This window comes from Dietzia sp. oral taxon 368, from assembly GCF_002999155.1.
Lineage (GTDB): Bacteria > Actinomycetota > Actinomycetes > Mycobacteriales > Mycobacteriaceae > Dietzia > Dietzia cinnamea.
On record NZ_CP027238.1, the window covers coordinates 452,719 to 679,325 of the forward strand.

Annotated in this window: 224 protein-coding genes, 1 tRNA gene, 8 pseudogenes and 1 riboswitch (1 of these 234 running past the window's edge); of the genes and pseudogenes, 85 read left to right on the forward strand and 148 right to left on the reverse strand. The window is 71.3% G+C overall.

The window, feature by feature from the left end; all coding sequences use genetic code 11:
* Positions 1-85 precede the first annotated feature (85 nt).
* The 5 genes from C3V38_RS02200 to C3V38_RS02220 all read right to left on the reverse strand — a co-directional run bounded on the left by C3V38_RS02200 (position 86) and on the right by C3V38_RS02220 (position 3,412).
* Complete coding sequence (locus C3V38_RS02200; RefSeq protein WP_061229360.1) at positions 86-862, reverse strand: enoyl-CoA hydratase; 777 nt, start codon at positions 860-862, stop codon at positions 86-88.
* A 154-nt stretch (positions 863-1,016) separates the two neighbouring features.
* Positions 1,017-1,151: a hypothetical protein gene (locus C3V38_RS18165; RefSeq protein ID WP_256386798.1), complete on the reverse strand. Its 135-nt coding sequence runs from the start codon at positions 1,149-1,151 to the stop codon at positions 1,017-1,019.
* A gap of 128 nt (positions 1,152-1,279) precedes the next feature.
* Positions 1,280-1,939 carry a dTDP-4-dehydrorhamnose 3,5-epimerase gene (gene rfbC, locus C3V38_RS02210; RefSeq protein ID WP_061229358.1) on the reverse strand — a complete coding sequence of 220 codons (660 nt, stop codon included), beginning with the start codon at positions 1,937-1,939 and terminating at the stop codon, positions 1,280-1,282.
* A gap of 102 nt (positions 1,940-2,041) precedes the next feature.
* Positions 2,042-2,593, reverse strand: coding sequence for an LpqN/LpqT family lipoprotein (locus tag C3V38_RS02215; RefSeq protein ID WP_061229357.1), 552 nt, complete (start codon positions 2,591-2,593; stop codon positions 2,042-2,044).
* 12 nt (positions 2,594-2,605) lie between these two features.
* A complete protein-coding gene (locus C3V38_RS02220; protein ID WP_198150812.1) occupies positions 2,606-3,412 on the reverse strand; it encodes an SDR family oxidoreductase in 807 nt (268 codons plus the stop codon).
* A gap of 194 nt (positions 3,413-3,606) precedes the next feature.
* On the opposite strand from C3V38_RS02220, the gene C3V38_RS02225 reads away from it, so the two are divergent.
* Positions 3,607-4,473 (forward strand): oxygenase MpaB family protein, encoded by an 867-nt coding sequence (locus C3V38_RS02225; protein WP_232303081.1) that lies wholly within the window; start codon positions 3,607-3,609, stop codon positions 4,471-4,473.
* Positions 4,474-4,480: 7 nt separating this feature from the next.
* On the opposite strand, the gene C3V38_RS02230 is transcribed toward C3V38_RS02225, so the two are convergent.
* The 7 genes from C3V38_RS02230 to C3V38_RS02260 form a co-directional block, all read right to left on the reverse strand.
* Positions 4,481-5,062, reverse strand: a complete 582-nt coding sequence (locus C3V38_RS02230) for a YdcF family protein (protein WP_061229355.1) — start codon at positions 5,060-5,062, stop codon at positions 4,481-4,483.
* Entirely contained in the window at positions 5,059-6,147 is a 1,089-nt protein-coding gene (locus C3V38_RS02235; protein ID WP_061229354.1) for an NAD(P)-dependent oxidoreductase, read from the reverse strand. The genes C3V38_RS02230 and C3V38_RS02235 overlap by 4 nt, the downstream gene beginning before the upstream one ends.
* Positions 6,144-7,025 (reverse strand): glucose-1-phosphate thymidylyltransferase RfbA, encoded by an 882-nt coding sequence (gene rfbA / locus C3V38_RS02240; RefSeq protein WP_061229353.1) that lies wholly within the window; start codon positions 7,023-7,025, stop codon positions 6,144-6,146. Before rfbA ends, C3V38_RS02235 begins: the two co-directional genes overlap by 4 nt.
* A 16-nt stretch (positions 7,026-7,041) precedes the next feature.
* A complete protein-coding gene (rfbB, locus tag C3V38_RS02245; protein ID WP_061229352.1) occupies positions 7,042-8,070 on the reverse strand; it encodes a dTDP-glucose 4,6-dehydratase in 1,029 nt (342 codons plus the stop codon).
* A gap of 10 nt (positions 8,071-8,080) precedes the next feature.
* Entirely contained in the window at positions 8,081-9,022 is a 942-nt protein-coding gene (locus C3V38_RS02250; protein WP_061915511.1) for a hypothetical protein, read from the reverse strand.
* A gap of 34 nt (positions 9,023-9,056) precedes the next feature.
* Complete coding sequence (locus C3V38_RS02255) at positions 9,057-10,196, reverse strand: YihY/virulence factor BrkB family protein (RefSeq protein ID WP_084374729.1); 1,140 nt, start codon at positions 10,194-10,196, stop codon at positions 9,057-9,059.
* A gap of 395 nt (positions 10,197-10,591) precedes the next feature.
* On the reverse strand, positions 10,592-11,665 hold the full coding sequence (locus tag C3V38_RS02260) for a YihY/virulence factor BrkB family protein (protein ID WP_061229350.1): 1,074 nt from the start codon (positions 11,663-11,665) through the stop codon (positions 10,592-10,594).
* Positions 11,666-11,914: 249 nt separating this feature from the next.
* On the opposite strand from C3V38_RS02260, the gene C3V38_RS02265 reads away from it, so the two are divergent.
* Both C3V38_RS02265 and C3V38_RS02270 read left to right on the forward strand, forming a co-directional pair.
* Positions 11,915-12,313 (forward strand): hypothetical protein, encoded by a 399-nt coding sequence (locus C3V38_RS02265; RefSeq protein ID WP_007627121.1) that lies wholly within the window; start codon positions 11,915-11,917, stop codon positions 12,311-12,313.
* A gap of 177 nt (positions 12,314-12,490) precedes the next feature.
* Positions 12,491-13,615 (forward strand): NAD-dependent epimerase/dehydratase family protein, encoded by a 1,125-nt coding sequence (locus C3V38_RS02270; RefSeq protein ID WP_232303080.1) that lies wholly within the window; start codon positions 12,491-12,493, stop codon positions 13,613-13,615.
* A gap of 82 nt (positions 13,616-13,697) precedes the next feature.
* Here the strand turns inward: C3V38_RS02270 and C3V38_RS02275 are convergent, their stop codons facing one another.
* Positions 13,698-14,519 (reverse strand): 3'(2'),5'-bisphosphate nucleotidase CysQ, encoded by an 822-nt coding sequence (locus tag C3V38_RS02275; RefSeq protein WP_061915504.1) that lies wholly within the window; start codon positions 14,517-14,519, stop codon positions 13,698-13,700.
* Between the two features lie 447 nt (positions 14,520-14,966).
* On the opposite strand from C3V38_RS02275, the gene C3V38_RS02280 reads away from it, so the two are divergent.
* Together C3V38_RS02280 and C3V38_RS02285 are read left to right on the forward strand one after the other, a co-directional pair.
* The gene (locus C3V38_RS02280; protein WP_061915501.1) at positions 14,967-15,902 is read left to right on the forward strand and encodes a sulfite exporter TauE/SafE family protein; all 936 of its coding nucleotides are present in this window, start codon (positions 14,967-14,969) and stop codon (positions 15,900-15,902) included.
* A 138-nt stretch (positions 15,903-16,040) separates the two neighbouring features.
* A complete protein-coding gene (locus tag C3V38_RS02285; RefSeq protein ID WP_061229346.1) occupies positions 16,041-16,523 on the forward strand; it encodes an Rrf2 family transcriptional regulator in 483 nt (160 codons plus the stop codon).
* 113 nt (positions 16,524-16,636) lie between these two features.
* Here the strand turns inward: C3V38_RS02285 and C3V38_RS02290 are convergent, their stop codons facing one another.
* The 3 genes from C3V38_RS02290 to cysD are packed head-to-tail and all read right to left on the reverse strand — an operon-like array spanning position 16,637 to position 20,315.
* Entirely contained in the window at positions 16,637-17,440 is an 804-nt protein-coding gene (locus C3V38_RS02290) for a sulfite exporter TauE/SafE family protein (RefSeq protein ID WP_254426053.1), read from the reverse strand.
* Positions 17,441-17,475: 35 nt separating this feature from the next.
* Complete coding sequence (gene cysC, locus C3V38_RS02295) at positions 17,476-19,398, reverse strand: adenylyl-sulfate kinase (RefSeq protein ID WP_106384982.1); 1,923 nt, start codon at positions 19,396-19,398, stop codon at positions 17,476-17,478.
* Complete coding sequence (gene cysD, locus C3V38_RS02300) at positions 19,398-20,315, reverse strand: sulfate adenylyltransferase subunit CysD (RefSeq protein ID WP_061229344.1); 918 nt, start codon at positions 20,313-20,315, stop codon at positions 19,398-19,400. The genes cysC and cysD overlap by 1 nt, the downstream gene beginning before the upstream one ends.
* 164 nt (positions 20,316-20,479) lie before the next feature.
* Between cysD and C3V38_RS02305 the strand changes: the two genes are divergently transcribed.
* The 4 genes from C3V38_RS02305 (at position 20,480) to C3V38_RS02320 (ending at position 26,027) form a co-directional block, all read left to right on the forward strand.
* Positions 20,480-21,418 (forward strand): helix-turn-helix domain-containing protein, encoded by a 939-nt coding sequence (locus C3V38_RS02305; RefSeq protein ID WP_061915498.1) that lies wholly within the window; start codon positions 20,480-20,482, stop codon positions 21,416-21,418.
* A gap of 102 nt (positions 21,419-21,520) precedes the next feature.
* The gene (locus tag C3V38_RS02310) at positions 21,521-23,161 is read left to right on the forward strand and encodes a helix-turn-helix domain-containing protein (protein WP_061915495.1); all 1,641 of its coding nucleotides are present in this window, start codon (positions 21,521-21,523) and stop codon (positions 23,159-23,161) included.
* Positions 23,162-23,292: 131 nt separating this feature from the next.
* The gene (locus C3V38_RS02315; RefSeq protein ID WP_232303078.1) at positions 23,293-24,834 is read left to right on the forward strand and encodes an aldehyde dehydrogenase family protein; all 1,542 of its coding nucleotides are present in this window, start codon (positions 23,293-23,295) and stop codon (positions 24,832-24,834) included.
* Positions 24,835-24,914: 80 nt separating this feature from the next.
* Positions 24,915-26,027 (forward strand): NDMA-dependent alcohol dehydrogenase, encoded by a 1,113-nt coding sequence (locus tag C3V38_RS02320; RefSeq protein WP_061915492.1) that lies wholly within the window; start codon positions 24,915-24,917, stop codon positions 26,025-26,027.
* 382 nt (positions 26,028-26,409) lie between these two features.
* Here C3V38_RS02320 and C3V38_RS02325 read toward each other — a convergent pair whose 3' ends face one another.
* The gene (locus C3V38_RS02325; protein ID WP_061915489.1) at positions 26,410-27,333 is read right to left on the reverse strand and encodes an SDR family oxidoreductase; all 924 of its coding nucleotides are present in this window, start codon (positions 27,331-27,333) and stop codon (positions 26,410-26,412) included.
* 133 nt (positions 27,334-27,466) lie between these two features.
* On the opposite strand from C3V38_RS02325, the gene C3V38_RS02330 reads away from it, so the two are divergent.
* The gene (locus C3V38_RS02330) at positions 27,467-27,670 is read left to right on the forward strand and encodes a hypothetical protein (RefSeq protein ID WP_061915486.1); all 204 of its coding nucleotides are present in this window, start codon (positions 27,467-27,469) and stop codon (positions 27,668-27,670) included.
* 70 nt (positions 27,671-27,740) lie between these two features.
* On the opposite strand, the pseudogene C3V38_RS02335 reads toward C3V38_RS02330, so the two are convergent.
* Both C3V38_RS02335 and C3V38_RS02340 read right to left on the reverse strand, forming a co-directional pair.
* A pseudogene (locus tag C3V38_RS02335) lies at positions 27,741-28,165 on the reverse strand (response regulator transcription factor).
* An 11-nt stretch (positions 28,166-28,176) separates the two neighbouring features.
* Positions 28,177-28,821: a sensor histidine kinase gene (locus C3V38_RS02340; RefSeq protein WP_232303083.1), complete on the reverse strand. Its 645-nt coding sequence runs from the start codon at positions 28,819-28,821 to the stop codon at positions 28,177-28,179.
* 92 nt (positions 28,822-28,913) lie between these two features.
* On the opposite strand from C3V38_RS02340, the gene C3V38_RS02345 reads away from it, so the two are divergent.
* Entirely contained in the window at positions 28,914-30,503 is a 1,590-nt protein-coding gene (locus C3V38_RS02345; RefSeq protein ID WP_063935607.1) for an alpha/beta hydrolase, read from the forward strand.
* A gap of 29 nt (positions 30,504-30,532) precedes the next feature.
* Here C3V38_RS02345 and C3V38_RS02350 read toward each other — a convergent pair whose 3' ends face one another.
* A complete protein-coding gene (locus tag C3V38_RS02350) occupies positions 30,533-31,309 on the reverse strand; it encodes a 3-oxoacyl-ACP reductase (protein WP_371412133.1) in 777 nt (258 codons plus the stop codon).
* A gap of 76 nt (positions 31,310-31,385) precedes the next feature.
* A riboswitch (TPP riboswitch) is annotated at positions 31,386-31,482 on the reverse strand.
* A gap of 56 nt (positions 31,483-31,538) precedes the next feature.
* Positions 31,539-31,871 carry a WXG100 family type VII secretion target gene (locus C3V38_RS02355; protein ID WP_106384984.1) on the reverse strand — a complete coding sequence of 111 codons (333 nt, stop codon included), beginning with the start codon at positions 31,869-31,871 and terminating at the stop codon, positions 31,539-31,541.
* A gap of 94 nt (positions 31,872-31,965) precedes the next feature.
* Between C3V38_RS02355 and C3V38_RS02360 the strand changes: the two genes are divergently transcribed.
* Together C3V38_RS02360 and C3V38_RS02365 are read left to right on the forward strand one after the other, a co-directional pair.
* Entirely contained in the window at positions 31,966-33,768 is a 1,803-nt protein-coding gene (locus C3V38_RS02360; protein ID WP_106384985.1) for an alpha/beta hydrolase, read from the forward strand.
* A gap of 5 nt (positions 33,769-33,773) precedes the next feature.
* A complete protein-coding gene (locus C3V38_RS02365) occupies positions 33,774-34,382 on the forward strand; it encodes a hypothetical protein (protein WP_129591152.1) in 609 nt (202 codons plus the stop codon).
* Here the strand turns inward: C3V38_RS02365 and C3V38_RS02370 are convergent.
* Positions 34,370-34,594 carry a hypothetical protein gene (locus C3V38_RS02370; RefSeq protein WP_106384987.1) on the reverse strand — a complete coding sequence of 75 codons (225 nt, stop codon included), beginning with the start codon at positions 34,592-34,594 and terminating at the stop codon, positions 34,370-34,372. The genes C3V38_RS02365 and C3V38_RS02370 overlap by 13 nt on opposite strands.
* A gap of 168 nt (positions 34,595-34,762) precedes the next feature.
* On the opposite strand from C3V38_RS02370, the gene C3V38_RS02375 reads away from it, so the two are divergent.
* The 4 genes and pseudogenes from C3V38_RS02375 to C3V38_RS17855 all read left to right on the forward strand — a co-directional run.
* The gene (locus C3V38_RS02375; RefSeq protein WP_254426054.1) at positions 34,763-35,656 is read left to right on the forward strand and encodes an aspartate dehydrogenase domain-containing protein; all 894 of its coding nucleotides are present in this window, start codon (positions 34,763-34,765) and stop codon (positions 35,654-35,656) included.
* A 32-nt stretch (positions 35,657-35,688) separates the two neighbouring features.
* Entirely contained in the window at positions 35,689-35,955 is a 267-nt protein-coding gene (locus C3V38_RS02380) for a DUF6480 family protein (protein ID WP_106384988.1), read from the forward strand.
* A 4-nt stretch (positions 35,956-35,959) separates the two neighbouring features.
* Entirely contained in the window at positions 35,960-37,144 is a 1,185-nt protein-coding gene (locus tag C3V38_RS02385) for an NAD(P)/FAD-dependent oxidoreductase (protein ID WP_106384989.1), read from the forward strand.
* A gap of 128 nt (positions 37,145-37,272) precedes the next feature.
* Positions 37,273-37,371 (forward strand): annotated as a pseudogene (locus tag C3V38_RS17855) (formylglycine-generating enzyme family protein); the annotation flags it as partial.
* A 98-nt stretch (positions 37,372-37,469) separates the two neighbouring features.
* Here the strand turns inward: C3V38_RS17855 and C3V38_RS02395 are convergent.
* The 7 genes from C3V38_RS02395 to C3V38_RS02420 form a co-directional block, all read right to left on the reverse strand.
* Positions 37,470-38,267 (reverse strand): TetR/AcrR family transcriptional regulator, encoded by a 798-nt coding sequence (locus tag C3V38_RS02395; protein ID WP_106384990.1) that lies wholly within the window; start codon positions 38,265-38,267, stop codon positions 37,470-37,472.
* Positions 38,268-38,349: 82 nt separating this feature from the next.
* Positions 38,350-38,718 carry an ABC transporter permease gene (locus C3V38_RS17860; protein ID WP_254426055.1) on the reverse strand — a complete coding sequence of 123 codons (369 nt, stop codon included), beginning with the start codon at positions 38,716-38,718 and terminating at the stop codon, positions 38,350-38,352.
* A complete protein-coding gene (locus C3V38_RS17865) occupies positions 38,700-38,945 on the reverse strand; it encodes an ABC transporter permease subunit (protein WP_254426056.1) in 246 nt (81 codons plus the stop codon). The genes C3V38_RS17860 and C3V38_RS17865 overlap by 19 nt, the downstream gene beginning before the upstream one ends.
* Positions 38,912-39,208: a hypothetical protein gene (locus C3V38_RS02405; protein WP_061915457.1), complete on the reverse strand. Its 297-nt coding sequence runs from the start codon at positions 39,206-39,208 to the stop codon at positions 38,912-38,914. The genes C3V38_RS17865 and C3V38_RS02405 overlap by 34 nt, the downstream gene beginning before the upstream one ends.
* Positions 39,209-39,280: 72 nt before the next feature.
* On the reverse strand, positions 39,281-40,111 hold the full coding sequence (locus C3V38_RS02410; protein ID WP_083961787.1) for an SDR family NAD(P)-dependent oxidoreductase: 831 nt from the start codon (positions 40,109-40,111) through the stop codon (positions 39,281-39,283).
* Between the two features lie 59 nt (positions 40,112-40,170).
* Positions 40,171-40,809, reverse strand: coding sequence for a sulfite exporter TauE/SafE family protein (locus C3V38_RS02415; RefSeq protein WP_061915454.1), 639 nt, complete (start codon positions 40,807-40,809; stop codon positions 40,171-40,173).
* A 55-nt stretch (positions 40,810-40,864) separates the two neighbouring features.
* Complete coding sequence (locus C3V38_RS02420; protein WP_106384991.1) at positions 40,865-41,341, reverse strand: nuclear transport factor 2 family protein; 477 nt, start codon at positions 41,339-41,341, stop codon at positions 40,865-40,867.
* A 77-nt stretch (positions 41,342-41,418) separates the two neighbouring features.
* Between C3V38_RS02420 and C3V38_RS02425 the strand changes: the two genes are divergently transcribed.
* The 4 genes from C3V38_RS02425 (at position 41,419) to C3V38_RS02440 (ending at position 43,762) form a co-directional block, all read left to right on the forward strand.
* Positions 41,419-41,997, forward strand: coding sequence for a TetR/AcrR family transcriptional regulator (locus tag C3V38_RS02425; RefSeq protein ID WP_106384992.1), 579 nt, complete (start codon positions 41,419-41,421; stop codon positions 41,995-41,997).
* A 74-nt stretch (positions 41,998-42,071) separates the two neighbouring features.
* Positions 42,072-42,668: a 1-acyl-sn-glycerol-3-phosphate acyltransferase gene (locus C3V38_RS02430; protein WP_061229148.1), complete on the forward strand. Its 597-nt coding sequence runs from the start codon at positions 42,072-42,074 to the stop codon at positions 42,666-42,668.
* Between the two features lie 87 nt (positions 42,669-42,755).
* On the forward strand, positions 42,756-43,196 hold the full coding sequence (gene arfB / locus C3V38_RS02435) for an alternative ribosome rescue aminoacyl-tRNA hydrolase ArfB (protein WP_106386331.1): 441 nt from the start codon (positions 42,756-42,758) through the stop codon (positions 43,194-43,196).
* Between the two features lie 161 nt (positions 43,197-43,357).
* Complete coding sequence (locus C3V38_RS02440; protein WP_106384993.1) at positions 43,358-43,762, forward strand: four-helix bundle copper-binding protein; 405 nt, start codon at positions 43,358-43,360, stop codon at positions 43,760-43,762.
* Positions 43,763-43,817: 55 nt separating this feature from the next.
* On the opposite strand, the gene C3V38_RS02445 is transcribed toward C3V38_RS02440, so the two are convergent.
* Entirely contained in the window at positions 43,818-44,294 is a 477-nt protein-coding gene (locus C3V38_RS02445; protein ID WP_129591153.1) for a hypothetical protein, read from the reverse strand.
* A 208-nt stretch (positions 44,295-44,502) separates the two neighbouring features.
* On the opposite strand from C3V38_RS02445, the gene C3V38_RS02450 reads away from it, so the two are divergent.
* Complete coding sequence (locus tag C3V38_RS02450; RefSeq protein WP_106384994.1) at positions 44,503-45,258, forward strand: hypothetical protein; 756 nt, start codon at positions 44,503-44,505, stop codon at positions 45,256-45,258.
* Positions 45,259-45,360: 102 nt separating this feature from the next.
* Here the strand turns inward: C3V38_RS02450 and C3V38_RS02455 are convergent, their stop codons facing one another.
* Together C3V38_RS02455 and C3V38_RS02460 are read right to left on the reverse strand one after the other, a co-directional pair.
* A complete protein-coding gene (locus C3V38_RS02455) occupies positions 45,361-45,495 on the reverse strand; it encodes a DUF6440 family protein (protein ID WP_246830860.1) in 135 nt (44 codons plus the stop codon).
* Between the two features lie 133 nt (positions 45,496-45,628).
* The gene (locus C3V38_RS02460) at positions 45,629-45,934 is read right to left on the reverse strand and encodes a hypothetical protein (RefSeq protein WP_070719956.1); all 306 of its coding nucleotides are present in this window, start codon (positions 45,932-45,934) and stop codon (positions 45,629-45,631) included.
* Between the two features lie 216 nt (positions 45,935-46,150).
* On the opposite strand from C3V38_RS02460, the gene C3V38_RS02465 reads away from it, so the two are divergent.
* Positions 46,151-46,822: a hypothetical protein gene (locus C3V38_RS02465; protein ID WP_106384995.1), complete on the forward strand. Its 672-nt coding sequence runs from the start codon at positions 46,151-46,153 to the stop codon at positions 46,820-46,822.
* Here the strand turns inward: C3V38_RS02465 and C3V38_RS18265 are convergent.
* A complete protein-coding gene (locus C3V38_RS18265) occupies positions 46,797-47,216 on the reverse strand; it encodes a hypothetical protein (protein ID WP_311200568.1) in 420 nt (139 codons plus the stop codon). The two genes, C3V38_RS02465 and C3V38_RS18265, sit on opposite strands and share 26 nt — an antisense overlap.
* A 68-nt stretch (positions 47,217-47,284) precedes the next feature.
* Here C3V38_RS18265 and C3V38_RS02475 point away from each other — a divergent pair, with 68 nt between their 5' ends.
* Entirely contained in the window at positions 47,285-47,599 is a 315-nt protein-coding gene (locus C3V38_RS02475) for a PEP-utilizing enzyme (RefSeq protein ID WP_231888906.1), read from the forward strand.
* Between the two features lie 367 nt (positions 47,600-47,966).
* Positions 47,967-48,164, forward strand: a complete 198-nt coding sequence (locus C3V38_RS02480; RefSeq protein ID WP_070722222.1) for a hypothetical protein — start codon at positions 47,967-47,969, stop codon at positions 48,162-48,164.
* 67 nt (positions 48,165-48,231) lie between these two features.
* Here C3V38_RS02480 and C3V38_RS02485 read toward each other — a convergent pair.
* A pseudogene (locus tag C3V38_RS02485) lies at positions 48,232-48,336 on the reverse strand (excalibur calcium-binding domain-containing protein); the annotation flags it as partial.
* A 219-nt stretch (positions 48,337-48,555) separates the two neighbouring features.
* On the opposite strand from C3V38_RS02485, the gene C3V38_RS02490 reads away from it, so the two are divergent.
* The gene (locus C3V38_RS02490; protein WP_106384996.1) at positions 48,556-49,608 is read left to right on the forward strand and encodes a TerC family protein; all 1,053 of its coding nucleotides are present in this window, start codon (positions 48,556-48,558) and stop codon (positions 49,606-49,608) included.
* 179 nt (positions 49,609-49,787) lie between these two features.
* On the forward strand, positions 49,788-52,595 hold the full coding sequence (locus C3V38_RS02495; RefSeq protein ID WP_106384997.1) for an aconitate hydratase: 2,808 nt from the start codon (positions 49,788-49,790) through the stop codon (positions 52,593-52,595).
* Between the two features lie 14 nt (positions 52,596-52,609).
* On the opposite strand, the gene C3V38_RS02500 is transcribed toward C3V38_RS02495, so the two are convergent.
* The 7 genes and pseudogenes from C3V38_RS02500 to C3V38_RS02530 all read right to left on the reverse strand — a co-directional run bounded on the left by C3V38_RS02500 (position 52,610) and on the right by C3V38_RS02530 (position 57,146).
* Entirely contained in the window at positions 52,610-53,125 is a 516-nt protein-coding gene (locus C3V38_RS02500) for a cupin domain-containing protein (protein ID WP_061229152.1), read from the reverse strand.
* A 118-nt stretch (positions 53,126-53,243) separates the two neighbouring features.
* A complete protein-coding gene (locus C3V38_RS02505) occupies positions 53,244-53,669 on the reverse strand; it encodes an organic hydroperoxide resistance protein (RefSeq protein ID WP_061229153.1) in 426 nt (141 codons plus the stop codon).
* Between the two features lie 162 nt (positions 53,670-53,831).
* On the reverse strand, positions 53,832-54,524 hold the full coding sequence (locus C3V38_RS02510) for a DedA family protein (protein ID WP_061229154.1): 693 nt from the start codon (positions 54,522-54,524) through the stop codon (positions 53,832-53,834).
* Positions 54,525-54,649: 125 nt separating this feature from the next.
* Positions 54,650-55,042: a hypothetical protein gene (locus tag C3V38_RS02515; RefSeq protein WP_129591154.1), complete on the reverse strand. Its 393-nt coding sequence runs from the start codon at positions 55,040-55,042 to the stop codon at positions 54,650-54,652.
* Between the two features lie 243 nt (positions 55,043-55,285).
* Positions 55,286-55,582 (reverse strand): DUF3072 domain-containing protein, encoded by a 297-nt coding sequence (locus C3V38_RS02520; RefSeq protein WP_061229156.1) that lies wholly within the window; start codon positions 55,580-55,582, stop codon positions 55,286-55,288.
* Between the two features lie 241 nt (positions 55,583-55,823).
* Positions 55,824-56,666: pseudogene (locus tag C3V38_RS02525) on the reverse strand (RNA polymerase sigma factor); the annotation flags it as partial.
* Positions 56,667-56,735: 69 nt separating this feature from the next.
* Positions 56,736-57,146, reverse strand: a complete 411-nt coding sequence (locus tag C3V38_RS02530) for a YciI family protein (RefSeq protein ID WP_061229157.1) — start codon at positions 57,144-57,146, stop codon at positions 56,736-56,738.
* 259 nt (positions 57,147-57,405) lie between these two features.
* On the opposite strand from C3V38_RS02530, the gene C3V38_RS02535 reads away from it, so the two are divergent.
* Positions 57,406-57,478, forward strand: a tRNA-Gly gene (locus C3V38_RS02535).
* Between the two features lie 387 nt (positions 57,479-57,865).
* Here the strand turns inward: C3V38_RS02535 and C3V38_RS02540 are convergent.
* The gene (locus C3V38_RS02540; RefSeq protein WP_007634069.1) at positions 57,866-58,144 is read right to left on the reverse strand and encodes a WhiB family transcriptional regulator; all 279 of its coding nucleotides are present in this window, start codon (positions 58,142-58,144) and stop codon (positions 57,866-57,868) included.
* A gap of 128 nt (positions 58,145-58,272) precedes the next feature.
* Here C3V38_RS02540 and C3V38_RS02545 point away from each other — a divergent pair, with 128 nt between their 5' ends.
* Positions 58,273-58,890, forward strand: a complete 618-nt coding sequence (locus C3V38_RS02545; RefSeq protein ID WP_061229158.1) for a response regulator transcription factor — start codon at positions 58,273-58,275, stop codon at positions 58,888-58,890.
* Positions 58,891-58,935: 45 nt separating this feature from the next.
* Here C3V38_RS02545 and C3V38_RS02550 read toward each other — a convergent pair whose 3' ends face one another.
* The 3 genes from C3V38_RS02550 to C3V38_RS02560 are packed head-to-tail and all read right to left on the reverse strand — an operon-like array spanning position 58,936 to position 61,199.
* On the reverse strand, positions 58,936-59,373 hold the full coding sequence (locus C3V38_RS02550; RefSeq protein ID WP_061229159.1) for a hypothetical protein: 438 nt from the start codon (positions 59,371-59,373) through the stop codon (positions 58,936-58,938).
* A 48-nt stretch (positions 59,374-59,421) separates the two neighbouring features.
* Positions 59,422-60,264 carry an ABC transporter ATP-binding protein gene (locus tag C3V38_RS02555; RefSeq protein WP_061229160.1) on the reverse strand — a complete coding sequence of 281 codons (843 nt, stop codon included), beginning with the start codon at positions 60,262-60,264 and terminating at the stop codon, positions 59,422-59,424.
* Complete coding sequence (locus C3V38_RS02560; protein WP_061229161.1) at positions 60,264-61,199, reverse strand: ABC transporter substrate-binding protein; 936 nt, start codon at positions 61,197-61,199, stop codon at positions 60,264-60,266. The genes C3V38_RS02555 and C3V38_RS02560 overlap by 1 nt, the downstream gene beginning before the upstream one ends.
* A 63-nt stretch (positions 61,200-61,262) precedes the next feature.
* Between C3V38_RS02560 and C3V38_RS02565 the strand changes: the two genes are divergently transcribed.
* Genes C3V38_RS02565 through C3V38_RS02575 form a run of 3 tightly spaced genes read left to right on the forward strand, consistent with a single transcriptional unit; the run spans position 61,263 to position 64,331 of the window.
* The gene (locus C3V38_RS02565; protein ID WP_232303073.1) at positions 61,263-62,366 is read left to right on the forward strand and encodes an iron ABC transporter permease; all 1,104 of its coding nucleotides are present in this window, start codon (positions 61,263-61,265) and stop codon (positions 62,364-62,366) included.
* A complete protein-coding gene (locus C3V38_RS02570; protein ID WP_061229162.1) occupies positions 62,363-63,421 on the forward strand; it encodes an iron chelate uptake ABC transporter family permease subunit in 1,059 nt (352 codons plus the stop codon). The genes C3V38_RS02565 and C3V38_RS02570 overlap by 4 nt, the downstream gene beginning before the upstream one ends.
* On the forward strand, positions 63,414-64,331 hold the full coding sequence (locus C3V38_RS02575; protein ID WP_061229163.1) for a siderophore-interacting protein: 918 nt from the start codon (positions 63,414-63,416) through the stop codon (positions 64,329-64,331). Before C3V38_RS02570 ends, C3V38_RS02575 begins: the two co-directional genes overlap by 8 nt.
* A gap of 48 nt (positions 64,332-64,379) precedes the next feature.
* Here C3V38_RS02575 and C3V38_RS02580 read toward each other — a convergent pair whose 3' ends face one another.
* The 3 genes from C3V38_RS02580 to C3V38_RS02590 all read right to left on the reverse strand — a co-directional run bounded on the left by C3V38_RS02580 (position 64,380) and on the right by C3V38_RS02590 (position 68,624).
* Positions 64,380-66,536 (reverse strand): YhgE/Pip domain-containing protein, encoded by a 2,157-nt coding sequence (locus C3V38_RS02580; RefSeq protein ID WP_061229164.1) that lies wholly within the window; start codon positions 66,534-66,536, stop codon positions 64,380-64,382.
* Positions 66,533-67,192, reverse strand: a complete 660-nt coding sequence (locus tag C3V38_RS02585; protein ID WP_061229165.1) for an ABC transporter ATP-binding protein — start codon at positions 67,190-67,192, stop codon at positions 66,533-66,535. Before C3V38_RS02585 ends, C3V38_RS02580 begins: the two co-directional genes overlap by 4 nt.
* A gap of 298 nt (positions 67,193-67,490) precedes the next feature.
* The gene (locus tag C3V38_RS02590) at positions 67,491-68,624 is read right to left on the reverse strand and encodes a plasmid pRiA4b ORF-3 family protein (protein ID WP_244881700.1); all 1,134 of its coding nucleotides are present in this window, start codon (positions 68,622-68,624) and stop codon (positions 67,491-67,493) included.
* Between the two features lie 69 nt (positions 68,625-68,693).
* Here C3V38_RS02590 and C3V38_RS02595 point away from each other — a divergent pair, with 69 nt between their 5' ends.
* Positions 68,694-69,302 carry a hypothetical protein gene (locus C3V38_RS02595; RefSeq protein ID WP_061229166.1) on the forward strand — a complete coding sequence of 203 codons (609 nt, stop codon included), beginning with the start codon at positions 68,694-68,696 and terminating at the stop codon, positions 69,300-69,302.
* Positions 69,303-69,426: 124 nt separating this feature from the next.
* Here C3V38_RS02595 and C3V38_RS02600 read toward each other — a convergent pair whose 3' ends face one another.
* Both C3V38_RS02600 and C3V38_RS02605 read right to left on the reverse strand, forming a co-directional pair.
* On the reverse strand, positions 69,427-70,038 hold the full coding sequence (locus C3V38_RS02600; RefSeq protein ID WP_061915426.1) for an RES family NAD+ phosphorylase: 612 nt from the start codon (positions 70,036-70,038) through the stop codon (positions 69,427-69,429).
* 22 nt (positions 70,039-70,060) lie between these two features.
* Positions 70,061-70,711 carry an antitoxin Xre/MbcA/ParS toxin-binding domain-containing protein gene (locus C3V38_RS02605; protein WP_061229168.1) on the reverse strand — a complete coding sequence of 217 codons (651 nt, stop codon included), beginning with the start codon at positions 70,709-70,711 and terminating at the stop codon, positions 70,061-70,063.
* Positions 70,712-70,932: 221 nt separating this feature from the next.
* On the opposite strand from C3V38_RS02605, the gene C3V38_RS02610 reads away from it, so the two are divergent.
* Positions 70,933-71,802, forward strand: a complete 870-nt coding sequence (locus tag C3V38_RS02610) for an NAD(P)H-binding protein (RefSeq protein ID WP_106384999.1) — start codon at positions 70,933-70,935, stop codon at positions 71,800-71,802.
* On the opposite strand, the gene C3V38_RS02615 is transcribed toward C3V38_RS02610, so the two are convergent.
* The 6 genes from C3V38_RS02615 to C3V38_RS02635 all read right to left on the reverse strand — a co-directional run bounded on the left by C3V38_RS02615 (position 71,803) and on the right by C3V38_RS02635 (position 80,414).
* Positions 71,803-73,083, reverse strand: coding sequence for an AAA family ATPase (locus C3V38_RS02615; protein WP_061229170.1), 1,281 nt, complete (start codon positions 73,081-73,083; stop codon positions 71,803-71,805). It lies immediately after the preceding gene.
* A 217-nt stretch (positions 73,084-73,300) separates the two neighbouring features.
* The gene (locus C3V38_RS17510; protein WP_156482577.1) at positions 73,301-73,444 is read right to left on the reverse strand and encodes a hypothetical protein; all 144 of its coding nucleotides are present in this window, start codon (positions 73,442-73,444) and stop codon (positions 73,301-73,303) included.
* 307 nt (positions 73,445-73,751) lie between these two features.
* Positions 73,752-74,138: a VOC family protein gene (locus tag C3V38_RS02620; protein WP_061229171.1), complete on the reverse strand. Its 387-nt coding sequence runs from the start codon at positions 74,136-74,138 to the stop codon at positions 73,752-73,754.
* A 119-nt stretch (positions 74,139-74,257) separates the two neighbouring features.
* Complete coding sequence (locus C3V38_RS02625) at positions 74,258-77,056, reverse strand: helicase-related protein (RefSeq protein ID WP_061229172.1); 2,799 nt, start codon at positions 77,054-77,056, stop codon at positions 74,258-74,260.
* Positions 77,044-79,131 (reverse strand): hypothetical protein, encoded by a 2,088-nt coding sequence (locus tag C3V38_RS02630; protein ID WP_061229173.1) that lies wholly within the window; start codon positions 79,129-79,131, stop codon positions 77,044-77,046. Before C3V38_RS02630 ends, C3V38_RS02625 begins: the two co-directional genes overlap by 13 nt.
* Positions 79,128-80,414, reverse strand: a complete 1,287-nt coding sequence (locus tag C3V38_RS02635) for a hypothetical protein (RefSeq protein ID WP_106385000.1) — start codon at positions 80,412-80,414, stop codon at positions 79,128-79,130. The genes C3V38_RS02630 and C3V38_RS02635 overlap by 4 nt, the downstream gene beginning before the upstream one ends.
* A 302-nt stretch (positions 80,415-80,716) precedes the next feature.
* On the opposite strand from C3V38_RS02635, the gene C3V38_RS02640 reads away from it, so the two are divergent.
* The 4 genes from C3V38_RS02640 to C3V38_RS17515 all read left to right on the forward strand — a co-directional run bounded on the left by C3V38_RS02640 (position 80,717) and on the right by C3V38_RS17515 (position 82,516).
* Positions 80,717-81,493: a hypothetical protein gene (locus C3V38_RS02640; protein ID WP_061229175.1), complete on the forward strand. Its 777-nt coding sequence runs from the start codon at positions 80,717-80,719 to the stop codon at positions 81,491-81,493.
* A 123-nt stretch (positions 81,494-81,616) separates the two neighbouring features.
* Positions 81,617-81,799, forward strand: coding sequence for a hypothetical protein (locus tag C3V38_RS02645; protein WP_061229176.1), 183 nt, complete (start codon positions 81,617-81,619; stop codon positions 81,797-81,799).
* On the forward strand, positions 81,796-82,077 hold the full coding sequence (locus C3V38_RS02650; RefSeq protein ID WP_243699735.1) for a hypothetical protein: 282 nt from the start codon (positions 81,796-81,798) through the stop codon (positions 82,075-82,077). Before C3V38_RS02645 ends, C3V38_RS02650 begins: the two co-directional genes overlap by 4 nt.
* 7 nt (positions 82,078-82,084) lie before the next feature.
* Entirely contained in the window at positions 82,085-82,516 is a 432-nt protein-coding gene (locus tag C3V38_RS17515) for a hypothetical protein (RefSeq protein WP_061229177.1), read from the forward strand.
* 164 nt (positions 82,517-82,680) lie between these two features.
* Here the strand turns inward: C3V38_RS17515 and C3V38_RS02660 are convergent, their stop codons facing one another.
* The 3 genes from C3V38_RS02660 to C3V38_RS17325 all read right to left on the reverse strand — a co-directional run bounded on the left by C3V38_RS02660 (position 82,681) and on the right by C3V38_RS17325 (position 85,401).
* Entirely contained in the window at positions 82,681-83,772 is a 1,092-nt protein-coding gene (locus C3V38_RS02660; protein WP_198150851.1) for an IS110 family transposase, read from the reverse strand.
* Between the two features lie 236 nt (positions 83,773-84,008).
* A complete protein-coding gene (locus C3V38_RS02665; protein WP_061229178.1) occupies positions 84,009-84,716 on the reverse strand; it encodes an alpha/beta fold hydrolase in 708 nt (235 codons plus the stop codon).
* A gap of 472 nt (positions 84,717-85,188) precedes the next feature.
* On the reverse strand, positions 85,189-85,401 hold the full coding sequence (locus C3V38_RS17325; protein WP_129591157.1) for a hypothetical protein: 213 nt from the start codon (positions 85,399-85,401) through the stop codon (positions 85,189-85,191).
* Between the two features lie 186 nt (positions 85,402-85,587).
* Between C3V38_RS17325 and C3V38_RS02675 the strand changes: the two genes are divergently transcribed.
* From C3V38_RS02675 to C3V38_RS02685, 3 genes are all read left to right on the forward strand, one after another.
* The gene (locus C3V38_RS02675) at positions 85,588-86,097 is read left to right on the forward strand and encodes a GNAT family N-acetyltransferase (protein WP_061229179.1); all 510 of its coding nucleotides are present in this window, start codon (positions 85,588-85,590) and stop codon (positions 86,095-86,097) included.
* Between the two features lie 74 nt (positions 86,098-86,171).
* Positions 86,172-86,507, forward strand: a complete 336-nt coding sequence (locus C3V38_RS02680) for a hypothetical protein (RefSeq protein ID WP_106385003.1) — start codon at positions 86,172-86,174, stop codon at positions 86,505-86,507.
* 86 nt (positions 86,508-86,593) lie between these two features.
* Positions 86,594-87,151 (forward strand): hypothetical protein, encoded by a 558-nt coding sequence (locus tag C3V38_RS02685; RefSeq protein ID WP_106385004.1) that lies wholly within the window; start codon positions 86,594-86,596, stop codon positions 87,149-87,151.
* A gap of 17 nt (positions 87,152-87,168) precedes the next feature.
* Here C3V38_RS02685 and C3V38_RS02690 read toward each other — a convergent pair whose 3' ends face one another.
* The 3 genes from C3V38_RS02690 to C3V38_RS02700 all read right to left on the reverse strand — a co-directional run bounded on the left by C3V38_RS02690 (position 87,169) and on the right by C3V38_RS02700 (position 88,556).
* On the reverse strand, positions 87,169-87,477 hold the full coding sequence (locus C3V38_RS02690; RefSeq protein ID WP_106385005.1) for a hypothetical protein: 309 nt from the start codon (positions 87,475-87,477) through the stop codon (positions 87,169-87,171).
* A 411-nt stretch (positions 87,478-87,888) separates the two neighbouring features.
* Positions 87,889-88,020, reverse strand: coding sequence for a hypothetical protein (locus C3V38_RS18170; protein WP_256386847.1), 132 nt, complete (start codon positions 88,018-88,020; stop codon positions 87,889-87,891).
* Between the two features lie 89 nt (positions 88,021-88,109).
* A complete protein-coding gene (locus C3V38_RS02700; RefSeq protein WP_217354174.1) occupies positions 88,110-88,556 on the reverse strand; it encodes a M20/M25/M40 family metallo-hydrolase in 447 nt (148 codons plus the stop codon).
* A 166-nt stretch (positions 88,557-88,722) separates the two neighbouring features.
* Between C3V38_RS02700 and C3V38_RS02705 the strand changes: the two genes are divergently transcribed.
* Positions 88,723-89,100 (forward strand): PH domain-containing protein, encoded by a 378-nt coding sequence (locus C3V38_RS02705; RefSeq protein ID WP_043565875.1) that lies wholly within the window; start codon positions 88,723-88,725, stop codon positions 89,098-89,100.
* On the opposite strand, the gene C3V38_RS02710 is transcribed toward C3V38_RS02705, so the two are convergent.
* Positions 89,097-90,027 (reverse strand): IS5 family transposase gene (locus tag C3V38_RS02710; RefSeq protein ID WP_371412134.1). Its coding sequence is split into 2 segments (ribosomal slippage): positions 89,097-89,633 and positions 89,635-90,027, totalling 930 coding nucleotides; the frame shifts between segments, so codons are not numbered across the junction. The genes C3V38_RS02705 and C3V38_RS02710 overlap by 4 nt on opposite strands.
* Before the next feature lie 113 nt (positions 90,028-90,140).
* Here C3V38_RS02710 and C3V38_RS02715 point away from each other — a divergent pair.
* The 4 genes and pseudogenes from C3V38_RS02715 to C3V38_RS17330 form a co-directional block, all read left to right on the forward strand.
* A pseudogene (locus tag C3V38_RS02715) lies at positions 90,141-91,146 on the forward strand (transposase); the annotation flags it as partial.
* A gap of 177 nt (positions 91,147-91,323) precedes the next feature.
* A complete protein-coding gene (locus tag C3V38_RS02720) occupies positions 91,324-92,415 on the forward strand; it encodes an IS110 family transposase (RefSeq protein WP_217354164.1) in 1,092 nt (363 codons plus the stop codon).
* Complete coding sequence (locus C3V38_RS02725) at positions 92,412-93,074, forward strand: transposase (RefSeq protein WP_371412135.1); 663 nt, start codon at positions 92,412-92,414, stop codon at positions 93,072-93,074. Before C3V38_RS02720 ends, C3V38_RS02725 begins: the two co-directional genes overlap by 4 nt.
* Before the next feature lie 229 nt (positions 93,075-93,303).
* Positions 93,304-93,672, forward strand: coding sequence for a hypothetical protein (locus C3V38_RS17330; RefSeq protein ID WP_129591158.1), 369 nt, complete (start codon positions 93,304-93,306; stop codon positions 93,670-93,672).
* A gap of 45 nt (positions 93,673-93,717) precedes the next feature.
* Here the strand turns inward: C3V38_RS17330 and C3V38_RS02730 are convergent, their stop codons facing one another.
* Entirely contained in the window at positions 93,718-94,824 is a 1,107-nt protein-coding gene (locus C3V38_RS02730; protein WP_106385008.1) for a Ku protein, read from the reverse strand.
* Between the two features lie 553 nt (positions 94,825-95,377).
* Here C3V38_RS02730 and C3V38_RS02735 point away from each other — a divergent pair.
* The 5 genes from C3V38_RS02735 (at position 95,378) to C3V38_RS02755 (ending at position 99,990) form a co-directional block, all read left to right on the forward strand.
* Positions 95,378-96,691: an ISL3 family transposase gene (locus C3V38_RS02735; protein WP_106385009.1), complete on the forward strand. Its 1,314-nt coding sequence runs from the start codon at positions 95,378-95,380 to the stop codon at positions 96,689-96,691.
* A gap of 285 nt (positions 96,692-96,976) precedes the next feature.
* The gene (locus C3V38_RS02740) at positions 96,977-97,525 is read left to right on the forward strand and encodes a toll/interleukin-1 receptor domain-containing protein (RefSeq protein ID WP_165001059.1); all 549 of its coding nucleotides are present in this window, start codon (positions 96,977-96,979) and stop codon (positions 97,523-97,525) included.
* Between the two features lie 682 nt (positions 97,526-98,207).
* Positions 98,208-98,966 carry a sulfite exporter TauE/SafE family protein gene (locus tag C3V38_RS02750; protein ID WP_106385012.1) on the forward strand — a complete coding sequence of 253 codons (759 nt, stop codon included), beginning with the start codon at positions 98,208-98,210 and terminating at the stop codon, positions 98,964-98,966.
* Between the two features lie 139 nt (positions 98,967-99,105).
* On the forward strand, positions 99,106-99,345 hold the full coding sequence (locus tag C3V38_RS17870; protein WP_254426058.1) for a hypothetical protein: 240 nt from the start codon (positions 99,106-99,108) through the stop codon (positions 99,343-99,345).
* Positions 99,346-99,372: 27 nt separating this feature from the next.
* Positions 99,373-99,990 (forward strand): alpha/beta fold hydrolase, encoded by a 618-nt coding sequence (locus C3V38_RS02755; protein WP_254426059.1) that lies wholly within the window; start codon positions 99,373-99,375, stop codon positions 99,988-99,990.
* A gap of 82 nt (positions 99,991-100,072) precedes the next feature.
* Here the strand turns inward: C3V38_RS02755 and cynS are convergent, their stop codons facing one another.
* Entirely contained in the window at positions 100,073-100,522 is a 450-nt protein-coding gene (gene cynS, locus C3V38_RS02760; protein ID WP_106385013.1) for a cyanase, read from the reverse strand.
* Positions 100,523-100,650: 128 nt separating this feature from the next.
* Positions 100,651-101,508 (reverse strand): formate/nitrite transporter family protein, encoded by an 858-nt coding sequence (locus C3V38_RS02765; RefSeq protein WP_106385014.1) that lies wholly within the window; start codon positions 101,506-101,508, stop codon positions 100,651-100,653.
* 329 nt (positions 101,509-101,837) lie between these two features.
* Here C3V38_RS02765 and C3V38_RS02770 point away from each other — a divergent pair, with 329 nt between their 5' ends.
* The 3 genes from C3V38_RS02770 (at position 101,838) to C3V38_RS17335 (ending at position 104,199) form a co-directional block, all read left to right on the forward strand.
* Positions 101,838-102,803, forward strand: a complete 966-nt coding sequence (locus tag C3V38_RS02770; RefSeq protein ID WP_106385015.1) for an NADP-dependent oxidoreductase — start codon at positions 101,838-101,840, stop codon at positions 102,801-102,803.
* Positions 102,804-102,897: 94 nt separating this feature from the next.
* Positions 102,898-103,842: a DUF4268 domain-containing protein gene (locus C3V38_RS02775; protein WP_106385016.1), complete on the forward strand. Its 945-nt coding sequence runs from the start codon at positions 102,898-102,900 to the stop codon at positions 103,840-103,842.
* Between the two features lie 108 nt (positions 103,843-103,950).
* Positions 103,951-104,199 (forward strand): hypothetical protein, encoded by a 249-nt coding sequence (locus tag C3V38_RS17335; protein ID WP_129591159.1) that lies wholly within the window; start codon positions 103,951-103,953, stop codon positions 104,197-104,199.
* Here C3V38_RS17335 and C3V38_RS02780 read toward each other — a convergent pair.
* Positions 104,175-105,488 carry an ISL3 family transposase gene (locus C3V38_RS02780; protein ID WP_106385017.1) on the reverse strand — a complete coding sequence of 438 codons (1,314 nt, stop codon included), beginning with the start codon at positions 105,486-105,488 and terminating at the stop codon, positions 104,175-104,177. The genes C3V38_RS17335 and C3V38_RS02780 overlap by 25 nt on opposite strands.
* A gap of 72 nt (positions 105,489-105,560) precedes the next feature.
* Here C3V38_RS02780 and C3V38_RS02785 point away from each other — a divergent pair, with 72 nt between their 5' ends.
* The 3 genes from C3V38_RS02785 to C3V38_RS02795 all read left to right on the forward strand — a co-directional run bounded on the left by C3V38_RS02785 (position 105,561) and on the right by C3V38_RS02795 (position 109,471).
* Entirely contained in the window at positions 105,561-106,127 is a 567-nt protein-coding gene (locus C3V38_RS02785; protein WP_106385018.1) for a RelA/SpoT domain-containing protein, read from the forward strand.
* A gap of 9 nt (positions 106,128-106,136) precedes the next feature.
* Positions 106,137-106,400: a hypothetical protein gene (locus C3V38_RS02790; RefSeq protein ID WP_106385019.1), complete on the forward strand. Its 264-nt coding sequence runs from the start codon at positions 106,137-106,139 to the stop codon at positions 106,398-106,400.
* A 458-nt stretch (positions 106,401-106,858) separates the two neighbouring features.
* Positions 106,859-109,471 carry an ATP-dependent DNA ligase gene (locus C3V38_RS02795; RefSeq protein WP_106385020.1) on the forward strand — a complete coding sequence of 871 codons (2,613 nt, stop codon included), beginning with the start codon at positions 106,859-106,861 and terminating at the stop codon, positions 109,469-109,471.
* Between the two features lie 281 nt (positions 109,472-109,752).
* Here C3V38_RS02795 and C3V38_RS02800 read toward each other — a convergent pair whose 3' ends face one another.
* Positions 109,753-110,262 (reverse strand): DUF6328 family protein, encoded by a 510-nt coding sequence (locus tag C3V38_RS02800; RefSeq protein ID WP_244881721.1) that lies wholly within the window; start codon positions 110,260-110,262, stop codon positions 109,753-109,755.
* Between the two features lie 206 nt (positions 110,263-110,468).
* Between C3V38_RS02800 and C3V38_RS02805 the strand changes: the two genes are divergently transcribed.
* The 3 genes and pseudogenes from C3V38_RS02805 to C3V38_RS18275 all read left to right on the forward strand — a co-directional run bounded on the left by C3V38_RS02805 (position 110,469) and on the right by C3V38_RS18275 (position 112,707).
* Positions 110,469-111,014 (forward strand): hypothetical protein, encoded by a 546-nt coding sequence (locus tag C3V38_RS02805; protein WP_106385021.1) that lies wholly within the window; start codon positions 110,469-110,471, stop codon positions 111,012-111,014.
* A gap of 77 nt (positions 111,015-111,091) precedes the next feature.
* Positions 111,092-112,300: pseudogene (locus C3V38_RS18270) on the forward strand (GAF domain-containing protein); the annotation flags it as partial.
* A gap of 176 nt (positions 112,301-112,476) precedes the next feature.
* On the forward strand, positions 112,477-112,707 hold the full coding sequence (locus tag C3V38_RS18275) for a PucR family transcriptional regulator (RefSeq protein WP_371412143.1): 231 nt from the start codon (positions 112,477-112,479) through the stop codon (positions 112,705-112,707).
* Positions 112,708-112,901: 194 nt separating this feature from the next.
* Here the strand turns inward: C3V38_RS18275 and C3V38_RS02815 are convergent, their stop codons facing one another.
* From C3V38_RS02815 to C3V38_RS02875, 13 genes are all read right to left on the reverse strand, one after another.
* A complete protein-coding gene (locus tag C3V38_RS02815; protein WP_106385023.1) occupies positions 112,902-113,606 on the reverse strand; it encodes an EcsC family protein in 705 nt (234 codons plus the stop codon).
* Between the two features lie 533 nt (positions 113,607-114,139).
* The gene (urtE, locus tag C3V38_RS02820; RefSeq protein WP_106385024.1) at positions 114,140-114,841 is read right to left on the reverse strand and encodes an urea ABC transporter ATP-binding subunit UrtE; all 702 of its coding nucleotides are present in this window, start codon (positions 114,839-114,841) and stop codon (positions 114,140-114,142) included.
* Positions 114,838-115,779, reverse strand: a complete 942-nt coding sequence (gene urtD, locus C3V38_RS02825) for an urea ABC transporter ATP-binding protein UrtD (protein ID WP_106385025.1) — start codon at positions 115,777-115,779, stop codon at positions 114,838-114,840. The genes urtE and urtD overlap by 4 nt, the downstream gene beginning before the upstream one ends.
* Positions 115,776-116,951, reverse strand: a complete 1,176-nt coding sequence (gene urtC / locus C3V38_RS02830; protein ID WP_254426130.1) for an urea ABC transporter permease subunit UrtC — start codon at positions 116,949-116,951, stop codon at positions 115,776-115,778. The genes urtD and urtC overlap by 4 nt, the downstream gene beginning before the upstream one ends.
* Before the next feature lie 122 nt (positions 116,952-117,073).
* Positions 117,074-117,958 (reverse strand): urea ABC transporter permease subunit UrtB, encoded by an 885-nt coding sequence (gene urtB / locus C3V38_RS02835; RefSeq protein WP_007633467.1) that lies wholly within the window; start codon positions 117,956-117,958, stop codon positions 117,074-117,076.
* Between the two features lie 109 nt (positions 117,959-118,067).
* Positions 118,068-119,300 (reverse strand): urea ABC transporter substrate-binding protein, encoded by a 1,233-nt coding sequence (urtA, locus tag C3V38_RS02840; protein ID WP_106386334.1) that lies wholly within the window; start codon positions 119,298-119,300, stop codon positions 118,068-118,070.
* Between the two features lie 308 nt (positions 119,301-119,608).
* The gene (locus C3V38_RS02845) at positions 119,609-120,622 is read right to left on the reverse strand and encodes an urease accessory protein UreD (protein ID WP_082904602.1); all 1,014 of its coding nucleotides are present in this window, start codon (positions 120,620-120,622) and stop codon (positions 119,609-119,611) included.
* A complete protein-coding gene (ureG, locus tag C3V38_RS02850) occupies positions 120,619-121,254 on the reverse strand; it encodes an urease accessory protein UreG (RefSeq protein ID WP_106385027.1) in 636 nt (211 codons plus the stop codon). The genes C3V38_RS02845 and ureG overlap by 4 nt, the downstream gene beginning before the upstream one ends.
* 64 nt (positions 121,255-121,318) lie before the next feature.
* Positions 121,319-122,521, reverse strand: coding sequence for an MFS transporter (locus C3V38_RS02855; protein WP_082904603.1), 1,203 nt, complete (start codon positions 122,519-122,521; stop codon positions 121,319-121,321).
* A 201-nt stretch (positions 122,522-122,722) separates the two neighbouring features.
* The gene (locus tag C3V38_RS02860) at positions 122,723-123,529 is read right to left on the reverse strand and encodes an urease accessory protein UreF (RefSeq protein ID WP_106385028.1); all 807 of its coding nucleotides are present in this window, start codon (positions 123,527-123,529) and stop codon (positions 122,723-122,725) included.
* The gene (ureC, locus tag C3V38_RS02865; RefSeq protein ID WP_106385029.1) at positions 123,526-125,730 is read right to left on the reverse strand and encodes an urease subunit alpha; all 2,205 of its coding nucleotides are present in this window, start codon (positions 125,728-125,730) and stop codon (positions 123,526-123,528) included. Before ureC ends, C3V38_RS02860 begins: the two co-directional genes overlap by 4 nt.
* A 32-nt stretch (positions 125,731-125,762) precedes the next feature.
* Positions 125,763-126,557, reverse strand: a complete 795-nt coding sequence (locus C3V38_RS02870; RefSeq protein WP_106385030.1) for a cobalamin biosynthesis protein CbiX — start codon at positions 126,555-126,557, stop codon at positions 125,763-125,765.
* Entirely contained in the window at positions 126,554-126,874 is a 321-nt protein-coding gene (locus C3V38_RS02875; protein WP_106385031.1) for an urease subunit gamma, read from the reverse strand. The genes C3V38_RS02870 and C3V38_RS02875 overlap by 4 nt, the downstream gene beginning before the upstream one ends.
* Before the next feature lie 116 nt (positions 126,875-126,990).
* Here C3V38_RS02875 and C3V38_RS02880 point away from each other — a divergent pair, with 116 nt between their 5' ends.
* Both C3V38_RS02880 and uraH read left to right on the forward strand, forming a co-directional pair.
* Positions 126,991-127,524, forward strand: a complete 534-nt coding sequence (locus C3V38_RS02880) for a 2-oxo-4-hydroxy-4-carboxy-5-ureidoimidazoline decarboxylase (RefSeq protein ID WP_106385032.1) — start codon at positions 126,991-126,993, stop codon at positions 127,522-127,524.
* Positions 127,524-127,847, forward strand: a complete 324-nt coding sequence (gene uraH / locus C3V38_RS02885; protein WP_106385033.1) for a hydroxyisourate hydrolase — start codon at positions 127,524-127,526, stop codon at positions 127,845-127,847. Before C3V38_RS02880 ends, uraH begins: the two co-directional genes overlap by 1 nt.
* A gap of 39 nt (positions 127,848-127,886) precedes the next feature.
* Here the strand turns inward: uraH and C3V38_RS02890 are convergent, their stop codons facing one another.
* From C3V38_RS02890 to C3V38_RS02945, 12 genes are all read right to left on the reverse strand, one after another.
* On the reverse strand, positions 127,887-129,233 hold the full coding sequence (locus C3V38_RS02890) for an amidohydrolase family protein (RefSeq protein WP_106386335.1): 1,347 nt from the start codon (positions 129,231-129,233) through the stop codon (positions 127,887-127,889).
* Positions 129,230-131,869, reverse strand: coding sequence for a molybdopterin-dependent oxidoreductase (locus tag C3V38_RS02895; RefSeq protein ID WP_106385034.1), 2,640 nt, complete (start codon positions 131,867-131,869; stop codon positions 129,230-129,232). The genes C3V38_RS02890 and C3V38_RS02895 overlap by 4 nt, the downstream gene beginning before the upstream one ends.
* Positions 131,863-132,750 carry an FAD binding domain-containing protein gene (locus C3V38_RS02900; RefSeq protein ID WP_106385035.1) on the reverse strand — a complete coding sequence of 296 codons (888 nt, stop codon included), beginning with the start codon at positions 132,748-132,750 and terminating at the stop codon, positions 131,863-131,865. The genes C3V38_RS02895 and C3V38_RS02900 overlap by 7 nt, the downstream gene beginning before the upstream one ends.
* A 6-nt stretch (positions 132,751-132,756) precedes the next feature.
* Entirely contained in the window at positions 132,757-134,130 is a 1,374-nt protein-coding gene (locus C3V38_RS02905) for an 8-oxoguanine deaminase (protein ID WP_256386848.1), read from the reverse strand.
* Complete coding sequence (locus C3V38_RS02910) at positions 134,127-135,536, reverse strand: amidohydrolase family protein (RefSeq protein ID WP_106385036.1); 1,410 nt, start codon at positions 135,534-135,536, stop codon at positions 134,127-134,129. The genes C3V38_RS02905 and C3V38_RS02910 overlap by 4 nt, the downstream gene beginning before the upstream one ends.
* Before the next feature lie 65 nt (positions 135,537-135,601).
* A complete protein-coding gene (locus tag C3V38_RS02915; RefSeq protein ID WP_106385037.1) occupies positions 135,602-136,231 on the reverse strand; it encodes a pyridoxamine 5'-phosphate oxidase family protein in 630 nt (209 codons plus the stop codon).
* A complete protein-coding gene (locus C3V38_RS02920; RefSeq protein WP_061914912.1) occupies positions 136,228-137,058 on the reverse strand; it encodes a creatininase family protein in 831 nt (276 codons plus the stop codon). Before C3V38_RS02920 ends, C3V38_RS02915 begins: the two co-directional genes overlap by 4 nt.
* Positions 137,046-138,374 (reverse strand): FAD-binding oxidoreductase, encoded by a 1,329-nt coding sequence (locus C3V38_RS02925; RefSeq protein WP_106385038.1) that lies wholly within the window; start codon positions 138,372-138,374, stop codon positions 137,046-137,048. The genes C3V38_RS02920 and C3V38_RS02925 overlap by 13 nt, the downstream gene beginning before the upstream one ends.
* Before the next feature lie 46 nt (positions 138,375-138,420).
* On the reverse strand, positions 138,421-139,620 hold the full coding sequence (locus C3V38_RS02930) for an ABC transporter substrate-binding protein (RefSeq protein WP_254426060.1): 1,200 nt from the start codon (positions 139,618-139,620) through the stop codon (positions 138,421-138,423).
* A 143-nt stretch (positions 139,621-139,763) separates the two neighbouring features.
* Positions 139,764-140,717, reverse strand: a complete 954-nt coding sequence (locus C3V38_RS02935; RefSeq protein WP_371412136.1) for an ABC transporter permease — start codon at positions 140,715-140,717, stop codon at positions 139,764-139,766.
* Positions 140,717-141,514, reverse strand: a complete 798-nt coding sequence (locus tag C3V38_RS02940; protein ID WP_106385039.1) for an ABC transporter ATP-binding protein — start codon at positions 141,512-141,514, stop codon at positions 140,717-140,719. The genes C3V38_RS02935 and C3V38_RS02940 overlap by 1 nt, the downstream gene beginning before the upstream one ends.
* Complete coding sequence (locus C3V38_RS02945) at positions 141,511-142,917, reverse strand: amidohydrolase family protein (protein WP_106385040.1); 1,407 nt, start codon at positions 142,915-142,917, stop codon at positions 141,511-141,513. Before C3V38_RS02945 ends, C3V38_RS02940 begins: the two co-directional genes overlap by 4 nt.
* Positions 142,918-143,146: 229 nt before the next feature.
* Between C3V38_RS02945 and C3V38_RS02950 the strand changes: the two genes are divergently transcribed.
* Positions 143,147-143,740, forward strand: a complete 594-nt coding sequence (locus tag C3V38_RS02950) for a helix-turn-helix domain-containing protein (RefSeq protein WP_106385041.1) — start codon at positions 143,147-143,149, stop codon at positions 143,738-143,740.
* A 553-nt stretch (positions 143,741-144,293) separates the two neighbouring features.
* Complete coding sequence (locus C3V38_RS02955; protein ID WP_254426061.1) at positions 144,294-145,760, forward strand: HNH endonuclease signature motif containing protein; 1,467 nt, start codon at positions 144,294-144,296, stop codon at positions 145,758-145,760.
* A gap of 13 nt (positions 145,761-145,773) precedes the next feature.
* On the opposite strand, the gene C3V38_RS02960 is transcribed toward C3V38_RS02955, so the two are convergent.
* The 7 genes from C3V38_RS02960 to C3V38_RS02990 all read right to left on the reverse strand — a co-directional run bounded on the left by C3V38_RS02960 (position 145,774) and on the right by C3V38_RS02990 (position 154,025).
* Positions 145,774-147,309, reverse strand: a complete 1,536-nt coding sequence (locus C3V38_RS02960) for an NAD(P)-binding domain-containing protein (protein ID WP_239550510.1) — start codon at positions 147,307-147,309, stop codon at positions 145,774-145,776.
* Positions 147,310-147,600: 291 nt separating this feature from the next.
* Positions 147,601-148,677, reverse strand: coding sequence for an isopenicillin N synthase family oxygenase (locus C3V38_RS02965; protein ID WP_106385044.1), 1,077 nt, complete (start codon positions 148,675-148,677; stop codon positions 147,601-147,603).
* Positions 148,678-148,776: 99 nt separating this feature from the next.
* A complete protein-coding gene (locus C3V38_RS02970) occupies positions 148,777-149,901 on the reverse strand; it encodes an XdhC family protein (protein ID WP_106385045.1) in 1,125 nt (374 codons plus the stop codon).
* 4 nt (positions 149,902-149,905) lie between these two features.
* Positions 149,906-150,931 carry an allantoicase gene (alc, locus tag C3V38_RS02975; RefSeq protein ID WP_106385046.1) on the reverse strand — a complete coding sequence of 342 codons (1,026 nt, stop codon included), beginning with the start codon at positions 150,929-150,931 and terminating at the stop codon, positions 149,906-149,908.
* Positions 150,928-152,328, reverse strand: coding sequence for an allantoinase AllB (gene allB, locus C3V38_RS02980; RefSeq protein ID WP_106385047.1), 1,401 nt, complete (start codon positions 152,326-152,328; stop codon positions 150,928-150,930). The genes alc and allB overlap by 4 nt, the downstream gene beginning before the upstream one ends.
* Positions 152,325-153,644 (reverse strand): aldolase/citrate lyase family protein, encoded by a 1,320-nt coding sequence (locus tag C3V38_RS02985; protein ID WP_106385048.1) that lies wholly within the window; start codon positions 153,642-153,644, stop codon positions 152,325-152,327. Before C3V38_RS02985 ends, allB begins: the two co-directional genes overlap by 4 nt.
* A 93-nt stretch (positions 153,645-153,737) precedes the next feature.
* Positions 153,738-154,025, reverse strand: coding sequence for a helix-turn-helix transcriptional regulator (locus C3V38_RS02990; RefSeq protein ID WP_106385049.1), 288 nt, complete (start codon positions 154,023-154,025; stop codon positions 153,738-153,740).
* A gap of 95 nt (positions 154,026-154,120) precedes the next feature.
* Here C3V38_RS02990 and C3V38_RS02995 point away from each other — a divergent pair, with 95 nt between their 5' ends.
* From C3V38_RS02995 to C3V38_RS03010, 4 genes are read left to right on the forward strand one after another with little or no spacing between them, the layout of a single operon-like run.
* Complete coding sequence (locus tag C3V38_RS02995; protein ID WP_254426062.1) at positions 154,121-155,812, forward strand: ABC transporter substrate-binding protein; 1,692 nt, start codon at positions 154,121-154,123, stop codon at positions 155,810-155,812.
* On the forward strand, positions 155,809-156,804 hold the full coding sequence (locus C3V38_RS03000; protein WP_254426063.1) for an ABC transporter permease: 996 nt from the start codon (positions 155,809-155,811) through the stop codon (positions 156,802-156,804). The genes C3V38_RS02995 and C3V38_RS03000 overlap by 4 nt, the downstream gene beginning before the upstream one ends.
* Positions 156,797-158,443 carry an ATP-binding cassette domain-containing protein gene (locus tag C3V38_RS03005; protein WP_106385050.1) on the forward strand — a complete coding sequence of 549 codons (1,647 nt, stop codon included), beginning with the start codon at positions 156,797-156,799 and terminating at the stop codon, positions 158,441-158,443. Before C3V38_RS03000 ends, C3V38_RS03005 begins: the two co-directional genes overlap by 8 nt.
* Complete coding sequence (locus tag C3V38_RS03010; RefSeq protein ID WP_106385051.1) at positions 158,440-159,075, forward strand: ABC transporter ATP-binding protein; 636 nt, start codon at positions 158,440-158,442, stop codon at positions 159,073-159,075. Before C3V38_RS03005 ends, C3V38_RS03010 begins: the two co-directional genes overlap by 4 nt.
* An 11-nt stretch (positions 159,076-159,086) precedes the next feature.
* Here C3V38_RS03010 and ccsB read toward each other — a convergent pair whose 3' ends face one another.
* The 4 genes from ccsB to C3V38_RS03030 all read right to left on the reverse strand — a co-directional run bounded on the left by ccsB (position 159,087) and on the right by C3V38_RS03030 (position 164,685).
* A complete protein-coding gene (ccsB, locus tag C3V38_RS03015; RefSeq protein ID WP_106385052.1) occupies positions 159,087-160,127 on the reverse strand; it encodes a c-type cytochrome biogenesis protein CcsB in 1,041 nt (346 codons plus the stop codon).
* Positions 160,124-161,812, reverse strand: coding sequence for a cytochrome c biogenesis protein ResB (locus C3V38_RS03020; RefSeq protein WP_106386340.1), 1,689 nt, complete (start codon positions 161,810-161,812; stop codon positions 160,124-160,126). The genes ccsB and C3V38_RS03020 overlap by 4 nt, the downstream gene beginning before the upstream one ends.
* Positions 161,813-162,172: 360 nt before the next feature.
* Entirely contained in the window at positions 162,173-163,870 is a 1,698-nt protein-coding gene (locus C3V38_RS03025) for a WXG100 family type VII secretion target (RefSeq protein ID WP_129591160.1), read from the reverse strand.
* Between the two features lie 218 nt (positions 163,871-164,088).
* The gene (locus C3V38_RS03030; protein WP_217354159.1) at positions 164,089-164,685 is read right to left on the reverse strand and encodes a DUF3558 family protein; all 597 of its coding nucleotides are present in this window, start codon (positions 164,683-164,685) and stop codon (positions 164,089-164,091) included.
* Between the two features lie 254 nt (positions 164,686-164,939).
* Between C3V38_RS03030 and C3V38_RS03035 the strand changes: the two genes are divergently transcribed.
* On the forward strand, positions 164,940-166,316 hold the full coding sequence (locus C3V38_RS03035) for an HNH endonuclease signature motif containing protein (RefSeq protein ID WP_106386341.1): 1,377 nt from the start codon (positions 164,940-164,942) through the stop codon (positions 166,314-166,316).
* Positions 166,317-166,357: 41 nt separating this feature from the next.
* Here C3V38_RS03035 and C3V38_RS03040 read toward each other — a convergent pair whose 3' ends face one another.
* From C3V38_RS03040 to C3V38_RS03100, 13 genes are all read right to left on the reverse strand, one after another.
* On the reverse strand, positions 166,358-167,218 hold the full coding sequence (locus C3V38_RS03040) for a cytochrome c biogenesis CcdA family protein (protein ID WP_061227998.1): 861 nt from the start codon (positions 167,216-167,218) through the stop codon (positions 166,358-166,360).
* Positions 167,215-167,823 carry a TlpA disulfide reductase family protein gene (locus tag C3V38_RS03045; RefSeq protein ID WP_106385055.1) on the reverse strand — a complete coding sequence of 203 codons (609 nt, stop codon included), beginning with the start codon at positions 167,821-167,823 and terminating at the stop codon, positions 167,215-167,217. Before C3V38_RS03045 ends, C3V38_RS03040 begins: the two co-directional genes overlap by 4 nt.
* 3 nt (positions 167,824-167,826) lie before the next feature.
* A complete protein-coding gene (locus tag C3V38_RS03050; protein WP_061914987.1) occupies positions 167,827-168,447 on the reverse strand; it encodes a histidine phosphatase family protein in 621 nt (206 codons plus the stop codon).
* A gap of 284 nt (positions 168,448-168,731) precedes the next feature.
* Positions 168,732-170,042: a glutamate-1-semialdehyde 2,1-aminomutase gene (hemL, locus tag C3V38_RS03055; protein WP_070719710.1), complete on the reverse strand. Its 1,311-nt coding sequence runs from the start codon at positions 170,040-170,042 to the stop codon at positions 168,732-168,734.
* A gap of 84 nt (positions 170,043-170,126) precedes the next feature.
* Positions 170,127-172,028, reverse strand: a complete 1,902-nt coding sequence (locus C3V38_RS03060; RefSeq protein WP_254426064.1) for an alpha/beta fold hydrolase — start codon at positions 172,026-172,028, stop codon at positions 170,127-170,129.
* A gap of 282 nt (positions 172,029-172,310) precedes the next feature.
* Positions 172,311-172,553, reverse strand: a complete 243-nt coding sequence (locus C3V38_RS03065; protein ID WP_106385057.1) for a hypothetical protein — start codon at positions 172,551-172,553, stop codon at positions 172,311-172,313.
* Positions 172,550-173,086 carry a hypothetical protein gene (locus C3V38_RS03070; RefSeq protein ID WP_106385058.1) on the reverse strand — a complete coding sequence of 179 codons (537 nt, stop codon included), beginning with the start codon at positions 173,084-173,086 and terminating at the stop codon, positions 172,550-172,552. Before C3V38_RS03070 ends, C3V38_RS03065 begins: the two co-directional genes overlap by 4 nt.
* Positions 173,073-173,708, reverse strand: a complete 636-nt coding sequence (locus tag C3V38_RS03075; RefSeq protein ID WP_106385059.1) for a hypothetical protein — start codon at positions 173,706-173,708, stop codon at positions 173,073-173,075. The genes C3V38_RS03070 and C3V38_RS03075 overlap by 14 nt, the downstream gene beginning before the upstream one ends.
* Positions 173,705-174,745 (reverse strand): porphobilinogen synthase, encoded by a 1,041-nt coding sequence (gene hemB, locus C3V38_RS03080; protein WP_106386343.1) that lies wholly within the window; start codon positions 174,743-174,745, stop codon positions 173,705-173,707. Before hemB ends, C3V38_RS03075 begins: the two co-directional genes overlap by 4 nt.
* 51 nt (positions 174,746-174,796) lie before the next feature.
* A complete protein-coding gene (locus tag C3V38_RS03085; RefSeq protein ID WP_106385060.1) occupies positions 174,797-175,234 on the reverse strand; it encodes a hypothetical protein in 438 nt (145 codons plus the stop codon).
* Positions 175,235-175,302: 68 nt separating this feature from the next.
* A complete protein-coding gene (locus C3V38_RS03090; RefSeq protein ID WP_063935547.1) occupies positions 175,303-176,946 on the reverse strand; it encodes a uroporphyrinogen-III synthase in 1,644 nt (547 codons plus the stop codon).
* A gap of 62 nt (positions 176,947-177,008) precedes the next feature.
* On the reverse strand, positions 177,009-178,073 hold the full coding sequence (gene hemC, locus C3V38_RS03095; protein WP_061914856.1) for a hydroxymethylbilane synthase: 1,065 nt from the start codon (positions 178,071-178,073) through the stop codon (positions 177,009-177,011).
* On the reverse strand, positions 178,070-179,404 hold the full coding sequence (locus C3V38_RS03100) for a glutamyl-tRNA reductase (protein ID WP_174705752.1): 1,335 nt from the start codon (positions 179,402-179,404) through the stop codon (positions 178,070-178,072). The genes hemC and C3V38_RS03100 overlap by 4 nt, the downstream gene beginning before the upstream one ends.
* Before the next feature lie 396 nt (positions 179,405-179,800).
* Between C3V38_RS03100 and C3V38_RS03105 the strand changes: the two genes are divergently transcribed.
* On the forward strand, positions 179,801-180,142 hold the full coding sequence (locus C3V38_RS03105; RefSeq protein WP_106385062.1) for an HNH endonuclease: 342 nt from the start codon (positions 179,801-179,803) through the stop codon (positions 180,140-180,142).
* A gap of 46 nt (positions 180,143-180,188) precedes the next feature.
* On the opposite strand, the gene C3V38_RS03110 is transcribed toward C3V38_RS03105, so the two are convergent.
* Entirely contained in the window at positions 180,189-180,458 is a 270-nt protein-coding gene (locus C3V38_RS03110) for a glutaredoxin family protein (RefSeq protein WP_061227988.1), read from the reverse strand.
* Between the two features lie 71 nt (positions 180,459-180,529).
* Between C3V38_RS03110 and C3V38_RS03115 the strand changes: the two genes are divergently transcribed.
* Positions 180,530-181,768 (forward strand): HAD family hydrolase, encoded by a 1,239-nt coding sequence (locus tag C3V38_RS03115; RefSeq protein ID WP_371412137.1) that lies wholly within the window; start codon positions 180,530-180,532, stop codon positions 181,766-181,768.
* A gap of 13 nt (positions 181,769-181,781) precedes the next feature.
* Here C3V38_RS03115 and C3V38_RS03120 read toward each other — a convergent pair whose 3' ends face one another.
* The 7 genes from C3V38_RS03120 to C3V38_RS03150 form a co-directional block, all read right to left on the reverse strand.
* Positions 181,782-182,915, reverse strand: a complete 1,134-nt coding sequence (locus C3V38_RS03120; RefSeq protein ID WP_106385063.1) for a lysophospholipid acyltransferase family protein — start codon at positions 182,913-182,915, stop codon at positions 181,782-181,784.
* Entirely contained in the window at positions 182,912-184,078 is a 1,167-nt protein-coding gene (locus C3V38_RS03125) for an NAD-dependent epimerase/dehydratase family protein (protein WP_106385064.1), read from the reverse strand. The genes C3V38_RS03120 and C3V38_RS03125 overlap by 4 nt, the downstream gene beginning before the upstream one ends.
* Before the next feature lie 336 nt (positions 184,079-184,414).
* A complete protein-coding gene (locus tag C3V38_RS03130) occupies positions 184,415-184,516 on the reverse strand; it encodes a 30S ribosomal protein bS22 (protein ID WP_003855542.1) in 102 nt (33 codons plus the stop codon).
* Between the two features lie 179 nt (positions 184,517-184,695).
* On the reverse strand, positions 184,696-184,917 hold the full coding sequence (locus tag C3V38_RS03135; RefSeq protein ID WP_007630344.1) for a helix-turn-helix domain-containing protein: 222 nt from the start codon (positions 184,915-184,917) through the stop codon (positions 184,696-184,698).
* A gap of 287 nt (positions 184,918-185,204) precedes the next feature.
* Positions 185,205-186,047, reverse strand: a complete 843-nt coding sequence (proC, locus tag C3V38_RS03140) for a pyrroline-5-carboxylate reductase (RefSeq protein ID WP_106385065.1) — start codon at positions 186,045-186,047, stop codon at positions 185,205-185,207.
* Between the two features lie 594 nt (positions 186,048-186,641).
* Positions 186,642-188,534 carry a hypothetical protein gene (locus C3V38_RS03145; RefSeq protein ID WP_106385066.1) on the reverse strand — a complete coding sequence of 631 codons (1,893 nt, stop codon included), beginning with the start codon at positions 188,532-188,534 and terminating at the stop codon, positions 186,642-186,644.
* 2 nt (positions 188,535-188,536) lie between these two features.
* Positions 188,537-189,484 carry a Ppx/GppA phosphatase family protein gene (locus C3V38_RS03150; protein ID WP_174705753.1) on the reverse strand — a complete coding sequence of 316 codons (948 nt, stop codon included), beginning with the start codon at positions 189,482-189,484 and terminating at the stop codon, positions 188,537-188,539.
* A 33-nt stretch (positions 189,485-189,517) separates the two neighbouring features.
* Between C3V38_RS03150 and C3V38_RS03155 the strand changes: the two genes are divergently transcribed.
* Entirely contained in the window at positions 189,518-190,375 is an 858-nt protein-coding gene (locus C3V38_RS03155) for a hypothetical protein (protein ID WP_106385068.1), read from the forward strand.
* 43 nt (positions 190,376-190,418) lie between these two features.
* Here the strand turns inward: C3V38_RS03155 and C3V38_RS03160 are convergent, their stop codons facing one another.
* The 3 genes from C3V38_RS03160 to C3V38_RS03170 form a co-directional block, all read right to left on the reverse strand.
* Positions 190,419-191,108 carry a response regulator transcription factor gene (locus tag C3V38_RS03160; RefSeq protein WP_063973720.1) on the reverse strand — a complete coding sequence of 230 codons (690 nt, stop codon included), beginning with the start codon at positions 191,106-191,108 and terminating at the stop codon, positions 190,419-190,421.
* Positions 191,105-192,301 (reverse strand): cell wall metabolism sensor histidine kinase WalK, encoded by a 1,197-nt coding sequence (locus C3V38_RS03165; protein ID WP_106385069.1) that lies wholly within the window; start codon positions 192,299-192,301, stop codon positions 191,105-191,107. The genes C3V38_RS03160 and C3V38_RS03165 overlap by 4 nt, the downstream gene beginning before the upstream one ends.
* 160 nt (positions 192,302-192,461) lie before the next feature.
* Entirely contained in the window at positions 192,462-193,208 is a 747-nt protein-coding gene (locus tag C3V38_RS03170) for a phosphoglyceromutase (RefSeq protein WP_007629981.1), read from the reverse strand.
* Positions 193,209-193,249: 41 nt separating this feature from the next.
* Here C3V38_RS03170 and C3V38_RS03175 point away from each other — a divergent pair, with 41 nt between their 5' ends.
* On the forward strand, positions 193,250-194,962 hold the full coding sequence (locus tag C3V38_RS03175) for a long-chain-fatty-acid--CoA ligase (protein WP_106385070.1): 1,713 nt from the start codon (positions 193,250-193,252) through the stop codon (positions 194,960-194,962).
* Between the two features lie 99 nt (positions 194,963-195,061).
* On the opposite strand, the gene C3V38_RS03180 is transcribed toward C3V38_RS03175, so the two are convergent.
* Positions 195,062-195,589: a YbjN domain-containing protein gene (locus C3V38_RS03180; protein WP_254426065.1), complete on the reverse strand. Its 528-nt coding sequence runs from the start codon at positions 195,587-195,589 to the stop codon at positions 195,062-195,064.
* Between the two features lie 160 nt (positions 195,590-195,749).
* A complete protein-coding gene (gene mshA / locus C3V38_RS03185) occupies positions 195,750-197,060 on the reverse strand; it encodes a D-inositol-3-phosphate glycosyltransferase (protein ID WP_106386346.1) in 1,311 nt (436 codons plus the stop codon).
* Positions 197,061-197,336: 276 nt separating this feature from the next.
* On the opposite strand from mshA, the gene C3V38_RS03190 reads away from it, so the two are divergent.
* On the forward strand, positions 197,337-198,134 hold the full coding sequence (locus tag C3V38_RS03190; protein WP_106385071.1) for a DUF5642 family protein: 798 nt from the start codon (positions 197,337-197,339) through the stop codon (positions 198,132-198,134).
* A gap of 38 nt (positions 198,135-198,172) precedes the next feature.
* Here the strand turns inward: C3V38_RS03190 and C3V38_RS03195 are convergent, their stop codons facing one another.
* A complete protein-coding gene (locus tag C3V38_RS03195; RefSeq protein ID WP_106386347.1) occupies positions 198,173-199,027 on the reverse strand; it encodes an alpha/beta fold hydrolase in 855 nt (284 codons plus the stop codon).
* Between the two features lie 310 nt (positions 199,028-199,337).
* Here C3V38_RS03195 and C3V38_RS03200 point away from each other — a divergent pair, with 310 nt between their 5' ends.
* The 3 genes from C3V38_RS03200 (at position 199,338) to C3V38_RS03210 (ending at position 201,290) form a co-directional block, all read left to right on the forward strand.
* Positions 199,338-199,787, forward strand: a complete 450-nt coding sequence (locus C3V38_RS03200; protein WP_106385072.1) for a limonene-1,2-epoxide hydrolase family protein — start codon at positions 199,338-199,340, stop codon at positions 199,785-199,787.
* A gap of 82 nt (positions 199,788-199,869) precedes the next feature.
* Positions 199,870-200,649 carry an SDR family NAD(P)-dependent oxidoreductase gene (locus C3V38_RS03205; RefSeq protein ID WP_106385073.1) on the forward strand — a complete coding sequence of 260 codons (780 nt, stop codon included), beginning with the start codon at positions 199,870-199,872 and terminating at the stop codon, positions 200,647-200,649.
* 104 nt (positions 200,650-200,753) lie between these two features.
* The gene (locus C3V38_RS03210) at positions 200,754-201,290 is read left to right on the forward strand and encodes a ferritin (protein ID WP_007632120.1); all 537 of its coding nucleotides are present in this window, start codon (positions 200,754-200,756) and stop codon (positions 201,288-201,290) included.
* Positions 201,291-201,318: 28 nt separating this feature from the next.
* On the opposite strand, the gene C3V38_RS18280 is transcribed toward C3V38_RS03210, so the two are convergent.
* The 5 genes and pseudogenes from C3V38_RS18280 to C3V38_RS03225 all read right to left on the reverse strand — a co-directional run bounded on the left by C3V38_RS18280 (position 201,319) and on the right by C3V38_RS03225 (position 205,653).
* The gene (locus C3V38_RS18280; RefSeq protein ID WP_311201260.1) at positions 201,319-202,278 is read right to left on the reverse strand and encodes an ATP-binding cassette domain-containing protein; all 960 of its coding nucleotides are present in this window, start codon (positions 202,276-202,278) and stop codon (positions 201,319-201,321) included.
* Positions 202,279-202,359: 81 nt separating this feature from the next.
* Positions 202,360-202,785, reverse strand: a pseudogene (locus C3V38_RS17885) (ATP-binding cassette domain-containing protein); the annotation flags it as partial.
* Positions 202,776-202,922, reverse strand: a pseudogene (locus C3V38_RS18205) (AAA family ATPase); the annotation flags it as partial. The pseudogenes C3V38_RS18205 and C3V38_RS17885, both read right to left, overlap by 10 nt.
* Before the next feature lie 380 nt (positions 202,923-203,302).
* Entirely contained in the window at positions 203,303-204,355 is a 1,053-nt protein-coding gene (yidC, locus tag C3V38_RS03220; RefSeq protein WP_106385074.1) for a membrane protein insertase YidC, read from the reverse strand.
* Between the two features lie 203 nt (positions 204,356-204,558).
* Positions 204,559-205,653, reverse strand: a complete 1,095-nt coding sequence (locus tag C3V38_RS03225; RefSeq protein ID WP_174705793.1) for a UDP-N-acetylmuramate dehydrogenase — start codon at positions 205,651-205,653, stop codon at positions 204,559-204,561.
* 101 nt (positions 205,654-205,754) lie between these two features.
* On the opposite strand from C3V38_RS03225, the gene C3V38_RS03230 reads away from it, so the two are divergent.
* The 4 genes from C3V38_RS03230 (at position 205,755) to C3V38_RS03245 (ending at position 208,854) form a co-directional block, all read left to right on the forward strand.
* Positions 205,755-206,255, forward strand: coding sequence for a DUF2505 domain-containing protein (locus C3V38_RS03230; RefSeq protein ID WP_106385075.1), 501 nt, complete (start codon positions 205,755-205,757; stop codon positions 206,253-206,255).
* Between the two features lie 74 nt (positions 206,256-206,329).
* A complete protein-coding gene (locus tag C3V38_RS03235; RefSeq protein ID WP_106385076.1) occupies positions 206,330-207,220 on the forward strand; it encodes a DUF2993 domain-containing protein in 891 nt (296 codons plus the stop codon).
* 71 nt (positions 207,221-207,291) lie between these two features.
* Positions 207,292-207,825: a metallophosphoesterase gene (locus C3V38_RS03240; RefSeq protein ID WP_106385077.1), complete on the forward strand. Its 534-nt coding sequence runs from the start codon at positions 207,292-207,294 to the stop codon at positions 207,823-207,825.
* Positions 207,826-207,897: 72 nt separating this feature from the next.
* Positions 207,898-208,854 carry an NADP-dependent oxidoreductase gene (locus C3V38_RS03245; protein ID WP_106385078.1) on the forward strand — a complete coding sequence of 319 codons (957 nt, stop codon included), beginning with the start codon at positions 207,898-207,900 and terminating at the stop codon, positions 208,852-208,854.
* Positions 208,855-209,093: 239 nt separating this feature from the next.
* Here C3V38_RS03245 and deoC read toward each other — a convergent pair whose 3' ends face one another.
* Positions 209,094-209,792, reverse strand: coding sequence for a deoxyribose-phosphate aldolase (deoC, locus tag C3V38_RS03250; protein WP_106385079.1), 699 nt, complete (start codon positions 209,790-209,792; stop codon positions 209,094-209,096).
* A 53-nt stretch (positions 209,793-209,845) separates the two neighbouring features.
* Between deoC and purU the strand changes: the two genes are divergently transcribed.
* Entirely contained in the window at positions 209,846-210,712 is an 867-nt protein-coding gene (gene purU / locus C3V38_RS03255) for a formyltetrahydrofolate deformylase (protein ID WP_106385080.1), read from the forward strand.
* A gap of 36 nt (positions 210,713-210,748) precedes the next feature.
* Here the strand turns inward: purU and C3V38_RS03260 are convergent, their stop codons facing one another.
* The 9 genes from C3V38_RS03260 to aceA all read right to left on the reverse strand — a co-directional run bounded on the left by C3V38_RS03260 (position 210,749) and on the right by aceA (position 220,297).
* Entirely contained in the window at positions 210,749-211,459 is a 711-nt protein-coding gene (locus C3V38_RS03260) for a MerR family transcriptional regulator (protein ID WP_106385081.1), read from the reverse strand.
* Complete coding sequence (locus C3V38_RS03265; protein ID WP_007628021.1) at positions 211,456-211,737, reverse strand: DUF2516 family protein; 282 nt, start codon at positions 211,735-211,737, stop codon at positions 211,456-211,458. The genes C3V38_RS03260 and C3V38_RS03265 overlap by 4 nt, the downstream gene beginning before the upstream one ends.
* A gap of 189 nt (positions 211,738-211,926) precedes the next feature.
* Positions 211,927-213,141, reverse strand: a complete 1,215-nt coding sequence (locus C3V38_RS03270) for a hypothetical protein (protein WP_061227965.1) — start codon at positions 213,139-213,141, stop codon at positions 211,927-211,929.
* An 81-nt stretch (positions 213,142-213,222) separates the two neighbouring features.
* Positions 213,223-213,753, reverse strand: coding sequence for a helix-turn-helix domain-containing protein (locus tag C3V38_RS03275; protein ID WP_174705754.1), 531 nt, complete (start codon positions 213,751-213,753; stop codon positions 213,223-213,225).
* A gap of 151 nt (positions 213,754-213,904) precedes the next feature.
* The gene (locus tag C3V38_RS03280) at positions 213,905-215,191 is read right to left on the reverse strand and encodes a DUF445 domain-containing protein (RefSeq protein WP_174705755.1); all 1,287 of its coding nucleotides are present in this window, start codon (positions 215,189-215,191) and stop codon (positions 213,905-213,907) included.
* An 11-nt stretch (positions 215,192-215,202) separates the two neighbouring features.
* Positions 215,203-215,511, reverse strand: coding sequence for a hypothetical protein (locus C3V38_RS03285; RefSeq protein ID WP_061227963.1), 309 nt, complete (start codon positions 215,509-215,511; stop codon positions 215,203-215,205).
* A gap of 17 nt (positions 215,512-215,528) precedes the next feature.
* Entirely contained in the window at positions 215,529-217,895 is a 2,367-nt protein-coding gene (gene metE / locus C3V38_RS03290) for a 5-methyltetrahydropteroyltriglutamate--homocysteine S-methyltransferase (RefSeq protein ID WP_106385082.1), read from the reverse strand.
* Between the two features lies 1 nt (position 217,896).
* Positions 217,897-218,817 (reverse strand): 3-hydroxybutyryl-CoA dehydrogenase, encoded by a 921-nt coding sequence (locus C3V38_RS03295; RefSeq protein WP_106385083.1) that lies wholly within the window; start codon positions 218,815-218,817, stop codon positions 217,897-217,899.
* Positions 218,818-219,007: 190 nt separating this feature from the next.
* Positions 219,008-220,297 carry an isocitrate lyase gene (gene aceA / locus C3V38_RS03300; protein ID WP_106385084.1) on the reverse strand — a complete coding sequence of 430 codons (1,290 nt, stop codon included), beginning with the start codon at positions 220,295-220,297 and terminating at the stop codon, positions 219,008-219,010.
* A 194-nt stretch (positions 220,298-220,491) separates the two neighbouring features.
* On the opposite strand from aceA, the gene ramB reads away from it, so the two are divergent.
* Together ramB and C3V38_RS03310 are read left to right on the forward strand one after the other, a co-directional pair.
* The gene (gene ramB / locus C3V38_RS03305; protein WP_061915343.1) at positions 220,492-221,946 is read left to right on the forward strand and encodes an acetate metabolism transcriptional regulator RamB; all 1,455 of its coding nucleotides are present in this window, start codon (positions 220,492-220,494) and stop codon (positions 221,944-221,946) included.
* Positions 221,947-221,951: 5 nt separating this feature from the next.
* Complete coding sequence (locus tag C3V38_RS03310; protein ID WP_106385085.1) at positions 221,952-222,536, forward strand: carboxymuconolactone decarboxylase family protein; 585 nt, start codon at positions 221,952-221,954, stop codon at positions 222,534-222,536.
* A 482-nt stretch (positions 222,537-223,018) separates the two neighbouring features.
* Here the strand turns inward: C3V38_RS03310 and C3V38_RS03315 are convergent, their stop codons facing one another.
* Together C3V38_RS03315 and C3V38_RS03320 are read right to left on the reverse strand one after the other, a co-directional pair.
* Positions 223,019-225,511, reverse strand: a complete 2,493-nt coding sequence (locus C3V38_RS03315) for a glycoside hydrolase family 65 protein (RefSeq protein WP_106385086.1) — start codon at positions 225,509-225,511, stop codon at positions 223,019-223,021.
* Positions 225,508-226,242: an HAD family phosphatase gene (locus C3V38_RS03320; RefSeq protein WP_070721858.1), complete on the reverse strand. Its 735-nt coding sequence runs from the start codon at positions 226,240-226,242 to the stop codon at positions 225,508-225,510. The genes C3V38_RS03315 and C3V38_RS03320 overlap by 4 nt, the downstream gene beginning before the upstream one ends.
* Before the next feature lie 265 nt (positions 226,243-226,507).
* On the opposite strand from C3V38_RS03320, the gene C3V38_RS03325 reads away from it, so the two are divergent.
* Positions 226,508-226,607: the 5' portion of a hypothetical protein gene (locus C3V38_RS03325; RefSeq protein WP_070721855.1), read on the forward strand. The gene runs 692 nt beyond the window's last position; the window shows 100 of its 792 coding nt (coding positions 1-100); its start codon is at positions 226,508-226,510; its stop codon lies off the right edge, out of view.

The following is a 226,607-nucleotide window of genomic DNA, read 5'->3' on the forward strand; positions in this document are numbered from 1 at the left end:
CCGGGTGGAGCGATCATGCGAGTCGCAGCCCGGTGGCAGGGCTCTCGCGCGACACTACGGCTCACTCACTGCGCGACGATACGACTCACTCACCGCGCCACTGAGGCGTGCGCTTCTCGAGGAAGGCGCTCATCCCCTCCTGCGCGTCGCACGTGACGGCGTTGGTGGCCATGGTCTCGGCCATCTCGCGGTAGGCCTCGTCCTGCGGCAGGTCGATCTGCCGGTAGAAGGCCTGCTTGCCGATCTCCAGAGTCAGCGGGCTCGCATCGGCGATCTGCGTGGCGAGCTCGTCCACACGGGCGCGCAGCCGGTCGGCGGGGACCGACTCGTTGATCAGCCCCCATTCGACGGCGGTGGTCGCGTCGATCGTCTCGCCGGTCAGCAGCATCTGCATGGCGCGCTTGCGGCCGATGTTCCGGGAGACCGCCACCATGGGCGTCGAGCAGAACAGGCCGATCTTCACGCCGGGGGTGCCGAAGCGGGCGGTGTCGACGGCGACTGCCAGGTCGCAGGTCGCGACGAGCTGGCAGCCGGCCGCCACCGCGTGCCCCTGGACCTCGGCGATCACGGGCTGACGGATGGCCTGGATGCTCTCCATGAGGTCGACGCAGACCGAGAAGATCTCACGTTCCTGCTCGAGGGTGCGCTCGACCATCTCGCTGATCTCGTGCCCAGCCGAGAGCGCCGGCCCGGAGCCTGTGAGCACGACGACCCGGCAGTCGGGGTCGTCACCGAGTGCGCGGATCGCCGCGGTGGCCTCCCGCATCATCTGCAGGGACAGCGGGTTACGGCGCTCGGGCCGGTCGAGCGTGACGCGGGCGGTCGGACCGGTGTTCTCGACGAGGACGAACGGGGTGCTCACTGGGGGCCTCCGTGAGGGGTGAGGGGTCCCCCTTTTTCTACCGTCTGATCGGCGCGCGCGGGCCGGGACCGGGCGAGGACGCCCCCGCAGGGCTCGGTCGGCCCCGCCGGAGCAGCTCACGCCACACCGGCCCGGCCCGAACGGCCCACGCCGATCAGTTTGCGGCCGCGCGGTGCTGTCCGTCGCACCACTGTTCGGCGGGCACGGCCGCCTTGACCTGGTCGACGTGTTCGCCGCAGCCCTCCCAGGTGGTCTTGCCGCAGACGGGACAGGCGACGGGGTAACACATGGGGATCTCCTTGATCGTCGGATGGATATCGGCCGACCGCGCCGTCAGCGCACGGTCCGACAATGCACGGTCCAACAGTGCACGAGTCGTCGGTGCGCGGGTCGGCGGGGCAGATCGCCGAGAGTAGGTCAGGCCTCGGCGGGACGCCACTGTGCGTCCACAAGGGGGGTGGCTTCCCGCAGCCGCTCGACGTGCGAGCGGCAGGCGTCCCACTGCGGGAGTCGCCCGGCGGCCGCCACGTCGAGCAGGCTCGGCGCGTCGCGGTCGCGGTCGCTCATGACGTGCTCGATCGCGGTGCCGTCGAGCGCCATCTGCGGCCAGTCGATCGCGATCTTCGGGTCGAAGGCGTCGATGACGTGCTCGGCGCCGGGCCGCCAACCCTCCGAGCAGAAGTACATCACGGTGGACTGCGGCTCCAGGGCCAGGAATCCGTGGGCGACGCCCTCGGGGATGTAGACGGCCCGCTGCTCGACGGAGTCGAGCAGGACGCCGGCCCACTCGCCGAAGGTCGGTGATCCCACGCGGACGTCCACGACCACGTCGAAGACGGTGCCGGACGGGCACAGCACGTACTTCGCCTGCCCGGGTGGCACCTCGGCATAGTGCAGGCCGCGCAGGACGCCTTCGCCGGAGACGGACACGTTGACCTGCGCGAGGTCGAACCGGTGCCCGGTCATCTCGCGGAAGGCGGGGTCGGTGAACGCCTCGTGGAAGACCCCGCGGTCGTCGGAGATCTGGCGCGGCGTGATCTCCCACGCCCCCGTCACACTGAGCTCGCGCAACTGCACGTCCGTCCCGCCTTCCCCTCGTCGATCGTGACCCGTCCCCGCGCCGCGCCCACCAGCGCGGGCACTGCCCGGCGCGGTCGCCCACCCGTGGCGCCGACCACCCTATCCGCGCATTGCGTCGACGATCTGCCCGGCCGTCCACTCGCCGATGAGGAGGCAGCTCATCGCGTCGTCGTGGACGGAGACGTCCTCGCGCCACCCGGTGATGACGAACTGGAAGACGTACGTGGCCTCGTCGTCGCTCCATCCCACGATCAGGCTCGAGGTGGCCATCTCACCGGGCTCGGCGGTGTAGGTACCGCGCAGGTAGCGGTAGATGCTGGTGACGGCCCCGGCGGACTCGTCGCCCTCGCCGGCGACCTCCTCGAGCAGCGTCCAGTCGGCGAGTGCGTCGGCGGTGGCGACGATCATCTCGACCGCCTGCTCGGTGTCCATCGCCGGGGCGACGCGGGCGCAGGTCGCGACGGCGTTGGGCGAGAAACCGTCGCGGTGGGCGCCCGGGTCGACGTAGATCACCGCGGACGGTTCGGGCGACTCGATGCGCTGCCACGGCGGGCTGTCCACCCACGTGAGCGGCTGGCCGGCGACGGCCATGGGCGGGCTCGCCTCGAGGGCGCGACCGGTGGAGGCACAGTACTCCTGGATCGAGGTCACCTGCGGGCCGCCTCAGCCTTGCAGCCCGGCGCCGACGATGTGGGCGCCGCCGTCCACGACGAGGGTCTGGCCGGTGATCCAGTGCGCGTCGTCGGAGAGCAGGAACGCGACGGGGCCCGCGATGTCGTCGGGCACGCCGAGTCGCCCAGTGGGCAGGGCGGCACCCATCGCCTCCTCGCGACCCTCGTACAGCGCCTCGGCGAACCGGGTCTTGACCACGCCCGGTGCGACGGCGTTCACGCGCACCGACGGGCCGACCTCCACGGCGAGCTCCTGGGTGAGGCGCATGACGAGTGCCTTGGTCGCGCCGTACCAGCCGATCCCGGGCGACGGGGCGAGGCCGGCGATGGAGGCGATGTTGACCACCGCGCCGCCGCGCTCGCCGAGTCCCGAGTGGTAGACCTTCTGCGTCCAGGACAGGGTGCCGAGCGCGTTGACCTCGGTGATCTTGCGGGCCGCGGCGAGGTCGATATCGACGGTGCGGCCGTAGACCGGGTTGATCCCGGTGTTGTTGACCAGCAGATCGATCGGCCCGAACTCCTGCTCGGCACGGGCCAGGACCTCGCGCTGGTGCTCCTCGTCGTCGCTCTTCCCCGCCACGCCGAGCACCCGGTCGGGCGCACCGAGCTCGGCGACGGCGGCGTCGAGCCCCTCCTGGCCACGGGCGGTGATGACCACGGACGCCCCCTCGGCGAGGAGTCGCCGGGCGATGCCCAGACCGATCCCCCGGCTGGCGCCGGTGACGAGGGCGGTGCGTCCGGCGAAGCGGTCGGGCACGACGGGGCCGGTGCGGGGGGCGGGAAGGGGGGTGGCGGTCACGGCCGTCTCCTCGGGGTCGGAAAGCGTGTGGCGTGCGCGGCCCAGCCTAGATGTAAGCGATGTGTCGGTCGTTCATGGGATTCCTCAGCGGTCCCTCCGTCTTTTCTTCTCTGCCGCGCAGCCGGGCGATAGAGTCTGCGACAGGTCCTATCCGGCCGCCCCCACAGGCGGCGTCACTACCCCGGGGTGTGTGCATGTCACCACTAGTTCCACGCGGTACGGCGGACTCGCCGGTGTGCTCGATCCTCGACATCCCCGGCCCCCGCTGGTTCCAGTCGAGCGACCCCATCTGGCGGGTCCACGGCGACGCGTCCACGCCGATCGGCATCACGACCGGCCTGCTCATGCTGTCCGCCGATCCCGCGTACGCCTCGGTCATGGTGGCGTGCGGTGCGGACGAGAACCCGTGGACGATGGACGACTACCTGCACGACCTGGTGGAGATCTCGACGTTCGGCACCGTCGACGACGCGATGGTGACGATCGAGCACGCGCACCGCGACCGCAGCTCGTTCAACGGCACCACGGAGCACGGGGACTACTACTACGGTTCCGACCCGGCGTTGGTGGAGTGGGCGCAGGCCGCCCTGGCGTGGGCACTGCTCGCGGCGTTCCAGCGGTTCTCGGGTCGGCCGCTCACCCCGGCCGAGTCGGACCGGTACGTGTGCCAGTGGGCGGGCCTGGCCCGGCTGCAGGGCGCGCGGGCCTTCCCCACCACCGTGCGCGAGCTCGAGCAGCTGCTGCGGGGCGCCCGTGGCCGCGCTCGCGCCACTGTCGCCGGGCGTCGCGCCGCCCGTCGGCTGCGGGAGACCGCCCGGGCGTGCCGGGGCGTGTCGGAGAACTCGGTGACCGCGCACCGGTCGTGCACGACGGTGGTCGACGCGGCCGCGAGCCTCGTGCCGTCGGACGTACGTCGGGCGTTGGATCTGCCGCACCGGCCGATGGACCGCAGCGCCGTATTCGGTCGGATCGCCCGCGCGCACGAGGGGCTGACGTCGCCGCGGCTCACCACCCGCGCCCCGATCGCGGCACCGTCGGCGATGCGGGCCCAGACCGCCTGACCCCGCGTCACCAGTGGCCGTTGACGCGGCCCTTGATCCACCCGGCGACCTCCCACACCAGGTGCACGGGCAGCATCGCGCGGTCGACCCGGTCGATGGGCGTCATCCGCACGTCCAGGTCGGTGGCGTTGCGCATCCATGTCCCGGCGCGCAGTGTGTGAGGGCGATTGGTGACGACGAGGACGCGCTCCCACCCGCGGGCCCGCGCGATCGCGTCCACCGTCAGCGCCTCGCCCCAGGTGGTCCGCGGTTCGGGCGAGAAGCACACCACCTCGGCGTCGGCGGGGCGGGCGATGCCCGTGCACAGCCGGCGGGCGACGGTCTCGGAGTTGCCGCCAGGGTTGCTCACCAGCAGGGTGTCGGCGTAGCCGGCCTCGACGAGGTCGCGGGCGTACAGGTGTCGGCCGTCGTCGGCGCCGGCGAGCATGACGACCGCGTCGGCGCGCACCGGCTCGTCGCCGTGGGGCTGGAGGAGGAACGCGCCCCAGGCGGTGAGGGCGAGCGCGGCGACGACCACGGCCGCGCCGACGCCGACCGCGACCCGGCGGAGGGCGCGGCGGCGGGATCGGCGGTGGAGGCGCGGGGTCACCGCGGTGTGGGTGACGACGACGAGGTGTCCCCTCCCCCGGCCCCGGGCCCGGCTCCGAGTGCGGCGCGCAGGCTGTCGTCCCAGTCGGGCAGCGGCGTCAGGCCGGCGGCCGCCCAGGCCCGCCCGGACAGCACCGAGAACGCGGGTCGCGGGGCGGGCCGGGGGAAGTCGGCGGTGGTGCAGGGGCGGACGCGGGCGGGGTCGGCGCCGAGGTAGGCGAACGTGCGGCGCGCGACCTCGTACCAGGTGGCGCGGCCCGCGCCGGCGGCGTGCAGGACGAGGCCGCGGGTGTCGACGGCAGCGGTGTCGATGGTAGGAGTGGCGGCCTCGTGTGTCGCGGTCTCGCCGGCGGCGTGGTGCGTGGCGGCCTCTCGTGTCGTGGCCTCGCGGGCGAGCATCTCGAGGATCGCCGCCGCCAGCGTCGGCGCGTGCGTGGGTGAGCCCCACTGGTCGTCGACCACGCTCACCTGGTCCCGCTCCCGCTCGAGCCGGGCCATGGTCGCCACGAAGTCGCCTCCGGGGATCGCCGACCGCTCCCGCTCCGGCCCGGTGTACAGCCAGGACGTCCGCAGGATCGTCGCCTCGGGGTGGGCGGCCAGGACGGCGTGCTCGCCGGCGAGCTTGGTGCGGCCGTACACGGTGGCCGGGTCGGTGACGTCGGTCGGCTCGAGCGCCGGCGCGGTCGCGGGATCGGGCCGTCCCGCCCCGCCGCTGCCGCGCGGCACCTCGCCGGAGAAGACGTAGTCGGTGCTGACGTGCACCAGCCGCAGACCGCGCTCTCGGCAGGCCTCGGCGAGGATCCTCGACCCCTCCACGTTGACCAGGTGCGCCCCGGACTCGTCGTTCTCCGCGCCGTCGACGTCGGTGTACGCGGCCGCGTTGATCACCACCGCAGGCTGGTGCCGGTCCAGGTACCCGGCCACGGACTCCGCCCGGGTGATGTCCAGCTCGTCGCGACCCGGCGCGAGCACCCCGCCCGGGTGGGCCAGCCGCAGGTGGGTACCCAGCTGTCCGCGCCCGCCGGTCACCAGCACGCGCGGCAGCGCGTCCCGGCGGGCGGCGACGCCCCCGTTGTCCGCGTTCACAGTCTCCGCCCCTTCTCCCGGCGCAGGACATCCAGCAGATACCGGCCGTACCCCGACTTCTGCAGGACGTTCGCGCGATCGGTGAGCTCGTCGTCGTCGATATATCCCATCCGCCACGCCACCTCCTCCGGGCAGCCGATCTTCAGGCCCTGCCGGTCCTCGATCGTGCGGACGTAGTTCCCCGCGTCGAGCAGCGAATCGTGGGTGCCCGTGTCCAGCCAGGCGGTACCCCGCGGCAGCACCTCGACCTGCAGGCGGCCCTGCTCCAGGTAGTGCCGGTTGATGTCGGTGATCTCGTACTCCCCGCGCGCCGACCTGGCCAGCCCGCGCGCCACGTCCACCACGTCGGCGCTATAGAAGTAGAGCCCCGGCACGGCGAAGTCCGACGACGGGTTCTCAGGCTTCTCCTCGAGGCTGATCGCGCGGCCGTCGGCGTCGAAGTCGATCACCCCGTACTGGCTCGGATCGGCCACCCGGTAGGCGAACACCGCGCCGCCGTCGAGGTCGGCGAACCGGCGCAGCTGCGTACCCATGCCGGGGCCGTAGAAGATGTTGTCGCCCAGGATCAACGCGACCGGCTCGTCGCCGATGTGGTCCGCGCCCAGCACGAACGCCTGCGCCAGCCCCTCCGGGGCGGCCTGCTCGACGTAGCTCAGCGTGATCCCGAACTGGCTGCCGTCGCCCAGCAACCGCCGGAACTGCCCCGCGTCCTCGGGCGTGGTGATGACGAGGATGTCGCGGATCCCCGCCAGCATGAGCGTCGACAGCGGGTAGTAGATCATCGGCTTGTCGAACACTGGCACCAGCTGCTTGCTCGTGGCCAGCGTCAGCGGCCGCAGCCGGGTGCCGCTGCCACCGGCCAGGACGATGCCCTTCACCGCGCCATCCCCGCCGTCACAGGACCTTCTCCGTCCGGGCGTACGTCGCTTCGACCCGCTCCTTGACCGGTTCCCACCAGTCGCGGTGGGCGGCGTACCACTCGATGGTCTGCCGCAGGCCCTCGCGGAAGTCCGTGTGCTGCGGCTCCCAGCCCAGCTCGGCGCGGGTCGCGGAGGCGTCGATCGCGTAGCGCAGGTCGTGGCCCGGGCGGTCGGTGACGTGGTCGAACCCCGGGTCACCGCCGATGCCCGAGACGCCCATGAGCTCGCAGATCATCCGCATGACCTCGAGGTTGGAGCGCTCGCCGTCGGCGCCGATGAGGTACGTCCGTCCCGGCTCCCCCGCCTCGAGGATGCGCAGAACCGCGGAGTTGTGGTCATCGACGTGGATCCAGTCCCGCACGTTGGCTCCACTGCCGTAGAGGCGGGGCCGCCGCCCGTCGAGGATGTTGGTGATCTGCCGCGGGATGAACTTCTCCACGTGCTGGTAGGGCCCGTAGTTGTTCGAGCAGTTGCTGATGGTGGCGCGCACCCCGAAGCTGCGGACCCACGCGCGCACCAGCATGTCCGCGCCCGCCTTGGTCGCCGAGTACGGGCTCGACGGGTTGTACGCCGTGGCCGGGGTGAACTTGGCCGGGTCGTCGAGCTCCAGGTCCCCGTAGACCTCGTCCGTCGACACGTGGTGCAGGCGTACGTCGTGACGGCGGCAGGCCTCGAGGATCGTGTACGTGCCCACGATGTTCGAGTGTACGAACGGCCACGGCGTGGCGAGCGAGTTGTCGTTGTGACTCTCCGCCGCAAAGTGCACGACCGCGTCGCGCGGCCCCGTCAACTCGGAGACCAACCGGTCCGTGATCGCGGCGTCCGCACAGTCGGCCTCCACCAGCCGGACCCGGTCGGCGGGGAGCCCGTCCAGATTCGCGCGGTTGGCGGCATACGTCATGGAGTCGAGCACCGTGACGTGGGCCTGCGGGTACTCGCGGACGACGGAGCGGACGAAGTTGGCGCCGATGAACCCGGCTCCCCCGGTGACGACGAGGCGCATGGGCACAACCCTACCGCCCGGCCGGACCGCCGCCCGACGGCTCATCGCCACCCTGCGAGGGCGGGTGCCCTGCCGCCCAGCGACGTTTGGTCTCGCGCGACCTGCGCGACTGCCGCACCGCCACCACCGCCAACGCCACGCCCGCCAGCAACGGCACCCACACCTTGCTGTACTCGAGCAGGAACTCCACCCACCCCGGGACCGAGATCTCCGGCAGGGTGATCGACGGCAGCGTGATGTCCGACCAGGGGATGTCCGGCCACGGAATGCTCGGCAGGGAGAACTCCGGCCACGGAATGTCGATGTCCGGGATGCGCTCGAGGATCCAGTCGAGCACCGGCTCGAGGATGCGACCGATCAGGGGCAGCAGCACGATCATCGCGATCGCCCAGCCCGACCTGCCGATGCCCGCCGCGACCGGGTAGACGGCGCGCTTCCACGGCGTCGACGCGATCGCCTCCAGCCGGGCCTCGGCGGCGGATCCGGGCGGCGGGTCGAAGTGCACGATGTCGCGGCCCTCGCGGAACGTCACCTGGCGGACCGCCGTGTCGAGCATGTTCGTGCGCACCTGGATGCGCGGGCTCGAGATCGGCGGCGCAGTGGTGTGCTCGCCCGGCTTCGGCGGATCCGCGGTGAGTGAGAAGCGTCGGTCGCTGATCTGCCGGGCGCGCGCGACCACCTCGCCGTCGCGCAGGAGGGCGCACCCCGGGGATGCGACGGCCGCTGGGGTGGCACCCTTCTTCGGCGGCTTCCGCTGCGGGTACCCGGGGTCGACGGTGCGGAGTTCCTCCGGCGAGCCCACCGCGAACTCGAGGACCCCGTGCTCGGGATGGTCGAGGCGCCAGATCTCCGGCGCGCCGTCGGTGGCGGGGGCCTCGGGGGCGGGCAGGTCGGGCGCTGGCCGGTTCTCGGTCATCGCGGGCCGGTCCGAGGCGGGCCGGTTCTCGGTCATCGCGGGCTCCTCGGTCGGCGGTCAGCCCCGCACCCTACTCGGCGCGGCGCTGCTCTCCGCAGGCCCCGGCGATTCCGCTCGGCGGCGGATCGGTCGACTCGCCATCGGCGCCTGCCTCGTCGTCGGGAGTCGTGTCGCCGTCGGGAGCCGTGTCGTCGTCGCCACCGGTATCGTCATCGCGCTCGCGTCGGAGCGTGCGGTACTCCGCGACCATCTTCTCGCGGCGGCGGTTCTCCCACTCGCAGGCCCGGGTGTCACGCGGCGTCACCTGGATGACCTCCTCGGCCGCGATGCCGGACCGCAGCTGCCTGACCCTCAGCACCTCTGCGTCGAGACGCACCCCGAAGACCACGGCCATGTTGACCAGCCACAGCCACAGGAGGAAGACGATGACGCCGGCCAGCGAGCCGTACACACGGTTGAAATTGCCGAAGTTGGCGACGAAGAAGCTCAGACCTGCCGTGGCGACGCCCATGATCGCCAACGCGGCCGTGGCCCCCAACGACACCCAGGAGAAGCGGCGCCCGGAGATGTTGGGCGCGAACCGGTAGAGGATCGCCAACGCCAAGATCATTGCGACCACGGCAGCCGGCCACTTGGCCACTCCCCACACGGCCAGCGCCGTGCTCCCGAGCCCGATCCAGCCGCCCACCGTCTCCGCCACCGGTCCACTGAACGCCAGGGCCACCCCGCCGATGGCGACCAGGACGATCAGCAGAGCCGTAAGCGCGAGACCCGCGGGCAGCAGACGCCACGGCGGCCGCCCCTCGTCGATCCCGAACATCGCGTTCATGGCCCTGCCGAGCGCCCGCACGTATCGCGACGCCGACCACAGCGCGACCGCCGTACCCACGAGGAGCGCGGTGCCCGCGGCCGGGGTCGTGACCAACGCCTCGACCGGCTCGCGCACGGGATCGAGCACCTCCGGCGGCGCGACGTCAGAGAGCATGTCCATCACCGCATCGACCGTTCTGGAGCCCTGCCCGAAAACGCCGAGCAATGACACCACCACCAGCACCGCCGGGAACAGCGAGAGGACGCCGTAGTAGGTGAGCGAACCGGCGAGGTCTGGGCCGCGGTCGCGGAGGAACTCAGCAACCGAGCGGACGAGCACCATGCGAACGGTGCGCAGTCCTCTGCGGATGGTGGCAGCGGGCCGGTCCGAAGTGGTCATACCCCGATTGTGGTCGCTGTCGACCCGTCCCGCGCCAGCCTCGCCGCGAACCTGCCCGCCCGGGGTCGGCAGGCCCGAAGCCGGCGGACCCGTGGCCCGATTTCGCCTGCCCGCCCACAGCCGCCCCTCGCGATGGCGTCTCGCGCGCACCGCGGGGTGGGCGAGACGCCATCGGCGGGAGCGGCTGTGGGGATCGCGTACATCCGCACGCGCGAGACGCCATCGAGAGGAGCGGATGCGCGGGCAGCTCCGGGAGCGGGCCGCCATCGGCACGCGCGAGACGCCATGCAGAGGAGCGAGACGCCGGGCGCAGGAGCGGTTGCGCGGGTGGTGGACGAATGCGCTGCGAACGGCTGCGCGAGCGGGCCGAGCGGCAGCGCACCGGACCGACAGGGTCAGTCGCGGTGGCGGGCCTCCTCCGCCTGGGCCTCGCGGCGGACGTCGGCCGCGTCGTCGACGGTCTGCTGGTGCTTCTCGGCCGCCTTGTCGCTCGCCGTGGTGTCGCGCGGCGGGAGCTGGATGGTCTCCTCCGCGTGCATCCCCGCCTGCAGCTCGCGGGCCCGCTCGACCTCGGCGTCGACCTCCGCCCCGAACAGCAGTGCGTTGTTGGTGATCCACAGCCAGAGCAGGAAGATGATGACGCCTGCGAGGGAGCCGTACGTGGCGTTGTAGCTGCTGAAGTTGGTCACGTAGAAGACGAAGCCGCCGGTCGCGACCGCCCACACGATCAGGGCGATGACGGCGCCGATCGAGATCCAGCGGAACTTCGGTTGCTTGACGTTGGGCGCGAACCCGTAGAGCACGGCCAGGATGACGACGACGACGAGGACGAGCACCGGCCACTTGGCGATCCCCCACACGGTCACGGCCGTCTCCCCCAGACCGATCAGATTCCCGGCCCATTCGGCGATCGGTCCGCTCACGACCAGGATGAGCCCGGCGAGACAGACCAGGAGCAGCAGGACCGCGGTCAGCAGGACGGTGACGGGCTTGAGCTTCCAGAAGGGCCGTCCCTCCTCGATCTCGTAGATGCGGTTCATCGCCCGGCCGAACGCGCCGACGTAGCCCGAGGCCGACCACAGCGCACCGGCGAGACCGGTGATGAGGGCGATGCCGGCGGCCGGGGTGTTGACGACCGACTCGATCGGCCCGCGCAGCGCGGCGAGGGTCTCCTCGGGGGCGGCGCCTTCGAGGAGTTCCATCACCGCGTCCACCGTGGCCTGGCCCTGCCCGAACACGCCGAGCAGCGAGACCACCGCGAGCAGGGCGGGGAACAAGGACAGCACCGCGAAGTACGTCAGGCCCGCGGCGAGATCGGTGCACTTGTCCCTGGAGAACTCGGAGAGGGCGCGCTTGATGCCGATCTTCCACGCGCTGCCCTTCAGCGAGGTGGGCGACTCGGGCTTGCCGTGATCGGGGTCGGCATCCGGGTCGGGCTTATCGGTGATGTCGCGGCTCGTCGTACTCATACCTTCAGATTTTCGCATCACCGGGCCCCTTCCGCATCCGCGCCGCGGCCCGCATCCGCCGCGCGGCCCGCATCCCTGCCGCGGCCGGCATCAGAGCGCACGCCCGTGTCCGTGCGCCCGCGCCCGCGGAGGGATACCGTGGGCTCCCCTGAGATGTGGCGTTCGGACTCGCCTGAGCTAACCTGTTCGATGTCACGTCACCAAAGTGGTGTACGAACGCACACGCGACAACGATCAAAGGAGAAACCGATGAGCCTGTCAAACGCGATCCTCCGCGGCGTCACCGGCGCTTTCGTCCTCAACTCCGGCCTGAGCAAGCGCGGTATGCCGACCGAGGCCGCGCAGGGCCTGCAGGGCTTCGCCGCCACGGGCGTTCCCGCCGTGAACCAGATGGATCCGGACACCTTCGGCAAGTTCGTCGCCTACTCGGAGATCGGCATCGGCGCCGCCCTGCTCACCCCGGTGGTGCCCCGCCGGATCGCCGGCGCGGCCCTCGGCGTCTTCTCGGCGGGCCTGCTGGCGATGTACTTCCGCAACCCGGACATGACCGAGTCCGACGGCATCCGCCCCAGCCAGGAGGGCATGTCGCTGGCCAAGGACGCGTTCATGGCCGCCATCGCCGGCGCGCTGGTCGTCGACAACTCCTGAACTCCGGGCCGGCGGGCGAGGAGATGAGCGCCTGCCGGAAAGCCGAGTAGACGGCCCGGCCCCGCACCCGCGGGCCGGGCCGCCGCTCGTTCCGCCGCACCGGGCCGTCGCCGTCCCGCGACCGCGCGCCGACGCGGTCCGGATGCGACGCCCGCGCGTGTATCCGACCATGGGGCGATGACGCAGAACCCGGAGCCAGATTCCCCGGCCCGCCGGATGCGGATCGTCGTCACCGGCGCGAGCGGCAACGTGGGCACCCCGCTGCTGCGGAGGCTGCTCGCCGACGGCCACGACGTGGTGGGCCTGTGTCGCCGCATCCCACCCGCCACCCCTCCCTACAGCGGCGCGTCGTGGCATCGCATCGACCTCTCGTACGCGAGCGCCCACGACCTGGTGGAGATCTTCCGCGGCGCCGACGCGGTCATCCACCTCGCCTGGGGCTTCCAGCCCACCCGCGACGTGGACCACCATCACCGGCTGGGCGTCGGCGGGACCGCCGCGGTCGTGGAGGCGTGCCGACTGGCGGGCGTGCCGCACCTGGTGCACCAGTCCTCGGTGGGCGCCTACGCCCCTGTCTCCGACGGCGGACCCGGAGTCTCGGTCGAGCGGCGGGTCAGCGAGGACGCCGAACTCGGCGGGGTGCCCACCGCCGCCTACAACCGGCACAAGACGGCCGCGGAGCAGCTCCTCGACCGGCACGAGAGCAAGCATCCCGGCGCGCCGACGATCGCCCGGATGCGGCCGGCATTCATCGTCCACGCCGAGGCCGCCTCGGGTCTGTTCCGCTACTTCACCCCGGCGCTCACGCCAGCGCGATTGCTCCGGGCGCTACCGATCCTGCCGGTGGACCGCCGGCTCACGGTCCCGCTCCTCCACGGCGACGACATGGCCTCGGCACTGGCGGCCGCCGCGACGTCCGGCGCGCAGGGCGCGTTCAACATCGCCGCCGAACCGCCCATCACCCGCGACATGCTCGCCCGCGAACTCGGCGCGCGGCCGGTGCACCTGCCCTACCGCGTGCTGCGTCAGCTCGTCCACATCAGCTGGCTGCTGCGCCTCCAGCCGGTCAGCATCGGCTGGGTCGATCTGGCGTTCGGCGCCCCGCTCATGCACACCACCCGCGCCCGCGCGGAGCTCGGCTGGCGCCCCACGGTCGCGGCGGACGAGGCGCTGCGCGAGGCGATCGACGCGATCGTCGCGGGCCGGGCCGGAACGTCACCACCGCTGCGCAAGCGGACACTGCTTGACGCGCTGGCGGGACTGCGCCGGGGCGGCGCGGTCGACGTCCGGCGACTGCCGTAACCAGCGCGCTCGGCGAGCCTGGGCGCCCTCTGGCCGGTCCGGGCCAGGCCCCCTCGAGCCGACGCGCGACGGGGCCGGTAGATCAGGCCGGGTCGGTGTCGGCGATCGCACCGAGGATCGCGTCGGCGAGGTCGGCGCGGCACACGACGAGGTCCGGCAGGTAGGTTTCCGCGACGTTGTACTCGAGCGGGGAGCCGTCGATCCGCACGGCGACGAACCCACGGGCCAACGCCACGCCGGCCGGCGCCGCGGAGTCCCACTGGTACTGCCCGCCGGCGTGGATGTAGGCGTCCGCCTCGCCGCGGACGACGGCCGCCGTCTTGGCGCCGGCCGAGCCCAACGGCACCAGGTCCCCGTCCACCGCGCCGGCCACGGCACGGGCGAACGCGGGCGGGCGGGAGGCCGAGAGGACGATCCGCGGCCGTGAGCCCACGCGGGGCGGGAGGAGGCCTCCCCCGTCGACCCCGCCGTTGCCCACGGGTGCGGCGTAGATCTCGTCGTCGTCGACCCCACACACCACCCCGAGCGCCGGTAACCCGACCGCGGCTGCGGTGAGTCGTGATGTCGCAGGGTCGCCGTCGCGCTCCCACAGCGCCACGTGCACGGCCCAGTCGGGGCGGTCGCCGAGCCCGTACTCGCGGGTGCCGTCGACGGGGTCGATGATCCACACGCGGTCGGCGTCCACGCGGGAGAGATCGTCCTTGGACTCCTCGGACAGGACGGCGTCGTCCGGACGTGCGTCGGCGAGCCGCTCGAGCAGGAGGTCGTTGGCCCGGCGGTCGCCGATGTCGCCGAGCGTACGCCCGGTGGGCCCGGAGGACCGCAGTTCCACCAGCAGACGGCCGGCGTCCGTGGCGAGGTCGACGGCGAGCTGCTGGTCCGGGGTGCGCGTGGCGGAGATCATGGCCTCCAGCCTAGGAGGATCACCGCCAGCGCGACCGGAGTCCCCTGCGCCGACCGTGTCCGTACTCGCGCGCGACGCGGGCGGGCTGATCCGGACAACGATGCGCATCGGCCGCCACCCGCGCCGCTCCCCGTGACGGCAACGTGCCGCTCCGGGCCCCGCAGCGCTGGCAACCCCACACGGCCCCGTCCGCGGTCTCCTCGACAAAGCACGCGCGCTCTCCGACCTCGTTCATGGGCTCCTCGAGCATGGCGCCGGTCCCCTTTGCCGGCGCGGTCCACCTATATTGTCACAAATCTCTTATAGCGGAAAGTGGTGTCGCGCAATCGTGCGAGACGCCGGAGACGGCCGCGCCGGAGGGGTAGACAGATCGGTCTAGACAAGGCTGCACCTTTATGTCTACTGTCTTACTCGACTTAATGAACCCACTACCTCCAAGGGGTGCCCATGAAGACTCTCATCGTGCTCGGCGTGGTCGGCGCCATCGCCCAACTCATCGACGGCTCCCTTGGCATGGCCTACGGCGTCACCTCCACGACGCTGCTGGTCGCGGCCGGTATCGCACCGGCGGCCGCGTCGGCGTCCGTGCACTTCGCCGAGATCGGCACCACCCTCGCCTCGGGCTTCTCCCACCACAAACTCGGCAACGTGGACTGGCGGATCGTGCGCATCCTCGCCGTCCCGGGCGCGATCGGCGCGTTCGCCGGCGCCACCATCCTCAGCAACCTCCCGGCCGACGTGGCCAAGCCGGTCGTGGGCGTCATCCTTCTCGCGCTGGGCCTCTACGTCCTGTACCGCTTCCTCGCGCTCGGCGGCCGGCGCCCCGAGTTCAAGGGCCGCGTCCGCACGGCCTTCCTCGTCCCGCTCGGCCTCGTGGGCGGGACGCTCGACTCGCTCGGCGGCGGCGGATGGGGTCCCGTCGGCACGACCTCGTTGCTGTCGTCGGGCCGGGTCGAACCCCGCAAGGTCGTGGGCTCGATCGACACCTCGGAGTTCGTGGTGGCCGTGGGCGGCTCGCTCGGCTTCCTCCTCGGCCTGGGCGCCGCCGGGATCGACTGGGGTTACGCGCTGGCGTTGCTCATCGGCGGCGTGATCGTCGCGCCGTTCGCCGCGTGGCTGGTCAAGCACCTGCCCGCGCGCGTGCTCGGCACCGCGGCCGGCGGCCTCATCGTGGTGACCAATGTGCGCACCCTGCTGCTCTGGGCCGAGGTGCCGTCCGCGGCCACCAACCCGATCCTCCTCGCCCTGGTCGCCGTCTGGTTCGGACTGATCGCGTGGGCCGTTCTCGCCGAGAGGAGAAGCCGGGGCGACGACGACGAGCTCAGCACCTCCGGACGGCCCGCCCCGTCCGCGAGCGCGGGACCGGCCACGGTCCACAGTTGAAATGTGAGCGCGGGGAACGACTGTCCGCTGGCGTACAGTCTTGGCTACTTGTCCAACTGGACGTCCGCCCAGTTTCAAGGCGCTGGACCTGGCCACTCCCCCACTCGCGATGGCAGCGGCTCTGGGAGACTGTGTCCCATGAGGGTCACCGCCAAGTCCGACTACGCGTTGCGTGCGCTCGTCGAACTCGCGGCGGCCCGCAGCGACGACCCCGCCCGCGACCCGAGGGACAGCCCGGTCAGCGCGGAGGAACTGGGGCGGCTACAGGACATCCCGCACGGCTTCCTCCAGGCGATCCTCTCGGACCTGCGTCGCGCGGGCCTGGTCGCCAGCCGTCGCGGCAAGACCGGTGGGTGGTTCCTCGGCCGGGACGCCGGCGAGATCACGGTCGCCGACGTGATGCGGGCCGTCGACGGGCCACTGGTCAGCGTTTACGACGTCCGGCCCGAGGCGGTGGTCTACAACGAGCGCGCGGCGGTCCTGCAGCACGTGTGGATCGCGTCGCGGGCGGCGCTGCGCCGGGTGATGGACGCGGTGACGATCGCCGACCTGGCCGCCGGGCACCTGCCGGGAGAGGTTCACGAGCTGACCCTCGACACCGACGCCTGGGAACCCCGCTAGTCGCGCCAGCCCCTGCACGCCCACAACGCAGCCGCTCCTGGCCATGGCGTCTCGCCCACCCCGCGGTGCGCGCGAGACGCCATGGCCAGGAGCGGCTGCGTGAGCGGCCCGGCTCAGGCGTGAGTCGACGCCCCGGGCCGCTGCACCGCCGGCCGGTCGAGGTGCACCGAGAACCGGCGTACGAGCGCCTTCCAGACCAACGGGCCGCCCACGACCAGCACCAGCGTGATGATTCCGATCAACAACGGCGAGGCGCCGAGCATGGCCGAGGCCGTCACGGCGAGCACGATCGTGATGCCGCGGCGGATGAGCCCACCCGGCACGCGCCCGGCGAACCTGGAGCCGAAGAACGTGCCGATCGCCCCGCCGATGAGCAGCGGCACGAGCAGGTTCCAGTCGACGCCGGTCACCATGACGTGCCCGATCGCGGCCGCGATGACCAGCGGGACCGCCTGCACGAGGTCGGTACCCACCAGCCGCAGCGCGGCGAGCGTCGGGTAGAGCAGCATGATGCACATCATGATGACGGTGCCCGAGCCCACCGAGGTGATGCCCACCATCAGTCCGCCGATCACACCGACGAGCAGCGTGAGCACCGGCTTGACCGGCGGGTCGGGATCGTCACCGGTGCGGATGCGCCCGGACATCTCGAAGAACGCCCGCAGGAAGTACGCCGTCGACGCCACGATGAGGGTCGCGCCGATGGCCTTCTTGAGCATCCCCTGCACGTCCTCGGCACCGATCGCGTGCACGAGCCACGCGCCGAGGTACGCCGTCGGCACCGAGCCGATGATCAGCCAGAGGGCGATCTTGAGATTGGGTTTACCGTGCCTCCAGTGCACGCCCGCGCCCACGACCTTGTTGACCGCGTTGACAACCAGGTCGTTGGCGACGGCCGCCGTCGGTGGGATGCCCACGAGGATGAGCGCCGCACAGGGCCTCGGGCACCGGCTCAGATTCCCAGGATGGAGCTGAGGATCCGCTGCGCGACCTCTTCTGCGGTGCCGTCCTCGGGACGGATGTGCAGGTCCGGGGTCAGCGGCGGCTCGTACGGCGCGGAGACGCCGGTGAACTCGGCGATTTCGCCCGCGCGCGCCTTGGCGTAGAGGCCCTTGGGGTCGCGGGCCTCGCACTCGGCCAGCGGGGTGTCCACGAACACCTCGGTGAACGGCAGGCCGGCCTTGGCGTGGACCTGGCGCGCCGCGTCCCGGTCGGCGCGCATGGGCGAGATGAGGGAACAGATGACGACGACGCCGGCATCGGCGAACAGCGCCGCCACCTCGGCGGTGCGGCGGATGTTCTCCGCCCGGTCCTCGGCCGAGAACCCGAGGTCGACGTTGAGGCCGTGGCGCAGGTTGTCGCCGTCGAGGATGTACGCCGGATGACCGGACTCGATGAGCAGACGCTCGACCTCGGAGGCGATGGTCGACTTGCCCGAACCCGACAGGCCCGTCAGCCACAGGGTGCGGCCCTGCCCGCGGTCGCCGCGCTGGACGGCCCCGGCGTGCCAGACGACGTTGGAACCGGTGGTGGCGGGCCCGATGATCATGCCAGCACCCACCGTGTTCCCGGTGATCTCGTCCACGAGGATGAACGCGCCCGTGTCGCGGTTGCGACGGTAGGGGTCGTACATCAGCGGCGTCTGCGTGCGCAGGCCGATGCGCCCGATCTCGTTGAGCTGGAGCTCGGTGGAGTCGGGGTCGCGGTGCAGCGTGTTGACGTCGAGCCGGTACTCCATCCCCGTCACGATCGCCTTGGACTCGCGCGTCGTGTGCTTGACGATGTAGCGCTTGTTGGTCTCGAGGGTGGTGTCGTCGGCGAACCAGCAGACCATGGCCTCGAGCTCGGTGCCCTGGTGCGGCCGGTTACCGGGCCGGGCGATCATCTCGCCGCGGACGATGTCGATCTCGTCGTTCAGCGCGATCGTCACCGCTGCGGGGGCCGCGGCCTCGTCCAGCTCCGCCCCGCCCGGGCCCCAGATCGCCTTGACCGTGGACTGCCGCCCGGACGGCATGACCACCACGTCGTCGTCGACCTTGATGATCCCACCCGCGACGGTTCCGGCGAAGGACCGGTGATCCAAGCCGTCGGCGCGCTGGGGGCGGATCACGTACTGCACGGGGAACCGGACGTCGGTGAGGTTCCGGTCCGAGGCGATGTGCACGTTCTCGAGATGGTCGAGCAACGCCGGGCCCGTGTACCAGGGCATTGAATCGGTCGAGTCCACCGCTCTGTTGACTACGTTGTCGCCCTTGAGCGCCGAGAGCGGCACGAAGGTGACGTCGTGGACCTCGAGCTTGGCGGCGAAGTCGGTGAACTCGGTGCGGATGGCCTCGAAGGTGGCCTCGTCGTAGTCCACCAGGTCCATCTTGTTCACGGCCACGACCAGGCGCGGAATGCCCAGGAGTGCGGACAGGAACGCGTGGCGGCGGGTCTGCTCGAGCACACCCTTGCGGGCGTCGACGAGGATGATCGCCACGTCGGCCGTCGAGGCACCGGTGACCATGTTGCGCGTGTACTGCACGTGGCCCGGGGTGTCCGCGATGATGAACTTGCGCCGCGGGGTAGAGAAGTAGCGGTAGGCGACGTCGATCGTGATGCCCTGCTCGCGCTCGGACCGCAGCCCGTCGGTGAGCAGCGCGAGGTCGGTGTACTCGTCGCCGCGCTTGGCCGAGGTGGCCTCGATGGAGGCGAGCTGGTCCTCGAAGATGCCCTTGGAGTCGAACAGCAGCCGGCCGATGAGCGTCGACTTGCCGTCGTCGACGGAGCCGGCGGTGGCGATGCGCAGCAGCTGCGCGTGCTCGGCCATGGTCTGCAGCTGCTCGGCGGCGCTCTCGGCGGCGGCCGGCGCGGTGTCCGTGGTGGGGGTGCTCATCAGAAGTAGCCCTCCTTCTTGCGGTCTTCCATGCCGGCCTCGGAGATCCGGTCATCGGCGCGGGTGGCGCCGCGTTCGGTGACGCGGGTGCCCGCGACCTCGGCGACGACGGCGGCGTTGTCGGCGGCGTCGGACTCGACGCAGCCCGTGCAGGTGGCGTCGCCGACGGTGCGGAAACGCACGAGCTCAGTGCGCGCCTCCTCGTGCGGCAGCGTCTCCAGGAAGCGGGTCTTGGCGAGGAGCATGCCGTCGCGCTCGATGACCTCGCGCTCGTGGGCGTAGTAGATCGGCGGCAGGTCGATGTCCTCGCGCTCGATGTACTGCCAGATGTCCAGCTCGGTCCAGTTGGACAGCGGGAACACGCGGATGTGCTCGCCCTTGCGGTGCTTGCCGTTGTACAGCTTCCACAGCTCGGGCCGCTGGGCGCGCGGGTCCCAGGCGCCGAACGCGTCGCGGAAGGAGAAGACGCGCTCCTTGGCGCGGGCCTTCTCCTCGTCGCGGCGGGCGCCACCGAAGACGGCGTCGAATCGGTTCTCCTGGATCCCGCGCAGCAGGGCGGTGGTCTGGAGGCGGTTGCGGCTCGCGCCGACCCCCGTGTCCTCGACCACGCGGCCGGCGTCGATGTCGTCCTGGACGTGGGAGACGAGCAGCTGGACACCGGTCTCCTCGACCACGCGGTCGCGGTAGTCGATGACCTCGTCGAAGTTGTGGCCGGTGTCGACGTGCATGAGCGGGAACGGCATCGGCGCGGGCCAGAAGGCCTTGCGGGCGAGGTGGAACATCACCACCGAGTCCTTGCCGCCGGAGAACAGCATCCCCGGGCGTTCGAACTGTGCGGCTACCTCGCGGAAGATGTGGACGGACTCCGCCTCGAGCGCGTCGAGATGCGAGAGCGTCACCGCCGACCTCGTCGTCATGCGACCTCCAGTGTCGTGGGCTGGCCGGCGGACCGGACAGCACGGCAGACCGATCTGTCTACCTTCGGGCGTCCGGACCATCCTGCGCCCGCCCCGCCCGGTTTTCCATCTCGCCGAGGGCAATCACCCCCGCCCCGTCGAAACTCCGACATATGATGACGGATATGCGACACGAACCGACCCACCGGGTGCTCGCGGCGCTCCGCGCGCTCGCCACCGACGGCCCGCCCCTGCCGTTGACGGAGATCGCCAGGATGGCCGGGGCGAGTCGCTCGACCCTCCACGCGGTCCTGGCGGAGATGGACGCCCAGGGGTGGGCGGAGAAGACGCGGGCCGGGTGGCGGGCCGGGCCGGCACTGCGCGAGGTGGGCGCGGCGCTGGCCACGGAGGTCGACCTGGTCCGGGCCGCGCGCCAGCCGCTCGAGGCCCTGGCGGACGCCACCGGGATCGCGGCGGTGGTGTTCGAGGTCCGCGACGGGATGGCCGAGGTCGTCGACTCGGTCGGCGCCGGCATGCGCACCGCTTCCCGGGAGGCGCTGCCCGTCGGCCACGTGGTGCCGGTGCGCGCCCCGTTCGCCCGCGAGCTGGCGGCCCGACTACCCCTGGGCGAGCAACGTCAGTGGCTGGCCGACGCGGCGGGGCTGACCACCGCCGCGCGCGACCGGCTCGAGGTGGTGCTCCCACAGATCGCGCGACGTGGCTGGTCCATCGAGCGGCTCACCCCGGCCCGCCGTGAGCTGCTGCGGATGGCCGACTCGCTGGAGACCTCCGGTATCGGCGCTCTGGTCCGCGACCGCGTGTCCGAGCTGTTCGTCGAGCTCTCGGAGATCGACGTGACCGACGCCGAACTCGGCGGCGCCGCGGATCTGGCCGTAGCCTCGGTGGCGGCACCGGTGCTGCGGGCCGATGGGCGGGCGGTCGGGTCCGTGGCCGTCGCCCCGGGTCGCCGGATGACGGGCCGCTCGGTCGCCCGCGCTGCCGAGGCCGTGACAAAGTGCGCGGCCGACGTCTCCGCCCGCCTCGCCTCGCGCCCGCCCGCGGCGAGGACAGCCGCACTCCCCTCCCACCTCGTACACCCGGCCCACGCGGCGAGCCGCGCTTGACGGCCCCCCACCCGGGCGCGCGACTCCCCGCCTCTCGAGGCAGCGCGATCGCCGCCACGCCCGTATGGTGTGGATCACATTCCCGCCCTATCGGAGGTGACCATGCCCCGGACCGCCCACCCGTCCCACTCGCCCGATGCGAACCCGCTGGACCTGGCGTGGCGTCGGTCCGAGCTGAGCGGCCTGACCCCGCACAGCGCCCGCCCGGGGGCGCCCGACCCGCGGGCCGCCCGCTCCCACCGCCTGACCGAGGCCGCGCGCCCGGTGATGGACGGGCTCGACACCGTCCTGCAGGACACCGGCGCCAGCCTCGTGCTGGCAGATCGCGAGGGCCGTGTCATCAGGACGGCACGCGACAACGCGCGGATCTCCCGCATGCTGCTCCGGCGGGGCGTCGACGAAGGCGCCGAGCTCACGGAGGAGGCCCTGGGCAACAACGGCATCGGCACGGCGCTCGAGACGCGGGCCGGGGTGTTCATCCACGGTGAGCAGCACTTCGCCGAGGTCCTACGCGACTTCGTCTGCTACGGCCACCCGATCATCGATCCGCTCACCCGACGCCTGGTGGGCGCGGTCAACCTCACGGGCATGACCGCGGACGCATCCCGACTGTTCGCACCCTTCGTCCGGAAGGTCGTGGCCGACATCGAAGCCCGTTACGTCGACACCGCCCGCGCGGACGACCGGGAACTTTGGCGCCGCTTCGTCGAGCGCACCCGCTCCTTCGACACCGCGACGTGCGCGTTCGGGGACGAGGTGGTGCTGGCCTCGCACTCGAGCCTGGAGCGACTGGATTCCCGTGACCTCGTCACCCTCCGCCGTCTGGTCGAGCGCGACGATGTGGGTGAGGTCGTCGAGCTGTCGGTGGGCACCGTGGGGGTGGCCACCAGCCGCGTGGGGCGCCGCGGGCACCTGCTGGACCTCACGTTCCCCGAGTCGCCCGGTGCGCCCACGCCCGCGCCCGCGCCCACGCTCGCGCCCCGGATCGTCGTCGCCGCCCCCGCGACGGTGGTGCGGAGGCACGCCGTCCGGGGGCCGTCGGGATCGGGGAGGTCGACGACGGCGAGGGCGATCGCCGGCCCCGGGGCCCGCCATCTCCGGCTCGCCGAGGCGGACGACGCCGCGACGGCATGGCGGGAGATGGTCGCGCCCGCACTCCGTGAACTTTCCGGGCCGGTGATCCTGGACGACATCGACCTGTTGGACGACGCCGATCTGCGCCGGTTGGCCGCGCGCATGGAATCGGCTGGAGAGCACCTCGTCGTCGTCACCAGTCGCGACGACCCGCGCCCCGCGGTGACGGCGATACTCGACCTGTGCGACCGGCGGACAGAGGTCCGCCCCCTCCACGAGCGCGGCACCGAGGGCGAGGAGATCGTCCGCCGCATGGTCGCCGACCTGGCCGCGCGGCGCGGTAGTCGGCCACCCACGGTGACGTCGCGGTTCGTGGAGACGGCCTGCGTGCTCGACCTACCCAACGGCCTGGTGACCCTGCGCGCGGTCCTCGGCGACTGCCTGACCCGGCTCGAGCAGAAGTGCGCCGCGACCCTCGACGTGGACGCGCTGCCGTCGCGGTCCCGCTCGGCGCGCCCGCCACGGCCCGGAGAGCTGGCCCGCGGGGAGTACGACGCGATCGTCGCCGCCCTCACCGAGTGCGGCGGGGTGCGCTCGCGGGCCGCCCGGCGACTGGGGATCAGCCGGACCACGCTGTACGCCCGGATGCGGGAGTTCGGGCTGTCCTGACGCGCCCGGTGCACGCCGTCACCGTGTCCACTCGCGTGTCCAGAAACTGAACACTCCGGAGGGCCGACCCGCCCCCAGGATGAGTTGTGATCGGCCTCACAACCGAGGCGGTCGGATCTTCGGAGGAAATTATGACCGGCACACTCTCCCGCGACACCGGCTCGAGCACCGACTCCGGCGCGCACGTCGACGAGCGCCTGGGCGCCGAGGCCCGCGACTTCCTGGCCCGCCCGCATCGCCTGCTCATCGGCGGACAGTGGGTCGACGCCGCCGACGGCCGCACCTTCGCCACCCACGACCCTGCGACCGGTGCCGAGATCACCCGGGTCGCCCACGGCGGGCCCGAGGACGTGGACCGCGCGGTGGCCGCCGCCCGCCGCACCTTCGACGACGGCGCCTGGGCCACCATGAAGCCGCGCGAGCGCGAGCAGATCCTGTGGCGCATCGGCGACCTGCTCGACGCCAAGGCCGAACTGTTCGGTCAGATCGAGGCGCTCGACAACGGCAAGTCCGTCGCGATCGCCACCGCCGTCGACGTGGCCTGGGCCGCGGACGTGTTCCGCTACTACGCCGGCTGGGCCACCAAGATCGAGGGCTCCACCGTCCCGGTGTCCATGCCGTTCGCCGGCGACAAGCAGTTCCACGCCTACACCCAGCGCGTCCCCGTGGGCGTGTGTGGGCAGATCATCCCCTGGAACTTCCCGCTGCTCATGGCCGCCTGGAAGCTCGGCCCCGCCCTGGCCACCGGCAACACCCTCGTCCTCAAGCCGGCCGAGCAGACCCCGCTCACCGCGCTCCTGCTCGGCGAGGTCTGCCAGGAGGCCGGCGTGCCCGACGGCGTGGTCAACATCATCACCGGCTTCGGCGATGCCGGCGCCGCGATCTCCGGCCACGACGACGTGGACAAGGTGGCCTTCACCGGCTCCACCGAGGTCGGCAAGCTCATCGTGGACGCCGCCAAGGGCAACCTCAAGAAGGTCTCTCTCGAACTGGGTGGCAAGAGCGCCAACATCGTCTTCGCCGACTGCGACTGGGACGCCGCCGTGGCCGGGTCGGTCGCCGCGTGGATGTTCAACCACGGCCAGGCCTGCACCGCCGGCACCCGCCTCTACGTCGAGGACTCCATCTACGAGGAGTTCACCCAGGCCGTGGCCGACGCAGCTGCGCAGGCCACCATCGGCCACGGGCTGGACCCCGACACGGTGCTCGGGCCCGTGGTGGACCAGGACCAGTTCGACAAGGTCTCCTACTACCTGCGCGCCGGAATCGAGGACGGCGGCCGCGCCCTGACCGGCGGGGCCCGCCACGGCGACACCGGCTTCTTCATCCAGCCGACGGTGTTCGTAGACGTCAAGCCCGAGGACCGGGTCGTGAAGGAGGAGATCTTCGGCCCCGTCGTCTCCGCCCTGCGGTTCACCGACGTCGACGACGCCGTCCGACAGGCCAACGACTCGATGTACGGACTCGCCGCCGGCGTATGGACCAAGGACCTCTCCAAGGCCCACCAGGTGGCCAGCCGCCTGCAGGCCGGTTCCGTGTGGGTGAACCAGTACAACGGCTTCGACACCGCCATGCCGTTCGGCGGGTTCAAGCAGTCCGGTTGGGGCCGCGAACTCGGCGCCGGCGCGCTCGACCTCTACACCCAGACCCGGTCGGTCAACATCCAGCTGTGAGCTGAGCACCTCCCCTCGCCCGCGTCCCACACCATCCCCTCCTCACCCGTCCCGCTTTCCAATCAGAAAGGAACACGACTGTGAAGACCAGAGCAGCCGTCATGTTCGAGACCGGCCAGCCGTTCGAGATCGTGGAACTCGACCTCGACGATCCCGGCCCCGGCGAAGTACTCATTAAGTACACGGCCGCCGGCCTGTGCCACTCCGACCTGCACCTGTCGGACGGCGACTTCATGCCCCGCTTCCCGATCGTCGGCGGCCACGAAGGCGCCGGCATCATCGAGGCCGTGGGCACCGGCGTCACCAAGGTCAAGCCCGGCGACCACGTGGTGTGCTCGTTCATCCCCAGCTGCGGTACCTGCCGCTACTGCTCCACCGGTCGGCAGAACCTCTGCGACATGGGCGCCACCATCCTCGAGGGCCACATGCCCGACGGGACGTGCCGGTTCCACTCCGGCGGCCAGGACTTCGGCGCCTTCTGCATGCTGGGGACGTTCGCCGAGCGCTCGGTGATCTCGGAGCACTCGGTGGTCAAGGTGGACGACTGGCTACCGCTCGACAAGGCCGTCCTCGTGGGCTGTGGCGTGCCGTCGGGCTGGGGCACCGCCACCTACGCCGGCAACGTCCGCCAGGGCGACACCACGGTGATCTACGGCGTCGGCGGACTCGGGATCAACACCGTCCAGGGTGCCGCGAACTCGGGCGCCCGGCACGTCGTGGTGGTGGATCCCATCGAGTTCAAGCGCGACGAGGCCATGAAGTTCGGCGCCACGCACGCCTTCGCCACCGCCGCCGAAGCCCACGCGGAGGTCGAGAAGCTGACGTGGGGGCAGATGGCAGACCAGGCCCTGATCCTCGTGGGTTCGCTCGAGGAGCAGGTGGTCTCGGACGCGTTCGACATCATCGGCAAGGGCGGCACGGTGGTGATCACCGGTATGGGGAACATGGTCGACAAGACGGTGCAGGTAAACGGCACGATGATGGCCCTGTTCCAGAAGACCATCAAGGGCTCGCTGTTCGGCTCGGCCAACCCGCAGTACGACATCGTCAAGCTGCTGCGCCTGTACGACGAGGGCAAACTCAAGCTCGACGAGCTGGTCACCACCACGTACACCCTGGAGACCCTCAACCAGGGGTACGAGGACCTGCGCAACGGCAAGAACCTGCGAGGTGTGCTGATCCACGACGCCTGATCTCCCGCGGGCCCACATACCGGAGTCGGCCCACCCGCGGGACGGCGCGCCGCCATCTCGGTGATCGGCTCCTCTCCCGACGCGCGTCGCCCCACCCCCTGGGCGGCGCGCGTCGGTGCATCTGTCGCCACCCGCTCCCGCGGATGGCGTCTCGCCCGGGCAGATGGCGTCTCGCCCGGGCAGATGGCGTCTCGCCCGTGCCCTTGCCCGCCCAGTCCACAGCCGCCCGCGGCCATGGCGCCTCGCCTGCCCCGCGGTACGCGCCAGACGCCATCCGGGAGGGCGGTTGGGGGGGGGGACGTCTGGCGCGCCTGCGGCCGCGAAGCCGGCGGCCGACAACGCCGCGAGCCCCGCGGGCGACCGCGATCCGGGTCCCGCCGAGTCAGGGCGTGGGGGCGCCGCCGGTCACCGAGAGCGTGTTCCCGGTGGTGTAAGACGACTCCTCCGAAGCCAGGTACACGTACGCGCCCGCCATCTCGACGGGCTGACCGGGTCGGCCGAGCGGGTTCTTCTGCCCGTGGTACGGCAACTCCTCGGCCTTCTTTCCCCCGCTCACCTGCAACGCTGTCCAGAACGGGCCCGGCGCCACCGAGTTCACACGGATCCCGCGCGGCGCAAGTTGCTGTGCGAGCGACTTGGACATGGTGTTCACGGCCGCCCGCGAGGTGGCGTAGTCCACCAGGCCAGCTGACGGGGTGTACGCCTGCACCGACGAGGTGAAGATGACGCTCGCACCGGGCTGCAGGTGTGGCAGCGCCTCCTGCATCATCCAGAACGGGGCGTTCACATTGACGTTCATCGTCTCCGCCCACTGATCGGAGGACAGGTCCTCGAGTTTCTCGACGAAAGTCTGCCGTGCGGCGTTCAGCACCAGCACGTCGATCCCGCCGAGGCCGGCGACGGCGTCGCGGACGATGCCCCGCGCGGTGGGCTCGTCCCCGACATCGCCTGGCAGGAGCACACACGTCCGACCCGCCCCGCGGACGAGTTCGGCCACCTCGTGGGCGTCGGACTGCTCGGAGGGCAGGTAGCCGATCGCCACGTCGGCCCCCTCGCGCGCGAACGCGATGGCGACCGCCCGACCGATCCCGGAGTCCCCGCCGGTGATGAGGGCGCGCCGACCGGTCAGACGACCGTGCCCGACATACGACGCCTCACCGTGGTCGGCAGGGGGCACGAGCTCGGAGGCCAGCCCCGGGGCGGGTTGCGACTGCATCGGGATCTCCACCTGGAACTTGGTGGTGGGATCGACCGGAGCCGCGGAGCTCTGCTGGCCGGAGGGGGTAGCGGTGGGGTCGGTGCTCATCTGTGGCCTCCTGGATCGACTGTCCGGATCGAAGGTACCCGCCGCGGACGGCCGCCCGTCCGGATGCGAGCCCGCGCCGAATCCCCCACACTGCGGAAGAGAACTCAACTTCCCACGAGACCAAGGAGCAAGCATGCCCCGTTACCGCGTGATTGACCCCGAGCAGAACGTGATCGACGAGAAGGAGTTCGCTGACGACACCAAGGCGTACGACTGGTTCAAGACGGTCGAGGTTCCCGACGACGCGCTCGGGTACGCCATGGAGGTCGACATGGACGGCAAGTGGACCCGCTTCGAGATCAACGACGGCGGCACCAACACCTCGCCGTCCGCCTGACCTGCCGGCCTGGTGGGGTGGGGCACTCCACCCCGGTTGCCCGCCGGTGAGCGGGCTGGGTCGACACACCTCACAGCCAGCCACGCACCTGCGCCTCCCTCGCCGCCTCGCCGCGGGTGGAGGTGTGGGTCTTGGCGATGGCCGAGGACAGGTGATTGCGCACCGTCCTCTGCGTCAGATGTAGCTCGGCCGCGATGTCGGCGATCCGGGCCCCTGTCAGCGCCTCGCGCAGGACGTCTTTCTCGCGCGGGGTCAGAGGGTCCGGGCCGGCGGCCATCGACTCCCGTGCCAGCTTGGGCATCGACCACCGTCTCCCCCGCGTTGACCCTCCGAACGGCCTCGGTCAGTTCGCGCGCCGGGGTGTCCTTGACCAGGAACCCGCTCGACCTCGGCCACCACCTCGATGTCGGGCTCTCGCGCCAGCAGCGCCGCGAGCCCACCGCGCACGAACGCCCGGTCGTCGGCGAGGATGATCCGGATCGGCGCACCCGACAGCGGTCCCCCGCTCACCGCTCCCACCCCAGCTCCACGACGGTACCCCCGCCGACCTGCTCGCGCACCGCCAGCCGGGCACCCACCTCGTCGGCCCGCTGCGCCAGCCCGCGCAGTCCCTGGCCGGACCCGCCGGCGGCGCGTGACCGGTGGGAGTCGACCCCCTCGCCGTCGTCGCAGATCCGCAGGCCCGCGATGCCGAACTCCACGGTCGCGTGCCGCGCGCCCGAGTGGCGCGCGATGTTGGTCCCCGCCTCCCGCACCGTCCAGGCGACGAGCTCGGCGTGCGCGGGTGGGACGAGGGAGGGGGTTCCGACGACGACGTCGACGCCCGCCGACCGCAGCGACCGCGACAATTCGTCCACCTCCTTCGCCGGGTCGGCGGCGCGCAGGCCGGCGACGGTCTGCCGCATCTCCTGCAGCTCGGACCGGGTGAGGTCCTCGATGGTGTCCAGCTCGCCCCGCGTCGCCGCCGTATCGGTGTCCACCAGAGCCCGCGCGAGCTGGGTTCGGATCGTCAGGGCGGTGAGGGTGTGGCCCAGCAAGTCGTGGAGGCCGCGGACCATGCGGTCGCGCTCCTCGGCCACGCCCAGGGCGCGGCGCAGCGTCGCCTCACGGTCGGCGACGCCCACCGAGATGCGGGTGCCCGCCATCGACATGGCCACGCCCGGTCACTGATGACATCCGTCATGGCCTCGTTCTCAGCGCAGGCTTCTGGAATGCTTGGCCTATGCCCAGTCGCCGAAGCCGAATGATGTCCCCACGTCTCGCCGCTGCGCTCGCGGCCCTCGCCGTCGTCGTTCCCGGACTCGCGGTAGCCGCGCCGACCGTACCGTCCGTGCAGGCGGTTCCCGCCCCGGCCTCCTCTCTCGCGTGGGGCCCGTGCCCGGAGACGGTGACCACCCCCGGCGCGGTCTGCGCGGCCGTGACCGTCCCGCAGGACTACTCGCGGCCTGACGGCGACACGATCGACGTCACGGTCTCCAAGCTCCCGGCGCGCGACCCGGGCGCGCGGCGCGGCTCCCTCTTCGGCAACGCGGGCGGCCCCGGCGGCGACTCCCTCACCTACTTCGACGACGGCATGTTCACCTGGCCGGACGCGATGCGCGACGAGTGGGACCTCATCGGCGTCCAGCCGCGCGGCCTCGCGCACGCCGGCCCCCTCCACTGCGAGCCGATGGCCTCCGACCCGCTGACCATCGCCACCTCGCTCGGCGCCACCCACCGAGCCTCGTGCGAGGCCGCCAGCGGCGACGACTGGCGCCACCTGACCACCGAGAACACCGCCCGCGACTGGGAGCAGGTGCGGCAGGCGCTGGGCGAGGAACGGATCTCCATCCACGGCCTGTCGTACGGCACCCTGCTCGGGTCCGCCTACGCCACCCTGTTCCCGCAGCACACCGACAAGGTGGTGCTCGACTCCGCGGCGAACCCGGACTGGATGTGGAACGAGGTCCTCTACCAGCAGAACGAGCCGTACAAGCAGCGCGTCCACGCGATGTTCGAGTGGATCGCGGCGAACGACGCCGTCTACGGCCTCGGCGACACCCCGCTGAAGGTGTACCAGCGGTGGACCGAGCAGGTCCTGGCCGAGACCGGCACCACCGCCACGCTCGCCCCGCCGCCCGCGCAGATCGGCGACGTGCCGCCGGTGTGGCAGGCCCTCGCCGAGCCGTGGATGGCCGGGGCCACCCTGACGGGCCCCGCCCGTGTGCAGCTCGAGGGACTCGCCCGGCAGCTGGCCTCCCCCGGCGCCGTCCAGGCCGCCTCCCCGACGCTCGCCTCGACCCGCGGGCTCGCGGCGCAGTCGGCGGCGTGGCCCGCGCTGGCCGAGGCCCTCGCCGCCGGACAGCCGATCTCCGGGGGCGGCGGGGACCCGCAGTTGCCGGAGCTACCGGAAGAGGCGATGATCGCCCTGAACATGCAGTCGGCCGTGCTGTGCAACGAGAACCGGGTGGCCCCGCGGCCGCTCGACTACCCCGGGTTCCTGTGGACCCAGTTCGTCACCGGCGACATCTTCGACGCCACCGGGCTGATGTTCAGTTCGGGCGCCGCCTGTGCCGGCGCGCCCGCGATCACCACGCCCGTCGAGCTCAGCGGCGACGCGCTCGAGACGCGGCCGCTACTGCTCAACTCCGTCGGCGACCCGCAGACGCCGCTGCACGGCGCGCACGCCCTGGCGGACCGGATGGGCGCGCAGATGATCACCGTCGCCGGCGGCGACCACGGCCAGGTGGCCAAGGGCAACACCGTGGTCGACGACGCCGTGGTGGAGTACCTGCGCACCGGGCACACCGACGTGACCGAGGCCCCGGCGCCGCCGATCCCCGCGGCCGGCTGAGTCGGGGCGGACGGGGCCGGGCCAGCCGGTCAGCCGTTGACCAGGCCGCCATCCACGATGAGGTTCTGCCCCGTCACCGCCCGCGCCCACGGCGAGGCGAAGAACAGGACCGCATCCGCCAACTCGGCCGGGGTGGTGACGCGGCGCAGGGGCGTTCCGGAGGCGATGAGGTCAAAGACCTCGTCCGGGGTGGCCGCGCTGGCATCGGTCGTGCGCAGCAGCCCGCCGGAGACCATGTTGACCGTCACGCCGTCCGGCCCCAGGTCCGCGGCCAGGGTGCGGGTGAGCGAGAGCGCCGCGGCCTTGGCCGCCGTGTAGTCGTGATACGGCACCACCGGATGCTGGAAGAGGTTGGTGCCGATGGTGACGATCCGGCCGAACCCGGCCTCCCGCATCCCCGGCAGCACGGCCTGGGTGGTCGCCAGGATCGCCTTGACCGCACCCCGCAGTTGCTGGTCCACGTTCTCCCATGTCAGGGTCTCCGGCGACGGGCGGGCGTCACCGTTGAACTGAAAATCGGCGAGCGCGTTGTTCACGACGGTGGTGATCGGGGCGCCGAAGTGAGTAGCGGCGGTGGCGACGAGAGCGCGGACCTCGTCGTCGTCGGTCACGTCGGCACGAACGGCGACGGCGCGGTCGGCGCCGAGCTCTCCGACCAGGTCGGCGGCGTCGTCGGCGCTGCGGCGGTAGTTGACGACGACGCGGGCGCCCTCCCGCCCGAAGGAGCGGACGATCTCGCGGCCCAGGCCTCTTGCTCCCCCGGTCACCAGGACGATCTGCTGGTCGATGCTCGGTGTGTTCTGCACTGCCACTCGCTTTCCGGCGGTTCGCGCGGAGGATGGCGATGTGGTTCGCGATGACCCGCGTACTCCACTCCCGTAAAGGAGGGCGTATCGACATTCCTTCGCTGGAACTACCCAGATCAGGTTCGACGGGTGTGTTCTCAGCCGCCCGGCGGGCAGCACCCCGTGTCCCCGGCCAGCGTAGGCCGTCGCTCACCGTCCGGCCAGCACACTGACGGCCCCGGCGTGATGGCTACCGATCGAAGGCCCTGCCGATCCCCTCGACCGCGTCGCCGAGGCCGTCGAAGATCCCCTCGATCACGTCCTCCGTCCGGTCGTACCGGTCCGCGGAATCCTCGAGACGGTCCGCGGTCGAGTATCCGGTCCGCTCCAGCCGCTGGTCGAACGCGGAGAAGCGGGTCAGGGCGTCCCGGAACGGACCGGCGGCCTCGCCCGGGAACCCCGGCTCGGCGGACCGTGCGGAATCCACGGTCGTATCCAGCTTCCCCCGCGCTGTTTCAGCGGCGTTCCGGACGGATTCAGCGTTGGTTCGCAGTTCGTTCGTGTCCACGTTGAACGGGCCCACTACGTACTCCCATCGAGGTCAACTACCTGGTGAGACTTCGGAAATGGATGCTAGCGTGGCCGTGGCCGACGCGTGATGGACCTCGAGGAGAAACGTGGCGCTGAACTACGGCGAGATCCGGGACTGGGAGGCCGCCGACGCCGGCCGTCTCGCGGACGCGATGATCGACCGTGTGGCTGCCCTGGAGTCGTTCGAGGAGGAGGTCCGGGACGCCGGTCAATGGCAGTCGTGGGTCAACTCCCTCGGCGAGATGATGGCATCCCGACACTTCATGGATTTCCGCGACTCGGTGACCGACGCCGCGGCCGAGGCCCAGGCGGCCCGGAACACCGCCGAGCAGGTGGAGTCGGCGCTGACCTTCCTCGAAGCGGAGGTGACGAGCCTCGAGATGTATGCGTCCGGCAACCAGTTCCGGATCGGCGACACCGGGGTGGTGAGCGACCTCCGGTTCGGGGTGTCCCTGACCCCCGAGGAGAAGCTGATCCGGGAGGGGATCAAGCGCCAGATCGAGCAGACCGTCACCGAGGTGGTCCGCAGCGGCCGGGACATTGAGACCCTCGCGGCGGACGGTCTTCGCGCGATCGCCGCGGGAAAGATCGACGACGGGGGCGCCGACACGGTCTCCGACGCCGTGGAGTCGCAGAACGACGTTCCGCCGCCGCCCCCACAGGACGCCCCGGCCGAGCAGGTCCGCACCTGGTGGGAGTCGCTCACCGCGGACCAGCAGCAGTACATGATGGACCACGAGCCCGACGCGATCCGCAACCTCTGGGGACTGCCGTCGGAGGTCCGGGACGAGCTCAACCGCGAGGCCCTCGACCGGGACATCTCCGACGCGCGAAAGGACGTCGACGAGCTCCGCGAGGAGCTCGAGGAGTACCGGGACCGCCCCGGCGGGTCGGACGCCTACTATGCCGGGATGATCTCCATGCAGTCGCGGGTGGACGCGGCGGAGCGCCACCTCGAGACGCTGAAGCGGACCCGGACCGCGGCCACCGGTCCGGACCGCATGCTGCTCGAGTACGACCTGTCCGAGGACCTCCCCGAGGTGGCGATCTCCATCGGAAATCCCGATACCGCGGACAATGTCTCCCTGTCCGTCGAGGGCTACACCACCAACGTGCACGACAGCGTGATAGGCAAGGTCAACGACGCGCAGAACCTCAACCTCGCTGCAACCGAGCTCGCGCCCGGCGAGTCGCACGCCACCATCGCCTTCCTCGCCTACCAACATCCCCAGAAGGCCGACCTGCTGGGCGTGGGTACCAACACGCTCGCGCTGCAGGAGGCGTCCAAGGTCGAGAACGCGGCGCGGGGCATCGCCGTGGCCAACACCCAGACCGACGTGAACCTCTCCCTGTTCGGCCACTCGTACGGCTCCACCACCTCCGGCATCGCCGCGCAGGAGCTCGCCGTCGACGGCCGGTCCCCGGTGGACAACCTGGCCCTCTACGGCAGTCCAGGGTTCCCCGAGCTCCACCCGGACACCTCCGCCACACATCCGACGCAGACGGCCCCGACCGAGGACCTCATGCGCCCCCTCCCGGACAAGGACGCGCTCGGGATCGACGAGGGGCGGGCGTTCCACATGACCGAGGACGGCGACTTCGTCAACGAGATCTTCGGCGAGGTGGGCACCACCACGGTCGGCCTGGGCAACCCGCCGCGGCAGTGGGGGCTCGAGGAACTGTCTATGGAGACCACGGACGTGGTGGTGCGGACCCATCCCGAGACCGGCGAGCCGGTCGCTCACGACACCCGCTACGGCCGCGACGACTACAACCGGATCAACGGCGAGGACGTCGGCGCGCACAGCATCTACACGAAGAACGAGACCGTCTCCCTGCACAATCTCGCCGCCATCGCTGCGGACCGACTCGACCTTCTGGCGAGATGACCGGCATGCGAACAGCCACGACCCGTCCCTCCGCACTCCGCCACGCCGCCCTCCGCCGCGCCCTGGCCGCGGCGCTGGGCGCGGGAGTCCTGGCCGTCGCGGCCGGATGCACCGACAGCCAGACCGTCGCCGCCCCCACGACCACCGAGGAGCAGCCCGTGAACGACGCCATGACCATCGACGAGCCCCGGCGCGCGCTGGACGCGACGCTCGACGAGGTCCGCATGGTGGTCGAGCAGACCCTCGGCCCGGACGGGTGGCAGCAGAACCCGTCCAGCGGCGCGGTCACCGCGTGCGACGTGGACCTGTACGTCTACAACGCGCCCCAGCTGAGCGTCACCACGGTGATGGACGCCGACCAGTGGGGGCGGGCCTGGCCGCGCATCCGCGAGATCGTCGAGGGCCACGGCTACACCGACGGCTCCGAGGTCCCGATGTCCGGCACCGTCCACCACGTGCTGCGGATCGCCAACGAGCGCGGCGACACGGTCAGCATCGCCAACGTCGAGGGGGCGGGCTTCACCTACGGCGGCCAGACCGCCTGTTACCCCGCCGCGGGCGGGGACGTCACCGCTCCCGGGAACGACGACGACGACAACGGTCAGGCCGGATAGCGCTCGGCGAGCTTGGTCAGGGTCTTCTCGATCCCGGCCACGTTCAGTCCGGCCAGACCGCTGGTCTCCTGGAAGCGGCCGACCTTGGACGTGGTGCCGTCGTAGGACTCGGTGACCTCGGTGACGCCGTCGCCGACCGGGACGAACTCCCACCGCCACCGGTGTCCGGCCGGGTGCTCCCACTCGATGACCTTCTGGTCTTCAGAGTCCACGTGGGCGGTGACGTGCAGGTCAGCCGGTACGGGAACCCGAACAACTTCATGCTGGTGGTTACACGCTCCCCGTGACGTACGCAACACCCGCGTCGGATCAGGCGATGCCGACGCCGTGCGCCGCGACGCCCGCCCCCTCCCCGCGCGCTGGGTACGGTGGGGCCCACCATGACCCCTCCCCTCACCCGCTCCGCCGGTTCCTCGTCCGATCCAGACCCCGCCGCCGGCCCTGACGGCCCGGCCGGCGCCGCCACTCCACGGCCTCCGCTGCAGGTCGCCGTAGTCGGCGCCGGCGCGATCGGCGGCGCCGTCATCGAGGCGCTCGAGCAGGGCCGGGTCCCGGGTGCGAGACTCGGCACCGTGCTCCGCTCGAACAGCACGGAGAGCGAGATCGAGGCCGCCATCGACGCGGCTGACGTGGTGGTAGAGGCCGGCAGCGTCGACGCGGCGGCGGAGTACATCCCGAGGGTCACCGCCACCGGCACGGACATCGTGGTGTGCTCGTGCGGCGTGTTCGCCCGCCACGACTACCCCCGAGACCTCCTCGCCGGTGGACCGGACGCCGGTCGTGTGCTCGTACCCGCGGGGGCCATCGGCGGACTCGACGTCCTCGCGGCGGCCGCCCGCGCCGGCACCTCCGACGCCAGCGTCCGCCACTACACCATCAAGCGACCCGCCGCCCTGGACGTCGACGAGCAGCTCACCGAGCCTCGCGAGGTGTTCCGCGGCTCGGCCCGCCGGGCGGCGCTCGAGTTCCCGCGCACCTCCAACGCGTCTGTCGCGCTCGCGCTGGCCACCCTCGGCTTGGACCGGACCGAGGTGATCGTGGTCGCCGACCCGGACGTCGGACGCACCCGCCACGTCGTCGAGTGGGAGTCGCCGGTGGGCCGCTACGAGCTGCGGTTCGAGAACTCCGTCGACCCCGACTCCGGCGGCCGCACGTCCGCGCTCACCGCCTGGTCGGTGGCGGACGTCCTGGGTGCCCTCGCGGCGGGCGCCGGGCCGGGGGTGGTGGTGCTCACGGGTGGTCGACCGGTGGAAGGCGCTACGCCGAGCCCCTAACGTGTGGGTTCCAGTCGATCGAGAGGTGCCTCATGGCCAACGCCCGACCGTCAGACCCCGACCCCGCGCAGAGCCCCGACGTGGACAGCCACGGCGCGGCCCCAGCCGGCATCACGCCGGACTCCGACTCCACCTCGTTGCATTCGGACAGCGCCACCAGCAAGCAGGGCCCGACGGAACAGCAGAGCCCGACACCCCAGCCGGGCAACAAGAGTGCCTACGTGTGGATCGCGGTCATCGCCGTCGTCGTCCTCCTCGTCGTCATCGGCCTCGTCGGCTACGCGTTCGAAGTGTTCTGACGCCATGCCCGCCGCGTTCGACACCGTGATCGTCGGGGCGGGCAACGCCGGGGTCTCCCTGGCCGCCCGCCTCAGGCGCGACGGCATACGCAGCGTCGCGCTCATCGACCCGAGCCCCGTGCACCGGTACCGGCCGATGCTCAACTACGCGGCGGCCGGGCGGGCCCGCATGTCCCGGTACGAACGACCGATGGCGACCGTCATCCCCGACGGCGTGGATCTCCTCCCCCGGGCGGTGACCCGTGTCGACCCGGCCGAACGCACGGTCACCCTCGACACGGGAGCCACCGTCGGCTACCGCGACCTCGTGCTGTGCCCCGGCCTGACACCGCACTGGGACGCGATCCCGGGACTGCGGGAGGGCTACGTCGACGGGTGGGCGGTGTCCGCGCACGTACCCGAGTACGCCGGCCGGGCGTGCGCCGCCCTGGTCCGCGTCCGTGAGGGCACGGTGGTGTTCTCGGTTCCGCCCGAACCCGCCTCCTGCGGCGGGACCGTGCTCAAGGCGATGTTCCTGGCGTGTGACCGCTGGCGGCGCGAGGGCGTCCTCGACCGTATCGACGTGCACCTCGTGACCCCGTTCCGCGGGCTCCTCGGGCTCGAGCGCGCCGACCGGAGGCTGCGCCCGTTCATCGAGCAGTACGGCATCACCGTTCACGAGCAGTCACGCGTCGACTCCGTGGACCACCACGCCCGCACGGTGTCGGTGGACGGCCCGACGCCCGCGGCCATCGAGGACGTCCACCTGGCCTACGTCACCCCGCACACCCGTGCGCCCCGGTTCGTCGCCAACTCGGGGCTCGCCACCGACGACGTCGCCGCCCTGGTCGACGTCGACCCGGGCACCCTGCGCCACTCGCGCGTCGACACGGTGTGGGGCCTGGGTGACGCCGCGACGGTCGGCACACGCCCGTCAGGTGGCGCGCTGCGCGCGCAGGTCGGGGTGGTGGCCGACAATCTCCGCGCCGCCCGCGACCGCGGGACGTTACGGGAGTACGACGGCTACACGGTCATCCCCGTCGCCGTGAGCGGGAACCGGCTGGTGCTCGACGAGCACGATCGGGACGGTCGGCCGGCCCCCTCGGTGCGCGGGATCGACGTCACCGTGCCACGGCGGATCACGTACGCGTTCGACCGGTTCGTCCAGCCCGTCGTGTACTTCCGCAAACTCCTACGCGGTCGCGTCTGAACCGGCGGGCGTCGGGCGTCCCGCCGCGCGCCCGCGCGTGGTCACCGGTGTGAGCCTCGAGGGACGACCGTGACGACGAGGACGACGGCGAGCTACCGGTGCGCGAGGTGAGCGTCCGCTCGTTCCGGGTGGACGAGTGTGCGGTGACGAATGCGCAGTTCACCACCTTCTGCAGGGACATGGGGCATGTCACCGAGGCCGGGCGGGTGGGTGTGTCCCCGGTGTTCCAATGTTCCACCTCGCCATCGAGGCCGGCTCCGGTGACGTCCTTCGCCGGCTCGACACCACGCCGTGGTTGGCGGCGCGGTCGGCCGACACGGCCGGGTCAGCGACCGGCAATCCCGGCTTCCGCTGCGTTCGCGACGTGTGAGCCGGGGGCGGACGCAGCCTGCCCGGCCGAGCCCTGCCCGGACGCACCCTGCCCGGACGCACCCTGCCCGGACGCACCCTGCCCGGACGCACCCTGCCCGGCCCGCAGCGCCGCCTCGATCATGTCGTAGAGGTGGGCCACGACCTTCTCGAAGTCGGTGTTGACCACGGTGCTGCTGGCGTCGCGACGGTCCTCGTAGACCGCCAGCGCGCCGGTGAACATCTGCGTGGCCAGATCGATCCGCTCGAACGCCACCCGCCGCGGCAGGTGTGAGCACACGTCGATGAGCCGCACCACCACGTCGTCGGTCGCCGTGCGCAGCCGCACCTCCGGCGCCTCGGGGCCCATCACCGGACCCATCCGCTGCAGGAAGCGCGCGTAGTGGGTGGCGTCCGGCGACGCCCGCAACAGCTCGACGATCGGCTCGAACAGGACCCGCATCAGCGAGGCGAGGTCCGTACCCAGGCCGTGCTCGTCGATCTCGGCGAGCCGCTGCTGCCGCACCGAGTCCAGGGCGGTCAGCCTGCGCCGCAGCACCTGCCGGATGAGCCCGTCCCGGCCCCCGAAGTGGTACTGCACCGCCGAGTTGTTCCGTTGCCCGGCGGCCGTCGCGACGTCGCGCATCGACACGCGGTCTAGGCCGCGTTCCCCGATCAGCTTCTCGGCGATCTCGATCATCGCCGTCTTGGCGTCCCTGGTCTGGGAGGCGCCGTTCGCCCCGGCGTCGTCCGGGACTTCGTTCGTCCGCTCCATCGGACCCACTCCTCCACGCCTTCATCCTCGACCGACTGCGTCACGGCCGAGTCGGCCGGCCCCGGCGGGCCGGCCGTTCGGATCAGATCTTGGCCGCGCCGGGGCTCCACTTGCGGCCGGCCGCCTCGCCCAGCTGGTTGAAGCTCAGGACGGTGAGGAACAGCACGAACGCCGGGATACCTACGAGGTAGGGATACCGCTCGAAGTCGGGCTGGTCGGCGCTGATCATGTTGCCCCAGGTCGGTTCGGGGCGGGGAATTCTCGGTCCCAGGTAGCTCAGCGACGCCTCGGCCACGATGAGCACCGCGACCAGCATGAAACTGTAGGACAGCACGGGCGCCACGATGTTCGGGGCCACCTCGCGCAGCATGATGCGGATCTCGCCGGCGCCGAGCGAGCGGGCGGCCGTGACGAACTCGCGGCCTGCGAAGCTCATGGCGTTGGCGCGCACGAGTCGCGCGTACGAGGCACCACCATGACGCCCAGGGCGAGCGTGACGTTGAGCAGTGTCGGCTCGAGGACCGTGACGATCGCGATGAGCAGGATCAGGGACGGGAACGCGAGCAGCACGTCACTGATGATGGACACGACGCGGTCGGCCCAGCCGCCCTTGTAGCCGGCGATGAGACCGAGCGTGCCGCCGATCAGACCACCGATGACGACGCCGCCGATACCCACGGTGATGGAGACCCTGGCGCCGTAGAGCAGGCCGCCGAGGATGTCGAGGCCCTGACGGCGTCGAAGCGCGTGGCGACCATCGCGTTCAGCTGCGGGTCGAGGGCCTCGATGCGCGCGATGGCGTCCTCGAGTACCTCGGCGGCGGTGGTGACGCCGGAGGCGATGTCGGCGGCCAGGGCGAACGCATCGCGGCCGGCGGCATCGGAGCCGCTCGGGGCAACGGGGGTGTCGGTGCCGCCGGCAACGGCGGGGGTGTCGGTCATGGCGGGGGCCTTTCGGTGCGGGGCGTCAGGCGCCGGGGGGCGGGTCTGGGGACGACGGCGACGACGACGAGGTCAGCCCCAGCGCGACTGCCCGCCGTCGAGCGGGATGGTCGCGCCGGTCAGATACGAGGCCTCTGCCGAGCAGAGCCAGGCGACGGGTCGGCCGATGTCGGCGACGGGGTCACCCACCCGGCCGGCGGGGATGCCGGCGATGAACTCGGCGGCCTCCTCCGGGTTGTTGTCCATCCACCAGTCGAGCCCGGGGCTGTGGGCGTGGGGCGCCACGTTGAGGGCGCGGATGCCGTCGGCGGCCCATTCGTAGGCTGCGGCGCGGGTCAGGGCGCGGACTGCCTCTTTCACGGCGGCGTAGATGCCGTAGTTGGCGGCGTCCCAGCGCACGGCGGCGGAGGTGACGAGGTTGATGACGGTGCCGCCGCCGCGCTCTGCCATTTCGGGGCGGGCGAGCTTCATGAGGCTCAGCGTGACGCGGGGGCCGCCCTCGAAGGCGGTGCGGAAGTCGTCGTCCGGGTAGTCGGACAGCGGCAGGGGCATGGCCATGTTGGCGTTGTTGACGAGGATGTCGACGCCGCCGAGTCGCTCGACTGCAGTGGAGATGATGGTCTCGGGGGCGTCCTCGGCGGTGATGTCGGTGGCCAGGCATTCGGCGGTGCCGCCGGCGGCACGGATCTCCTCGGCGACGCGCTCGAGCTTGTGCATCTTGCGGCCGACGAGCAGTACGGCGGCGCCGGACTCGGCGAGGCCGAGCGAGATGCCGCGGCCGACGCCCTGCCCGCCGCCGGTGACGATGGCGACTTTGCCGGCCAGGCGGGTCGAGGTGCCCTGGGCCGGGGTGTTCCGGCTCGCGGGGCTCTGGCCTGCGGGGCTCTGCGGTGTGTCGGTCATGGGATCCTCCGTGGGTGGTGCGGTGACGGGTGGGTCGTGCGGTGACGGGCGGGTGGCACTCATGCGGTGACGATGGTGAGCAGGCCTGCGATCACCACGAGGACGATCACGGCCGAGCGGAACAGGTGGGTGGGCAGGCGTCGGGCGATCGCGATGCCCAGCTGGTTGGCCGTGATCCCCGCGACGACGCACGCCGCGAGGAGCGGCCACAGGCCGGGCAGGTCGATCCCCGTGCCCGACCACAGCAGCGCGAGCGAGACGATGCTCGTGATGACGAAGTAGCCGGCGAGGTCCGCGATGAAGCTCAGCGGCGGGATCTTCGCGCGGCCCAGCAGCAGGACGACGGGTGGGCCGTTCAGCGAGGTGGTGGTGGAGAAGTACCCGCCGATCGCGCCGGCGGCCGGCTTGAGGTGTTGATCCGGGAGCAGCGTGATGGTCTGCACGCCCAGCCAGGCCCCGGGCACGGACGCCGCACCGAGGACGGCGACGCGCCGCCAGTCGATGTGCTCGCGCAACTGCACGGTGACGCCCACGCGGGTGATGAGCGCGACGACCAGGTTGACCACCACCGTCTCCGCGAGACCGATGCCCGCGGTGAGCATGAGCGGCGCGGCGATGAGCGAGGTGCCGAACCCGGCGGCGCCGCCGATCACCGAGGCGGCGGCCACGCACAGCGCGGCGATGACGATCAGGTCCACTCGTCACCGTCACGGCCGTCGGCTGCGTTGTCGATCCGGGCGGTCCGGGCCGCCGTCACTTCTCGCCGGTGGGGGCCAGGTGGTTGTCGTTGAGCCGGAAGCTGGGCACGTCCTTGAGGTTGATCATGGCCTCGTAGGTGCGCTTGTAACCGGTGCGGGTGATGACCCAACGGCCGTCGACGCGGGCGTAGGCGTCGTCGTAGAAGGCGCTGCCGAAGATGAACGTGTCGTACTCGGGCACGATCACCCGGTCCTGCAGGTACCAGCGGCCGGTGGCGGTGTCGCCGTCGATCTCGATCTCGGGGTGGTGGGCCTGGTGCTCGGTGATGACACCGTCGGTCATCTGCTGCTGCAGCCCGGCCACGACCTCGTCTCGGCCGGTGTAGCTCAGGCGCTTGCCGTATGACGCGGTGACCTCGGGCGCGAGGGTCTGGGCGAGCTCGTCCCACAGCCGGAGGTCGACGCAGCGCAGGTAGCGGTACTTGAGGGCCTTGATGGCGTCGATGTCGTCGCGGCGGTCGGTGGTGTTCATGAGGGCCTTTCGCACGGGTGGGGGCGCGCGTGTCGCGCGCACTGCTGCGACTGTAGTCAATTGTGTACAGTCCGGGAATGGAAACCGGGAAGAACGCCGCCGATGCCCGCCCGACCGGTCGCGACGAGGTCCGCTCGGCGGTCCTGCGCGAGGCCCGTCGATTGCTGTCGGAGCGCGGACCACACGTCCCGCTACGTGACATCGCGGACGCCGCGCAGGTGAATCTCGGGCTCATCCACCGGCACATCGGCCGTAAGGACGCGCTGATCACCGCGGTGATGCAGGACGCGGTGCGGTTCGGCGCGGCGCGACTCGAGAACCTCGACGACGCGGGCGAGGCTGTGCGCGGGATGCTGCTCGGCGCCTCCTCACACCCGGAGATCAGCAGGCTGTTGGCGTGGCTGGCGCTGGACCGCGATGCCGCGTTCCCGCCGATGCTCGACCCCTCCCAGCGGCCGGCCGCCGCGCTGCGCCGGATGAGCTCTCCCCCGCCGGCCGGTGACGTCGAGCTGCTACTGGCATTCACTGCCGTCTACGGGTGGCCGGTGTTGCGTGGGGCCCTGCTCGACGCGCTCGACATCCCCGAGTCCGAGCGCGACGGCATCGACGAGAGCCTCGCCGATCTGCTGGCCAGGGTCGTCACCGGCGAGCGCTGAACTCGCCGTCACCGCCGCGGACCCCGGAGGCTCATCCCTCAGCCCGCGCCCGCTCGTTCACCTAGGGTGGCGGGGTGATCCGCTCCCTTGCCGCTCGCCTCTTCTGGCGCTTCAGCCGCTGGACGCTGTCCACCAGCCCCGGCCCGGATCGACCGACGATCCTTCTCGGCGCGCCACACACGTCCAACTGGGACTTCGTATTGATGCTCGGCATCGCATGGCGTCTGGGCATCGACGTTCACTGGCTGGGCAAGGCCAGCCTCTTCTCCGGCTGGCGCGGGCCGCTCATGCGAGCGCTCGGCGGGGTCGCCGTGGACCGCGGGAGCCCGGCCCGGGTCGTGGAGGACATGGTCCGGCAGGTCCACGCCGGAGAAACGTTCTGCCTGGTCATCACGCCGGACGGCACGCGCAGTGGGCACTCACGCTGGAAGTCCGGCTTCTACCGGATCGCGCGGGAGACGGGCCTCCCGGTGACGCTCGGGTACGTCGATCGGGCCACCATGACGACCGGGCTGGGCCCCACGATCGAGCTGACAGGCGACGTCGCGGCGGACATGGACCGCATCCGCGCGTTCTACGCGGACAAGGCCGGCTTCCACCCGGACAGACGCGTCGAGCCGCGGCTGGCCGACGAAACCCGCACGCGGGACGTGGAGCAGCCCGACCCCTGAGTGTCGCCGCACGCCCGGGAGCCCGGTGAGGCCCGGTGCGGCCCTGTCGGCCCACCGACCCGCGCTCCTATGCGGGACACTGACGTCATGGACGACCTGCGAGCACCCCCGGGGCCCGGCGCTCCCCGCGGTCTCGTGATCCCGGCCGGAGAACTGATCGAGCGATTCTCCCGGTCGTCGGGCCCGGGCGGGCAGCACGTCAACACCGCCGATTCGCGGGTCCAGCTCAGCCTCGATCTCGCCACGACGACGGCCCTGGACGAGTCTCAGCGCACCCGAGCGCTTCAGGCGCTCGCCGCGAGATTGTCGGGCTCCGTCCTCACCGTGGCCGTGGAGGAGAACCGCTCCCAACGGCGCAACCGCGCTACGGCACGGCAGCGACTCGCCGACCTCCTGCGCGACGCCGTGGCGCCGCCGGCCCCCAGGAGACCGACCAGGCCCACCCTCGGCTCGCGCCGCCGACGACTCCAGCATGAGCGTCGACGCGCCGAAATCAAGCGCAATCGCCGACGCCCCGACCTCGACTGATCGCCTTCCACGCGCCCCTCGCCGAGGTGCGAATCGGTGCCTGCCGGCGAACCCCGCATACCCGACGACATAATCGAGCTTCCGTTACTGCCGGACGTCCTCGCGGATTCCACCGCGAATGCCGGCCTTGACACGACTGCCCACAACGGTAGCGTGGGCATATGAGCACTTCCGAGATGATCAGGTCCCATCCGAATCCGACCGGCGGGCTCGACGTGGAGCTGCTCGCCGAGGCCCTCGAGGCCTCCGCGGCGTGCGCGACCATCTGCTCCTCGTGCGCTGACGCCTGTCTGGCCGAGGAGTCGGTCGCGGATCTGCGCGACTGCATCCGCACCGATCTCGACTGCGCGGCCGTCTGCGCGGCCACCGCGGCGCTGCTCAGCCGCCGGACCGGCAGCAACCTCGAGATGGTCAAGGCGCAGCTCAGCGCGTGCCGAACCGCGTGCGCCGCGTGCGCCGACGACTGCGAGCAGCACGCCGACATGCACGAGCACTGCCGGCTGTGCGCCGAGGCGTGCCGTCGGTGCGAGAAGGCGTGCGCTGACCTCCTCGCCGCGATCGGCTGACCGGCCGCCGACTCAGGCCCTCGGCGGCCCACCCCGCCGGCTCAGCGCCCGGCCCTCAGCTGCCTGCGGCCCTTGCCAGCGACTCCACGATCCAGGCGCCCCACTCCGGCGACTCGACCCCCACCCGGATCACGCGGCCGTCGTGGAGGTGGAACGCGACGCAGGTCGAGGAGTGTCCGGCGTCGATGAAGATCTCGCCGTCGCGGCGCAATGATCCGCGGTTGCCCCACTCTCGGCCGATCGGCGTGACCGCCTCGACGTGCACGGACCTGATCTGTTCGGCCGGGATGCGCCTGCGCCACAACGGGAACAGCGCGATGCGGACGGTCCCGTCATCGGCGGAGATCGTCGTGCCCCCGGCCCAGTACACCGCCACGGCAACCGCTCCCAGCGCGAAGAGGACGAACGCCGGCACCAGAGCCACCTGCCCGGCCAGCGCACCCGCCACGAGCGCCACCAGCGGGACCATCGCCAGCGCGGTCACGCCCCAGCGGTACGCCGTCGGCAGCCTGTTCCCGTACACCCTGTCCACGAGGTCGACCCTAGCCAGTCCCGGACGGCCGTCGGTCAGTACTGGACGCCCACTGACTTCCGTTCTCCCAGTTCAGCCCCGAGTCCCGCTGGATAGTGAGGTAACGCTTACCGTCCGCGCGCCGATGTAGAGCGCGGGAGAGGGGACGGTTCGATGTCTCCCGGATGAGCACCCGCCGACCGGCGCGGGTGCCTGGCGAGGGGGCACGATGATCGGTTTCCGGCGGTCCGGCGACAGATGGCGGGTCGGGGCGGGGCGCCGCGACACCGTTGACACGCTCGCCGCCGACACCGCGCGGGGCGACGGCGTGACCGACCCGCCGCCCGCCTCCCCGTCGTCCGACTCGACGTCGCATGCGGCGCTCGGCTGGACGATGGTCGCGGTCGCGGCGGTGGTGCTGGTGTTCCTGCTGGCGCCGTTCGGCCCGCGGGGCGCGTCGTCGGCCATCGATCCGGCCACGTCCACGGGCCCCGATGCGCCGCTCGAGTCGACGAGTCCTCGGACCTGGGTCCTGTCGTCCACGGTCGTCACTTCGTTGCCCGCCGACGACGCAGCGCCGGAGCCCGGGCTCGACGGCACCGACGCCACGGGCGAGCGCCCGCCGCCGTGGATCATCCGGGTGCCGCGGACCACTCCGGCCGGCCAGGCGGATCACCCCGCCACCGCCTCGACCGCCTCCGCACCCGCGACCGCCGGCCCGCCGACCACTCGAGCATCGGCGCCCATCCCGGCCGCGCCCACCAGCCCGGCGGGCGGGCCGTGCCCGCCCTCGTCACCCACGGGAACCGCGTCGCCGCCCACGGAAACCGCGTCCGCTCGCACGGGAACCGCGTCGTTGCCCGCCGCCGACCGCGACGGAACCGGAGGGGGCGGTGACGTCGGGCCGGGCGAGCTCGGGTCCACGTCGGGCCCGAACGGCGACGCCGGCCGGGCCGCGCCCCGCGACGGCGCCTGCGGCGGCTGAACCGGCGCTGACCAGCGCGGGTAGAGCGCTGCGGCGCTGCGGCGCGGACTGCCTACAGCGCGTGCTCCTGGAGGGGCCGACCCTGCGCGTCCAGCAGCGGGGTCAGCCCCCGCCGGTGCCGTCGTTGCGCCACAGGTAGCAGACGCCGGTCCGGCTGTCGCGCAGGATCTCGAGGCGCCCGCCGAACCCGACCGACTCGGAGTGGATCTTCTCGAACCGCTTGTCCTTCTTCGCCATGCGCTCATCGTCGCACTGGTCCACCACGCCTCCCGCGCACGCCGTGCCCACACACCGCGGCCATTGCGCATCTACTCGCTCACCGGGCGGCGTGGATGACGACGACGACGAGCTCGACCTCCCCGGAGGGGGTTCAGGAGTCGTGCGAGCGGGTCAGTCCGCGTGTCGCCTCGGCGACGGCACGATCGGGGGCGCGGAGTTCATACGAGGCGGGTTGCGGGGTGGGCGCCGGGTCCTGAGCGCGGGCGCGGGCGGTGAAGGGGCGTGCGCCCGGTCCGCTGATGAGCCGGACCGCGACGACCACGCCCACGAAGACCATGAGCGTGAACAGGGCGGGCAGCATCCAGGTGGTGTTCGTGAGCAGGGCGGCACCGGCGTCCAGCTCCGCGGCGGCTACGGCGCCGGTCAGGGACGTGGTGATCGTGGTCAGAGTGCTCATGGTGGGGCCTCCCGTCTTTCGCGTCTGTCAGGGATTCGGAGTCCTCCCGCGTCGGGATGGGTGGCGGGCCCGGGTTGTTCCCCGAGGCGCGCGTGACGGGGGTCGGGGTGACCCTGATCCTGACCCGGATCTTCGGTCCGCACGGCGTGAACATGCGGCGGCGGGGGTTATGTTGGTGGGAGTCCCACCCGGCCCCGAGTCTCGAATCGAGTCACCATGAACGAGCAGTACCCGCGGCGGCAGGACGGGCCGTGGACCGAGGGCGGCCACGACGACCGGGACCGCTCGGCGCTGCCGGACCACCTGAACCCCACCGAGCAGTTCCCCACGGCGTCGTACCCGGCGGAACGGTTCTCCGATGACCGGGCCGCGACCGAGCAGTTCCCGGGCGAGCAGTTCCCGACCGAGCGCCTGCCGACCGCCGAGAGCGTCGAGCGCTACTCGGGGCACCGTCAGCCGGAGCCCTACTCCCCACCGTCGGAGCCCCAGCACTACGGGCGGCCAGTCGACCACCAGCCGTTCGCGCGGCCAGTCGACCACCAGCCGTTCGCGCGGCCAGCCGAGCCCCAGCCCTACGGGCGACCGGCCGAGCCGCTGGCCCACGAGGGCGGTTTCCCCTACGGCATGCCGCCGGCCGCGCCGTACGGGGCGCCCTCGCCCTACGGGTACGGCGACCCGTACATCCCGCAGCATCTGCACGTGCCCCCGCCGCAGTTCCAGCAGGGCCCGTATCCGCAGCAGTTCGGCTACCCGCCGATGCAGCAGACCGTCTACGTGCACGGCGCCCCGGCGAGGCGGGTCAACCACGCGCTGCACCTGGTCCTGACGATCGTGACGTTCGGGCTCTGGCTGCCGGTGTGGATCATTCTGGCGATCGCCAACTCCTGACGCGCCCCGGCCACCGCTCGGTGATGAGCGCGGTCACCTCGTCGACCCACTGTTCGTCCAGCGCGGCGTCGCGACTGACGAGGAGCCGGAAGATCGCCGCGCCCGCGACGACCTCGGCGAGCACCGGCAGCGGGTCATAGGCGCGGCGGGTCCGGCCGAACCGTGACTCGAACGCGGGCAGGTCGCCGGCCAGCCGCGCGATCATCCGGCAGGCCATGGTGCGGTCGACACTGGCGCGGGGTGGGCAGGTCACGGCGGCCGTAGTGACCTCGGCGGCCTTGGCGGCTGCCGCCGGGCCCGAGCCGGAGTCGCGGGCCATCCGGCTGTTGGCCCGACTGGCGCGGGGTCGCGAGGAGACCAAGTCGAAGATGGCGCTGATGGCGCACGCGCTCAAGCGCGGCTGCGGAGGCGCGGCCGGCGCGGCGACGGTGGCCGCCGCGAGAGACCGCGGGCGGGGAGATCGTGGGCCGACCGGCGAGCCGCGGAACGGTGGAGGGCGCCGTGCGGGTGGCGCGCTCGATCGTCGATGCCCGCGAGGTCCGGCCCGGCGAGGTGCTCGTCGCGCGCGTGACGGACGTGGGCTGGACGCCGTATTTCACGGTGATCGCTGCGCTGGTCACCGACATCGGGAGCTCGGTCTCGCACGGTGCGGTGGTCGCGCGCGAGTACGGCCTGCCGTGCGTGGTGAACACGATCGTCGCCACGCAGACGCTACGCACCGGCGACCGCGTCCGCGTAGACGGAGACCGGGGCGTGGTGACGCGGTTGGAGGGGTGAGGCGCTGGGCGTCCGTGTGGATCGCTGCCGCCCGGGGCGAGGCCACCGACCTGAGCGGCTCCGGCGATGTCGGGCTGGCCCCGGCCCCTGCTGCAGCGCCGTCACTCTGTCGCGCGGTCACACCTGCTCACGTTTTCCCAGGTCCACTTCGCCACCATGCCGCATTTGTGACCACTTTCCGGGGGTCGGGGCACGGCGAGTCCCGGGTGCGGCGCTGGTGGCCGACCTCGATGGCAACAGCATGAGGCGTGACAAGGGCTGGTGCTCGGCCCCTGGATGACGGGCCGACGCGCTGCCCAGTGGCGGCGCCGGCGACAGGCTGCTAGACGTGGAGGTCCACGCGCCCCCATGCCACGAGGAGGACGAGATGATCACCGAGGACCCCATCGACCCGGACGAATACACCCCGGGCCCTGATTCGGTCACCGCTCCCGAGGAGTACGAGCCCGAGGTGACCGTCGACGACCCCTTCCGCGAGGCAAATCCGGCGGACGTCGCCGAGCAGGCCATCGAGCTGCCCGACGACGACGGCGACCCGGAAGGTGACGACGACGAGGTCAGCTGACCCTGCTAGATGACGGCGAGGGGCCGGCTCCATGTGAGCCGGCCCCTCGCCGTCTAACCGGTCTGTACTACTCGCAGGCGACGCCGTCGTTGTCCCGGTCGAGCGCGGGCCGATACGCCGCGTCACCGCGGTAGATCGGGGCGATGCCCAGCCGACGCGCCTCGGTGCAGTTGGCCACGTGGTATCAGCAGTGCGGCCGCCTCAGGTAATCGCCTTCTCATCTTCGCGCGTTGCGCGTTCGCGGAGAGCGCCGCTAATCTGACCCCACCAGAAGGGGAGTATCCCTGACACGCGTCGTCGTCACTACGGCCCCGGGCCCGGCGGAGTGAGCCACGCATCATCAGTGGCCGGGAGAGACCTTCGATCACCCACTGATCGAAAGGTCCCTGTCATGGACACCCCACTCTGGCTCTGGTTCGCCGTCATCGCCTTCATCGTCGTGATGCTCGCGATCGACCTCGTCGCCCACCGCAAGGCACACGTCATCGGCGTGAAAGAGGCGGCCGCGTGGTCGGCGGTCTGGATCGCGCTCGGAGTCGGCTTCGGCGTGATCGTCTGGGCCGTCTGGGGCGCTGACTTCGGACAACAGTACTTCGCCGGCTACCTCATCGAGAAGTCTCTGGCCGTGGACAACGTCTTCGTCTGGGCGATTATCTTCGCCTACTTCGCGGTGCCCCCGCAGTTCCAGCACCGGGTCTTGTTCCTCGGTGTGCTGGGCGCCCTGGTGTTCCGTGGCATCTTCATCGCGGGCGGCGCGCTGCTCATCCAGAACTTCTCGTGGATCCTCTACATCTTCGCCGCGTTCCTGCTGTACACGGGTTTCCGCATGATCCGTCAGCGCGACGAGCACCTCAACCCGGACCAGTCGCGCGTGCTGGGTGCCTTCCGCCGGCTCGTGCCCATGTCGGACACCTTCCACGGACAGCGACTGCTGGTCCGCAAGGGCGGACTGATCATGGCCACTCCCCTGCTGGCAGTGCTCGTGCTGGTGGAGACGACTGACATCGTGTTCGCCGTCGACTCCATTCCCGCCATCTTCGCCGTCACCGACGAGGTGTTCCTCGTCTTCACCGCCAACGCGTTCGCGATCCTGGGGCTGCGCGCGATGTACTTCCTACTCGCCGATCTGGTCCATCGGTTCGTGTACCTCAAGCTCGGCCTGGCGTTGGTGTTGATGTGGGTGGGCGTGAAGATGCTGCTGAAGATCGACGTCTACTACATCCCGACCCCGCTCTCGCTGGCCGTCATCGCCACGATCCTCACCGTGTCGGTCGTGGCGAGCCTGAGGGCGACGCGCGGGCAAGACCGGCGGAGCCTCCCGACCCCGGCCGAGCCGCCGTTCCGCATCGCGACCCCGGATGAGGACGCAGAGCTCGAGCCGCTGTTCGGCCGCGCGCGCTCCCGCCATCGCTCGGAACGTCCCGCCGCCGGACCGCCACGCTGACGGATGAAAGCGGCCGCGAAAGCCCTTCGGGACCGACTTCGCGACTGCGGTTCTCGGCCCGCTCCGCGGAACGCGTGACGGCTTATAACTTCTCATCGACAGGGGTAGGGTCGGGCTCAACGCCGGTGAGCCCCTCACTCGCACGGCTCCATCGGCGCCATACCAGGAAGGGGCCGATCATGAGTGTCGACAGTTTCAACTCGCGAGACGCGCTGGCAGTCGGAGGCGTCGACTACGAGATCTACCGACTCGACCGGGTCTCCACCGAGGTCCCACTCCCCTACAGCCTGAAGATCCTGCTGGAGAATCTTCTGCGCAACGAGGACGGCCGGGTGGTGACGGCCGAGCAGGTCGAGGCGCTCCAGCAGTGGAATCCCCGCAAGCAGGTGGATCGGGAGATCCAGTACACGCCCGCCCGCGTCCTCATGCAGGACTTCACCGGAGTGCCGTGCGTCGTCGACCTGGTCGCGATGCGCGACGCGATCACCGATCTGGGCGGGGACGCCAAGAAGATCAACCCGCTGATCCCCGGTGAGCTCGTGATCGACCACTCGATCATCGCCGACGTCTTCGGCCGTCCGGACGCCTTCCAGGTCAACGCCGACCTCGAGTTCGGACGGAACCGGGAGCGTTACCAGCTCCTGCGGTGGGCGCAGGAGTCGTTCGCTGACTTCCTCGTGGTCCCTCCGAACACGGGAATCTGCCACCAGGTCAACCTCGAGTACCTGTCCCGGGTCGTCTTCACCCGCGAGGGCACCGAGGGCATGAGGCAGGCCTACCCGGACACGCTGGTGGGCACCGACTCGCACACACCGATGGTCAACGGCCTCGGCGTGCTGGGCTGGGGCGTCGGCGGCATCGAGGCCGAGGCGGCTCTGCTCGGCCAGCCGATGAGCATGCTCATCCCGGAGGTCATCGGACTCAAGCTGACCGGTGAACTGCGGGAGGGCACGACCGCGACGGACCTGGTCCTCCACGTCGCGGAGTTGCTGCGCAAGACCGGCGTGGTCGGCAAGTTCGTCGAGTTCTTCGGACCCGGCGTCTCCAGCGTGCCGCTGGCCAACCGAGCCACGCTCGGCAACATGAGCCCGGAGTACGGGGCGACGTGTGCGATCTTCCCGATCGACTCGGAGACGCTCGACTACCTGCGGCTGACCGGCCGGTCTCAGGAGCAGATCGAGTTGGTCGAGGTCTACGCCAAGGAGCAGGGGCTCTGGCACGACCCGGACAATCCGGCCGAGTACACCCAGGTCATCGAGCTCGACCTTGCGAGCGTCGAGCCGTCGATCGCGGGTCCCCGGCGCCCGCAGGACCGTATCGAGCTGGGCGACGCGCCGGCCGTGGTCCTCGGCAACCTCGCGGAGGAGAAGGAACGGTCCGGGGGGCGGCCCGGCAGCGTGGACGACGCCGCGGAGGACACCTTTCCGGCCAGCGACCCGATCGCCTTCAATCCCGATACGGCGACGGATGAGCCGCCGCGCCGCTACTCCGAGGAGCAGCTGACCGCCAACGCCAAGCTCGGCTGGCCCAGCGACCCGGCGGAGGTCGTGCTGGGCGGCGACTCCCCGGTGATCGTCGACCACGCGGACGTCGTCATCGCGGCGATCACCTCGTGCACCAACACGTCCAACCCCTCGGTGATGATCGGCGCGGCACTGCTCGCCAAGAAGGCGGTCGAGAAGGGACTCGCGCCCAAACCGTGGGTCAAGACGACCCTGGCCCCCGGCTCCCGCGTGGTGACCGACTACTACGCGCGGGCCGGCCTCACCCCGTACCTGGAGCAGCTGGGCTTCGACCTGGTCGGGTACGGCTGTACGACGTGCATCGGCAACTCGGGGCCGCTGACGCCGGCCGTCAGTGAGGCGGTCAATGACAAGGACCTCAACGTCGCGGCGGTCCTGTCCGGTAACCGCAATTTCGAGGGACGCATCCACCCCGAGGTCAGGATGAACTTCCTGGCGTCCCCGCCGCTGGTCATCGCCTATGCCCTCGCCGGGACCATGCGCAAGAACCTGCTCGAGGATCCGCTGGGGACCGGCTCCGACGGCGAGCCGGTCTACCTCCGCGACATCTGGCCGAGTTCGGCCGAGATCAAGGAGGTCGTCGACGCCAACCTCGAGGCCGACATGTTCACCAAGGGCTATGCCGACGTCTTCACGGGCGACGAGAACTGGCGCGGGATGAGCGTGCCGGAGGGCGACAAGTTCGACTGGAACGAGGACTCCACCTACATCCGGCGGCCACCGTACTTCGACGGCATGTCCGCGGAGCCGGAGCCCATCGGGGACATCACCGGCGCCCGCGTGTTGGCTCTTCTCGGCGACTCGGTGACGACCGACCACATCTCCCCGGCCGGTGCCATCAAGGCCTCCTCGCCCGCCGGGAAGTACCTGCAGGAGCAGGGCGTCGAGCCGGCGGACTTCAACTCGTACGGGTCGCGGCGCGGCAACCACGAGGTGATGATCCGCGGCACCTTCGCCAACGTGCGGCTGCGCAACCAACTGGCGCCCGGCACCGAGGGCGGCGTCACGACCCACTTCCCCAGCGGCGAGCAGACCAGCATCTACGATGCGTCGATCCGCTACGCCGAGGACGGCGTGCCGTTGGTCGTCATCGCCGGCGCCGAATACGGCTCCGGCTCATCGCGCGACTGGGCGGCCAAGGGCACGAAGCTGCTCGGGGTCAGAGCCGTGATCGCGGAATCGTTCGAGCGGATCCACCGGTCGAACCTCATCGGTATGGGCGTGCTGCCCCTGCAGTTCCCCGAGGGCGAGTCCGCTTCGAGCCTCGGGGTGAAGGGCGATGAGGTCTTCTCCATCACCGGACTCGACGGCCAGGATTCTGTTCCGGGCGAGGTCACGGTCCGCGCGGGCGAGGGCGACGACGCGATCGAGTTCACCGCAAAGGTCCGCATCGACACCCCGGCGGAGGAGACGTACTACCAGCACGGCGGCATCCTGCTGTACATGCTGCGGCAGATGCTCTGACCGCTGTCCCACCGTCATTCACACTGGGAGAGGTCTTCCTCGATGAGTGGCTTCCCGACCGGGGTCACGTACGTCACCATGAGGACGACGTCCTCGGTGCCCTGGTTCCGCACTTCATGCGGGTAACCGGCGCCTTCGACGACCGAGTCCCCCGCCCGGAAGGTGCGTGTACCTCCGGGGAAGGTGTCGGAGTGGTGGGTGATTTCGCCCTGTTTGACCACGGCGATGAGCTGACCGTGATGGCAGTGCCTCCCCGTGCCGGTACCGGCGGCGATCGTGATCTCGCGGAACGTCACCGACACGCCCCGGTCGCCGTGGACCTTCACCTCGACGGGCTGTTCCTGGAGGCCCTGCACGATGTCGACCGCGAGGACCGGCTGCGTGCCGGCGATCTGCGATGCGGGCGGCGGCGGGGGCGCGATCGCCGATTCGTCTGCGGACCCGGCCCCGCCGGTGCTGCACGCTGAGCTAGCCAGGGCGATCGAGCCGACCAGAAGGATGATGCCGCGTCTGATCGATGTGCTCCGCATGGAAGGTCCCCCGTGACTTCCCGGATCGACTGGACGACGCCGACCGTGCGAGCAACGCTAGCGCAGCGCCGTTGCTGAGAACAGGCTTTTGTTGACACGCCCCGCGAGAAGGTGGCGCTCAGTCCTCGCCGACCGAGACGTTGACCTCGATGTTGCCCTCGACGGCGCGCGAGTAGGGGCACATCTGGTGGGCGAGTGTGGCCAGCTCGTCGGCCTGCTCTGCCTCGAGGCCGGGGATGATCACCTCGAGCTGCACGGCCAGGTCGATGCTCTCCTCGCCCGAGCGCACCAATGAGATCCGTGCGCCGACGGACGAGCCGTCGATCTTGACCTTCTTCTGCCTGGCCGCGCTCTGCAGGGCGGAGTGGAAGCAGGCGGCGTATCCGGCGGCGAACAGCTGCTCGGGGTTGTTGCCTTCGCCGGAGCCACCGAGCTCCTCGGGCGGGGCCATGGTCAGGTCCACGGCCTTGTCGGCGGTGGCCACGTGGCCGTCGCGGCCGCCGCCGGTCGACAGGGCCTCGACGGTGTAGAGCGCATCGGACATGGGCGATCTCCTCAGGTCGTGTGGTGCGGGCGTGGCCCAACGTACGCCGCGTCCGCGGGTGGCGTCAGGGGCCGCGTCGGTGGTTCCGGCGACCACGGGGGATTCGGAGCGCCGTCCGGGCCGGATGGACGACACCCGGTCCGGCCCACGCGCGGTCACGGCTCAGTGGTCGCTACCGACCGACTTCTTCTCGGCGATCGCCGTCCGCGAGAGTCGGCGCACGCGCTTGACCACGAACCACACGAAGGCTATCGCGATCACCGCCAGCACGGCGTTGGACAGCATGCCGCTCCACTGCTCGAGCGCGGGCTTGATGGCGGGGCCGAAGAGGTATCCGGCGCCGATCCAGATGGCGTTCCACACGCCGGACCCGAGGAGCGTGTAGGCACTGAAGTGCGCGAACGGCATCCGTTCGATGCCCGCGGGGATGGAGATGAACGACCGCACGAGGGGGACGCAGCGCCCCACCAGTACGGCGACGCCGCCCCATTTCTGGAAGAACGCCTCCGACTTGTCGAAGTCGTCGTGGTCCAGCAGCGGGATCCGGCCGACGAGGCGGCGGGTGCGGTCCCGGCCGAGCGCCGCGCCCACGACGTACCAGATCCACGCGCCGAGCAGCGCACCCGCGGTCGCCGCCACCCAGGCCAGCCAGAAGCTCATCCGGCCGTCGTAGGCCAGGAAGCCGGCGCCGGGAAGGACGGCCTCGGACGGGATGGGCGGCAGGAAGGTCTCCAGCAGGATCGCGATACCGACGCCGAGCTCGCCGAGGGTCTCCATGAGTGAGAGGATCCAGCCGATGAACCCGTCGTACCCCGCGGAGGGGTCGGTCGGAGGCGACGCGGCGAGAACCATCATGTGGGGAGTCTAGGGCGCGGCGGTACGTCGGAGCGGCCGCGCGCGGCCGAGCTCACCCCCGGGCCTGCGGCATCACGATCCGGTCGGGCGCGGTCAGACCTCCCCGCCGTCAACAGAAGTCGTGGTCAGACTTCCGCGCCGGTGACGTAGGCCGCGGCCAGTTCGCGGAGCGCGGCGTGGTCCTGACCCAGTAGGTCCATGGGCGCGCGCCGCCCGGGCAGCGAGCTGGTCGGCGTGGTCCACCACACGGTGGCGGCCTCCGGGGCGTGCCCGGCGTCGAGCATCCGGTTGACCACGGCGACGATGTCGTCTGCGCGGCGCGGGTCGAAGTGGTCGAGTTTGACAGGACGCCCCGCCGGATGAGGATCTCGCCCGGCGACGCCGGTGAACGAGCTGCGCCGACGCAGTTCCTTGACGACGAGGTCGGCGAACAGCGGGTCGTCGAGCTCTCGCAGTGCACGCTCCGCGCGATCTCCCGACACGGCCTTCTGCGACATCACCCGATTCTGAACAGTCATCGCGACCACCCGCCTTCTGAGCGGAATTTTACAACCTGTTCAGTCCGTGGGCGAGACCCACTTGCGTGACCCGGGCGACTCGTGCGGGCCCGGCCCCTCGCATCCTCTTCACGTAGACGCCGCCAAGGAGTCCACACCTGACGGCCACCAACAATGTTAGCCGCATTAGCCTTCGCGCACTCGCGGATCCTCAAAGCACCGCGTCGGTGCCATCCGCGCGTGGCGCTGCACGGAGCGGGACGCCTACGCCCGGTCGGTGCGCGGGTTGCCCTTCTGCAGGCGGTCGATGTGCTCGGACGCCTCCGCCTTGGTCAACGTCGCGGGGAGCTCCTCGCCGGCCTCGCGGGCCAGGGTGTCCAGGTAGCTCTTCTGCGCCTCGGTCATGGGCTCGTCGCCGGTGACCCAGTCGTCGGGGTCACGCTGCAGCGACCCACCGCCGGCCGCCCGCCCCTCGGGGACCGGCGCACCGAGGGTCTCGCCGCTGGAATCTCCGCTCCGCTGTCCGTTGTCGCTGCTCGGGATCTGCTGGGAATCGGTCATGCCCGCACGCTACGCCGGGCCGGATGAGCGGACCACCGAGCGCTGCACAGCCGCCTCTGGCCATGGCGTCTCGCGCGCCCCGAAGCGCAGGCCAGACGCCATGGCCAGAGGCGGCTGCGGAATTCGCGCACATCCCCGGGAGCGAGACGCCATCCGCAGGAGCGGCTGCGCGCAGACGCCAGAGTGTGTGCGGCTACGCCGGCGGCCGGAGGGGCCCCGCTGACCGTCGCCCACCCAGCGCCGCGGCCTGCGCCTGGTACTCCCCCAGCTGATCGCGCGCGAGCGCCGCCTGCAGGATCGCGGTCCCTTGCGCGATGGCATCCGCGTCCCACAGGCGTCTGTCCTGCTCGGCGAGGGGGATGAGCTCGTCGTCGTCGCCCCCGAACCGCGCCGCCCGGCGCGCGTGGTGCAGCATCATCAGCGCCAGCAGCCCACGCACCTCGGGGTGGTCGATCGCCGCCGACAGCTGCCGGGTCAGGCGCAGCGCCTCGGCGGCCGGGTCGACCTCGCCGGTGTAGCCCTCGTTGAACACCAGGTAGAGGACGCGCAGGACGGTCGCCACGTCGCCGGGCCGGTCGAGCCGCTGGCCGTCGAGCGTGCGCTTGGCGCGGCTGATGCGCTGCGCCATCGTCGCCTCGGGGACGAGGAACGCCCGCGCGATCTGCCGCGTCGTCAGGCCGCCGACCGCGCGCAGGGTCAGCGCGATCGCCGACGGCATCGGCAGCGCCGGATGCGCGCACAGGAAGTAGAGCCAGAGGGTGTCGTCGCGGTCGGGCCAGTCGCCCTGGCCGCTCGGGTTACCCGCGCCGCCCCGGTCACCCGGGACGAGCGGAGAGTACGACGACGACGACGAGGTCACCGCCTGCTCCGCCGTCGCCAGGTCCTTGCGGCGCCGACGGGCCGACTCCGACCTGGCCGCGTCGAGGAACCTGCGCCACGCCACGGCGATCAGCCAGGCCCGGGGGTCGCGTGGCGGGTCGGCGGGCCAGCTGCACAGGGACTCGACGAGCGCGTCCTGCACGGCGTCCTCGGCCGCGGCGAAGTCGGCTCCGCGGCGGACGAGGACGCCGATCACCTGCGGGATGAGCGCCTACAGGTCCGGGCCGGACGGTGAGCCGGGCCCGGCCACGGCATCGTGCCCGGCCACGATCGGTCAGTCCTCCATCTCCGTGGGCGCCGCGAGCAGGGGCCGCAGTTCGAGCCACTCCCGGATCGGCGCGCCGCCGGGGCCGGGTGCCGCGGACAGCTCGCCGGCCAGCTCGACCGCACGGTCGTAGTCGGCCACGTCGATGATCATCCAGCCGGCGATGAGGTCCTTGGTCTCGGCGAAGGGGCCGTCGGTCAGCGGGGGCTTGCCCTCGCCGTCGTACCGCACCCACGTCCCCGACTCCGACAGTGCGTGGGAGTCCACGTACTCCCCGCTCTCTCGAAGCCGGTTGGCGACATCCTCCATGTACTCGAAGTGCGCGGAGATCTCCTCGGGCGCCCACTCGCCCAGCGGTGGATAGGTGGGCGCCTCCGGCGCCGAGCCGCGATAGTGCTTGAGCAACAGGTACTTGGCCATGATGGTCCTCCTCACGCTGTGCGACCCAGTGTGGTCGCTTCACGAGGGGGACGGAACCGTCCGCCGGATTTCGACATCCGGGGCGGTGCGGGCGCAGCGCAGCCGTGGTCGGGCCCGCGATCGGCCCCATCGTGAACCCCGTCCGACGCGCTCGAGGACCCCGTCCGGCGCGCTCGGGGACCCCGCGTGGAACCGCTCCACGGCGTGCGCTATTGTTCTTTCTCGCAGCACGGAACGCCCCGGCGGGCCGGAATGCGATGCGGATGTGGCGCAGCTGGTAGCGCATCACCTTGCCAAGGTGAGGGTCGCGAGTTCGAATCTCGTCATCCGCTCAGAGTGAATGTCCCGGATCATCGTTCGTCGATGGCCCGGGACATTCTTCGTTAGCGGGGTCCGCGCGCCCGGTGTGTGGGGGCCGTGCACACGAGATTCGGCGCCCGCGCGCCAGATACGCGAGCCCTTGCCCGTCCGGCGCCCGCTGTTCGTCGAGTGGTCACAGACACTGACTTCTCCGTGACCCGTCCTGGGACAACGTGAGCAGGTGCGACCTATCGACGCGCCTGGCGCGGATCGTGGGCCCAGCGCTCATCTGGTTATCAGTTGTCGGGCCTGATCCGGCGTGATAATCAGCGCACCATCGCCGCACTGATCCGGGGCTTTTCAGGCGCATGCCGCCGTAGCGCGCGACGGTCACTCCACTGGGGGCGGGGGCGGGAGTCTCAGCCGGTCCGCTGCCGCCCGGCCAGCTTGTGCCGGTCGAGTTCGGTCATCCCGCCCCAGACGCCGTAGAGCTCGCCCGCCTCGATCGCGAACTTGCGGCACGTTTCGAGGACCGGGCAGCGGGCGCAGATCTCCTTGGCCGCCTTCTCCTTGCGACGGCGCACGCCCTTTGGCTCGTCCTCGGCACTGTAGAAAAGATCGGGGTCGCCGACGCACGCTCCGTCGTCCCTCCAGGCCCAGAACTCCGATGTGGGTTTCAGATTCCTGAACCGTGGCACTCGTGCTCCTGTCGCAGATGGCGGAAGATCAACGTCGAATTGTCTCCCGGGTCCACCCGGGCACACTTCACCCCTAGGGGTGTATTAGCAGGGCGTGGCCGTTCAGAGCCCGTTGCTAAGATCTGCGGATGCCGATCAAGGTCACAGTGGTCAATGACTACCTCGTCGTCGTCGCCGGCGTCAACGCCTTTCTCGCCCCCTACTCCGACCGGATCGAGATGGTGGAGAAGGACCTGGTCTCCAGCGGATCGGCCACCGTGGACGTGGCCCTATACGACTCCTTCGCCTCGTCCCTGGGCAAGGACGACCGCCTCGAGAAGCTCCTGCAGGATCCGACCATCGCGGCGGTCGCCGTCTACTCGTTCACCTCTGACCCGGCCGCGGTGCGCGACAGCCTCGACGCGGGCGCCCACGGGTTCCTGTCCAAGTCCCTGACCGCTCCCGAGCTGGTGAGTGGCATCGAGCAGATCGCCGCCGGCAAGCGCGTCACCCTGACGGGAGCGGGCCTGCCGATCATGGGTCCCGACAAGTGGCCCGCCAAGGAGGCCGGCCTCTCACACCGAGAAGCCGAGGTGGTCAGCCTGATCGTGCAGGGGCTGTCCAACGAGCAGATCGCCGAGCAGTGCTACCTCTCGCTCAACACGGTGAAAACCTACGTGCGCTCGGCGTACCGGAAGATGGACGTGGCCACGCGCGCGCAGGCGGTCGCGTGGGGCATCGAGAACGGCCTCAAGCCCGACCGGTAGGGCCGGGTACGACTGTCTGCGGCGGGTCAGTCGCCGTCGGTGACGTCAGTTCCTGCTTTCCCACCACTCGATCACCCGCCGGTTCACGTCCCCGGTCGAGCCGTCGCCCCACCGCGGATAGTCGAACCACATCCGCAGTGCGGGCCCTCCGAGCGTGGGCACGTCGATGAACCCCAGGCTGCGTTGCGGCGTGAAGTCGCGCATGTCGAGCGTCGAGCACGAGATCACCGGCTCGAAGCCCGTCGCGCACGCCACCTCGACACCAGGCTCGACCGGGGTGAGGACGCGGGTGCCGTTCACCGCCGGGTTCCAGAACCCGGGGTCCCGGGGGCCGAGCACATCGGTCACCACCTGCGGCATACCCCGCGGGATCGGCGGGGCGGCCGGCTGTGCGGTGGCGGGCGCCGCGCCGATCAGACTTCCCGCAACGCCTGCCGCGATCGCGGCACCGACAGCAGCCATGGACGTGCGCAGTGCGGACATGAATCTCCCAGGGTGAGCGGATGAGGTCCGGTCAGCGTAGCGGTGCGATCAGCTCCGCCTGCGCCGATCGAGCGGCACCACGGTGGGCGTTCCCGTCACCGGGTCGGCGGCGATCAGGCACGGGAGCCCGAAAACCTGCTCCACCAGCTCGGCGGTGAGGACCTCGGCCGGGGCGCCGGTGGCCACCACGCGGCCGTCCTTCATCACGACCAGGTGCGTCGCGTAGCGGGCGGCCTGGTTGAGATCGTGGAGCACGGCGATCACCGCGCGACCGCTCTCGTGCTGGTCTCGGAGCAGGTCCAGCAGGTCGTACTGGTGCGCGATGTCGAGGTAGGTGGTGGGCTCATCCAGCAGGAGGATGGGCGTCTCCTGGGCCAGCAGCATGGCGACCCACACGCGTTGGCGCTGGCCGCCGGAGAGTTCGTCGACGAACCGGGTCGCCAGATCGGACACCCCGGTGGAGGCCATCGCGGCGGTCACGGCGGTGTCGTCGGCGCGGCTCCACTGGCGTAGTGGGCTGTGGTGCGGGTGCCGGCCACGCGCCACCAGGTCGTCGACCCGGATCCCCTCCGGAGTGACGGCGCCCTGCGGCAGGAGCCCGATCCGGCGGGCGACCGCCTTGGTCCGCAGCCGGTGCAGATCGTGTCCGTCCAGCAGGATCCGTCCCTCGCCGGGAGCGATCACGCGAGCCAGGGCCTTGAGCAGCGTGGACTTGCCGCAGGCGTTGGGGCCGACGATCACCGTGAACGCATCCTCGGGCAGTTCCAGGTCGAGGTCGGTGGCCACGACGCGCCGTTCGTACGCGAGCCGCGCCCCCTCCACCGTGAGCCCGCGCCCGCGCTCGAGCTGGGCGCCGGCGCGGGCATCACGGTCGAGGGAGGTGGGGCGCATCAGCCCAGGATCTCCTGGACGTCGTCGAGGATCTCGCCGGCGCCCAGGACGCCGATGCCGACCATCCAGGTCTCGTCCTCGACCTCGTAGGTCTGGCCGGACTTCACGGCGGGCAGGTCGCCCCAGAGCCCGGTCACGGTCGCCATGGTCGTCGCCGACGGGTCGCCGCCGGGGTTGGTGAAGAACACGACGTCGCCGGTGATCTGCTCGTACAGCTCCGGGGAGAGCTCGGCCATGGAGTACTCGTTCCACTCGCGCTCGCCCAGGTCGAAGCCCATCTGGGACAGGATCGAGCCGGAGAACGTCTCGGGTCCGTAGAGGCGGAAGTTGTCCGGGCGGAACCGGACGATCGACAGCGTGGTGCCCTCGGCGCCCACCTGCTCGCCGACCTCGGCGATGTGGGTGTCGAGGTCGTCGATGAGCTGCTCCATCTCCTCGTCCTCACCGACGGCGGCGGCGGTGATCCGCGCCTGCTCCTGCCAGTCGGTGCCGGAGTTCTCGGAGTACACGGTGGGGGCGATGCCGGAGAGCTCGTCGTAGATGGCCTCGTGGCGGACCTTGGCGCCGATGATGAGGTCAGGGGCAAGGGCGGCGATCGCGTCGATGTCGGGCTCGGAGGTCAGGCCCACGATCTCGGCGTCCACGTCACCGAGGTACGGCGGGGCGCCGGAGCCGGCGCCGGACTCGGTGATCCCGACGGGCGTGTGGCCGAGCGCGACGAGCGCGTCGAGGTGCGGAGAGTCGAGGACGACGACCCTCTCGGGCGTCCCGTCGATCACGGTCTCGCCCATCGCGTGGGTGACGGTATAGGCCTCGTCCGAAGGTGCCTCGGCGGTGTCGCTGCTGCCGGAGCACGCGGACAGAGCCACCGCAGAGGCGAGGGCCATGGCGATCAGGGCGGGCACCGAGCGGCGCCGGCGTGAGATTCTGGTCATGACTACAGATCAAACCACACAGGCAAGGCTCACCTAACAATGAGTCTGGTCTAGGGTTCCACCGTGGCCCCACGACCTCTCCCCGACTCCGACGCCGACGCACGGCCCGCGGTGCCGGCCGCCGACCGGGCAGCCGCCCCGGCAGCAAGCGCTGGCCAGCAGCCCCGCCGCGGAGCCGGGTTGTTCCCCGGACTGATCGTGGCCGTCCTGGCCCTGGCGGCCGCGGTCGTGGCCAGCCTCGCTATCGGTGCCCGCCCGATCCCGCCCGCCGAGGTGGTGGGTGCGCTGCTCGGCCAGGGCACGCAGAGCGTGGTGGGGATCGTCGGCGAACTGCGGGCCAACCGGACCGTGCTCGGGCTGGTGTGCGGTGCGGCGCTCGGCGCGTCCGGGGCGCTCATGCAGGCAATGACCCGCAATCCGATCGCCGACCCGGGAATCCTCGGCGTCAATGCCGGCGCCGCGCTGGGGGTGGTCGCCGGAGCGACGCTCACCGGCGGCCTCGGCCTGGCCTCCACGGTGTGGTTCGCACTGGCCGGCGCCGGTGTGGCGTCCGCGATCATCCTCCTGCTCAGCACCTCGGCGCTCGCGGCGTCCTCCCCTGTTCGGCTCACCCTGGCCGGCGTCGCGCTGGCAGCGGTGCTGTCCGGTCTCAGCCAAACGTTCGTCGTGCTGGACGAGACCGTCCTGCAGGCGTACAGCTTCTGGCAAGTCGGCTCGCTCACTGCGCGGTCGATCGACGAGGTCACCGGCGTGATCCCGCTCGTCGTCGCGGGCGCGGTGATCGCCCTGCTGCTCCTGCGCGGCCTGGACGCGCTCGCCCTGGGCGACGACTCGGCGGTGGCGCTGGGCGTGCGCCCCGGGTGGGTGCGGGTGTGGTCGCTCGTCGCCGTCGCACTGCTCGCCGGGACCGCCACGGCGCTGGCCGGCCCCATCAGCTTCGTGGGACTGGTCGTGCCCCACCTCGTCCGCGGTCTCGTCGGCCCGAGCCTGATCCGGGTGGTGCCGCTGTCCATTGTGGTGGCCCCGGCGTTGCTGCTGGTGGCCGACGTGGTCGGCCGCGTGATCGCGAGCGGCTCGGAGACCCCGGCGGGCGTGGTCATGGCGTTCATCGGCGCGCCGCTGCTGGTGGCGTACCTGGCCGCGGGCCGACGGGTGGGTGTCGCATGACGATAACCGCACCGCGCCCCGCAACAGCCCTGCCCAGCGACGAACGCCTCCTCGCCGCCGGCCGATTCTCGGTGCGGCTGCACCTGCGCACTGCGTGGGTCACTGCGATCCTCGCCGTCGTCGTCGTCATACTCGTGGCCGCCTCGCTGGTGATCGGCGAGTTCATCATCTCGGTCCCCGACGCGGTGGCGACCCTGCTCGGCGACGCACCCGACCGCACCACCAACTTCTTCATCCACGAACGCCGCCTGCCCCGGGCGCTGGTCGCGCTGGCGGTGGGCGCGGCTCTGGCGACGTCGGGCGCGCTGTTCTGCGCGCTCACCCGCAATCCGCTGGCCAGCCCGGACATCATCGGCATCACCCAGGGCGCGTCGGCGGGCGGGGCGACGGTGATCCTCGTGCTGGGCGGCGGGATCGCGCAGGTCGCCACGGGCGCACTCGCGGGCGCGGCGCTCACCACCGGGTTCATCCTGGCCCTGACGTGGTGGCGCGGGCTCAGCGGCGCCCGCCTGGTCCTGCTCGGCGTGGCCCTGGGCGCCCTGGCGATGGCGTACGTGGCGCACCTGCTCTCCAGGGGGTTCGTGGCCAGCGCCGTGACCGCCCAGATCTGGCTCACCGGCTCGCTGCAGGGTCGCGGCTGGTCCGAGCTCTGGCCGCTGGCGTGGGTGCTGCTCGTGGCCGCGGTGGTCATCGCGAGTCGGTCCCGGGCCATGCGCGCGCTGGCGCTCGGCGACGACGTCGCGGTGGCCCTGGGCGTGCGACTGCGCTCCACGCGGCTGGTCCTGTTGGCGGCGGCCACGGTCCTGGCCGGGGCGGCCGTGGCGACGGCCGGGCCGATCTCGTTCGTGGCGTTGGTGGCTCCGCACCTGTCGCGGCTGCTCACCCGCAGTGATCGGGTCCTGCCGGCGGCACTGCTGGGCGGGGTGCTGCTGCTGGCCTCCGACCTCGTGGCTCAGCACGCGTTCGCCCAGCCGCTACCGGTGGGCGTGGTGACGGTGGTGCTCGGCGGGCTGTTCTTCCTGGGTCTGTTGTGGCGGGAGGGTCGCCGTGGTTGACCAGACCGGCATGTCCGAGAAACCCGCACGGCGCCCGTCCGACCGCGAGACCCCGCGCCCGCGCAACCCCCACCGGGCGGAGAGCTGGCAGCCGACCGCGCTGCGGCGGGTCCGAGTACGCGCCGTCGAACCCCTCGCTCCCGAGCTGGTGCGCGTGACGCTCGAGGGCGACGAGCTCGGGGAGTTCGCCGCCGCCAGCTCCGCATGCGCCACCGCCTCCGCCGCGGCCGGCGACACCGGCCTCGTGCCCGCCGTGCGCAGCCCGTCCTTCGACGACGTCGTGGTCTTCTGCCTGCCCGATCCCGTGACGGGCGAGGTCACCCTCCCCGTTCCCGCGCCGGGTGGCGGGCTGGGCCACCCACCGGGCAGCGCCGCGCTGGTGCGGGAGTACACCGTGCGGTCCTTGCGAGACGGCGCCCTCGCCGTGGACCTGGTCCGCCACGCCTCGGGCGCGGGCGTGCGCTGGCTCGAGTCGGTCCGGCCGGGTGACGCGCTGACGATCGTCGGCCCGCGGGTGTGCCGGGCCCTTCCCGCGGTGGACCGGATGCTGGCCGTGGGGGACGCCACCGCCCTGCCCGCGCTGGCCCGGCTGATCGAGGAGCGACCGCCGACGTTGGCGCTCGACGTGCTGGCCGCGGTGCCTGACCCGTCCGCCCTCCCCCGCACGGTTCTGCCCGCGGTCTCCCCCGCCGACGCCGACCGCGTCCGGGTTCGGGTGGTGGCGGCGGCGCCCGGCTCGGCGGATGAGCTCATCAACGCGATGGCCGCGGTCGAGCTCCCCGCCGGGTTCGCGTGGGTGGCCGGCGAGTCCGGGATGGTCACGGCCGTCCGCCGGCATCTCCTCGCCCGCGGCCAGGAGCCCGACCGCGTCCAGTTCACCGGCTACTGGCGCCTCGGCGGGCCGCTATAGGCCCCGAGTCGCTCGCCCAGTTCATCACGACGGAGGAGTAACTCCGCGCTACATGGCCACCGGCGGGTGCAACCGCTCCAGCGTCCACACACGATTGCGATGCGCCGCCCATGTACTGATGCCGATCGCACCCACCGTCACCAACGTCAGAACCAACACCGGAATCCACATCTGCGAGGGGCTGCCGCCCATGATGGTCTGCCGTAGCCCCTGCACGGTGTAGGTCATGGGGTTGAACGGGTGGATCCAGCGGAAGAACGCGGGCTCGACCGCGGTCGGATAGATGCCGTCCGCCGAGGTCAGCTGCAGCATCAGCAGTGCCATGGACAGCACTCTGCCGACCGACGGGCCGAACACCACGTTGAGCATCTGGATGAGTGAGATGAACGCCACCGCCGACAGCGCCATGATGGCCAGTGCGCCCATCGGGTGAACCGGCGTCATGCCCAGACCGAAGCGCAGCACCAGCAGAATCACCACCGCCTGCCCGAGCGCCAACAGCAGCGCCGGCTGCAGCGAGGCCATCACGACCCGCAGCGGGTGCAACCGTGTGGCCACGGCGCGCGGCTGGAGTGGCGTGAGCAGCAGCCAGATCATGATCCCGCCCACGAACAGTGCCAGCGGCACGAAGAACGGGGCGAACCCGTAGCCGAACGTCTCCGCCGGGTTGTCATATATCGACGTGAGTGTGATCGGGTCTCCGATCGTGCGCGCCATGTCCTCGCGGTGCTGGTCACTCCACTGCGGGACCCGGTCGGCGCCGGCGGCCAGTTCGCTCGACAACCGGCCGGTGCCGTCTTTGAGGGTGTGTGAGCCGTCGGCGAGCCGGCTGGTGCCGTCGACGAGGCGGCCGGTGCCGTCGGTGAGGTCGCCGGTGCCCGCGGCCAGGGTGGCCGCGCCCTCGTCCAAGCGTGCGGCGCCCTCGTCGAGCTGGCGCACGCCGTCGACGAGGGTGGTGGCGCCCGTGTCGAGTCGTTGCAGTCCGTTGTCGAGTTGCGCCGCGCCGGCGCCCAGGGCGTTGATCCCGGTGAGGAACTCGCCGGAGGGGTCGTTGAGTGCCGACGACAACTCGCGGGCGCCGTCGCGCAGCCGGTGCAGGTCCGACAGTTGCGACGAGCCGGCGCCGAGGCCCTGCGATTCGAGTTGGTCGGCCAGGGTCTCCAACTGCACGGAGACCGGTACCCCGGCCGATCCGGCGGAGCTCCCCGATCCCGCGGACCCCGGAGCGGTGGCCAGGCCGGTGGTGGCCTCGACCTGCCTCATCTGCGCGGCGGCCTGCCGCAGCGGGGCGATCGCGGCGTTCTGTGCCTGCGAGAGCTGATCCAGGACACCGGCGAGCTGGTCGACTCCGCCGCTGACCTGCGCGGCCCCGTTCCCGAGCCGCTGCACTCCGCCGTCGAGGCGCTGGACGCCCTCGTTGAGCTGCGTCGCGCCGTCGGCGGCAGTGCCGATCCCGCCGGCCAGCTGGTCGACTCCGGAGCGGGCCTCGTGGATCTTGGTGGCCAGCTGGTGGTTGCCGTCCGCGAGCGTGGCGGCGCCCTGGTCGAGGGTGCGGGCGCCGGCGTCCAGTTCGGCGGACTTTTCGCTCAGCTCGGTGATGCCGTCGTCGAGTGTGCCCGCGCCGTCGTCGAGCTGCGCGGCACCGTCGGCGGCCTCGCGCAGCCCGGCGCCGGCATCCTGCACACCCACGAGGACTTTGTCGACGGCCTGCGCTGAGATGGCCGAGCCCACCGCGTTGTGCAGTTCGGCTGTGGCGCTGCGTCCGATGAGGCTGGACAGGTAGTTGCCGGATTGGTCGTAGGTGACGGTGATCGCGGCCTGCCGCGGGTCGTCCCCGGTGGGTGAGGCGACGGATTCGCTGAACTCCGGGGTCAGGCGAACCACGAAGTTGTAGTGGTGATCGGACAGTCCGGCTTCGGCCTCGGCGGCGTCGACCAGTCGCCAGTCGAGCTGGTCGTTCTGCAGGAGTTCGTCCACCACCTGGTCGCCGGCGCGTAGTGGTTCGCCGTCGACCTGCGTCCCGGTGTCGTCGTTGACCAACGCGACCGGCAACTGGGAGGTCCGGCCGAACGGGTCCCAGAAGGCGGCGAGGTACAGGGCGCTGTAGAGCAGGGGCATGAGCACCAGCACGACTATCGCCACTCGCGGTAGCCGTCCGCGGCCGAAGCGTTTGAGCTCACTGCCGATGGACAGTCCGGAGATCATGCGAGGCCTTCCTTGGTGGCGGGGACGGTGACCATGTGGTGCTCGGGCGAGCCCGCGGGCAGGGAGTCCACGGAAGACAGGATGACGGTGCTCTGGTCGGCGTCGGCGATCTCGGCCAGGCGCTGCAGCGCTCGTGCGCGTTCCGCGGGAACGCGGACCTGTTCGATGTCGTCCACTACGAGTATCGGCGTGCCCTCGTAGCGGGCCAGCGCTATGCGCAGCAGCAGGCGATCCAGTTCGGTGAGGTCTCCGATGTAGGTGCGCAGCCCGGGCAGGCGGAGGTCCCCGTACACCGGGCCGAGGAGCTCTTCGAGTTGGGCTGGGCCGGTGCGGCCACGCGGGCGCCACCACGGGCTCATCCACGCGCGCTGCTCCGCCACGACCGTGCGGACCGTGACCGCCGGGTCCAGCTCGTCGATGCCCGAGAATCCGGCGATCGCCGACCGGGTGAAGATCTCGCGACTGCCCGTGTGACCGAGCACCTCGAGCCGCCCCTCGGTGGGTGCCATTCGACCGGCCAGGGTGAGCAGGAGGCATGTGCGGCCGTTGCCGGGGTGGCCGCGCAGGACGGTGATTCCGCCGCGGTCGATATCCAGATCCAGGGGGCCGAAGACCCGGCCGTGGTCGCCCACCAGCCCGAGGCCGCGAGCGCGCACCGCTGGTTCCGGGACTTCAGGTGGCTCAGCGTTTTCGGGGGACTCAGCGCTTTCGGGGGGCTCAGCGCTTTCGGCGGGCTCAGCGTTGTCGGGGTTCTCGCGTGCAGTGGTCATGGTGACGTCCCGGGTGGGTGAGGTCTTCATTGTTGGCGGGAGCGACCGGTGGCCGCGGCCGCGCGCTTCGTTGCGTACGCGGCGATCTCCAAAGCGGACTAGACTCCACTTTATACGCCGTTGCCGACTGCACCGAACGGCAGCTGGCCACGCCCCCCATACGGGCGGGTCACCCTCCAGTACCTCAGAACCAGTCGAGCGGTGTGCCGTAGAGCCGGTCGTGCGGGATGCTGCGGGCGATGAGGTCGGCGAGAACCTCGCGGTCGTTCATCAGCGCCGCGCCCCGGCGGGTCGGCCGTAGCTCGCCCTTGTACTTGCGCACCAGCCCCAGCGCCCGGGCCCAGTCCCGCAGCTGCCAGATCGGGAACGTGAGGTCCTCGCGGTTGTTCTTCCCGATCCACTGGCGGTCCCACCCGGTGTCGACCATCAGTTGCTCGACCACCGCCGGCGGCAGGTACCCGGCCGCGGTGAGTCTGACGCCGTCCCCGATCCGCTCGAGCAGGATCTGCAGCTTCTCGGCCTCCTCCAGCTGGATTTCCCGGAGGGTGGCGGGCATCTCCGCGACCCGGGCCACTCGCTGTTGGGCATCGTCGAGGTCGAACGCTTCCGCGTCCCACCCCGCCCAGAACTCGAGGGTGTGCGGGTCCCAGCCGTCCGGGTCGGCGTCCCCGGCTATCCACTCGTTGTAGGACCAGATCCCCCCGCAGTCCTCCGGCGGGCATGCCCGGCGACCGGCCACCACCGTTGCATCCGGGACCTCGTCGTCGTCATGTTCCAGGACCTTCTCCACGGTGACGCGGTGCCACCAACTGTCACCGAAGTCGTACCAGTACAGGAACTTGTCGCCCACGCTGTGGGCCAGCTCGTCGAGCCGCACGTCGGCCTCGTCGAGTTCACCCATCTCCCCGGCGTCGGGGTAGTCCATGGAGCCGAAGTGCTCAGCGTCGCGGTCCTGGCGCGATGCCGAATGGATGAACTCGTGCAGGTGGCTGTTCGTCCAGCCCATGGCCTCCTGCAGGATCAGGTGCAGGCGCGGCAGCATGAGGTCGCTGCGCAGGTCCAGACGTCGCCAGATCGGCGGGGATGAGTCCAGCAGCTCCACCTTGACGCGGTACGTCACCGGTGTCTCGCGCCTCGGGTGCCGGCGGTTGACGGCCGGGCGTTCCCACGGCGACTGGTAGTCCGCCCCAGCCGCCAGCGAGGCCATCAGCTCGGTCTGCGGGACCCCCGCGCTCGCCAGCGCGTCGAGAACGGCCTGTTTCAGTTCATCTGCGGAGAGGTCGCCTGGCCCGTACGGGCGATCTGTCGAGGGCGTCACCTCATCGACGATACGAGACTCGAGCGCCGTACCGGGGCATCCCGGGCCGGAGAAGTAGGCTCACCCGCCATGGACAACGTCGAACCCGGCCTCTTCGACCTACCCGAACCCGAACCCGAGCCCGCGCCGCAGTCCTCGCCTGCGCGTCCCCGTCGCGGGAGGAACCGCGAGACGTGGTCCTGCACTGTCACCGCGGCGGTGTCCGTTGACGACCCGGCGGCGGTGACAGCCGAACTGACGCGGTACCAGGAGGACACCGTGGTGGTTGACGCGTTCTCCGGCGAGGTGATCGAGGATCCTGCGAGCGAGGAGGCGGGCCCCGATCCCGCCCTGCCGCCGCTGGAACAGCTGCCGTGGCTGATCTGGCCGACGCGCGGCCTGGAGGAACTCCTCGAAGAGGGCGCGTTCCGGGTGCTCGACGGCACCAGCACTGTGGTCCCCGAGGCGTCCGACCGCGGCACGCTCACCTGGACGGTCACGGTCAAGCTCACCGACGTCCAACTCCTGCGGCGCCTCGCCACGCGCGCCCACCCCGCCGACGCCGACCTCATCGCGGACAGCCTGGCGGTCGCCTGGCAGCACGCTGCCGACCCGTTCGCTCCCCTGCACTCGATCCCGGGAATCTCGTGGCGCTCGCTGTCCGTCGAGGTTCAGCACCTGCCGGCGCGAAAGGGATGACGACGACGAGCGCCTCCACTGCCCGGTCGGGCCCGCTCCCGCCGGCTGGAGCGGGTCCTGCTGCGACGACGCCGCCGCTGCGCCCCCCTCCGGCCCGCGAGTGGTCACACCCGTCCCCGCACAGTTACCCCGTGCCAGCTGCCCAGTCTTCGTATCCGCCATGCGGTTGGCCTCGGTACCGGGTCCGTGTCACCAGCTCTTTCGGAGGGTGGGCCCCCTCCGCCGCCAGCGCCACGCGCAGCCATCGGTCAGGATCACGTCCTCGCACGGCGCTCGGGTCATCAGCGGCCAGCTGCTCATAGCGGCCCCCGAACACGGTGAGATTGACGCTGCCGGGTAGTGCCGCTGACGGCGCGAGCACCCCACGGTAGCGCTCACCCTGCAGCCATGCCGCCAATTTCTGACACTCGGCGTGGTCATCGGCTACCGCCACCTCGGGGTCCAGACCGCACGCCGTCCAGTCGTCGAACGTCGACAGGTCGGCGACGTCGTCCAGAACCACGTACGCCTGCCACAGCGATCGTCGCTGCTCGACTACCGCCTCTGGAGTCCGCAGGGCGAAGTAGCGGACCAGCTCCGCCCACGCCCCCGCGGGCGACAACGCCAGGTACTGGGCGTAGCCCTCGCCTCTCCGATGCCAGCGACCGCTCGACTGCACGGGCACGCCGCCGAGGCCGGCGTCGTGCCAGAGCGGTGGCTGCGCGTGCCCCACCTGGCGAAACGCGGCCCGTTCCACGTGTATCCGCGGGGGCGCCTTCCTAACGGAGGCCACCGCGCGCGAATTCCAGAAGCTCTGCCTGCGCCCGGAGGTCGCCCTCCTCGAGCACCTCGAGCGGTGACCGTCCGTCGAGCTGCGGCACCGGGTTGTCGAACCACATTCGGACCCCGCGAGCCGTCATGGCCGTCCGCAACTCCACCACGAGCTCGGCCACCATCTGCAACCGCTCGAGCGCGGCTCTACGCGGCACCGCTCCGGCCCGCCAGTTGGCCAGGACCCGCGACTGTGCTCCTACAACCCGCGCGATGTCGTCAGCACTCCACCCATCCAGAGAGGTGTCGAGGAGCGCGAGCGCTTCTTGCGGATCTTCGATCCGGGCGAGGCGCTTCTGACGCTGTATCCGCGACAGGACAGTCCGCATCCCGACGAGGGCGACGAGCAGGTCGTCGGCGTCGTCTTGTTCATGTGCAGTCCGCGCACGGATGAGTAGGGACAACAGACCGTCGATGTGAACTCTCGGCGCTGTAGACGGCCACGAGTGGAGCAGTTCCAACGCGAAATCGGTGAGCTCGGTGATGAACTCGTCGGTCTGACGCCGATCCTCCGAGACCCCTGCCTCGATCGTGGCCGCAAGCGTCTCGGCCGCTGACCGGGCGGTGTCCTCCGCGCCTTCGAGCGTTGCTGCCATCATTCCGTCCTTCTTCCAGTGCTATGGAAGTTTACCCGTAGATGGCCGTGGGCGGGACTTCTCGGAGACCGCGGTTCCAGGTACCTCCTCGACGGCGATGCAAGCCCACAACTGCCCGCAATCCGGACCAAACCAGACCGCAACCACCCCTAGCGTGGAAACCGCACGCAGCAACCTGCACGCGCCAACCCGCGCAAAAGAACGCGCCCGGCAGAAGGGACCCCATGAAGATCGCCATCACGACCCCGCAGGGCAACGTGGGCCGCCACCTCACGCGCATGCTCATCCGCGCCGGGGCCAGGCCGGTCCTGCTCACCCGCCACCCGGACCAGATCCCCGCCGAGCTCGCCGAGCACGCCGAACCGAGGCAGGCCGACTCCCGCGACCCCGACCAGGTCATCGCCGCCACGGCCGACGCCGACGCCGTCTACTGGGTCGACCCACCCGCCGAATCCCCCGATCCGCTGGACGACTACCGCCGCGCGACCGAGTCCATCGTCGCCGCGATCGAGGCGAACGGGATCGGCCGGGTCGTCTTCCAGAGCAGCGTCGGGGCGGAGAAGCGCCACGGCGCGGGCGAGATCGACGGCCTCGCGGAAACAGAAGTCGCCCTCGACCAGACCACCGCTGCCGTCACCCATCTGCGCTGCGGCTACTTCTTCACCAACCTGCTGTTCGAGGTGGAATCACTCCGGGCCGGCCGGCTCCAGACCGTGCTTCCCCTCGACGCGCAAATGAGCTGGGTCGCCCCGCGGGACATCGCGGAGGTCGCGACGCTCACCCTGCTCAACACCGACTGGCGCGGGCGGCGCGTGCAGGCCGTCCACGGCCCCGAGGACCTGTCGTGGGCCCAGGTCGCGAGAATCCTCACGGAGGAGCTGGGTCGCGAGGTCCGCGCCGAGCGCATCACCGACGAGCAGATGCGCGACCAGTACCTCGGCGCGGGCATGCCACCGGCCTGGGCGGACGCACTCCTGGGCATGTCGACCGGCCTACGCGACGACTTCGTACCCGAGCAGGCCCGCTCGATCGTCACCACCACACCGACCCGCCTGCGCAGCTGGGCCCGCGAGGAGCTCGCCCCGATCGTGTAGTCACCGCAGCGCCTCGATCGCCCTGTCCGGCTGGCCCATGATCACCTGCGCCCGCGCGCGGACCAGATCGCACCGCCGACCGAGGTGCCCCGCCGCCGCAGGCGCCATACCGGAGGAGCCCGAGCCGGGGTGCCCGGCCGCCGCAGGCGCCGCGCCACCGGAAACCGCCGCCGCGCCCCCGACCCCCGCGAGCCATCGCTCCACCACCTGCGGGTCGGAGTCGGCGGCGCGCTCGGCGGCGTCGAGGATCACGCTGATCTTCTCCGCGGTGGCCGCGGGCCCGAGCGAGGCCAGGTGGCCGGCCCGGGCGAACGCGTCCTGGCCGGGCAGAGCGGCGGCCGCGCGGTGCAGCGCGGCGCGCTCGGCGGCGGACGCGCGCGAGTAGGCGGTGAACCGCACGAGCGGGTGGAGGGGCTCAGCCGCCCACGTCGAGATGAGACCCCAGTCGCGCAACACGCCCAGGTGCCGGCCCACGTCAGCGACGCCGGCCACCGCCTCCAGCTGCGCGGGGTCGGCGCTGCCCAGCACGGCGATCGCGGTGAGGGTGCGCCGGGCGCCCGGGTCGAGCCGGGCCAGGTCCGCGCCGACCACCGAGCTCAACGCGTCACCGCCCGCCCCGGCCCCCTCGTGCAACACATGCTCGAGCGTGGTGGCGTGCGGGTTCCGCCGAAAGGCGCCGATCAGCGTGCGGGCGAACAGCGGACTGCCGGCGGCGGATTCCACGACGGTCCGGCGTTGCCGGGGATCGAGGTCGGCGGCGAGGGCGGCGACCTCGTCGTCGTCGAGTGGTCCCACGGTGAGGTGCTCGATGGTCGCGCCCACCCGCCGCGCGGCGTCGATGAGGGATGTGGGTGTCATCCCGGTCCGGTAGGCCAGGACGGTGTCGGCGGCGTGCGGGAGGACGGCGGCGAAGAGCCGCAGGGAGGCGGGGTCGATCCACTGTGCGTCGTCGATGATGAGCAGTCGGGGGCTCGCCTCGAGGAACCGGCAGCACTGTCGGTGGATGGCGGCCGGGGAATGGTCGGCCACGACGCGCTCGAGGTCTTGGTCGAACAGCCGCTCCACCAGTTGTCGCGCGGCCGCGAGGGGGGTCTCGGTGTCCGGGTAGGGGTCTCCGCGCAGGAAGAGCGTCGGCCGGTCGAGCTCGGCGAGCGCGCTGAACAGCAGGGCCGTTTTGCCGGAGCCGAGCGGGCCCTTGACGAGCGTCAGCCGCGGCGGGCCGGAGCCACCCGCCTCCAGCTGCTCGGTGAGCCACTCGAGTTCAGTTGTCCGGCCCTGCATCGCTCCCCTGCCCCTGCCCCTGCCCCGGGGTTCTCCGTCATCGCTGACCCGACGCGGCGGACCCCTCGGTGACAGTGAACCCCAGGACAGGCGGCGGGAGTGGCGATTACCGCACTTGTTCGTAGTAGCCGACGCCGACGCATCCGTCGTAGCGCCACGCGCCGCCGGTCCAGGTGAAGCGGTGGATGGTGGGGTCGCCGCCGCCCTGGTAGTAGGCCTACTCGCCCTCGGTCCCCTGATGGGTGGGCTCGGGCGGCAAGTTGTAGGCGTTGGCCGTTCCCGCTCCCGCCAGAGCGATGCCGGTGGCCGTGGCCGCGGCCAGTAGCCCTCCCGCCAGTGCCCGTCGAATCCTGTCGGTCATAGTGCCCTCCTGATGGCTGGTGCTTCCACGCCCCAGTGTCTCGGCGTCGATCGGCCCCGGGTACCCGTAGCGCTACGGGTTTTAAGGAGCGTCGCGCGGCGGCGGAGGGTTGCCGGATAAGAGAGGGATCGCCGTGGGGTGACGGGGGAAGACCGCGGGACGACGACGACAAGGTCATCCCCACCCGCGCCCCGCATCACGCGCGGAGGCGGGACATGCTGGGAGGGCCCTCTGCGGGGAGCCCCGCGATCGAGCGGACGGGCGGCCTGCACGGGCCGCCTGGTCGCGCGGTGGACTTCGCGCGGTCTCACTCCTCGCAGAGGCAGAACGGGTGCCCGACGGGGTCGAGGTACACCACGAATCGCCCGTCTTGGCTGGGCTGGTGATCGTGCCGTCGGGCGACGGCGGCGAGGACGGTCGGCTCTGCGTCCGCGATCGAGTTCACGTGGAAGTCGAGGTGCACCTGCGTGGGGACCGGACCGTCCGGCCAGGTGGGCGCGCGGAAGTCGGGGACGGTCTGGCAGGCGAGCGCGAGCGCGCCCGACTCACCTTCTGGCGGCAGGACGTCGACCCAGTCCGGATTCTCGCCGTCGTGTATCCGCCAGCCGAGCATCGACGCGTAGAACTCGGCGAGCTCGCGCGCGTTGGGACAGTCGAGGGCGACGACCACACGCCGCGCGCTGATACCAGCCATGGCATCACGCTACGACCGGTGCGAGCCCTCCTCAACCCCGGGACACGCGGCCCGAAGGGCTTACCGCACTCGACTGTGCCTGCCTGAGCACTCGCACGGGGCCCGAGCATTGATGCGATCTAACCGACGGACAGATTCATCGCCATGGCCTCCACAATGGGTTGAGCCAGGGGCACCCGGGCTTCTTCGTCAGAGTCCTCGAGACCGCCTTCCGGTCGTGATCCCATGACGAGGTCAAACCACTGTTGCCGGTCGCGGACGACGCGGAACTGCTTCTCGTCGTGCGTGCCCGCAAGGTAGGGGACGTAGACGGTGATCCCGGTGCCGCGGCGTTCGGCCAGAGATCCGATCCGCTCGATCCGGCCGGTCCGCTGCTCGATGATCCCCGGGTTCCAGTCCAGGTCGTGGTGGATCACCACGTCGCATTCGGTGTGCAGGTCGATCCCCTCCCCCATGACCGAACCGGCGACGAGGACCTCCGGGGCGGAGGGGGTGGTGAACACGCTCGCACGTCTGCGCCTGATGTCCGGGTCGGTGCTGCCGTCCGCGAGGCCCACCGCGCCCAGCTCGGAGCCGCGGCCGCTCTCGGCGTTGCGGTCCGGCTCGTCGGCGTCTTCCGTCTGCTCCGCCGGCGCTTCCAGGTCCCGCCCGAGTAGGTCGCGGAACAGTTCGGGGTGCCCGCTGGGGGAATCGACTCGCTCGATGAAGTCGGTCCAGGCGTCGGCGAGGGAGCGCCTCGACGCTCCGGGGGCGAAGACGTCGGCCAGGATGCCGTCCGCGTCGAGGTCGCGGGTGAGACCGCCCACCCGCGCGAGGTGCTGAGGAGTGCGAAAGTTCCGGATGACCGCTTCTGCCGTCCAGGACGCGAGCTCGGGGTGCGCCTCAGGACTGGTCTTGCTCCGGAAATGCTCCTCTAGCTTGTCGTGGATCTTCCGGTAGGCCAGGTTCGTTCGACTGCTGGTGTCCCGCCGGAACAGGCGGTTCGCCAGTCGCAGGTACTCCTTGTCGATCTCCTCGCCGTCGGCAGGGTCCACTCCGAACGCGCGGGCTCCGCGGGCTCTGATTTCGTCGCGGAGGGCGGCCTCGATCGACGAGTGGACCGCGCGGGTGGTCCGCCGGAACCAGCAGAACACGACTATCTTCTCGCGCTTCAACCAGTGGTCCATGACACGCCGGGTGGTGGCCTCGACCTTGGGGTGCCTGGCTGCGACGCCCACGCCGGCACCGACGCCAACGCCGGAGCCGATGCCGATCGCCGCTCGGACTCGCTCGTCGTACCAGCGCATCTCCGCGTCAAGGGCGGAGGGCTCGGACGCCGTCGCCAGGGCCGAGCCGTCCGCGCCCGGGTCGTCCGCGACCGGCTCGTCCGCGCCGGAGCCGTCCCCGGCGCTGAGCCGCAGGTAGGCCTCGAAGGACGAGGCGATGCCGTACGCAAAGTTGGGTGGGTTGGCGCTGCCGCGCGAGGCGAGCGAATGGATGCGGGCGGCCAGGAGGAACGGCAGGGCCAGCTCGTCGTCGATCGGGATCCCGGTGGCCGCATCGACGCCCGGGATGACCCGCGCGCCCTCGATCGCCGTGCGGTTGCGGGGCCTCTCGTGCCGGATGACCCAGGTGCGCACCAGCTCGTTCATGCGCTTTCTCGCGGCCACCGCCCTCTGTGCGTCGCCCCAGGCGGTGCGGACGTCGGCGGGCAGGTCGTCGGGGATCTCGTCGACGGTCCAGGTGTCGAAGTGGCGGACGTCGTCCTCGGTGAGGCGGCCCCAGGAGCGCTCCAGCTGCCTCGAGGTGCGGCGGGCCGAGATGAGTGCGGACCGCAGGTCGTGCTGGGTCTCGTCCGTGAAGGCCTCGGGCAGGTCCTTCGCCCGCGCGGCGGTGAAGCGCCCGAGTATCCGCAGCAGTTCGTCGTGACCGAGCTCGAACGGCGTCGCGGTGAGGAACAGCATCCGGTCGGCCGCCCGGTACAGGATCCCGTCGGGGGTCCCGGGCCTCGGCGGAGCGAACAGCCTGGACAGCTGGGTGCCGTTGTTCTTGGTGTGGTGGGCCTCGTCGAGGATGAGCAGCGACAGGTCACTGTCGACGCCGACCATCGCCTCCTGCCAGCGCCTCCGGCTGAGATCCTTGAGGGCGCCGCCGGTCTCGGCGAGCCGCTCGGCGTCCCTGGCCTCGTCCACCGACCGCCTCTTGGGGCTGCGGTCGAGCAACTCCAGCACCGGCGCCGGGTCGAGCCGCTGCAGTGCCCGCATCACCGCCGCGGGGACGGGGTCCCAGGGCAGGGGCCGTCCGGTCAGCTCCTGCCAGCGGCGTCTCCACTGCTCGGGCGGGGTCTGCAGCAGTTCGCTCACCGTCTCGGGCGAGAAGCCGTCGCGTCCGGTGACCGCCCACTCGCGGCGCCCGGACCACTTGGCGAACTGGCGGCGGTAGGCCCACCCCTCGTCGCCGCAGTCGTCGCCGCCGGTGGCCGCCCAGACCGCGGCGAGCTCGGCGAACTGCCCGATCGCGTTGTTGGACAGCGCCTGGTGAGTGACCACCAGGAGGTGGCGCCGCGTCTCGGGGGGTTCGGCGAGGGCGGAGAAGAACGCGCCCGGACGGGCGATCGGCTCCTGGGGGCCGCGGATCTCGCGGGCCGTGTCGGGGTCGAGGTACGTCTTGGCAAAGCGGTTCCAGTCGTTGATCCACTTGTGCCCCACGGCCTTGGGGACCGAGATCACCACCGGCCGCCCGGGGTCGGCGAGGACCGCCGAGACCGCGACGGCCAGGGCGGTGAAGGTCTTTCCCATGCCCACCTGGTCGGCCAGGATCACGCCGGGCTGGCGGCCGAATCGCCGGAGGATCTCCGCGGCGGCCCGTCGCTGCTTCTCCCAGCCCGCCGCATACTCGGCGGGGGCCTCGGCCTTCACCCGCGGACTCAGCTCCCACATAGCGCCTCCAGACATTCCCGGCTCCGTCCCACCGCGACGCGCACGTAGTCGTCGAGGTCCGCGGGCAGCTCTCCCAGCCCGTCGATCGCCAGCTCGAGGCCGTCGAACGCGGCCGCCAGCTCGTCGGCTCCGGCGCCCCGCACCGGCGCCGCGAGCAGGGCCGCCCAGTCCACCCGCCCCATGGCCAGCGCGATCTCGGCGAGCGTGAACACGGCCTCGGGGGTGTCCATGCGGCCGTCCTCGACGTCGGCGCGGACGTGCTCGGTCAGCCCGAGCGGACCGAGCGGGGTCCGCAGCCGGCTGGACAGGTGGCCCACCGGGTCGACCTGGTTGAGTCTGCGGGCGAGCCGCTGCTCGAGTTGGTCGAGTGCGGCGCCGAGTGCGCGTCCACGGCGGAACAGCAGGGCCGGGTCGTCGTAGCGAGCGAGCACGTCGTCGTCGGACTCCTCCCCCGGCGAGACGAGCCGCCCGGCGAGGATCTCGGCCACCGCCGCGCTCAGGGTGCTGCCCCGGGCCAGCGCGGCGAGCAGCTGGGCCGTGGTCAGGTCCTTCACGCTCGGGCCGGGCGGCAGTTCACCGCGGTCGTCGACGAGCACCGACCATCGCGCGGTGCCGGCGTCCGTGGTGACGGCGAGGGAGGTCGGGATGTCGTCGCCACCCACCTGACTCACCCACTGCGCAGGGCACCCCTCCGCGCGCCACCGCTCCGCACTCATGAGGAGCGTCCCGGTGGGGTCGGTCACCCGCCACGGTCCCAGTGTGGCGAGTCGTTCTGGGTCGACGGTGCACGTGAGGGTCCAGCGCCGGTCGGTGGCGCGGCGGGCGATGATCAGGTGGAAGGCGACCGGGAGCTGGAGCGCGTCGGTCTCGTCCTCGTCGTCCCCGTCCACCCAGTCGAGGTCGGTGGGGACCGGCTCGCCGACGGGGGTGAGGCCCTGGAGCCGGCGTTCCTCTCGTGAGCCGGCGCGGGCGTGGAGCCAGACGTTGAGTTCGCGGTGCTGGCGCTGCCCGTCGAGCCCCAGGCCGTAGCGGGTGTGGTTGGAGCTGCCCATGAGCACGGCGGTGCCGTCGGGTCCGATGATCGTCAGGCACTTGGCGTGCAGTTGGCGCTGTTCACGAGTCGGGTCGTCGAGCAGCCGCACCTCCAGTAGCCCCTGCCGGGCACGGGCGCGCAGCGGTTCGGAGACGGGCAGCGTGCCGCGGAGGGTGGGCAGGGTGAGCACGGTGTGGCGGTGCCGTCCGGCGCCGTTGCGGGCGATGGTAGTCGCACGGATCGCCTCGCCCGCCGCATCGGAGGCGGCGTCGTAGAACGGGGAGACCTGGCGGATCTCGGTGGCTTTGCGGCCCCCGCCCCACACGTCGGCGAACCGATCCAGCGGACGCACCTCGGGCGAGGTGGGCGCCAGGCGGACCCGCAGCGCGCCGCCCCGCTTCTCGGCGGGCACGAGGTCGATCCGGTCGCGGAACGCCGCCAGCGTGCGCCGGGCCCGGTCGACGGCGGCGACCCCCTCGGTCCTGCCGGGGAGCAGACCGAGATACGACTCGAGCTCGCGGGCCAGTTCGCGCAGGTCTGCGCGCGGGAGCAGGCAAGGCGTGTCAGCGCGGACCTCGGCGGCCAGCGCGAGTTCGGCCTGGGTGCGGTATCCGGCGCGGGTGAGGTTGGCCGAGCCGATGATCACCCGGGCGGAGTGCTCCCACAGCAGGACGGTCACCTTGGAGTGCAGGAGCGCGCCGCCCGGCACGGCCACCTGGAGCAGGTCCCACCGGAGGGTGGAGCGGTGCGCGTCGGCGCTGCGGTCGGCGATCACCGTGACGGCCGCGTCCGCGAGTTTCTCCTCCAGTTCCAGCCGGGCAACCACGTCGTCGACGGACCGCGAGGTGGGCCGCCCGCCGCCGACGTCCTCGGCTCCCGGCAGGGACTCCTCCACCGCGTTGACTGAGAGGAATCGGCTGAGGCAGTCGCGATCGACAAAGTCCTCGTCGAGGGCGAACGTGGTGGCCAGCACCGCCACCGGGCGTCCGGCGTCGGCGGGCGGCGCCCAGTGGTCGAGGAGGGGCGTGGTGGTGGCGCTCATCGGACGCGCTCCAGGAAGTCGCGGATGGTGGTGAGCCGGTACGGGTGGAGCCAGCGCCCGTCGCCCGGATCGCCGGCGTCGGCGCGGTGCTGGCCGCGGGGCATCCATCCGTCCTTGAGTTGCTCGAACCACGGGGCCTTGCGTCGGGCGGCCTGCACCCGGTGGTGGGAGACGATGAGCCGATCGAACAGGTCGACCGGTCCGCGCGCCGACTCCAGTTCGCCGGTGAGTTCGGCCAGCCGCTCGGCCAGTTCGGGTCCGTCGCGGTCGATCCGTTCGACGGTGGCCATGGCGGCGTGGCACGCCTCCGCGATCCCGTCGCTCGCCTGCCGCAGCGCGGTGCTCGACTCGAGCCCCGTGTGGGTGACGGCCGTGGAGGAGGTCAGGTGGGTGCGGAACGCGTGGTCGATCCGGCGCGCCAGGGACTCGAAGTGGTCGGCGGCCCGGAGCGTGGCCTGCAGCCCGGATTCCGCGCCGAATCGGGCCGCCGCGGCCAGCTGGTGATCAGCCCAGTCCGTCCCCGAGCCGTCCTCCACCACCGCGGAGATCAGGCCGACGAGCTCGGGCCGCTGGTCGTGGTCCCCGCCGCTGATGAGTTCGCGCAGCACCTGCCGGGTGCGCGGCCCCGCGTTGCTCGCCACGAGGGCTTTCCGGTTCAGCCCGGTGACGGCCCGGGTCTTGTCACAGTGCCCCGCCTTGAGACTGGCCCGGACGCGCCGGTCCAGGCTTCGCCGCGCCCGCCCTCCGGCGGTCTGGGGGTCGTCTCTGAGGAATCCGTCGAGTCCCTGGTCGCGTTCCCAGGCCTCCACCAGCCGTTCGGCGGCGGCGAGGGGCAAACCTTCCGGATCGACGATCCCCAGGTCCTGCGCGAGCGGGCGGTACACGCCGGTGAATCCGAACACCCGCGGGCCACGGAGGTAGGTGGCCGGCGAGAGGGGGGTGCCGGTGGTGATCGCGGCGCGCGTCTTGTCCCGGCCGGGGAATCCGTTGAGGTCCGAGGGATCGCCGGATCCGATGTGCATGAGGAGGACCCACTCGGCGGCGATGTCGGGCTTGGTGGTGCCGTCCGGTCCGGTCTCCTCGCTGAAGGGCTGGCAGACGACTGCCGAGATCGCCGACAGCGTGAGGAAGTGCGGGTGGTTCATGCGGGCGCGGAAGCCGGGCGCCATGCGGTCGGCGATCCGGTCGGCGATCGGCGCCAGTCCCAGCGGGTCGAGTCCGCTCTCACCGGCCACGCCGGGGTCCCACTTTGAAAGCGTGGGCAGCTGGTCGAGAAGGGTCACGCGGTCACCACCCGGACTTCGATCTCCTCAGGCACGTGCCCTCCTTTGCTCGACGGTCTTTCTACCGGGTGGGTACGACACGTGGCCCGGCCTGTGCCGCGAGTCGTGGTGAATACGGCGACGAGGTCGAAGCAATGACCGGCGCCTACTGCCCCGGATGGCTGGACCCGGACGGCTCCTGACTTAAGAATCAGGTGCGCCACACGCTATCGACGCGCCCACCCCTCGACGGACGATCACCTCGTCCTACCCCGCGCGACCCGCCCCTCGATGTGCGGCCGCCGTCCCGAGAGGTGTCCGCCATGAGCCGCCCGACGTCCGTCTCCCCCACCCGTCCCACGCCGCGCAGCGGCCCGATCCGCCGCGAGCCCGCGCCAGGCGACCGCGATCCCGTCCCCACCCGACCACCCACCTCCCGCCCCTGGCAGTTGTGGCTGGTCCTTGGCCTGTCGGCGGCGTTGGTGACGCTGCTCGTGCTCCGCGGCGTCGTGCAGGCCACGGCGATCAACCGCTTCCTCTCCGACTCGTGGCCGGCGGTCGACGAGGCGGCGGGCCTTGCGGCGTCGTCGGCCGGCTGGATCATCGACACCTCGTTCGTGGTCGCCACGGCGTGGGCGACGATCGCGGTGTACGCCTTCAGCGGCTCGCGCGCCGGGCGGGCGATCTTCACCGCACTTCTGGCCGGCAGCACGGTCATCGGACTGTGGAGCGCGGTGGCGCCTCAGGCGGCGGCGCTGGGCAGCGGCGAGCTCATCCTGGCCGCGGCACACCCCACGTTCATGTCGCTCACCTCCCTCGCGGTGGCGCTCGTGGCCATCGCGATCCTGGCGCTGCTCTACCGCCCGGACGTCAACGACTACTTCCGCGCCGACTCCCCCGCCACCACCGGCCAGCGGGATCGCGACTTCCTCGAGCCGGCGCTTTCCCAGACCGGAACCGAGGCACCGCTCACAATGAGCAACCCCGCCCAGCACCGCGCCACCGGCCCCACCGAGCGGACCGACACGACCGCCACCCAGAGCACCGCACTTCCCAGCACCACTCCGTCCCGCGAAGAACCGATCGCACCCGCGATCTAACGGGTGAGCATCAGGAAGGGGCGACGACGACGAACTCCACCTCCCCCGGCCGACCCGCGACCTCAGACGGCCGCGGGTCCGGCGGGGTCAACCCCTGCGGACGCCGGCCGGCGGCTCGTCGGCGTGTGGCGGTCCGACCTGCGCGCCAAGGTCGTGGCCCTCACGCTGATCCCGGAGTTGGTCTACGCCACGTTCCTCAACGTCGTGTTCCTCAAGGGCGTGGTCGACATCCTCCTCGCCCGCCAGGCCAGTTGGGGCCACGTGGTGCGGGACGCCGACGGCGCGACCCGGATGGCCGAGGCGTGAGCGCGCCCGTCAGCGGTGGGGCGCCGCACGAGATGATCCTCGCGGGGCTCCTCCTGCCCGAGTCGGTGCTGTCCTCGGACTGGTTCGCCGTCCTCGCGGCGTTCGTCGCGATCAACACGGTCATGTACGTGACGCTGGCGGTGACCAAGACGCTGCCGAAGATCCACGTCCGCGATCTGCTGCCCCGCACCTACGTCCGGTCGGAGACCCGCAGCATCCACCCGGACGACGCCGAGCCCTGGCCCCGCGAGGCGCGACGCCCGTCCGGGCGGGAGTGACCCCCGGGTGTCCACGTCGTCGCGGAAGAGGATCGTGCGCCTCGAGGTCGGCGCCCTGTGCGCTGTCCTCGTCCTTCTGGTCGTCGTCGCCGGTCTGGCCCGGATGGGCGGCGAGGCCGCGCAGGCGTCCCCGTCCCCTACTCCCCCGTCCGGTCAGGCCGTGGCGATGAAGGCGGCGACCGACCTGACGCCGTGGACCTTCACGATCGACGAGGCGTATGCGTACGGCGTGCGGGCGTGCGAGGACATCCGGGATCCGAACTATGACGGGTTCGGCGGCTTCTACATGGGGGTCCGCAAGACGTGGGTCGCGATGCGGCTGGACGCGCACGGCCTGTCGAGTGAGGAGCAGGTGGAGCACCACAGGCGCCTCTATGCCGAGGCGGTGCGCTCTCTGTGTCCGGAGCTCCTGCCGCACCTCCCGCCCCTGTACCGCTGAGCCCTACGCGCGTCCCGTTCATTACATCGCTTCTCGCCGGGGTATCCGAGCGGCGGCGGTCTGATGGGTGAGCATCGGGAAGGGGCGACGACGACGAGCTCCACCTCCCCCGGCCGACCTGCAACCCCACACGGCCGCGGGTCTGGCGGATGCTCCTATGGATGTCAAGCGGCTTTGGCGAGGTCGGCGGTGGTCGGTGCTTTGGTGGCGGGGTCGCGAGCCTGTAGGTCGTTGATCAGGGCATGGTAGATCTCGCGCGCGATGTGGCGTTTGAGGCAGCGCATGATGTCTTTCTTGGACAGGCCTTGCGCGGTTCGTCGGTCAACGTAGGAGCGGGTGCGTTCGTCCCATCGCATGCGGCTCAGTGCGATGGTATGCAGGGCGTGGTTCGCGGCCCGGTCGCCACCGCGGTTGAGTCGGTGTCGGTCTCGTCGTCCTGAAGAGGCAGGGATCGGGGCCACGCCGCACAGGTGCGCGAACGCCGCTTCGGAGCGCAGCCTGTCTGGGTTGTCGCCCGCGGTGGCCAGAAGCTGCCCGGCGACGTCAGGTCCCACGCCCATGCGGTTCATCAGGGTCGGAGCCGTCTGCGCGGTCAGGGCTTTCAGCTCGACGTCGAGGTCGGCGATCTCCTCACTCAGTGCCAGGATCCGGCGGCTCAGAATGCGTAGTGCCGCCTTGGTCGCGCCGAGGGGACTAGCGAGGTCGCTGGGACGGAACCGGGCGCAGACTGCGGCCAGCTCGCGGGCGGGCAGGCCACGCAACTGGGCTCGCAATTCCTCCGGAGCGGTGATCACCAGCTGCCTGGCCTGGTTGATCGCTTGGGTACGGGCCTTGACCGCGGAGCGCCGAGGCACACGCAAGGCCCGGACGGCCTCCACGATCCCGTCGCGGGTCTTCGGCACGCCAGTGGCACGCCCGGAGGCGACCGCGGTAGCAGCGGCATAGGCGTCTATCGGGTCGGACTTGCCCTTCATCCGCCGGGTCTTGCGGTCGGGTCGGTCGACTTCGACCACCGATAGTCCGGCCCGGGCCAGCACCCGAGACAGCTCGGCGCCGTAGGCACCGGTGCCCTCGACCCCAACGGCCTGCACGGTGCCGTGGCCGCCGAGCCATGAAAGTAGCTGCCGGTACCCGGAACCCGTGGCCGGGAACTCTCGGTCGGCCAGATGCCGCCCGAGGGAGTCGATCACCGCCGCGTGATGGGTCTGGCCATGCGTATCCACTCCGGCGATGACATGCACGTGCTGATCGGACATCATGGTCACTGCTGCCTTTCTCGTTGATCCCGGTGGGGCAGCACGCGCCGGCCAGGCGGGCGGACAAGACAGTGGCGGGGCTTCTGAACCAAGCTCCTATGAGGTCACAAACGCCCGTCCGGTCGCGTGCGTAGCGATCCCCCGAGCGGGCCGACAAATCCGCTTCTAGTCAGCCACCGCGACGGTCAGCCCGTGAGTCAGACCCGCCCGAAGAACCACTACACACATCATCACTGTCAGCCCTCGAGGGAGCTGAGCCAGTCGCTGAGCGCGCTGGCCAGCTCGCCCGGCGCCTCCACGGGCAGCATGTGTCCGGTCTCAGGGATCTCGACGTACGTCACATGCGGCGCCGAATTCGCCTCGGCCCATTCCCGCTGCTCGTCGGTGGGCACCACCTGGTCGTCCGAGGCGCCGACGATCAGCACCGGGCACGACGCCTTGGCGGGGAAGTCCCAGCGGTCGGGCCGCGACCCGATCGCCACCGAGTGGGCGGCGAATCGCTCGGGCCCGTACACCCGCGCGGCCCGCAGCCGTTCGGCGCGGACCTGAGGGTCGTGGCCGCGGTCGCCGTAGTAGACGGCTTCCATGCCGTCGAGGGCGATCTCCTCGTACTCCGCCTGGCTCAGGCCCGCCGCCCGCTCGGCCCGCGCTGTCGCGGACTCCGGGTCCTCGGCCCCCACCGGCGCGGTGACCAGCACGAGCCCGGCCAGCAGCGCCGGATAACGCTCCGCCAGGTGCATGGCCACCACCCCACCGAGCGAATGCCCGACCACCACGCTGCCGGCCGCGACCTGCTCCGCCACCTGGTCGACGAGCGCGTCGAGGTCTGCCACGGCCGGCAAGTCGAGCGCCGTGGCACTTGACCCGTCAGGCAGGGCGTCAATGACCGGGGACCACGTCTGCGCATCGCCGTGCAGGCCGGGGAGAAACACTAAGGTCGTCATGAACTCGACCGTACGCGCGCCAAAGGCGGCCAAACCTGGACCGGCGAACTCGCCACGCGCTCAGCGAGGTGCCCGGGCTTGTCCGCGTCGCGCTGGCGGTGCTGGCCCCGTACCTCCGCCGGATCCGCTAGCAGACGCTCCAGCGCCCGGGTTAGCGCCGCCACGTCACCCGGGGACACCAAAAGCCCCGACTCGCCTTGGCGCACACCCTCGGCTTGGTCGCCCACTCCGTGCTCACTATTGGGCGCGCGTGACTGAAGGCCAGGTGGACGATCCCGCTCTGCCGGGGCCCGCAAATCGACTGGGAGCCCGCGGGCACGCGGACCTCGACGGGACCGGGCGGAGGCGGCGCGATTGGGCCGACGCCGGCACCCCGCGGCACCTGGTGTCGTGCCTGCCGACCACGTGGCGCCACTGTCCGTTCGACGGCGTGGACGGTCCCATCCCGGGCGGCGCGCGACCGCACACCGAGTCAGACGGCGCGATGGTCGTAATGGACGAGGAGGCGCCAGCTCTCGTACGACTTCTGGCAGGCCCGGCGTGAGGGGACCGGCAGGGTGGCCTCGTTCGGCGCGATCGCCCCGCTGGCCAGCAGCAGCTGGCGCGGCTCGCGACCGGGGACGGTCCGCGTGTGCCGCGCGACGCGGCGGGGTCGGCGACATGAGGGGGGATCATGTTTCGCCAACGAGGCCCACTATAGGAACGGCCGCGCCAGTTCACAAGCGTCAGTTATACGGAGCACAGCTAAGTGTTTCATTGTCCGCTGTTCCGACGATCCGAGACGCGGACAGCGACCAGCGGTATCGCCCGGGCGGAACGTTCGCGACCTCGCCCAATTCTTCTCGCCGGGAACGTCCCGGATAGGAACCGCATGAACACCTGGACCACCCGCGCAGAGACCGACGCGGACATCCCCGCGATCCGCGACATCATCCTGCGGGCCTTTCCCACCGCCGCCGAGGCCGACCTCGTCGACGCCCTCCGTGCTGACCCGGCCGCGTGGATCGACGGGCTGTCGATGATCGCCGCGACCGCCGGCGGGCATCCGGTGGGCCACGCGCTGCTCACCCGCTGCCACGTCGGGAACGAGCCCGCCCTCGCGCTGGCGCCGTGCTCAGTGCTGCCCGAGTTCCAGCGCACCGGCGCGGGCTCGGCCGCCATCCGCGCGGCCCTGACCGCGGCACGAGCGATCGGCGAGTCGCTCGTCGTGGTGCTGGGCCATGCCGGCTACTACCCGCGATTCGGCTTCCGCCGCGCCTCCGGCTTCGGTATCCGCGCGTCGTTCGACGTCCCCGACGAGGCGTTGATGGCCCTGCCCCTCGACGACTCCCCTGCCGTCCCGGAGGGCGTCATCCGCTATCCCGCGGCTTTCGGGGCGTGACCGCTCGCGCAGTCGCGGTGACCGCGGGACCGTGAAGGCGGGGTGACCTCGTCGTCGTCGTAGGCTTGACGACCATGTCTGCGACCGCGAACCTACGCCAGGAGCTCGACGCCGCCCGGGACCGGTTCGAGCAGTACCGCGTCTCCGTGAGCGCGGCGTTCGACGATCGGCCCGCGGGCGAGTTATCCCGGGCCGTCGAGGCGGTGCTGCCGGATCTGGCGTTCCATGAGGGGCAGGCGGTTGCGGCGGCAGTGGCTCTGGATCGGTTGGGCGCCGGCGCCGATCTGACCGCGGTGATCCGGGCGCTGGACCTGCTGCTCCTCGAGCAGCAGGCCGCGCGGCGCAGCCGGGACTTCCTGGCCGGCGTGGCCCGGGTTCTCGCCAACGTGAGGCGGCGCGAGGAGGACTAGCCGGGTGGTCCGGCCGGCGCGGGTTGCGGGCACGCATGCGGGGGCGGCCGCGCGCGCCCGGCGAGGGCGCCGGAGACAATGGGTGCATGGCATCCCCGGATCAGCGCGCCCAGTTCGAGCTCCTCGCCCCTCTCCTGGCCCGCGAGGGCGTCGATGTGGGGACCGCGTCCGTCGCCGAGCTCGACGCCGGGATGGAGCGCGCCAAGCAGCGCCACGCTGCTGCGGTCGCCCGGGTCCGCGCTGTCCTGGACGCCCACGCCCGCGACGACATCTCCGCCGCCGGCGCGCTTCTCGAGGAGCTGGAGCTGACCGCCGAGACCACTCCCCCGCCGATCCCCGACGCGTTGACCGTGGCGACGCGCTTCGCCCAGCTCGCCCAGACACTGGCGCCGCAGCTACCGGCGGACGTCATCGGCGCGGTCCGGGACCGGGCCCGGCTGGATGACGCTCCGGAGGGCATGGCCGAGCTGTGCGAGGCGGTGCTGCTCGACTGCAACGCCGCCACCGGCATCCGCACCGTGGTCCGCGAGCACGGGCCGGCGTCCGCCCTCTATGCCGCCGCGGCGATGACCGCCGCGGTCTTCAGCCTGTGGGCCGCGCACACCGGCGACTCGATGGAGGAGGTCATCGCCGCTCACGCCTGAGCGGCGGACGCGGGAGCCTAGTTAGGGTCCATGGTCGGATTGCCGTCTTCATCGAAGTAGCGCGGCGAGGTTTCTCCCGTTTCCTTGTCGAACCAGATCGGATTGCCGTCCTCGTCGTAGTAGCCGCACGTGGCGGCAGGTCCGACGCACCCGTCGGCCCGCGGCGGGTCCGTGTACGGAGCTTGCTCGGGCTCCGAGAGCGGCGGCGCGCAATTGACGGTGTCGGTGACGATGGACCCGTCCGACATCACCGCTGCGTTTCGCTCCCAGCACTGGACGAACCGCGGAGGGCCATAGGGATCGAAGTCCTCCGGCCGCATGAACACGGGTCGGGTCGGCGCTGCCGCTGCCGGTGGCGCGGGCGCGACAGCTGGGGTTTCACTAGTCGCGGGTGCCGCGCTCTCCGCTTCCGTAGTAGACGAGCTGGGCGCGCTGCTGGTCACTGCCGAGGTTGTACTGCTGGTGCTGGCACTCGTGGTGGTGCTCGTTGTCAGCGAGCCGGCCTCCACAGGGTCACCGCTGTCGGATCCGCAGCCGGAGACACCAAGTGTGATAATCGCGGCTGCTGCGGTAGCAATGACCAGTCTCATCTGTGGACCTTCCCCTCAGGACGAGGGGAAGTTTACGCTGTGCGCGCTACCGCGTGCGCCATTCACGCACTTCGACAAGTTCGCCACCGCGGTGACCGCGGGGGCGTGGCGCGGCCGCGTCCTCGTCGTCGTCGTTGTCGTCGTCTTCTATACGGCCCGGCGCTCGGCGCCCAGGTAGGCCAGCGCCGCCACCACCTGGGCGCGCGTCGCCGTGAGCAGCGTCGGCTCCTCCTCCGGCGCGAAGTGCGGCGAGTGGTTGGCCGGGATCTCCTGGGCCACCGCGCCGCGGGCCAGTGCGTCCCGGTAGCGGGCGGGATCGACCGAGCCGACGGTCCAGTATGTTTACGGCATCCCGAGCGCGTCCGGGATCAGCGAGAAGTCCTCCGACGCCGTGACCCGGCCGGCCTAGTACACCCCGCGTGCGCGTCGTGGCCACACGCGTGCATCACGCCCGGGGTTTCGGAGGCGTACTCCAGGCCGGTGCCTTCCTGGAAGGGCAGGGCGTCGATGTCGGCGCTGGCGAGGACGGTGGGGGCTTCTTCGGTGGAGTCCGGGGCGGCGGCGGCCGCGGCGGCACCGGTCGGCCCCGCGCCGGCGAGGCGCGGGTTGCTGACGACCGCCACGACGCTCGTCCCGCCGCTGCGCTGGGGCTCCAGGCCCAGGGCGGTGAGCTCCTGCTCGATCCGGTCCGCCGTCGCGTGCGCCGCCATGCTCAACTCCGGGTGGCGGGTGAAGTGGCCATCGAGGTCGCGGAGCCACGGGAGGTAGTCGGAGACAGCGGTTTCGAGGGCGACGGGGACGGAGAGGGAGGTCATGGTGACCAGCTTGCTCCTCGCGAACGCCGAGGTGCACCGGACGCCGCCCCGTCGCGACTACCCAGTCGGTTCCTCGGAATAGCAGCTCACTTCGCCGGAGCGGCGCTTACGATCTCGAGCAACATCTTTATTCGTGCACGACTGCCGCCAAAAGATCGGATCTGCTTTGACCTCTGCTGTCGCCAACATTGCCGCGTGGACGTTCGTCGCCGAATGCCCGATTCCCGACGATATCGGGCCATTGCTCGTGCAGGGCGAGCAGCCGATCGCCGCATATAAGACGTTCCGCGACTCCGCGATCTTCACCACCAAACGCCTCATCGTGCGGGACGCGCAGGGGCTTACCGGCAAGAAGGTCGAGATCTACTCGCTGCCGTACAACGCGATCAACATGTGGTCGTCCGAGAACGCGGGACGAATGCTCGACTTCAACTCCGAACTCGAACTGTGGACACGGGCCGGCCACATCAAGATCAATCTGAACCGAGGCGTCGATATCCGAAAGCTCGACCACCTCATCGCGCATGTCGTCCTCAACGGCTAGGGCGTGTCTCCCAATCGGCGTAGCCAGGTGAGAATTGCACAGAGGGTGACGGCGGCGCGGTAGGTGATCGCGAGTTTGTCGTAGCGGGTGGCCAGCGCTCGCCATTGCTTGGCCAGAGCGAAGGAACGTTCAACGACGTTTCGGTCTTTGTAGAGGCCAGTGTCGAGTTTCGGGGGTCGGCCACCGCGGCTGCCGCGGCGTTCGCGAGCGGCGATGGTGTCGCTTTTCTCCGGGATGACAGCGGCGATACCGCGACTGCGGAGCTGGCGTCGGATCGTGCCGGACGAGTAGGCCTTGTCTGCGATCACCGCGTCGGGGCGGGTGCGGGGTCGGCCCTTGCCGTGGCGTGGGACGTGGATGTCGGCCAGGACTTCGGCCAGCATCGCGCCGTCGTTTCGTTGCCCACCGGTGATCACGTTCGCCAGCGGTCGGCCGCGGCCATCGACAGCACTGTGAATCTTGGTGGTCAGCCCTCCTCGCGAGCGACCGATGCCGTGACCTGCGGGTTCACAGTCCCGGAAGGGCCGGTTCTTGTGATTCGACCCTGCCCCCTGTGTCCTGCTCAGGGCGCGTTGTATTTGTGCTGTGCTGATGAGCGCTGCAGATGGTGGCGTCGACCGAGACGTTCCAGTCGATCTTTCCGGCTGCGTCGGCATCGGCCAGGATCACGTGCAGGATGCGATCCCAGGTCCCGTCCCGGGCGTAGCGGGCGTGACGCTTCCACACGGTCTGCCACGCACCGAACTCCTCGCGGGGTAGGTCCCGCCAGGGAATACCTGCTCGGTAGCGGTAGATGATCCCCTCGACGACTTTGCGATTGTCGCGAAACGGATGCCCCTGCCGCCCTTCATTGGAGGGCAGCAGGGGCTCTATCCGCTCCCACTGCTCGTCGGTGAACTGGCGAAATCGTGACTTCGTCTGTCCCATACGGCCACGGTCTCGCGGGTCACCGCTCAGCTATGGGAGACACGCCCTAGGAGACTGCTGAACAATCAGGGTGTCCGCCCCGCGGGGTGACCCGGGCCTGAAATACTGCGTGTATGCAGGGTGAGTGGGATCGGCAGCGTGAGTTGCTGGATGTGGAGTCGGTGGCGGGGCATCTGCTCGAGCCCGGCAGCGTGTTCGCGTTGCTGGCCGAGCATCGGGACCGGTTGTTCCCGGCGGAGTTGTTCGCCGACCTGTTCCGGTCGGGTCGGGGCCGGCCGTCGATCCCGGGTGAGGTGATCGCCTCCGTCATCGTCTTGCAAGCCCTGTACGGCCATTCGGACCGTGAGGCCGTGGATGCGTTGACGTTCGATCTGCGGTGGAAGGCTGCCTGCGGGTACGCGGTCGATGCGAAGGGCTTTGACTCGTCGACGTTGACCTATTGGCGGCGCCGGTTGGCGGCCAGCGAGCGTCCGCAGCGGATCTTCGAGGTGGTACGTCAGGTCATCGCCGAGACCGGGGCGGTCAAGTCCAAGACCCGCCGGGCACTGGACTCGACGGTGCTGGACGATGCGGTTGCCCGTCAGGACACGATCACCCAGTTGATCGCCCAGATCCGTCGGGTGGGCCGCGAGGTCCCCGACGCCAAAGACCTCATCGCCAGCGTGTGCACCCGCCTGGCCCAGGTGACCGGCCACGGATACGAGACGGCGGGCAAACCACGTATCGCGTGGGACGACCAGGCCGCCCGCGACGAGCTGGTCTCGGCCCTGGTCGCAGACGCTCTGGCACTGCTTGAGGCTCTGGATGTTGAGGCGATCACCGCCGCTGGTGGCAGGCCGGCCGAGGCGGTCGCCCTCTTGGCGTTGGTGGCCGGTCAGGACGTCGAACCGGCCGAGGATTGAAGATGGCACCGACGGGCGGTGGCGCATCGCGCGCCGTACCGCCCCGGATCGGGTGATCTCCACTGTCGATCCTGATGCCCGGCACGCGCACAAGACCCAGCAGCGTCGCCAGGACGGGTTCAAGGCCCACATCGTGGTCGAACCCGATACCGGGCTGACAGTGATGATGTGTGTAGTGGTTCTTCGGGCGGGTCTGACTCACGGGCTGACCGTCGCGGTGGCTGACTAGAAGCGGATTTGTCGGCCCGCTCGGGGGATCGCTACGCACGCGACCGGACGGGCGTTTGTGACCTCATAGGAGCTTGGTTCAGAAGCCCCGCCACTGTCTTGTCCGCCCGCCTGGCCGGCGCGTGCTGCCCCACCGGGATCAACGAGAAAGGCAGCAGTGACCATGATGTCCGATCAGCACGTGCATGTCATCGCCGGAGTGGATACGCATGGCCAGACCCATCACGCGGCGATGATCGACTCCCTCGGGCGGCATCTGGCCGACCGAGAGTTCCCGGCCACGGGTTCCGGGTACCGGCAGCTACTTTCATGGCTCGGCGGCCACGGCACCGTGCAGGCCGTTGGGGTCGAGGGCACCGGTGCCTACGGCGCCGAGCTGTCTCGGGTGCTGGCCCGGGCCGGACTATCGGTGGTCGAAGTCGACCGACCCGACCGCAAGACCCGGCGGATGAAGGGCAAGTCCGACCCGATAGACGCCTATGCCGCTGCTACCGCGGTCGCCTCCGGGCGTGCCACTGGCGTGCCGAAGACCCGCGACGGGATCGTGGAGGCCGTCCGGGCCTTGCGTGTGCCTCGGCGCTCCGCGGTCAAGGCCCGTACCCAAGCGATCAACCAGGCCAGGCAGCTGGTGATCACCGCTCCGGAGGAATTGCGAGCCCAGTTGCGTGGCCTGCCCGCCCGCGAGCTGGCCGCAGTCTGCGCCCGGTTCCGTCCCAGCGACCTCGCTAGTCCCCTCGGCGCGACCAAGGCGGCACTACGCATTCTGAGCCGCCGGATCCTGGCACTGAGTGAGGAGATCGCCGACCTCGACGTCGAGCTGAAAGCCCTGACCGCGCAGACGGCTCCGACCCTGATGAACCGCATGGGCGTGGGACCTGACGTCGCCGGGCAGCTTCTGGCCACCGCGGGCGACAACCCAGACAGGCTGCGCTCCGAAGCGGCGTTCGCGCACCTGTGCGGCGTGGCCCCGATCCCTGCCTCTTCAGGACGACGAGACCGACACCGACTCAACCGCGGTGGCGACCGGGCCGCGAACCACGCCCTGCATACCATCGCACTGAGCCGCATGCGATGGGACGAACGCACCCGCTCCTACGTTGACCGACGAACCGCGCAAGGCCTGTCCAAGAAAGACATCATGCGCTGCCTCAAACGCCACATCGCGCGCGAGATCTACCATGCCCTGATCAACGACCTACAGGCTCGCGACCCCGCCACCAAAGCACCGACCACCGCCGACCTCGCCAAAGCCGCTTGACATCCATAGGAGCATCCACTGCGGCCCGGCTGACTCGGGCCAGCGGTCCGGACAATTCCGATGCCGCCGTCGGTGCGGACCTGGTGACCACAGATCCCACCACTACAGACGTCGAGAACATTGAGGTGCTGGGCGATTCGGCGTATGCCACCGGAGACATGCTGGCCACCCTCGCCGGAAAGCAGTGGCTGCCGCTGGTCAAACCCTGGCCGACCAGGCCCGCTGTGGAGGGCGGGTTTGGTCTGGATGACTTCACCTTCGATGCCGCGGCAAACACGTTGACCTGCCCGGCTGATGTCATGCGGACAGTGTCGCCGCAGGGCCGGGCGAAGTTCGGTGCGGCCTGCCGGCAGTGTCCGCTGCGCCAGCGGTGCACCACCTCACAATCCGGCCGCTCGGTGCTGCTGGGCGAGCACCATGTGCTGCAACGCCAGCACCGCCAGCGCGCACAGGGCGAGGACTTCCGGGCCACCTACCGGCAGCATCGCCCGATGGTGGAACGCTCCATCGCCTGGCTCACCCGAGGCGCCCGACGAGTGCCCTATCGCGGGGTGGATAAGAACAACAGCTGGCTCCACCACCGCGCCGCCGCCCTCAACCTACGTCGACTGCTAGCCATGGGCCTGACCCACCAGAACGGAGCTTGGGCCCTGGCCTGACCAGCAGTTAGGGGAGCCGCCTCTCGCCGATGGCCGGTGAGACCGCGCATAATCACATCAAGTGGACCGAAGGCCCTCGGTCGTCGCACCCAGAGTGCTCACCTAAAACGCCGCTCGCCATCCCACCGGTGACGCCCGGGCCCGCCGCTCACACGACCGCCAACCCCAATAGCGCCTTGTTCAGCAGTCTCCTAGGTGTTCTGTCGGAGGCGAATGACACACTGCTGGCATGACCACACCGTCCGCCCCATCGGCCGAACCCGCCCAGCCTGACGGCACAGTGTGGGGCTGGTGGCCCTCATTCGAGCACTACTCCAGCCCCGGATCGAAACCGTGGGGCATCTCAACCAGCCGTAAGCGCGTCGAGGCCGCCATCGACCGCCACAATGGAAGGCCCAACAAGGCGTGCACGATTGCGCGCCTTGCCTCGACCGGGTGGGTTCTCGAAGCCAAGCGGAGTAGAGGCCACACCGTCGATATGAAGCCTCGCCAGGCCGACAGGTACATCAACGCTCGCGCAGGCGGCGGCTGGGGCAACCAGGGCGAGGTTCCGCCCGCACACGAACTGACCCGCCCGACCGTCGATCTCGACCAGTAGCCGGAAGTGCGCGATTGCCCGCAGAAAAGTTGACCGGCCGTAGGGTCAAGCCGACTTCTTGGCCGGCGTCTTGCGGGCCGTCGACTTCTTCGCCGGGGCCTTCTTGGCCGTGGACTTTGAGGCTGTCGACTTCTTGGCCGTGTTTGAGCCGGAGCTGCCGGAGTCCGACTTCGAAGACATCGACTTCTTGGCAGTCGACTTCTCGGCCGCGGCCTTTTTGGCCGGCGCCTTCTTGTCCGCAGTCTTCTTGGCCGGGGTCTTCTTTGCCGAGCTGCTCCCGCTCTTCTTGCTGGTGGCCTTCTTGGCGGAGCCGGAGTCCTCGTCGTCGTCGCCCTTGTCGTCGTCCTGGTCGTCGGCGTCGTCCGCCTTACCGCCCCGGTCCTTCACACTCGCCCGCAGCGCCGCGAGCAGATCGGCCACCTCGTCGTCGCCGTCATCGTCCGACGACTCCTTCTCCTCCACCGTGAACGCCTCACCGCCGGCCGCCTTGGCCTCGATCAACTCCTTGAGCTGATTCTGGTAATCGTCCTCGTATTTCTCCGGCTCGAAGTCCGCCGCCATAGTCTCGATGAGCGACGCCGCCATCTTGACCTCCTGCGGCCGGACCTTGGCCTCCTTGTCCAACCCCTCCAGGATCGCCGGGCGGATCTCGTCGGGCCACAGCAGCGTCTGCAGCATGAGCACGTCCTTGTACACCCGCAGGGCGCAGAGGCGAGTGCGGTTGCGCAGCGTGAACGTGCAGATGGCGAGGCGGTCCGTCTGTTGCAGCGCCTCGCGCATCAGCACGTACGCCCGGTTGGAGCGCGACGCCGGCTCCAGGAAGTACGCGTTGTCGAACGCCACCGGGTCCACCTGATCCGCCGGGACGAACTCCGTCACCTCGATCTCGTGGTTCTGCTCCACCGGCAGGCTGGCGAGGTCCTCCTTGGTGAGGATGACCATCTCACCCTCTTCGGACTCGTACGCCTTGGCGATGTCGGAGAACTCGACCTCCTCGCCGTTGTCGTCCCGAACCTTCTTGTAGCGGATGCGGACGCCGTCCTTCTTGTCCACCTGCCGCGCGTGCAGATCGTGGTCCTCGGTCGCCGCGTACACCTTGACCGGCACGTTGACCAGACCGAACGAGACCTCGCCCTTCCAGATGGATCGCATATAGGGAGTATGCGACAGATGTGGGTGCTCGGCAGCCGGACGCGGGGCTGTTGCGTGTGGTGCCGGCGGTCGAACTACCGACGTCGACCGGCATCGGCTCCGTGGCATCCGTCGGCCGGCGAACCCGAATGGGACCAAGAGCCGCTGCGCTTAGCACTCTGCATTGTTTAAACTCAGGCGTCGATTCTACACTTCGCAACGTCTCTTGTGCTTAACTCGGAGTTATGAGTCCAGCAGAGCAGGGTACACGAACTCGCGGTAAGTCTTGGATTTTGGATGTGCGCGATAGCGTCGCCCTCTCGAAGCAGATCTTATCCGGTCTCGAGGCTGAGCTGCTCGACTCTTGGAGTACCGATCCTACGTTCACGGTCTTTTCGAATGACGACCAGTTCCATCGCGTCAGAAATCTGGACGAAACCATATCCGGCCCTTCCGGATTTAGAGTGCGTAGCTGGGGTTCGCCGGTGATGCGGTGAGGCACAAGATGTAGGGGTCCTGGGGCGTGTGAAGATGCAAGTTCCTACACCAGCACTTCGCATCCCCAGGACCCGCTTTGAACGCTACCGCCAGCCTGCTTGCCGACACCATCTGCCGCACCGTCGAGCTCGGGGTGACCATCACTGACGCCGCTGTGGCCGACGAGCTCACGCACCTGTTCTGCGCCCCGGTCACACTCGACCCGATCTGCCCCGGGTGCGGGATGGCGGGGCGCCTGCGAGACCACGTCCAGCGGAAGGTCACGGATCTACCGATCGTCGGGCACCCGACCAGGCTGCATGTGCGGGTACCGCGCTTCACCTGCGACAACGATGACTGCGGCACGAGGATTTTCCAGCAGCGGATGCCGGCGTTGGCTGAGCCGCGGGCCAAGACCACCCGCCGCTGCAGCCGCTGGATCCTGCAGCGCTTGGCGATCGACCGCACCAGCGTGTCCGCGGTGGCCAAGGCCCTCGGGCTGGGCTGGGATCTCGTCAACGACCTGGCGGTCTCGAAGATCCGCTCCATGGTCTACGAGCAGCCCGGACACTTCGACGGCGTCCGCGTTCTCGGAGTCGATGAGCACAAATGGAAGCACGTGCGCGGCGACGGCAGCAGCTCATTCGCCACCGTCTTGGTGGACCTGACCCCGGTCGTGGACGGCACCGGCCCGTCCCGCCTGTTGGACATGGTCCCGGGCCGTTCAGCGAAGGTGCTCGCCGACTGGCTCGACGCCCGTGACCAGGCGTTCCGGGACCGCATCAAGGTGGTCACGATGGACGGGTTCGCCGGCTACCACACCGCCGCCGCCAGCGCGGTGCCCGCTGCCCGGACGGTGATGGACCCGTTCCACGTCGTGCACCTTGCCGCCGACAAGCTCACCGTGTGCCGCCAACGCATCCAGCAGGCCACCACCGGGCACCGGGGCCGCACCGGCGACCCGCTGTACGGCATCCGCCGCACCCTGCGTACCCGCGCTGACCTGCTGACCGACAAGCAGAAGATGCGCCTGTTCCAAGCGTTCACCGCCCATGATGCACACGCGGCGGTGGAGGTCACCTACGGCGTCTACCAGCGACTCATCGCCGCCTACGAGGCCTCGGGCAAGCGGGAGGGCAAGATCGCGATGTACAAGCTCCTGCGCTCCATCCGGGCCGGTGTACCGAAAGAACTCCCCGAGCTGGCCCAACTTGGCCGGTCACTGTGGAAGCGGCACCGCGAGATCCTCGCCTACTTCGACGTGGACGCCTCCAACGGCCCCGTCGAGGCCATCAACGGGCGCCTCGAGCACCTCCGCGGAATCGCCCTGGGCTTCCGAAACCTCAAGCACTACATCTTGCGGTCACTGATCCACTCCGGACAGCTCCAGAATCGGATCAACGCACTCTAAATCCGGAAGGGCCCCATATCCATCGCTAACGGCCGGATAATCTCGATAATTGGGCATTTTCCGCTTAAGTATCGTGAGCGTAGCTTCGGCATTGACCTTTGGTGCTCAAATCACAGTGAACCGAAACTAAAAGTAGAACTAAAACTCTCAGGCCCCAACGATAGCGCTACCGACGAGTTATTTAACCACTTGACTGCAAAGTTAGGTGCAGTTATTCAGCGCCATAGCCTAAGCGGTGCGGAACTACAGAATGAGCAAGTGGGTGTCGGTGGAAGGTCAGCCACCGTGGCTGCAAGCCCCCTGAAGGACGACCCACTCGATGAACTCGATACGCTGCTCAAACTGCGGGGCGAGCGCCGGCAGCGCGTGTTCATTTCGTACTCGCACGATGATGAGGCCCACAAACAATGGACATTCAAACTCGCCTGCGACCTTCAAGCGGTTGGAGTTTGGGTAATCTTCGACCAATTCCTTCCACTAGGGTCCAATCTAGCACTCTTCATGAGCCACAATCTTGTTGACTCCGACCGTGTAATCGCTGTATGCACCCCCGGATACGTCGACAAAGCCAACGCGGGAGTAGGAGGCGCCGGCTATGAAACCACGGTGCTTACCCAGTCGCTAATGGAAAACCAGAACGCCGACCGTGTCATTCCAGTCATTGCACGCCAACACCCCCCATACCGCGTACCTACCTACCTGTTTTCGCGGAAATACATCGACTTCTCAAACAAGGACGAGTACGCCGAGCGATTTGAGGAATTAGCGCGCGACATTCTTGGCGCAGCCAAAACGAGTCGGCCTCCACTCGGTCAGAATCCGTTCCAGAATTAGAGCCGTACTACGGATTGAGAGTGCCCCGCCCAAGTCAGCGCGCGAGTCAGGGGTGCCCCTGCTCGTATACGCCTCAATTGAGCAACGCTAGCGTTCAGCCTGAAGTCGCGCCTCTAACGCCTTACTCGATCGCGGAGCTGAGAGGGCTGATCCCCGACGGCTTGGGTCATTGCTCGGTCGTGACGCCGCTGCTAGTTCGCGTCTGAATAGATGGACGCTCTCGCCATAACGATCGACACCGCGAGCCCGACTCCAAGGCCGACGAACAGTACTGCTGCAGCCACGGCGAGCCCCTGGCCTCCCCGGGTGGTTCCCGCGATCACCAGCTTGACGGCGATAAGTCCAGCAAGGCCCCGCCTCGGCACAGCGCGCGCCGCTTCGGTGACGAACTTGCGTACGTGCATTGCGTCTCCGGACTCGCATCTCTCCTCCCACCCGCTCGCAGAGGTGGTCCTGGCGGTCCCCTTCCCAGAGAAACGGGCGCCGTGGGGCAGTCTCGGCTGTCCGCTCAACCTGTTCGGCCGCGTGCCAGCACTTCCGGAACACCCGGCGAGGAAACTGGGCCAAGGTCGCTCACCTCGTCGTCGTCACATAGTCACGGCGAGCCGCAACTACGCGCCAGGCAGCGCCTCCCCACCGATCGGTCGGCGGCCCCGCCGGAGGCACCTGGAAAGCTGTCCCCATGCCCGCCGACCTCGCGCCTCTGCTCCTGCTCGTGGCGGCGTCGGCCGTCATCCTCGGGACCGTGCTGCAGCGGGTCAGCGGGATGGGGGTCGGGCTCGTGGTCTCGCCGACGCTCGCGCTGCTGCTCGGGCCCGTCACCGGCGTGCTGCTGACCAACATCACGACCGTCGTCTCCGCCGTACTCATCGGCATCACGCTGCGCCCCGACATCGACTGGCAGCGCTACCGCCGCCTCGCGCCCCTCATCGTCGTGGGGTCCGTGCCCGGCGCCCTCCTGGTCGGCGCCGCGGACCGCCACTGGCTCGAGGTCATCATCGGCGTCGCACTGATCGGCACGCTGCTGACGACCGCGTTGGTGCGGATCCCACCCATGAGCGGTCGCCTCCCCGCCGCCGCGGCCGGCACCGCCGGCGGGTTCCTCAACACCGCCGTGGGCGTGGCCGCGCCCGCCATGCTGGTCTACGCGCAGGCGACCAACTGGCAGCAGCGGTCGTTCGCCGCGACCCTCCAGCCGATCTTCGGGACCATGGGCCTCGTCTCGGTCCTGGTCAAGGTCGGGCTCGGGGCGGCCCCGGCGTCTGAGCTGCCGCTGGCGGTGGTCGCGCTGGTCGTGGCGATGGTGCCGATCGGCATCGTCATCGGCGGCCTGGTCGCGCGGCGGGTGCCCGCGGCCGTCGGGCGCAAGGTGGCGATCGTCGTGGTGACCGTCGGCGCGCTCAGCCTGCTCGGGCGGGGGCTGGCGGGCGTGATCAGCTGACCCGTCCCCCGGTCGGTGGGCGGGTGCAGGGGCAACCAGGCTTAAGGCAGAGTCGGTCATCTCGCTGATTCGTCTACTACACACGCGGCGATCCTCCTATTGTCGAGGAACCCCTTAGTTCCCCTCACGAAGGACCGCCATGACCACGCAGACCATCGACATCCCGCACCTCGGCGGCTCGACCATCGGCTACCGGTTCGGGCGTGAGTACGACCCCTCCCTGCCGACCCTGGTGATGATCAACTCCTTCACCACCTCCGTGGAGCTGTACCGGCCGCAGTTCGCCAGCGACGAGCTCGGCTCCCGCATGAACCTGCTCGCGATCGAGCCCTACGGGCACGGCGCCACCCGCTCCCGCTACCGGCACTTCACCTATTGAGACAGCGCGATCGCCGCTCTGCAGGTGATGCAGGCCCTCGACATCGACTCGGCGTTCGCGCTGGGCACCTCGCAGGGCGGCTGGATCGCCACGCGCATGGCACTGCTTGACCCCGACGCCATCCGCGGCATCGTCGTGGTCGGCACCTCCATGGACTACGAGAGCCAGGCCAGCATGGAGCGCGGCTGCTGGGACGGCTCCGGCTTCTGCACACCCGCGATCGACGCCCTCGCCGCCCCCGTCGGGGACGAGTGGGTTGTCGACGACGAGTTCGTCCTCGGCGTCCTGGCCGCCGGCCTCGGAGACGACGTGTCGGACTCCGAGAAGCAGTTCTGGCTGGACACGTACCGCCAGAACTACACCGGCGACGACGGCCGGCACCGCCTCCGCACAGCGTCGGTCAACCTGCGCGACCGCGACGGCCTCGAAGCCCGCCTCGGCGACGTGATCTGCCCGGTCCTCTGGCTGCAGGGCACCGCCGACTCCGTGTACTCCGTGGCCAACGCCGAGGACGGCATCGCCCGCTTCACCGGCTCTCCCTCCGCCGAGCTCCAGATCGTCGAGGGCGGCCAGCACTTCCTCACCGCCTCCGACCCCGAGACCGCCAACGCCGCCACCCTGGCCTTTGTCGAGAAGTGGAGCTAGCGCAGCGGTCTGCGCTGAGCCTCCTCGGGCGGCCGCCCGGCGGCTGCGGCCTCCGGGCGTTCGTCGTCTTTGCTGTTGGCCGTCACCACCGATAGTCGAGGAACTTTCCGTCGAGGGTGATCACCACCCGGTCCCCATCGGGGTCCGGCCGACGCCGAAAGTCGACCTGGAAGTTGATCGCGCTCATGATGCCGTCCCCGAACTCCTCGTGGATGAGTGCTTTGAGCGCCGGCCCGTAGACCGCCAGCGCCTCGGTGAGCCGGTAGATGGTCGGGTCCGCCATCTGCTCGGCCGGCGTACCGCGGCTCGGCTGCAGGGCCAGGCTCTCGGCGACGTCCTCACCCAGGCCGAGCAGCTCGCAGATCGAGGCGGCCTGCTCGGCGGACATCGGATGGTTGCCGAGCAGCGCGGCGGTGGTCCACACCAGCGGGGCGCCCAGGTGCTCGGCCAACTCCGACCACGTGCGGCCCTGGCGGATACGGGCGGAGTCGACGAGGGCGGCGGCATCGCGCTTGGACATGATCGGGTTCACGGGGGATTCCTCCTGGTGGGGTGCGGTCGCGGTGGGGTGCGGTCGCGGTGGGGTGCGGTCGCGGTGGGGGTCGGCCGGGTCGGGCCGGGCGCGCCGGACGGGCGGCGTATCGGTGAGGGTCGATCGGGTCAGGCCGGGGCGCCGGCGGGCTCCACGTCGGCCTGGGCGGACTCGGCCTGCAGCGGCCGCCGCGCCTTGGTACGGGCGTGGGTGACGTAAAGGGTCAGGCCCACGAAGAGCAGGCCACCGGCGAGGTTCCCGAGGACCGTGGGGATCTCGTTCCACACCAGGTAGTCGCTCCAGGAGAAGTCGCCGCCCAACATGAGTCCGGTCGGGAACAGGAACATGTTGACCACCGAGTGCTCGAAGCCCATGTAGAAGAACAGCATCACCGGCATCCACATGGTCAGCGCCTTGCCGCTCACACTGGTCGACATCATCGCCGCCACCACTCCGGTGGAGACCATCCAGTTGCACAGCACGCCACGGAAGAACAGCGACGCCATCCCGGCCGCCCCGTACTCCTTGTAGCCCAGGGTCCGCGCCTCGCCGATCTCCCCGAGGCGCTGGCCCACCTCGTCGGGCGCCACGTTGAACCCGTAGGTGGTGATGAACGCGATGAGGAACGCCACCGTCAGCGCACCGGCGAAGTTGCCGACGAAGACCAAGCCCCAGTTGCGGAACATCCCGCCGACCGTGACCCCTCTGCGCTTGTCGAGCAGGGCCAGCGGCACCAGCGTGAACACGCCGGTCAGCAGGTCGAAGCCGAGCAGGTACAGCAGAATGAACCCGACGGGGAACAGCACCGCCCCGAGCAGGGCACTGCCCGTCTGCACGGTGACCGTCACTGCGAACGCCGCCGCCAACGCCAGGATCGCGCCGGCCATGAAGCCGCGGATCAGCGTGTCGCGGGTGGACATGTGAACCTTCTTGGCCCCGGCGTCGATCATCGCCCGGGTGAAGTCCTCTGGTTGAACGTAGGACACGTCGTCTCCTCCAGCTCTGCGGTAGCCGCGCTAATGAACTGGACCGAGTCTGAACGCGCATTGTGTCGTGGCCGTTTCGCCGCCGCAGCGGTCGGTAACCGCCGGCTCACGAGGAGGCGGGCGGGCGGTGAGGGGTCGGCACGCCACCTCGGATGAGTGGGTGACAGCGAGCGGTGAGCGGCCAGAGTGAACTCGTCGTCGACATCTCCCCAGGCCCGTCGCTCGCGGCGGCACCGCCCTGCCGGCGTGGTTAGGCTGCACGACAGATGTCAATGGCCAACAATCCAGCGGACCGGCCCACCCTCGCCGGTCTGCGGGAAAGAGGAACAATGACCGTCTCAACCGCCTCCGTCCGCGCCGTCGGAGTAACGACCTACGGTGGCCCCGACGCCCTGCAGGTCGTGGAAGTCCCCAAGCAGGAACTCGGCCCGACCGAAGTCCGCGTGCGCGTCACCGCCGCGACCATCAACCCCACCGACACCTACACGCGCAACGGCTCCCGCTCGAAGACCGGAACGCCGCGCGGGGCTGCGGACGTCCCCGGCATGGACATCGCCGGAACGCTCATCGAGATCGGCGAGGACGCCGACACCTCCCTGTCCGTGGGCGACAGGGTCATGGGCATCGTGGTCCCCCGCGACGACCACGGTGCGTACCGCGAGGACATCGTCCTGCCCGCCCGGTCGGTCACCGCCGCGCCCCGCAATGCCGACGACATCGCCGCGTCGACGCTCCCGATGAACGGCCTCACCGCCCGGCGCGCCCTCGACCTGCTGGCGCTGAATCCCGGCCAGGTTCTCGCGGTGACCGGGGCGGCGGGCTCGACCGGCGGATACGTCATCCAGCTGGCCAAGCACGTCGGCCTCATCGTGGTCGCCGACGCGTCCGAGGCGGACGAGGAGCTCGTCCGGTCGCTCGGCGCCGATCAGATCGTGCGGCGCGGCGAGGGCGTCGCCGACCGCATCCTCGAGCTCTACCCCGACGGCGTCGACGGCCTCTTCGACGGATCCGTGCAGGAGTCCGCCGTGCTCCCCGCGGTCAAGACCGGCGGTGGGGTCGCGACGGTGCGGGGGTATCGGGGCGACGGAAAGCAGGACCTGCGGGTTCATGCCGTGAGCGTGGTCGACATGGCGGAGGAACAGGAAAAGCTCGACGAGCTGCGGAAGCTGGCCGAGGACGGCGTGGTCACCCTCCGTGTGGCGGACAGCTACGCGCCCGAGGACGCGTGGCGGGCCCACGAACGACTCGAAGCCGGCGGGACTCGGGGGCGGTTGGTGATTGACTTCACACGGTGATGTTCGGGTGGGGGCACTGACGGTCGGTAGTCGCCGCGACCGCCCGTAGTGCCACCATTCGGACTCCGTCCGACTACTGGACCATGGAGACCTCATGTCTGCACCTCTGCCCTCCCTGGGCCGACTGTCCTCCGTCCCTCCCCGAGAGGTTTGGAAGCACGAGGCGCTGTCCTTCACCCCCTGGCTCAGAGACAACGTCGATGTCCTGAACGAGGTCCTCGGCATGGACCTCGAGCTCGACGCGGCCGAGCATCCGGTCGGCAGCTTCAGTTTGGACCTCATCGGTCGCGACGCCGCCACCGGCACCACGGTCATCGTGGAAAACCAGCTGGAGCAGTCTGACCACTCTCACCTCGGTCAGCTCATCACCTATGCAGCGGGCACTGAGCCCACCACCATCATCTGGATCGCTACTGATTTCCGGCCGGAGCATCGAGCCGCACTCGATTGGCTCAATGAACGGACGGACGAGGAGACACGATTTTTCGGGGTGGTGATCCGAGTCGTTCAGATTGGCGACTCGGACTACGCGCCAGCCTTCGATTTGGTGGCCCAGCCGAACGACTGGGTGAAGCGCGTCAAGCGCGAAACTCGCCCCGCCTCGGCGAGAGAGTCGGTCTACCGAGAGTTCTGGGAGGCAGTCTTAGAACGCATCCGACAGTCGCACCCCCATTGGACGAATGCGCGGACCACTGGCGGCAATTGGTGCGGGACCTCCTCTGGGGTGCCAAAGGTACTCATATCCATGATCTGGTTCGGAAGCCGGCTGACCCTCCAGCTCTATTTTGAGTCACCGGACCCCGAAACGAATCGGGAGCGCTTCAACGCTCTCCGCAATCGAGCTGACGAGTTCGAAGCCGCCTTTGGTGCGCAACTCGAGTGGGATCCAATGGAGGGAAGAAAAGCCGCGAGAATCATTGCCAGTTCGGACTTCAACGACATCCAGGACCGCGACGCCTGGCCTGCGATGACCGACTGGCTCATTGACGCACAGGGCCGACTCCGCCGAGCGATCGAGGCAGTGGGGGAAATCAGCTAGGCGCCGCTCTTCCACCTCCAGGACGGGCGCGAAGACCGGCCGTCGAGCCATTGTGGGAGCCCGTACGCACTGCCCCTGAATGTCGGATCCGCACCTTATGCTCAAGGCGTGGAGCTTCCCAGCAAGACACGCATCCGGAAGTGCGGTGAGCTGATACGTTCCGCACGATTCGACCCCGGCTTCGCCTATGACGTGACCCAGTTGGGCGAAGCCCTCGACGTCGTGAAGCTGTTTCGTCGCGCCCACCAAGAACCGATGGCCAAAGTTCGCAACGGGTTGACGTCCATGGTGAACACCCTCGGGTTCGACCCAGTTATCAGGCTCTTCCGGAATCAGAGTGCATTGATCCGATCCTGAAGCCGGCCGGAGTGAATGAGTGACCGCAAGATGTAGTGCTTGAGGTTGCGGAAGCCCAGGGCGATCCCGCGGAGGTGCTCGAGGCGGCCGTTGATGGCCTCGACGGGTCCGTTGGAGGCACCCACGTCGAAGTAAGCGAGGATCTCGCGATGCCGTTTCCACAGTGAGCGACCGAGCTGGGCGAGCTCGGGCAGCTCCTTGGGCACCCCGGCCCGGATCGAGCGCAGGAGCTTGTACATCGCGATCTTGCCCTCCCGCTTGCCGGCGGCGTCGTAGGCGGCGATGAGTCGCTGGTAGACGCCGTAGGTGACCTCGACCGCCGCGTGCGCATCGTTGGCGGTGAATGCTTTGAACAGGCGCACCTTCTGCTTGTCGGTGAGCAGCTCGGCTCGGGTGTTCAAGGTCCGGCGGATGCCGTACAGCGGATCGCCCGTGCGGCCCCGGTGCCCGGTGGTGGCCTGCTGGATGCGTTGGCGGCACACGGTGAGCTTGTCGGCGGCCAGGCGCACGACGTGGAAGGGGTCCATCACCGTCCGGGCAGCGGGAACGGCTTTGGCGGCGGCGGAGTGGTAGCCGGCGAACCCGTCCATCGTGACCACCTTGACTCGGTCTCGAAACACCTGGTCACGGGCGTCGAGCCACTCGGTGAGCACCTTCGCCGAGCGCCCGGGGACCATGTCCAACAGGCGAGACGGGCCGGTGCCGTCCACGACCGGGGTCAGGTCGACCAGGACGGTGACGAATGAGCTGCTGCCGTCGCCGCGCACGTGCTTCCATTTGTGCTCGTCGACTCCGAGAATGCGGACGCCGTCGAAGTGGCCGGGCTGGTCGTAGACGATCGTGCGAGTCTCCGACAGTGCTAGATCGTTGACCAGATCCCACCCCAGCCCGAGGGCCTTGGCGACCGCGGACACGCTGGTGCGGTCGATCGCCAGACGCTGCAGGATCCAGCGGCTGCAGCGACGCGTGGTCTTGGCCCGCGGCTCGGCCAACGCCGGCATCCGCTGCTGGAAGATGCGCGTCTCGCATTCGATGTTGTCGCAGGTGAAGCGCGGTACCCGCACATGCAGTCTGGTGGGATGACCCACGATCGGCAGATCCGTGACCTTCCGCTGGACGTGGTCCCGCAAACGGCCCGCCATCCCGCACTCGGCGCAGACCGGGTCGAGTGTGACCGGGGCGCAGAACAGGTGCGTGAGCTCGTCAGCCACAGCGGCGTCGGTGATCGTCACCCCGAGCTCGACGGTGCGGCAGATGGTGTCGGCAAGCAGGCTGGCGGTAGCGTTCAAAGCGGGTCCTGGGGTGTTCGATGCGTGGCGTAGGAACCTGCATCTTCACACGCCCCAGGACCCCTACATCTTGTGCCTCACCGCATCACCGGCGAACCCCAGCTACGCACTCCGGATCCGGAAGAGCCAGTTATCACTCAGCGACTCAAGCGATCTGAGAGAATCATTCGAAAGCTCCACCGCTCGGTGGGGTCGCCGCATGGCCGCACGACCCTCGACCGGTTAGAGGATATCGGCGGGGTCCGAGTCATCCTCCCGGATCAGGAGGCGGTCCAGATGCTCGCCGATCGCATCGCACAGCGCTGGGACGTTCACCGGGATCGCGACTACGTCAGCAAGCCTCAAACCACGGGGTACTGGGCTCGTCACATCGTCGTCATCCGGGACTCCCGCTTCGTCGAGATCCAGCTCCGCACACCCTGGGAGCAGTCTTGGGCGGACGCCGTTGAGGCAGCGGACAACAGACTCGGTCTGACTCTCAAAGACGGCATCGGGCCCGAGTCGATGATCACCTACTTCGCCCTCGCAGCCAAGCAGCTGCGTGCCCGCGAGTTGGGGACTAAAGTGGACCAGGCTACCCTTGAGGCCTTTCGCAGAGCCCGCGAGCAGGTCGTTCACGAGGGTTACTACAAGGCATAGGAGGCTACGGTGGCGCAGTCGCTGATTCACTTCCTTCTTGTCTACAGCTTTGATGCCGGGAGACTCATCCGCGAGGAGGAGTTCACCGACACACGGATGGCGGTTACTGCCTACGAGGCTGCTGAGGCTGAGTTCCGCAACAGCGACGAAGTGGCGCGGTTCGAGGTCGTCCTAGTGGGAGCCGACAGCATCGAGACAGTAATGCGGACCCACGGTCATTACTTCAAAGACGCCGACGAAGCGATGTTCGCGGACCTCTTAGCCAGCCACTAACCCCTCTGGAGCACACCGCACCCGGGCGGGGGCTGGCGGGTGCGGCAGAGCACGTCCAATCGACACGCGGAACTCAGGCGGGGAATCGGCGGGCTCGTCGTCGTCACATAGCCACGCCCACACCCACCACGGCGACGGACCGCTCCCGCGGCACCGGCGTGAGTGGTGCGCTCAGGGCGGGTATCCCGCGCCGACGGTGACGCTTTTTCCTAAGAAGGTCCACATAACCGCCGATGGGAGAGTTATCGTGTGACCACGCCGAGGCGTGAGCCGCCCTCGGCAGGCGCGCCCCGAGGCCGGCTCTCGGTAGACGAACCACAGCCGCCCTCGCCCCTCCGGCCGGTCCCGCACACGACGCGCGGGGCCGGTCGGTTGGGTTGCGACCCTTGTCGTCGTCGCCACCCGATCCGCCTGCCGAGCCGGTCGCCAGTGTCCGAGTCGGATGCGAGAGTGGTCCCATGGCGACTAAGGGGCAGAAGGAGTCGGTGAAGGTCGACGGGCGCACCGTGCGCTTCACCCACCCCGACAAGGTGCTCTACGAGGCCACCGGCACCACCAAGGCCGACGTGCTGGAGTACTACACGGCCGTCGCGCCGCTGCTCATCACCTATGCCGGCAACCGGCCCGTCACCCGCAAGCGCTGGCCCGACGGCACCGACGCCGACTCCTTCTTCGAGAAGAACCTGCCCCAGCACGCGCCCGACTGGGTGCCGCGCGTGTCGATCGAGCACTCCTCGCGCACCGTCACCTACCCCGTACTCGACTCCCCCGCGACTCTCGCGTGGTTCGCCCAGCAGGCCGCCCTCGAACTGCACGTGCCGCAGTGGACCCTCACGAATGGCGAGCCGGGGAGAACGCGGCGGATCGTCATCGACCTCGACCCGGGTGAGGGCGTGGAATTGGATACGACGGCGAAGGTCGCCCTCCGCGTCCGAGACCTGCTGTCCGAAGCGGGACTCGAGGCGTTCCCGGTCACCAGCGGCTCCAAGGGCATCCACCTCTACGCCCGGCTGGACAAGGCCGTCACCGCCGCCAGCGCCTCCAAGGTGGCCAAGGAGATCGCGCAGTCCCTCGCCAAGCAGACCCCAGACCTGGTCACCGCCACCATGAAGCGCTCCATCCGCGACGGCAAGGTGTTCGTCGACTGGAGCCAGAACAGCGGCGCCAAGACCACCGTCGCGCCGTACTCCCTGCGCGGGCGGGCCGAGCCGTGGGTGGCCGCGCCCCGCTCGTGGGAGGAACTCGGCGACGGCGGCCTGACGCACCTGCACTGGGACGAGGTGCTCAAGCGACTGGACGCCGACGGCGATCTCCTCGACGGCCTCGAAGGCACGGTCAAGAAGAGCGGCTCCGCCAAGAAGAAGGCGTCCTCGTCCGGCCCGACGTCGCGGGCCAAGAAGTCGTCCGGGGGCAAGAAGAGCTCGTCGTCGTCGGATGACGAGGACCCCGAGCCCGCCGACACCAGCTCGACCGACGTCGAGGGCTGCGACGCCGAGCCCACCAGCGCCGACGCCGTGGTCACGAGTCTCGAGGAGTACCGCCGCAAGCGGGATCGCCGCAAGACGCCCGAGCCGTTCGAGGGTGAGGTGGAGACCGATCGCTCAGGGGGCGACGGGCCCATCTTCGTCATCCAGGAGCACCACGCGCGCCGCCTGCACTACGACCTGCGGCTCGAACACCACGGCGTCCTGGCCTCGTGGGCCGTGCCCAAGAACCTGCCCACCGAGCCCAAGGACCGGCGGCTCGCCGTGCACACCGAGGACCACCCGCTCGGCTACGAGACGTTCGAGGGCACCATCCCCAAGGGCGAATATGGCGCCGGCCACATGACCGTCTGGGACCGCGGCACCTACGAGTGCGAGAAGTGGCGCGAGGACGAGATCATCGTGTGGCTCGACGGCGAGAAGGTCTCCGGCAGGTACGTACTCGTGCGCACGAGCGCCGAGAAGAACCAGTGGATCGTGCAGTACATGAAGGACCAATCGCCCGACTCCTTCTACGGCGGGCGCGACAATCCGAAGTCGTCGTACCCGGACGATGACAAGCGTGCGCGCGGCTCCGGCGACTCCGATAGTTCCGACGGCAAGGCACGTTCGCGTTCCACCGACCGGTCCGACAGCGCCGCGCGCCCCGACGCTCCCCCGCTGCCCATGATCCCCACGGCCGCCGAAGTGACCGAACTGCCCGACGACACGTGGGCGTTCGAGGGCAAGTGGGACGGCTACCGCGTCACCCTCGCGACCGACGGCGCACAGACGCGCCTCGTCAGCCGCAACGGCAACTCCATGGACTGGCTCGCCGACGGCTTCCCCGGGCTGGCCGAAGCGCTCGAGCGGCGGGCGGTTCTCGACGCCGAGTTGGTGATCCTCGACGCCAACGGCGTGCCGGACTTCGCGTCACTGGCCAAGCAGGCCGCCGCCGAGGGCAAGGACTCGTCACTGCCGCCGGTCGAGCTGTTCGTCTTTGACGTGCTCGAGGTCGACGGCGTGGACCTGCAGAAACAGGCGTGGGAGCGCCGCCGTGAGGTGCTGGACCTGCTCGCGCCGGCACTGCGGGAGGTCGATCGAGTGCACGTGCCGGAGGTCCTCGACGGCCCCGGTGACCGCGCCCTGGCCGAGGCCGAGGAATACGGCTGGGAGGGCATCGTCGCCAAGCGCCGCGACTCGAAGTACGAATCCGGCCGCCGTTCCAAGGCCTGGCTCAAGCAGAAGCTGCTCACCACGACCGAGGCCGTCGTCGGCGGATGGCGGCCCGGCAAGGGTGGCCGCTCCGGCTCGCTCGGCTCCCTCCTACTGGGCCTGCCCGCCGAAACCGGCCTCGCCTACATCGGCCGCGTCGGCACCGGGTTCACCGACAAGCAGGCCCGCGCCCTGCTCGACGAGCTCGAGCCGCTGCGCCGCAGGACCAGCCCCTTCGTCGAGCAACTGCCCGCAGACGCCCGCCGCGACGCCGTCTGGGTGACGCCCAAGATCGTCGTGGAAGTTCGCCACCAGGGCTTCACCGACGACGGCAACATGCGCCAACCCTCCTGGCGCGACATCCGCCGCGACAAGCTGCCCGGAGACCTGTAGCACCAGCACTCGACCTCTGTCCGGTGTCCAGGGACAGCGATGTCCGCAGATTGGCACTAGATCGCGACTTTTCAGTCCAGAGTGGCAATGAGTCCCAATCAGTTTCCCAATGTGGGTACAGAGTGCGAAGAGCAATGTTGGTCGGGCTCCCGCCGTCGCCAGGGCCTCGGTTGCCACTATGCATTAGCTCTGACCTGCAGTGCCCTGAACACGGGCCGCAGGGCACCGCAGGTCAAGGCGGGTGGCGGCCTGCCGGGCTACTCCCCCACCCGCGGCCGCGGTCACAGCTCAGCGACATACGGATTCGTCACCGCACCGCGCCGTAGTCGGGCCGGGATCACGAACAGCATCACCACGACGAAGACGGCCATCGCGGCCGCAGCGGTGAGGCCGCCCGCTGTGCCCGTCACCAGAGTGAAGATGAGCGCGACCAGACCGACCATCGCGACCGACAAGATCGCCAACCCGGCGCGGGCCAACGTCGCGGACAAGCGGAGCACGCGGTCCTTGCGGTGCGAGCGGAACACCGCGCGGTGAATCATCACCGGGGCCAGCAGCATCACCGACGAGATCAGGGTGAGCGACAGGACGACGAGATACAGGGCCCTGGCACCCCAGCTGATCTCCGCGAACCGCTCCTGGAACGGCACGACCAGCAGGAAACCGATCAGCACCTGACCGCCGGTCTGGACGATGCGCAGCTCTTGGAGCAGCTCGATCCAGTTGCGGTCGATCCGCTGCGCCTCGGTCTCGTCGCGCTCCCGGGGTCGGTCCACGTCCATGCCGCTCATCTCTCCGCGGAACCCTCATCGTTCCCCGGCCCGCCGGCGTCGAAGGGCGTTTCGCCGGGAATCGGAGTTCCCCGCCGGCCCGCCGGGACCGACTCGACTCGCCGGGTGATGGCGGCGCAGGCGGGTAGGCGGACCTCGTCGTCGTCGACCCTCTCTTCCCTGAAGCGCGGCGCGCGGCGGGGCGGCGGGTCGGGCAGCATGAAGGCATGGTCAAGTCGTCGAGTACCGCCGCCGTCGCCGCCGCCACCGGCCGTTCGTGGGAGGACTGGGTCGAGCTGCTCGACCGAGAGGGCGCCCGCGAGCTCAAGCACACCGCGATCGCGCGACTGACGCTGCAGCACATGCCCGAGTCTGCGGAGCAGCGCGAATGGTGGGCGCAGTCGGCGGCCGTCGCCTACGAACAACACACCGGCCTGCGCGTCCCGGGACAGTCCTGCGACGGCGACTTCCAGCTGTCCACCTCGAAAACCGTGGCCGGCGACAAGGACGCGGCGCTGGAGGCGTGGATGGCGCTCGTCGGTGCGCGCGAGGAGTTCGGCGGGGTCGAGATCGAGGCCGAGCCGTCCACCTCGAGCACCGAGGAGTGGCGCTACTGGCGGGTGCCGCTGGCGGATCGGACCCGCGTGGCCCTGAACTTCAGCGACAAGGCCGGCGGCAAGTGCACCGTCGGCGTGGTGCACTCCAAACTCGACTCCGCCGAGGCCATCGAGTACTGGCGGCCCGTGTGGAAGGAGCTGCTCGGGCAGCTATGAAGCCCACGGGTTGATGCCTTTGACGCCGAGCGGGTGGAAGTGGCGGCGGTCGAGCAGGGCACCCCGCCGGCCAGATCGTGGGCACCGACCTCGCGTACGTCATGCTGCTCGACCCCGAGCGCGGCGACACCTACATGCGCATGGCCGAGGGCGCGACCAGCCCCCGCTTCGACACCATCCGCCTCGGCATGGGACTCGGCCTCGGCGGGCAGGTCGCCGAGGCGATGGCACCTCGCTGGACCCGCAACTACCTCGCCGACGAGCAGTACACCCACGTCATCGACCCGATCATCATCGACGAGGGCGTCAAAGCCATCCTCGGCGTCCCGGTACGCACCTTCGGCCGGCTCACCGGGATGCTGTTCACCTCCGACCGCACCGAACGCGACTTCACCCAGGACGAGATCACCCTCCTCGCCCTGCTCGCCGACCAGGTCTCCGCCGCCCTCACCGCCGCCGAACGCGCCACCCGACGCCGCCGCGAACTCGACGCCACCCTCGACGCCCTCGACGCCGCCCACGCCGAGACCGCCCGCCTCGCCGGAATCGTCGACCTCCACGAACGCCTCACCCGGCTGGTCGTGGCCGGGGCCACCGTCCCCGAGATCGTCGACCTCGTGGTGGACATCGGCGGAGGGTCCGCCGCCGTGTTCGACCTCGCCCACCGGGAGATCGGCTGGGCGTGCCCGCCCGAGGGACCGCCACTCGACCTGCTGCGGCGGGTCGTCGACGACGTCGCCGCGGACACCGAGCGGACCGACGGACCCGTCACCCGGTCGGTGGACGGCCACCTCGTCGTCGTCACCCCGGTCGTCACCGGACCCGACCACCTCGGGTACGTCACCTTCGCCAGCCGCGGACCCGTCCCCGCGATCGGGCGGGCGCTCGGGCGCGTGGCCTCGGTGATCGCGCTGATCCTGCTGGGGCACCGCGCGCGCGACGAGGCCGACAACCGCGTGCGCGGCGAGCTGCTGGCCGAGGTGTTGGCGCCCGGCGAGCACGACCTCGAGGCCATCGGCCGGCGCGCCGCCCTGCTCGGCGTGGACGTCGACACCGACCTCGTCGCGCTGGTCATCACCCCCGCCGAGGAGCGGATGCCGCGCGCGCTGCAGGCCGAGTGCCGCGCGCTCGCCCGCGTCGACGACGGCTTGGTCACCACGTACGGCGACCGCGCCGTCATGCTGCTGCCCGGGTCCGACGCCGGGGCCACCGCCCGCGATGTGGCCGCCCGGCTCGCCGCGCATCAGGCGACCGTCGGCGGCTCCGGGCCGATCGCCGGGGTGGCCGGCCTCGCCGATGTGGGCGATCACGTCGAACGCGCCCGCCGGGCCGCCGGCTGCTCATCGCGCTCGACCGCGCCGGTTCCGGTGCCGCCGCCGAGGAACTCGGGCTGTACGGGCTGCTGTTCAGCGAGGCCGACCGCGAGTTCGTGGGGCAGTTCATCGAGCGCAACCTCGGGCCGGTGCGCGCCGCCGACCGCGCCCGCGGCACCTCCCTGCTCGACACGCTGCAGGCCTGGTTCGCCGCCGACGGCAGCCCGTCCGCGACCGCCGACCGGCTGTTCGTGCACGTCAACACCGTCTACCAGCGGCTCGACCGACTCGACACGATCCTCGGCCCCGGCTGGCGGCGCGGCGACCGGGCGCTCGAACTGCGGCTCGCGCTGCGGATGGCCGAGCTGCGGGGGGTCTGAGCGGGGCGGGGTGGAGCGCCAGGGGCCGCGAGCTCGCCTGGCGCCTGCCGTCTCGCCCCGGCGACACGGGGCGCGGCGGGCGGCGGGCGGCGGGCGCGCTGACCTGCGGCGCCCTGAACATGCCTTCCAGGGCGCCGCAGGTCAGAGGTGGTATCGGCGCGGAGGCCGATGGGCAGACGCTCAGGCGTCTAGGGTCAGACGGCTGTGTGCGGCACGGGCACCGACTCGATGGCGGGGAAGTTGCTCTTCGCGTATCCGGCGATCGATCGGATGCCCGCGATGTTGATCGTGCCGCCCACGGCTGCGCCCGCCACGGGCACGACCTTCACCAGGTTGATGGACCCCGTGGTGCCGAACTTGGTCACCAGCCGGAAGCCCACCGCCTTGTTGATCTTGGTCAGGACAGTGCCCGGCACCCTCTTGAGGGCCGCAATCGCCGTCTTGGTGCCGATCTCGACGCCGGCCTTGGACATCGCCTCGACTCCGGCGGAACCGATCAGCGACACCGCGATGACGCTGCGGACCTCCTCACTGCGAACGTCGTAGCCGCGCAGGTGTGCGACCGCCGCGATCATGCGGGTGGCACGCGTATAGAACACGGTGACATCGGTGGGGAGCGCCACCGCCATCGTGGCCAGGCCCCCGAGCCCGGAGACGAAACCCGATGCGCCCACGACCCTGGTGTGCGTGGCGATGATCCGCTTGATCGCCTTCTCCGCGTCGTTCCCCGAGTGCTTCAGTGCCTCATCGGCAATGGCCTCGGCGCTCTTGACGGGGCCGAAGCCTTTCACTCCCGCGTCGAGGATGAAGTCGATGGTGGCGGTGGCTGCCGCCTCCATATCGCCTTCGGAGATCGACTTGGTGATCTCCTTGACACGCTTGGGTTGGGCGATTGCCATGAGGGGCGCCTTCCTGACAGGCCTGAGGGGACGGTTCTCACGACGGCCGATCCGTGAGTCCGCGGCGCCGGGCGAGGGAGACTCAGCACCGGAAGGAAGGATAAGCACTATTTGGCTCTGATGGTTAACGGTGTCGACTATTAAGCGAGAACCGTTGTGCCAGCCTCTGAGCTTTTACCCGTCTGACCTGGGGATCCCTGAACGGGGCCCGCAGGGAACTGCAGGTCGAGCCCGATGCGGCGGCCTGAGAACGGCATAACACTCTGCCTCCGCCGCTTTGTCGGCGGTCACGCGAGGCAGTGCGGCACCTGGCGGAGAACTGTGGTGTAACCACTGCGAGCCTCTAGCCGATTTTTCGCAATGGTCACACCAAAGTTCAGGCCCCTCCACGGCCAGGGTCCGGCCCCGGGCCTGAAGCGGCATGGCGCACCAGCACGCAAACCCCTGACCTGCGGTGCCCTGAACGGGTGCTCCAGGGCACCGCAGGCCAGAGGCGGTGACAGCGCCCGCCACCGGGCGCGAGACCTCGCCGATCAGATCGCCAGCGCCGCCGAGACGTCGTGGGCGGCGGAATCGTCGGAGGCGCCCGAGTGCGAGATCCGCCCGGACTCCATCACGTAGTAGACGTCCGAGGCGCGCAGCGAGAAGCCGACGTGCTGCTCGACCAGCAGAACGGACAGGTCGCCGCGGGACGCGAGCTCCACGATGATCCGCTCGATCTCGGCCACCACGTTGGGCTGAATGCCCTCGGTGGGCTCGTCCAGGACCAGCATCCGCGGCTCGGTGATCAGCGTCCTCGCGATCGCCAGCTGCTGGCGCTGACCGCCGGAGAGGAGGCCGGCCTTGCGGTCGAGCAGCTCGCGCAGCGCCGGGAACAGGTCCAGCGACTCGTCGATCAGCGCCTTGCCGCGCTTGCGGCCGTCGGCGACCAGCTGGAGGTTCTCGGCGGTGGTGAGCTGCGTGAACGACTGCTGCCCCTGCGGGACGTAGCCGATCCCGCGGGCCACCCGCGCGTGCGGACGCAGGCGGGTGATGTCCTCGCCGTCGAAGGTGATGGTCCCGCCCTTGCACGGCAACAGTCCCACGGCGGTGCGCAGCAGGGTGGTCTTGCCGGCGCCGTTGTGGCCGAGGATCGCGGCCACTCCCCCGGCGGGGACCTCGAGGTCGACACCGTGGACGACCTCCGAGCCGCCGTAGCCCGCGCGGACGCCGGACATGCTCAACAGTGCGCTCATCGCGGGGTCTCCTCGGTGTCGGCGGCGTCGGTGTTGGTGGCGGCGTCGGCGTCGGCGTCGGCGTCGGCCAACTCGGTGCCGGTCGCGGCGGCGGTGCCCAGGTAGACCTGCTGCACCTTGGGGTCGGCCTGGATCTCGGCGACCGTGCCCTCGGCGAGGACCTTGCCCGCGGCCAGGACTGTGACGGAGGTGGCGAACGCGCGCATGAACTCCATGTCGTGCTCCACCACCACGACGGTGCGGTCGGCGGCGATCCGCTGCAGCAGCTCGCCCGTGGCCTGGCGTTCCTCGGCGCCCATGCCGGCGACGGGCTCGTCGAGCAGCATGACGTCGCAGTCCTGCACCAGCAGCATCCCGATCTCGAGCCACTGCTTCTGCCCGTGCGCCAGCACCCCGGCCTTCGTGCCGGCCAGGTGCTCCAGCCCGATCGTGGCCAGCGCCTCGGCGACGCTCTCCTCCCGGCCGTGGCGCCGCCGCAGCAGGGTGAGCGGCCCGCGGTGAGCGCCGGCGGCGATGTCGAGGTTCTGCTCGACCGTCAGGTCCTCGAACACCGACGCTGTCTGGAACGTCCGGCCGATCCCCAGCTTGGCGATCTTGTGCGTCTTGAGCCCCAGCACCGGCTGCCCCGACTTGTCGACGGTGCCGGTCGCGGGCACGAGCCCGGTGATCGCATCCACCACGGTCGTCTTGCCGGCGCCGTTGGGCCCGATGAGGAACCGCAGGTCGCCCTGGATGAGCGTGAGGTCCACGCCGTCCACGGCGCGGAAGCCGTCGAACGTCACGGTCAGGCCGCGGACCTCGAGGTAGGTGCCGGCGCCCTGCTCACGGCCCGCAGGGCGGGATCGGGTGGACGCGGCGCCGGGCGGCCGGAGCTCTGCGCCGGTGAGGGTGCCCGCCGAGAGGGCGGCACCGATGCCGAAGGCGGTGGAACGGGTCATCGGGGCTCCTCGGTGGCGGGGTCAGTGGTGGCGGTCGCGCTGGCGATGGTGGTGTCGGACGGTCCGGCCGCCGCGGTGGTGGCGGGCCGGTCGGGGGTGGTGGAGCTCGTCGTCGTCGTACCCACGGGCGCGTCCACCTGCGCGGTGTCACGCGCCGCGCGCCGGCGCCGCACCGCGAACAGCGACGCCAGGCCGCCGGGCAGGAACCCGACGACGACGATGAACAACACGCCCTGCAGGTAGGTCCACTGCGACGGGTAGGCCTCGGAGAACGCGGTCTGCGCCCACGCCACGCCGATCGCGCCGAGGACCGGGCCGAGCAGGGTCGCGCGGCCGCCGATCGCCACGCCGATGAGGAATGCGATCGACGGCGCGATACCGATCGCCGACGGCGAGATGATCCCGACGATCGGCACGAACAGCGCCCCGGCGATCCCGGCGGCGAACGCGGCCACGGCGTAGGCGAACGACTTGATCAGCGCCGGGTCGTAGCCGAGGAAGCGGGCGCGCTCCTCCTGGTCGCGCACGGCCACCAGCAGCTCGCCGAAGCGGGACTGCATGAGCTGCCGCACCAGCAGCACCACGGCGAGCAGCGCGCCGCCGGCGAGGAAGTACAGCATCCGCCGGTTCGCGGGGTCGGACAGCGCGAAGCCGAAGAACCCGGTGAAGCGGTTGAGCCCGTTGGAGCCGCCCAGCTCGGGACGGCTGACGAGGAAGATCGCGGCCGCGGCGGCCAGGGCCTGCGAGAGGATCGCGAAGTAGGCGCCCTTGACCTTGCGGTGGAACACCAGGTAGCCGAACCCGAACGCCAGCAGCGGCGGGACCAGCAGGATCACCGCGATCGTGAACCCGGGCGAGGCGAACGGCACCCAGTAGCCGGGGAGCTCGCGCGTGCCGGCGATCTGCATGAAGTCCGGCAGGGCGTCGGGACCGCCGCGGTCGCGGGCGTCGGAGAGCTTGAGGAACATGGCCATCGCGTAGGCGCCCACGCCGAAGTACACGCCCTGACCCAGCGTGAGCATGCCGCCTCGCCCCCACGCCAGGCCGATGCCGCTGGCGACGATCGCGTAGCAGAAGAACTTGGCCAGCAGGCCCAGGCGGAAGTCGCTGAGCAGCAGCGGCGCCAGGCCGAAGATGACCAGCGCCGCCACCGCGAGCGCGGCCCAGAACATCCAGCGAGACCGGGGCGGTGGGCCGGCGTCGGCGGGCGGGGTCGCCGGTGGAGTGGTGGTCGGCGTAGTCGGTGACGACGACGAGGTGGTCGTCGCGGCCGCACGGGCAGTGGTGGTGTCGGTCATGCCAGGCTCCTGGTCTTGACGGCGAACAGGCCCTGCGGTCGCACCTGCAGGAAGAAGATGATGGTGACAAAGACGAGGACCTTGGCCACCGAGGCGGTGGTGGAGTATTCGAAGAACGAGTGGAGGACGCCGAGCGCGAACGCTGCGATCACGGCGCCCCGCAACTGGCCGAGGCCGCCCACGACCACCACGAGGAACGCGTCGATGAGGTACGACTGGCCGATCGTGGGGCTGGTCGAGCCGATGAGCGTGAGCGCCACGCCCGCCACCCCGGCGAGACCGGAGCCGATGAAGAACGTCGTGATGTCGGTCCGGCGGGAGCTGATGCCGGACGACTCGGCGAGGTCCCGGTTGAGCGTGACGGCCCGGATGCGGCGGCCCATGGGCGTGAACTTCATGGCGGCCATGACGGCCGCGACACACGCGATGGCCAGGACGAAGATGAACACGCGCGTCAGCGGCACCGACGCGCCGAGCAGCTCGACGCTTCCGCGCAGGAACTCGGGCACCTCGACGTTGACGGCAGGCGCGCCCCAGATGTCGCGGGCGATCTGCTGCAGCACCAGGCCCACGCCGAACGTCACGAGCAGGGTGTCGAGCGGACGGGCGTAGAGGCGGCGGATGAGCGTGACCTCGAGCAGCACGCCCAGCAGGCCGCCCACTACGAACCCCAGCACGAGCGACAGGGCCAGGCCGGCGCCGGAGGCGGCCATGATCTGCTGCACGACGTAGGCGGTGTAGCAGCCGGCCATGATGAACTCGCCGTGCGCCATGTTGATGACGCCCATCTGCCCGAACGTCAGGGATAGTCCGAGGGCGGCGAGCAGGAGGATGGAGCCGATGCTCAATCCGGTCGCGAGTTGTCCGATGAGGATGTCCACACCGGCTCCTTTCTCCGGGTCCCGCCCTCCCCCGCTCCCGGCCTCGGTTCAGGGTCCGGGCGGGAGCGGGGTCGGTCGGGCAGGTCGGGTCGGGCGGTCTTGTCGGGCGTCAGTTACCGGACAGGTCGCCGGCCCAGTCGTAGGTCTCGAGGAACGGGTCGGGCTCGATGGGCTCGCCGGAGGTCCACACCTCGTAGATCAGGCCGTCGGGGCGGATCTCGCCGACGATGGCGGTCTTGGAGATGTGGTTGTTCTCGCCGTTGATGGTGACGGTGCCCTCGGGCGCGTCGAAGGTGACGCCGTCGGCGGCGTCCTGGATGGCGTCGACGGCGAAGGAGTTCGCCTTCTCGACCGTGTTCTTCCACAGGAAGACGGAGGTGTAGGCGGCTTCCATGGGGTCGGAGGTGACGCGGTTCGCGCCGTACTTCGCCTTGAACGCGTCGACGAACGCGGTGTTCTCGGGGCTGGAGTTGGTCTGGTAGTAGTTCCACGAGGTGAGCTGGCCCTCGATGTTGGCGGCGCCGATGCCCTGGACCTCCTCCTCGGCGATCGACACGCTCACCACCGGGGTGTCCTCGGCGGACAGGCCGGCGTTGGAGTACTCGCGGAAGAAGGCCACGTTGGAGTCGCCGTTGAGCGTGTTGAACACGGCGTCCGGGTTGGCGGTGCGCACCTTGTTGACGATGGTCGAGAAGTCGGTCGAGCCGAGCGGGGTGTAGTCCTCGCCGAGGATCTCGACGTCGTTGGCCTCGGCCCACGCCTTGATGACGCGGTTGGCGGTCTGCGGGAAGACGTAGTCCGAGCCCACGAGGTACATGGACTTCGCGCCCTGCTCCTTGAGGTACTCCAGGGCGGGGACGATCTGCTGGTTGGTGGTGGCGCCGGTGTAGAAGATGTTCTCCGAGGCCTCGAGTCCCTCGTACTGCACGGGGTAGTAGAGCAGCGCGTTGGCGTCTTCGACCACCGGCAGCATCGCCTTGCGGGAGGACGAGGTCCAGCCGCCGAAGATCGCCGCGACGCAGTCGCTGGTGATGAGCTTCTGCGCCTTCTCGGCGAACACGGCCGGGTCCGAGGCGCCGTCCTCCACCACGGGGACGATCTGCTTGCCCAGCACGCCGCCGTCGGCGTTGATCTGCTCGATCGCCAGGGCCACCGAGTCGCGCACGGTCTTCTCGGAGATGGCCATGGTCCCGGACAGGGAGTGCAGCGAGCCGACTTTGATCGTGTCCCCGGCGGTGTCCACGCAGGACTCGGCGGCGCCCGCCGTGGCGGTGTCGCTGGTCTTGCTGCCGCACGCGGTGAGCGCGCCGGCGCCGAGCAGGACCAGTCCAGCGGTGGCCAGCGCGCGCCGGGTGCGGCTCGGGCGCCGGGCTCGGCTCGGGCGCTGGCTCTGACCGGAGGAGAGGGAGGTGGAGTTCACGTGATTGACCTGACCTTCACTGACCGGCTGTCGAGGGTGCCCGCGGGATGCGGGGCTCGAAGCGCGATGCGGATAAAGGTATGGACAACATGTGAGTCGGCTGAGTCGCCGATGTTTCGCGACCGTTGCCTCTACCGGCGTTGTGTGAACGCTGCGTGACGCAAGTCAGGCGGCCGTGCGGCGGGTGCGGGATGCCCGCGGCCGGGAGGCGGAGGCAGTTCCCCGGCCGGTCAGCTCTTGCGCAGGTCGGGCACCGCCGCCCCGAGCAGGTGCATGCGGGCCGCGGACCACACCGCTCGCACGGCGGCCTCCACGTTCTCCTGCCCCCGACCCAGCACTCGCAGCCACGCACCGCAGCCGTCGGGCAGGGTGCTCACGCCGCAGCGCACAGCCGATCCCGCCACCGCGCTCGTCGCGCCCCCGAGCCCGTCGGCCGCCTCTCGCATGACCCCGGCGAGCTCCTCGGCCGGGCCGGGCGCGACCACGAACAGCGTCCCGATCGCGTCGGCGTCGCCGGTGACCAGCGGGTGCCCGGCATCGTCGCGGGTGATGCGGGTGGTGTCCACGACGAGCGGGACGCCGCCGGGTCGGGTGATCTCCACCGCCGAGACGTAGGCGTCCACGTCCCAGCTCTCCCCGCGGGCCACGCGTCCGGCGGTGAGGATGTCGGCCGCGATGAGCGTCGCGTCCTCGGGCACCTCGGCCCGCAGTCGCTGTTGGAACCGGCTGCCGCCGTACGGGATGAGCAGGTCGGGCAGCCACTCGCACACCGCGCCGTCGCCGAGCCGCAGGGTGACGTTCTGCGTGGCGTACCCGACGTCCATGCGGTGCACGCGGTTCGCGGCCTGCGTGGTGACCAGCGCATGGGCCCTGTCGCCGAGCCGGACGTCCATGTCGAGCCGGTCGCCGCCGACGATCCCGCCGCCGGTCGACATCACGTACACCACCGGCATCCCCGGCATCGCCGGGTCGAGGTACAGCGGCCGCATCACCTGCAGCGGCGACTTCTGGAAGCGGTCGGCCAGCACGGTCCGGCCGGCGAGGCCGGCAGCACGGGGATCGCGGGCGCGGCGGAAGTCCAGGTCGAGCACGCCCACCTTGCCGGGTGAGCCGACGGGCAACGCCCCGGGCCCGGTCTGCGGTCCGGCGGCGACGACGGGCCAGACGAACCCCGGGTCGGCGGCGCGGGTGAGTCGATCGCTCGCTGTGCCGGTGTCCTGTCCGGTGTCCCGCGGCGCGCTCACCGCGCGGGCAGCAGGTCCGCCCGGCGCGACTCGAGGTAGTCCAGCACCTCGTCGATGCCGGTGCCGGACAGGCAGTCGGTGAGCGCGACGGGCTTGCCCGAGCGGACGCGGTCGGCATCGGAGGACATGACGCCCAAGTCGCAGCGCACGTACTGGGCAATGTCGATCTTGTTGATCACCAGCAGGTCGCACTCGGTGATGCCGGGTCCGCGCTTGCGGGGCATCTTCTCCCCCTCGGCGGTGTCGAGGACGAAGAGGAACAGGTCCACCAGCGCCGGCGAGAAGGTCAACGTGAGGTTGTCGCCGCCGGACTCGAAGATGAGGGTGTCGACGTCGGGGTGGTCCTCGAGCATCTCGGCGCCCACCGCGAGGTTCATGGTGGGGTCGTCGCGCACGGCAGTGTGGGGGCACGAGCCGGTCTCGACGCCCACGACCCGGGCCGGATCCAGCACGCCGGCCAGCGTGCGGCGGACGTGCTCGGCGTCCTCCTGGGTGTAGATGTCGTTGGTGATCACGGCCGGGGTGCGGCCCCGGGCGATCAGCTCGGGGACCAGCGCCTCGATGAGCGCCGTCTTGCCGGAGCCCACCGGCCCGCCGATCCCGATCCGCAACACCTGCTGTGCCTCTGCCATGGACGAGACGCTAATGCAGTCGTGTTTCGATTCTGTTGCGTGCCGAGCCGCTGACCCGCCGGGCCTAGTTCCTGGGCAGAACCACCGCGGCCAGCACGGTCGCCGTGGCGGTCAGGCCCAGGACCATCGCGACGGTCCCCGGCCATCCCGCCAGGTGCAGAAAGATCCCGCCCGCGAACCCGAACAGCGATGAGCCGCCGTAGTAGCCCAGGTTGTACAGCGACGAGGACTGGGAACGCCCTGCCACCGCCGAGGACCCCGCCCAGCCCGAGGCCACGGCATGCGCGGCGAAGAACCCCACGGTGAGGATCACCGTCCCGGCGATGATCGCCCACAAGCTCATGACCAAGGTGAGCGCGGTGCCCGCCATCATCGTCAGGTTGCCGGCGATCAGCACCGGCTTGCGGCCGAACCGAGAGGCCAGCACGCCCGCCCGAGGCGCCGAGAAGGTGCCCGCGAGGTAGGCCAGGAAGATGAAGGACACCAGCCAGATGGGCAACGAGAACGGTGGGTCCGCCAGGCGGAAGCCGAGGAAGTTGTAGACGGCGACGAACCCGCCCATCGTCAGGCAGCCCTGCAGGTAGATCACCCATAGGGCCGGGGAGCGCAGATTCCCCAGCAACGCGGCCATCGCCTCGCGCAACCGGGTGACGCGAGGGGTGAAGTTCTGGGCGCGCGGGGCGGTGCGCAGGAAGATGAGCACGCAGAGCACCGCGAGCCCGGTGACCAAGAGCATCCCGAGTTCCCAACCGATTGCTTGCCCGACGGGCGCGGCGATGATGCGCCCGGCGAGGCCGCCGATGGTCGTGCCGGACACGTACGTGCCCGCCGCGATCGCGGCGACCTTCGGGCTGACCTCCTCGCTGAGGTACGCCACGGCCAGGGCGGGCACCCCGCCCAGCATGAGGCCTTCGACGAACCGCAGGGCGAGCATCCACCAGAACCCGGGCATGATCGTGATCAGCGCCGCGCAGAGGCAGGCCAGGGCGATCGCGGTGAGCATCGCCTGCTTGCGGCCCACCGCGTCGCCGACATACGACCACGGAATCACGCCCAGTGCCACGCCGAGGGTCGCGGCGGAGATCATGAGCGCGGCCCGATCGGGGCTCACGTGGAGATCGTCCGCGATCAGAGGCAACAGTCCCTGGGGCGAGTAGAGCTGGGCGAACGTGGCGACGCCGATGAAGAACAACGCCGCCAGCAGCCGGCGGTACGGCGGGGTCCCCGGCTTCAGGCCCGTGCCGGAACCAGCCCCGTCGTCGTTCACAGGCCCTCCCGGTTCAGTCGCGCGCGTGTCTCAGGACCGCTCCGCGGCCGTGCCCCGGATTGTGCCCGGCGTCCCCGAGCCCGCGTCACTCGCGCCCCCTGACCTCGGCTGCCCTGGACGGGGTGTTCAGGGCACCGCAGGTCAGAGCGCTGCGGCGGGCCGGCGGGCCGGCGGGCGGCGCGGGCCAACGAACCAGCGGGGTCAGGACGCGAACAGTCGCGCCTCGGCCCGCTCGTGGTGGCACGACGCGAGGTCCAGCACCGGCGCGAACCCGCCGAGCTCCTCCAGCGACCGACCCACGGCGGCGTCGGCGACCTCGGCGATCACCGCGGCCGCGCCGCGGACGAGGGCCTGCGCACTGCGGTGATCGGCCAGGCGCAGCCGCAACGCGGCGCCCGAGAGGCTGATCACCAGGGCGGTGAGATCCGCGGCCACGGCCTCGCGCTGGCTCAGCCCGCCGCGGGCGTACACGACGCCCATGACCACCGACTGCGATCCCGGCGACCGGCGGGCCCGGACGTGGTCGTTCCACGCCGAGACCACCGGGTCGTCGAGCAGCTCCGCGGCCAGGTCGAGCACCTGCCTGCCGGTGCGCGTGGCGCCGTCGCGGAACTCGCGGGTCAACCGGGTGGCGTGGAGCCGCTGGTCGATGAGGGTCAGGGCGGCGAGAAGCGGGCCGGGGTCGGGGCCACCGGGCGCGCCGGGAGCAGGGGCCTGCCCGCCGTGCTCCCGCGTCGCCGCCCACGCGAGGGCCAGCGCGGTCGCCTCGGCGGGACCGGCGGAGTGGCGCAGGATGCCGTGCACGGCGTCGGCCACGGTCAGCGGCCCGGCGGGTCCGACAGCACCCGACTCGCGCAACCCCTCCAGCCCATGCGAGAGCGTGTACATGCCCGAGGGGAACGACGAGTCCGTGAACTGCAACGCCAGCAGCAACGTCGACAGGCCCGCGCGACCCGCGCCCTGCTCACCGTTTGCAGGGCGGCGGCCCTCGTCGTCGTCGGTACTCACGCCAGGTAGTGGAGCTGGGCCAACGGCAGCGTCGTGGCGGGGGCGATGGTGGCGGGCTCGCCGTCGACGGTGACGACGTAGGTCTCGGGATCCACCTCGATGGTCGGGCAGCGGTCGTTGCGGACCATGTCCTTCTTGCCGATCCCGCGGCAGCCGCGCACCGGCAGGCACGGCGAGGTCAGGCCCAGCTGCTCGGGCACGCCCGCCTCGATCGCGGCGGCCGACAGGAACGTCACGCGCGTGGACTGCAGCGCCCCGCCGTACGCGCCGAACATCGGGCGGTAGATCACCGGCTGCGGCGTGGGCAGCGAGGCGTTGGGATCGCCCATCGGCGCCCACACGATCATCCCGCCCTTGATCACCAGCGACGGCTTTGCCGCGAACGACTCGACGGGCCACACCACCAGGTCGGCGAGTTTGCCCGGCTCGATCGACCCCAGGTGGTCGGCGATGCCGGCGGCGATCGCGGGGTTGATGGTCGTCTTCGCGACGTAGCGGAGGACGCGTTCGTTGTCGTTGCGCGCGCCGCCGTCCCCGTCGGGCGAGGCCGCGACGTCCTCTGGCAACGGCCCCCGCTCGACGCGGCAGTGGTGGGCGGTCTGGAAGGCCCGCTGCCACGACTCGCCGATGCGGCCCATGGCCTGCGAGTCCGAGGAGAAGATGGAGATGATGCCCTCGTCGTGCAGCACGGTCTCGGCGGCGATAGTCTCCGCGCGCACCCGGGAGTCGGCGAAGCTCACGTCCTCGGGGATGTCGTGCGACAGGTGGTGGCACACCATGACCATGTCGAGCAGCTCGTCGACCGAGTTCACGGTGTACGGCAGAGTGGGGTTGGTCGAGGCGGGCAGCACGTTGGGCTCGCCGCACACGCGCAGGATGTCGGGGGCGTGGCCGCCGCCGGCGCCCTCGGAGTGGAAGGTGTGGATGGTCGAGTCGCCCAGCGCGGCGCGGGTGTCCTCGTAGAAGCCGGACTCGTTGAGGGTGTCGGTGTGGATCGCGACCTGCACGTCATACTGGTCCGCCACCTCCTGCACGCAGCGGATCGCCGCGGGCGTGGTGCCCCAGTCCTCGTGGATCTTCAGCCCCGCGGCGCCGGCCACGATCTGCTCGACCGCCGACTCCGGCTGCGAGGTGTTGCCCTTGCCCAGGATCCCGATGTTCACGGGCAGCCCGTCGGCGGCCTGCAGCATCCGCCCGATGTTCCACGCGCCGGGCGTGCAGGTGGTGCCCTTGGTGCCCTCGGCCGGGCCGGTGCCGCCGCCGAACAACGTGGTCACGCCGTTGCTCAACGCCTCGTCGACCTGCTGCGGCGCGATGTAGTGGATGTGCGTGTCCACGCCGCCGGCGGTGACGATCTTGTGCTCGCCCGCCACGACCTCGGTGCCGGGGCCGATCACCAGGTCCGGGTGCACCCCGTCCTGCAGGTGTGGGTTACCGGCCTTGCCCACGGCCACGATCCGGCCGTCGCGCACCCCGATGTCGCCCTTGACCACGCCCAGCACCGCGTCCACGATGATCGCGCCGGTGATCACCAGGTCGAGCGCGCCCGAGGCCCGCGTGCCGGCCGGGTCCTGCGCCATGCCGTCGCGGATCGCCTTGCCGCCGCCGTACACGGCCTCGTCGCCGTAGCCGCTGCTGCCGTCGGTGGTCACCGCGTTGTGGTCGGTCGTCACCTCGATCGTCAGCACCGTGTCCGCCAACTGCAGACGGTCACCGACGGTGGGTCCGTAGATGTCCGTGTAGGTCGCGCGCGGGAGCACGGTGGGCGGGCCCTCGGCCACGGGCACGGCGTCGCGCGGCGGGCTCACCTCGTCGTCGTCCCCTTCCCGCTCCTCGTGCAGAAAGCCCTGCTCGCGCATCCTCTGCAGCGCACGATGCCACACACGGGGGTCATCGAGCGGACCGTCGACGAGGCCGGAGAAGCCGTGACAGACGCGCGCGCCGGCGAAGTCGACGAGCCGCACCGCCCGCGTCTGGCCGGGCTCGAACCGCACCGCCAGCCCCGCGCCGATCGCCAGGTGCCGCCCGTACGCCGCGAGGCGATCGAAGCGCAGCTCCCGGTTGGCCTCGAAGAAGTGGTAGTGCGAGCCCACCTGCACGGCGCGGTCGCCGGTGTTGGTCACGCGCACCTCGATCGTGCCGCGGCCCGCGCCGAGGGAGATGTCTCCACTGCCGTAGAGGTAGTGCACCGATCCGGACATGGGGCTCCTAAGCTTCTGGTTGCTGGTGCAGGTCAGTGCGCGTGCGTGTAGACGGTGCCGTCGGCGGCGACGTGGGAGTGGGCGTAACCGTGGCCGTCCTCGGCGGCGTGGGCGGCGTCGATGCCGTCGTCGCCGTGGTCGAGCCGGTGGATCGCGTCGGCGACGCGCGTGTCGAGCACGCTGCGGATCGCCGCCGCCCCGAACAGGTGGGCGCCCTCGCCGGGCAGGTCGAGGCCGGTGACGGGCGCGGGCGCGAGCGTCGCCGAGACCAGCGCGGGCCGCCCGCCGCCGAGCGCGCGGACGCGTTCGAGCCCCTCGCCGAGGTCGGGGTCGGGCTCGTCGCCGCCGTGGAACGCCACCTCGACCAGGCCGGGCCGCCCGTACTGCCGCGCGAGCCGGGCGACGCGGTAGAGCTCGGCGTCGGCGAACGGGTCGATCGCGCGGCTCACCACGAGCGCCGAGCGCACCGCGCCGTGCCGCCGGATCACCGCGCGCAGGCGGCTGACCAGCAGGGTCGCATCACCGAACGGCGCGGCCAGAGCGACCCGCGCGCCACCCGGCAGGCGGCCCCGGACGTCGCGGAGGGTCCGCGCCGCGTCGGCGATCACCGTGGGCGCGCGGCCGAACGTCATGGGGACGACGACGACAACGCCGCCCTCCCCCGCCGGCGTGTGCACCAGGCCCGTCACCGCGTCGGCGAGATCACGGCCGGATCGCACCGCCGGGATGCCGAGGTCGGGCATCCCCTCGGACTCCGGTCCCAGGGCCGCGACGATCCGGGCGGTGGCCGGGTCGGTGTGCGCGTGGCTGTGCGCGGGGCCGGTCACGCGCTCTGCTCCACCGGCCCGATGGGGTCGTGCACCGTCACGAGCTTGGTCCCGTCCGGGAAGGTGGCCTCGACCTGGATCATCGCCAGGCGCTCGATCACGCCGTCCATGACCTGGCCCGCGTCGAGGACATGCCGGCCGAGGTTCATGCACTCGGCGACCGTGCGGCCGTCGCGGGCGTGCTCGACGATCTCCCACGAGATGAGCGCGGTGGCCTCGGGGACGTTGAGAAGCACCCCGCGGTCGAGTCTGCGACGCGCGACCTCGGCCGCGGTGAACAGGGTGAGCTTGTCCAGTTCGCGCGGGGTGAGCTTCATGCGTGGTCCTCTCGTTCGCGTCGACCGGTCAGAACGCTAGTGGGGTCGTGTGTCGGCTGTGTTACGCCCTGCGCGTCCGCCTCGATTGCGCCCGTCGCGGCTGTCACGATGAGCCCATGTCCCAGACCTCTGCCGCACGGACGGCGACCGACGACCCCGCGCTGCGCGAGCTCGATTCCGCGCCCGCGGACGATCTGCTGCCCGTCCTCACCGAACTCTCCGGCTCGAGGGCCTGGGCGCGGGCGGTGCTGGCGGGCCGGCCCTACAAGGACCGGGACACACTGCATGCGGCTGCGCGACGGGTGCTCGCCGCGCAGAGTGACGCCGAGGTTCTCGCCGCCGTCGACGCGCATCCGCCGATCGGCGCACGAGGGCCGGTGAGCGAGGCGTCTGCCAGAGAACAGAGCGCGGCCTCCGGGGCGGATGCCGACACGACCCGTCGTCTGGCCGAGGGGCAGCAACGCTACGCCGAGCACTTCGGGTACGGGTTTTTGATCTGTGCGACCGGTCTGAGCGCGGAGCGGGTCCTCGCCGAGCTCGATCGACGGCTGGTGATGACCCCGGAACAGGACCTCGCGGCCACCCGCGAGCACCTGGCCCGCATCAACGCCCTGCGGTTGGACCGCCTCCTCGAGGAAGGGGCCCTCTGATGTCTCTCAGCACTCATGCCCTCGACACCGCCACCGGCACCCCGGCGGTCGGCCTGCCCTACCGGCTCAGTGCCTCGGACGGGGCCGACCTGGCCACAGGAGTCACGGACTCTGATGGGCGCGGGCCCGACCTGGCCGCGGTCGCACTCGCCGCCGGTGTGTACCGCCTGCACTTCGACGTCGGCGCGTACCACCGAGCTGCCGGGGTCAGCGGCTTCTACCCGGAGGCCGTGGTGTGTTTCGAGGTGACGGACCCGGTCGCGCACCACCACGTTCCGCTGATCCTGTCGCCGTTCGGCTACAGCACCTACCGCGGCTCCTGAACTGCGGCGCCCTGCACGGGCCCGGCAGGGCACCGCAGGTCAGCGGCCGATCCCGCGTCGCCCGCACTCACGGCGCAGGTCGCCGGCCAACTCGCGCTCGTCGGCGGTGACCAGTTCGAAGTCCCGCACCACCACGCGGCCGCCGACCACCACGTGCCGGGGTCGGCGCCCCGGGTCGGCCCACAACAGGCCCCGGACCGGATCGGCCACGCCGGCGTCGGCGGCCCCCGAGACGTCCCACACGACGAGGTCCGCGGCCGCACCCGGCGTGAGCCGACCCAGCTCGGATCGCCCGAGCCCGTCGGCACCGCAGACCGTGGCCATGCGGAGCGCCTCGAGCGCGTCGAGGGGCCGCCCGGCGAGCGGCGCGACCTGCATCGCCAGGCGGGCGTCGGCGAGCAGGTGACCGGCGTCGTTGCTCCCGCCGCCCGAGGTCCCCAGCCCCACCGTCACACCGGCGTCGAGCAGCCGGGCCACGGGCGCGACACCCCAGCCCATCGGTAGGTCGCAGGCCGGGGCGTGTGTTGCCGTGACCCCGCTCCGGGCGAGGAGCTCGACCTCGGGACCGGTGATGTCGCACAGGTGCGCGAGCGTCACGTCGGGGGCGATCCAACCCCACTCGTCGAGCAGGTCGATCGGTCGGCGCCCGTACTCCTCGGCCGCGCGGGCCACATCGACCTGCTCGTTGGCCTGCGTGCGCCGCCGCAGCCCCAGCCTGCGCGCGACCTCGCCCAGTGCGGCGAACGTGTCGGCACCGTCCGCGTGCACTCCCGACGGACCCACGGCCAGCTGGCGCATCCCGTCGCCGGTGACGCCGCCGATCGCGCCGGACAGGTGGGCGTCATGGATCTCGTGCACCGACGCCGCGGCCGCGTCCGGATCGTCTCCGGCGGTCCCGCGGACGAACGCCACCCGGGCGCCGAGCGCCTGCGCGGCAGCGAACGCGGCCCCCGCGATGTGCACCGGGTCGACGCCGCCGGGCCACGTGAGGTGGTGGTCGGCCACGGTGGTGACGCCGCACAGCAGCGACTCGGCCAGCGCCACCCGGGCGGCCGCCCCGACCAGCTCCGGGTCGACCCGCGCCGCCGCATAGGCCTCGCGCATCCGGGCCAGCCACACCGCCATCTCGACGCCCCGCGTCCCGGGAAGAGTGCGGAACGCGCTCTGCAACAGGTGATGGTGGGCGTTGACCAGGCCCGGGGTGATCACGCCGCCCTCGGCGTCGAGGGTCTCGACCGGGGCGTCCGTGGTGCCGGCCGCAGCCGTGGCGCGGGTTCCAGGGGCGACGCGTCCGTCCACGCATTCGACCACAGCGGGATCGATCCCGGCGCGGCCCGGCGACCACACAGCCGACGCCCCGGTCACTCTCAGGACGCGGGTGCTCACGCGTGCGCCCCAGCCGTCTCGAGTGCCCCGACCGGCGCGAACGACCGCATCCACACCCGGTCGGGCGTCAGCGGGATGAGGTCCTGGCGCACGCCGGTGGCCCGCCGCACCGCGATCCCCACCGCGGCGGCGACCGGGCAGTACGGCGCCTCGGACATCGACTTGGCGCCCAACACGCCCCGGGCTTCGACGGTGTCGGCGAAGAAGACCTCGGTTCGCGGCACGTCGCCCATCCGCGGCGGGTGGTAGTGCCGCAGGGTCGCATTGGCGACGGCGCCGGTCTCGTCGAGCATGACCTGCTCGTACAGCGCCGCACCCAGGGCCTGGGCGACGCCGCCCTCGACCTGCCCCCGCAGCTGCTGCGGGTTGAGGACCCGCCCCGCGTCGACGGCATGGACACTGTGCAGCACCTTCACCGTCCCGGTGTCAGGGCAGACGGCCACGCGCACCCCCTGCACGGTGAACGCGGCCTGCCGGGCCAGCCCGTCGGCCGAGCCCTCGGCCGAGACCGGCAGGCTCGCGCCGGCACGCAACAGCTCGGCCACCCGGGTCGCCGCCCGGTGCAGAGCGCGCCCGCCCACCACGGTGCCGGCCGAACCGAACGCACCGGTGTCGTGGGTGAGCAGTGCGGTGTCGGAGGCGTGGAGGACGACCTCGTCGGACGGCACGTCCAGGACCTCGGCCACGATCTGCGTGTGCACGGTGGCGGTGCCGTTGCCGAACTCGGCCGTGCCGACGTAGGCGTGGACGGTGCCGGCGGCGTCGACCTCCACGCGCGCGGACCCGCGGTGGCCCCCGGGCGGGTTGGTGGCGATCATGCACAGCGCGACACCGGTGCCCTCGGCCCAACCGTCCGGAGCTACCTCCCCGCGACCAGAGGCCAGGGCCCCTGAGACCAGGTCCAGGCAGTCGTCGAGGCCGTAGGAGGAGAGATCGAGCTCGTCGTCGTCGCCACCCGAACTCACCAACGCCTCACCCGGGCGCACCACGTTGCGCCGCCGCAGTTCCACCGGGTCCAGACCGGCGGCGTCGGCGAGCTCGTCCAGCGCACTCTCGAGCGCGAACCCCACCTCCCCCAGCCCGTACCCGCGGAACGCCCCCGACGGCACGGTGTTCGTGTAGACGGCCTCGGCGGTGACCCGCTTGGCCGGGCAGCGGTACAGCTCCACGGACTCGGTGATGGAGTGGAACATCACGCCCGCCGAGTGCCCCCCGTAGGCCCCGGCGTCGGACAGCACGTCCAGGTCGAGGGCGGTGAGCCGCCCGTCGTCGTCGCAGGCGACGGTGACGGTCGTGCGGTACGGGTGCCGCACGGTCGCCGAGGTGAACTGCTCGGCGCGCGAGTACTCCCACACCACGTCACGCCCCGTGCGCAGGGCGGCCAGCACGGCGAGGTCCTCGACGATCATCTCTTGCTTGGCGCCGAACCCCCCGCCCACGCGGGCGGCGTGGACGCGCAGGTCATCGCGGTCGAGGCCGAAGATCCACGCCAGCTCGTCACGGACGAGGAACGGCACCTGGGTCGACGAGCGCACATCCAGCGTGCCGCCCACCCGCGGTCCGCCGTCCACATGCCGCACGATCACCGCGTGGGTCTCGAGGTGCGTGTGCTGCACCCGCGAGGTCCGCCACGTCCCGGACACCACGTGCGCCGCACGGGCGATCCCGGCGTCGACGTCGCCCACCTCACCGCGCCAGTCGGCCACCACGTTGCGCGCGGGGTCGGCGATCCGGGAGTCCGGTCCCTTGTCCCCGTGGATCGCGGGCGCTCCGGGGGCGCGCGCGGCCCCGGGATCGAGGACCGACGGCAACACCTCGTACCGCACCTCGATGAGTTCACATGCCCGTTGCGCCAGCGCGGCGGTCTCCGCCACGACGGCTGCCACGCGCTGGCCGTGGTACCGCACGATCCGATCGAGGACGCGGGTGTCGTCGGGGTCGTCGGTGCGCCGCTGGTGGCGGGCGGTGGAGAACAGGACGTCGGGGTCGTCGTGGTGGGTGAGCACCGCGACCACACCGTCCAGCGCGAGCGCCCGGGAGGCGTCGATCGACACGATCCGCGCGTGGGCGTGCGGCGACCGCAGGACCGCCAGGTGTGCGCACCCGGTGGTGTCGGTGTCCAGGGTGTACGGCGCGGCGCCGCGGACCACGCGCTCGGTGGCCGGTGCGGCGACCGGGCTTCCGATCCGCCCGGCCGCGCACGTGTTGCTCACCCCGTCGAGGGCGTCGGAGATCGCCCGGTAGCCCGTGCAGCGGCACAGGTTCCCCTTCATCGCGGCGGTCCGCGGCGCCGGCCCGCCGTCGCGGGCGCACGGGGCGTGGCCGAGCCCGGTGACGGTGGTGACCATGCCGGGCGTGCAGTACCCGCACTGGAACCCGGCCGCTCGCGCGAACGCGGCCGGCACGGCGTCGGGGACCCCGGCGGCGGTGCGCACGTCGGCGCCCTCCGCGCGGTGGGCGGGCAGGACGCACGAGTGGGTGGGCACGCCGTCGACCAGCACGGTGCAGGCGCCGCAGTCGCCGGTGTCGCAGCCCTTCTTGACCGCGTGGACGCCGCTCTCGCGCAGCAGCGTGCGCAGGCACTGCCCGGGGCGGGGGTCGGCGTCCAGCGTGCGACCGTCGACGGTGATCAGCATGGTGCCTCCAGGTGGGTGGTGTCGGCGGTGGGGTCGGTGGTCAGATCGGCGACGACGGCGAGGGCCTCGATCCCCGCCACGTGTCGCCGCCAGCTCGGATGCCCCTGGGGATCGTCGTGCCAGAGGGGCAGTCCGCGGACGGCGGCCGCGGCCGCGTCGGCCACCGGGGGCCGGTCCCAGGTGAGCACCTGCGGCGCTGGGACGGCGGCGGTCACGACGAGGGTGCAGCAGCCGGCCGGATCCAGTCGCCCGGTGACCACCGAGCCCGAGCGGCCGCTGGGCACCAGCGAGTGGCGGCGGACCGCGTAGCGGGCGCGGGTGGCCGAGGCGGGGATGAGCAGGGCGCGCAGGATCTCGCCCGGGCCGAGGCAGGTGCGGCCCGGCGCCGACACGAACTGCGCAGCGGGCGTGGTTCGGGTGCCGCCGTCGGGGGTCCAGATCTCGGCGGTCGCGCCGAGGGTGCACGCGGCCGCGGTGCCGGCGCCGGCGGGCAGGGCCGCGCAGAGGTTGCCGCCCCACGTGGCGCGCCCCCAGATCTTCCACGAGGCGAGCAGGCAGGAGAACGCGTCGTGGAGGAACGGGCGCAGGGGTGCGGTGAGCGGGTGGTCGAGCACGGTCCGCAGGGTCGCGGTCGCGGCCACGCGCAGCCCGCCGTCGGGCAGCGGTTCGACGTCGGGCCACCGCAGGTCGAGCAGATCCACGAGCGCGGCCAGCGGCGGGGTCGCCTCGCCCGGTGGGGCGGCCGCGCCGGCGGGGTGCAGGTGCGCCTCCCCGTGCAGGGCGGTGCCGCCGGCCAGTGCCCTGGCGCCGGCGACCAGGGCAGCGTGGGCGTCGGCGCGGGAGGCGGGGCGGTGCAGTTCGGTGACGCTGACCAGGTCCATCGCCGCTCACCCCGCCTTCGAGAGCAGGCGCCTGCGGGCGGCCACCACGTCGCGAGCCACGGCTTCGGAATCCACGGTGAGCACGCGGTCGTCGGCCACCACCCGGCGGCCCTGCACCCACACCCCGCGCAGCGGCGGCCGCGAGCCCAGCACCAGCGCGGCGACGGGGTCGTCGATCCCCGCCAACGCCGGGGTGTCGAGGCGCCACAGCGCGACGTCGGCCAGGTAGCCGGGGGCGAGCCGCCCGATCTCGGACTCACGGCCCAGGACGCAAGCCCCGCCGACGGTCGCCATCCGAAGCGCCGTGCGCACGTCCATCGCCCGCGAGCCGCCGGTGGCGCGGGCCAGCAGCAGCGACGTGTGCATCTCCTCCCACAGCACGCTCGACTCGTTGCTCGCCGCGCCGTCCACCCCGAGCCCGACCGGGATCCCGGCCGCCAGCATGTCCGGCACCCGCGCGATCCCGGCGCCCAGGCGGCCGTTGGAGACCGGACAGTGTGCGACGCCCATCCCGCCCGCGGCCATCGCGGCGATCGCGGCGTCGTCGAGGTGCACGGTGTGCGCGAACCACACGTCGGGACCCACCCACCCCACGGACTCCATGTACTCCATGGGCGTACTGCCGAAGCGCTCGCGGCAGAACACCTCTTCGTCGTCGGTCTCGGCCAGATGGGTGTGCAGCCGAACGCCCTTCTCGCGGGCGAGGTCAGCGCTGGCGCGCAACAGGTCGCCGGTCACCGAGAACGGTGAGCAGGGCGCCACGGCGATGCGGCACATCGACTCCGGCGAGTCGTCGTGGAACCGGTCGATGACGTCGGCCGTGCCGGCGAGGATCGCGTCGGTGCTCTCGACCACCGAGTCCGGGGGCAGGCCACCGTCGCTGCGGCCCAGGTCCATCGAGCCGCGACTCGGGTGGAACCGCAGGCCCACCGCGGCGGCGGCGTCGATCTCGGCGGCGAACACGTCCCCGGCGTCCGCCGGGACCACGTAGTGGTGGTCCGTGGTCGTGGTGCACCCGCCCAGCGCGAGCTGCGCGAGCCCACCGAGTGCCGCGGTGCGCACGTCGTCGGCCGTGATGCCCGCCCACACCGGGTACAGCGTGGTCAGCCACTCGAACAGCGTCGAGTCCGCCGCCAGGCCGCGGGTGAGCCACTGGTAGAGGTGATGGTGGGTGTTGATCAGGCCGGGCGTGGCGACGCAGCCGGTCCCGTCGACCCGCTCGACGTCGGACGGTATGAGCGCCGGGTCGCACGGGCCCTCACCCACCGCGACGATCCGCGAGCCGTCGAGCAGCACGTGCCCGTTCGCGTACTCGGCGCCTGCGGTGCCGGGGCCGTCCATGGTGACGACCGCGCAGTTCTCGATGAGCACGGTGGTCACGACCGCACCAGCCCCGACTCGGACTCCCGCGCGAAGGCGGGCGTGAAGCCCCGCACGCGCGCCGAGCGGATCATGCGGTCGGTGAGCTGCGCGTCGGCCTCGTCGGCCAGGGGGTGCAGGTTGCGCGCGCCCTCGGCGACCAGGCGCCCGCCCACGTAGACGTGGGTGAGGTTGCGCAGTGAGCAGGCCAGGACGTACGTGGCGACCGGGTTCCAGATCGGGCCGGTGGCGGGCCTTGTGGGGTCGACGACGACGAGGTCCGCGTGTTTCCCGACCTCCACACTGCCGATCCTGCCGGACAGGCCGAGGGCCTCCGCCGCCCCGAGGGTGTGCATCCGCAGGACCTCGCGGGCGGCCAGGACCGCGGCATCGGAGTGGACGGCGCGTTGGGTGTACAGGCCGATCCGCATGTTCTGGAACGGGTCGGACACGTCGGTGCACGACTGGTCGTCCAGGCCCATGCCCACGCGGATCCCGGCGTCGCGGTAGCGGGTGATGTCGGCGATACCCGAGCCGAGCCGGCCGTTGGAGGTGGCCTGCCAGATCACTGCCGAGCCGGTCTCGGCCACGCGGTCGACCATGTGGTCGGTGGGGTGGACGAAGTGGCCGAACGCGAAGTCCGGTCCGAGCACCCCGACCCGGTCGTACCAGTCGAACTTGGCCCGCTGCACCTCGAGGTGCTCGGCGGTCTCCACGAAGTGGGCCTGGTTGCCGACGCCGTGGGTCGCCATGGCGTGGCGCTCGCGTTCGGCGGTGACCGGTGACGACGACCACTGCACCGACCCGAACACCGACCCACCCAGGTCCAGCTCGCGCGGCACGGTGCGCAGGCGGTGATCGGAGACGTGGGCGAACGCCTCGAAGCACTCGTCCTCGGGGAGCTGTTCATCGTCGAGCCGCGTCGACGTGATGCAGCGCAGGCCCGAGTCGGCCTGGGCGTCGATCTGCCGGGTGAGGAAGTCGACGTCATGGACCCGCTCGGCCTTCAGGGTGGAGCTGGAGTGGTCGAACACGGCCACCACCCGGCTCTGCGTGAAGTTGTAGGCGCTGGTCACGCCGTTGCGCAGGAAGTCCAGGCAGCCGGCGAGGGTGAACCAGTACAGGTCCTCGGCCTCCGCGCCGACCATCATCTCGCCCATCCGCGAGACCCACCCGTACAGCGTGTCGTCGGGGGCGGTGCCGCGCATGCCGGCCGTGAACAGGTGACTGTGCGCGGAGACGAATCCGGGTGCCAGGATCGCGCCGCCCAGGTCGTGGACGTCTCCCGGCAGGCCGGGCGGCGGGTCGCCGGGGCCGAGTCCGGCGATGAGGCCGCGGTCGTCAACATGGACCCAGCCGTGGAACCAGGCGGGGGCTGCCGGGTCGGCGGACACCGGCAGGACCAGCGCGTCGGTGAAGGTGATCATGAGGGCTCTCGTTCTCTCGTGAATGCTCGCGGGCCGGCGGGAGTGGTGGGGATGCGGCGGGCGATTCAGCCGGGCAGTTCCACGGCCCGCCACCGGGACCCGTCGCGCTCGAACCGACGGCGGTTGGACGGTTCCGCCCGTCCCGCGGCCCAGAAGGTCACCGTCTCGGGGCGGATCCGCATGCCCAACCACGTCTCGGGGGGCAGCACCGGCGACGGGCCCAGTCGGTCGACGGCCGCCGCCCACACCCGGCGACGGCCGGGCGGTCCGAGCTCGGCCGTGGCATCGTCATTGGTCCAGGCCAGGAGCTTGAGGTACTCACAGCGGGCGTCATAGCTCTGCAGTCGCTCGGCCCGGTCCGTCGGCTCGGCGACACCGGTGACGGTGAGCTGGCGGGTCCGGTCCGGGGCGACCACCACGAGCGTCGCCCGCGGATCGGCCGCCAGATCGAGCGACTTCTGCGACCGCGAGTCCGTGTGGAAGGTCGGTCCCTCCGCCGTGGCCCCCGAGACCAGCAGGTGCCGACAGTGCGGGGTGCCGTCGGGGCCGACGGTGGCCAGGACGCCCAGCGGCGGGTCATCGGGATCGATCGCCAACCACGCGACCATCGCCTCGAGCGGGTCGTCGGTGGGCCCGGGCATGGTGACCACGGGCGCGACGTCGGGCGTCATGTCGGAGGCCTCGGCGGCGGTCATCGGGTGCCTCGACCGACAGAGTGAGCAGCGGCCGCGGTCGCGACGGCCGTGACGCCTCGCGCCGGGTCGAACGCGGCGATCTCGCCCAGCGCGCCGACCACGGTCTCCACGTGCCGGGCCACCAACCGCACGCCGGTGTCGGCGTCGGCCCCGGTCGGATCGCCGATCACCCCGGTGTCGGACAGGTCATCGGCCAGCCAGCCGAACTTCACCGGGCCGGTGAACCCGATGTGCTCGCAGCCGGCGATCCCGTCCGGCACCCTCGCCTCAGCCGCGGACATGTCGACCAGCTCGGGATGCAGGTGCAGCATCATCGACGTCTCCGCCCACCCGGCGTGGATACCCATTCCCAGCTCGGTGGGGCCCGGTTCGGCCCGGCCGGCGTAGAGGAAGGTCCGCAAGCCGGAGCGGCGGCGCAGTTCTCGCAGCGCCACCTCGAGTAGCGCCGAGTTGCCGCCGTGGCAGTTGACGAACAACACCCGCCCGAACCCACTGGCCCGCAGCGCCGACCCCAGCTCAACGACCTGCCGGAACAGTGTCTCGCCGCTGATCCACAGGGCCCCGGTGAGGTTGGCGTGCTCGTCGCTCTTGGTGTATCCGAGCGCGGGCATCAGCCAGGCATCCACGCCCGCCTCACCGGCGGCGGCCACCGCGCGGGCGGCCACGTGCTCGGCGACGAGCAGGTCGGTCGCCAGCGGCAGGTGCGGGCCGTGGGGCTCGATCGCGCCGGCGGGGATCACGGCGATCGGATCCTCGACCCCGACGCGAGCGGCCTCGACGGTGGTGAGGTCGGCGTAGCGCCGCTGCCGCCCGATCACGCGTCCCACCGGCCCGGGTTGAGCAGGCCGAACGGGTCAGTACCTGCCGCCAGGGCCCGGACGGCCTCGGTGCCGTGGTCCACCCGGTACTGGTGCGGCGAGTGCACGCGCACCCCGAGGGCCTCGAGCGCGGGCACGCCCTCGTATGCCGCCTCGGCCGTGGTGAAGTGACCGTTGAGCATCCCGAACATCCGCCCGTGGCCGGCCTCGAGGTGGAGGGTGCCGCCCGGGTAGACGGCCTCCACCTCGTCGAGTCGCTCGACCAGTGCGTCGCCCTGGCATTCCATGTGGAACCACGTGTCCGGTTCGGCCTTCTGCAGCCAGTGGGTCGGGTGGTTGTACGACAGGGTGGAGACCTTGATCGACTCGTTGACCCCCTTGCGGACCGCCTCGACCACTCCCCCGGCCTCGACGACGACCGCCTCGACCTGCTCGACCGCGGCGGCGTCGACGATCGCCCGCAGGCTCGCCCGTCCCGCGGGGATCGCGTCGTCGTCGGGCAGGCAGGACGCGACGTGCGCCCCGTCGGCCGAACACAGGCGCGGCGCCGGCTCGACCCGGTGCACCCGCCGCACGGCGTCGAACGCCTCGTGGTGGTCGGCGAAGCTCGCGTACACGCACCGCCAGTCCTGAAGCGGCTCGATCCGGACCGTCGCGCGCACGATGATCCCCGCAACGCCGTAGGTGTGGACGAACGGCTGGGCGTCCGCCCCCTCCAGGTGGACGATCTCGGCGTCCTCGTGGGCGAACACCACGTCGAGCGCCTCGACGAACCCCTCGTGGTTGCGGCCGTGCACGATCGTGCCGGTGCCGGCCGATCCCCCGGCGAGGAAGCCACCCAACGTGGACTGCACGGTCGAGGGGTACATCCACAGCTGACTGCCGTGCTGGGCGGCCAGCCGCTTCTCCAACGTGAGCATCCGAACGCCGGCCTCGGCGGTGACCACACCCGCCTCCGGGTCCACGTGGTCGATGCCGCGCAGCGCGGTCATGTCCAGGACGAGCCCGCCGTGCAGGGGGACGACCTGCCCGTAGTTGCCGGTGCCCTTGCCCCGCGAGGTGATAGGCACGCGGCGGCGCACGGCCGCGCGGACCACGGCGGGCACCTGCTCCGCGGTGGTCGGTCGGCAGACCACCTCGGGGCGGCCGATCGGCCACTGGGCCCGCAGGATCGGGCTGAGGTAGGAGCCGTCCCTGGAGGCCCTGTCCAGGGCATGGTCGTCGGTGAGGACGGCGTCGGGGCCGAGCAGCTCGAGCAGGTCGTCGACCAGGCCGGCGACATCGGCGGTCGCGTGGGTGGTCGCGTCGGTGGCTGTCGCGGTCACGAGGGTCTCCGTTCGGATAGGGCGGCAGGGCTCACTCGAGCACCGGTCACTTGAGCCCGATGGCCGGGTCGATGAAGCGGTTGGTGGCGACGGTCTCGGGCGAGACGTCGGCGGCGATCTCGACGTTCGCGGCCTCGTAGACGCCCTTGACCTTGGAGACCATGTCGGCGAGGCGGTCCTCCTCGAAGTCACCGATCGTGGCGTTGGGGCCGTTGCCAACCAGCTCGCGCTCGAGCATGGCCTCGACCGCGAAGTCGGCGAGCTCGGCGCTGTAGACCCAGCCGGTGTTGAACTGCTCGACGGCGTCGACGATCACCGCGTTGGTGCGCGCCGGGTCCTCGAAGTACTCGACCTCTGCCTGCTGCAGCACGGGCACCAGCTTCTCGAGGCACGCGGCGTCGTCCTCGAGTTCGGCGCTACGGACGGCCATCATCGACTTGTAGATCGGGTAGCCGAGGTCGTGGAGCAGCTGGTAGGCGACCGGTTTTCCCCATTCGGGGACCTCGTTCTCGTAGATGAACGGTTCGGCGCTGGCGAAGCCCTGCTGGGCGACCGCGCCGCCGGAGGCGACGAAGTTCGAGGGCGAGCCGTCGTAGCTGCCGTCGACCTGGGCGGGGTCGAGGACGCCCTCACCGAGGAGGTAGTCCATGTAGGCGTTGCCCTCGAAGTACAGGACCCTGGTGTTCTCGTCCTTGAGGTCGGCGACCGTCTCGACGTCCGGGTAGGTCTCGGGGTCCCACATGATCATCTGCGGGTTGATGTCGAGCGGCGCGAAGACGCCGATGGTGGGGTTGTTCAGCGAGTTCTGGACCGCCTGGTCGGCGTCCACGTAGCCGAGCATGATGTCGGGGTCCTGGTACATCTGTGCGGTGACCTGCTGGAACCCGATGGCCGGGCCGCCGGCTCTGACCTCGATGTCCACGCCGGTGTACTCGCCGGAGGCGAACAGCGGCCCGGAGACCGACTTGGCGCCGGCGTCGATGGTCGGCTCGGGGCCCAGCAGTTCGTAGAGGTGGCCGTGCTCGGCCTCGGGGTTCCAGTCGGTCTGGACCACGATCTTCTCCGCGCACACGTCGCTGAGGTCGACCGCGCCGATCTCGCCGCTGTAGCCGGAGGCCTCTGCGGACTCGGAGCCGCCGCAGGCGGTGAGGGTGACGGCGCCGAGGGCGCACAGCGCGGCCACGGAGACTGCGGACCGGGGCGCGGTGAAACGGGGGGTGTCGGTGCGGGTGACGGTGCGTCGCATGGGAACTCCTGGATCGGATGGCGGGTGAAGGGTGCCGATGGGCGTATTGATGTGATCAATAACGAAGAGTGAACATCGGCCGTGTTTCGGCGGTGTTGCGGGTTCGGTCGTGTGTCGTTACGGCTGGTGACGCACGGTAGCGACTAGCGATCGGTGTCCGGGTTGTACCAACTCCCCACGACCCGGCGCGAGAGCAGGCCGAAGAACAGGAACACGGCCACGCCGAGCAGGGAGGCCAGGATGATCGAGGCGAACAACTCCGGCGCCTGCAGCCGCGCCCGGAAGGTGTCGATGAGGATGCCGATCCCCGGGTCACCCTGCTTGAAGAAGAAGTCGCCGACGATCGCGCCGACCACCGACAGCCCGGCCGCCACCCGCAGACCCTCGAACAGCGCCGGCAGGGCGGCGGGGGCCTCGAGCTTGCGCAGCACCGTGAGGCGCCCGGCGTGGTGCAGCGTGAAGAGCCGGCGCAGGCCCGGGTCGACGGACTTCAGCCCGAACAGGGTGTTGGAGACGATCGGGAACAACGCGATGAGCACGCACACGAACACCCGGGCGGTGAAACCGAAGCCGAACCAGAACCCGATGAGCGGCACCAGCGCGAGGATCGGGATGCACTGCAGCACCACCGCGTACGGGAACAGCGAGCGCTCGGCCCACTTCTCCTGACTCATCACGACCGCCCACACCACTCCGATCACGAACGCGATCGCCAGCCCGGTCAGCGCGACGGTCGCGGTCCGCCCGAGCGCCTCGAGCATGTCCGGCATGTCGGGCCCGAACAGGCCGTCAGTGACCACCACGTGCGGCGCCGGCAGCAGGAACCGCCGCGAAGGTTCGAGCACCGCGTAGCTCACGAAGTACCACAGGCCCAGCACCGCGGCGAGAACCGCGAGCGGCCCACCGTAGCGCACCGCGGGTCCGTCGGCCGACAGCCACTGCCGGCTACGGACCACCGGGGGCGTCTCCGCTCCCCCGGCCGGTCCCGTGACGGGGTCGCTGCCCACGTCGGAGGTGATGACCTCGTCGTCGCCGTCGGTACCCACGGTCGGCCCGGAGGCGCGGGCGGTGATCCCGTTCATCAGTGTGCCTCTCATCAGTGTGCCTCCTCGAGCGCCTGGGAAACCTCGCCGACGAGGTTGATGTAGTCCGCCGTGTAGCGGATCTCGGGGTCGCGCGCCGGGCCGAACGGCACGTCGACCGAGTGGACGATGCGCCCCGGCCGGCCAGACATGACCACCACACGGGTGGACAGGTACACCGCCTCCGCGACCGAGTGGGTGATGAAGAGCCCGGCGAACCGCTTGGCCGCGAACAGCCCCAACAGCTCGTCGCCGAGCCGCTGGCGGGTGATCTCATCGAGCGCCCCGAACGGCTCGTCGAACAGGAACAACTCCGGATCCAACGTCAGGGACCGCGCCAGGGAGACGCGCATCTTCATGCCGCCGGAGAGCTCGCGGGGCAGCGACTGCTCGAACCCGGCGAGGCCCACCAGTTCGATCGCTGCCGCCGCGCGGTCGCGCCGCTCGGCGCGCGGGACACCGTCCAGCTCGGCGAGCATCTCCACGTTCTGCGCGACGGTGCGCCACGGCAGCAGGGTCGCGTCCTGGAAGACGTAGCCGATGCGGTCGGTCCCGGTCTGCATGTAGCCGTCGGTGTGCGTGGCCAGCCCAGAGGCCAGGCTGAGCAGCGTCGACTTGCCGCAGCCGGAGGGGCCCACCACGCTGACGAACTCGCCTGCGCGGATCCGCAGGTCGACGCCGTCGAGCGCGCGGGTGCCGTTGGGGTAGGTCACGCCGACGTCGGAGAAGCCGAGGAGCTCGGAGCCGGGCGGGGTAGTGGGCTGTGGGCTGGACTGTGGGCTGGACTGTGCGGTGGGTTGCGCGGTGGTCATGGGGCCTCCTCTGTGGTGGTGACTGGGGCGAAGGGGTCGACGACGAGGGCTGCCCTCGCGGACACCACGCGGCCTGCTCGCAGGACGATCCGGTCGGCGGGCGCGTCGGCGATCACGTCGTCGATCCCACTGGCGCGGACGAGCAGCAGATCGGCGCGGCGACCGACCTCGGGGCCGGCGGGCGGCAGGCCCATGACCTCGCGGGCGCCGTCGGTGACCAGGTGCCACGCGGTGTCCATGTCGAGGTGGGCTGCCACGACCAGCAACATCGCGGTCTCGGTGGCGTCGGAGCGGCCCACCGGGTTGAAGGGGTCGCGGACGTTGTCGGCACCCGCCGCCACGGTGACGCCGCCGTCGAGGAGTGTGCGGATCGGCGGCAGGCCGCGCGGAGTGGACGTGCACTCGGCACGGCCCTGCAGGTAGAGGTTGGTGATCGGCAGCGTCACCACCCCGACGCCCGCCCCGCTCAGCGCGACGGCCGCGCCCGCCTGCCTGGCGGCGTCCAGGGCGCCGATCCGACAGCAGTGCCCCGCGGTCCGGATCCGACCGGGTTCCCACGCCGCTACCCTGTCGGTGAACGGGCCGAGCATGGCGTGGTCCCCGTCTAGGAACTCGTCGACGTGCAGGTCGACGCCTGTGCCCAGTTCCTCGGCGAGGTCGACGAGCCGGTGGGTCTCGGCGGCGGTGTCCGTGGCCAGATGCGGGGCGCCGCCGATGAGGTCAGCCCCGGCCGCGATCGCGGCTCGGACGCGGGCGCCGCTGTCCTCCTCGCGGACCATCACGGCAATCTGCAGGTCCAGCGCCTCGGCGAGCTCGTCACGGACCCGCACGAGGGCCCGCACGCCGCGGAGCGGGTCGCCGTCGGAGTGCAGATCCACGTGGCTCCGGGCCGCCGTCGTGCCGTTGGCCACCAGGCGCCGCGCGGCGATCAGGGCACGGGCGTGGATCTCCTCGGCGTCCACGGTCACCGCGTGGGCCCGCCACGCCTCGATCGCTTCGCCGAGGTCACACCCCGGTGGGCGGGTCGAGCCCCAGCTCAGCGCCTTGTCGAGGTGGGCGTGCGGCTCGGCCGGCGCCGTCAGAGCGAGAAAGCCGCGGCCGTCGATGATCGCCGGGCCCGGAGCCGCCGCGGCACCGGTGACACTGGCGGCGCAACCGCCGACATCGCCGGCGCCGCCTGGGGCGCGGACCGCCACGACCGTGTCGCCGACGATGTCCAGGTCGACCACCCGACCGTCGACCAGTCGCACCCCGGCGATGCGGTCGACCTGCCGCGGGTGCTCCGTCGTACCGGGGGCGGCGGCGCGCGCCCGTGCCCACTGCGCCGGCGCAGGTGCCTGGGCCAGATCCGGGGCCGGGGTCGTAGGCCCGGCGGCCCCGCGCCGGAGGGTGAGTATGTCCACGGACCCTGTTCTCCTGCTCTGCCGAACGGTCCCGCGGCGGCCGCTGGGGTAACGCTTGTCATTCCGAGCCGGACGCGGGATATTGACCTCGTCAATAGCGCTGAGTCTGGTGGTTCCGTGTTGCCGGGCGATTACCTCGTGGTTCCGGTGTGTAACCGACTCGCCCGTCCACCGCCCGCCAGACCGCAGACCGCCAAACCGTCAAACCGCCAAACCGTCAGGAGGACAGATGAGCACCGCTCGAGGCGACGGCCAGGAACGCCTCGGCGCGCGCATCCGTCACCACCGCCGCCAGCTCGGACTAACGCTCGTCGAGGTAGCGGGTCAAGCCGGGATCTCGCAGCCGTTCCTGAGCCAGATCGAGCGGGGCAAGGCCGCCCCGAGCATGGCCACGCTCGAGGGCTTGGCCCACGCACTCGGCACCACACAGGCCCACTTGTTGGAAGCGGTCAGCTCCACAACTGACCCCGCAGCGGGCCCCTGCTCCCCCGATCGCGGCGTGGACATTCGGCGCGCCACAGAGGGGGCTGTGCTCACCCGCTCGGAAGGCACCGTCGGAGGACACACCCGCCTCCTCCCCGGCGGCCCGAACGGTACCCAGTTCCTCGAGTTCGTCGAAACCAACCACGTCCCCGGCCGGTTCTTCGAGCACCCCGGCGACGAGTGGCTCTACGTCACCCGCGGCACCATCCTGCTCGACGTCGGCGGCGCGACGAGCCGACTCGACGTCGGCGACGTGGCCCGTTACGACGGCACCCTGCCCCACCGCTGGTATGTCCCCCAGGGCGAGCAGGCCTGCCTCATCGTGGCCAGGCCCGGCTGAGGGCACCGGTCCGGCCGCAAGCCTCACCACCCCACGCCCGCACGCCTCAGCACCCCAGACGCTCGGGGTCGCCCGGTCGCCCGAGGCCGCGACCTGGGGTCCCCTGCACACCGCGAGCAGGGCACCCCAGGTCAGACCCTTGGGCAGGGCTGCGGCATGCCCCATCCGCCGACGCACCTGCCGAGTGGTCGCGACACGGCCCTCCCCTGCCGCGCCACCCGCCCGGAAACCTCGGCGACCTTCTGACCTGGGGCGCCCTGCGCGGCGTCCGCAGGTCAGCGCACGCACGCGCCATCTCGGCGGTCCTTCCGACAAGGTCCGGTCGAGCCCGCTCCGGCCGATGCCGCCGGACGATGTCGTACCTCGAACATAGTGTCGAATCATGGCTACGAAAGACACGCGCGCGTCCGAGTCAGAGGGACAGCACCGAGACCGACCGAGCCGAGCCCGCGAGGAGAGCTCCGCAGTCCATCCAGGCCCCGAGGACACCGGGGACCCGCCCTTTCCTCCACCGGGGTTCCGCACCGCGACCGGGCCCGAGTTGGAGGTCATCGTGCCCGACGCCTTCAGCGAGTGGGACGTCAACCAGCGACACGGCTACCTGGCGCAACGAGTCATCAACGCCGCCGAGGGCCGCTCGCTCGCCTTCGCTTATGACTGCGTGCAGCTCGCGGGCGATCGAGACCGGTACCGCGATCCCTGGGAAACGGCGGCCTCCATGCTCGGCGTCTCGATGGGTATGTCGCGCCACCGTGCGGCCCGGCTCGTCACCACTGCCGTCGAGCTCACCGAACGGCTCCCCCGCACCGCGGCGCTGGTGGCGACCGGGTGGATCGGGCTCCTCGCAGCCCACACCATCGCCGAGGAGACGGCGATGGTCGCCGACCACCTGATGCCGGAGCTCGACCGGAGGATTAGCGACGGGCTGGCCCCCACGAGACGCCGCACCCATCCGCCCCGGCCCGGGCCCCTGCGCAAGATGCTCGGAAAGACGGTCCGGGCCTGCGATCCGGTGGGGGCCGACGCCCGGGCCCGCCAGGCGCGGCAGGACGAGGACGTGGAGATGATCCCGCTGGCCGACGACCGGGCACTCATCTCCGCCACTCTCACCGCGGAGTCGGCTGTGGAGATCGCGGACCGTATCGAGGCCATCGCCCGGACCGCCTCGAAGGACGATCCACGGTCGATCGGGCAACTCCGTGCCGCCGGGTTGCTGGCCCTCAGCCGCGGGTGGGCCTGCCTGCCCGATCCCGACGGCGAGCATCCCACCGACCCAGAGGCCCGCACCGCCGCACGTCGCGTGATCATCAACGCCTACGACGACGGCACCCCGGACAACCGCGGCGTGACGCTGGCTGGATACGGCCCCGTCACCGGCCACACCGCCGACGAACTCGAGCGCAGCGCCCGCCGCAGGATCGATTCCCTCGCGGACCTGGCCGACCCCGACTCCGACGCCGCCCTCCGATACACCCCCTCGGAAGCCCTCGCACGCTTCTGTCGCGGGCGCGACGGCACCTGCGTCTTCCCCGGATGTCAGACGCCCGCCGAGAAAGCGGACCTCGATCACATCATCCCGTTCGACCACGACGATCCAGACCGGGGCGGCCACACCACATCTGATGACCTGGGATCACTGTGCCGATGCCATCACCGACTCAAGACCGACGGCATCTGGGCGTACTACCGAGACGTGGACGGCACCTACATCTGGATGCACGGGCCGAACCATCCAGACCCGGACCCCGGCACCCGCGTCGCGAGCCAGCCCACCGGGCCACTGGCGGGTCTCGCCGCGCCGCGACATTCCGAGTCCAGTCACCGACAGCAGGAGGCCGCCGAAGCGGGCCGGACCGGCAGCGGTTCAGCGATCGCGCGGCGGCGGCCGCACCTGCGGCACCGGCGCGCTGCTGACCGCCGCCGGTTCCGCGCGATGGCCGAGACCGAACGACAGCGTCCTCGTCGGGAGCCCGAGAACAGACCACCCGGACCGGTCGACGATGTCCCGCCACCCTTTTAAAGCAATCGCGATGTCAGTACCTCGGCCGGGTCGGATACGGTCCGTCCGCGGGGCCGTGCGGGCCGACCGTGTGCACCTCGCGGAACTCGAAATCGGCGAAGTCGGAGGCCAGGCGACCCCAGTTCTCCCGGGTGATCGCCGTCGTGACGGCCCCCGCGATCCGGCTGATCCCGCCGTAGATCCCCGAGAGTTGGTTGCCGGTGACCCCCATCGAGGTGCGTGCGCCGGTGGAGAAGTGGTGCAGCCGCGTGATCCACGGCGCGGTCCCCGGGTGTCGCTCGGTGAACTCGAAACCCGGCCCGAGGTAGGGGCTGCGGCCCGCGGGGTGGTCCGCGGCGAAGTCGTGGACGTCCGCCCACAGGGCGATGTCGTCGACGAACTCGGACAGTTCCGGGCGACGCCGCAGGTCGACCTCGTATCCGGTGGCGCTGATCACGACGTCGGCACGGACACGGCCGGCGTGGGTGTCGATCGCGAGCTCGCTCCCGCCCGCGCCGTCGTCGACCACCTCGACGCCGTCCCACCCGCAGCCGGTGTGCAGGGCGAAGTCGGGGTGGGCGAAGCAGCGCCACACCGTGTGCTGGGTGGGCGGCTGCGGCAGACCGCCGCTGAGGAGGGTGAAGTCCCACTTGGCCCGGTCGTCCAGGTCGTAGAAGCGTTCCTGCATCCCGGGGAACTCCATCCAACGCAAGGGGTTGGAGCCGGGGAGGGTCTCGCGGCGCAGGAACACGTCCGCGCGCGCGGCACCGTGGTCCAGCGCTGTAGCAGCGTTGTCGAATCCCGAGGCCCCGCCACCGAGGACGGCCACCCGCAGGCCGCGCAGGGCGTCGAAGTCGATCGGATCCTCGGTGTGGAACCACCGCTCGCGTGGCAGCGACCGGACGACACCCGGCACGCGCTGCCCGCCGCTGCCGGCCAACCCGAGCGAGAAGACGATCCGCCGCGCGGTCACCGACGTGCCGGCCGCATTGCCGCCCGTGCCAGCGCCCGTCAGCTCCACGGTGAAGGGGCCGTCCGGGGTCGTGGGCCGGTGTACGGCGGTCACCCGAGTGCGGTGGCGAACCGTGAGGCCGGTGATGTCGCGATACCACCGCAGGTAGTCGTTCCAGTCCAGCCGCGGCACGAGGCCGATCTCCGCCCACGCCTCCTCGCCGTAGACGGCCTCGAACCACCGGCGGACGTGCAGCGACGGGACGTCGAACTCGATGCCGCGCATGTGCTTGGGGCTCCGCAGAGTGTGCATGCGGGCGAAGCGATCCCAGCAGCCCACGCGGTCCGCCGGGCCGTCGTCCACCACCAGGACGCGGTCGATGCGTTGGCGCCCCAGCGCGAACGCGGTTCCCAGCCCGGCCTGACCGCCGCCGATGACGAGGACGTCCAGGTCGGGCGAGCTGTCGTCGCGGGGGATCCAGTCACGGACGTGGCTGGTGGTCTCGATGTCCTCACGCACGCGCGCGGCGAGCCTCGCCAGTCGGGCGTCGGCGTCGGGCAGGCGACGGGACCCGGTCGCGTGGTCGAGCTGGGGGATCTCGGAGATCACGGAGGTCATGGACATCTCCTGTGGCGTCTGGCCCGGGGCTTCCGGGCGTGCCCGGGTCCTGCGCCCGGGCGGACTCCGCGCCGCTGCCTGACTGATGACTCGGCCTCCGGGGCGTCGGTCGCCCGGCGACCGGATCGGCTGGGCCGACCGCACCGTCGCGGTGTCGATCCTCAGTCTGGCAGCGCCGCTTTTCCACGGTGTTACGCCGACGTCAGGCCGGTGTGGCGGGAGAACCGGCCGGTGGTGAGGGGGTGCGGGCCCACTCGCCCGCCCACGCGCCGTGCACCAGCACGACGTCGGTCACCGTGCCCGCGTCGGGGACGCCGCGGCCAGCACCCGTGCGGCCTCGCGGGCCGCCGCGGTATTGGCCCGGCCGTGCCTGGACCCCGCGAGTTTCGCGGCGATGTTCTCCCGGACGGTGATCGGCTCGTAGGCGTCTCCGTCGGCCCCCACGAAGTCGGGCAGGGTCTCGATCACGGCGTCGATGTTGCCATCGTGGAAGAACGCCGCCGAGCGGCGGCGGACGACGGTGCCTTCGACGATCGGCGGCGTGACGCGGTGCAGGGTCGACATCCACCGGTCGTTGGTCAACCGGGCGGTGAGGTCGCCGAGATTGACCAGCAGTCCGCCCTCGACGGGCTGCACGTCGTGCCAGACACCGTCGGCGCCGAGGACCTGCAGCCCGGCCACCCGATCCGCCCACAACACGGTGACCAGCCCGAAATCGGTGTGTTCTCCCATGCCCCGGAGCTCGCCGTCGAGCGTGACCGGCCCCTCCTCGAGCGCGTAGTTCACCATCCGGAGCACGTCGACCGAGTGATCGGTGAGCCGGTCGAAGAAATCGGACGGCTGGCCGAGGGCGTCGGCGAACACACGCGTGAGGGTGCGGGCGACCCGAGAGGCCTCGGCGAAATAGGCGTCGATGCGCTCGCGGAACCCCGCCGTCCCGGCGCCGGGGAGCTCAGGCCAGACGTTGATGCCGTAGTCGGCCTCCGACAGCTCCAAGTCTGGGAACGACCGTGCCTCGATGCCGACGTTGAACGCTTCGAAGAAGTCGTTCATCCGCCCAGCCGACTCCACACCCAGGCTCAGGCTCAGCGACTCGCTCTTCGGCGGGCTGTACCCGCGGTTGGCGCCGGCCACCCGGTAGGACTTCTTGACATCGAGGGGCAGGGCGAAGAAGTCGTCGATCGCGCCGGCCAGGCCGGCGGTCAACTCCGACGGGATCCCGTGGCCGACGACCTGGATGAAGCCGACGGTCGAACAGGCCTCGTCGAGCTCGCGGGCCACACGGGACCGGGCCTCGTCGGCCCCTCCGTCGACGTATGGGGAGATGTCCACCATCGGGACATGGAAACCGGGGGGTGCAGTGGTCATGGATCTACTCCTGTGGCGGAGGTGTCGGCCGAGGTGACGGGGGCCGGTGTGCCGGGCACGGCACCCACCCGGAGGGGCGAGCGTCGGTGCGTCTCCTGTCTACCGAGAGCTCGTTCCGGCCTCGTCACCCGCGTGTGTCGCGCCGGTTACACCCGGTCGCGCAGCGGTGGTACGTCGGTGGATGGCGGAATCGAGCCGCGCGAGGCGGGCACCGGTCCCGCCCCGGCGGTGGACGATCAACTCTGCGGCGATCGACAATGCCGTCTCGGCGGCGGTCCGGGCACCCAGGTCGAGTCCGATCGGAGAGGACAGGTGCCGCAACTCCGCCTCCCCCAACCCAAGCCCCGCGAGCCGCGTGACCCGCTCGGCATGGGTCCGTCTGCTGCCCATCGCGCCCACGTACCCCGCGTCGGTGCGCAGGGCTTCGAGCAGGAGCGGGATGTCGAACTTCGGATCGTGTGTCAGCACGCAGATCGCCGTGGAGACGTCTACCGGGGTCCGCCGCAGGAACTCGTGCGGCCAGCAGCGGACGACCCGATCCGCGGCGGGGAACCGCTCCGCCACCGCGAAAACCGGCCTTGCGTCACACACCGTCACCCGGTACCCGAGCGCCACGCCCAACGGCACCAGCGCCTCGGCGAACGCGTTCGCACCGAACACCAGCAACCGAGGGGCCGCCAACGGGTGCACGAACACGCGACTCGTACACCCCGCGATCTCGGCGGGAACCACCACCGGTTCCGCGGTACCGGAATCCGCCGCCCCCATCGGCCCGCGGGCCCACGGCGGCACCTCGTCCTCGTCGCTCTCGGCGGCACGTACCGACCACTCACCGGCGCGGGGGCCGTCGAGGACGGTCGCCGCCACCACCCGTCGCCCCGCCGCCGCGGCGCGGACGAGGGCATCGGCGGCACGTGGAACAGGTTCGACGAACACCTCCAGGCTCCCGCCGCAGGTGGGGCCGACGCCGAGGAGCTCGTCACCGTCGGGGCCGAACATCGCGGTGACCGGGCGCCCGTCGTCGAGGACCTGCTGGCACAGCGTGAACACGGCACCGTCGACGCAGCCCCCGGACACCCCGCCCGCCACCGCGCCGGTCGCGGAGACGACCATCGCGGTGCCGGGCGCGAGAGGGGCCGAACCGCCCGTGGCCACGACGCGGGCGAGGGCGCACGGCACCCCCTCTGCGCGCCACCTGCTCAGGACCTCGAGGACGCTTCGCACGGCTTCACCGCGTCCCGAGCCGTGCCGCCATCGCCCCGAGTGCGTCCGGGGTGAGCCGGCCGTGCACCCGCAGCCTGGCGATGCCGCCGTCGGGGAAAACGTCGAGGCGGACGAACCGCACGGGGTCCGCGGGCCCTACGAGGAACCGGTGCCGGGTGTCCGGCTGCAGCGGGGTTCGGGGTACGAGCTCGACCCACGCCCCGGGACGCTCGAGGTCCTCGGCCCTGCGGATGCCGTGCAGGGACCCCGAACCGGGGGCGTTACCGATGTAGTAGGAGGTGTCGATCTCCACGTGGTCCACCGTGCCGGCGTCCGCGAGTGCCACCGTCACGTGGTCGTTGCCGTTGTCGCGGCGGCGCGCGTTCTCCCAGCCCTCGCCCATGTGGCGGGACCGGCCGGGCGCGATGATGTTGGCCGGCGACGAGTAGAACAGGTCGGAGCAGTCCACGACCCGGCCGCCGTTCTCCGCCGCCGCGAGGTCCACGGTCCCGGCGAGGAAACGCGGGTCAGGGGTCGGTTCGCCGTGCACGCGGAGCCGGGCGACGCCGCCGTCGGGGATCATCCGCAGCCGCACGTGCGTCACGGGGTGCTCGTCGGCCACCACGTACGGGTTCCGGGTGTCGCCCTGCGCGGACGACGGTTCGACCAGCGGCCGCCACGGCGCCGCGGCGAGCTGCCCGGGGTCCGGATAGCCGTCGATCCACGCCCCGTCCAGCGCGACCTGCGGCGGGTAGTTTCCGCGGAAGAAGGCGGTGTCCACCACGACGCCCCGGACCACGCCCGGCACGCCCAGCCGGATGATCGCCGCGTCGTGGCCCGGCGTGCGCCGCCGCCGCGTCTCCCACCCGTCGTAGATCTTGCCCTTGTGCCCGAACAGGGTCGGGTCGAACAGGGGCTCCCCGGGCAGGATCAGGTTCTCCTTCTCGGCGAAGAACTCGTCGTCGGCGTACACGACCGCGCCGGCCAGGGCGCGCGAGGCCAGGTCCGGGAGGGCGAGGAAGGCGGGCGTGGGGGGTGAGGTGGCGGTCATGCGGGGATCTCCGTTCGGGCGGGCGGGGTGGCGGGACTGAGCTCCGCGGCGCCGGGCCTGGTGACGAGTCGACCAGCGGCGGGCTGGTCGAGGTCCACGCGCCGGCCGGCCAGGTAGACCTCGCGCACCACACCGGCGAGGGCGCGGTCGGCGTAGGCGGTGACGGGGTTCTTGTGTTGGAGCCGCTCGGGCAGCACGACAAAAGCGTCGTCGGGCGAGAGGACCACCAGGTCGGCGCGGGTGCCGGGGCGGATCGCACCGCGGTCGGACAGGCCGGCGAACGCGGCCGGCGCCGTGGCCATCCACCGCACCACGTCCGCCAGCCCCATCCCTCGCCGGCGGGCCTCGGACCACATGATCGGCAGCCCCAGCTGCACCGAGGCGATCCCGCCCCACGCCTGCCCGAAGTCGCCGGTGTCGAAGCGCTTGAGCTCGGGCACGCACGGCGAGTGGTCGGAGACGACCAGGTCGATCGTCCCGTCGCGCAGCCCGTCCCAGAGCGCCTCGCGGTTGCCGGCCTCGCGGATCGGCGGGCAACACTTGTAGTGGGTGGCTCCGGGCTGGATCTCCTCGGAGAACAGCGACAGGTAGTGCGGGCACGTCTCCACGGTCAGCGGCAGCCCCTCGGCCTTGGCCTCGCGGATGAGCGGCAACGCCGCGGCGGCCGACAGGTGGAGGATGTGGGCGCGGCATCCGGTGCGGCGGACGCCGTCGATGACCTGCGCGATCGCGCGCACTTCGGCGTCGACGGGCCGCGAGGCGAGGAACCCGGTGTACGCGGGGCCCGACGGCGGCGTCTGCGCTGCGATGGTGCCGGCGTCCTCGGCGTGCACGATGAGCAGCCCACCGAACCCCGCGATCTCGGCCATGGCCGCCTCCATCTGCGCGGGGTCCAGTGGGGGGAACTCGTCGATGCCCGAGTGCAGCAGGAAGCACTTGAACCCGAACACCCCGCGGTCCCACAGTGCGCGAAGTCGACCGAGGTTCTCCGGCACCGCTCCGCCCCAGAATCCGACGTCGACGTGCAGTGTCCCGGGCGTACTGGCGAGCTTGGCCTCGAGCGCGGCGGGGCTGGTGGTGACGGGGCTGGAGTTGAGCGGCATGTCGATGAGGGTGGCCACGCCGCCGCACGCCGCCGCGCGGGTGGCGCTGGCGAATCCCTCCCAGTCGGTGCGGCCGGGTTCGTTGACGTGCACGTGCGTGTCGACCAGGCCGGGCAGGAGGACGGCGTCGCCGGGCAGGGTCACCGTCCGGGCACCGGTGGGTGGCCGGTCGAGGGCGCCCGGCGCGGTGTCGACGGCGGTGATGGTGCCATCGGCGACGACGACGAGGGCGGATCTCTCCGCGCCGTCGACGATCGCCCGGGGCGCCCGGATCACGAGGTCGGGGTGGGTCATCTGCTCTCCTGTGGTCGGGCTCCCGGCCGGGTCAGGGTGACCAGGTCATCCCGACCGAGTCCGGCGCGGGTGGTGATCTCGTCGGCGGTGACGGCACCGCAGTCGAGGGCGCGCAGGCAGAACGCGGCGAGCGCGCGGGCGGTGGCGGGTTCGTCGAGGTAGCCGGCGTCGGGTCCGGTGCCGGAGTACGCGGCGAGCCGCGCGCACGCGCCGGGCACGGAGCGCCGGTAGAACGCGTACGTGGCGACGTAGCGGGAGACCAACTGGGCCGGGTGCAGGTCCCAGCCCTGGTAGAAGCCGCGGCGCAGGGAGCGGTCGATCAGCCCGGCGTGCCGGCGCCACGCCTCGTGGACCGCCTCGGCGGCGCCGACGGGCAGCCGGTTGGTCGACCCGTCCGACAGCACCGCGCCCGTGCCCGCGGCGGCGACCTGCACGACGGCCTTGGCGTGGTCGGCGGCCGGGTGGTCCATTGCCTGGTACTCGGCCGCGATTCCGAGCGAGGCCGAGTAGTCATAGGTGCCGTAGTGCAGTCCGATGCAGCGGCCGTCCGCGGCGTGGACGAGCCTCGCGACCAGCGCCGTGCCGTCGGGGCCGCAGATCGACTGCGGGGTCTCGATCTGGATCTCGAACCGCAGGGCGCGCTCGGCCAGGCCGTACTCGGTCTCGAGTTCGCGGCACAGCGCGACCATCACGCGCACCTGCTCGACGGCGGTGACCTTGGGCAGAGTGGGCCGGAACCCGGCCAGCAGAGAGTCGCGGTCCGGCGCGGCGGCGAGACCCCCGACCACCCGGACGAAGGTCCGGATTCCCCGGCGCCGGGTGGTCGGGTCGAAGGAGCCGAAGCGCAGTCCCCAGAACGGCGGCAGGGCGGCGCCGGGCCGGGTCACCACCTCGGCGAGCACCCGGTCCACGTGGGCGTCCTCGTCGCAGTCGCGCAGCACGGCGGGTATGCCGCGCTGGGTGAAGCCGTCCTCGAAGTCGATGCGCAGGTCCTCGATCGGCTCCCGCTCGAGCTTGGCCCGGACCAGTGCGTGGAGCTCCGAGGACTCTGTCTGGCCCTGCGCACCACCGCTGACCAGGCATGCCCTGAACACCCTCCGCAGGGCACCGGGGTCCGGCAGGTGCTCGTCGAACGCCGCGAGCGCGGCCGCCCCCGTCTCGGCCACCACGCCGGCGCCGACGCGGTCGGCGGGCAGGTACAGGGTGTGCACGGGCTGCCGGGTGGGTGGCGTGTCGGGGAATCGCCGGACCGCCAGGGCGTCGACGGCGGCCAGAGCCAGATCGGCGCGGGTGTACAGGCGGGTGAGCGAGGGCATGGGTTCTCCTGGAGGGCCGGCGATGCGCTCCATGTGTATCCACGCCGGGTTCCGCGGCGGTGACCCGCTCATGTCGCCCGTGTTACGCCGCGCTCAGTCGTGCCGCGCGCCCATGAGGTGCAGGATCCGGTGCACGGTGTCGTCGACCAGGGTGTAGCGCACGATCCGGCCGTCGGTCTCGTCCCGGGTCGCGGACACCCAGCCCTGCTCGCGCAGGATCCGCAGCGCCTGGGACGCGGCGTTGCGGGTGATGCCCACGGCGCCAGCCAGGTCGGACACCGTCGCGACGCCCGGTCCGGCGTGGTGCATGTGCGCGAGGAGCCCGAGCCGGGTGGGGTCGGCGAGCAGGTCGAACCGGGCGGCCCAGTCGTCGACGTCCATCGGTTCCTCCGTAACAGCGGCGACACATTCCGCCTCTACGCTCGCCGCAGTATGTGTCCGGGCGGACACGTATCCCCCGCAGGCAGGAGCTGCTCGTGAGACCGTTCTACGCCGCCGCCGGCGCCGCCGTCGCACTGGGCGTGCTCGCGTCGGGCTGCGCGATGCCCGCGGCCGGCGGGGCGGGTGGGCCGGGCAGCGGGACCGGCGCCGGCGACCGCGTCGTCCTGGCCGACTCCGCGCCGCTGGGCGAGTTCAACCCGGTCTCCGGGTACGGCTCCACCGGAGTCTCCCCGATCTACGAGGGCCTGCTACGCCCCGACGCCGCCGACGACGAACACCTACCCGACCTCGTGCCGGCCCTGGCGGCGGCCGAGCCCGAGGTCAGCACGGACGGCCTGACCTGGACCGTCCGCCTCCGCGAGGGCGTGCGGTTCCACGACGGCAGCGCCCTGGACTCGAGCGACGTCGCCGCTACCTACCGCGCGGTCGCCGACCCCGCCTCGGGCTCGCCCATCGCCTCGGACTACACCTCCATCGCGGGCGTCGAGACCCCGGACCCGCTCACCGTGCGGTTCCGGCTCGACGCCCCCGACCCGGGCATGCCCGCCCGTCTCCTGCTGGGCATCGCTCCCTCCGAGCGGCTCGCGCCCGGGCCGGCGGCGGCGTCGACGCTCAACACCGATCCCGTCGGCACCGGGCCGTACCGGCTGGAGCGCCTGTCCCCGGGCGAGGCCGTCCTCACCGGCAACCCCGACCATCGCGACGGCGCGCCCGAGGTCGACACCCTCGTCCTGAGGTCGGTGCCGGACGAGAACGCCCGCGCCCAGATGGTTCTCACCGGTGAGGTCGACGGCACGGTCCTGCCTCCGACCCTCGCCTCCGGTCTCGCCGGCCGCGACGGCACGGAGCTGGTGTCGATCAACTCGGCCGACTGGCGGGCCGTTGCGCTGCCCATGGCCCACCCGTTCACCGGCGACCCGGCGGTGCGCCGGGCGCTCGCGGCCGCCATCGACCGCCACTCCCTGGTCGAGCACGTCCTCGCCGGCCACGGCCGGCCCACTTCCTCCCCCATCACCGACGCCTACCCCGAGCACGAGCCGGGCACCGACGCCGTCGGCGCTGACTCCGACCCCGCCGCCCGGCGGGCCGAGGCCCGCGAGCTGCTCGCGGCCGCCGGGTGGCGGCCCGGGCCGGACGGGGTGCTCACCCGCCGCGCGGGCGCGCCAAACGGCACCGCGCCAAACGGCACCGCGCCAGCCGGCGCCCCCGCCCGCGCAGAGTTCGTCCTCGCCTACCCCGCCGCCGACTCCCTGCGCCGCGAGCTCGCGTCGGCGGTCGCCGACCAGCTGCGCGGGCTGGGCGTGGCCGTCGAGCTGTGGGGCGCGACGTGGGACGAGATCGAGGCGCGACGCTCCGAGGTCGCGGTCCTGCTCGGCGGCGGCGACAACCCCTTCACCGTCGACACGCAGGTCCACCGCACCCTGCACTCGGCCACCCGCACCTCCGGCCCGCTCGACAACCCCGGCGGCTACGCGAACCAGGACGTCGACCGCGCCCTCGGCGCCGCCCGCCACACCGCCGACCCGGCCGAGCGGACCCGCCTGTACCGCCGCGCCCAGCAGGAATACCTGCGCGACCCCGGCCACCTGTTCCTCGTCACGCTCGAGCACACCTACGTCGTCCGCGACACCGGCCACACCGGTCCCGCACCGATCCTCGAGCCGCACGTCCACGGCGCGACCTGGGGACCGTGGTGGGCGATCCACCGCTGGACGGCCCGCCCGTGATTCGCCGCCTGCGCGAGCGCCGGGCCGAGCTCACCCGCCTCACCGTCCGCCGCGCCCTGGCGGCGCCGGTGGTGGTGCTCGCCGTGACGCTCGCCGCGTTCGCCCTGGCCGGCGCCTCGCCGCTCAACCCGCTGACCGCCCACTTCGGCTCCGGCTACGAGCGGATGACCGCCGCCGACCGCTCCGCCGCCGCCGCCGCCCTGGGCACCGATCTGCCCTGGTGGCAGGCCTGGGGCCGGTGGATCGCGGGACTCGCGACCGGCGACGGCGGCTATTCCCCCACGTACCGCCAACCCGTCGTGGAGGTGCTCGCCGAGCGGATCCCGTGGACCGTGGGACTGTCGGCGGCGGGGGTGGGGATCGCGCTCGTCGTCGTCGTCATCTCCGGCCTCGTCGCGGCGCGGCGCCCCCACGGGACGGTGGACCGCGCCCTGGCCGGGCTCGCGGTGGCGCTGAGCTCGGTGCCGACGTTCGCGCTGGCGCTCGGCTCGGTCGCGGTGTTCGCGGTGGCGCTGCGATGGCTGCCCGTGGCCGGCGCCGCCCCGCCCGGCGAGGCCGCCACCATCGGCGGGGTCGTGCGGTACGGGCTGCTGCCGGCGTGCGTGCTGGCGGCGGGGCAGGTGCCGTGGTTGCTGCTCGCGTTCCGGCGCGCGGTCACCGAGGCCGCCGACTCCCCGCCGGTCGCCGAGGCGCGCGCCCGCGGCCTCGCCGAGTGGACCGTCCTGACCGGGCACGTCGCGCCGGTGGCGTGGGCGCCGCTCATCGCGTTGGTCGGCGCGCGCGTGCCCGAGGTGATGGTGGGCTCGCTCGTCGTGGAAACGGTGTTCGCGTGGCCCGGGCTGGCCGCGGCGACCGTCGACGCCGCGCTCGGGGCGGACTTCGCGCTGCTCGCCGCGGTGACCGTCGCCGCGTCGCTGACCGTGCTCGCGGGCACGTGGATCGCCGACTGCCTGCTGCTGCTCGCCGACCCGAGGGTGCGGATCGATGCGTGAGGGCCCGGCCGCGCGGCGGGTCGCGGGGGCGGCGCTGCTCGCGGCGATCGTCGTGTTCGCGCTGCTCTGGCCGGTGCTCGCGCCCGACGCTATTACCACCTCCGACTACCTCGCCGCCGACCTGCCGCCCTCGCCCGCGCACCCGATGGGGACCGACGCCCTCGGCCGCGACCTGTCCGTGCTGGTCGCGCGGGCGCTGCGGGTGTCGTTGGCGGTGGCCGCCGGGTCCGCGGCGCTGGCCGGGCTGCTCGGGGTGGTCGTGGGGACCGCGGCCGCGGCGGGCGGGCGGCGCGCCGACGCGGCGCTGATGCGGGCCACCGACGCCGTCGCCGCCGTGCCGCACCTGCTCGCGACGGTCGTGGTGGTGGCGTTGTTCCGCGGATCGCTGGCCGCGATCGTGCTCGCCCTGGCGCTCACGCACTGGCCGGGCGTGGCGCGCGTCGTGCGGGCCGAGGCGCAGAAGGTCATGGCCACCGGTTACGTGGCGGCCTCGCGCGCGGCGGGCGCGTCCCCGGCACAGGTCGCGCGGTGGCACGTGGTGCCGGCGGTCGCGGGTCAGGCGGGGCTCGCCGTGGTGCTCATGGTGCCGCACGCCGTGTGGCACGAGTCGACACTGTCGTTCCTGGGGATCGGCCTGTCGCCCGAGCGGGCGAGCCTGGGCACGCTCGTCGCGATGTCGCAGTCCGGCCTGCTGGTGGGCCGGTGGTGGCCGCTGGCGTTCCCGACCGCCGCGCTCATCGCCGTCACCGCGGCCGTGGCCCTGCTCGGGCCAGGACGGGCGGGACGGGGTGCGGGGTCGGCCGCCGGTGGTCGCGGTGGCCGTCTGGCGTCGGTTCCCGTCGACGGTGACGACGACGACGAGACGCGCACCACCCGGGCGGCGCTCCGCGTGGACGATCTCACGGTGAGGCATGCGGGCAGCGGCGCGAACGCCGGGGAGACCGCGGTGGACGGGGTGTCCCTGCGCGTCGAGCCCGGTCGGGTCGTGGCGATCGTCGGCCCGTCGGGCGCCGGCAAGTCGAGCCTGCTGGACGCGTGCGCCGGGCTCGTGGCGCCGGGCTCGGTGGTCGCCGGCCGGATCGAGTTGGGTGGGAGCGGGGTGGGTGGGCACAGCCGCGGCGTGACCGGCCACGTTCCGCAGACCGCCGCCGACGCGTTCACCCCGACCCGGCACATCCGTGGGCAGCTGGAGGAGTCAATCGCGGTCGCGGCAGCCCGCGGCAGCGCGGGCGGCACCGGCAGCAGCTCGGCCGACGTGGACGCGCTGTGCCGACTGGTGGGCGTCGACCCCGCGCTCGCCGACCGCTACCCGCACCAGCTCTCCGGCGGCCAGCTGCGGCGGATGGCCATTGCCGTCGCGCTGGGCACCTGGCCGTCGGTGCTGCTCGCCGACGAACCCACCGCCGGACTCGACCCCGCTCTCGCACTCGCCGTCCTGAGGCAGCTGCGGCGCCTGGCCGACGAGACCGGTGTCGCGGTGCTGCTCGCAACGCATGACCTGGTGGCGCTCGAAGCCAGCGGTGCTGCCGACGAGGTCGTGTCGATGCAGGCAGGGCGCCTGTGCCCTGCGGACCCCTCCCAGGGCATCCTCGGCCACGCAGATACCGCCGCACCCGTCGGGGAGCTGGTGACACCGTGACCCTCGTTGCCGCCGGCGCCGCATTCCGCTACCCCGGCTGTAGCGCGGATGCGTTGCCCCCGACCGACATCACCGTCGCCGCGGGCACGATCACCGCCCTCGCCGGCCCCTCGGGTAGCGGCAAGACCACCCTCGCGCGGTTGCTCGCCGGGCTCCTCACGCCCACCGCCGGATCGGTGATCGTGACCGAGGACGGCACTGCGAGCGAGGTCCGGCCGCGGCGCGGTCGTCTGCCCGGGCACACCGCGCTTCTCGACCAGGACCCGGCAGCCGCGGCGGACCCGCGACTCACGCTCCGGCGGATGATCGCCCTGCCCGGGCGGAGCCGGCGGATCGCCGTGGACGTGGACTCACTCGCTCGGGAGGTCGGGCTGGAGGCGTCGCTGCTCGACCGGCGTCCGGGCGAGGTCTCCGGCGGACAGCTCCAGCGGGCGTGCCTGGCCCGGGCCCTGGCGCAGCAGCCGCGCTACCTCCTCGCCGACGAGGCGACCGCGCACCTCGACCCCGATGCCGCCGCCGTCGTCCTCGAGGTCCTCCGGGCGCGGACCGACCGCGGCCTCGGTGTTCTCGCCATCACCCACGACCGGGACGCGGCCGCCGGGTGGGCGGATCACGTCGTGACGCTTCGATGACTCGCCAGAGGTCAGTTCAGCCCGGCGTAGGAGTGCAGGCCCGAGACCACGATGTTGATGAAGAACAGGTTGAACACCAGGACCGCGAAGCCGGCGATGTTGATCCACGCCGCCTTCTTGGGGCCCCAGCCCGACGTCGCGCGGGCGTGGAGGTAGCCGGCGTAGAGCACCCAGGAGATGAAGGACACCGTCTCCTTGGGGTCCCAGCCCCAGAAGCGGCCCCACGCGCTCTCCGCCCAGACGGCGCCGAGCAGGATGCCCACGCCGAAGATCGGGAAGCCGATCACCGTGGCGCGGTACGCCACCCGGTCGAGGGTCTCGGCGGCGGGCAGCGGGCGCGCCAGACGGGCAGCCCAGCCGGACTCCCGCCCCTGCGGCTGCCACACGCGGATGAGGTACATGATCGACACGACGCCCGGGACGAGCAGGATTCCCGAGCCCAGCGAGATGATCGTGACGTGGATCGGCAGCCAGTACGACCGCAGCGCCGGCACCACGGGCGCGGCCTCCGAGTACAGGTGCGTCCCGCCGAAGAACAGCAGCACCAACACCGGCACCAGCATGAACGGCCACGCCGTCTGCAGCGCCGGCTTACGCAGGAACACCAGCCCGGCGCCCACGGCGAGCAGGGTGGTGCCGAGGATGAACTCGTACATGTTGCCGAACGGGAACCGGTCCGTGGCCAACCCGCGCGTGATCAGCGACCCGGCGTGGAACAGGAACGCCACCACCACGAACAGCTGCGCGATGCGCGCCCACCGCACGTTGCCCTCGGACACCCGGTTCTCGTCACCGGTGTCGGTGAGCGACGTCGACTCCGTCAGGCCTACGTCCGACCCGTCGGCCGCCCCCGGCCCGCCGGCGGCTCCACCCCGCCCGGCCGCCACGAGCTGCTGGTGCGAGACCTTGGGGACGCGGAAGCCCGCGTAGTAGATCATCGACGCGACGAGCGCCAGTGCATAGATTCCGAACGCCGTCCGGAAGGCGAGGTCCGAGTACGTCGACAGGGTCTCGTCGACGGGCAGTCCCTGCGCGAGGGTCCAAGTGATCACCGGGTGTCGTCCTTCCGCACGTCGTCGCCGGCGGTGCCGCGACTAGTTGAAGTGTGGTCCTTGATTGCCTCACCCGGCAACACGGGTGTGACGGCCGTGGCCGCGACCAGCCGATCGCGGAGCGCGTCGAATTCGCTCCCCCAGCCGGACCTGTCCGTCTTGGCGAGGCCTCCCAGATCGACGCGGGTGACCTCGTCGTCGTCGACACTCACCCGCGCCCAGATCCGCCGACGCCGCACCATCAGGCTGAGTACCAGCCCCGCCATCATCACCGCCGACGCCACGCCCACCCACAGCTGGGTGGGATCGGAGGAGACCTGGATGTTGATGAACTCCTCCGCGCCGTCGAAGCGGACCTCGGTGCCGTCGGCGAGCGTGGTGGACTCGCCGGGCCTGAGGTTGACGCGCGCCTCGCGGTTGAGGACACCCGACTCGATGAGGTCCGAGTCCAGGGAGAAGATCGACTGCGGGCGGCCCGTGTCGAGGCCGGCGTCGCCGCGGTGCACGTCGATCGCCACCGCCGGGTCGTCCATCCTGGGGAACCGGGAGCTGAGCAGCGTGCCGTCGAACTGGGCCGTCGGGGCGAACAGGCCCTGGATCGCGATCTGTTGTGTGCGCCGCTCGGCCAGGTCCGGGTACATACCCGCGGGCGGGTCGAAGCGCATGATGCCCGACGACAAGAAGGTCTGCAGCTCGGTCGGCTGCCAGTGCTGCGTGTCCGTGCGGGTCTCACCGTTCGGGAACGTCACCGTGAACGTCGGCGCAAAACCGTGACCCTGCAGGTAGACGCGGACGGACCCGATGCGCAGCGGGTGGTTGACCCGCATCTCGTACGGCTCCCACGTGTCGGGGTCCGTGGCCGTGACCTCTTCGCTGTAGCGCACGTTGGAGGTGAACATCTCGGCCTGGCCGTTGGGCAGGTAGTCGGCGCGGAAGTCCTCGATCTTGATGCAGAACTGTTCGAGGTCCGTGCCGTCGACGAGCAGGCCGGCGCGGAACGAGTCGTAGGCGCTGGGGGTGGTGTTGCAGAACGCCGGCGACTCGGCGTTGGCGACGATGACGCGCATGCCTTCGGCGTAGACGAACTTGCCGGCCGCGAACATGATGAGCAGCGCCAGCAGGCCGAAGTGGAAGACGATGTTGCCGACCTCGCGGGAGTATCCGCGCTCGGAGGACAGCTCGATGGTGCCGGGGACGCGGCCGTCGCCGTCGTTGCGGCGGACCCGGCCTTTGAGTTCGCGGCGGATCTGCTCGGCGGCCTGCTCGGGGGTGGCCGTGGTGCGGTAGGCGGCGTGGTGCGGCAGGCGCGACAGGTTGCGCGGGGTGAGCGGCGGCGGGGTGCGCAGCTGCTTGACCAGGTCGATCGAGCGCGGCGTGAGGCATCCGATCAGCGAGATGAACAGCAGGACGTAGATCGCCGTGAACCACCAGCTGGAGAACACGTCGAACAGTTGCAGGCGGTCGTAGAGCTCGCCGAGCCAGCCGTTTTCGGCGATGTACTCGTTGACGTTGCCCTCGTTGAGGCTGCGCTGCGGCAGCAGTGCGCCCGGGACGGCCGCGACGGCCAACAGGAAGAGCAGGATGAGCGCCGTGCGCATGGCGGTGAGAGTGCGCCAGGCGTTGCGGAGGTAGCTGGTGACGGTGCCCAGCGGTGAGCGGGCAGCGGCAGTTCTGGGCTCTGGCATGGGGTCCATCTGCGGGTCGCGGCGCGCCGAGGCGACTCGGCGCCGGTCGCACCCAGGCTATCCCGGTGATCCTGAGCGGAACCTGGCAGGGTGGGGCCGGGTGTGCTGCCGCCTCCGGGGAGGTCAGGGCCGGTGTGGCGGGGGTCTCTCGGTGCCCCGCCGCGGGAGACCGGGCGTCGATCATCGTGCGGGTGCCGGTGGGTGGGCGTAGGACACGGGTGCCTCCAGGCGTGCTTCGGTGGGTGGTCGTACGGCGTCGAGTCTGGGCGGGCTGTGTGTCCGGACCGTGTCTCTGTTGTGTGGATCGGTGGCTCATTGCTCACCGCGACGCGGCGCGCTGCTGAGGGCGGTTCCGGTCTTCTAGTCTCGTGTCGCGCCTCCGCCGGTGTAGTCGCGGCCGAGGGTGCGTCCGCGGTAGGGGGCGGCGGTGTCGTCTGTGGGCGGTGGGTCTTCGGCTCGCGGGCGGCCGAGTACGGCGGGGGCGACTTTGACGGGGTCGCCGATGATGGCGGTGGTGTTGGTGGCGTTGGTCAGGTAGCTCGCCGGCGTGTGACCGCGCCGGTCACTGTTCTGGCCCGCGTTGGCCGCGCCCATCATCCCGCCGATCGGCATCGCCCCGGCGCGCCCGGCCTGGGCCGTAGTAGTCGACGACGACGAGAGCGCCCCCGCACCCGAGCCCGCCGTCCCTCCGGGCGCGGGACCTGCCCCGGGAGCGCCCGCGGCCGGCCCGCCCCCGCCCGGGCTGGCTGCGCCGCCGGCACCGAACCCGGCCAGTGTCCCGGCACCACCCATCCGGGATGCGCCCACGCCCGCCCCGGTCGCGGCGGCGCCGCCACCGCCGAGCAGGCCACTGGTCGAGCTGAAACCGCGATCACGACCCCGACCGTCCCCGTTCGCCCCGCCCCGGATCCCCCGGATCCCGCCGCCGGCGCCTGCCGCGCCGCGCTGGCCGTTCGCCCCGGTCATCGGCGTCATCGGCGCCCCGGCCGGGGTGGTGGCCGCGTTCACCCCACTGCCGGCAGCCCCTTGCCCCGCGCCCGGCTGCCCGGCCACCGACTGCCCGGCGCCCGCCTGCCCTGCACCGGCGGTGGCCGTCCCACCGCCGTCGGCTGCGCCCGTCCGCGAGGCCAGAAGTGCCTGCTCGGTGGCGGCATCGCGGCCCGCGCCCGGCGAGTTCGTCGTCGTCCCGCCACCTCCGGCCCCGCCCGCCGGGCCGCCGGCCTCCCCGGCGCCCGTGGTGAGCGCGGCGAGCGTGGCCGGGTTCGGCGCGGCCGGCTGCGCCGGACGCGCGATGCCCTCGGTGTTCCAGACCCGCGCCATGTCGATGCCCTCGGGCCCGCCCAGTGCGGTCGTGGAAACCACCCGGTAGGGGGCGGTGAAATCCAGATCGTCGAGGTTGGCGTCCATCACCGCGGGGCTGTACTCAGTGTTGACGATCGCCCGCGCCTGCTCCTCCGCCGCGGCCTGCTGGGCTCGTGACGCGGCGGCCGCCGACAGTCCGGCCGGTCCGAGTTCGCGCCCGGATAGCTGCGCGAGCTGTGCCTGGGCCGCCTGCTCGGCCACGTTCGTGCGCGTGGTGTGGAACCCGTCGTGTGCGCGCCCGGCTTTCTCGGCGACCTTCTCCAACTCGCCAGACAGCGCCACCGCCGAGCGGACGAGGCCCCTCACCGAGTCCTGGGCACTCACCGCGAACTCGCCCTGCCACCCGTGCCCGAGCACATTGTTCAGATCCGCCTGGAGCTGCGTGGCCGCGGAGTGAAGCGCTTCGGAGACCTCTCCGGCCCGCTGCTGGATCTGGCTGAACTGCTCGGGCTGCAGCGCCTGCGCACACTGGGCGATCCGCTCCAACGGCGAATCCGACACGTCCTCCGGACCCACCCGCCCGTAGCCACCCATCACACACGAGTCCTCGAGAATGAGCCCCTCACTCTCCCCGGCACGAATCACACCCAGGCTCTGCAGCCCCGCCGGCTCCTCGGCCGCCTTCGATAGCGCCCCCGCCAATGCCTCATCCTGCGCCTCGATCAACCCGCCGGCAGCGGCGAATAAAAGCGACATCGCGCGCGCCTGACTTATGAATCCATTCAGGAGAGTGTCAAGGTCCTCAGTTGCGAACAAAGAAAAGACGGTTTGAATCTGACGGGCAGTTTCGAATGACCCAGAGGCGGAACGGAATCCATCAAACCGGGACCCCGCAGCTAAATCGCGGATCGAGTCGATGAACCGACTGCATGCGGCATTACATTCGTGTGCCGCACTCGCCTCCAGGTGGGTTATCATACAAAGTCTCCTTCCGGGATGTAATCCAGAATTGGCTCAATGACTTCGTCAAGGACTTCGCAAGCCTCAGCGAACTGGACATCTTGGAAGGTGCCCAACGAATCAATGAGGTTGACATTGAGGACTACCGCGCCCCGCGATGTAAAAAACACTTGGTAACACGTCGTATCGAACTGATCTCCGCGGTCACGAGCGCGGATTCCGGGCCGTCCGGCCACCATCGACTGGTTGTCAATTGCTTCGAAGGCACGATCAGAAAGGAACTCGTGTCTCGCTCGCCACGTTCCGGCTACACCGAAGAGAATCTCGTCGTTCTTCCAACCGCATGAGAACAGCTCGCCTTGGTCATGGTTACGTAGGTTTTCAGCAGAATCGACTGGAGTGCCCACTACCCCCTCTACCGCTTCAACCGGGATCTCAGCACACGGGTCGAAAAGGGCAGGCCTCTGCGCGACCGGCAGATCCCACGGATTGCCGGAATCTTCGGGGGCGGCTGCGCTCGTCGTCGTCGTCGTCGGCGGCGTCTCTTCTTCCCCGTCCGCCGACGCGCACCCGGACAGCACCACGAGGGCCGCAACGAGCGCGCCGCACACAGCTCTACTTCTTCCCACAACCTGTACGACGCCCCGCCCGGCCGAACGGTTCCACCGTCGCCCTGAGATCTCGAACTGGAGGCATTGCGGCGAGTTTTCCGGGCCATGTTTGAATCGATGCGCGGTCACAGCCAGTGATCTTTGCAGCTGGGCGGGGCCTGCGGGTGGGTCATCCGACGCGCGGCCACGTCGCGCCGGTCGGCGTGACCTGCGGTGACGGGTTCGTGTCGTACTCGGATGATCTAATCGAACGCATGAGCGACAGGATGAGTGGTGCGGGCAGCGCCCCCACGGCGAGCGGTGAGCTGACCGCCGTGCTGTCCGCGCTCGATGCGCACCTTGGCCGCGACTGGTCCGAGGCAGGCGCGGCGCAGGTGCACGCCGAACTCGTCGCGCTCGAGCAGGCCCAACGCAGGCTCCGCGCCACCCAGGCGCGCGTCATGGCCGAGGCGCGAAGAACCGGCGCCGCCAGACAGATGGGCTACATCAACGAACGGCAGATGCTCACCGGCGGGCTCGGCCTGGCACCCGGCGAGGCACGCGGCCGCCTCGAGGACTCCACGATCGCCGACACCGCCCGCATGGCCGCCACCGCGGCCGGACGAATCTCGGCCGGACACCTGAAGATCATCAACACCACCCTGGCCGCGCTACCGGACGAAGTCGACGACGACGAGCGCAACCGCCTCGAAACCGAACTGATCGCCCTGGCCGCCGGACAGTGCACCACCCGCCGCCTACAAGAGAACGCCCACCGCCTGCTGGACCAGATCGACCCCGGCCGCACCGAACGCGGCGCCGCCGAACGGGCCAGGCGCCGATCGGTCACCTGCTCCGGACAAGGCCTGGACCTCATGGCCAGGGCGTCGATGACCATGGACCCCCAACTGGCAGCCCTGATGCGCGAAGTCCACGCCCGCTGGGCACAACCCGGACGCCTATGGCCCGACGAGCAGACCCCCGATGAGCGCAGCGACGGTCAGCGCATGCACGACGCCCTCGTCCACGCCCTGACCCTCGCACTGAACACCGACGCGCGCAAGACCGGCGCCGCGGCGGCGATCGTCGTACGCATCGACCTCGACCAACTGGCCACCCTGGCCGGATGCGGCCAGACCGACTCCGGGATCCGCGTGCCCGTCGACCAGGCCATCGCCATGGCAGCCGGCAACCACTGGTTCCTCGCCCTCTGCGACCAGGAAATCGACCTCAAGCTCTACCGCAGTCGCCGCACCGCCTCCCGCTACCAACGCCTGGCACTGTTCGCCGCCTACGGCGGCTGCACCCACCCCGACTGCGACCAGGACGCCAGACACTGCCAAGCCCACCACGCCGGCAAACCCTGGGCCGCCGGCGGGCAGACCAACATCGACGAACTCGCCCTGACCAGCGCCGACTGCCACTCCATGATCCACGACACCGGCTGGACCACCATCCCCGACCGCACCGCACCCCAAGGCGTCAGATGGACCCCACCCACCACAACCCCACGCGCGACCAACCCACCACCACCCAAACCAGGCCCGCCGCCACTCGGGCCCCTCCACGCACCCATCCTGCCGTTCGCGCTCCTACACGACCTCGACCACACCATCGCCCGACACACGGCCAACTCCGAGGCCGCAGCATGACCACACGCGACCGAGGCGCGATGGCGGCCAGCTCAAGTGGGTCAGATGGGCAGAGTGGTGTCCGAGATGGCGAAGTCGCGCAGCCAGTCGATGAACAGCGCCCATCCGCCCGAGAGCAGCAGCAGACCCACGATGATGAGCATGACGCCGCCGAACACCTGGATGGCCCGGGTGTGCTTCTGCAGCCACCCGACCGTGCGCATCGCCCACGTGGAGCCGAACGCCACCACGATGAACGGCAAGCCGAGACCCAGGCAGTAAGCCACGATCAGCAGGACGCCCCGGGCCGCGTCGACGCCCGTACCGGCGGCAACCGACAGCGCCGCGGCGAGCGTGGGACCCAGGCACGGGGTCCAGCCGAGGGCGAAGACGGCGCCGAGCATCGGCGCGCCGAGCCACGTCGAGAGCGCCTTCGGCTGCATGCGGGTGTCCCGCTGCAGGGTGGGCACCAAGCCGATGAAGACCAGACCCATGAGAATGGTCACCACGCCGCCGAGCCGCTGCAGCAACTCCTGCTGCGGGGCCAGGTACTGCACGGTCCCCAGCACCATGGCACTGAGCAGCACGAACACCACGGTGAACCCACCCACGAACAGCAAGGATGCGCCGACTACGCGGGTACGGGAAGCGCGGCGGGTGCGCCGTTCCTCCACGGTCAGTGTGGCGGTGGCGGCGCGCTGCCGTTCAGCGGCGGCCGCGGTGACCGGCGGGCGCTCGGCGCCCACCACGCTGGCCAGGTACGCCATGTAGCCGGGCACCAGCGGGATCACGCAGGGCGAGGCGAACGACACCAGTCCGGCCAGCACGCACGCGCCCAACGCCAGCAGGATCGGGCCGCTGGCCACAGTCTGCTGGAAGGTCTCCCCGACGCTCTGGGCGAGCAGGATCACTTCGGGGGTCACGTCTGCTCGACCTCCTCGGCCAGGATCCTGTCGACGGTCTCACTCAGCTCGTCGTCGGTGATCTCGGCCAGGTACACGGCGGCCACCCGATGCTGCTTGTCCAGGATGATCGTCGCCGGCACGACTGACGTCGGGAAGCCACGTAGGGCGGCGACGGCCGCGTTGCTCGGGTCCCAGATCGACGGGTACGTGATGCCGTTGTCGCGGACGAAGTCGACGGGCTTCTGCCGGTTGGGGTCGCGGAGATTGATGCCGAACACGGTCGCGCCGCGGGGCTCGTACTCCTCCTGCAGGCGCTGCAGGTCGTCGGATTCGGCGCGGCACGGACCACACCACTGGCCCCACAGGTTGAGGATCACCACCTGTCCGGCGAAATCGTCCTGCACGGTGAGCGTGCGGTCGGGGTCGAGCAGGTCGGGCCCGGCGATCGTGGCGACGGGCTTGCGCCCAGCCGGGGGGTCGTAGTGGATCTCGATCTGGCCGTCGGGACTGACGAACTCGAACGTCTCCGGGCCCACCACCACAGCGTCGTTGCCGGTGGCGCAACCGGCGGCGAGCGCGCCGGACAGAAGCAACGCGCCGAGCGCGGCCTTGGTCTTACGCATGGATCATGCTCCAGTCTGCGACGGGTCGGAGGCGCCCGCCGGTTCGGAATAGACGATGTCGCGCAGCGTGGTGCCCTCGAACACCAACGAGGTGACCGACGCCAGGGAGCACTGCCGGGAGCGCGGGTCGTGCCACAGGCGCCGACCCTCGAGGAAGCGCCGCGTGGTGTACACGGGCAGCTGGTGGCTCACCAGGACGGCCTCGTGCCCGCGGGCGGTGTCGAGGGTCGAGTACACGGCGCCGATCATGCGGTGCGCGATCTGCAGGTACGGCTCGCCCCACGACGGCCGCAGCGGGTTGACGAGAATCGGCCAGTACTGCGGGTCGCGGAGCGCACCGCCGGGGCCGCCGACCTTGCGCCCCTCGAAACGGTTCTCCGCCTCGATGATGTCGGCGTCGATCCCCACCGGCAGTCCGAGGGTCTCGGCGAGCGGGGCGGCGGTCTCCTGGGCGCGCTGCAGCGGGGAGGCGACGATCGACACGATGTCGTGCCCCTTCCCGAGGACGCGGGCGACGGTCTCCGCCTGGCTGCGTCCCAGCTCCGACAGCCGGTACCCGGGCAGTCGACCGTAGAGGACGCCCTCGGGGTTGTGGACCTCGCCGTGGCGCACGAGATGCACGATCGTCTGCGTCTCGTTGGCGCGGGCCGACGTGTCACGGGGGGTCGACGACGACGAGGTCGGCTCTCCCGGAACGGCGATCGTCCCCGGCTCGGCGCCATAGGTCGCAGACCCCTCGGGCTGCGTCTCGACGGGCGCCTCCACCGGGGCCGCGGCGGCCGCGGACCCGCCCAACGACGGCGGCGCCGCGGCGGGGGCGGGATGGTCTCCGCGCAAGGGGATCGGCAATGAGGTGGGGCCGGTGGCGGGGACGGCGAGACGTCCCCGGAGCCCGCGGCCGCTGCGGCTCATCGGCCGTCTCCGGGGGCGGTCGCGGCGGCGGCCGCCTCGGCGGCGACGGGCAGGGCGTCGGCGATGTGCTGGAAGTCGTCGTCGGTGAGGGCCGTGGAGACGAACCAGGTCTCGAAGGCGCTCGGCGGGGCGTAGATGCCCCGGTCCAGCAGGGTGTTGAAGAAAGGCGCGTACCGGAAGGTCTCGGCGGCCTTGGCGCCGGCGTAGTCGGTGACCTGCTCCTCGGTGAAGAACACGCTGAGCATCGTGCCCGCCCGCTGGATGGTGTGGGTGACGCCGGCGCCGTGCAGCGCGTTGCCGACGAGGGCCTCGAGCCGGTCGGCGTTGGTCTGCAGGGTGTAGTAGCAGGCGTGGTCTGCCAGACGGAGAGAGGCGAGGCCCGCGGCCACGGCGACGGGGTTTCCGGACAGGGTGCCCGCCTGGTAGACGGGTCCGGCCGGCGCGAGGGCGGCCATGACGTCGGCGCGGCCGCCGAACGCGGCGGCGGGCAGGCCGCCGGACATGACCTTGCCGAAGGTGGTGAGGTCGCCGGCGACGCCGTCGATGCCCCACCAGCCGCGGTCGCCGGCGCGGAAGCCGGTCATGACCTCGTCCATCACCAGGAGCGCGCCGTTGTCCGAGCACAGGGCGCGCAGCTCTTCGTTGAACCCGGGCAGCGGCGGGACGGTGCCCATGTTGCCGGCGGCGGCCTCGGTGATCACACAGGCGATCTCGTCCCCGTGGTTGGCGAACGCCACGCGCACGGCCTCGATGTCGTTGTACGGCAGCACGATCGTGTCGTGTGCGGTCGCGCCGGTCACGCCGGGCGAGTCCGGCAGGGCGAAGGTGGCCAGTCCGGAACCCGCGTCGGCGAGGAGGGCGTCGACGTGGCCGTGGTAGCAGCCGGAGAACTTGATGACCTTGGAGCGGCCGGTGAACCCGCGGGCCAGGCGCACGGCGCTCATGGTGGCCTCGGTGCCGGAGTTGACGAGTCGCACCTCTTCGACGGAGGTGCGGGAGATGATCTCGCGCGCCAGGTCGACCTCGCCCTCGGTGGGGGTGCCGAAGCTGAGGCCGCGGGTCGCGGCGTCGCGGACGGCGTCGACGATCTCGGGGTGGGCGTGCCCGTGGATCATGGGGCCCCACGAGCAGACGAGGTCGATGTAGGTGTTGCCGTCGACGTCCGTCATGCGAGAACCCCGCGCTTCACGGATGAAGCGCGGGGTTCCGCCGACGGAGTTGAAGGCGCGCACCGGGGAGTTCACTCCCCCGGGGATCAGCTCGCGGGCCTCGGCGAAGAGCTCTGCCGATCGGGCGGTCCCGGACATGCCGGACGGGGTCGGGAAGGCATCACTCGCAGACGTCACTCCCCCAGTGTCTCAAAGTCCCGCCACGAGTACCCCCTCGCGGTGTCAGACCTGCGGCTGCGCGGGCGGGGTGGGCGGCGCGAAGGGAGCGAACAGCGACCTGGCGGCAGCGTCGACCTGCCCGGCGAAGTCCTGCACCGCCTTCTCTGCCTGCTGCTGCAGCTGCTGCGGGCTGGGCAGCGGCGCGGGGGCCGGCACCGCAGCGGGTGCGGCGGCAGGCGCGGCAGGGGCGCCGAGGGATCCGGTCGCGGGGGCGGGCGCGTCCACGGGGGTGCCGACGGAGCCGAGACCCGCGGCGTCGGTGACGCCCGCGCCGACGCCGGCGTCGCGGTGGGTCCCGTACCAGTCGTCAGCGCCCGCGACGGGTGCGGACATGCCCTGCTGGGCGGCGGCGATGCGCTCGGCCTCGCCCCAGCGGGGCAGCGGCTCGGGCGACGGCTTGCCGTCGACGTGGCCCGGGGCCGCGACGCCGGTGCGGAGGAAGTCCATCACCAGCTTGTCGACGGCCTCGTTGCCGGTGCGGAAGGTTCCGTGGTCGCCGCCGCCGACGGTGACCAGGGCACCACCGAGCGCCTCGACCACGCGGTGCGCGCCGGCGATGGGCGTGACGGCGTCGTCCTCGGAGTGCAGCACGAGCGGCTTCTCGTCGAGCGCGTCCCCGTTCGGGCTGATGGTCCGCGCGACGGGCGCCCAGCCCACGCAGTCGTCCCCGGCGGCCTCGACGGCGGCGCGGGTGGTGAGTCGGTTGCCGCCGGTGAACTTGTCGACCTTGGCGGACATGACGCCCAGCTGGTCGGCCGGCGCCGCGGTCTCGTTGCACGTGATGATCGAGTTCATCTCGACGTCCGTGCGGTAGACGGGCGAGCGGTTCTCCTGCGCGGCGAGCATCAGGCCCACGGTCTCGTAGTCGACCCGGGCGATGTTCCCGCCGTCGTTGTAGTACTTGAGGATGTGGGCGAGCATCGGCCACGCCTGCTCGGAGTAGGTGGCGCCGACCGTGGCGTCGTAGAGCCCGGTGGTGGCGTTGTTGGTCAGCCCCTGCAGGGCGGCGGCGCGGGCGAAGCCCTCGACGCGGGCGCGGGCGGGGGCGGTGCCGTTGATGACGTCCAGTGCGGGTCGCTCAACCGGGGTGCCGCGCAGTTCGACGGGCAGGTCGCGCGCCTCGGCGGGCGGCGGGGTGAGGTTGGCGGGGCCGCCCACCTCCTGATCGGTGACCCACTTCCAGGAGTGGAACACCTTCAGCGGGGTGTCGCCGAGGCCGTAGTAGTCGTCACGCTCGGCGATCCAGGCGAAGATGTCGTTGATCCGCCGCTCCTGGGCCAGTGCGCCCTGCTCGGCCTGCTTCGACCAGCGCCAGTCGGGGTGTGTGTTGGAGTCCAGCACCATCCGCCCGGTGTGCTCGGGGAACAGGGTGGCGAAGTCGGTGCCGATCGCGGTGCCGTACGAGACGCCCACGTAGTCGATCTCGGCGAGCTCGAGCGCCTCGCGGACCGCGTTCATGTCGCGGGCGGCGTTCTCGGTCGTCATGGACGCCATGTACTCGGGGTCGGTGCCGTAGCAGGCGTCGTGGAGCGCGTTGACGGTGTTCGGGCCCACGAAGTCGGCGTTGCAGACCATCGGGTTGGATCCGAACAGGCCACGCGGCTGGACGGCCACGAGGTCGTGGTTCTCGTAGAGCCCCTCGGGACCGCTGCCGTCGGGGGCCGGGTTCCAGAAGTTCAACGCGTAGACGCCGGGGCCGCCGGGGTTGCCGAACACCGTGGAGCGCGCCTGACCGGAGGAGGCCTTGATGCGCGTGAGCGCGACCTCGGTCTTGGCGGCGTCGGGGGCGTTGTAGTCGACCGGGACCTCGACGGTCCCGCACTCGAGACCGGCGGGCACGTACTCGGCCTCGATCCCGAGCATCTCGGTGCAGTCCCGCCATTCGACCTGCGTGGCCGAGGCCACTCCGGTTCCCAGAAGTGCGATCGCCCCGACGACCGCCGTGGTGCCAACAAAAGTGCTAGACGGCTGCACCGATCCCCGATTCCATGTGCTGTAGGTGTCTCTCCGGCGAATCGGACGCAGGGACTGCTCGCTTCCACGAGCGTCACATGCGTCCGAACCGCGACAAATGTAGCCCGTGACCGCTGCCATGCGGTGGAGCCCCGTGCGGACTCAGGGAACCGTCACACGATCGTTACCGGGGCTTCCGGGCTACTGGGAAAGCCCCAGCTAGAAGTAGATATGTCACGCCCCGCGACGGGGGGAGCGCCGGAGCGTCGAGAGCGTGGCCAGGACCATGGTCAGACCCGCCAGGACGGTGGCGGCGAACAGCAGCCGGGTGTCGGTCCGCACCCGTTCGATCGCCCCCTCGACCGGCGGGTCGACCACCGGCGGCGGGACGGAGACGACGTCCCGGGACAGCCACCACAGCAGCACCGCGAGTGCGGCGGTGACGACGGCGGCCACCGCGAGGCGACGCGAACTCACGACGGGTCCGACCCGCCGCGTCCCGCCCCGCCGTCTGCCGCCGCGACCGCACTGCTGAGGGCGGCGTGCAGGCCCGAGCGGTCGCGGGCCCAGGCGCGGACCTCGGCGCCGGAGTCCAGGCGCAGTCCGACCGCGCCCCGGCGGCGCGGGACCTCCCGCAACTCGCCGAGCGTGCGGGCGGTCTGCCATGAGGCCTCGGGCGCTCCGGCGGCCGGTAGCGGCAGCACCGCGTCGATCCGGTCCAGGCCGAGCTCCTCGGTGCCCTGGATGTACACCTGCGGGGTGAGCCGGACACGGCCGTGGACGCGGGTGGCGGCGATCATCACGCCATGGCAGAGCGCGGACGCGACCGCGCAGACGGTCAGCATGATCCAGTGCACGGGAGCACCGGTGATCAGCTCGAAGGCCGCGGCGGCCGCGCAAAACAGGGGGGCGGCGAGGATCCACGCCCAGCTCCAGCCGTCCTCGGCGTACAGGATGGGGCCTCGGGGCTCTATGCCCGGCCGTGTGGCGGCTGTGTCACTTGCCGGCACGCGCGCCGCCGCCCGGGGTCGTGAATTTCATGGCCTCGGCCGTGTGTTGGCGCCAGACGGCGGTGGCCGCGCACAGACCGGCCAGGATCTGCAGGGCGATGACGATGAAACTGACCACGTCGCCCCGCTCCCCCGCGACCGCGACCCCGCCGAACACCCCGACGATCACGGACACCGCGTCGACGATCAGGAAGACGGCCACGATGTCGAGCATCGTGCGAGCCCAGCCCTTCCCTGCCCGCAGGCGGAAGGCCAGCCACACGGTGACCGCGGCGGCGAGCAGCGCAACCACGGCACCGACCACCAGGGAGATGGAGAACATGCCCTCGACCGAGATGTCGATGGGTCCGGTGTCGGCGACGGCGTCGCGGAACGCGTCCCGGGTCGCGGCCGGCAGGTCGCTGAAGCTCGCGGTCGCGGCGTTGAGGAGCATGCCGACGAGCCCGAACGCGGCGGCGGCCAGCCAGAGCACCCACGCCGTGTGGATCTCCTCCGGCGGCGGCCCCACGGGGTCGGTGGCCGAGGTGGGCGAGCCGGGCCCGGTGGGTTCTGCAGACCCGGCCGGCGCGCCCGACTGCTCTGGCCGGGCGGGCGGTCGCCAGGGACCGCTGGCGCGTGTCACCGCGCGCCCCAGCCCTCGGAGAGCAGGCGGGCGGCGTGAAGGGCCCAGTAGGTCAGGATGATGTCGGCGCCGGCTCGCCGGATCGAGGTCAGGGACTCCATGACGGCCGGGTCGTGGTCGATCCAGCCGCGCTCGGCGGCGGCGGAGATCATCGCGTACTCGCCGGAGACCTGGTACGCCGCCACGGGAACGTCGGAGATCTCGGCGGTCTGACGCAGGATGTCGAGATAGGCCATGGCGGGTTTGACCATCACCATGTCGGCGCCCTCGTCGAGGTCGAGCTGGACCTCACGCAGGGACTCGCGCATGTTGGCGGGATCCTGCTGGTAGGTGCGGCGGTCGCCGCGCAGCGACGAGCCGACGGCCTCGCGGAACGGGCCGTAGAAGGCGCTCGCGTACTTGGCACTGTAGGCCAGGAGGGCCACGTCCTGGTGCTCCTCGCGGTCGAGGGCTTCGCGGATGGCGGCGATCTGGCCGTCCATCATCCCGCTGGGCGCCACGACGTGGGCGCCGGCGGCGGCCTGGGACACGGCGAGGTCGTTGTAGGCGACGAGGGTGGCGTCGTTGTCGACGATCTGCTCACCGCGCGGGTCGGTTCCGAGGACACCGCAGTGCCCGTGGTCGGTGAACTCGTCGAGGCAGGTGTCGGCCATGATCACGAGGTCGTCGCCCACCTCGGCACGGACGGCCGCGAGGCCGCGGTTGAGGATGCCCTCGGGATCGGCGCCACAGCTCCCGGTGGCGTCCTTGTCGGCGTCGAGCGGGACGCCGAACAGCATGATGCCGCCGAGCCCGGCCTCGGCGGCGGCGACTGCCTCGCGGCGCAGCGAGTCGACGGTGTGCTGGACGACCCCGGGCAGCGACGAGATGTCGCGCGGCGCGTCGATCCCGTCGGCGACGAACGCCGGCAACACCAGCTGACGCGGCGCGAGCGTGGTCTCGGCGACGAGCCGACGCATGGCCGGCGTCGAACGCAGTCGACGCGGTCGCACCAGCGGCGCGGGGACGGAAGCGGTGTGGTCAGGCGGTGTCGTCACGGTTCCCACTGTACGAAAGTCGCCAGTGGAGCGGCGCGGCACGGACCCGCGCTACGCTGCGATCCGCTCGCGCAGCGCCGCCGCACCGGGGCCACCCAGACGGTTGAGGTGAACGGTGCGGCCTGTCAGCAGCAGGAACAGGTCCCGCATGGTGCCGTTGACCTCGGGGCCCTCGCCGCTCGCCCAGTCCGCGTCCGTGGCGGTCAGGCGCACGGCTCCGGTCGGCAGGGCGCGGAACACCCTGGCGTTCCCGCGGCCCCCGTAGGACACCACGTGATCCGCTGCGGCGGTGATCTCGGCGGTGGGGACCGGGATCTCGCACCCCAGCGGCAGGGTCATGTCCTGCGTGTGCCCCACAGCGTCGACGAGCGCCTCGCGGCAGGTGAGGCCGGGGAACGGCCGGTGCAGCCCGACCATGTCGCGCAGGGCGCCGACGATCTGCTGGTCGGTCATCCGCCGCGCCAACGCCACCGCGGTGTCGCGGATCAACCGGTTGGTCCCGCCCGGGTGGCGCAGCGCCAGGGCCGCGAGCCGGCGGCGAGGGAGCCCGGCGAGGGTCAGCGCCGGCGGGCGCGGCGACGCGGGGGCGGCAGTTCGCCGGCTGCGCGCAGGTGGTCGGCGTGCGCGGCGAGGGCGTCGACCAGTTCCAGCACCGACGCGTTCTCGGGCTGCACGTCCACGCGCAGGCCGAACTCGGCGGCGGTCTCGGCGGTGCGCGGCCCGATGCAGGCGATGAGCGTCCGGGCGTGCGGCTTGCCGGCGATGCCGACGAGATTGCGCACGGTCGAGGAGCTGGTGAAGCACACGGCGTCGAACCCGCCGGTCTTGATCATCTCGCGGATCTCGGCGGCCGGCGGGGCGGCGCGGACGGTGCGGTAGGCGGTGACGTCCTCGATCTCCCAGCCGCGGGCGGTGAGGCCCTCGGCGAGGGTCTCGGTGGCGATGTCGGCGCGCGGCAGCAGGACACGGTTGACGGGGTCCAGGACGTCGTCGTACGGCGGGAACACCTCGAGCAGGCCGAGGCTGGACTGCTCGCCGCTGGGCAGCAGTTCGGGCTGGATGCCCAGTTCGCGGACGCGGGCGGCGGTGCCCTCGCCGACGCAGGCGATCTTCACGCCGGAGAAGGCGCGGGCGTCGAGGCCGAACTCGACGAACTTCTCCCACACGGCGCGCACGGCGTTGGAGGAGGTGAACACGACCCACTGGTAGCGGCCGTCGACGAGGCCCTTGACGGCGCGCTCCATCTGGGCGGGGCTGCGGGGCGGCTCGACGGCGATGGTCGGCACCTCGACGGGCACGGCGCCGTGCTCGGCGATGCGCTCGCTCATCTCGGCGGACTGCGCCTTGGTGCGGGGCACGAGGACGTTCCAGCCGAACATGGCACGCGACTCCCACCACTGGTGGCGGTGCCGCTCACCGGCGGACTTGCCGATGGTCACCACCAGGTCGCCCTCCATGTCGCGCCCGACCTCGGCCATGGTCGCGAGGGTACCGTCGGCGGACTTCTGGGCGCAGAGCGAGCCGGAGCAGGTCACGGTGACCGGGGTGCCGGCGGCGAGGCCCTGCTCGGCGAGGTGGGAGGCGGCCTCGGCGAGGTGGCGGGTGGTGGTGCGCAGGACGATGGGCCCGGGCGAGCCGACGAGGGCGGCCCAGTCGACCTTGCCGCGGCCGTCGGCGAAGACGTAGCCGGAGCCGAGCGCGATGCCGGCGAAGGCGGGCACGGCGGTGGCCTCGGCGACACCGGGGACGACCTCGAACGGCACGACGGTGCGGCCGACGGCGGCGATCTCGGTGACGGTCGCGTCGGTGGTCATGGGGTCGCCGGTGACGAGGCGGACGACGTCGCGGCCCTTCTTGGCCTCGGCGACGAGCTGCTTGGCCACGGCGGCGGGCTCACCGAGGACGGGCCGCACGTCGGCGGCGGTGGGCGCCGGCAGGGCCTTGAGGCGCTTGACCTCGGCCTTGTCCTCGGCGGCCACGGCGGCGTCCATCTCGGCCTGCCGCGCGTCGAGCAGTTCCTGCGGGACGGGGACCTCGGTGGCGACCAGTGCCAGTACGTCGGCCGACACGTCGGCGTCGGCGAAGACCAGCGCGTTGCCGGCGAGGACCTCGCGGGCCCGGCAGGTGAGCATCCCCGCGTTGCCTGGACCGCCGCCGACGAAGCGGACGGTTCCGGGGCGGGTGGTGCGTGCTCGAGTCATTGTTCGTCTCTCCGTCGGGTGGGTGTCGCGCACTGGCTGCGCGCGAGGTGGGAGTTCGGGGGTCAGGGGTCGGTGACGGTCGGTGGGGCCGTCGTGGATTCCCTGGGCACGAGCGGGGGTCGTTGCTCGGGGGATTCGGCGGACATGAGGTCGCTGGCGCCGCGGTCGAGCAGTTCGGCCGCGAGGCGGCGTCCCAGTTCCTCGGCGGCGGCGACCGGCCCGTCGGGATGCTCGGCGGGGACGGTGGTGCCCGAGGTCCGCAGGACCGTGGTGCCGTCGTGGGCGGCGACGACGGCGTGCAGCGTGAGTACGGCGTCGGCGGCCGGGGTGTCGGCACCCGGGTCGGTGCCGGCGAAGTCGGACCGGGCGGAGTCGGTGCCGCTGAGTTCGGCGCGCGCGCCGACCGGCGCGGTGCACCCGGCCTCGAGGTCGCGCAGGAGGGTGCGCTCGGCGGCGATGCGGACGCGGGAGGGGAGGTGGTCGACGACGGCGAGGGCCTCGATCGCCTCGGTGTCGTCGGCGCGGGCTTCGACGGCGAGAGCGCCCTGGGCGGGGGCCGGCAGCATCTCGTCGATGCCGAATCGGTGGGTGGCGCGCTCTCCGGCCCCGGTGCGGTCGAGTCCGGCGGCCGCGAGGACGACAGCGTCGAGATCGCCGCTGGCGACGTATCCCATCCGCGTGTCGATGTTCCCGCGCAGGGGGTGCAGGTCCAGGTCGGGGCGCAGGGCCGCGAGCTGGGAGCGCCGCCGCGGGGCGGAGGTGCCGACGCGGGCGCCCTGCGGGAGGGTGTCCATCGTGAGCCCGTCGCGGGCGATGAGCACGTCCGACGGGTCGACGCGCGGGGGCACGGCGATCGGGGCGAACCGGTCGTCGCGTGCGGTCGGCAGGTCCTTGTACGAGTGGACGGCGATGTCGCAGTCACCGCGTTCGAGGGCGGCGCGCAGTTCGAGGGTGAACACGCCCACGCCGATGCGCTCGACGGGGGCCATCACCACGTCGCCGCGGGTGCGCACGATCACCAGCTCGGCCGGGTACCCGGCGGCGATGAGGGCGTCGCGGACGTGCCCGGCCTGGGTGGTGGCCAGGGTGCTGCCGCGGGTTCCCACTTTCAGGGTCCTGCTGCTCATGACGCCTCCTCCTCCACGTCGCGGTCCAGGTCGAACAGGGTGCGCACGACCGCCGCGTAGTTCTCCCCGTCGGGTTGGGCGGCGAGTTCCTTGAACCGCACGGTGGGCGGGTGCAGGAGCTTGTCGACCACGCGGCGGACGGTGTTGGCCACCTCGTCGCGGACCTTGTCGTCCATGTCGGGCAGTCGCGACTCGAGCCGGCGCATCTCGGCGGCCACGACCTGTCCGCCGCGGCCCCGCAGCTGGCCGATGAGCGGGCCGACGCCGGCCATGCGCTCGGCCTGCGTGTACGCGGTGAGCTCGGCGTCCACGATCGTGCGGGCGGCGTCCGCCTCGGCCGCGGCGGACGACGTGGCGGGGTCGGCCTTGAGCGCCTCGATGCCCAGCACGGTCACGCCGGGCAATCCGGCGACGGCGGGGTCGACGTCACGAGGCATGCCGAGGTCGCAGATGACCAGGGGCCCGCGGTCGCCGCGGCGGGCCAGCGCGGTGTGGATCTCGCCGAGAGTGACGACCGTGCCGACGGCACCGGTGCAGGTGAAGAGAATGTCGGCGCGGGCGACGGCGGTGGCGAGCTCGTCGAGCGGGAACGCGGTGGCGGGCGTTCCGGAGTCGCGGGCGATCTCGGACAGCCGGTCGGCGCGCTCGGGGGTGCGGTTGGTGATCTCGATGTGCGAGATCCCGCCGCGGCCGAGGTGCGCGACGGCCAGGCCGCCCATGGCGCCGGCGCCGAGCACGACGGCCTGCCGACCGTCGAGGCGGCGGGAGGCCGGGGCGTCGGGGGCGTCGGCGCTCGCGTTGAGGATCTCCGCGGCCCGGTCGAGCGCCACGGAGACGACGGACGCGCCGGCGGAGTCGATGCCGGTCTCGGTGTGGACGCGCTTGCCCACGTGCAGGGCCTGCTGGGCGAGGCGGTGCAGGGTGGTGCCGGCCGCGCCGATCTCGGAGGCGGACTGGTACGCGGTGCGGATCTGGCCGATGATCTGCTGCTCGCCCACCACCATCGAGTCCAGGCCCGAGGCCACGGAGAACAGGTGCTCGGCGGCGGACTCGGAGTACCGGATGTACAGGTGCCGACTGAGCTCGTCGACGGACAGGCCCGAGTGGCGCGACAGGAGGTTGACGACGTCGTCGAGCGCCGGGTGGAACGCGTCCACGGCCGAGTACACCTCGACGCGGTTGCAGGTGGTGACGATCATCGCCTCGTCGACGTTCTCACCGGCGATGAGTTCTTCGGTGAGCGCGTCGCGGTCGACCTCGGACACGGCCACGGCCTCGAGCAGCCCCACCGGCGCACTGTGGTGGGACACACCCACCAGGAGGATGCTCACAACCGACCCCCGGACGTCAGGGCCTGACGGGCCCATGCCAGAATGGATGCCAGCTCGTCAACTCGGGGAGAAACCACTCGGGAGAGGGACGCAGGCCCGCCGGACGAACTCGCGGAACGCTGGTCCACAGTCGGTCGTCTCCTGTCGGTGTTCACGGCTGTGCACAGGGCACTCCCGGATCGGGAACACTCTGCCGGGACGGCCGTGGCCCTCAAGCCTGCGTACGACCCGTAACGGGATCCACCGTAACCCGCATGACACCCCGGGACAAAACCGTCATCGCACGGGATGCTATGTCCGTGCAGCGCCTCACGCCGCCCGTGAACAGCGCGGACCGGAGGCCGACCGCCCGAGTACGGTGACACCGTGCCCCCGCGTCGCAGGTCCTCCGCCACGATGTCCGCCGCCACCCGCGCCCGGTACGCGAAGCGTCGGCAGCGGCGCCTCGCCCGGGTCGACAACGACCTCACCGACCCGCAGTGGGCGCGGATCCTCGACGCGTGGGGCGGTTGCGCCTACTGTCACGCCGTCGGGCCGGCCCTGCAGCGGGACTGCGTCATGCCGATCTCCCGAGGCGGGCGCTACACGCTGGAGAACGTGGTCCCGGCCTGCACGTCCTGCAATGCGAGTAAGCACAATAGCGAGGTCACCGGCTGGATGCGGCGCAAGAAGCTCGACGAGGGCGCGTTTCTACTGCGGCACGCCACCATCCTGCGGGCCCTGCGCACCGACGCCTGAGCCCCGGCGGGGCCCATCACCGGTCGCTCACCGTGCCCGTCCGGCTCTAGTCCCATCCGGCGAACGGGTCGGGCCCGGCGAGCGTGGCGAGCAGCTCGTCGTCGTCGACCTCCCAACACGAATGCTCCGCACCGTCGACCAACACGACCGGCAGGCGGTCCCCGTACTCGGCGGCGAGGTCGGGGTCGTCGGCGCGGTCCACGTCGGTGACCTCGAGGCGCGCGCCGGCCCCCTCGCACAGGGGCAGCAGCTGGCCGTGGACGCGGACGCAGCTGCCGCAGCCCTCGCGGGTCAACAGGGTCACCGTGTGCGCCATACTCCGATAGTGCACCACCCCTCCCGCGCTCCCCTAGGATGGGGTCGCAGCCCCCGAGGAGGTCCCGCCCGGTGAACGACTCCCACCCGGAGAACGACCACGCCCGCGACGAGCACGGCGCCGGCCAGCACAGCGCCGGCCGACACAGCGCCGGCCAGCACCGAGACGACCGGTACGACGACGACCGGTACGACGACGAGGCCCCGCCCGCCGCCGACGCCGAGGGCACCGACGCCTCCGCCGGACCGGCCGAGCACGCCGACTCCCCGCGCCGCCGGCGACTGCCCGGTCGAGCCGATGTGATCACGGCGCTGGGAAGGCTCGTCTGGAGACGCCGCGACGCGCGGGTCCAGCGGGTCGCGGGCGAGGCCTCCGCCGAGCATGCCGTCAAGCTCGAGCCGGGTGCCGAGCCCGGGCCCCCGCTCGCCGGCGCCGACGGTGCCGCTGTCGCTCCCACCGCCCCGCCAGCCGCCGGCACCGTCGAGGAGACCGCGGACACCGGGCCGTTCGTGGCGGACCCGCGTGTCGCCGCGTTCTTCGACGTCGACAACACCCTCATCCAGGGTGCCTCGATCATCCTGCTGGCCCGCGGGCTGGCCAAGCACCGCTTCTTCACCGTGCGCGACATCGCCGGGCTCGCGTGGTCGCAGGCCAAGTTCCGGATCTCGGGCGAGGAGAACGCCGACGACGTCGCCGCCGGCCGCGACAAGGCCCTGAGCTTCGTCAAGGGTCGCACCGTCGCCGAGCTGACCGCGCTGAGCGAGGAGGTCGTCGACACCTCGATGCTCGACCGGGTCTGGCCCGGGACCCGCTCGCTCGTGCAGATGCACCTCGACGCCGGACAGCAGGTCTGGCTGGTCACCGCGACGCCCGTGATGCTGGCGCGCGTGATCGCGACGCGGCTGGGACTGTCGGGCGCGCTGGGTACGGTCGCCGAGGAGCACGACGGCGTCTACACGGGCCGCCTGGTGGGCGACATCCTGCACGGGCCCGGCAAGGCGCACGCGATCGCCAAGCTCGCCGAGGCCGAGGGGTTCGACCTGTCCCGCTGCTACGCGTACTCGGACAGCTTCAACGACATGCCCATGCTGACCATGGTCGGCAACCCGGTGGCCATCAACCCGGATTCGCGGCTGCGCAAGTACGCCTCGGAGAACGGCTGGGACGTCAAGGACTTCCGCACGGTGCGCAAGGCGGCCAAGAAGGCGATGCCGGGCGTGCTGGCGGTCGGCGGGCTGGCGGGTGCGCGGGCGGCGGCGCGGTCGTCGTACGGCTTGCGCGCGACGGGCTCACTGCGCCGGATGTTCTGAGCCCCCTCGCGCGTCAGCCGAAGAACACGCTCCCGCGCCGCGCGAGATTGCGGAACAGCGTGTTCTGGATGGTCTCGCGCACCTGGTCGGTGATCTCGAAGACCACCATCGGGTCGTCGGCGGCGTCGGGTCCCAGGTGGGAGGTCTCGATGGGCTCGCCGAACTCCATCGTCCACTTGGTGGGCAGCGGGATCCCACCGAGGGCGCCCAGCAGCGGGAACGCGGGCGTCACCGGCATGTACGGCAGGCCCAGCAGGCGGGCGAGCGCGGGGATCTCGCCGATCTTGGGGTAGATCTCCTCGGAGCCGACCACCGAGCAGGGGATGATCGGCGCCCCGGCGGCCAGCGCGGTCGCGACGAACCCGCCGCGGCCGAAGCGCTGCAGGCGGTAACGGTCGGCGAACGGCTTGCCGAGACCCTTGAACCCCTCGGGCCACACCGCCACGACGTGACCGGCCTCGAGCAGTCGTTCGGCGTCGGCGGCGCAGGCGAGGGTCGCCCCGGCCCGCCGGGCGAGCGGCGCGGACACCGGCAGGGTCATCGCCAGGTCGGCGGCCAGCAGTCTCGGGGCGCGGTCGGCGTGATCGTGGACCGCGACCGTGGTCATCATCCCGTCGATCGGCAGGACCCCGGCGTGGTTGGACACGATCAGCCCGGCGCCCTCGGCGGGGATGTTCTCTGCGCCGATCACCTCGACGCGGAACCAGTGCTCGAACAACGGCCGCCACAGGGGCAGCCAGACGTGGGTGTGGAAATGCTCGTCGAACCCGAACTCGTCGACCTCGTATCCGCCGGTGATGCGGGCGGCGAGCAGTTCACCGGCGGCGTTGACGGCGTCGGCCAGGCCGGTCAGGGCACTGACATCGCCGGTCGCGAGCATCGTGTCGACGGTGCGGGCGAGGTCCCGCACGGGCGCCAGCACCTCGGCGTCGAGCGGCAGGGCGTCCACGACCTGCCCGATCGAGGACCGCATGGAGGTCAGGAAGCGGTCGACGATCCGACCGATCTCCGTGGCGGCGGCGTCGCTGCCGGTGGTGTCCCCGAGGAAGCCCTCCCCCACCATCCGGTCACTGCGGGCGTCTCGGCGGCCCTCGCCCCAGCGGGGTCCGCCGAGGGGTTGGCTCAGGTCGAATTCCGGGCCCTTCACTGCGCCTCCTCCTCGATGCGGTCGGGCTCGAGTGGTTCTGACAGAGCGCCGATCGCCTCGAGCTCGTCGAGGGTGGTGTCCACTCCCGCGCGCAGCCGTGTCGCCACCGGCCCCGGGAGCAGCGAGGCGACCTTGGCGACTTTGCGTTCGACCGCCTCGCGGGTGACCAGGGGCTCCGCACCGGAGTCCACCAGGTATGCATGTAGCGCCTCCTCGGTGGAGAAGCGCGGGGTGAAACCGAACTCGGTGCGCATGCGGGTGGTGTCCATCGTCCGGCCGTACCGCAGGTAGCGCAGCTGCGACGTGCCGATGTCCCGCAGTCCCTGGCTCGACAGCAGCCTCGCCGCGAGTTTGAACGTCGCCGGCATCACCGGAAGCGGGATGTGCCCGGCGCGCCGGATGGCCTGGGTCAGGGTGAGCACCCCGTCCGCGGCGATGTTGTACGTGCCGGGCGTCGCGCCGAGCGTAGCGTGCAGCAGCGCGTCGAGGGCATCCTGCGGGTGCAGCAGCTGGATGCGCGGGTCATACCCGGCCAACACGGGCGCCACCGACGGCAGCAGCAGCTCGCCGACCACGGTGGGCTCGGGCAGGCCGAGGATCGCGGGGATGCGCAGGATGGTGACGTCGATGTCCGGGCGCTTACGGGACATGCCCCGCACGTAGCCCTCCACCGACAGGTGGTCGACCGGGATGCCGCCGCCGGCGTGGCGGCGCGCGGCCATGTCCTCACTGAACATCGCCGGGTCGACCCCCGAGGAGCCGTATACGGACGTCGAGGAGATGAGCACGAACCGCTTGACCGTGGCGGCCCGGCGACAGGCGGCGATCACGTGCATCGAGCCCATGATGTTGGACTCCTTGACAGCTGCGCGACCGCCGGGGGCGAAGTCGGTGTGGTGCAGGCCGGCGTGGACGACCGTGTCGATGTCCGCCTCGCGCAGGATCCCCTGCAGACGCGGCGACTGGGGGTCGAGGCGCACGAACTCGGCGTCGCGCATGCGCCTGCGGTGTTGCGGCGACGGTTTGACCGAGTCGATCGCCAGCACGCGTTCGACGGAGTCGTTGCGCAACAGCATGCCCACCAGGTGCGCGCCGAGATACCGACTGCCGCCGACGACCGCGATGGCGCGGGCCGATCGACTGGTTGGCGCTTCGGTGTTCACCCAGCTGAGTCTAGCCGCGGGTCCGGTCTCCCATGTGCGCAGTCGCCACGCCGCCGGGTTCGATGCCCGCAGTGACAGCCGCGCGCGACGATGGCGTCTGGCGCGCCCCGCGGGGAGGGCGAGACGCCGTGGCGAGGAGCGGCTGCGGGAATCGCGTGCAGCCGCGCGAGCGAGACGCCATGGCGAGGAGCGGCTGCGGTAGTCGCGCGACCCGGCCCGCAGAACCGACAGCGCCTGCCGACCGCTCCCCCGAAATACACCGATGCCCGCCACCGCTGCTGGTGACGGGCATCCGCTACAGGCGTGAGTCCGGGCGCTATCGGGGCGCCGCGAGACTCACTTACCGAGCTTGCGACGCTGCACGCGGGTCCGCCGGAGCATCTTGCGGTGCTTCTTCTTGGACATCCGCTTGCGGCGCTTCTTGATCACAGAACCCATATCGGGGGTCACCTACCTGTCGACTACTGGTCTGGGGCCGTTGTCACCGGCCGTACTGCCACGGGTCTTACTACGCTCCGGCGTCCGATCGGGGCTCGGAAGCCGGGACGGAACCCGTCCAGACTACCTGCCCGCCCCGGCGCGGAAAAAACGGGCCGGCGGCCCACACCCCGTGCGCGTCAGCCCGCGGAGAAGTACGAGGTGTCGAGGTACTCGTGCACGGCCTTGGAGTGCACGCGGAACGACCGACCCACCCGCACCGCGGGGAGCTCGCCCGAGTGGACGAGTCGGTAGACCGTCATCTTCGACACGCGCATCAGCGCGGCGACCTCCGCAACGGTGAGGAACTGAGAACCCCCCGCCGCCTGCGAGCCGCCATCGGTCTTGTCGGAAGTCGCCATCTCACAACCCTTCGTGGCACGCGTCGTGCCGCAGGCTTCCCCTCCTGCGGTACGGACACGCACGTGCTGGGTATGAGCCTAGCGTGAATGGTGTGATCAATGCGACGGGAGTGGGCGATTTACTTCTACGACACGCCGCCGAATCCCGCCCTCACCCGTTCTGAGCTGGGATTGTGCTAAAAGCGCGACCCGCCGGGTGGCTGAGATCTCAGCCCCGGCGGGTCGGTTCGGTAGGCGCACGCGCGGCCCGTCCGGCCGCACTGGGCGACGGACGGGGCCGCGCGGGGTCAGTCGTTCTCGTCGTCGTCGTCGTCGGAGGTGGCCGCCTGCGCCAGGGACCGCGATCGGGACGCCGCCGCCTCCACCGCGTCCGCCACGGCCGCGCGCAGTCCGCGGGCCTCGAGCGTGCGGATCGCGGCCGCGGTGGTGCCGCCCGGGGAGCTCACGTTATAGCGCAACTCGGCGGGTCCCCCGCCGCCGCCGGTGAGCATCGCGCCCGCGCCGAGTGCCGTGCCGGTGGCGAGTTTGACCGCGACGTCGCGCGGCAGGCCCCGTTCGACGCCGGCGTCGATCATCGCCTCGGTGAGGAGGAAGAAGTAGGCGGGGCCGGAGCCGGAGATGGCGGTGACGGCGTCCATCTGGGCTTCGGAGACGACGACGACGAGGCCCACGCTCTCCATGATCGTGACCACCTGCTCGAGATGCTCGTCGCGCGCGTAGCGGCCCTTGCAGACCGCGGAGACGCCGTGCCCCACGAGCATGGCCGTATTGGGCATGACCCGCAGGACGGGCGAGCCGGCGCTGAGCTTGTTCTCGAGCACCTGCGTGGGTACGCCCGCCGCGAGCGAGACGACGATCGACTCGTGGACGCTGTCGGAGATGGCGTCGCCGATCCGGTCGACCACCGCGGGCACGTCCTGAGGCTTGACGGCCACGACGATCACATCGGCGCCCTCACAACCGATGTCGAGGCTGGTGGCGAGGACGTTGTACTTCTTGGCCAGCTCGTCGGCGCGGGCCTGCACGGCCTCGACCACCACGATGTCCGACGACTCGGTCCCCGACTCGCGAAGCCCCGCGATGAGGGCCTCTCCGATGCGTCCGCCGCCGACTACTGCGATTCTCGTCATGCTCATTACAGTGCCACACTCGGTCGCCCGCTCCCGGCGGCTGGCTGTGTGCTCGTGTGGACCGGCCGGACGCCGACTGCTACTCCCCGGTCGGCTCGCGCCCCGGCCGGCCATGCATGCATTCCGCTCACGATCCGCCCCTCGCATGCCGATCCGCTCCTCGGATTGCGATTCGCCCCAGGAACCCACAGCGCACGTCGTAATCGGAAGCGCGTATCGCGATCCGAGGTGCATGTCGACGCGATCCGGGCGGCCCCTCGCCTCCGACCGTGGGGCGCATGGCTCTCCGCGGGGCATTTCGCGGTCTGAGAGGCGGGCCGACCGCGCCGGGCCCGCCCGACACTCGCGCCACCTATCGGATCCCACTGCACCCGCGGGGGCCCGTAGGTGGCCCGTGATCCGATAGGTGGCGCGCGAGCCGATGGGTGGCGCGCGAGCCGATGGGTGTTCCGCGAGCCGATGGGTGGCCCGCGAGCCGAGAAGTGAGTTGCGGGCTCGCCGGAGAGTCCGCGGGGCGAGGGCCGAGAAACGACTCCGCCCGCACCTCGTTCAGGTGCGGGCGGAGTCGGGCCGGCGGCCGGGCGGGCGGAGGCCCTAGGTGACCAGCCTCAGTAATAGCGGGCCGCAGGTCACTCCGAGGCCAACGATCACCGCCAGCGCGATGCTCACCGTGTCGTTCGAGCGCCGTAGCACGCGGACCATGGCGACGAGCCCGACGATCACCACGATCGCCAGCGCCAGCGCCACCCACGTGAGGTTGTTCCACAGCAGCTGGAACCCGATGAACAGCGCCGCACCTGCGACGGCCGAGGCCAGCACCTGCGCGACGAGGATCAGCCACTGAGACGCCGGCGACCGCTCCGCGTCGGCACCTCCGGGCGTGTACTCGAAGTCGCGGTACTGCGGGTCCTGGTGCTCGCCCGCGCGCTCGTCGGTCCTGGGGCGGGCATCGGCGGTTCCCGCGCCGATAGCGGCCGCGGTCATCCCCGCCACGCCGGCACCGCCCGCGGCAGCAGCGGTCGCCGCGCCGAGGACGCCATCGCGCCCGTCGGAGTCGGTCTTCGCGGAGCCGGTCGCGGCAGCGTCGGTCGTGGCAGCGTCGGTCGTGGCAGCGTCGGTCCCGGCGGCGGGGGCCTCGGGAGCGCGGTGGGCGGTCGAGCCACTGCCCGAGGGCACACCCCACTCGGGGGCCTCCCCCGGAGTGGTCGCCGTGCCCGGGGACGTCGTGGAGGCGGACGAGCCGGCGTCGCCGGGCTTATCGGTCGCGGCCCCACCGCGCTCCGCGTCCGTGGTGGCTGCAGTCTTGTCGGCCGCGGCCTCGCCGGACTCGGCGCCGGACGCCGTGGAGGCAGCGGCGGCCGTAGCACCGGCGGCAGCAGTCTTGTCAGCCGCGGGCTTACCGGCGGCGGGCTCCGCGGGCGTGCCGGCCGCGCGCTTACCGGGGGCGGGAACCGCAGGCTGCGGAGTGGTGACCGCGTCCGCTCGGGCGCCGGGAGTCGTCGACCCGGACGCACCGGTCTCGCCGGGAGCGGGTGCCGCGCCGGCGGCGCCCACCGCCGTGACGCCCGCGCTACCGACCGTGCCGCCGGGGGCGGAGTCGGCGAGCGGGCCGGCGGCGGGAACGGCGGGCTCCGCGGACTCGGCGGCCTGTTCGCGATCGGAACGGCCGGCGGGGGCCGGACGGCCGGCCGGGGCGTCGAACTCGAACTGCTGCGGATCCTTGCGCTTGCGGCCGAACAACCCGCGCAGGCCGCCCTTCTTCTGGGGCTCGCCGGCGTCGGCGACGGCAGACGGAGGCGGGGTCGGGGCCGGAGGCGCCGACGGGGTCGGGGCGGCCGGAGCCTGCGCCGACGGGGTCTGCCCGGCCGGAGCCTGCGCCGACGGGGTCGGGGCGGCCGGAGTCTGCGCCGACGGGGTCTGCGCTTCCCGCGACCGGGGCGCGGCCGGCTTCTGCGTGGTGGGCTGCTGCGGCGCCGACGACGCGCCCTGCCCCTGCCCGGACCGCTCCGTCCGGCCAGCCGACCCGGCGGGCGCGGACGTCGTGGTCCCGCCGCTCGCCGAAGCCGGCCCTGACGCGGGCGCCGCGGACCGCGGGGATCGGGGCGCGGTGGGGCTCGTCGTCGTCGCCCCCGGGGTCTTCCCCGCGCCCGCCGAACCGCCCGCGCCCTCCGGCGCGCCGGCCGGGCCGTCCGCGCCGGTCTTCCCGGCACCAGACCCGGCACCCGCCTCGGCTACGGCCTGACCGGCACCCGATTCGCCACCACCGGCAGCCTCCTCCGCCTCGCGCGCACGACGGCGGGCCGCGCGGCTGCTCAGCACGGTGTCGTCGGTGATGCGCGGGATCCCACCGGTGAGCTCGGAGACGCTGACGCCCCCCTCCTCGGCACGGCGACGTCGACGCCCGCCCGGCGCGGCCTGCTGCTCTGCGCCCATGCGCTTGAGCAGCTCCGCCACGGTGATCTGCTGGCCTTCAGCATCCTCGGCCATCGTCAGCTCCCCTTCCCGTCGCCGCCCACGTCCCGGTCGAGACGCTGCAGGATCAGCCCCTCTCGCAGGGCCCACGGACAGATTTTCACACTTTCCAACCCCAGTGCACGCATGGCGGCCTCCGCCACCAGCGCGCCCGCCACCACCTGATGCGAACGGTCGGAGCTGACGCCCTCCAACTCTGCCCTGTCCGCGGCCGTCATGCGGGAGATGAACGCGATCACCTGCCGCAGACCCGCCGCCGTGAGGATCCGCTCCACGCGCGGCCCCTCCGACGACGGCGCCGCGCCCGTCAACCGGGCCAGGGTCCGGAACGTCTTGGAGGTGGCGCACGCCAGATCGGGCTCGCCGGCGGCCCGGATCGCCCGGGCGGGTCCGTCAAGCTCGGCGTCGATGTAGTCGCGCAGCTGGTTGATGCGCTTGCGCTCGGGCGGATCGGACTTGAACCAGTCGTGCGTGAGGCGGCCCGCGCCGAGCTGCAGGCTGTACGCCTGCTCCGGCAGCTCGTCCTCCCCGCTGGTCATCTCCAGCGATCCGCCGCCGATGTCGAGGTTTACGATCCGCCCGGCGCTCCACCCGTACCAGCGGCGGGCGGCGAGGAACGTCATCCGCGCCTCGTCCTCACCGGACAGCACGCGCAGCTCGATCCCGGTCTCCTCGGCGACCCGCGTGAGCACCTCGTCGGAGTTGGCCGCGTCGCGCACGGCCGAGGTGGCCAGCGCCATGACCTCACGGCACTTGGTGGCGCGCGCGAGCTCGGCGGCCTCGTTGACCGCGTCGATCAGCCGGGCGATGCCGGTGCGGGAGATGTTGTTGTTCTCGTCCAGGTACTCGATCAGCCGCAACCGGGTCTTGGAGTCGTTCATCGGGGTCGGATGACCGCCCCGGTGGGCATCGACCACCACGAAGTGGACCGTGTTACTGCCCACGTCCAGGACACCTAATCTCACACGACCACCCTAAACGGTCTACGGTCGCAGGTTGTGACCGCCACCGACCGCCCCTCGAACCCGGGTACCCCTCTGCCCGAGGTCCCCCTGGACTTCCCCCGCGAGTGGTACACCTTCCCCGACCCGGCGAACGACGAACACCTCATCTCCGCCGACATGACCTGGCTGCTGTCCTCGTGGACGTGCGTCTTCGGCACCCCCGCCTGCCACGGCATCGAGGCGAGCCAGCCCGACTCCGGGTGCTGCACTCACGGCGCGTTCCTCGCCGACGACGCCGACCGTCGCCGCCTGCGCGCCAACGTCGCCCTGCTCCGGCCCGAGGAGTGGCAGCGCCGCGAGGCCGCCGAGCGCGCCGCGTCCGAGGAGGGAACCGTCCTCGAGTCGTGGCTCGAGGAGGACGAACTGACCGGCGACGACGGCGAGATGGAGCCCGCGCTCAGGACACGCCGCCTAGGCGGCCGATGCGTGTTCTTCAACGACGTCGGATGGCCGACCGGGTCGGGCTGCGCCCTGCACCACCTCGCCGCGCGGACGGGGCGTAGCCTCCCCGAATCCAAACCCGACGTGTGTTGGCAGCTGCCGATACGACTCACGCAGGACACCGAGACCCGCGCCGACGAGGTGGAGATCCTCCACACCCGTGTCGGCGAGTACGACCGCCGCGGCTGGGGCCCGGGCGGGCTCGATCTGGACTGGTACTGCACCGGCTCGCCCGAGGCGCACGTCGGCACCGAGCCCGTGTACGTCTCCCTGCGCGACGAGCTGGTCGAACTCCTCGGCGCCGAGGCCTACGAGGTGCTCGCCGCGGCGTGCGGGCGCCGGCGGCAGCTGGGCATCGTGGCCGTGCACCCCGCGACCGAGCGCGCGGCCGGCGGAGGCGCCGAAGGGTGACGCCGGCGGAGGCGCCGAAGGGTGACGCCGGCGGGCGGGGCGGTCAGGCCTCGAACTTGTAGCCCAGCCCGCGGACGGTGACCAGGTGCACGGGCTTGCCCGGGTCCGTCTCGATCTTCGAGCGCAGCCGCTTGACGTGCACGTCGAGGGTCTTGGTGTCGCCGACGTAGTCCGAACCCCACACCCGGTCGATGAGCTGACCGCGCGTGAGCACCCGGCCCGAGTTGCGCAGCAGGTACTCGAGCAGGTCGAACTCCTTGAGCGGCAGCGTGACCGCCGCGCCGCGGACCATCACCGTGTGCCGCTCGATGTCCATCCGCACCGGCCCGGACTCCAGGACGCCGATCTCCTCGACCGGCTCGGCCTCGGACTCCGCGCCGCGCCGCAGCACGGCCCGGATGCGGGCGATGAGTTCGCGGGCCGAGTAGGGCTTGGTCACGTAGTCGTCGGCGCCCAGCTCCAGGCCCACGACCTTGTCGATCTCACTGTCCCGAGCGGTCACCATGATCACCGGCACGCTCGACGTCATCCGCAGGCGCTTGCACACGTCGGTGCCGGACATGCCGGGCAGCATGAGGTCGAGCAGCACGATGTCCGCACCCTCGGACTCGAAGCTCTGCAGCGCGGTCGGGCCGTCCCCCGCCACGTCGACCTCGAAGCCCTCCTTGCGGAGAAGGAACGCCAGCGGATCCGCCAACGAATCCTCGTCCTCCACGATCAGCACCCTGGTCACGGCACCTGGTCCTCTCCTTGTGAGACGTGCTCGGCGGCGGGTGTCGTCCCGTCGCCACCCGGCTCCACGTGGGCCGGGAGTTCGAGTGTGAAGGTCGACCCCGTGCCGGGGCGGCTCCACAGGCTGACAGCTCCGTTGTGGTTCTGCGCGACGTGCTTGACGATCGCGAGCCCCAGGCCCGTCCCGCCGGTCGCCCGCGAGCGCGCCTTGTCCACGCGGAAGAACCGCTCGAAGACGCGGGCCTGGTGCTCGGGGGCGATGCCGATGCCGCGGTCGGTGACGCGCAACATCACGGTGTCCCCGTCGATGCCCCGGGTGATCGACACCGGCGTGCGCTCGGGCGAGTAGTTGACCGCGTTAGAGACGAGGTTGGTCAGCGCCGTGACCAGCAGGGTCCGGTCGCCCTTCACCTCGAGGCCGGACGGAGCGTCGGTGATGAGCTCGATCCCCGCCGCCTCCGCCGTCGACGCGGACCGGCGCAGTGCCTCGTCCACCACGTCGTCCACGTCCACCGGCTCGGGGTCTCGGATCCGCTCGGCGCCCTGCAGTCGCGAGAGCTCGATCAGCTCGGAGACCATCTTGCCCAGCCGCTGGGCCTCGCTCACCACGCGTCCGCCGAAGTACTCGACCGAGTCCGGGTCGTCCTTGGACTCCAGGAGCGCCTCCGCGAGCACGGCCATCGCCCCGACCGGCGTCTTGAGCTCGTGGGAGACGTTGGCGACGAAGTCGCGGCGCGCGGCCTCCATGCGGCGGTGTTCCGAGTCGTCGTCGGCGAACACCACCACGAACTGCTCGTTGTACTCGCCGAGGATCTCGCTGCGCCCGCTCACCGAGGGGATGCGCCGGCGGCCGGTGAGCAACTTGGCGGGCAGGTCGAAGCGCGTGGGCTCCCCGGTCGTGAACGTCGCCTGGGCGGCCAGCCACACCGGCTCCACGAGGAGGCGGTCGTCGACGATCCCCAGCTCCGCCGCGCGACGGTTGTAGAGGACCACGTCCTGATGCCGGTCCACCACGGCCAACGCGTACGGCGCCTGCAGGTAGACCCCCTGCAGCACCTCCAGCCGGCTCGGCCCGGCCTGCTCGGCACGGCGACGCTCGTTGCGCCGGTTGATCAGCGGGACGACGAAGCCGCCCACGATGAAGCCGATGACCCCGGCGACGATCGCGAGGAAGATCCCCAGACTGACCTGCACGGCCCCGATCCTACGGTGCCCCGCCCGCGCGCCCGAATCGGCGAACCCCCGTCCACCGGCGGGAAGTCCGCAGGTGGACGGGGGTTCACGGCCCGTTCACCGGGCCTTCACCTGCGACGGGCCGTCCGACCGCACCGGGGCGGGGACGCCGCCGCGCGCGCTACTTGCCGCCCTGGTTGGCGACCGCCGCCGCACCCGCGGCAGCGGCCTCCGGGTCGAGGTAGGTGCCGCCCGGGTTGGCGACCAGACCGGCCTCGTCGAACCGGTACACCAGCGGGATGCCGGTGGGGATGTTCAGGCCCGCGATGTCGTCGTCCGAGATGCCGTCGAGGTGCTTGACCAGTGCGCGCAGCGAGTTGCCGTGCGCGGCGACCATGACCGTCTTGCCCTCCGCGAGCTTCGGCGCGATCTCGGCGGCGTAGTACGGGATGAACCGGTCCACGACGTCCTTGAGGCACTCGGTCAGCGGCACCTCCGGCAGATCGGCGTACCGGACGTCGCTCGTCTGCGAGTACTGGTTGTCCGCGTCGATCGGCGGCGGCGGCGTGTCGTAGCTGCGGCGCCACAGCATGAACTGCTCGTCGCCGAACTCCTCCTTGATCTCCGCCTTGTTCAGCCCCTGGAGCTTGCCGTAGTGCCGCTCGTTGAGCTTCCAGTGGCGGATGACCGGCACCCAGTGGCGGTCGCACGCGTCCAGCGCGATGTTCGCCGTGGTGATCGCACGACGCAGCAGCGAGGTGTAGAGCACGTCGGGCAGGATCCCCGCCTCCGCGAGGAGCTCGCCGCCGCGGACCGCCTCCTCTCGTCCCAGATCGGTGAGGTCGACGTCGACCCAGCCCGTGAACTGGTTGGACGCGTTCCACTGGGACTGCCCGTGACGCAGGAGGACGAGTGTTCCGTAAGCCATACGCTCATTATGACCTGCTACCGGAGGACTACGGTGCAGACATGACCGCACTCGCCGGAGCCGACACCCCCGCACACCCCGACCGGCCGTGGACCGTGCACTACACCCCGGGCACGACGCACGACCTCGACTACGGCACCACCACCCTCATCGACCAGTTCGATGCCGCCGTCACCGCCCACGCCGACCGGCCCGCCACCGAGTTCTTCGGCCGCCTGACCAGCTACTCCGATCTCGGCCGCCGGGTCCGCCGCGCCGCCGAGGGCCTGCGCCGACTCGGCGTCCGGCCCGGCGACCGCGTCGCGGTGCTGCTGCCGAACTGCCCCCAGGGCGTGGCCGTCTTCTACGCGGCCCTGCGCATCGGGGCGATCGTCGTCGAGCACAACCCCCTGTACACCGCCGACGAGCTCGAGGGCCCCTTCACCGACCACGGGGCGAAGGTCGTCGTGACGTGGAACGTCGTCGCCGACGTCGTGCGTGATCTCGCGGACCGCCCCGGCACCCGGATCGAGCACGTCCTCGCCGTCGACCTCCTCGACGCCTTCCCCACCGCCAAGCGACTCGCGCTGCGACACCTCCCCGTGCCTGCGCTGCGCGCCTCCCGCGCCAAGCTCTCCCGACCGGCGCCCGGCACCCTCGACTGGGGCGAGCTCGAGACCGGCCCCGAGCTCGACTTCTCGCACCCGCGGCCCGCCGCCGACGACGCCGCGCTCATCCTCTACACCTCCGGCACCACCGGGACCCCCAAGGGCGCCGTGCTCACCCACGCCAACCTCGTCGCGAACGCCACCCAGGGTCGCGCCTGGGTCCCCGGGCTCGAGCCCGGCCGCGAGCGCTTCCTCGCGACGCTGCCCATGTTCCACGCCTACGGAGTGACGATGTGTGTGGTGTTCGGCATCGCCCAGGGAGCGCGCCTGCAGTTGGTGCCGACGCCCGACATGGACCTCGTCATGCCGATCTTCGCCAAGAACCTGCCCACCTTCATCCCCGCCGTCCCGCCGATCTACACCCGGATCCTCGAGGAGTCCGCCAAGCGCACGATCTCCCTGCAGGGCGTGCGCTTCTCGTTCTCCGGCGCCATGAGCCTGCCCGCCGAGCTCATCGAGAAGTGGGAGGCCGCCACCGGCGGCCTGTTGGTGGAGGGGTACGGGATGACCGAGACCTCGCCGATCATCGTCGGCAACCCCATGTCGACGGCGAGGCGGGCCGGCGCGATCGGCGTGCCCTTCCCCGACACGGACATCCGGATCGTCGATCAGGACGATCCGTCGAAGGACGTCCCTGGCGGCGAGCCCGGTGAGCTCCTGGTCAAGGGGCCACAGATCTTCCGCGGGTACTGGGGCAACGAGGAGGCCACCGCCGCGACGTTCCACGACGGCTGGCTGCGCACCGGCGACGTCGTGGTGCAGGATCCCGACGGCTTCCTGCGCGTGGTCGACCGCATCAAGGAGATGATCGTCACCGGCGGCTTCAACGTCTACCCCTCCGAGGTGGAGGCGGTCCTGCGCACCGCCCCGGGGATCGCGGACTGCGCGGTGGTGGGTCGTCCCGCGGCCGACGGGGGCGAGCAGGTCGTGGCCGCGGTGGTCCTCGAACCGGGGGCGACGCTCGACGTCGACGCGGTCCGCGCGCACTGCCGGGCCTCGCTGACCGGGTACAAGGTGCCGCGCGAGTTCGTGGAGGTCGACGACCTGGCCCGCAACCCGATGGGCAAGGTCCTGCGCAAGAAGGTCGCCGAGCAGATCACCGCCTAACCGCACCGACCAGTCATCGAGAAGACGATTTCGCCCGCATCGGCCGAGTAGAAATGTGCGAAACGCTCTTCTCGACGAGCGCGCCCAGGGCGGGGCCGCCTACTCCGGCTGGGGCAGGTCCTCGGTCAGGTGGCGGAACGCGTCGAGGTTGCGCAGCGGCTCACCGCGCGAGACCCGCCACTCCCATTCGCGGCGGATCGACGTGTGGAAGCCGGTCTCGAGGATGATGTTGAAATCGTGGTCGGCGGCCTCGAGCACCTGACCCAGCACGCGGTCGAGCTCCTCCTCGGTCACCGCGATGAGCGGCAGGCGGCCGACGAGGTAGATGTCGCCGTTGTTGTCCAGCGTGTACGCCACCTGGTACAGCCGACGATTGCGGCGCAGGAGGTACTTGTAGACCTTCTCGAAGTCCTCGTCCGGGTTGCGGCACACGAACGCCTCGATGCGCACGCTCTCCTTGTTCACCGTGAGATGGCAGGCGGTCTTGAGCCGCTTCTCCCCCGGCAACTGCACGACGAAGGTGTGTCCGTCGGCCAGCGTGGACTCGATCTCCCTATCCACGAGGAAGTCGTGGATCCGGTCCACGGTGGGCTGGTCGAAGTCGGGCTCGCGGGTCTCGTCGCTCATGGTGGGGCTCCTTCGGCGGTGGGGGCGTCGTCCCTCGTGTCTACTCGAACTTCTGTCTACGCGAGTGGCGCCCACGAGGGGTTCGGTGCCCGCGCCGCGGCGGATGGTCCAGCGGGCCGGGCACGGTCAGGACGTCAGCATCTCCGCACGCCGGATGCGGTCAGGACGCCGCCGCCTCCGCACGCCGGGTCCGGTAAGCGGCCATCGTGCCCGCGTACGACTCCAGCAGTCCGTCGGCCGTGGAGTCCCAGCTGAACCCGGAGGTGTGCACCGGGGCGGCCCGCGACATGGACAGGCGCAGCTCGTCGTCGTCGAGTAGTCCCGCCAACACGTCCGCCCACCGGCGCGGGTCGTGCCCGTCCACGGTGAGCCCGGTGCGGCCGTCGGCGACGGCCGTCGGCAGCCCGCCCACCGCGGCGGCGACCACGGGCGTCCCGCACGCCTGCGCCTCGAGCGCGACGAGCCCGAACGACTCCGAGTACGACGGCACCGCCACGATGTCCGCGGCGCGGTACACGTCCACCAGCTCCGACGGCGGGCGCGGCGCGAGGAAGCTCACGCGGTCGGCCACGCCCAGCTCGTCGGCGAGCTCCATGAGCGACCGCGGCCGCTCGAGCCCGGACCCGCTCGGCCCGCCCACCACCAGCAGTCGGACGTCGCGGTGGGGCTGCGCGCGTACGATTTCGGCGAGCGCGCGGACGATCACGTCGGGGGCCTTGAGCGGCTGGATCCGGCCGACAAAGGCGATGACCTCGGATTTCTGCGCCAGCCCCAGCGCGCGGCGGGCCCGCTCGGTGCCGCGCTGCGTGCCGGGCGTGTACTGGTCGAGGTCGGCTCCGGGCGAGACGACGTCGATGTCGGCCGGGTCGGCGTCGTAGAAGCGGACGAGTTCGTCGCGCTCGCCGACGGTGTTGACGACCAGGTGGTGCGCGGCGTCGACGATCTGCTGCTCCCCTATGCGCCGCGATTCGGGCTCCGGCGTGTCACCGGCGGCGAGGACCGCGTTCTTGACCTCGGCGAGGGTGTGCGCGGTGTGCACGAGGGGCACGCCCCAGTGCTCGGACGCCACCAGCCCGGCCTGCCCGGACAGCCAGTAGTGGGAGTGGATGAGGTCGTAGTGGCCGGGAGCCTGGCCGGCCTCGGCGCGCATGACGCCGGCGACGAACGGGCACAGCTGCGTGGGCAGGTCCTCCTTGCGCAGGCCCTCGAACGGCCCGGCGACGATGTTGCGGACCAACACGCCGTCGCCGGCCTCCTCGACGGGCGGCTGGGAGGAGTGGGTCGCACGGGTGAAGATCTCGACCTCCACGCCGCGGCGGGCCAGCCGACGGGCGGTCTGCAGGACGTACACGTTGAGGCCGCCGGCGTCGCCCGTGCCCGGTTGGGCGAGCGGGGAGGTGTGGAAGGACAACACCGCGATGCGTCGGGGCAGCGGGTGCGCGACGCCGCGGTCGAGCTCGGAGACGGTCACCCGCTCGATTGTGCCCCCGCCCGCGCCGGGGTGCACGTCGCGCGGGGCGGGGTGCACCTCGCGCGGGGGCGAGTGGGTGCCGCGGGGTACACGTTGCGGGGGCGGGTGGGTGCCACTGAGCCGGGACACAGCGGTGGTGCGCAGCCCTCCCGGGATTTATCGACGACGACGAGGCGGGCATCCACTCCCCCGGCGGGTTGGCATACCCCTCGACGGGTGCGTCGGTATAGCGTCTGGCGCAGCCGTTATCAACAGCCACCACACGCGGAGGAAGTCATGAGCATTCGTCGGCTCGGTATCGCACTCGCCCTGGGGGCCGCCGTCAGCGCGGCATCGTGTTCCTCCGACGCCGGTGAGCAGGCCGAATCGGCCGCCTCGGACGCTGGTGCTTCGGCGGCGTCGGCGGTGGACGAGGCCGGTGACGCGGTGTCCGGGGCCATGGATGACGCAAGCGACGAGCCCACCGACGCTTCGCCGCAGGACCTGCTGCTGACGCCGGAGGAGGCGGGGCCCATGCCGATGCAGGCGGCCGATCCCGCGTTGTTGGCGCAGGCGGGCGCGGGGCTCGAGATGCCCGAGGGCATGGAGCTCGAGGTCGATCCGCCGGAGTGCGCCGACGCCGCCGACATGAACGCCACCCTCGCCGGTGACGTCTCCGACGGTGGTCTGGCTGCGCTCATGGGTGGTGGCGAGGATGGCTCGGCCATGTTCACCGTGCAGGTGCTGCGGACCGGCGTGTCGTTCGACGAGTACAAGACCAACTGGGAGAACTGCGCCGAGGTGCGGTTCTCCGGTCAGGCCGTGGGGATCACCGGCACCTCGGCCGAGGTCGACGCTCCGGAGATCGAGGGCGCCGACGAGGTGCTCGCACGGACCTCGGACACGCAGGTCGAGGCACTCGGTGAGGGTGGGCGCATGACGAACATCGTCTACCTGACCGAGGTCCGCGGCGTGAAGGTCCTCGCCGGCGCCATGACGGCCCCGGACAGCGGGGGCGAAATCGGCCCCGACGCCGAGGCGGAGCTGGCGGACCTCCTGACCAAGCAGGTCGAGAAGGTCAACAACGCCGGCTGACCCGTCCCGGCGTCAGAGTCCGGCGTCAGAGTCATGCGTCAGAGTCCGGCGGTGAAGGAGTCGAGCTCGGCGAGGAACTTCGACGTCTCCTCGAGAAAGGGCGCGTGGGCGGATTCGGCGAAGCCCACGTAACGGCCGCCGGGGATCATCTCGGCGTTGGCCTGACCGGCGGACGGCAGCACCACGCCGTCGTGCTCACCGTGGATCACCAGCGCGGGGATGCCCAGGCCGCGCAGGGTCTCGTCGTTGTCCACACGCCGGGTGAGCAACTTCTGGCGGACCGCCGGCGGGGTGGCGAGCGACAGTCCGAAGATCCGCTGGCCGCTGGTGCCGTCGCCGCCGCGCATCATGGCGCTGCCGAAGCTCGCCAGGGCGGCCACGGCCTTTCGGGGGTCCTCGTCGAACGCGCCGTTCGACGTCACCTCGATCATCGCCGGTCCGATCGCGCCGCCGGCGGAGCGGGAGACCGAGGTCACGGCGCCGCAGAGCACGATCCCGGCAACCCGGTCCTCGCCGCGCGCGGCCAGGTAGTCGGAGACCACGATCCCGCCGTACGACCAGCCCAGCAGGATCGCCCCGGCCCCCTCGCCGATGCCGGCGGCGTCGAGGACCGCCTCCACGTCGTCGGCCCACTGGGCGGCCGAGTCGTAGCCCGCCTCGGCGACGTCGGAGTGTCCGTGGCCGCGCAGGTCCATCGCCACCACCCGGAATCGGGTCGCCAGTTCGGCCAGCAGCTCGGGCCCCCAGCAGGCGCTCGACTGGGCCCAGCCGTGGATCAGCACGAGCGGGCGCGCAGCGGGGTCGCCGAGCACGCGGTAGGCGATGGCGGCGCCGTCCGACGAGACGGTGGAGGCGACGGTCTGGGTGGACGAGGGGGTGCTGGCTGAGGTCATGTCGGTCATCGTGCCAGCAGTTCCGCATCCGCACGGCCGGTCGCGGCCATGCGCCCCCACGCGACCAGTCCCGCCTCGACCCACGCGCCCCGTTTGGCCTGCGCGTGGAATCTGCTCGCTCGGCTTGCTCGCCCCGGCGGGGTTACGCGCCCGGACCGGCTTGCGCGTGGAATCTGCTCGCTCGTGCCTGGGTCACGCGCCCGGAATGGACCAGACCGGACGCGTAAGTCTGGAGCGGGTCCGGAGCAGGTGGGTCGCTGACCGTGCCGTTGCGCGCCCCGGAACCGACGGTTGCGCCTATCGTGGGCCAATGGCTGTCACCACCACGCAAACGGACCCCGACGTCGTCGTCCGGGTGTTCTTCGACGCCCTCGCCTCCGGCTCGACCTCCGCCGCGGCCGAACTGGTCTCCGACGACGTGTGGTGGGCGAACATCGGCCTGCCGACGATGCGGGGAAAGCGGGCCGTCGTCAGCGCGATCGCCGCGATGCACCGCAGCATGCACTTCGGGGTGCAGACCCACCACCTCGCGGTGTCCGCCCCCTCGGACCCCACCGATCCCCGCTCCCCCCACGTCGTTCTGACCGAGCGCACGGACACGCTGGGCGTCGGCCCGTTCCGCTGCGACTTCTGGGTGTGCGGGCGCCTCGAGGTCCGTGGCGGGCTGGTCTGCGGGTGGCAGGACTACTTCTCCAAGGCCGACATGGCCAAGGGCGCGGTGCGCGGGCTCGTCGAGATGGTCACCGGCCGGGGGCGTTAGACCTCGTCGTCGTCGCACGTTTTTCACCCACGATGAACGCATGCCGCGGTCGGTGTCGGACCCGCCGCCTACTCTTGTCGCCATGAGCACCGAGCACTCCGCCGCCCGCGACCGCCTGTCCGCCCTGCCCGCCGAGACCCGCGTCGCCGTGGTGACCGGGGCATCGTCCGGGATTGGCGAGGCGACCGCACGTGAGCTGGCGCGGATGGGCTTCCACGTGGTGATCGGCGCGCGGCGCGTCGACCGTCTGCAGACGCTGGCAGAAAAGATCGGTGGTACCGCGATGCCGCTCGACGTGACCGACGCCGAGTCGTGCGAGGCGTTCTGCGCGGCCCTCCCCCGGCTGCACGTGCTGGTCAACAACGCCGGCGGAGCCAAGGGCACGACCAGCGTGATGGACGCCGACGAGGACCAGTGGCGCTGGATGTGGGAGACCAACGTCCTCGGCACCCTGCGGATGGTGCGCGGGCTCATGCCCGTGCTCGTCGAGACGGGCGACGGGCTGGTCGTCACCGTCACCTCGATCGCCGCGATCGAGGCCTACGACAACGGCTCCGGCTACACGTCCGCCAAGCACGCGCAGGCCGTCCTGCACCGCACCCTCCGCGGCGAGCACCTGGGCCAGCCGGTGCGGTTCACCGAGATCGCGCCCGGCATGGTCGAGACCGAGTTCTCGCGCGTGCGGTTCGACGGCGACGACGACAAGGCGGCCGCCGTCTACCGTGGGCTGACCCCGATGGTCGCGCAGGACGTGGCGGAGATCGTCGGCTTCGTGGCCAGCAGGCCCTCGCACGTCAACCTGGACCAGATCGTGGTGAAGCCCCGCGATCAGCACTCCGCGACGCGCGCGCACCGGAGCTGACTTCGGTAGGTCAGCCTGCCCAACCCAAAGGCAGGTTAGGCTATCTGACCTGGTAAAACGTCGGAAATCGCCATAGTCTGGCCCCCTACTGAAAGGGGCCCGCCATGGCCAGGAACAAGAACACCTTCGTCGATCTCCTCTCCGCTCAGGTCGGTCACGAGTTCGCCGCCAGCCAGCAGTACGTCGCGATCGCAGTGTGGGCGGACGCGCAGGACCTGCCGCAGCTCGCCGGGCGCTTCTACTCGCACAGCCTCGGTGAGCGGAACCACGCGATGATGATGGTCCAGTACATGCTCGACCGCGACATCCCCGTCACGATCCCCGCCGTCCCCGCCCCGGAGGCCCGGTTCAGCGGCCCCGCCGACGCGCTGCGCCTCGCGCTCGAGCAGGAGAAGCAGGTGACGCGGCAGATCGAGGACATGTTCCAGGCCGCCCGCGCCGAGTCCGACCCTCTCGGCGAGCAGTTCATGCTGTGGTTCCTGCGCGAGCAGGTCGAGGAGGTCGCCAACATGAACACGCTCGTCACGATCGCCGAGCGTGCGGCCGACGACTGGTTCCGCATCGAGGAGTACCTCGCCCGCGAGAACGACGCCTCCACCAACACCGGCACCCCGCCGTCGGTGGCCGGCGGCGCGGTCTGACGCACGCCCCACCGCAGTGGGCCGGGACTCAACGCGGGCTGATCACGTCGTCCACCCCCACGCGGTCGCAGAAGCCGTCGTCGTGGCTGACCAGCAGCAACGCGCCCCGCCACCCCGAGAGAGCATCGGCGAGCACCTGCACCCCGTCGAGGTCCAGGTTGTTGGTCGGCTCGTCCAGGATCAGCAGCTGCGGGACCGGCCGGGCGAACAGCCTCGCCGCGAGCGCTGCTCGAAGGCGCTCACCACCCGACAGGTCCCCGAGCCGGCGCAACCCTGCGTCGCCGAGGAACAGCAACCGCGCCGCGTGGGCGTGCGCCTCCTCCGACGGCGCCTCGGGGCGGACCGCCCGGATCGCGTCGACGACCGACCACCCCGGATGCTCGACGCGAAGATCCTGCGGCAGCAGGGCCCACGGGACGTGGACGACCTCGTCGTCGTCGCCACCCCGGCCGGCCCCGCGCGCACCCGGCCCGGCCGCGCCCTCCCCGAACAGGCGCCGCAGCAGCGTGGTCTTGCCGCTACCGTTCGGGCCGGCCAGCCGCACGCGCGCCGGGCCGACGAGGTGGATCCGGCCGGCGACGGGATCGTCGGCGTCCATCACGACCCGACCCGCGGGGAGCCCGGGATCGGGCAGGTCGACGCGCAGCAACTCCTCGCGCCGCACGGCGGCGTCGGCCTCGCGCATCCGCTCCTGCGCCTGCTCCACGCCCTTCGAGTGCGTCGCCCGGTAGCGTGCCGCAGACTCCTGAGCCTGCCGCTTGCGCATCCCCATGATGATCTTCGGCTCGCGCTTGTTCGCCTCCATCTTCCGGCCGTACCGCTCACGCCGCGCCAGCACGACCTGCGCCTCGACCCTGTCCCGCTTCTGCGCGCGCAGATCGTTTCGGGCCCCGGTCAGACTCTGCAGCGCGGCGGCCTGCTCGGACTCGATCACCTCGCGGTAGTGCGAGTACGGCCCGCCGAACACCCGGCATCGGCCGCTCCGCATCTCGACGGTCGTCCCGGCCCGCTCGAGCAGTCCCAGGTCGTGGCTCACCACGAGCGTGATGCGCTGCCCGCCGGCGACGAACCGGTCGATCGACGCGAACAACCGCTCCCGCGCCCGCGAGTCCAGATTGTTGGTGGGCTCGTCGAGCAGGAGCACCCGCGGCCGCTCGAGGAGCCGCCCTGCCAGCGCGGCGAGCGTGCGTTCCCCGCCGGACAGCGCGAGCACCGACCTGCCCGGGTCCGTCGGAAGGCCCAACTCGGCGAGCAGCGCGCCCGTCCGCTCGGCGATCGACCAGTCGTCGGCGAGGCGGGCGAAGTCGTCGTCGTCGCCCTCCCCCGCCTCGATCCGCTCCAACGCCGCCAGCTTCCCGCCCACGCCGAGCTCGTCGGCGAGGGTCCGCTCCGCGGGCGCGTCGGCGAGCAACTGCGGGAGGTGGGCGACAGGGCGGGCTCGCCGGCGATGCTGATCGACCCGCGCGTCGGGCGCAGCTCGCCGGCGATGAGTCGCAGCAGGGTGCTCTTGCCCGCGCCATTGCGGCCGACGAGTGAGGTGAGGCCGGGACCGAGGTTCAGATCGAGGCCGTCGAAGAGTGGGGTGTCGTCGGGAAACGCGTACGCGACGTCCGACAGGACGAGGGATGACATGTGTGCTCCAGGGAGGTGGCGGATGGGCCGGGTCTCACCTGGGGTCGAGCACTGTCCTCGGGTCTCCTCGTCTCGGGCTCTCGGCCGTGCCCCTCGCGGCGCCGGTCTCCCGGGGTCGCGCCGTGCAACTGCCGACGTACGCCGAGCAGACTACACCCCCGGTCCCGCGGGCGGAACTGGTTTGGACGCAACCGTGGCGGTGATCCGGCCGGATCGGCACCAGGGGCGCGTCCAATTCCGCCCTGACTGCGACCATTCGTGGAAGGCCACCCGCGGGGCCACCGTCCTCGCGGGCATCCCCGGTCACACCCCGGGAGCCGCGGGACAGGCAGGGGCCGGCGGGAGCCGCGGGTCGGGCAGGGGCCGGCGGGAGACGCGGACTACATGAAGGCGCTGGGGGGAAGGCCCTCGCGGCTGCTCATGGGCAGCTCCTTCTCCAGCTTCTCCATGAAGATGTGCGACTGCACGGCGGTCCAGATGTTGTTGGTGAGCCAGTAGAGGCCGATCGCAATGGGGAAGTTGAAAAAGTACGCGCCCACGATCGGGAAGAACGGGAACAGGTACATCATGATCTTCATCAACTGGTTCATCGACTCGGTCATCTGCTCGGCCATGGACTGGAAGTCCTGCGGCTTGTCCCCCGGCTTGGCAGCAGCACCCGCCGCGCCGGTGGTCGCGGGGGTGGGGGCGGCGGGCTTCTCGCCGTCGATCTCGAGCACCTCGCCGTCGACGACCGGGCCGCCGGCGCGCTCCTCGGCATCCACGCGGGCCAGGGCGGCCTGCTCGGCGGCCTTGGCGGCCTTCTGCCGGCGGAAGGAGTTCCACATGTTGATGAACGTGGCGATGCCGGCCAGCACGAACAGCGGCACGGCCAGCATGAGGATGTCCTCGCGCACGAGCCCGGGGTGCAGGGAGTCCATGACCTCCTGCGGCATGCGGATGTAGGACGCCAGCGGCACCCCGAAGATCTCGGCGTTGAGGAACGACGACACCTGCTCGGGCCCGAACGCCCCGTTGGTCATCTGCGAGGCCTCCTCGATGGTCTTGCCGGGAGGCGAGAAGTTGAGCAGCACGTAGTACAGGCCCAGGAACACGGGGATCTGCACGAGGAGTGGCAGGCAGCCGGCCAGGGGGTTCACCCCGGCGTCGGCGTACAGGGCCTGCATCTCCTTGGCCTGCTCCTGGCGGTCCTCGGGGGACTTGCGATCCTTGTACTTGTTCTGCAGCTCCTTCATCTTGGGGGCGAGCTGCGCCATCTTGCGCATGGAGTACTGCTGCCGCCACATGGACCGCAGGAGCAGCAGTCGCACGGTCACCACCAGCAGGAGCACGGAGCCCACCCAGGCGACGCCCGAGTCGGGGTCCACCACGAAGCTCAGCGCCCAGTGCCAGAACTTCATGACGAGCGACACCGGATACGCGAACAGGTCCACGGGCGATTCTCCAGGGAAAACGGCGGCGCCGGGCGGGCGCACGGGGGCGTGACGAGCTTAGAAGGCCTGGGTCCAGCGTGCCAGGGAAGACCGGCGCGCCGGGCGGCGGGGTTGTCACGGCGCAGCCCCGCGGGTGCCGGGGCTCACCCGCGCCGGAGCCCACCCCGCGGCTGGCGGCGGCATCCCACGGCCGGGCGGGCCGGTCAGATGTGGCAGCCCACCCACACGGGCTCGGGGTGCAGCTCCACTCCGAACGCCTCCCGCACGCCGTCGCGCACCTCGCGCGCCAGCGCGATGATGTCGTCGGAGGTGGCCGCGCCCCTGTTGGTCAGCGCGAGCGTGTGCTTGGTGGACAGGCGGGCGGGGGACGACGACGAAGGGTGTCCCTTGCCGAATCCGGCCCGCTCTATGAGCCAGCCCGCGGAGAGCTTGACCCCGCCGGGAGCGGAGAAGGCGGGCATCTGCTCGGCCGGGCCAGACCCGAGACGGGCGGCCACCCGGGACCGCACCGTGGGGAGTTCGTCCTCGCGTATCACCGGGTTGGTGAAGAAGGACCCCGCGGACCAGGTGTCCTCGTCGTCGTCGTCGAGCACCATCCCCTTGCCACGCCGCAGCTCCAACACGGTACGCCGCACGACGGCGGGGTCGGTCCGCTCGCCCGGCGCCACGCCGAGGCGGCCGGCGAGCTCGGCGTACCGGATCGGCTCGCTGCGCCCCGCGGGGTCGAGCCGGAACTCCACCTCGAGCACCACGGCGCAGTCGGTGTTCTTCAGGACCGACGTGCGATAGGCGAGTCCCAGAGCCTCCGGGGTGACCCACTCGTCGACGCCGGTCGCGCGGTCGTACCACCGCACGCGGTGCAGGATCTGGGCGACCTCCACGCCGTATGCGCCGACGTTCTGCACGGGCGTCGCACCGACGGATCCGGGGATCCCGGACAGGCACTCCAGGCCCCCGTACCCGCGCCCGACGGTGTCGGCGACAAGGTCGTCCCAGGTCAGCCCGGCGCCAGCGCGAACGACGAGCTGGTCGTCGCGCGCGCCGGTGAGGTACTCGACCTCCCGGTTGCGCACGGCCACCACCACCAGGTCGAGGTCACCGCCGGCGACCACCAGGTTGGACCCGCCGCCCAGCACCAGCACCGGTACCTCGGCGGCGTCGAGGGCGCGCACGGCGGCGACCACCGCCGCGGGCGTCGCGCACTCGAGCAGCGCACGCGGGCGGCCGCCGATGCGCAGGGTCGTCAGGTCGGCCAGCCGCGCGCCGACGGTCGCGGTGATGCCGGCGTTGTGGGTCAGCTCGGCGACGACCGGGTCGGCGGGGTGCGGCGCGGCCGTGAGGTTGGACGGGGGCGGGTTCACACGCCCGAGGGTAACCGGCGCTTGTAGTGTCAGACCCCATGGCGACCCGCTTCTCCCACAACGCCCGCATCGGCGCCCCCATCGAGGCCGTGTACACGGCCTACGGCAGCGAGGAGTACTGGCGCGAGCGACTCCTGGCGGTGGGAACCGACAAGGACAGCCTCGACGACTTCTCCTCCACCACGGACGGCGTCCGCGTGACCATCACGCAGCACATCCCGGAGGACGACATCCCCGACTCCGCCCGCAAGTTCGTGCCGGGCCAGCTGACCATCGTGCGCACCAGCACCTACTCCGGCTTCGACGGCCAGACGTTCACCGGGACCGCGCGCGCCGAGGCTGCGGGTGGGCTGGGGCTCATCAGCGGCGACGCGACCGCAGTGGACCGGGACGGCGCCGCCGAGGAGTCGGTCTCCGGGCAGGTCAAGGTGTCGGTACCGCTGCTCGGCGGCAAGCTCGAGAAGATGGTGGTCTCGCACCTGGACCGGCTGTTCGAGGCCGAGTACCGGCACCTCAACCGCTGGACCGCCGCCCGCTGACCCACCGCCCGCACGCCCCCGCCCGTCGAGGTGGGTGCTGCACGCCGACGCCTTTTCGGTGACAATCGGAAGCGATGCAGCCGCCGAGAGACACCCAGCGACTTCCCGCCTTCGATCACCCGGGCGTGCAGAACGCTCCCACCGAGCAGTTCGCCGCCCGGCCCGCCGACGCGGGCGCGCCCCCTCCGGGTGGCGGGGTGGGAGCGCCCCCTCCGGGCGACGCGGCGGGGGGTGCCCGGGGCGGGAGTCTCACGGGCCGCCGGATCGTCATCGGCGCCGTTCTGCTCATCGTGCTGCTGGGGGCCGGGGCCGTGGGCCTGGAGCTCGGGATGCGCGGCGCCATCAAGGACAACCTCCGCCAGGAGATCAGCGCGACGCTCGGCTCGACGCCCGAGGTGGAGCTGGGGCCCCAGCCGGTCCTGCTGTCGTACGTCACCGGCACGCTCGGCACGATCCGCATCACCACCGACGGGGCCCCGGCCGAGGGCGCGACCGGACCGGTCCCGGCGATCGACATCACCGCCGAGGGCGTGCGGTCCGAGGGTGAGACCTCACGCATCGACTCGCTCACCGGCACCGCGTTCGTGTCCGACGAGACCATGACCGCGGCCGCCCAGTCCGAGGGCGCGGGCGGCGTGGGCGACAGCCTGCTGGGCGGGCTGATCCAGGTGCAGGACATCGTCTCCGATCCCGCGGCGGGCACCCTGCGCGTCTCGATCAGCGGGCTCGCCGAGGCCGTGGTGACGCCGCGGCTCATCGACGGCAACCTCGAGATGGATCCCCAGCAGGCCTCGGTCCTCGGGTTCCAGCTGCCCTCGGAGATCCTGGGCGGGACCGTCTCGATGATGGATTCCGCGCTCGCCGACCTGCCCGAGGGCATCGAGCTCACCGGCGTCCGCGTGGTCGACGGCGGGATGACCGTGGACCTGGCCGGCCGCGACGTGGTGCTGGAGTCGACCCGCTAGGAGTCGACCCGCCGGGACTCGTCCGCCGATCCGCGACGGCCGCCTGTCGTCGCGCCCGGCACACTGGGCCCATGCGCCTGCTCATCATCTCCGACACCCACGTCCCGACCCGTGCCCGCGACCTGCCGGCCAGGGTCTGGGACGAGGCCGACGCGGCCGACGTGGTGATCCACGCCGGGGACTGGATGGACGTCGCCCTCCTCGACGCACTGGAGGAACGCTCCGCACGGCTCATCGCCTGCTGGGGCAACAACGACGGCCCGGAGCTGCGCGAGCGTCTGCCCGAAGTGGCCCGCGCGACGCTCGACGGCGTGCGACTTGCCGTCACCCACGAGGCCGGCGCGTCCGCGGGACGGGAGAAGCGCATGGCCAGGGCCTTCCCCGACACCGACGTCCTGGTCTTCGGTCACTCGCACATCCCGTGGGACACCACCGCGCCGCGAGTGTCCGAGGAGAGCGGGTCCGGTGAGGGCGCCCTGCGTCTGCTCAACCCGGGCTCGCCCACCGACCGTCGACGCCAGCCGCACCACACGTACATGACGGCGGCCATCACCGGAGGCGAGCTCCGCGACGTGGAACTGCACCGGCTGCCGCCACGGCGCTGACCCACACCCGCGGGCCGGGCGGCGGGCGGGACGAGCCGGGCGGCGGGCCCGGGACTCTGCCACCCTGGAGCCATGACCAACGAAGCCACCATGCGTGCCGTGCAGCAGCAGACCCTCGGTGAGCCGGACGTCCTCGCCGTCGTCGACCTCCCCCGCCCCGCGCCGCGGACCAACGAGGTCCTCATCCGCGTCGAGGCCGCCAGCGTCAACCCCACCGACTGGAAACACCGCGCCAACGGCGGGTTCCTCGGCGAGCCGCCGTTCGTCCTCGGCTGGGACCTGTCGGGCGTGGTCGAAGAGGTCGGGATCGGCGTCGCGCGGTTCTCCCCCGGCGACGAGGTGTTCGGCATGCTCTCGTACCCGTTCGGCCACGGCGCCCACGCCGAGTACGTCGCCGCCCCCGCCGCCTGGTTCGCACCCAAGCCGGCCTCGCTCGACCACGTCCAGGCCGCCGCGCTGCCGCTGGTCTCGCTCACCGCGTGGCAGGCGCTCGTCGAGAACGCACGGATCCAGCCCGGCCAGCGCGTCCTGATCCACGCGGCCGCCGGCGGGGTCGGGCACGTGGCCGTGCAGATCGCCAAGGCTCGCGGCGCCCACGTGATCGGCACCGCCAGCTCGGAGAAGCACGACTTCCTGCGGGAGATCGGCGTGGACGAGCCGATCGACTACCGCGAGGTGGACATCGCGGAGGCCGTCTCGGACGTCGACGCCGTGCTCGACACCATCGGCGGCGAGACCTCGCTGGCGTCGCTGCGCACGCTGCGGCCCGGCGGGATCGTCGTGTCGATCCTGCCCGTCGGCTCTGACGACCTATACCGCGAGGCCGAGCGGCTCGGGGTGCGGGCCGTCCGGATGCTGGTCGACGCCTCGCGCCACGACCTGCTCTCGATCACCGACCTCGTCGAGCAGGGCTCGCTGCGGGCGACGATCGCCGACGTGTTCCTGCTCGAGCAGGCCGCCGAGGCGCACCGCCGGGGCGAGACCGGTCGCACCACCGGGAAGATGGTGCTCACCACCGGACGGGACTGACACCCGCCGGGGGCGCGGTGTGCCATGGCCGACGACGGGCCGGTGGCAGACCGGCATCGCAACCGAGTCCGGATGCGCTGCCGGATCGGCATGTGCTGCCTCTCGGGTCCGATCGCCCAGCGCAACCCCGGGGAAAACGGGCAATCCGCCATCGCAGGTCGAGCCGGCAGCGCATCTCGGGGCAGGAATGCTGGCGCTCTGCCACCGGACATCGGACCGGCAGCGGCCGGACGGCAGGTTTACTCGGGGAACCCGTCGAGCACCGCGCGGCTGCCGCTGAGGCCGAGCCGGGTGGCGCCCGCGGCGATCATCGCGCGGGCGGAGTCGGCGTCGCGGATCCCGCCGGACGCCTTGATGCCCACCTTCCCGCCGACCGCGCGGTGCATCGCCTCGACCGCGCGCACGCTCGCGCCGCCGGCGGGGTGGAAGCCGGTGGAGGTCTTGACGAAGTCGGCGCCCGCGCGCGCGACGGCGTGGCACAGGGCCTCGATCCGCTCGTCACCCGCCTCGTCCCCCAGCGCCTTGTGGATGGCGGCGGTCTCGAGGATCACCTTGAGCACCACCGGCGGCGGCACGGCGTCCCGCATCGCCAGCACGTCGGCCATCACCTCGTCGACGAGGCCCGCGATGGCGGCGCCCACATCGATCACCATGTCCACCTCTGCGGCGCCCTGGTCCACCGCGAGCCGGCCCTCCATGGCCTTGACCAGCGAATGATGCTTGCCGGACGGAAAACCCGCGACCGTGGCGACGATCTGCCGGTCCGGTCGCACCGGCAGCATCGCCGGGCTGACACACACGGCCTTGACGTTCAGCTCGCGGGCCTCGTCGAGGCAGGCCTGCACGTCCTCGCGGGACGCGTCGGGCGAGAGCAGGGTGTGGTCGATCATCGCGGCGACGCGGGCACGGGTGAGCTGAGCGGTCGGAGTGGCGTCCATGCCGGCCAGCCTAGCGGGAGCGGCCGATGCGCCTGGTGGCACAATGGACACCCATGTCACGACGCTTCGTCCTCACGCTGGGCTGCCCCGACCGCATCGGTATCGTCGCCCGGATCGCCACGTTCCTCGCCGAACTGGGCGGGACCATCATGGAGGCGGCGTACCACGCGGACGAGGACACCGGCTGGTTCTTCACCCGCCAGTCCGTCGACGCCGAATCGATCGGCATGGAGATCGACGAACTCCGCCGTCGCTTCGAACGGGTGGCCAGCGAGCTGGGACCCGAGGCCGACTGGCAGATCTGCGACTCGTGCGAGCCGAAGGACGTCGTCATCCTGGTGTCCAAGGAGGGCCACTGCCTCCACGACCTGCTGGGTCGGGTCGAGAGCGGTGACTACCCCGCCCGCATCCGTGCGGTGATCGGCAACCACGACACCCTGCGGGGGATGGCCGAGGCGCACGGCGTGCCGTTCCACCACGTTCCGTTCCCGGCCGACCCCGCCGAGCGGGGCCCGGCGTTCGAGCAGGTCGCCGGACTCGTCGACGACATCGACCCGCACGCGATCGTCCTGGCCCGCTTCATGCAGGTCCTGCCGGACGACCTTTGCACCCGGTGGGCCGGTCGCGCGATCAACATCCATCACAGCTTCCTGCCCAGCTTCGTCGGCGCCCGCCCGTATCACCAGGCGCACGTCCGGGGCGTGAAGCTCATCGGCGCGACGTGCCACTACGTGACGGCCGACCTCGACGAGGGGCCTATCATCGAGCAGGACGTCATCCGCGTGGACCACACGGCGACGGTGAAGGACATGGTGCGCCAGGGCCGCGACGCCGAGAAGCTGGTGCTGGCCCGCGGGCTGCGCTGGCACCTGGAGGACCGGGTCCTGGTGCACGGTGCCCGGACCGTGGTGTTCACCTAGACCGTCCGATCGGCGGCCGTCCGGCGCTCACGTCGCTCAACTCTTGGGGAAGCCGTGCCTGTCGGTGAGCAGGGTCTGGGCGGCGGACAGGAAGATGAGCCGGGCGGCGGCGCCGGCCCGCGGAAGGATGCCGGTCACCCGCCTGATGATGGTCGACTGGTCCATCCCGGCGTCCTTCATGGTCTGCACGAGCACGTCGATCGCCTCGGCCGCGGTGCTCTGCCCCTCCATGAACAGGTGGCCGATCTTGTCGATCCCCTCCTCGCCGACCCCCAGCACGATCAGCTCGCGGAACATCTCCAGCATGTAGCGGTCGGCGAAGAAGTGGTCCGCCGCGGCCGAATCGCTGGCGAGGCCGATCGACTCGCCCCGGTCGAGGAGGTGCTCCGGTAGCTCGAACCCGGCGACCGCGTCCACTCCCCCTCGCGGCAGTCGCCGGCGCCCACCGGTGGAGCGGCGCGTCGGCCGGACCGCTTCCAGCTCGAGAAGCTCCGTGAGCGTGAAGCCGTGCCGTTCGGCGATGAACAACTCCTCGATCGTGGCGAACGTGTAGCCGCGGTCGAGGAGACGCAGGATCTGAGCGAGACGCCGCTTGTGGTCCGGCCCGTAGAAGGCGGTGCGTCCTCGGCGGACGGGCGGGGGCAGCAGACCGCGCTCCTGATAGACGCGGATGTTGCGTACGGTGGTGCCGGAGTCCTCGGCCAGTTCCTCGATCCGCTGCAGCGGCCCGGCCTCCGGCGTCCTCACCTGCGTCGACCGCCGACCGCGGGACGCACGTCGGCGAAGAACACGCCCACCGCCACCATCGCGATGATGCTGAGGAAGCCGAGCGGCCGGATCGCGAAGAGCAGGGCGGCGACAGCACAGATGGCGATCCAGGCCGGCTTCGGCCACTTCCCCTCCACGGAGTACGCCGAGGCCGGCGGCAGCGCGGCCAGCACCAGCCCGGCCAGCGCCCATACGACGAGCGCGCCCTGGATGATGAGCTGGACAGTTCCCCACGTGCCGGTAAGCGTGTCAATCACGGATCCCAGTGTAGTGGCCCGGTCGGACACGACCGCGTAATGATGTTCACACCCGTCCGAGACGCGCGCCGCCCCGGCCGGCTCGGAGAGGGAGCAGGCCGGGGCGGCGGTGCCTCACGCGACCGGGCGTCGGTGCCTTTCGCGACCGGGCGCCAATGCCTTTCGGACCGGGCGCGTGTTCCTATCGCGTCAGGGGCGATCGGTGCCGGCGGGCGGCAACGGCGTATCCGCGGTGGTCAGCGCCGGGTCGTTGTCGGCGAGCTCGGCCGGCGAGGGCGCGTCCGAGTCCGAGCTTGCCGCCTTCGAGCCGCTCGCCTCGGCGCCGGTGGGCTTGGCCGCCGACGACGTGGTGGCGGCGGGCTTGCCGCCGGTCGGCTTGGCGGTGGTCTTGGCCACCGCCTTCGCGGCCGCGGCCTCATCGGCCGTGGGCTTGGCGGCCACCGGCTTGTCGGTGGTCGAGGTCGTCGTGGCCGCCGTGGTGGTCGTGGTCTTGGCCGGGGCCTTCTTCGCGGGCGCCTTCTTGGCCGCCGCCTTCTTGGCCGCCGCCTTCTTGGCCGGGGCCTTCTTCGCCGGCGCCTTCTTGGCCGGGGTCGTGCGGGCCTCGACCTCCGCGGTGCTGCGGGCGACCTCGGCGGAGACCGTGGAGGCGGCCTCGTCGACGCGGTCGGCGGCCTTGTCGGCGGTCCGGTCGACCCGGTCGGCCACCTCGTCGACGCGCTCGGCGGCCGTGTCGGCGGCGTCACCGGCGGACTCGGCGGCCTGGCGGGCGGCCTTGGAGACGCGTCCGGCGGCCTTCACGCCGATCGACCGGGTCTGGCGCGCGACCGTGCCGAGGGCCTCCTCGCCCAGCTCGCGCTGCTCCTCGACCGCTCCGGCGGCGCGGGCGACCTGCTCGTTGACGCGGGCGAGTCCGGCCTCGAGCTGCGGGTTCTCCTCACGGAGTCGGCTCACGACGTCCTCGCCGCGGGCGGCGAGTCCGCCGTAGATGCCGGCGGCCACCTGCACATACGCGTCGGCGATCTTGCGCAGCTCCTCGGGGCGGAAGCGGTTGACGAGCTCCTCGACCTCCGCGGGCAGCGACTGGACGCGCTCGGGCACCTCGCTGACGCGCTCCTGGGCACCGGTCACGCGCTCGGTGATGCGGTTCTGGACGTCGGAGACGCGCTCGGTGACCTTGGACTGCGCGTCGGAGACGGCGTCCTCGGCGCGGCGGCGCAGGTCGTTCACGAGCCCGGAGACCGCCTGGATCGCGAGGTCGTTGGCCCCGACGTAGGCGTAGACCGGCGTCCGCACGGCGGCGATCGCCTGGCCGAGCGGGCCGCCGACGGCGGGTTCCCGGGAGGCGTCGGCGCCGGTCTCTTCGGCCTTGGACGTGGACTTCTTGCCGGTGGTCTTCTTGCTCATGTCGACTCCTCGTTCGTGTCGTGCGGTGTTCTCATCTGCGGTGTCACGTGGCCCGGCGGGCCGCCGTCGGCAGGTCCCGGATCAGGGGACGTCGACGACCTGGTCGGCTGCGGTCGCATTGTTCGCCAGGAACGACTCGTAGATCTCCACGAGCACCTCCCTCTGCCGCTCTGTGAGGTCCGGGGCGGTGAGGATCGCGTCCCTCACCGGGCTCCCCTGCTTGAGTTCGAGGATCCCGGCGCGGGCGTAGAGCACCTCCGCGGACAGCCTCAGACCTCGGGCGATCTGACCCAGGACCTCGGCGGACGGCTTCCGCAGCCCGCGTTCGATCTGGCTCAGATACGGGTTGGAGACGCCGGCACGCTCCGCGAGCTGCCGGATGGACACCTGGGCGGCCTCCCGCTGGGCGCGGATGAACGATCCGATGTCCTGCGAGTCGGACGAACGGCGGTCACCGTCGACGAGCGCGGTGACATCCGTGTGGCGCGGCACCTCACCCGTCGGCTTGTTACGGCGGGCGAGGGTTGCTGCTGTCGGCTCGTCTGCCGGTACGCCGGATCCCGTGACGTCGTGCGCGGGTCCGCCGCGTTCAGCACCATCGTGTGCGGCCATGGAGTCACCTCCCTCCGCCGTTGCGGCCAGACCGTTCGTCTCTCCTCGGCTGTCCCCAACGCTAGCAACGAGTGCTAACTCCAGCAAGCGCTATGTGTACGACGATCCTGTGGGATGGGTCACACGACGGGGCGGGCGGGCCGCCGGTAGATCAGAAGAGCAGCTCGGTGGCCGCGTGGATCGCGAGCCCGGCCAGGGCCCCCACGACCGTGCCGTTGATGCGGATGAACTGCAGGTCCTTGCCGGCGAGCAGCTCGATCTTGTCGGAGGCCTCGTCGGCGTCCCAGCGTTCGACGGTGTCGGAGATGATCGAGGTGACCTCGCCGGCGTAGTTCTCCGCGACGTAGCGCGCCGTGCGGGTCATGTAGTCGTCGAGCCGCGAGCGCATCTTCTCGTCACCGACGAGCATCTCGGCGAGGCGGCGCAGGAGGTCGTCGATCTTGACCCGCAACGTCGAGGAGGTGTCCTCGGTGGCCTCGACGATCATCCGCTTGGCGGCCGACCACGCCGACCCGGCGGCGCGGCGCACCTCCTCGCGGTTCATGACCTCGTGCTTGAACGACTCGAGCTTGGCCATGGTGGACGGGTCGTGCTGCAGGTCGCGGGCGAAGTCCTCGACGAACCCGATCAGCGCCAGGCGCACGGCGTGCTGCTTGTCGACCTTGATCTGCCACGTCCACTCGCGCAGCTCGCGGTAGGCGCGGTCGGAGAGCAGTTCGTTGACGAACTGGGGGGCCCAGGTGGGCGCCTTCTCGCGGACCCAGCGGTCGATCGTCTCGGGGTGCGCCTCGACCCATTCGTGGGCCCGGTCGGCCATGAGGTCGAGCAACGGCAGGTGGCGGCCCTCGTCGAGGAGTTCGGCGAGGATGCGGCCGGCGGGCGGACCCCACTCGGGCTCGGCGATCCGGGCCACGATGGTGCGTTCGATGATCGCGACCGCGTCCTCGTCGCGCAGCACCGCCAGGACGGAGCGGATGGCCTTGGCGGCCTGGTCGGAGGCCAGTGCGCGGTTGTCGGTCTCGGCGAGCCACTCGCCGGCGCGCTCGGGGATGCGGGCACCGCGGACCTTCTCGCTGACCATCTCGGGGTCGAGGAAGTTCTCCCCCACGAACCCGCCGAGCGAGGTGCCCAGCTGGTCCTTCTTGCGGCGGATGAGTGCCGTGTGTGGGATGGGGATGCCCAGGGGGTGGCGGAACAGGGCGGTGACGGCGAACCAGTCGGCCAGGCCGCCGACCATCCCGGCCTCGGCGGCGGCGCGGAAGTAACCCACCCAGGAGGGAGCGCCGTTGTGCAGTGCGTATTCGGCGACGAGGTAGATCACCCCGGCCACGACGAGGAACCCCGTCGCGACCATCTTCATGCGACGGAGGGCGGACCTCCGCTCGGCGTCGGTCGCCGGGTCACCCGCCTTGAGCGCGGGTCCCCCGGCGGCGACCACCGGGTCGAGCGTCAGTGGGAGTCCTCGCGGCCGTGCTTACGGAAGCCGTACATGCACACGAACAGGCCGATGAGGAACACGACGGTGGTGGCCACGACCGCGGCGACCGCCATGCCGAGCGAGACGCCGGCGTCCTGCGTGTAGTAGCCGATGGCGGTGATGGGCAGACCCAGCATGCTCATGCTCAGCAGGATGATCGCGGACCCGACGTAGATCTCGGTCGAGTACAGCGGGTAGGTGGGCGCGACCTTCGTCGCGTACTCGGGGTAGTACTCCTCGACGATGGCGGCACCAGTGTGCTCGAGCGTCTGACCGGCCATGATGTCGTCCTCTTTCGTCAACTACCGATCCCGGGCTCGCGTCCCGGGACTTGCTCTGCCCCGATCTTATTAGACCCCGGCCCCTGCCGGGCAACCGCCCGTCGGATCCGACGGGCGGCGGTCACCAGGTTCCGCAGGCTGGGCTCCAACTGCCACGTGTAGCGGCTCTTGAGCCCGCCGTCGGGCACCGCCCACAGCCTCTCCACCCCCACGGCGTCCACCGCGCGCAGCAGCCGCTCGTGCAGCAGGTCGATGTCCGGCACGAACCCCGAGCGCGACTCGTACACGCCGGGCGCGACCTGTCGGGTCAGGGTGTGGTCGGTCAGGGCGTCCAGCACCCACTCGATCGAGCGGGTGGCCACGATGTTGGTGACGTCGGCGTCGAGCTCCTCGATCGCCTCGGTCATCACCTGCAGCGACGAGTACGTCATGTGGGTGTGGATCTGCGTGTCGGGTCGCGCGCCGGCGGAGGCGAGGCGGAAGGTGCCCACCGCCCAGTCGAGGTAGGCGCGTCGGTCGGCACCGCGCCGCGGCAGCAGTTCGCGGATGGCCGGCTCGTCGATCTGGATGATGGCGGTGCCGGCCGCCTCGAGGTCGGCCACCTCGTCGCGCACCGCCAGCGCGAGCTGGGTGGCGACCTCGGGCAGCGCGAGGTCGGTGCGGCAGAACGACCGCGCGAGCATCGTCACGGGCCCGGTGATCATCCCCTTGACCGGCCGGTCCGTCAGGGACTGCGCGTAGCCCGTCCACTCGACGGTCATCGGGGCGGGCCGCGCTACGTCCCCGTAGAGGATGGGCGGCCGCACGCAGCGCGAACCGTACGACTGCACCCAGCCGTTGCGGGTGGCGGCGAACCCGTCGAGCAGTTCGGCGAAGTACTGCACCATGTCGTTGCGCTCGACCTCGCCGTGGACGAGCACGTCCAGCCCGATGTCCTCCTGCAGCCGGATCACCGCGGCGATCTCCGCGCGGAGGTAGTCGCAGTACCGGGCGTAGTCGATCCGCCCCTCCGCCAGGTCGCGGCGGGCCCGCCGGATCTGCACTGTCTGCGGGAACGAGCCGAGGGTGGCGGTCGGGAGCGTCGGCAGACCCAGCCTGCCGGCCTGCCGGGGGGCCCGATCGGCGTAGGGAACCCGAACCTTGTCGTCGTCGTCGACCCGGGCGGTCCTCGCGCGCACATCCTCGCGGCGCGCACTGGGCAGCACGGGCAGCGGACGCCAGCGCGGCGTGGGGCCGTCCTCGAGCGCGTGCGCCAGCGACACCACCTCGGCGACCTTCTGTTCGGCGAAGGCCAGCGAGTCCACGAGCTCGGGCGGCAGGTCGGTCTCGGCGTGCACGTCGTACGGCACGTGCAGCAGCGTGCACGAGGTCGACACCACCACGTCGGCGAACACGGCCCGCAGCTCGCGCAGGTAGTCGAGCGTCGCGAACTTGTCCGTGCGCCACACGTTCTGACCGTCCACGACGCCGGCGTAGAGGCGCTTGGCGGCCAGGCCCGGCACGGCGGCGAGCTCGGCGGCCGTCCGCCGCCCGTGGACCAGGTCCAAGCCGATCGCCTCGATCCCCGTGGCCGCGAGCGCGGGCAGCGCGTCCCCCAGGTCGCCGTACTCGCCGGTGACGAGGATCCGCGGTCTCGCCGGCACCGCGGCGAGCCGGTCATAGGCCCCGCGTAGCCGGTCGATCTCGTCCGGCGCACGCTCCATGGTCATGCAGGGCTCGTCGAACTGCACGCACGTCACGCCCGCCTCGGCCAGCACGCCGAGCAGCGCCTCGTACTGTTGGAGCATCCGGTCCAGCAGGTCGAGCGGCGTGAACCCGGGCGCGGCCTCGGGCGAGGTCTTACCGAGCAGCAGCAGTGAGACCGGGCCGGTCACGACAGGCCGGATCTCGAGCCCCAGCTCCCGCGCGCGGGCGACCTCGGCGAGCAGCTCGCCCGGCCGCAGCCCCAGCTCGGAGGCCTCGTCGAACTCGGGCTGGCGGTACAGGTAGGAGGTCCCCTGCAGCGGGACCAGTTCCAGCGGGGGGACGTCGGCGCGGCCGCGGGCGAGGGCGAAGACCGTGTCGACGGGTGTGAGGTCGCGGGTGAGTTCGCGGAAGCGGGCGGGGATCGCGCCGACGAGCAGGGCGTCGTCGAGGATGTGGTCGTAGAAGCTGAAGGTGTTGCCGGGGATCTGCGTGAGGCCCTTGGCGACCAGGTCGTGCCAGGTGGCCTCGCGGAGGCGACGGCCGGTGGCGAGCAGCTCGGTGCGCGTGCCGTCGCCGTGCCAGTACCGTTCGAGCGCGCGCTTGAGCTCGCGGCGCGGCCCGATACGCGGGTAGCCCAGGACCGACGAGGCGCGCGTGGGTTCGAGGTGAGGCGACGAGGGCGACGACGACGAGGTCATCTCAGCGCGTGGCCCGGGCCATCGCCCGGGGCACGGGATAGCGGTGGAAGCCCTGACCCGTCTTCCGGCCCAGCCGGCCCGTCTCGACCATGTGCACGAGCAGCGGGGGCGGCGCGTACAGCGGCTCACCGAATTCTGCGTGCATCGCCTCGGCTATCACCTTGACCGTGTCCAGCCCCACGTGATCGGCCAGCGCGAGCGGGCCCATGGGGTGCGCGCAGCCGAGGACCATGGCGCGGTCGATGTCCTCGGCGGTGGCGTGGCCGGACTCCGCCATTCGGATGGCGGAGAGCAGGTACGGCACGAGCAGGGCGTTGACCACGGCGCCGGCGCGGTCGGCGGAGTGCACGACCTGCTTGCCGAGGACCTGTTCGGCGAACGTCTCGGCGCGGTCGCGGACGGCGGCGCCGGTCTCGGGGGTGCTCACCAGCTCGACCAGCGGGAGCACGGGGACGGGGTTGAAGAAGTGCATGCCGAGCACGCGCTCCGGACGGGCCGTGCACCCGGCGAGGGTGGCGACCGGGACAGCGGAGGTGTTGGTGGCCAACACGGCTCCCGGGTCGGTGACGATCTCGTCGAGCTGCCGGAAGACGGCCGACTTGGCGGCCTCGTCCTCGGCGACCGCCTCGATCACGAGCTGGCGGTCACAGAAGTCGCCCGGGTCGGTGGTGAGGCGCAGGCGCAGGGCGGCCTGTTCGCGTTCGCGCTCGGTGATCTTGCCCGAGGACACCCCACGGTCGAGGGACTGCAGGATCCGGGAGCGGCCGGCGGTGGTGAGCTCTCGGGTGGACTCCCACACGAGGACGTCCACGTGGGCACGCGCGCAGACCTCGGCGATGCCGGAGCCCATCTGCCCGGCCCCCACCACGCCGACGCGGGTGATCCGTCCCGCGTCCGTCGCGGCGTCGCGGCTGCTGCTCATGGCGTCCTGGGTCCTTCGGGAGGAGGGTCGTGAGGGGGCGCGCCGGCCCGTTCGCCGGTCCGCGGCGGGGTGAGCGGAGAGACGACCGGGGGCCGGGCCGCCTCGTCGAGACGGCCACGGCCCCCGGTTGTCACCTCATGTCGGCGAGCCGACCGTCGATCGGATCGGTTCACCGGTCAGGTCCACTATCTCAGTGGAACTGGCCCTCCTCGGTGGAGCCCTTCAGCGCCGCGGTGGACGTGTTGGGGTCGACCGTGGTGGCGATGAGGTCGAAGTAGCCGGCGCCGACCTCGCGCTGGTGCTTGACCGCGGTGAAGCCACGCTCCTCGGCGGCCTTGAACTCGCGCTCCTGCAGCTCGACGAACGCGCTCATCTGGTTGCGGGCGTAGCCGTAGGCCAGGTCGAACATGCCGTAGTTGAGCGAGTGGAAGCCGGCCAGGGTGATGAACTGGAACTTGAAGCCCATCGCGCCGAGCTCCTTCTGGAACTTGGCGATGGTCTCGTCGTCCAGGTTCGCCTTCCAGTTGAAGGAGGGCGAGCAGTTGTAGGCCAGGAGCTGGTCCGGGAACTCGGCCTTGACGCCCTCGGCGAACTTCTTGGCGTACTCGAGATCCGGGGTGCCGGTCTCCATCCAGATCATGTCGGCGAACGGGGCGTAGGCCTTCGCGCGCTCGATGCACGGCTCGATGCCGTTCTTGACGTGGTAGAAGCCCTCGGCGGTGCGCTCACCGGTGATGAACGGACGGTCGCGCTCGTCGACGTCCGAGGTGATCAGGGTGGCGGCCTCGGCGTCGGTGCGCGCGATGATCACGGACGGCACGTTGGCGACGTCCGAGGCGAGGCGGGCCGAGGTCAGGGTGCGGATGTGCTGGTTGGTCGGGATGAGCACCTTGCCACCGAGGTGGCCGCACTTCTTCTCGGAGGCCAGCTGGTCCTCCCAGTGCACACCGGCGGCACCGGCGTTGATCATGGACTTCTGCAGCTCGTAGGCGTTCAGGGCGCCACCGAAGCCGGCCTCGGCGTCGGCCACGATCGGGGCGAGCCAGTTCTCCACCGATGTGTCGCCCTCGATGCGGGCGATCTCGTCGGCGCGCAGCAGGGCGTTGTTGATGCGACGCACGACGGTCGGCACCGAGTTGGCCGGGTACAGCGACTGGTCCGGGTAGGTGTGGCCCGAGAGGTTCGCGTCGGCGGCGACCTGCCAGCCGGAGAGGTAGACGGCCTCGAGGCCCGCGCGGATCTGCTGCACGGCCTGGTTGCCCGTCAGGGCACCGAGGGAGTTGACGAAGTCCTTGGTGTTGACCTTCTCCCAGAGGATCTCCGCGCCACGACGGGCGAGGGTGTGCTCCTCGACGACGGTGCCCTGCAGCTCGGCGACCTGCTCAGCCGTGTAGTTGCGGGTGATGCCCTTCCAGCGGGGGTTGGTGTCCCAGTCCTTCTGGATCTCTTCAGCGGTACGTGCCTTGCCGACGTTCGACATCGCGACTCTTTTCTGTCTCGGGGACGGGTCCGTATTCGCACTCTTGCGAGTTACGGCCCCTTACGACAGACACAATGCCACACTCGCTACGGCGCGTCTACCTGCGGCAAGTGCGAATGTGGCGAGTTTCTTTGCCTTCTTTGCAAAGTTTGCGAAGATTGTGTGGTGCGCCACGGACGGAGAGGGGGAAGCCGATGACGGCCTCACATATGGGGGCGCGACTGCGTCGACTGCGCGAGGAGAACGGCCTGACCCAGGCGGCGTTCGCGCAATCGCTCGGCTTGTCGTCGTCGTACCTCAATCAACTCGAGAAGGACACCCGCCCCGTCACCTCCCGGGTCCTGGTCAAGATCTCCGAGGTCTACGGCGTCGACTCCACGTTCTTCGCCTCCGACTCGGACACCCGGCTCATCGCCGCGGTGACCGAGGCCCTCACCGACACCCAGTTGTCCGCCGAGGTCCCCGCCGACGAGGTCGTCGACCTCGTCCGGGCGCACCCCGCGCTCGCCCGCGCCTTCATGCTCCTGCACCAGCGCTACCGCAACTCCGCCGACCTGCTCGCCGCGCTCACCGAGACCCGTAACGTGCCCGAGTCCACGGTCGACCGATCCGTGCTGTCCATGCCGCACGAGGAGGTGCGCGACTACTTCTACCAACGGCAGAACTACATCGACTCCCTCGACACCGCCGCCGAGGACCTCACCACCCGCATCCGGCTCAACCGCGGCGACGTGCGCGTCGAGCTCGAGAACCGCCTCGCCGAGGCCCACGGCGTGCGCATCTCCCGCCGCGTCGACCTGCCCGACGGCCTCTGGCACGTGTTCTCCGCCGAGGATCGCCGCCTCGACCTGTCCGCGCACCTCACGCCCGGTCAGCAGGCGTTCCGCGTGGCCTCCGAGCTCGCGTTCCTCGAACACCGCGACCTGCTCGACAGCCTCGTCGAGGAGGGGGCCTTCACCTCCCCTGCCGCCGTCGCGCTCGCCCTTCGCGGACTGGCCAGCTACTTCGCCGCCGCCGTCCTCATGCCCTACCAGCGGTTCCTCGACACCGCCGAGGACTTCCGCTACGACGTCGAGCGGCTCATGGCCTTCCACGCCACCGGCTACGAGACCGTGTGCCACCGCCTGTCCACACTGCAGCGGCCCGGGGCGGCCGGGGTGCCGTTCAGCTTCGTGCGCGTCGACCGCGCCGGCAACATGTCCAAGCGGCAGTCCGCGACCGGGTTCCACTTCACGACCTCCGGTGGCACGTGCCCGCTGTGGAACATCTACGAGTCGTTCTCGTTTCCCGGCAAGATCATGCGGCAGGTCGCACAGATGCCCGACGGCCGGCTGCACCTGTGGGTCTCGCGCACCGTGACGACCCGGCCCATGCGCTTCGGGCAGCCGCGCAAGACGTTCGCGATCGGGCTGGGCTGCGAGGCCCGCCACGCCCACCGGACCGTGTACGCGCAGGGTCTGGACCTCGACGACGTCGACGCCGCCACCAAGATCGGCTCCGGCTGCCGTATGTGCGACCGCCCCGCCTGCCCGCAGCGCGCGTTCCCGCCGCTCAATCACGAGCTGCGCGTGGACGCCCACCGCTCGTCGCTCTCGCCGTACCTCCTCGGCGAACCCGCCTCCGCCGGGTCCGCGCCTGACCTACCCTGACGGCCATGAGCCAGCCCCACGAGAGCAGCGACAGCCACGACGGCACCGCCGCGCAGGTCCCCCGCATCCGTCCCGGCGGGTTCCGCGAGCTCGGCCCGTTCGGCTGGGCGGTCAACCGCATCGGCGCGCGCGTCACCGGCTCACGCGACGTCCACCTGTTCGCCACCCTCGGCCGCGCCCGCCGCCTCTTCCCCGCCTGGCTCGCCTACTCGGGGATGATGATGCCGTTCGGGATCCTCGACCGCCGCACCACCGAACTCGTGATCCTGCGCGTGGCCCACCTGCGGGGCAGCGTGTACGAGCGGGCGCACCACGAGCGCATCGGCGCGCGGGTGGGACTGGACGACGACGAGATCGCCGGCACCACCCGCGACCCCGCCTCCGCGGGTTGGCCGGGCAGGCTGGAGGTGCTGCTCACGGCCGTCGACGAGCTGGTGCAAGCGCAGGACGTGTCCGACGAGACGTGGGCCGCCCTCTCCGAATACCTGACCCCGGGAGAGCTGGTCGCGTTGGTGCAATTGGTCACGCAGTACGACGGCCTGGCCACGTCCCTGCAGACGCTGCGCATCCAGCCGGACCGCCCCCGCTGACACCGCCCCGCCTCCACGATCCGCCCCGCGGATTACACCTCGCTCCTCCGAAATCGATCTGCCCCAGGAACTCCGCGAGCGAATCGCAATGCGACGAGCGAAACGAGATCCGAGGGGCAGATCGCGCGCCGCGCTCCGGATCGCCGGCCCCGCAGCGACCGACCCGCCCCGGCAGCGGATTCACCGATCGGGCCCGCCTCACCCATCTGATCCCACGCCGCCCATCCGCTCGCGCAACGCCCATCGGATCCCTTAGGTGTAGCGCGATCCGATAGGCAGCGTGCGGCGGGGCCTCAAATCGCGAGCTGAGCCGGCGAGACGACCACGCCGATTCAAGCCCGAGGCCCATCCGACCAGCCCCGCCTCGGACGCAGCCGACCAACAGATCCGCCGCCGACGCAGCTCGGGCCCACCGTCCGGGCGACGAATCCGACCGGGTCGGGCCGGGTCGGGACGGGCGGGCCGCCCAGGCGAGCCGCGGGTCAGACCGTTTCCGGGCAGGACAGGCAGACGCGGGCCCGGTCGTCGAGGCCGACCGTCACCGTCTGCCCCGCCGGCACGTGCACATCGCGGCCCTGCACCGTGCACTCGAAGTCGGCGCCGTTGAGGTTCGCGATCGTGAGCTCGTGGTGGTCGCAGCGGACCCGCACGTGCGTGCCCCGCACCGTCATCCGGAACGTCAGCGACCCCCACTGCGCGGGCACCCGCGGGTCGAACGAGATCTCGCCCCGGTAGTCGCGCATGCCGCCGAAGCCGCTGACCAGCGCCGACCAAACCCCGCCGGTGGAGGCCACATGGATGCCGTCGGAAGCGTTGCCGTGCACGTCGGCCAGGTCCACAACCAGGGCCTTTTGGAAGTGCTCGAACGCCTCGTCGCAGTAGCCGATCTCAGCCGCGATGATCGCCTGCACCACGGCCGACAGGGTGGAGTCGCCGGTGGTCAACGGGTCGTAGTACTCGAAGTTCGCCCGCTTCTGCTCCTCGCTGAACTCGTCACCACGCAGGAACATGGCCAGCACGACATCGGCCTGCTTGAGCACCTGATGCCGGTAGATGACCAGCGGATGGAAGTGCAGCAGGAGCGGCCGGCGGGGTTCCTCGAGGTCCTGGTCCCAGACCTCCTTGGCGAGGAAGTCCTGGTCCTGCGGGTGGACGCCCAGTTCCTCGTCGAACGCGATCACCATGTTCTCGGCGGCGCGCTTCCACTCGGCGATCTCCTCGTCGCGGATCTTCAGGCGCCGACAGATCGCCTCCCACTGGCCGTTGCCCAGCCCCGCGATCCGCTTGCAGGCGATCGCCGCGGCCACGAGATTGAACCGCGCCATCGCGTTGGTGAACAGGTTGTTGTCCACGACCGTGGTGTACTCGTCCGGCCCGGTCACACCGTGGATGTGGAACATGCCGTCGCCGTCGAAGAAGCCGAGCGAGACCCACATCCGCGCGGTCTCGACCAGCACGTCCACGCCCTCGCGGATCATGAAGTCCTGGTCCTCGGTGGCCCACATGTACTTGACCATGGCGTGCGCGATGTCGGCGTTGATGTGGTACTGGGCGGTGCCGGCCTCGTAGTAGGCCGACGCCTCCTCACCGTTGATGGTCCGCCACGGGTAGAGGGCGCCCTTGACGGACAGGAACTTCGCGCGCTCCCGCGCCTTGTCGAGCATGTTGTACCGGAAGCGCAGGGCGTTCCGGGCGAACCGCGGCATGGTGTACGTCAGGAACGGCAGGACGTACGTCTCGGTGTCCCAGAAGTAGTGGCCGGAGTAGCCACTACCGGTGACGCCCTTGGCGGCGATGCCGTTGTACTCGGCCCGTGCCGAGGCCTGGGCCAGCTGGAAGAGGTTGAACCGGATGGCCTGCTGCGTCTCCGCGGGGCCCTCCACCTCGACGTCGGCACGATCCCAGAAGTGGTCGTACCAGTCCCGCTGGGTGCGGTGCAGGTCGTCCACGCCGCGCTCGCGGGCCCGGCCGAGGGTGCGTGAGCACCGGTCGGCGAGTTCGCCCGCGGGCACGACCTCGGACGTGTGGTACGCGGCGAGCTTGGTCAGCTTGAGCACGCGCCCCGGCGTGACGTGCGCGTGGTAGACGACCTTCGACGAGTCGTCGTCGATCTCGTGGCTCATGGCCACGTCGTCCTCGGTCTCGAGGAGGTGGTCGACGGCCACGGCGATGGTCATTCCGGAGTGGGCGCAGCGGTAGCCGTGCACCTGGTAACCGCGCTGGCCCTCGCAGAGCTGGGACTCGAGGACGCGGTGGTCCAGTCCCTCGGCGCGGCGCGGGTCGAAGCCCTCGTCGGGGACGTCGTCGGCGGAGCCGTACTCGTCCTCGCCGTCCTGACGGTTGAGGACCTGCGAGGAGATCACCACGGGCGCGGGCTCGTCCGGCAGCTCGATCTCGTAGGTCATCACGGCGAGGTGCTTCTCCACCATGGACACCATCCGGCTGGAGCGGATGACGACCTTTTTGCCGGCCGGCGTGCGCCACACGAGTTCGCGGCGCAGGATCCCGTCGCGGAAGTCGATGCTTCGCTCGTAGTGCTCGAGGTCGGCCACGCCCAGCCGCAGGGGCTCGTCGTCGACGTAGACGCGGATCGTCTTGGTGTCGGGGGCCTGGATCATCGTCTGGCCCTCGCGCGCGAGGCCGTACGCGTCCTCGGCGTGCTGGATGTGCCACGTCTCGTGGAAGCCGTTGACGAAGGTCCCGTGCTGGACCGAGTCGCGACCCTCCTCCGGGTTGCCGCGCATGCCCAGGTAGCCGTTGGCCACCGCGAACTGGGTCTCGGACACCCCCAGCGGGGACGCCTTGGGGCGGGTCTCGACCCATCGCCACGGGTCGGCGGGGTGGGTGGACCGGTTGATCTCCGGCACCTCGAGGTGGCTGCGGAGGTTCACACCGTAGGTGGTGCGGATGTTGCCGGGCACCGACTGGCCGACGGTGTCGTGCACCGGGCCACGGGAGATGGGGACACGTGTCACCGGCGGGCCTCCTGGAGTCCGGGGATGAGCTCGGCCAGGTCGACGACGACGAGGTCGGCACCCTCCGCGAGCAGGGTCTCGCGCCCGGCCCCCCGGTCCACGCCGACCACCCGCGCGAACCCGCCGGCAGCACCGGCCTGCACCCCCGAGACGGCGTCCTCGATCACGACGCAGCGCTCCGCGGGGACGCCGAGCAGCTCGGCACCCCGCAGGTACGTGTCGGGCTTCGGCTTACCGGGGATGCCCTCGGCTGCGGCGACCAGGCCGTCCACGATCACGTCGAACCGGTCCCGCAGCCCGGCCGCGGTGAGCACGGCCTCCGCGTTCTTCGAGCTCGAGACGACGCACGAGGCGATGCCGGCGGCGTCGAGCGCGTCGAGGTAGGCGACCGAGCCGGGGTAGGCCTCGATCCCCTCGTCGAGCAGCTCACGGAAGATCACGTTCTTGCGCGTACCGAGTCCGTGGATCGTGTCCGCGTCCGGCCCGGCCTCGTCGTCGTCGCTCCCCTCGGGCAGGGTGAGGCCCCGCGCGGCGAGCATCGACGCGATGCCCTCGACGCGCGGCTTGCCGTCGATGTACCGGAAGTAGTCCTCGTCCGAGTACGGGTCGATCCCGCGGGCGTCGAAGTACGCGCTGAACATCCGGTTCCACGCCTCCATGTGCTTCTCCGCCGTCGGGGTGATCACCCCGTCGAGGTCGAAGAGCACGGCGTCCACACCGTCATGGTCCATATCGTTGTCCTATATCAGGGGGTCGTCGGCGCCGAGAGGCTCCGCCCGTGCGCGGCCCCAAGGGTAGTCACACCGGGCCCGTTACACCGCTTCCACCCGCGCGGTCACTGCCCCCGACTTCGGGCCCCCGCGGTCGCTTTTGATGTTTCCGGCGTTCCACGGCCGTGCCCGCGGGCTTTTCCGCAGCGCGCCGCACGCGGGGCACGATGCACAGATAGCGGTACGACGGTGGCACTATGTGGGTAACCGAAAACAAAGGAGAGAGATGCGCCTCCGCACCCGCACCACCCGCCGCGTCGCGGCCGCCGGCCTCGCGCTGGTCACCGCGGCAGCTCTCACGGCCTGTTCGTCGGACGACTCCGGCA

Coding starts and splice junctions, on each gene's coding strand:
- C3V38_RS18165 (WP_256386798.1), bottom strand. CDS start 1,151: ATGTGTTACCCCGTCGCCTGTCCCGTCTGCGGCAAGACCACCTGGGAG.
- C3V38_RS02225 (WP_232303081.1), top strand. CDS start 3,607: ATGTCACCACTAGTTCCACGCGGTACGGCGGACTCGCCGGTGTGCTCG.
- rfbB (WP_061229352.1), bottom strand. CDS start 8,070: ATGCGCCTCGTCGTCACCGGGGGAGCCGGGTTCATCGGCGCCAACTTC.
- C3V38_RS02250 (WP_061915511.1), bottom strand. CDS start 9,022: ATGACCGAGAACCGGCCCGCCTCGGACCGGCCCGCGATGACCGAGAAC.
- C3V38_RS02255 (WP_084374729.1), bottom strand. CDS start 10,196: ATGACCACTTCGGACCGGCCCGCTGCCACCATCCGCAGAGGACTGCGC.
- C3V38_RS02260 (WP_061229350.1), bottom strand. CDS start 11,665: ATGAGTACGACGAGCCGCGACATCACCGATAAGCCCGACCCGGATGCC.
- C3V38_RS02265 (WP_007627121.1), top strand. CDS start 11,915: ATGAGCCTGTCAAACGCGATCCTCCGCGGCGTCACCGGCGCTTTCGTC.
- C3V38_RS02270 (WP_232303080.1), top strand. CDS start 12,491: ATGACGCAGAACCCGGAGCCAGATTCCCCGGCCCGCCGGATGCGGATC.
- C3V38_RS02275 (WP_061915504.1), bottom strand. CDS start 14,519: ATGATCTCCGCCACGCGCACCCCGGACCAGCAGCTCGCCGTCGACCTC.
- C3V38_RS02280 (WP_061915501.1), top strand. CDS start 14,967: ATGAAGACTCTCATCGTGCTCGGCGTGGTCGGCGCCATCGCCCAACTC.
- C3V38_RS02285 (WP_061229346.1), top strand. CDS start 16,041: ATGAGGGTCACCGCCAAGTCCGACTACGCGTTGCGTGCGCTCGTCGAA.
- cysC (WP_106384982.1), bottom strand. CDS start 19,398: ATGAGCACCCCCACCACGGACACCGCGCCGGCCGCCGCCGAGAGCGCC.
- cysD (WP_061229344.1), bottom strand. CDS start 20,315: ATGACGACGAGGTCGGCGGTGACGCTCTCGCATCTCGACGCGCTCGAG.
- C3V38_RS02305 (WP_061915498.1), top strand. CDS start 20,480: ATGCGACACGAACCGACCCACCGGGTGCTCGCGGCGCTCCGCGCGCTC.
- C3V38_RS02310 (WP_061915495.1), top strand. CDS start 21,521: ATGCCCCGGACCGCCCACCCGTCCCACTCGCCCGATGCGAACCCGCTG.
- C3V38_RS02315 (WP_232303078.1), top strand. CDS start 23,293: ATGACCGGCACACTCTCCCGCGACACCGGCTCGAGCACCGACTCCGGC.
- C3V38_RS02325 (WP_061915489.1), bottom strand. CDS start 27,333: ATGAGCACCGACCCCACCGCTACCCCCTCCGGCCAGCAGAGCTCCGCG.
- C3V38_RS02330 (WP_061915486.1), top strand. CDS start 27,467: ATGCCCCGTTACCGCGTGATTGACCCCGAGCAGAACGTGATCGACGAG.
- C3V38_RS02340 (WP_232303083.1), bottom strand. CDS start 28,821: ATGTCGATGGCGGGCACCCGCATCTCGGTGGGCGTCGCCGACCGTGAG.
- C3V38_RS02345 (WP_063935607.1), top strand. CDS start 28,914: ATGATGTCCCCACGTCTCGCCGCTGCGCTCGCGGCCCTCGCCGTCGTC.
- C3V38_RS02365 (WP_129591152.1), top strand. CDS start 33,774: ATGCGAACAGCCACGACCCGTCCCTCCGCACTCCGCCACGCCGCCCTC.
- C3V38_RS02375 (WP_254426054.1), top strand. CDS start 34,763: ATGACCCCTCCCCTCACCCGCTCCGCCGGTTCCTCGTCCGATCCAGAC.
- C3V38_RS02380 (WP_106384988.1), top strand. CDS start 35,689: ATGGCCAACGCCCGACCGTCAGACCCCGACCCCGCGCAGAGCCCCGAC.
- C3V38_RS02385 (WP_106384989.1), top strand. CDS start 35,960: ATGCCCGCCGCGTTCGACACCGTGATCGTCGGGGCGGGCAACGCCGGG.
- C3V38_RS02395 (WP_106384990.1), bottom strand. CDS start 38,267: ATGGAGCGGACGAACGAAGTCCCGGACGACGCCGGGGCGAACGGCGCC.
- C3V38_RS02405 (WP_061915457.1), bottom strand. CDS start 39,208: ATGACCGACACCCCCGCCGTTGCCGGCGGCACCGACACCCCCGTTGCC.
- C3V38_RS02410 (WP_083961787.1), bottom strand. CDS start 40,111: ATGACCGACACACCGCAGAGCCCCGCAGGCCAGAGCCCCGCGAGCCGG.
- C3V38_RS02420 (WP_106384991.1), bottom strand. CDS start 41,341: ATGAACACCACCGACCGCCGCGACGACATCGACGCCATCAAGGCCCTC.
- C3V38_RS02425 (WP_106384992.1), top strand. CDS start 41,419: ATGGAAACCGGGAAGAACGCCGCCGATGCCCGCCCGACCGGTCGCGAC.
- arfB (WP_106386331.1), top strand. CDS start 42,756: ATGGACGACCTGCGAGCACCCCCGGGGCCCGGCGCTCCCCGCGGTCTC.
- C3V38_RS02440 (WP_106384993.1), top strand. CDS start 43,358: ATGAGCACTTCCGAGATGATCAGGTCCCATCCGAATCCGACCGGCGGG.
- C3V38_RS02450 (WP_106384994.1), top strand. CDS start 44,503: ATGATCGGTTTCCGGCGGTCCGGCGACAGATGGCGGGTCGGGGCGGGG.
- C3V38_RS02455 (WP_246830860.1), bottom strand. CDS start 45,495: ATGGCGAAGAAGGACAAGCGGTTCGAGAAGATCCACTCCGAGTCGGTC.
- C3V38_RS02460 (WP_070719956.1), bottom strand. CDS start 45,934: ATGAGCACTCTGACCACGATCACCACGTCCCTGACCGGCGCCGTAGCC.
- C3V38_RS02465 (WP_106384995.1), top strand. CDS start 46,151: ATGAACGAGCAGTACCCGCGGCGGCAGGACGGGCCGTGGACCGAGGGC.
- C3V38_RS02480 (WP_070722222.1), top strand. CDS start 47,967: ATGATCACCGAGGACCCCATCGACCCGGACGAATACACCCCGGGCCCT.
- C3V38_RS02490 (WP_106384996.1), top strand. CDS start 48,556: ATGGACACCCCACTCTGGCTCTGGTTCGCCGTCATCGCCTTCATCGTC.
- C3V38_RS02495 (WP_106384997.1), top strand. CDS start 49,788: ATGAGTGTCGACAGTTTCAACTCGCGAGACGCGCTGGCAGTCGGAGGC.
- C3V38_RS02500 (WP_061229152.1), bottom strand. CDS start 53,125: ATGCGGAGCACATCGATCAGACGCGGCATCATCCTTCTGGTCGGCTCG.
- C3V38_RS02505 (WP_061229153.1), bottom strand. CDS start 53,669: ATGTCCGATGCGCTCTACACCGTCGAGGCCCTGTCGACCGGCGGCGGC.
- C3V38_RS02510 (WP_061229154.1), bottom strand. CDS start 54,524: ATGATGGTTCTCGCCGCGTCGCCTCCGACCGACCCCTCCGCGGGGTAC.
- C3V38_RS02515 (WP_129591154.1), bottom strand. CDS start 55,042: ATGACTGTTCAGAATCGGGTGATGTCGCAGAAGGCCGTGTCGGGAGAT.
- C3V38_RS02520 (WP_061229156.1), bottom strand. CDS start 55,582: ATGACCGATTCCCAGCAGATCCCGAGCAGCGACAACGGACAGCGGAGC.
- C3V38_RS02530 (WP_061229157.1), bottom strand. CDS start 57,146: ATGGCCAAGTACCTGTTGCTCAAGCACTATCGCGGCTCGGCGCCGGAG.
- C3V38_RS02545 (WP_061229158.1), top strand. CDS start 58,273: ATGCCGATCAAGGTCACAGTGGTCAATGACTACCTCGTCGTCGTCGCC.
- C3V38_RS02550 (WP_061229159.1), bottom strand. CDS start 59,373: ATGTCCGCACTGCGCACGTCCATGGCTGCTGTCGGTGCCGCGATCGCG.
- C3V38_RS02555 (WP_061229160.1), bottom strand. CDS start 60,264: ATGCGCCCCACCTCCCTCGACCGTGATGCCCGCGCCGGCGCCCAGCTC.
- C3V38_RS02560 (WP_061229161.1), bottom strand. CDS start 61,199: ATGACCAGAATCTCACGCCGGCGCCGCTCGGTGCCCGCCCTGATCGCC.
- C3V38_RS02570 (WP_061229162.1), top strand. CDS start 62,363: ATGACGATAACCGCACCGCGCCCCGCAACAGCCCTGCCCAGCGACGAA.
- C3V38_RS02580 (WP_061229164.1), bottom strand. CDS start 66,536: ATGATCTCCGGACTGTCCATCGGCAGTGAGCTCAAACGCTTCGGCCGC.
- C3V38_RS02595 (WP_061229166.1), top strand. CDS start 68,694: ATGGACAACGTCGAACCCGGCCTCTTCGACCTACCCGAACCCGAACCC.
- C3V38_RS02605 (WP_061229168.1), bottom strand. CDS start 70,711: ATGATGGCAGCAACGCTCGAAGGCGCGGAGGACACCGCCCGGTCAGCG.
- C3V38_RS02610 (WP_106384999.1), top strand. CDS start 70,933: ATGAAGATCGCCATCACGACCCCGCAGGGCAACGTGGGCCGCCACCTC.
- C3V38_RS02615 (WP_061229170.1), bottom strand. CDS start 73,083: ATGCAGGGCCGGACAACTGAACTCGAGTGGCTCACCGAGCAGCTGGAG.
- C3V38_RS17510 (WP_156482577.1), bottom strand. CDS start 73,444: ATGACCGACAGGATTCGACGGGCACTGGCGGGAGGGCTACTGGCCGCG.
- C3V38_RS02620 (WP_061229171.1), bottom strand. CDS start 74,138: ATGGCTGGTATCAGCGCGCGGCGTGTGGTCGTCGCCCTCGACTGTCCC.
- C3V38_RS02625 (WP_061229172.1), bottom strand. CDS start 77,056: ATGTGGGAGCTGAGTCCGCGGGTGAAGGCCGAGGCCCCCGCCGAGTAT.
- C3V38_RS02630 (WP_061229173.1), bottom strand. CDS start 79,131: ATGAGCGCCACCACCACGCCCCTCCTCGACCACTGGGCGCCGCCCGCC.
- C3V38_RS02640 (WP_061229175.1), top strand. CDS start 80,717: ATGAGCCGCCCGACGTCCGTCTCCCCCACCCGTCCCACGCCGCGCAGC.
- C3V38_RS02660 (WP_198150851.1), bottom strand. CDS start 83,772: ATGTCCGATCAGCACGTGCATGTCATCGCCGGAGTGGATACGCATGGC.
- C3V38_RS02665 (WP_061229178.1), bottom strand. CDS start 84,716: ATGACGACCTTAGTGTTTCTCCCCGGCCTGCACGGCGATGCGCAGACG.
- C3V38_RS02675 (WP_061229179.1), top strand. CDS start 85,588: ATGAACACCTGGACCACCCGCGCAGAGACCGACGCGGACATCCCCGCG.
- C3V38_RS02680 (WP_106385003.1), top strand. CDS start 86,172: ATGTCTGCGACCGCGAACCTACGCCAGGAGCTCGACGCCGCCCGGGAC.
- C3V38_RS02685 (WP_106385004.1), top strand. CDS start 86,594: ATGGCATCCCCGGATCAGCGCGCCCAGTTCGAGCTCCTCGCCCCTCTC.
- C3V38_RS02700 (WP_217354174.1), bottom strand. CDS start 88,556: ATGACCTCCCTCTCCGTCCCCGTCGCCCTCGAAACCGCTGTCTCCGAC.
- C3V38_RS02720 (WP_217354164.1), top strand. CDS start 91,324: ATGTCCGATCAGCACGTGCATGTCATCGCCGGAGTGGATACGCATGGC.
- C3V38_RS17330 (WP_129591158.1), top strand. CDS start 93,304: ATGACCACACCGTCCGCCCCATCGGCCGAACCCGCCCAGCCTGACGGC.
- C3V38_RS02730 (WP_106385008.1), bottom strand. CDS start 94,824: ATGCGATCCATCTGGAAGGGCGAGGTCTCGTTCGGTCTGGTCAACGTG.
- C3V38_RS02750 (WP_106385012.1), top strand. CDS start 98,208: ATGCCCGCCGACCTCGCGCCTCTGCTCCTGCTCGTGGCGGCGTCGGCC.
- C3V38_RS17870 (WP_254426058.1), top strand. CDS start 99,106: ATGACCACGCAGACCATCGACATCCCGCACCTCGGCGGCTCGACCATC.
- C3V38_RS02755 (WP_254426059.1), top strand. CDS start 99,373: ATGCAGGCCCTCGACATCGACTCGGCGTTCGCGCTGGGCACCTCGCAG.
- C3V38_RS02770 (WP_106385015.1), top strand. CDS start 101,838: ATGACCGTCTCAACCGCCTCCGTCCGCGCCGTCGGAGTAACGACCTAC.
- C3V38_RS02775 (WP_106385016.1), top strand. CDS start 102,898: ATGTCTGCACCTCTGCCCTCCCTGGGCCGACTGTCCTCCGTCCCTCCC.
- C3V38_RS02795 (WP_106385020.1), top strand. CDS start 106,859: ATGGCGACTAAGGGGCAGAAGGAGTCGGTGAAGGTCGACGGGCGCACC.
- C3V38_RS02800 (WP_244881721.1), bottom strand. CDS start 110,262: ATGAGCGGCATGGACGTGGACCGACCCCGGGAGCGCGACGAGACCGAG.
- C3V38_RS02805 (WP_106385021.1), top strand. CDS start 110,469: ATGGTCAAGTCGTCGAGTACCGCCGCCGTCGCCGCCGCCACCGGCCGT.
- C3V38_RS02815 (WP_106385023.1), bottom strand. CDS start 113,606: ATGGCAATCGCCCAACCCAAGCGTGTCAAGGAGATCACCAAGTCGATC.
- urtE (WP_106385024.1), bottom strand. CDS start 114,841: ATGAGCGCACTGTTGAGCATGTCCGGCGTCCGCGCGGGCTACGGCGGC.
- urtD (WP_106385025.1), bottom strand. CDS start 115,779: ATGACCCGTTCCACCGCCTTCGGCATCGGTGCCGCCCTCTCGGCGGGC.
- urtC (WP_254426130.1), bottom strand. CDS start 116,951: ATGTTCTGGGCCGCGCTCGCGGTGGCGGCGCTGGTCATCTTCGGCCTG.
- ureG (WP_106385027.1), bottom strand. CDS start 121,254: ATGGCAGAGGCACAGCAGGTGTTGCGGATCGGGATCGGCGGGCCGGTG.
- ureC (WP_106385029.1), bottom strand. CDS start 125,730: ATGTCCGGATCGGTGCACTACCTCTACGGCAGTGGAGACATCTCCCTC.
- C3V38_RS02875 (WP_106385031.1), bottom strand. CDS start 126,874: ATGAAGCTCACCCCGCGCGAACTGGACAAGCTCACCCTGTTCACCGCG.
- C3V38_RS02880 (WP_106385032.1), top strand. CDS start 126,991: ATGTCCCAGACCTCTGCCGCACGGACGGCGACCGACGACCCCGCGCTG.
- uraH (WP_106385033.1), top strand. CDS start 127,524: ATGTCTCTCAGCACTCATGCCCTCGACACCGCCACCGGCACCCCGGCG.
- C3V38_RS02895 (WP_106385034.1), bottom strand. CDS start 131,869: ATGCTGATCACCGTCGACGGTCGCACGCTGGACGCCGACCCCCGCCCC.
- C3V38_RS02900 (WP_106385035.1), bottom strand. CDS start 132,750: ATGGACCTGGTCAGCGTCACCGAACTGCACCGCCCCGCCTCCCGCGCC.
- C3V38_RS02910 (WP_106385036.1), bottom strand. CDS start 135,536: ATGATCACCTTCACCGACGCGCTGGTCCTGCCGGTGTCCGCCGACCCG.
- C3V38_RS02915 (WP_106385037.1), bottom strand. CDS start 136,231: ATGACCGCCGCCGAGGCCTCCGACATGACGCCCGACGTCGCGCCCGTG.
- C3V38_RS02930 (WP_254426060.1), bottom strand. CDS start 139,620: ATGCGACGCACCGTCACCCGCACCGACACCCCCCGTTTCACCGCGCCC.
- C3V38_RS02935 (WP_371412136.1), bottom strand. CDS start 140,717: ATGAGAGGCACACTGATGAACGGGATCACCGCCCGCGCCTCCGGGCCG.
- C3V38_RS02940 (WP_106385039.1), bottom strand. CDS start 141,514: ATGACCACCGCGCAACCCACCGCACAGTCCAGCCCACAGTCCAGCCCA.
- C3V38_RS02950 (WP_106385041.1), top strand. CDS start 143,147: ATGAGCACCGCTCGAGGCGACGGCCAGGAACGCCTCGGCGCGCGCATC.
- C3V38_RS02960 (WP_239550510.1), bottom strand. CDS start 147,309: ATGACCTCCGTGATCTCCGAGATCCCCCAGCTCGACCACGCGACCGGG.
- C3V38_RS02965 (WP_106385044.1), bottom strand. CDS start 148,677: ATGACCACTGCACCCCCCGGTTTCCATGTCCCGATGGTGGACATCTCC.
- alc (WP_106385046.1), bottom strand. CDS start 150,931: ATGACCGCCACCTCACCCCCCACGCCCGCCTTCCTCGCCCTCCCGGAC.
- allB (WP_106385047.1), bottom strand. CDS start 152,328: ATGACCCACCCCGACCTCGTGATCCGGGCGCCCCGGGCGATCGTCGAC.
- C3V38_RS02985 (WP_106385048.1), bottom strand. CDS start 153,644: ATGCCCTCGCTCACCCGCCTGTACACCCGCGCCGATCTGGCTCTGGCC.
- C3V38_RS02990 (WP_106385049.1), bottom strand. CDS start 154,025: ATGGACGTCGACGACTGGGCCGCCCGGTTCGACCTGCTCGCCGACCCC.
- C3V38_RS03005 (WP_106385050.1), top strand. CDS start 156,797: ATGCGTGAGGGCCCGGCCGCGCGGCGGGTCGCGGGGGCGGCGCTGCTC.
- C3V38_RS03020 (WP_106386340.1), bottom strand. CDS start 161,812: ATGCCAGAGCCCAGAACTGCCGCTGCCCGCTCACCGCTGGGCACCGTC.
- C3V38_RS03025 (WP_129591160.1), bottom strand. CDS start 163,870: ATGTCGCTTTTATTCGCCGCTGCCGGCGGGTTGATCGAGGCGCAGGAT.
- C3V38_RS03035 (WP_106386341.1), top strand. CDS start 164,940: ATGAGCGACAGGATGAGTGGTGCGGGCAGCGCCCCCACGGCGAGCGGT.
- C3V38_RS03045 (WP_106385055.1), bottom strand. CDS start 167,823: ATGCGTAAGACCAAGGCCGCGCTCGGCGCGTTGCTTCTGTCCGGCGCG.
- hemL (WP_070719710.1), bottom strand. CDS start 170,042: ATGTCCGGGACCGCCCGATCGGCAGAGCTCTTCGCCGAGGCCCGCGAG.
- C3V38_RS03090 (WP_063935547.1), bottom strand. CDS start 176,946: ATGACTCGAGCACGCACCACCCGCCCCGGAACCGTCCGCTTCGTCGGC.
- hemC (WP_061914856.1), bottom strand. CDS start 178,073: ATGAGCAGCAGGACCCTGAAAGTGGGAACCCGCGGCAGCACCCTGGCC.
- C3V38_RS03105 (WP_106385062.1), top strand. CDS start 179,801: ATGTCCGCCGCCACCCGCGCCCGGTACGCGAAGCGTCGGCAGCGGCGC.
- C3V38_RS03110 (WP_061227988.1), bottom strand. CDS start 180,458: ATGGCGCACACGGTGACCCTGTTGACCCGCGAGGGCTGCGGCAGCTGC.
- C3V38_RS03130 (WP_003855542.1), bottom strand. CDS start 184,516: ATGGGTTCTGTGATCAAGAAGCGCCGCAAGCGGATGTCCAAGAAGAAG.
- C3V38_RS03135 (WP_007630344.1), bottom strand. CDS start 184,917: ATGGCGACTTCCGACAAGACCGATGGCGGCTCGCAGGCGGCGGGGGGT.
- proC (WP_106385065.1), bottom strand. CDS start 186,047: ATGACGAGAATCGCAGTAGTCGGCGGCGGACGCATCGGAGAGGCCCTC.
- C3V38_RS03145 (WP_106385066.1), bottom strand. CDS start 188,534: ATGGCCGAGGATGCTGAAGGCCAGCAGATCACCGTGGCGGAGCTGCTC.
- C3V38_RS03170 (WP_007629981.1), bottom strand. CDS start 193,208: ATGGCTTACGGAACACTCGTCCTCCTGCGTCACGGGCAGTCCCAGTGG.
- C3V38_RS03175 (WP_106385070.1), top strand. CDS start 193,250: ATGACCGCACTCGCCGGAGCCGACACCCCCGCACACCCCGACCGGCCG.
- C3V38_RS03180 (WP_254426065.1), bottom strand. CDS start 195,589: ATGAGCGACGAGACCCGCGAGCCCGACTTCGACCAGCCCACCGTGGAC.
- C3V38_RS03190 (WP_106385071.1), top strand. CDS start 197,337: ATGAGCATTCGTCGGCTCGGTATCGCACTCGCCCTGGGGGCCGCCGTC.
- C3V38_RS03195 (WP_106386347.1), bottom strand. CDS start 199,027: ATGACCTCAGCCAGCACCCCCTCGTCCACCCAGACCGTCGCCTCCACC.
- C3V38_RS03200 (WP_106385072.1), top strand. CDS start 199,338: ATGGCTGTCACCACCACGCAAACGGACCCCGACGTCGTCGTCCGGGTG.
- C3V38_RS03205 (WP_106385073.1), top strand. CDS start 199,870: ATGAGCACCGAGCACTCCGCCGCCCGCGACCGCCTGTCCGCCCTGCCC.
- C3V38_RS03210 (WP_007632120.1), top strand. CDS start 200,754: ATGGCCAGGAACAAGAACACCTTCGTCGATCTCCTCTCCGCTCAGGTC.
- C3V38_RS18280 (WP_311201260.1), bottom strand. CDS start 202,278: ATGCGGAGCGGCCGATGCCGGGTGTTCGGCGGGCCGTACTCGCACTAC.
- C3V38_RS03230 (WP_106385075.1), top strand. CDS start 205,755: ATGGCGACCCGCTTCTCCCACAACGCCCGCATCGGCGCCCCCATCGAG.
- C3V38_RS03235 (WP_106385076.1), top strand. CDS start 206,330: ATGCAGCCGCCGAGAGACACCCAGCGACTTCCCGCCTTCGATCACCCG.
- C3V38_RS03240 (WP_106385077.1), top strand. CDS start 207,292: ATGCGCCTGCTCATCATCTCCGACACCCACGTCCCGACCCGTGCCCGC.
- C3V38_RS03245 (WP_106385078.1), top strand. CDS start 207,898: ATGACCAACGAAGCCACCATGCGTGCCGTGCAGCAGCAGACCCTCGGT.
- deoC (WP_106385079.1), bottom strand. CDS start 209,792: ATGGACGCCACTCCGACCGCTCAGCTCACCCGTGCCCGCGTCGCCGCG.
- purU (WP_106385080.1), top strand. CDS start 209,846: ATGTCACGACGCTTCGTCCTCACGCTGGGCTGCCCCGACCGCATCGGT.
- C3V38_RS03270 (WP_061227965.1), bottom strand. CDS start 213,141: ATGAGCAAGAAGACCACCGGCAAGAAGTCCACGTCCAAGGCCGAAGAG.
- C3V38_RS03275 (WP_174705754.1), bottom strand. CDS start 213,753: ATGGCCGCACACGATGGTGCTGAACGCGGCGGACCCGCGCACGACGTC.
- C3V38_RS03285 (WP_061227963.1), bottom strand. CDS start 215,511: ATGGCCGGTCAGACGCTCGAGCACACTGGTGCCGCCATCGTCGAGGAG.
- metE (WP_106385082.1), bottom strand. CDS start 217,895: ATGACCTCGTCGTCGTCGCCCTCGTCGCCTCACCTCGAACCCACGCGC.
- C3V38_RS03295 (WP_106385083.1), bottom strand. CDS start 218,817: ATGAGCAGCAGCCGCGACGCCGCGACGGACGCGGGACGGATCACCCGC.
- aceA (WP_106385084.1), bottom strand. CDS start 220,297: ATGTCGAACGTCGGCAAGGCACGTACCGCTGAAGAGATCCAGAAGGAC.
- ramB (WP_061915343.1), top strand. CDS start 220,492: ATGACGGCCTCACATATGGGGGCGCGACTGCGTCGACTGCGCGAGGAG.
- C3V38_RS03310 (WP_106385085.1), top strand. CDS start 221,952: ATGAGCCAGCCCCACGAGAGCAGCGACAGCCACGACGGCACCGCCGCG.
- C3V38_RS03320 (WP_070721858.1), bottom strand. CDS start 226,242: ATGGACCATGACGGTGTGGACGCCGTGCTCTTCGACCTCGACGGGGTG.